Source organism: Kitasatospora sp. NPDC101235 (assembly GCF_044767505.1).
Taxonomy (GTDB): Bacteria; Actinomycetota; Actinomycetes; order Streptomycetales; family Streptomycetaceae; genus Kitasatospora.
Genome location: NZ_JBIWNZ010000015.1, coordinates 1 through 224606, shown reverse-complemented (window position 1 = coordinate 224606; position 224606 = coordinate 1). Strand labels below are relative to the sequence as shown.

Annotated in this window: 138 protein-coding genes and 13 pseudogenes; 82 read left to right on the top strand and 69 right to left on the bottom strand. The window is 72.8% G+C overall.

Annotation, left to right across the window (positions count from 1 at the left end; translation table 11 throughout):
* Positions 1–420: amino acid permease (locus ACIRRH_RS24900; RefSeq protein ID WP_403071341.1), on the bottom strand; the 420-nt coding region annotated here is incomplete at its 3' end.
* Positions 421–1026: 606 nt separating this feature from the next.
* Here ACIRRH_RS24900 and ACIRRH_RS24895 point away from each other — a divergent pair.
* Positions 1027–1503, top strand: a complete 477-nt coding sequence (locus ACIRRH_RS24895; protein WP_403071318.1) for a very short patch repair endonuclease — start codon at positions 1027–1029, stop codon at positions 1501–1503.
* Between the two features lie 11 nt (positions 1504–1514).
* Complete coding sequence (locus ACIRRH_RS24890; protein ID WP_403071315.1) at positions 1515–2849, top strand: DNA cytosine methyltransferase; 1335 nt, start codon at positions 1515–1517, stop codon at positions 2847–2849.
* Here the strand turns inward: ACIRRH_RS24890 and ACIRRH_RS24885 are convergent.
* The 3 genes from ACIRRH_RS24885 to ACIRRH_RS24875 are packed head-to-tail and all read right to left on the bottom strand — an operon-like array spanning position 2774 to position 6815.
* Entirely contained in the window at positions 2774–3676 is a 903-nt protein-coding gene (locus ACIRRH_RS24885; protein WP_403071312.1) for a DUF6339 family protein, read from the bottom strand. The genes ACIRRH_RS24890 and ACIRRH_RS24885 overlap by 76 nt on opposite strands.
* Positions 3673–4677, bottom strand: coding sequence for a hypothetical protein (locus ACIRRH_RS24880; protein ID WP_403071310.1), 1005 nt, complete (start codon positions 4675–4677; stop codon positions 3673–3675). The genes ACIRRH_RS24885 and ACIRRH_RS24880 overlap by 4 nt, the downstream gene beginning before the upstream one ends.
* Positions 4674–6815, bottom strand: coding sequence for a helix-turn-helix transcriptional regulator (locus tag ACIRRH_RS24875; protein WP_403071307.1), 2142 nt, complete (start codon positions 6813–6815; stop codon positions 4674–4676). The genes ACIRRH_RS24880 and ACIRRH_RS24875 overlap by 4 nt, the downstream gene beginning before the upstream one ends.
* A gap of 469 nt (positions 6816–7284) precedes the next feature.
* On the opposite strand from ACIRRH_RS24875, the gene ACIRRH_RS24870 reads away from it, so the two are divergent.
* Genes ACIRRH_RS24870 through drmB form a run of 5 tightly spaced genes read left to right on the top strand, consistent with a single transcriptional unit; the run spans position 7285 to position 19382 of the window.
* Positions 7285–7512 carry a hypothetical protein gene (locus ACIRRH_RS24870; RefSeq protein WP_403071304.1) on the top strand — a complete coding sequence of 76 codons (228 nt, stop codon included), beginning with the start codon at positions 7285–7287 and terminating at the stop codon, positions 7510–7512.
* 59 nt (positions 7513–7571) lie between these two features.
* Positions 7572–12338 carry a DEAD/DEAH box helicase gene (locus ACIRRH_RS24865; RefSeq protein WP_403071303.1) on the top strand — a complete coding sequence of 1589 codons (4767 nt, stop codon included), beginning with the start codon at positions 7572–7574 and terminating at the stop codon, positions 12336–12338.
* Complete coding sequence (locus ACIRRH_RS24860) at positions 12335–14251, top strand: UvrD-helicase domain-containing protein (RefSeq protein ID WP_403071300.1); 1917 nt, start codon at positions 12335–12337, stop codon at positions 14249–14251. The genes ACIRRH_RS24865 and ACIRRH_RS24860 overlap by 4 nt, the downstream gene beginning before the upstream one ends.
* Positions 14248–17520 carry a helicase-related protein gene (locus ACIRRH_RS24855; protein WP_403071297.1) on the top strand — a complete coding sequence of 1091 codons (3273 nt, stop codon included), beginning with the start codon at positions 14248–14250 and terminating at the stop codon, positions 17518–17520. Before ACIRRH_RS24860 ends, ACIRRH_RS24855 begins: the two co-directional genes overlap by 4 nt.
* Positions 17517–19382: a DrmB family protein gene (gene drmB, locus ACIRRH_RS24850; RefSeq protein ID WP_403071294.1), complete on the top strand. Its 1866-nt coding sequence runs from the start codon at positions 17517–17519 to the stop codon at positions 19380–19382. Before ACIRRH_RS24855 ends, drmB begins: the two co-directional genes overlap by 4 nt.
* A 110-nt stretch (positions 19383–19492) precedes the next feature.
* Here the strand turns inward: drmB and ACIRRH_RS24845 are convergent, their stop codons facing one another.
* Entirely contained in the window at positions 19493–20476 is a 984-nt protein-coding gene (locus ACIRRH_RS24845; protein WP_403071291.1) for a DNA cytosine methyltransferase, read from the bottom strand.
* 164 nt (positions 20477–20640) lie between these two features.
* The gene (locus ACIRRH_RS24840; RefSeq protein ID WP_403071289.1) at positions 20641–21624 is read right to left on the bottom strand and encodes a LuxR C-terminal-related transcriptional regulator; all 984 of its coding nucleotides are present in this window, start codon (positions 21622–21624) and stop codon (positions 20641–20643) included.
* A 336-nt stretch (positions 21625–21960) separates the two neighbouring features.
* On the opposite strand from ACIRRH_RS24840, the gene ACIRRH_RS24835 reads away from it, so the two are divergent.
* From ACIRRH_RS24835 to ACIRRH_RS24710, 26 genes and pseudogenes are all read left to right on the top strand, one after another.
* A complete protein-coding gene (locus tag ACIRRH_RS24835) occupies positions 21961–23292 on the top strand; it encodes an IS256 family transposase (protein ID WP_403071286.1) in 1332 nt (443 codons plus the stop codon).
* Between the two features lie 185 nt (positions 23293–23477).
* On the top strand, positions 23478–23636 hold the full coding sequence (locus ACIRRH_RS24830; protein WP_403071283.1) for a hypothetical protein: 159 nt from the start codon (positions 23478–23480) through the stop codon (positions 23634–23636).
* Between the two features lie 68 nt (positions 23637–23704).
* The gene (locus ACIRRH_RS24825) at positions 23705–23917 is read left to right on the top strand and encodes an MbtH family protein (protein WP_224276228.1); all 213 of its coding nucleotides are present in this window, start codon (positions 23705–23707) and stop codon (positions 23915–23917) included.
* Positions 23918–24521: 604 nt separating this feature from the next.
* Positions 24522–34322 carry an amino acid adenylation domain-containing protein gene (locus tag ACIRRH_RS24820; RefSeq protein ID WP_403071280.1) on the top strand — a complete coding sequence of 3267 codons (9801 nt, stop codon included), beginning with the start codon at positions 24522–24524 and terminating at the stop codon, positions 34320–34322.
* A gap of 137 nt (positions 34323–34459) precedes the next feature.
* Positions 34460–41527 (top strand): annotated as a pseudogene (locus tag ACIRRH_RS24815) (amino acid adenylation domain-containing protein); the annotation flags it as partial.
* Positions 41528–41631: 104 nt separating this feature from the next.
* A complete protein-coding gene (locus tag ACIRRH_RS24810; RefSeq protein ID WP_403071277.1) occupies positions 41632–42678 on the top strand; it encodes an SAM-dependent methyltransferase in 1047 nt (348 codons plus the stop codon).
* Positions 42678–43709, top strand: coding sequence for a pyridoxal phosphate-dependent aminotransferase (locus ACIRRH_RS24805; protein ID WP_403071274.1), 1032 nt, complete (start codon positions 42678–42680; stop codon positions 43707–43709). The genes ACIRRH_RS24810 and ACIRRH_RS24805 overlap by 1 nt, the downstream gene beginning before the upstream one ends.
* Before the next feature lie 130 nt (positions 43710–43839).
* Positions 43840–45123, top strand: coding sequence for an MFS transporter (locus tag ACIRRH_RS24800; protein ID WP_403071271.1), 1284 nt, complete (start codon positions 43840–43842; stop codon positions 45121–45123).
* A gap of 108 nt (positions 45124–45231) precedes the next feature.
* Entirely contained in the window at positions 45232–46329 is a 1098-nt protein-coding gene (hppD, locus tag ACIRRH_RS24795; protein WP_403071269.1) for a 4-hydroxyphenylpyruvate dioxygenase, read from the top strand.
* Positions 46326–47477, top strand: a complete 1152-nt coding sequence (locus ACIRRH_RS24790; protein ID WP_403071266.1) for an alpha-hydroxy acid oxidase — start codon at positions 46326–46328, stop codon at positions 47475–47477. Before hppD ends, ACIRRH_RS24790 begins: the two co-directional genes overlap by 4 nt.
* A gap of 65 nt (positions 47478–47542) precedes the next feature.
* Positions 47543–48772 (top strand): aminotransferase class I/II-fold pyridoxal phosphate-dependent enzyme, encoded by a 1230-nt coding sequence (locus ACIRRH_RS24785; RefSeq protein WP_403071338.1) that lies wholly within the window; start codon positions 47543–47545, stop codon positions 48770–48772.
* Positions 48773–48906: 134 nt separating this feature from the next.
* Positions 48907–49965, top strand: coding sequence for a methyltransferase (locus ACIRRH_RS24780; protein WP_403071263.1), 1059 nt, complete (start codon positions 48907–48909; stop codon positions 49963–49965).
* A gap of 205 nt (positions 49966–50170) precedes the next feature.
* Entirely contained in the window at positions 50171–52768 is a 2598-nt protein-coding gene (locus tag ACIRRH_RS24775) for a lantibiotic dehydratase (protein WP_403071261.1), read from the top strand.
* A 47-nt stretch (positions 52769–52815) separates the two neighbouring features.
* Complete coding sequence (locus tag ACIRRH_RS24770) at positions 52816–54174, top strand: B12-binding domain-containing radical SAM protein (RefSeq protein WP_403071258.1); 1359 nt, start codon at positions 52816–52818, stop codon at positions 54172–54174.
* 1 nt (position 54175) lies between these two features.
* A complete protein-coding gene (locus ACIRRH_RS24765) occupies positions 54176–55270 on the top strand; it encodes an arginase family protein (RefSeq protein ID WP_403071255.1) in 1095 nt (364 codons plus the stop codon).
* A complete protein-coding gene (locus ACIRRH_RS24760; protein ID WP_403071252.1) occupies positions 55267–56319 on the top strand; it encodes a hypothetical protein in 1053 nt (350 codons plus the stop codon). The genes ACIRRH_RS24765 and ACIRRH_RS24760 overlap by 4 nt, the downstream gene beginning before the upstream one ends.
* Positions 56319–57263, top strand: a complete 945-nt coding sequence (locus tag ACIRRH_RS24755; RefSeq protein WP_403071249.1) for a PHP domain-containing protein — start codon at positions 56319–56321, stop codon at positions 57261–57263. The genes ACIRRH_RS24760 and ACIRRH_RS24755 overlap by 1 nt, the downstream gene beginning before the upstream one ends.
* A complete protein-coding gene (locus ACIRRH_RS24750) occupies positions 57260–59854 on the top strand; it encodes a lantibiotic dehydratase (protein ID WP_403071246.1) in 2595 nt (864 codons plus the stop codon). The genes ACIRRH_RS24755 and ACIRRH_RS24750 overlap by 4 nt, the downstream gene beginning before the upstream one ends.
* Positions 59851–61104, top strand: coding sequence for an MFS transporter (locus tag ACIRRH_RS24745; RefSeq protein WP_403071244.1), 1254 nt, complete (start codon positions 59851–59853; stop codon positions 61102–61104). The genes ACIRRH_RS24750 and ACIRRH_RS24745 overlap by 4 nt, the downstream gene beginning before the upstream one ends.
* Positions 61097–62005: a phosphotransferase family protein gene (locus ACIRRH_RS24740; RefSeq protein ID WP_403071241.1), complete on the top strand. Its 909-nt coding sequence runs from the start codon at positions 61097–61099 to the stop codon at positions 62003–62005. Before ACIRRH_RS24745 ends, ACIRRH_RS24740 begins: the two co-directional genes overlap by 8 nt.
* A 340-nt stretch (positions 62006–62345) precedes the next feature.
* A complete protein-coding gene (locus ACIRRH_RS24735; RefSeq protein WP_403071238.1) occupies positions 62346–64568 on the top strand; it encodes a serine/threonine protein kinase in 2223 nt (740 codons plus the stop codon).
* Entirely contained in the window at positions 64565–65851 is a 1287-nt protein-coding gene (locus tag ACIRRH_RS24730) for a hypothetical protein (RefSeq protein ID WP_403071235.1), read from the top strand. Before ACIRRH_RS24735 ends, ACIRRH_RS24730 begins: the two co-directional genes overlap by 4 nt.
* Positions 65852–65910: 59 nt before the next feature.
* The gene (locus tag ACIRRH_RS24725) at positions 65911–67806 is read left to right on the top strand and encodes an AAA family ATPase (protein WP_403071232.1); all 1896 of its coding nucleotides are present in this window, start codon (positions 65911–65913) and stop codon (positions 67804–67806) included.
* Positions 67803–68525 carry a 4Fe-4S single cluster domain-containing protein gene (locus tag ACIRRH_RS24720; RefSeq protein WP_403071230.1) on the top strand — a complete coding sequence of 241 codons (723 nt, stop codon included), beginning with the start codon at positions 67803–67805 and terminating at the stop codon, positions 68523–68525. Before ACIRRH_RS24725 ends, ACIRRH_RS24720 begins: the two co-directional genes overlap by 4 nt.
* Positions 68513–69226 carry an FHA domain-containing protein gene (locus ACIRRH_RS24715; RefSeq protein WP_403071227.1) on the top strand — a complete coding sequence of 238 codons (714 nt, stop codon included), beginning with the start codon at positions 68513–68515 and terminating at the stop codon, positions 69224–69226. The genes ACIRRH_RS24720 and ACIRRH_RS24715 overlap by 13 nt, the downstream gene beginning before the upstream one ends.
* Positions 69223–69984 carry a PP2C family protein-serine/threonine phosphatase gene (locus tag ACIRRH_RS24710; protein ID WP_403071224.1) on the top strand — a complete coding sequence of 254 codons (762 nt, stop codon included), beginning with the start codon at positions 69223–69225 and terminating at the stop codon, positions 69982–69984. Before ACIRRH_RS24715 ends, ACIRRH_RS24710 begins: the two co-directional genes overlap by 4 nt.
* Positions 69985–70055: 71 nt before the next feature.
* Here the strand turns inward: ACIRRH_RS24710 and ACIRRH_RS24705 are convergent, their stop codons facing one another.
* Positions 70056–71570, bottom strand: coding sequence for a glycosyltransferase family 39 protein (locus ACIRRH_RS24705; protein WP_403071221.1), 1515 nt, complete (start codon positions 71568–71570; stop codon positions 70056–70058).
* A gap of 326 nt (positions 71571–71896) precedes the next feature.
* On the opposite strand from ACIRRH_RS24705, the gene ACIRRH_RS24700 reads away from it, so the two are divergent.
* The 3 genes from ACIRRH_RS24700 (at position 71897) to ACIRRH_RS24690 (ending at position 75746) form a co-directional block, all read left to right on the top strand.
* Positions 71897–73147, top strand: a complete 1251-nt coding sequence (locus ACIRRH_RS24700; protein WP_403071218.1) for an MFS transporter — start codon at positions 71897–71899, stop codon at positions 73145–73147.
* Between the two features lie 22 nt (positions 73148–73169).
* Positions 73170–74198: a guanitoxin biosynthesis L-enduracididine beta-hydroxylase GntD gene (gene gntD / locus ACIRRH_RS24695; RefSeq protein WP_403071215.1), complete on the top strand. Its 1029-nt coding sequence runs from the start codon at positions 73170–73172 to the stop codon at positions 74196–74198.
* A gap of 705 nt (positions 74199–74903) precedes the next feature.
* Complete coding sequence (locus ACIRRH_RS24690) at positions 74904–75746, top strand: ArsR/SmtB family transcription factor (protein ID WP_403071212.1); 843 nt, start codon at positions 74904–74906, stop codon at positions 75744–75746.
* Here ACIRRH_RS24690 and ACIRRH_RS24685 read toward each other — a convergent pair.
* Complete coding sequence (locus ACIRRH_RS24685) at positions 75736–76377, bottom strand: ATP-binding cassette domain-containing protein (RefSeq protein ID WP_403071210.1); 642 nt, start codon at positions 76375–76377, stop codon at positions 75736–75738. The two genes, ACIRRH_RS24690 and ACIRRH_RS24685, sit on opposite strands and share 11 nt — an antisense overlap.
* Positions 76378–76565: 188 nt before the next feature.
* Between ACIRRH_RS24685 and ACIRRH_RS24680 the strand changes: the two genes are divergently transcribed.
* Together ACIRRH_RS24680 and ACIRRH_RS24675 are read left to right on the top strand one after the other, a co-directional pair.
* A complete protein-coding gene (locus ACIRRH_RS24680; protein ID WP_403071207.1) occupies positions 76566–77723 on the top strand; it encodes a histidine kinase in 1158 nt (385 codons plus the stop codon).
* Positions 77714–78355 carry a response regulator gene (locus ACIRRH_RS24675; RefSeq protein ID WP_403071204.1) on the top strand — a complete coding sequence of 214 codons (642 nt, stop codon included), beginning with the start codon at positions 77714–77716 and terminating at the stop codon, positions 78353–78355. Before ACIRRH_RS24680 ends, ACIRRH_RS24675 begins: the two co-directional genes overlap by 10 nt.
* Positions 78356–78424: 69 nt before the next feature.
* Here the strand turns inward: ACIRRH_RS24675 and ACIRRH_RS24670 are convergent, their stop codons facing one another.
* From ACIRRH_RS24670 to ACIRRH_RS24650, 5 genes are all read right to left on the bottom strand, one after another.
* Positions 78425–79687 carry a serine hydrolase domain-containing protein gene (locus ACIRRH_RS24670; protein ID WP_403071201.1) on the bottom strand — a complete coding sequence of 421 codons (1263 nt, stop codon included), beginning with the start codon at positions 79685–79687 and terminating at the stop codon, positions 78425–78427.
* A complete protein-coding gene (locus ACIRRH_RS24665) occupies positions 79684–88827 on the bottom strand; it encodes an amino acid adenylation domain-containing protein (RefSeq protein WP_403071198.1) in 9144 nt (3047 codons plus the stop codon). The genes ACIRRH_RS24670 and ACIRRH_RS24665 overlap by 4 nt, the downstream gene beginning before the upstream one ends.
* 17 nt (positions 88828–88844) lie before the next feature.
* Complete coding sequence (locus ACIRRH_RS24660; protein ID WP_403071195.1) at positions 88845–93749, bottom strand: amino acid adenylation domain-containing protein; 4905 nt, start codon at positions 93747–93749, stop codon at positions 88845–88847.
* 192 nt (positions 93750–93941) lie between these two features.
* Entirely contained in the window at positions 93942–96533 is a 2592-nt protein-coding gene (locus tag ACIRRH_RS24655) for an ABC transporter permease (protein ID WP_403071192.1), read from the bottom strand.
* Positions 96527–97261 carry an ABC transporter ATP-binding protein gene (locus tag ACIRRH_RS24650; protein WP_403071335.1) on the bottom strand — a complete coding sequence of 245 codons (735 nt, stop codon included), beginning with the start codon at positions 97259–97261 and terminating at the stop codon, positions 96527–96529. Before ACIRRH_RS24650 ends, ACIRRH_RS24655 begins: the two co-directional genes overlap by 7 nt.
* 878 nt (positions 97262–98139) lie before the next feature.
* Between ACIRRH_RS24650 and ACIRRH_RS24645 the strand changes: the two genes are divergently transcribed.
* From ACIRRH_RS24645 to ACIRRH_RS24590, 12 genes are all read left to right on the top strand, one after another.
* A complete protein-coding gene (locus ACIRRH_RS24645) occupies positions 98140–99132 on the top strand; it encodes a methyltransferase (protein WP_403071189.1) in 993 nt (330 codons plus the stop codon).
* Positions 99129–100304 (top strand): tryptophan 2,3-dioxygenase family protein, encoded by a 1176-nt coding sequence (locus ACIRRH_RS24640; RefSeq protein WP_403071186.1) that lies wholly within the window; start codon positions 99129–99131, stop codon positions 100302–100304. The genes ACIRRH_RS24645 and ACIRRH_RS24640 overlap by 4 nt, the downstream gene beginning before the upstream one ends.
* Positions 100305–100407: 103 nt before the next feature.
* Positions 100408–101559, top strand: coding sequence for an enduracididine biosynthesis enzyme MppP (mppP, locus tag ACIRRH_RS24635; protein WP_224273763.1), 1152 nt, complete (start codon positions 100408–100410; stop codon positions 101557–101559).
* Positions 101559–102737 (top strand): aminotransferase class I/II-fold pyridoxal phosphate-dependent enzyme, encoded by a 1179-nt coding sequence (locus ACIRRH_RS24630; RefSeq protein ID WP_403071183.1) that lies wholly within the window; start codon positions 101559–101561, stop codon positions 102735–102737. The genes mppP and ACIRRH_RS24630 overlap by 1 nt, the downstream gene beginning before the upstream one ends.
* The gene (gene mppR / locus ACIRRH_RS24625; protein WP_403071180.1) at positions 102734–103531 is read left to right on the top strand and encodes an enduracididine biosynthesis enzyme MppR; all 798 of its coding nucleotides are present in this window, start codon (positions 102734–102736) and stop codon (positions 103529–103531) included. The genes ACIRRH_RS24630 and mppR overlap by 4 nt, the downstream gene beginning before the upstream one ends.
* Before the next feature lie 26 nt (positions 103532–103557).
* Positions 103558–103770 carry an MbtH family protein gene (locus ACIRRH_RS24620; protein WP_403071177.1) on the top strand — a complete coding sequence of 71 codons (213 nt, stop codon included), beginning with the start codon at positions 103558–103560 and terminating at the stop codon, positions 103768–103770.
* Positions 103770–104651: an alpha/beta fold hydrolase gene (locus tag ACIRRH_RS24615; protein WP_403071175.1), complete on the top strand. Its 882-nt coding sequence runs from the start codon at positions 103770–103772 to the stop codon at positions 104649–104651. Before ACIRRH_RS24620 ends, ACIRRH_RS24615 begins: the two co-directional genes overlap by 1 nt.
* Positions 104652–104677: 26 nt before the next feature.
* On the top strand, positions 104678–105415 hold the full coding sequence (locus tag ACIRRH_RS24610) for a polyprenol monophosphomannose synthase (RefSeq protein ID WP_403071172.1): 738 nt from the start codon (positions 104678–104680) through the stop codon (positions 105413–105415).
* Between the two features lie 228 nt (positions 105416–105643).
* Complete coding sequence (locus tag ACIRRH_RS24605) at positions 105644–105829, top strand: hypothetical protein (protein ID WP_403071169.1); 186 nt, start codon at positions 105644–105646, stop codon at positions 105827–105829.
* Between the two features lie 200 nt (positions 105830–106029).
* Positions 106030–107907, top strand: coding sequence for a BTAD domain-containing putative transcriptional regulator (locus tag ACIRRH_RS24600; RefSeq protein WP_403071166.1), 1878 nt, complete (start codon positions 106030–106032; stop codon positions 107905–107907).
* A gap of 68 nt (positions 107908–107975) precedes the next feature.
* Positions 107976–108713 carry an ABC transporter ATP-binding protein gene (locus ACIRRH_RS24595; protein WP_403071163.1) on the top strand — a complete coding sequence of 246 codons (738 nt, stop codon included), beginning with the start codon at positions 107976–107978 and terminating at the stop codon, positions 108711–108713.
* Positions 108707–110620, top strand: a complete 1914-nt coding sequence (locus tag ACIRRH_RS24590) for an FtsX-like permease family protein (RefSeq protein ID WP_403071160.1) — start codon at positions 108707–108709, stop codon at positions 110618–110620. The genes ACIRRH_RS24595 and ACIRRH_RS24590 overlap by 7 nt, the downstream gene beginning before the upstream one ends.
* Before the next feature lie 112 nt (positions 110621–110732).
* On the opposite strand, the gene ACIRRH_RS24585 is transcribed toward ACIRRH_RS24590, so the two are convergent.
* The 13 genes from ACIRRH_RS24585 to ACIRRH_RS24525 form a co-directional block, all read right to left on the bottom strand.
* The gene (locus ACIRRH_RS24585; RefSeq protein ID WP_403071157.1) at positions 110733–111140 is read right to left on the bottom strand and encodes a hypothetical protein; all 408 of its coding nucleotides are present in this window, start codon (positions 111138–111140) and stop codon (positions 110733–110735) included.
* Positions 111140–117232, bottom strand: a complete 6093-nt coding sequence (locus ACIRRH_RS24580) for an amino acid adenylation domain-containing protein (protein WP_403071154.1) — start codon at positions 117230–117232, stop codon at positions 111140–111142. Before ACIRRH_RS24580 ends, ACIRRH_RS24585 begins: the two co-directional genes overlap by 1 nt.
* Positions 117216–118004 carry a thioesterase II family protein gene (locus ACIRRH_RS24575; RefSeq protein WP_403071152.1) on the bottom strand — a complete coding sequence of 263 codons (789 nt, stop codon included), beginning with the start codon at positions 118002–118004 and terminating at the stop codon, positions 117216–117218. Before ACIRRH_RS24575 ends, ACIRRH_RS24580 begins: the two co-directional genes overlap by 17 nt.
* Before the next feature lie 4 nt (positions 118005–118008).
* Positions 118009–118998, bottom strand: a complete 990-nt coding sequence (locus ACIRRH_RS24570) for a TauD/TfdA family dioxygenase (RefSeq protein WP_403071149.1) — start codon at positions 118996–118998, stop codon at positions 118009–118011.
* Positions 118995–120362, bottom strand: coding sequence for an MFS transporter (locus ACIRRH_RS24565; RefSeq protein ID WP_403071147.1), 1368 nt, complete (start codon positions 120360–120362; stop codon positions 118995–118997). Before ACIRRH_RS24565 ends, ACIRRH_RS24570 begins: the two co-directional genes overlap by 4 nt.
* Positions 120359–121336, bottom strand: coding sequence for an ornithine carbamoyltransferase (locus ACIRRH_RS24560; protein ID WP_403071145.1), 978 nt, complete (start codon positions 121334–121336; stop codon positions 120359–120361). Before ACIRRH_RS24560 ends, ACIRRH_RS24565 begins: the two co-directional genes overlap by 4 nt.
* Before the next feature lie 40 nt (positions 121337–121376).
* On the bottom strand, positions 121377–138653 hold the full coding sequence (locus tag ACIRRH_RS24555) for an amino acid adenylation domain-containing protein (protein WP_403071142.1): 17277 nt from the start codon (positions 138651–138653) through the stop codon (positions 121377–121379).
* The gene (locus ACIRRH_RS24550) at positions 138650–143635 is read right to left on the bottom strand and encodes an amino acid adenylation domain-containing protein (RefSeq protein ID WP_403071139.1); all 4986 of its coding nucleotides are present in this window, start codon (positions 143633–143635) and stop codon (positions 138650–138652) included. The genes ACIRRH_RS24555 and ACIRRH_RS24550 overlap by 4 nt, the downstream gene beginning before the upstream one ends.
* 184 nt (positions 143636–143819) lie before the next feature.
* Positions 143820–144038 (bottom strand): MbtH family NRPS accessory protein, encoded by a 219-nt coding sequence (locus ACIRRH_RS24545; protein WP_224275953.1) that lies wholly within the window; start codon positions 144036–144038, stop codon positions 143820–143822.
* An 88-nt stretch (positions 144039–144126) separates the two neighbouring features.
* On the bottom strand, positions 144127–145137 hold the full coding sequence (gene sbnA, locus ACIRRH_RS24540; protein WP_403071136.1) for a 2,3-diaminopropionate biosynthesis protein SbnA: 1011 nt from the start codon (positions 145135–145137) through the stop codon (positions 144127–144129).
* 2 nt (positions 145138–145139) lie between these two features.
* On the bottom strand, positions 145140–146138 hold the full coding sequence (gene sbnB, locus ACIRRH_RS24535) for a 2,3-diaminopropionate biosynthesis protein SbnB (RefSeq protein WP_403071133.1): 999 nt from the start codon (positions 146136–146138) through the stop codon (positions 145140–145142).
* Positions 146132–147007, bottom strand: coding sequence for a pyridoxal-phosphate dependent enzyme (locus ACIRRH_RS24530; RefSeq protein ID WP_403071130.1), 876 nt, complete (start codon positions 147005–147007; stop codon positions 146132–146134). The genes sbnB and ACIRRH_RS24530 overlap by 7 nt, the downstream gene beginning before the upstream one ends.
* A 170-nt stretch (positions 147008–147177) precedes the next feature.
* Complete coding sequence (locus ACIRRH_RS24525; RefSeq protein ID WP_403071127.1) at positions 147178–148134, bottom strand: TauD/TfdA family dioxygenase; 957 nt, start codon at positions 148132–148134, stop codon at positions 147178–147180.
* Here ACIRRH_RS24525 and ACIRRH_RS24520 point away from each other — a divergent pair.
* Positions 148133–151534: a BTAD domain-containing putative transcriptional regulator gene (locus ACIRRH_RS24520; RefSeq protein ID WP_403071124.1), complete on the top strand. Its 3402-nt coding sequence runs from the start codon at positions 148133–148135 to the stop codon at positions 151532–151534. The two genes, ACIRRH_RS24525 and ACIRRH_RS24520, sit on opposite strands and share 2 nt — an antisense overlap.
* Positions 151535–151543: 9 nt before the next feature.
* Here ACIRRH_RS24520 and ACIRRH_RS24515 read toward each other — a convergent pair whose 3' ends face one another.
* Complete coding sequence (locus ACIRRH_RS24515) at positions 151544–151768, bottom strand: hypothetical protein (RefSeq protein ID WP_403071121.1); 225 nt, start codon at positions 151766–151768, stop codon at positions 151544–151546.
* A 239-nt stretch (positions 151769–152007) separates the two neighbouring features.
* Between ACIRRH_RS24515 and ACIRRH_RS24510 the strand changes: the two genes are divergently transcribed.
* The 5 genes from ACIRRH_RS24510 (at position 152008) to ACIRRH_RS24490 (ending at position 157334) form a co-directional block, all read left to right on the top strand.
* The gene (locus tag ACIRRH_RS24510) at positions 152008–153615 is read left to right on the top strand and encodes a tryptophan halogenase family protein (RefSeq protein ID WP_403071118.1); all 1608 of its coding nucleotides are present in this window, start codon (positions 152008–152010) and stop codon (positions 153613–153615) included.
* A gap of 306 nt (positions 153616–153921) precedes the next feature.
* Positions 153922–154158, top strand: a complete 237-nt coding sequence (locus ACIRRH_RS24505; protein ID WP_224275931.1) for a ferredoxin — start codon at positions 153922–153924, stop codon at positions 154156–154158.
* Positions 154148–155542: an NAD(P)/FAD-dependent oxidoreductase gene (locus ACIRRH_RS24500; protein ID WP_403071115.1), complete on the top strand. Its 1395-nt coding sequence runs from the start codon at positions 154148–154150 to the stop codon at positions 155540–155542. The genes ACIRRH_RS24505 and ACIRRH_RS24500 overlap by 11 nt, the downstream gene beginning before the upstream one ends.
* An 18-nt stretch (positions 155543–155560) precedes the next feature.
* Positions 155561–156799 carry a cytochrome P450 gene (locus ACIRRH_RS24495; RefSeq protein ID WP_403071112.1) on the top strand — a complete coding sequence of 413 codons (1239 nt, stop codon included), beginning with the start codon at positions 155561–155563 and terminating at the stop codon, positions 156797–156799.
* Positions 156800–157028: 229 nt separating this feature from the next.
* On the top strand, positions 157029–157334 hold the full coding sequence (locus ACIRRH_RS24490; protein WP_403071109.1) for a GNAT family N-acetyltransferase: 306 nt from the start codon (positions 157029–157031) through the stop codon (positions 157332–157334).
* Between the two features lie 191 nt (positions 157335–157525).
* On the opposite strand, the gene ACIRRH_RS24485 is transcribed toward ACIRRH_RS24490, so the two are convergent.
* Positions 157526–158029 carry a hypothetical protein gene (locus tag ACIRRH_RS24485; RefSeq protein ID WP_403071106.1) on the bottom strand — a complete coding sequence of 168 codons (504 nt, stop codon included), beginning with the start codon at positions 158027–158029 and terminating at the stop codon, positions 157526–157528.
* Positions 158030–158343: 314 nt separating this feature from the next.
* Between ACIRRH_RS24485 and ACIRRH_RS24480 the strand changes: the two genes are divergently transcribed.
* Entirely contained in the window at positions 158344–160407 is a 2064-nt protein-coding gene (locus ACIRRH_RS24480; protein ID WP_403071103.1) for a discoidin domain-containing protein, read from the top strand.
* Between the two features lie 166 nt (positions 160408–160573).
* Here the strand turns inward: ACIRRH_RS24480 and ACIRRH_RS24475 are convergent, their stop codons facing one another.
* On the bottom strand, positions 160574–162976 hold the full coding sequence (locus ACIRRH_RS24475; RefSeq protein WP_403071100.1) for a sodium-translocating pyrophosphatase: 2403 nt from the start codon (positions 162974–162976) through the stop codon (positions 160574–160576).
* A 200-nt stretch (positions 162977–163176) separates the two neighbouring features.
* Here ACIRRH_RS24475 and ACIRRH_RS24470 point away from each other — a divergent pair, with 200 nt between their 5' ends.
* Together ACIRRH_RS24470 and ACIRRH_RS24465 are read left to right on the top strand one after the other, a co-directional pair.
* The gene (locus tag ACIRRH_RS24470) at positions 163177–163659 is read left to right on the top strand and encodes an inorganic diphosphatase (RefSeq protein ID WP_403071097.1); all 483 of its coding nucleotides are present in this window, start codon (positions 163177–163179) and stop codon (positions 163657–163659) included.
* A gap of 115 nt (positions 163660–163774) precedes the next feature.
* A pseudogene (locus tag ACIRRH_RS24465) lies at positions 163775–164534 on the top strand (ornithine carbamoyltransferase); the annotation flags it as partial.
* Between the two features lie 27 nt (positions 164535–164561).
* On the opposite strand, the gene ACIRRH_RS24460 reads toward ACIRRH_RS24465, so the two are convergent.
* From ACIRRH_RS24460 to ACIRRH_RS24450, 3 genes are all read right to left on the bottom strand, one after another.
* The gene (locus tag ACIRRH_RS24460) at positions 164562–165266 is read right to left on the bottom strand and encodes a hypothetical protein (protein WP_403071095.1); all 705 of its coding nucleotides are present in this window, start codon (positions 165264–165266) and stop codon (positions 164562–164564) included.
* A 19-nt stretch (positions 165267–165285) separates the two neighbouring features.
* Positions 165286–165996, bottom strand: coding sequence for a class I SAM-dependent methyltransferase (locus tag ACIRRH_RS24455; protein WP_403071092.1), 711 nt, complete (start codon positions 165994–165996; stop codon positions 165286–165288).
* A gap of 277 nt (positions 165997–166273) precedes the next feature.
* Positions 166274–166471 carry a hypothetical protein gene (locus ACIRRH_RS24450; protein WP_403071343.1) on the bottom strand — a complete coding sequence of 66 codons (198 nt, stop codon included), beginning with the start codon at positions 166469–166471 and terminating at the stop codon, positions 166274–166276.
* Between ACIRRH_RS24450 and ACIRRH_RS24445 the strand changes: the two are divergent.
* Positions 166411–166803: pseudogene (locus tag ACIRRH_RS24445) on the top strand (alcohol dehydrogenase catalytic domain-containing protein); the annotation flags it as partial. The gene ACIRRH_RS24450 and the pseudogene ACIRRH_RS24445 overlap by 61 nt on opposite strands.
* 227 nt (positions 166804–167030) lie before the next feature.
* On the opposite strand, the gene ACIRRH_RS24440 reads toward ACIRRH_RS24445, so the two are convergent.
* Genes ACIRRH_RS24440 through ACIRRH_RS24430 form a run of 3 tightly spaced genes read right to left on the bottom strand, consistent with a single transcriptional unit; the run spans position 167031 to position 169751 of the window.
* Positions 167031–167774 (bottom strand): DUF4097 family beta strand repeat-containing protein, encoded by a 744-nt coding sequence (locus ACIRRH_RS24440; RefSeq protein WP_403071088.1) that lies wholly within the window; start codon positions 167772–167774, stop codon positions 167031–167033.
* 16 nt (positions 167775–167790) lie between these two features.
* Positions 167791–168435 carry a response regulator gene (locus ACIRRH_RS24435; protein WP_383706327.1) on the bottom strand — a complete coding sequence of 215 codons (645 nt, stop codon included), beginning with the start codon at positions 168433–168435 and terminating at the stop codon, positions 167791–167793.
* On the bottom strand, positions 168426–169751 hold the full coding sequence (locus ACIRRH_RS24430; protein WP_403071085.1) for a sensor domain-containing protein: 1326 nt from the start codon (positions 169749–169751) through the stop codon (positions 168426–168428). The genes ACIRRH_RS24435 and ACIRRH_RS24430 overlap by 10 nt, the downstream gene beginning before the upstream one ends.
* Before the next feature lie 202 nt (positions 169752–169953).
* On the opposite strand from ACIRRH_RS24430, the gene ACIRRH_RS24425 reads away from it, so the two are divergent.
* Complete coding sequence (locus ACIRRH_RS24425; RefSeq protein WP_403071082.1) at positions 169954–170271, top strand: hypothetical protein; 318 nt, start codon at positions 169954–169956, stop codon at positions 170269–170271.
* 119 nt (positions 170272–170390) lie between these two features.
* Here the strand turns inward: ACIRRH_RS24425 and ACIRRH_RS24420 are convergent, their stop codons facing one another.
* A complete protein-coding gene (locus ACIRRH_RS24420) occupies positions 170391–170915 on the bottom strand; it encodes a serine hydrolase (protein WP_403071079.1) in 525 nt (174 codons plus the stop codon).
* Between ACIRRH_RS24420 and ACIRRH_RS24415 the strand changes: the two genes are divergently transcribed.
* A complete protein-coding gene (locus ACIRRH_RS24415; protein ID WP_403071076.1) occupies positions 170828–171868 on the top strand; it encodes a tyrosine-type recombinase/integrase in 1041 nt (346 codons plus the stop codon). The genes ACIRRH_RS24420 and ACIRRH_RS24415 overlap by 88 nt on opposite strands.
* A gap of 355 nt (positions 171869–172223) precedes the next feature.
* Here ACIRRH_RS24415 and ACIRRH_RS24410 read toward each other — a convergent pair whose 3' ends face one another.
* The 5 genes and pseudogenes from ACIRRH_RS24410 to ACIRRH_RS24390 all read right to left on the bottom strand — a co-directional run bounded on the left by ACIRRH_RS24410 (position 172224) and on the right by ACIRRH_RS24390 (position 174611).
* Positions 172224–172715 (bottom strand): hypothetical protein, encoded by a 492-nt coding sequence (locus ACIRRH_RS24410; RefSeq protein WP_403071073.1) that lies wholly within the window; start codon positions 172713–172715, stop codon positions 172224–172226.
* A gap of 101 nt (positions 172716–172816) precedes the next feature.
* Positions 172817–173248 (bottom strand): ATP-binding protein, encoded by a 432-nt coding sequence (locus tag ACIRRH_RS24405; RefSeq protein ID WP_403071070.1) that lies wholly within the window; start codon positions 173246–173248, stop codon positions 172817–172819.
* Positions 173249–173314: 66 nt separating this feature from the next.
* A pseudogene (locus ACIRRH_RS24400) lies at positions 173315–173428 on the bottom strand (CBS domain-containing protein); the annotation flags it as partial.
* A gap of 29 nt (positions 173429–173457) precedes the next feature.
* Positions 173458–174036, bottom strand: a pseudogene (locus ACIRRH_RS24395) (DEAD/DEAH box helicase); the annotation flags it as partial.
* Between the two features lie 371 nt (positions 174037–174407).
* Positions 174408–174611: a cold-shock protein gene (locus ACIRRH_RS24390; RefSeq protein WP_344640564.1), complete on the bottom strand. Its 204-nt coding sequence runs from the start codon at positions 174609–174611 to the stop codon at positions 174408–174410.
* Positions 174612–175089: 478 nt separating this feature from the next.
* Here ACIRRH_RS24390 and ACIRRH_RS24385 point away from each other — a divergent pair, with 478 nt between their 5' ends.
* The 3 genes and pseudogenes from ACIRRH_RS24385 to ACIRRH_RS24375 all read left to right on the top strand — a co-directional run bounded on the left by ACIRRH_RS24385 (position 175090) and on the right by ACIRRH_RS24375 (position 177020).
* Positions 175090–175320: a hypothetical protein gene (locus ACIRRH_RS24385; protein WP_403071067.1), complete on the top strand. Its 231-nt coding sequence runs from the start codon at positions 175090–175092 to the stop codon at positions 175318–175320.
* Between the two features lie 557 nt (positions 175321–175877).
* The gene (locus tag ACIRRH_RS24380; protein WP_403071064.1) at positions 175878–176276 is read left to right on the top strand and encodes a hypothetical protein; all 399 of its coding nucleotides are present in this window, start codon (positions 175878–175880) and stop codon (positions 176274–176276) included.
* Between the two features lie 541 nt (positions 176277–176817).
* A pseudogene (locus tag ACIRRH_RS24375) lies at positions 176818–177020 on the top strand (cold-shock protein).
* Positions 177021–177685: 665 nt separating this feature from the next.
* On the opposite strand, the pseudogene rpsR reads toward ACIRRH_RS24375, so the two are convergent.
* The 4 genes and pseudogenes from rpsR to rpmB form a co-directional block, all read right to left on the bottom strand.
* Positions 177686–177943, bottom strand: a pseudogene (gene rpsR, locus ACIRRH_RS24370) (30S ribosomal protein S18); the annotation flags it as partial.
* A gap of 20 nt (positions 177944–177963) precedes the next feature.
* Positions 177964–179151, bottom strand: coding sequence for a CobW family GTP-binding protein (locus ACIRRH_RS24365; protein WP_403071061.1), 1188 nt, complete (start codon positions 179149–179151; stop codon positions 177964–177966).
* 5 nt (positions 179152–179156) lie between these two features.
* Positions 179157–179462, bottom strand: coding sequence for a 30S ribosomal protein S14 (gene rpsN / locus ACIRRH_RS24360; protein ID WP_403071058.1), 306 nt, complete (start codon positions 179460–179462; stop codon positions 179157–179159).
* Complete coding sequence (gene rpmB / locus ACIRRH_RS24355) at positions 179462–179698, bottom strand: 50S ribosomal protein L28 (RefSeq protein ID WP_403071055.1); 237 nt, start codon at positions 179696–179698, stop codon at positions 179462–179464. Before rpmB ends, rpsN begins: the two co-directional genes overlap by 1 nt.
* 258 nt (positions 179699–179956) lie before the next feature.
* Here rpmB and ACIRRH_RS24350 point away from each other — a divergent pair.
* Positions 179957–180310 (top strand): annotated as a pseudogene (locus tag ACIRRH_RS24350) (GTP-binding protein); the annotation flags it as partial.
* Positions 180311–180369: 59 nt separating this feature from the next.
* Here the strand turns inward: ACIRRH_RS24350 and ACIRRH_RS24345 are convergent.
* From ACIRRH_RS24345 to ACIRRH_RS24330, 4 genes and pseudogenes are all read right to left on the bottom strand, one after another.
* A pseudogene (locus tag ACIRRH_RS24345) lies at positions 180370–180807 on the bottom strand (ISAzo13 family transposase); the annotation flags it as partial.
* A gap of 505 nt (positions 180808–181312) precedes the next feature.
* Positions 181313–182497 (bottom strand): cytochrome P450, encoded by a 1185-nt coding sequence (locus ACIRRH_RS24340; protein WP_403071052.1) that lies wholly within the window; start codon positions 182495–182497, stop codon positions 181313–181315.
* A 30-nt stretch (positions 182498–182527) separates the two neighbouring features.
* Positions 182528–183895, bottom strand: a complete 1368-nt coding sequence (locus ACIRRH_RS24335) for an NAD(P)/FAD-dependent oxidoreductase (RefSeq protein ID WP_403071050.1) — start codon at positions 183893–183895, stop codon at positions 182528–182530.
* On the bottom strand, positions 183885–184094 hold the full coding sequence (locus ACIRRH_RS24330) for a ferredoxin (RefSeq protein WP_403071047.1): 210 nt from the start codon (positions 184092–184094) through the stop codon (positions 183885–183887). Before ACIRRH_RS24330 ends, ACIRRH_RS24335 begins: the two co-directional genes overlap by 11 nt.
* A 297-nt stretch (positions 184095–184391) precedes the next feature.
* Between ACIRRH_RS24330 and ACIRRH_RS24325 the strand changes: the two are divergent.
* Positions 184392–184790 (top strand): annotated as a pseudogene (locus ACIRRH_RS24325) (GAF domain-containing protein); the annotation flags it as partial.
* On the opposite strand, the gene ACIRRH_RS24320 reads toward ACIRRH_RS24325, so the two are convergent.
* The 4 genes from ACIRRH_RS24320 to ACIRRH_RS24305 form a co-directional block, all read right to left on the bottom strand.
* A complete protein-coding gene (locus ACIRRH_RS24320; protein ID WP_403071332.1) occupies positions 184673–185203 on the bottom strand; it encodes an ATP-binding cassette domain-containing protein in 531 nt (176 codons plus the stop codon). The pseudogene ACIRRH_RS24325 and the gene ACIRRH_RS24320 sit on opposite strands and share 118 nt — an antisense overlap.
* Positions 185204–185792: 589 nt before the next feature.
* Positions 185793–186098 carry a MerR family transcriptional regulator gene (locus tag ACIRRH_RS24315; RefSeq protein ID WP_403071329.1) on the bottom strand — a complete coding sequence of 102 codons (306 nt, stop codon included), beginning with the start codon at positions 186096–186098 and terminating at the stop codon, positions 185793–185795.
* Between the two features lie 752 nt (positions 186099–186850).
* Entirely contained in the window at positions 186851–187063 is a 213-nt protein-coding gene (locus ACIRRH_RS24310) for a hypothetical protein (RefSeq protein ID WP_403071044.1), read from the bottom strand.
* A 132-nt stretch (positions 187064–187195) separates the two neighbouring features.
* Positions 187196–187387, bottom strand: coding sequence for a hypothetical protein (locus ACIRRH_RS24305; RefSeq protein ID WP_403071041.1), 192 nt, complete (start codon positions 187385–187387; stop codon positions 187196–187198).
* A gap of 182 nt (positions 187388–187569) precedes the next feature.
* On the opposite strand from ACIRRH_RS24305, the gene ACIRRH_RS24300 reads away from it, so the two are divergent.
* Positions 187570–187947, top strand: a complete 378-nt coding sequence (locus ACIRRH_RS24300) for a hypothetical protein (RefSeq protein ID WP_403071038.1) — start codon at positions 187570–187572, stop codon at positions 187945–187947.
* A 55-nt stretch (positions 187948–188002) separates the two neighbouring features.
* On the opposite strand, the pseudogene ACIRRH_RS24295 reads toward ACIRRH_RS24300, so the two are convergent.
* The 7 genes and pseudogenes from ACIRRH_RS24295 to ACIRRH_RS24265 all read right to left on the bottom strand — a co-directional run.
* A pseudogene (locus ACIRRH_RS24295) lies at positions 188003–188203 on the bottom strand (L-threonylcarbamoyladenylate synthase); the annotation flags it as partial.
* Between the two features lie 391 nt (positions 188204–188594).
* Complete coding sequence (locus ACIRRH_RS24290) at positions 188595–188759, bottom strand: hypothetical protein (RefSeq protein ID WP_403071035.1); 165 nt, start codon at positions 188757–188759, stop codon at positions 188595–188597.
* A gap of 29 nt (positions 188760–188788) precedes the next feature.
* Positions 188789–188992, bottom strand: coding sequence for a CsbD family protein (locus ACIRRH_RS24285; RefSeq protein WP_403071032.1), 204 nt, complete (start codon positions 188990–188992; stop codon positions 188789–188791).
* A 116-nt stretch (positions 188993–189108) separates the two neighbouring features.
* Complete coding sequence (locus ACIRRH_RS24280; RefSeq protein WP_403071029.1) at positions 189109–189510, bottom strand: DUF2267 domain-containing protein; 402 nt, start codon at positions 189508–189510, stop codon at positions 189109–189111.
* 44 nt (positions 189511–189554) lie between these two features.
* A complete protein-coding gene (locus ACIRRH_RS24275) occupies positions 189555–189962 on the bottom strand; it encodes a DUF2267 domain-containing protein (RefSeq protein WP_403071026.1) in 408 nt (135 codons plus the stop codon).
* Between the two features lie 5 nt (positions 189963–189967).
* Positions 189968–190306, bottom strand: a complete 339-nt coding sequence (locus ACIRRH_RS24270) for an STAS domain-containing protein (RefSeq protein WP_403071023.1) — start codon at positions 190304–190306, stop codon at positions 189968–189970.
* A gap of 122 nt (positions 190307–190428) precedes the next feature.
* Positions 190429–190863: an Hsp20/alpha crystallin family protein gene (locus tag ACIRRH_RS24265; protein WP_403071011.1), complete on the bottom strand. Its 435-nt coding sequence runs from the start codon at positions 190861–190863 to the stop codon at positions 190429–190431.
* A 109-nt stretch (positions 190864–190972) separates the two neighbouring features.
* Here ACIRRH_RS24265 and ACIRRH_RS24260 point away from each other — a divergent pair, with 109 nt between their 5' ends.
* Positions 190973–191644: a type III effector protein gene (locus ACIRRH_RS24260; RefSeq protein WP_403071004.1), complete on the top strand. Its 672-nt coding sequence runs from the start codon at positions 190973–190975 to the stop codon at positions 191642–191644.
* Between the two features lie 46 nt (positions 191645–191690).
* Complete coding sequence (locus ACIRRH_RS24255; RefSeq protein ID WP_403071001.1) at positions 191691–191891, top strand: hypothetical protein; 201 nt, start codon at positions 191691–191693, stop codon at positions 191889–191891.
* Between the two features lie 402 nt (positions 191892–192293).
* Here the strand turns inward: ACIRRH_RS24255 and ACIRRH_RS24250 are convergent, their stop codons facing one another.
* Together ACIRRH_RS24250 and ACIRRH_RS24245 are read right to left on the bottom strand one after the other, a co-directional pair.
* Positions 192294–192479 carry a hypothetical protein gene (locus ACIRRH_RS24250; protein WP_403070998.1) on the bottom strand — a complete coding sequence of 62 codons (186 nt, stop codon included), beginning with the start codon at positions 192477–192479 and terminating at the stop codon, positions 192294–192296.
* A gap of 94 nt (positions 192480–192573) precedes the next feature.
* Positions 192574–192849 (bottom strand): annotated as a pseudogene (locus ACIRRH_RS24245) (LysR family transcriptional regulator); the annotation flags it as partial.
* A gap of 254 nt (positions 192850–193103) precedes the next feature.
* Here ACIRRH_RS24245 and ACIRRH_RS24240 point away from each other — a divergent pair.
* The 10 genes and pseudogenes from ACIRRH_RS24240 (at position 193104) to ACIRRH_RS24195 (ending at position 204878) form a co-directional block, all read left to right on the top strand.
* On the top strand, positions 193104–194441 hold the full coding sequence (locus ACIRRH_RS24240; RefSeq protein ID WP_403070995.1) for a cytochrome P450: 1338 nt from the start codon (positions 193104–193106) through the stop codon (positions 194439–194441).
* Positions 194442–194453: 12 nt separating this feature from the next.
* Complete coding sequence (locus ACIRRH_RS24235) at positions 194454–195599, top strand: hypothetical protein (RefSeq protein WP_403070992.1); 1146 nt, start codon at positions 194454–194456, stop codon at positions 195597–195599.
* Positions 195600–195926: 327 nt separating this feature from the next.
* Positions 195927–196313, top strand: a complete 387-nt coding sequence (locus ACIRRH_RS24230) for a cupin domain-containing protein (RefSeq protein ID WP_403070990.1) — start codon at positions 195927–195929, stop codon at positions 196311–196313.
* A gap of 84 nt (positions 196314–196397) precedes the next feature.
* Positions 196398–197138 (top strand): alpha/beta hydrolase, encoded by a 741-nt coding sequence (locus ACIRRH_RS24225; protein WP_316524156.1) that lies wholly within the window; start codon positions 196398–196400, stop codon positions 197136–197138.
* 154 nt (positions 197139–197292) lie between these two features.
* Complete coding sequence (locus ACIRRH_RS24220) at positions 197293–200097, top strand: ATP-binding protein (protein WP_403070987.1); 2805 nt, start codon at positions 197293–197295, stop codon at positions 200095–200097.
* Positions 200098–200354: 257 nt separating this feature from the next.
* Positions 200355–200807: pseudogene (locus ACIRRH_RS24215) on the top strand (AAA family ATPase); the annotation flags it as partial.
* Between the two features lie 484 nt (positions 200808–201291).
* Positions 201292–201438: a helix-turn-helix transcriptional regulator gene (locus tag ACIRRH_RS24210; RefSeq protein WP_403071327.1), complete on the top strand. Its 147-nt coding sequence runs from the start codon at positions 201292–201294 to the stop codon at positions 201436–201438.
* Between the two features lie 167 nt (positions 201439–201605).
* Positions 201606–202259 (top strand): sigma-70 family RNA polymerase sigma factor, encoded by a 654-nt coding sequence (locus ACIRRH_RS24205; RefSeq protein WP_403071324.1) that lies wholly within the window; start codon positions 201606–201608, stop codon positions 202257–202259.
* Between the two features lie 375 nt (positions 202260–202634).
* Positions 202635–203552, top strand: coding sequence for an MBL fold metallo-hydrolase (locus tag ACIRRH_RS24200; RefSeq protein WP_403070984.1), 918 nt, complete (start codon positions 202635–202637; stop codon positions 203550–203552).
* An 84-nt stretch (positions 203553–203636) separates the two neighbouring features.
* Complete coding sequence (locus tag ACIRRH_RS24195; protein WP_403070981.1) at positions 203637–204878, top strand: cytochrome P450; 1242 nt, start codon at positions 203637–203639, stop codon at positions 204876–204878.
* A gap of 106 nt (positions 204879–204984) precedes the next feature.
* Here the strand turns inward: ACIRRH_RS24195 and ACIRRH_RS24190 are convergent, their stop codons facing one another.
* Positions 204985–205236 carry an NADP-dependent oxidoreductase gene (locus ACIRRH_RS24190; RefSeq protein WP_403070978.1) on the bottom strand — a complete coding sequence of 84 codons (252 nt, stop codon included), beginning with the start codon at positions 205234–205236 and terminating at the stop codon, positions 204985–204987.
* Between the two features lie 1213 nt (positions 205237–206449).
* Between ACIRRH_RS24190 and ACIRRH_RS24185 the strand changes: the two genes are divergently transcribed.
* Together ACIRRH_RS24185 and ACIRRH_RS24180 are read left to right on the top strand one after the other, a co-directional pair.
* Positions 206450–207139: a tyrosine-type recombinase/integrase gene (locus ACIRRH_RS24185; protein WP_403070975.1), complete on the top strand. Its 690-nt coding sequence runs from the start codon at positions 206450–206452 to the stop codon at positions 207137–207139.
* Positions 207102–207536: a tyrosine-type recombinase/integrase gene (locus ACIRRH_RS24180; protein ID WP_403071321.1), complete on the top strand. Its 435-nt coding sequence runs from the start codon at positions 207102–207104 to the stop codon at positions 207534–207536. Before ACIRRH_RS24185 ends, ACIRRH_RS24180 begins: the two co-directional genes overlap by 38 nt.
* A gap of 755 nt (positions 207537–208291) precedes the next feature.
* Here the strand turns inward: ACIRRH_RS24180 and ACIRRH_RS24175 are convergent.
* The 6 genes from ACIRRH_RS24175 to cas7u form a co-directional block, all read right to left on the bottom strand.
* Positions 208292–210817 (bottom strand): hypothetical protein, encoded by a 2526-nt coding sequence (locus ACIRRH_RS24175; protein ID WP_403070972.1) that lies wholly within the window; start codon positions 210815–210817, stop codon positions 208292–208294.
* A 473-nt stretch (positions 210818–211290) separates the two neighbouring features.
* Positions 211291–212220 (bottom strand): hypothetical protein, encoded by a 930-nt coding sequence (locus tag ACIRRH_RS24170; RefSeq protein ID WP_403070969.1) that lies wholly within the window; start codon positions 212218–212220, stop codon positions 211291–211293.
* A 5121-nt stretch (positions 212221–217341) separates the two neighbouring features.
* Positions 217342–218451, bottom strand: coding sequence for a hypothetical protein (locus tag ACIRRH_RS24165; protein WP_403070966.1), 1110 nt, complete (start codon positions 218449–218451; stop codon positions 217342–217344).
* 2 nt (positions 218452–218453) lie between these two features.
* A complete protein-coding gene (gene cas3u, locus ACIRRH_RS24160) occupies positions 218454–221534 on the bottom strand; it encodes a type I-U CRISPR-associated helicase/endonuclease Cas3 (protein ID WP_403070963.1) in 3081 nt (1026 codons plus the stop codon).
* Positions 221531–223000, bottom strand: coding sequence for a type I-U CRISPR-associated protein Csb2 (csb2, locus tag ACIRRH_RS24155; protein ID WP_403070960.1), 1470 nt, complete (start codon positions 222998–223000; stop codon positions 221531–221533). Before csb2 ends, cas3u begins: the two co-directional genes overlap by 4 nt.
* 6 nt (positions 223001–223006) lie before the next feature.
* A complete protein-coding gene (gene cas7u / locus ACIRRH_RS24150; RefSeq protein ID WP_403070957.1) occupies positions 223007–224197 on the bottom strand; it encodes a type I-U CRISPR-associated RAMP protein Csb1/Cas7u in 1191 nt (396 codons plus the stop codon).
* Positions 224198–224606 lie beyond the last annotated feature (409 nt).

The window sequence follows — 224606 nt, the reverse complement described above, 5'->3', positions numbered from 1 at the left end:
CACCAGGCCGAGCAGGGTGCACTGGACGGTCGAGTCGGCGTCGAGCCGCAGCCCGGCGACGCTGCGGACGTGGGCCTGGTCGAGCAGCTGGATGATCGAGGAACCGGTGACGGTCGTGGTGTACGCCATGAAGACCACGGTCCCCACGGTGTTCACCCACCCGGTCAGGAAGCCCAGCCAGGGGCTGAGGGTGCGCCCGACCCACCGGTAGCTGCTGCCCGAGTCCGGTTCGACGGCGTTCAGCCGCCCGTACCCGCCGGCGATGGCGAGCACCGGCAGGAAGGCCAGCAGCATGATCGCCGGAAGGTGCAGGCCGACCACCCCGGCCATCAGGCCCAGGCCGATCCCGATACTGCTGGTGGCGGCCGTGCTGGAGGCGGCGATCGCCACTCCGTCCAGCAGGCCGATCGACTGCCGCATCGCGACGTGGGAGCCTCGCGCGTCCGCTCTCGGGCCGCTGCCCGTGTCCTTCACCGTCGATGCCAACGGATCACCGCCTTGGTCGTGGGGTGCACGTGTGGGGGAACGCCCGCGCCGGTCGGGAGGGTGACGCGGGCGGGAAGTGCGAGCCATGAAACCGGCGGTGCCGTCACACGTCAATGCTGTTGTCATAATGGCCGACAGCCTGAAGAGCGCCAGGATCTCCACCGACGCCAACGCCGCCGCCACCTCCACCGTGGCCTGCACGGACGGGACCTCGCGCTCGCGCTCGGCTACGACACCAAGGCCGACAACGCCTACCCGATCGCCCCGCCACGTACGAGGTCGCCTGCGAGAAGGGCGACAAGGCCGACACCCTCGCCACCCTCAAGTCCTTCCTCACCTACACAGTCGACGACAGCGCCCAGAAGGCCGTCGGCGAGAAGGGCCACGTCCCGCTCCCCGCCTCCATCACCGACCCGCCGCCTCCTTGACCTCGCCTGACCGCCACCCCACCCCGCCGCCGACCCCCACCCGGGGCCGGCGGATGCGATCCGGACGGACTCCACTCGACGCGATGTCGGTGCCCGGAGCCAGAATGGGATCATGCCCTCTCTGGAGACCACTCCGAAGATCCGCGCCCGGATGAGCAAGCAGCGCAGTCACGACACGGGCATCGAGGTCACCCTCCGCAGGACCCTGCACGCGGCCGGCCTCCGCTATCGCGTCCACCGCAAGCCGCTCAAGGGCGTACGCCGCGAGGCCGACGTCCTCTTCGGCCCGGCCCGCGTCGCGGTCTTCGTCGACGGCTGTTTCTGGCACGGCTGCCCCGAGCACGCGACATGGCCGAAGAACAACGCAGAGTTCTGGCGGGAGAAGATCGAGAAGAACCGGACGAGGGACGTCGACACGGACGCCCGCCTCGCCGAAGCCGGGTGGCTGTCGGTCCGCGTCTGGGAGCACGAGAGCGCCGCCGAAGCCGCGGAGCGGATCATCGCCCTGGTACACGAGCGACGAGCGACGAACTGGCGGAAGCCGGCACCGGAACCGACCGAGTACATCACACCCCCCGTCGCCGGCTAGACTCTGGCCACATGACCAGCTCGGGCGCCGCCGCTTCATTCCTCACAGAACCGCACATTCTGGACCTTTTCGCCGGTCCGGGTGGTCTTGACGTGGCCGCGAAGATGCTCGGAGTGCCCTCGCTCGGGATCGAGTGGGACAAGGACGCCTGTGACACTCGTTACGCGGCCGGGCTCAGGACGTGGCACGCGGACGTCAGCGAGGTCCGGCGAAAGCGGTTCGCGGAGTTGCCCCCGGAGTTGAACGTACTGGCCGGCGGTCCGCCGTGCCAGACCTACTCGGTGGCCGGCAGCGGCGCCGGGCGCAAGGCCCTGGACAAGGTGGAGAAACTCATCCACGACCTGGTGGACGGAGTCAGCGAGGAGGAACTCGACGACCGACTGGAGGCGATGGGCGGCGATCCGCGAACCGCCCTGGTGCTGGAACCACTCCGATACGCGATCAAGGCCCTCAGCTGCCCGGAACGGGGCAAGCGGCCGTTCGACGTGATCGTGTTGGAACAGGTTCCTGCGGTCAAAGCCCTCTGGGAGGTCTACAAGAAGGCCTTGGAGAAGGGTCTGCCCCGCGAGGACGGGACGAGGGTCAAGTACAACGTCGCCGAGGTCAAGACCCTGCACACCGAGGCTTACGGCGTCCCGCAGACCCGCCGCCGCACGATCCTGATCGCGCGGCTCGTCGAACACGGCGTTCCCCGGCTCCCCGCCCCCGCCCACCACACCTTCAACCTGCGCAAGCCCGAACAGGGCAGCCCCGAGGACACCCAGACCTCGCTGCCGGTGGACGGAAGCTCCGCACCGCTCAGGCCGTGGGTCCCCATGAGGGAAGTGCTCACGGACCGGGAGCCCCCCTTCGAGATCGTGTCGAACTACGGCAGCGGCGGCGACCCGAAGAACCGCGGCATCCGTACGTACCGACAGCCGTCGTTCACCGTCACCGGGAAGGTCTCGCGCAACGCCGTTCGACACCATCCCAACGGCCGGGACCTCGACCCGGACCGCCTGACCATCCGCGAGGCCGGCATCCTCCAGACCTTCCCGCCCGACTACCCGTGGGACGGCGGCGACCAGTCGCAGCAGGTCGGCAACGCCGTGCCCCCGCTGTTCGGCATGCACGTGCTGGCAGCGGCGCTCGGCATGCCGCTCCCGCCGGAGGAGAAGCTGCGGGAGAGCTGGGGCCGGCTCGACCGGACCGACAAGAAGTACGAGGAACTCCGTCTGGAGGGCTGCGAGGCCGAGGGCGGCTGTGGCAGCAACTGCCCGAAGCCCGAGGATCAGGCCTCCTCTTCGACCTCTGCCGCCACCTCCCGCCCCCGCACCGGCGCGTCCGCGAAGAGGTCTGCGAAGTAGTCCACCAGCGTGCTCACGGACAGCTCCGGCGCGCGCTCCTCCTCGGGGCCCGTCGGGAGCGCATTCCGTGACACCTGCCGGGCGTCCTCGGCCTCGTCGATCCAGTCGAGCAACGGCCGGGACTCACGCTCGGTGTCGGGAGCGATCACGTCATACATCAGGGTCGCGGCGGAGGCATTGACGGCACCGGCCAGGGCGTTGGCCTCTCGCCCGCCGGTGACCGTGCCCTTCTCGACCAACCGGACGATCGCCTGTGCGGTCGGCCGGTGGTTGATCACGGACATTCGGAGCGCGGTGTTGAGGATGTCCTGGTTGCCGCAGGCCGTGACCACCGGCCCGTAGTCCGGGCCGTCGCGAAAGAGCTCGGCCGCCCACCAGAGACGGGAGAAGGCCTGCTTGTGGTAGCTACCGCGGAAGCGCTCGGCCGCCACCCTGGCTGGCTTGCCGTCCTTCGGTTCCGCCAGGTGCCGCCAGACCACGTAGTCCGGGGCCACGCCGAGGGCGAGGTAGTTCCAGAAACCCGGTTCGGCCGCCTCCCTGCGGGTGAGTCGGAGCGCCCCGTGGAGACGCGGGGCCAACCAGGCGTCGGCCTGGGTCGCCTTGAGTCCGTTGGCCCGGCAGTAGGCCATGGCGTCCTCGACCAGGTCCCGGACGGGTCGCAGCTCACCACGCCGGTCGTCGTTCGGGAGCGGCTGGGTGGCGTCGTTGAGCTTGATGCTCGGCACGTTCTCGCGACCGGTGAGCAGCCCTTCGGTGACGAAGTCCGTCGCCTCGGCGCCGGGCAGCAGGGCGAGCCGCTCCGGGAGGTGGGTGGGCCGGTCAGTCATGCGTCGTCCCCCTGAGTGAGTCGTTCCAGGTCGTGGATGGTGGTGGAGAGCGTCCGGGGGACGCCGGCACGCCGAGCGGCGGCGTAGTGGATCCGGGACTGCAGTTCCCCCCACCCCGCGGCGGACGCTCCGGTGCGTGCCGTGTGGACCGCCCGCAGGGCCACCTCCGGGTCACGGTCGGGGTACACGTCGGGGAGCATCTCCCGGAGCACCTCGCCCTGCCAACCGTGCGGGAACACCGGGCTGCCATCCTCCTCGACCTCCAGGTCACCGACGGCGGAGTGGAAGACGGCCGTCCAGACCTCGGAGCACATCTGGGCGAGGAGGAGTTCCCGCACGGTCTTCTCCGGGCCGTTGCCGCCCTCGACGCCGATCAGGTCGCCGAGCCCGTCGAAATCGGTGTTGACCCGTACGGCCGGGATACGGCCCGTGGTGTCGACCAGCCAGGGCGAGTCCTTGAACCGCTGGAGTCGGCTCGCTCCGGACCCGAACCTGACCATCTTGACGTCCAGTTCACGGGCGAGCGAGGGGACGACCTCGATCACGTCGACGAACCACTCCAGGTCGGAGGTGGCGATCACCCGACCGGGCACGCCGTCGACGGTGGCCACCACATGCACGGTGAGGGAGGCCCGGTCGAGAAGGTCACAGCGGTGCAGGTACAGCTCCGCCGTCCGCTCCCGGCCGTCCTCGGAGATCGAGGAGAACTCCACCGTCGTACGGGTGTTGGTGGCGCGCTCGGCGAGAACCGCGACCACCTTGACGTCCTGCCAGGGTCCCGACGGGTCCAGCGCCTTGGCCGGGAGGCCGGCGGAGAGGCGCAGCCGGGCCTCGGTCCAGTCGGGGCGCTCCTCGTCCGGTCCGAGGGCGACGACGCGCTCGACGGTGGAGACGTACTTGGTCTCCACGTCCTCCCAGGGCTCGCCCTCGGCCTTGAGTTGGGCGCTGTCGACCCGCCAGGACACGTTCCCGGTGAGCCGCCGGTAGGGGTAGACCTTCACGCCTGCTCCCCCTTTCCACTGCGGAGTTCGACGACGAGTCCGGTGAGTTGGGCCCGGACCGGGTGGCGGGAGACGTCGGTGACGCCCCGGAAGACGGCCTTGCGGCTGCCCGGGGACAGGCGCAGGGCCCCGTCCACGACCTCGCACCCGCTGACGGCCACCAGGTCCTTCCACGGCGCGGCGGGCCTCGGGCCGGAACGCACGTCGAACTTGGCGACCGGCGTGACCGGCAGGTCGGTGTCCACGCCGGACGGCACCCGGAGGTCCACGGTGACCGACCAGGCTCCCGTCTCGTCGATCAGCGCGTCCACGTTGTCCAGTTCGGGCAGGGCCGAGGCCGCCTTCGGTCGCGGCCGCTTCGTGGCGCCGCCGACCTTGAGCCGGCGGGCGATCTTGGCTTCGCCGTCGTTGCGGCGCTTGGCCTTGGGCACGGCGACGAGGTCGCGTACGGCGTTGTTCACCTCGGTCGTCAGAGTGTTGATGCGCCGGTAGGCGGAGGGTGAGTAGGAGAGCCGCAGCTCCTCCGTCTGACCCCACTTGTTGTGCTCCGGCGGCTCGGAGGCGCGGAGGAATTCCTCGGCGGCCTCGGCGCCGAGGGCGTCCGGGCCCGCCGCGCGACCTGCCAGGAGGATGGCTTGGAAGGGGGTGCCGATCGGCACATTGGGGACGGAGCTGTCCCTGACGGTCATGCGGTTGCCCCGCATAGAGACCACACGGTTGTGGTCGTCGTCGGCGTCCTCGGCATCGGTGACCAGGACCACTGCCTCGTGGGGCACGCCACCACGTACCTCGCCGCCGTGAAGCGGGACGTTGAGTCGCACGGTGGCTCGGGCGACCTGGCCACGGCCGGTGAGCCGGTCGACCGTGGTCCCCTCCAGGAAGGCCCGCAGGGCGCGGGTGCGGGAGGGCTGGGCAGCGGCCGGATCCACCGGTTCCTCGTCGATGAGCAACTTGCCGTTGCTGTACGTGCGGACGGACGCCTCCAGGTGCGGCTTGTGGTCACCGCCCCCGGTCATCGCTGCCCAGAAGTTCCGGCCGAGCGCATCGACGAGCCGTCGATGCATCCGGCGGACCACCTCTTCGCCCTTCTGGTCGTCGTCCGCCTCCTCCTCGCTGTCGCCGGTGGACACCAGACTGGCGACATCGTGGGCACCGACGATGAGGAAGGAGGTGCCGGGGGCCGCGCTTTCCCTGGTGAGGTAGAGCTTCTCGACGGTCTCCTCGTCGGCCCACCAGGACCGGACCACCTCTCCTGACGGGGAGGTCGGATCGGGACGCCCGAACCAGGCCGGACCGGCAAATTCCTTGCCGTCGACCTCACGCCACGGGAGATCCAATCGACCGATGAGGCGTCGTTCGGTGCGACCTTCATGCGGCTTCGAAAGGGTGGAGTTGATCAGCACGAGCCCGAGTTGGCTGGTGGCCCACAAGGTGGCCTTCCCCAGCCCGTAGGAGCCGCCGGCCCCGAGATCCCGCTTCTGACTGTCGAGTTGGCGACGGACCACCGCCGCGAAGAGCCCGTCCTCGTAGTCGCCACCCGTCAGACCCGTGGCGTTGTAGTCGTCGATCCTGAGCAGGACCAAGTGGTTCTTCTGGTACATGTCGCGCAGTCCGGCTGCGACCGTGCGCGAGACCTTGCCCTGCTGGCCGTCAGTGGTCAGCGCGTCGTAGTGCGGGCGCAGGTCTTCCCAGTCGATGGCCTCGCGGAATCGGGCAACGGCCTCGCCGGAAAGGTAGTGAAGCGTATAACGTACGCGCACGGGCTCCGCGGAATCGAGCCGGGCGTCCAGACTGTTCTGGGTGGCCTCACGGGCGAGCACCGAAACGTCCGCGTCGAAGGCGAACGCGGCGGCATTGCCGTATTCGCGACCGCCGTCGACATGGGCCGGCCGGTGGTACCAGGAGAGGGGCAGGCCCAGCTGGGCGTCGGCGCTGCGGGTGTGGATGGTCTCCAGGTCGGTGTTGAGCAGGGCGGCGATTTCCCGGATGGTCTCGTCCCGAGGGACGGAACGGCCGACGATCCAGGCCGAGACGGCCGCCCGGGTCTTGCCCAGTTCCTGCGCCAGTTCGGTCTGGGTCTTCCCGGCGTTCTTGAGCTGGCGCGCCAGCCAGGGGCCGAATTCCTCAGCCGCCTTCACGTCCCACCTGCTTCCGCATGGCTTGTTTCACGAGGTGAGAGCCACGCTACCGCATCGCTGTTGACAGCAACACCCCCCTTGTCAACTGACACTTGACATGTGCCGCACCCGGCTAGAACGGACATCGAACGTGATCGAAAAATTGGGGCGGAAACCCATTCCCGCCTGTCCGAATTTCCCCGAAAATTCCCTTGCGGCACGGTTGATCACCCGGTTGACTCCCAGCGGGGTCCGTGTGCTAGGGTTCTCGCCAACTCCACAGCAGAGGCTGCGGAAACACCCCTGACCTGGGGTGTAGTGCATATCTGTCTTCCTGGGGGGGAATACATTACGGTCGCGTCCGGAATCGCTTGTGGATTCCGTGGATCGTCATGCGACCCGCTCTCCTCCTGCATCACTTCGCACCATCCCATCGTGCAATTCTCACGAATGCGAAAGAGCAGGTACCTCGGTGTCTCCGAACCACCACATGCGTTCCATCGTCTCCACCTGCGACAAGCTGGCCGACGACCCGCAGGCCCTGAGCATGTACCTCGGCATGCTCGACCTGACCCTCGACATGGTCGCCATCTACCGGAACGCCATCCGCGACGCCGACGCCCGGGACCGCCGTCCGCGCCGGAACCCCGGCCAGTGTCGGCGCATCACCCGCCGCTTCCACTGCACCATCATGTTCACCGCGCACCACGCCCGCTGACGACACGTCCGACGTTCCTCGCCGCCCACCCTCCCTCCGCATCCGAAGTGGAACCATCCGTGTCCGACCCGCAGTCCCCCGTGATCCGCACCGTCGTCGAGCAATCCCTCCGCGTCCTGGAGACCTACGCCGTCGACCCGGGCCTGATCCCCGAACACGCCAATGGCGAACGCCGCATCACCCAGGGTGGATACGGCGACCGGCAGCTCTTCGAGCTCGTCCAGAACGCTGCCGACGAGCTGCGCGACGAGCCCGGCGGCCGGATCCACGTCGTCCTCACCGGCACCCACCTGTACTGCGCGAACCAGGGCAACCCGGTGACGCCCGAGGGCGCGGAGACCATTCTGCGCATGAGCATGTCCCGCAAGCGCGGTGGGCAGATCGGCCGCTTCGGCGTGGGGGTGAAGTCGGTCCTGGTGGTGACCGACGCGCCCGAATTCTTCAGCCGCGAAGGCAGTTTCGGCTTCGACCGGGCCTGGTCGTACGAGTCGATCCGGAACGTCCCCGGGGTGCGCGAGCGGCTCGGCGAGAAGTTCGAGGCACCCGTGCTGCGCATGGCCCGCGAGCTGGACATGGCGGCCGAGCGGTTCAAGGACCAGGTGCTGGACGAACTGCTGGCGTGGGCCACCACGGTGGTCCGCCTCCCGCTGCTGCCCGGCGCCGCAGACCGGCTGGGCAAGGACATGCACGGCCACCAGGGCACGGCCAGTCACGACACCCGCGAGGAATTCCCGTCCGGTTTCCACCTGTTCTCCCCGCACGTGGGGCCGGTGGTCCTGGAGGACCGCCGGCCCCACCCGATCGCACGCCGGACCCTCCACTCCGAGCAGGTCGGCAACCTGCACACGATCCGGGAGGAGCGGGTCGGCAAGCCGCCGACGACCTCGCAGTGGCGGGTCTTCACCCGCACCCACGAACCCACCGAGGTCGCCCGGCGCGATGCCGGCGAACTGCACGACCGGCTGTCCATCGACGTGTCCTGGGCAGTTCCGGCCTACCGTGAGGACGAGCGGGCCGGCAGACTCAGCGCCGCCGACGCCCGGGGACGCGGCCGGTTCTGGGCCTTCTTCCCGACCAAGTACGAGATGACCCTCAGCGGCATTCTGAACGGCGCCTGGAAGACCAACGAGGACCGGCAGAACCTCCTGGACTCCTCGCCGTTCAACATCGAGATGATCCGGGTCGCCGCCCGCCTGGTGGTCGACTCGCTGCCCGACCTCGCGCCGGCGGAAGACCCCGGCGCCTACCTCCCGCTGCTGCCCGGCCGGGCCAAGGGCGTGGAGACGATCAGTTGGGCCGACCGTCTGCTCACCGAGCAGATCTGGGCCGCCACCGCGGTGCGCCCGTCGCTGCCCGACCAGGACGGCGTCCTTCGCGTGCCCGGCGACCTGCACGTCCACCCGGAGCTGGGGAAGGACGGCACCGCGGTCAACCGCTGGCTGAAGGACTGGTACTCGTACCCCGGGCGTCCCCGCGACTGGGTTCACCCCTCGGTCGAGGCCACCGACCTGCGAACCGGCAAGGTCCAGCACATCCTGCTGGCGGCCGGCCGGCGCCGGGCGTCCGTCGTCGAGTGGCTGGAGGCGCTGGTCTCCGACGGCACGGCGGAGGCCTCGGCGGCCGCCATCCGGATCGTCGCCGACATGATCCGTTCGTCGGCCGGCTGCGCCGCCGACGCCCGGAAGGCCAGGATCGTGCTCACCGAAGAAAACGGCCTGGTCGCCCCGCTGGGCAGTGTCGTGTACCGGCGTACCGACGAGGACGGTCTGCGGGAGTCGCTGGTCTACGTGGACCGTGCCCTCTCGGACGACCCGTCGCTCGCCTCCGATCTCGGTCTCCTCGGCATCCAGGAAGCCGACGTCCGAGGGCGCTTCCTGAGCATCCTCGACCAGGGATTCGGCTCGTACGGCCCGCAGGAGTGGAACCGGTTCTGGGAACTCCTCCACCGTGCCGGCGCCTCCGTCGTGAGCGATGAGGTCCGCAATCGGGTGCCGGCACCGTTGGACACCCTGATGGTGCGGACGGCGAGCGGCCGCTTCCACCCCATGCGCAACTGCATGGTCCCCGGAGTCGTCGTCACCGCGGAGAGCGACCCCGAGATCGCGGTGGACATGCGCTTCCACTCCGACGACGAGGGTTTCTTCCGCGAGTTGGGCCTGTCCAAGAGCCCGACCACCAAGAACGACCCGACCGGGGAGTCCTGGTTCGAGGAGTACCGGGAAGCCATTCACACGGCGTACTGCCGCACCCTGGACGACCGGGCGAGCCGACCAAGCCTGGCCAGGACCAGGATCGACGGCTCTCCGATCGGTGGTCCGCTTCACCTGCTGCCCTGGCTGTCCGACGAGGCCCGCGCGGCCCTCCTCCACGCGCTGCCCGATGACGCGGTGGTCGAGAGCTGGACGTTGCAGATCGGGGTGCAGGCCAACACCCGCCGGTCGGTCGCCTCCCCGATCCGTTGGATGCTCACCCGGCACGGCCGGGTGCGGACCTCGCAGGGCCTCAAGCTCCTCACGGAAGCCGTCGGGCCGCAGCTCGGCGCGTACCGCGACGTACTCCCGGTGGCGTCGATCAGTGGGGAGAAGGCCCGCAAGCTGGGACTCGCCGACAGTGTCGAGAAGGTCCGCGCGAAGCAGTGGGAGCAGCTCCTGGAGAAGCTCCAGGAGAGCGAGGACGACGCCTTCGTCGGCTCCACCTACGCCCTGCTGACCCGGCTGGAGATCCCCTTCCCCGAGGACTCGCTGACCCGTTGCCGGATCGGCGACAGCTGGGACACCCGCCCGGACGGGGAGATCGCCGTCGCCGCGAACCCGGAGGAGTACCGCTCCTTGCAGGCCGAGCGGGCGCCCGCGCTGCTGATGCCGGACCAGGAGTCCGCCGACCTCATGGTCGAGCAGTGGCACATGATGCGCCACGATGACGCGGTCAGCCGGGAGACCCGGCACGAGGCGAGCGTGGAGCCGGTCCCGCTGGTCGAGGAGTTCCCGACGCTGCGCCAGAAGATGGGCATCTCCGCCGGTACCTACTCGCTGCTGCACTGCTCCACCCTGGAGGAGGTCGTCCGCACCCAGCGCGGTGCGCGGGCGAAGTCCCTGGAGAGCGCCCGCCAGGGCAATGTGATCAAGGTCGTGGACTCGCTGGACCGGCTCGGCGTGCTCCGGGCCGTGGACCGCGAGTTGGGTCTGCGGATGGGAGAGGCCGGGTGTCGGGCGGTCCTGGAGGCCCAGACCCGCCAGGAGCAGGACGAGAAGACCCAGTCCGCGATGAAGGCGATCCGCGAGGCCTCGGACGTGACGGCCAAGCTGGAGCTGCTGATCGGCGCGGAGGCCCTGCACGATCGACTCCCCGCCGGGCTCATGGACGCCGAGCGTCAGGAGTCGGACGGACAGGAGCCCACCGGACGCCGGATCGCGCAGATGGCATTCAACGCACACGGCGACACGGTACTCAAGACCCATGCCCGGGACATCCTGGAACGTTTCCCCAACGCCCCGACGTCCTACACCGGCAATTCGGCCGCGGTCTCCTTCGTCGCCGACCTCGGCCTGCCCGCGCCCTTCGCCGGCCACCGGGCACCGTCCCTCGAACAGAGCCTGACCGTGGAGGGCCCCCGGGACTTCCCCCGCCTGCACGAGTACCAGGAGCGGTTGGCCCTCAACATCTTCGAGATGTTGGACCGGCTCGCCCCGCAGCGGGCCATGCTCTCGCTGCCCACCGGCGCCGGCAAGACGCGCGTCACCGCCGAGGCCGTCATCCGCTGGGTCAAGCAGGCAGGCACGCTCAGGGGCCCGATCCTGTGGATCGCCCAGACCGAGGAACTGTGCGAGCAGGCCGTGCAGAGCTGGCAGTTCGTCTGGAGCAGGGCCGGCGCGCAGGAGCGGCTGACGATCAACCGACTGTGGACCTCGAACGAGGCCGCCCCGGTCACGGACGGTCCGCAGCTCGTGGTGGCCACCGACGCCAAGCTGCGGGTGTGCCTCGACACCGACCGCTACGCCTGGTTGCGCGAGGCCGCCCTGGTGGTGGTGGACGAGGCCCACGTGGCGACCAGCCCGAGCTACACCGAGATCCTGAGCCTGCTCGGTCTGACCCAGCACCGGACCGATCGGCACCTGCTCGGTCTCACCGCCACCCCGTTCCGCGGCCACAACGAGGAGGAGACCCGCCGGCTGGTCAACAGGTTCGGCGCACGTCGGCTGGACGAGGGGGTCTTCCCCTCCGACGACGCCTACGGTCACCTCCAGGAGATCGGCGTGCTGGCACGCGTCGAACACAAGGAGCTGACCGGCGGCACCATCGAGCTGTCACGCCAGGAGCGTGAGAGCGCCGAGCAGTTCAGCCTGCTGTCCAAGGCCGCCGAGCAGCGACTGGCGGAGGACCACGATCGCAGCCGCCGCATCGTCGAGGAGGTCGCGGCGATGGACGAGAACTGGCCCGTGCTGGTGTTCGCCACCTCCGTGGAGCACGCCAAGCTCCTGGCGGCCATGCTGATGGACCAGGAGATCTCCGCGTCCTCGGTGGACGCCACCACCTCCGACGCCGACCGTCGGGCCCGCATCCGGGACTTCCGCGACGGTCGGGTGCGGGTACTGACCAACTACGGCGTGCTCACCCAGGGCTTCGACGCCCCGGCCACCCGCGCGGTGGTCGTCGCCCGCCCCGTCTACAGCCCGAACGTGTACCAGCAGATGATCGGACGAGGCCTGCGCGGCCCGCGCAACGGCGGCAAGGACACCTGCCTCATCCTCAACGTCCGCGACAACATCCGGAACTTCGACACCGCCCTCGCCTTCACGCAGTTCGAACACCTGTGGAGCAACCGATGACCGTCCGACCCGAGGACGGCCCCGTCCTCACCGCCGAACAGCAGGCCGTCGTGGACCGGCCGTGGGACACCCGGCTGCTGGTCACCGCCGGGGCGGGGACGGGCAAGACCCACACCCTGGTGCGCCGGATGGACGCGCTCGTCGGACACGTCGACCCGGACGAGGCGCTGGAGGCCTCCGAGTTGCTGGTCCTCAGCTTCTCCCGCATCGCCGTCCGGGAACTGCGTGACCGGATCGCCCGGCACGGGAAGCACGCGCGGAGGGTGCGGGTACAGACCTTCGACTCCTGGGCCTACTCCCTGCTGCTCCAGGCGTACCCGGACGGGGAGTGGTCCGCGCTCTCCTTCGACGAGCGGATCCGGGCGGCCACCGACGCGATCGAGAAGGGCGCACTGGAGTCCCTGGAGGCCGGTCCGCCCACGCACGTGATCATCGACGAGGTGCAGGACCTGGTGGGCGCCCGCCGGGAGATGGTGGAGTCGTTGCTCGACCGGCTCCAGGACTCCAGCGGGTTCACCCTGGTCGGCGACTCCGCCCAGGCGATCTACGACTTCCAGATCGAGGACCCGGAGGAGTACGCCGATCGCGCCGACCTCTTCCTCCGCTGGGTGCGGATCTCCTACGCCGACGATCTGGAGGAGCTGCGGCTGACCCGGAACTTCCGGGCCGTCACCCCCGAGGCACGCGCCGCGCTCCCGCTCGGCCCCGCCGTCCAGGCCATCGGCAGCGCCCCCGAGGGCGCGGACGCGGCCGCCGAACGCCTTCACGGGGAGCTGCGCGAGCTGCTGCTCGACCTGCCCGACCTGGGCTCGTTCACCGACTCGTTCACGCTGGACACCCTGCGATCTTTCCCTGGTACCTGCGCGATCCTGTGCCGCGACAACCGACAGGCGCTGGTCGTCTCGGAGTTGCTGCACGCCCAGGGGATCCAGCACGCCCTGCGTCGCCCGCTCCGGGACCGGCCGGTGCCGTACTGGGTCGCCGAGGTACTGCGTCGGACCATGGCCGCAACCCTGACCGAGGAGCGACTGCGCGACCTGCTCGCCGCGGTCCCGCTGCCCGAGGGCACCGACCTCGACCGGGTGTGGCGGTCCCTGCGGTCGGCGGCACGCGGCGCCGGCCGGGGCACCCTCGACGTGGTGCGGCTGCGCCGCCTGGTGGCGGAGCGCCGGTTCCCGGACGAGCTGGCCGATCCGGAACCGGCCCGGCTCGTGGTGTCCACGGTGCACCGCTCCAAGGGCCTGGAGTTCGACCGGGTGATCGTGCTCAATCCACCGACCGTCGCCGAGCTGCGTCGGCGCACCGAGGAACCCGACGTACCCGCCGAAGCCCGGGCCCTCTACGTGGCGATGACCCGGACCCGGGAGGACCTGTACCGGGTCGCCCCGCCCGACACGGTGACGGTGCTCAGACACAAGCCGACCGGACGGCTGTACAGGGGAGTCCCGAACCAGCGCCTGCAGTGGCGGCGCGACGGCATCGAAGTCCGGGCCGGGGACGTGGACGCCCTGGAACCGGCCGACGCCCAGGTCGACGCCCTCGGCGCCCAGGCGTACCTGCTGGAGCGGGTACGGCCGGGGGACGCGGTGACGTTCCGGCTGTGCGACGCCCTCCCCATGGGCCCCGAGCAAGGCCCTCGGTACGCCCTGCTGCACGAGGGACGGGAGATCGGCGACGCCTCCGAGGCCTTCCGGAGCCAGTTGCACTCCGTTCTGAAGGTCGGCCCGAAGTGGGAGATCCGCTGGCCCCAGGAGATTGCCGGTCTGCGGATCAACTGCCTGGAGTCGGTGGCGGGCAGTCCGGCTGCCGGCGCCAACGCGGGCCTCGGTGACCACGGGGTGTGGATCGCCCCTCGCATCAGCGGAATCGGACGGTTCCGGCACACTGCCGGAACCGAGGAGGAGCAGGAATGACCATCCACGCAGGGCGGCACGCCGAGCACTACCGGGTCCGTGAGGACCTGGTGTCCCGGCTCCGCCGGGAACTGCTGGGCCCCGATGTCGACGCCTCCCCCGAGGACCGCGCCGAGGTCCTGGACCAGGACGCCCCGATCACCCGCTACCCCGTCGGGGTGCTCTACCCCCGCCCGGCGAACGCCGAGGCCGGCGCTCGGTTCCTGGAGGACGTGGCCGAGCAGGAGGGCCTGGACGAGGAACCCGTGACCAGGGCGGACAGGCTCGACGAATCCGGGACGGCGGCCGAGCGCCCGGGCTCCGGCGACCGCCGCCCGGCGAGCGTCGGTCTGACCTTCGCGGTCGACCTCGCTGTCTGCCAGGAGATCGTGGTCTCGGCCCGCGCCGCCGTGTACGAGCCCGAGGACGCCGAGGGACGCAAGGTCTCGGCCCGCCGCAGCGAGGCCCGGACCACGTCCGACCAGAGGGAACGCTGGCGGCGTGTGGAGCTGGACCTGCCGGACACCACGGTCGACGTCCGCCACCCGGGCCGCGGCGCCTCCCGCGACCTGGTCGACGGCACGGCGCGGCTGGAGGTGCATGTGCGCCGCCCGTCTCCGGAGACCGGCACGGTCACCGTCACGGTCACCCTGGTCAACATCCAGAAGGTGGGCGAACGGGAACTGCAGGACGCCTTCGCCCTCTTCCAGACCGGACTGACGGTCCGCGCCGCCAACGGGTCGAGCGCGTTCGTGGAGCGCCCGACCGCCCTGTCCGCAGTCGATGCCGAGCTGGAGACCAGCCGACTGCTGCACCGGCACGCCCCCACCTTCGCCGCCGGGCACGGCTGCGCGGCGGTCTGGGACTGGACCCCGCCTCCGGTCGGCCTCACCGACGTGGTGCGGGCGGGCGTGGCCGAGGTGCGCACCGACTTCGTGCCCACCCACGAGGTGCTGCTCACCGACTCCAATCCGACGATCGACGCCAAGACCCTCACCATGCTCGACCTCGCCGAGGCCGGCGACCACGAGGTGATCGCCGCCCTGGAGGGTCTGGCCACGGGCTACGAGCGGTGGATCGAGCGGAAGCGGGACGAGGCCGCCGCGCTCGTGGGCACCTCGTACGAGCAGGCCGCGGCCGATCAGGTCAGCGCCTGCGGCGAAGCCCTGGAGCGGATCCGCGGGGGCATCGCGCTGCTGCGCGACAAGCCCGATCTGATGTGGGCGTTCCGGCTGGCCAACCGGGCGATGGCGACCCAGCGGGCCAGGGCCGCCTGGGTCAAGAAGGGCCAGCTCGGTGAGCCGGACCCGGCCTCCGCGTGCTGGCGTCCGTTCCAGATCGCCTTCATCCTGCTGTGCCTGGCCGGGGTGGACGACCCCGAGCACCCCGACCGGGGCGTGTCCGACCTGCTGTGGTTCCCCACCGGTGGTGGCAAGACCGAGGCGTACCTGGGTCTGATCGCGCTGACCACGTTCCTGCGCCGCAAGCGCCGCGGGTCGGCCGGCGGCGGCGTCACCGTCCTGATGCGCTACACGCTGCGCCTCCTGACCCTGCAGCAGTTCGAGCGTGCCGCGATCCTGATCTGCGCGATGGAGCGGATGCGCCGGGAGAACCCGGAGGAACTCGGCCACGAGGAGATCTCCATCGGCATGTGGGTGGGCAGGTCCGCCACGCCGAACAGACTGGACGTGGCCTCCCGACAGCTCGACGCCGCCCGAGCGGCGCGGGTGCTCCAGACGGAGAACCCCGTCCAACTGCACGCCTGTCCGTGGTGCGGAACCGCGCTCGACGCCCACCACTACGCGGTGGACGAGGAGGCCGAGCGGATGGACGTGCGCTGCCCCGGCGCGGACTGCGAGTTCTCCGACGGGCTGCCCGTGCACCTGGTCGACCAGGCCGTGTACGCGGCCAGGCCCACCCTGGTGATCGCCACCGTCGACAAGTTCGCCTCGATGCCGTGGCGCGAGCAGACGGCCGCCCTCTTCAATCGCGACCGTCAGGACGCCACCCCTCCGCCCGAGTTGATCGTCCAGGACGAACTCCATCTGATCTCCGGGCCGTTGGGCACCCTGACCGGCCTGTACGAGACGGCCGTCGACGTCCTGGCCGACCGCCCCAAGGTGATCGCCTCCACCGCGACCATCCGCCGCGCCGCAGACCAGGGCAAAGCGCTGTTCTCCCGCGAGGTCCGGCAGTTCCCGCCGGCCGGCCTGGACGCCCGCGATTCCTGGTTCGCCGTGGAGACCCCCGCGAGCGAGAAGGCGTCCCGCCGCTACGTGGGCCTGTTCGCCCCGGGCACCAGCCAGTCCACCCTGCTGATCCGCACCTACGCCACCCTGCTCCACCAGGCGATGCGAGCCGACACCCCGGAGGAGGTGCGTGACGCCTACTGGACACTGGTCGGCTACTTCAACAGCCTGCGGCTGCTGTCCGCCGCGGAACTCCAGGTCCACGACGACGTCGTGGCCTACCTGGAGCACCTCGCCGAACGCGACGGCTGCGAGCCGCGCTCCGTCGGCGACAACTCCGAGCTGACCAGTCGGGTGGACGCCAGCGACATCCCGGCACGCCTGAAGCAGATCGAGCGCAGGCTCACGGACGGTGACCCGGCAGACGTCGTGGACGTGCTCCTCGCCACGAACATGATCGCCGTCGGTGTGGACGTGGACCGGCTCGGCCTGATGGCCGTCATGGGCCAGCCGCAGACCACCGCCGAGTACATTCAGGCCACCAGCCGGGTGGGCCGCGCGCACCCCGGTCTGGTCGCGGTGATGCTCAACGCTGCACGATCCCGCGACCGTTCGCACTACGAGAACTTCCAGCACTTCCACTCCGCGCTCTACCGCGAGGTCGAGTCGACCTCGGTCACGCCCTTCTCCGCCCGTGCCCGCGACCGGGGCCTGCACGCGGTGATCGTCGCCCTGGCCCGCATCGCGATCCCCGCAGCCCGCAGGGACGAGGACGCGGGGAGGATCAACCTCTTCCGGGACGAGCTGCGCGAGACGATCCGTCCGCTGATCCTCGAACGGGTCGGGAGCGTCTCGCCGAAGGAGAGCGCCGCCAAGGAGGTCGCCCACGTCGCCGCAGCCTTCGACGAGTTCGTGGACTGGTGGCACGCCGAGGCCGAGGCACACAACGGTCTGTACTACGAACCCAAGCGCGGACGCTCCGTCCCCTCGCTGCTCAAGCCCTACGACGACGCCCTGGAGGACGTCGAGGCGTGGGAGACCCTGTGGTCCCTGCGCGACGTCGACGCCGAGTCCGCCCTGTTCATGGAGGCATCCCGATGACCCCGCCCCCGTCCCGTCGCCGGCGCGGCACCGCCGGTTCCGGCGCACCGGCCCGCAACCTGCCCCGCCGTGGGGCGGTCCGCCGGGCCCAGGCCATCACCACCTACGGCGTGGGGTCGCTGGTCGCCGTCGACCAGGAGTCCTTCATCGTCGCGGGCATCGACGGCGCCGCCGAACAGTGGCCCCTCGACGAGGCACCGGTGATCCGCGAGCCCCGCCTCGCCCGGGTGTTGGGCGTGCGGCACTTCCGCCTCCCGCCGGCCTCCGGCGACGACAGCCGGGACGGCATCCGGGTGCGCCGGTTCCCGCTCTGGCACCACTGTCCCGAGTGCCACGCTCTCGACCACGTGGGGAAGTTCAATCCCCTGCCCGGCCGCAACGAGTGCGGCGAGTGCGCCGAGCCGCTCGTCCCCTCCCGTTTCGTGGTCGCCTGCGAGGACGGGCACATCTCCGACTTCCCCTACCGGGACTGGCTGCACCGACGGAAGCGCGGGGAAGGCACGACCGTCGGCTGCGACGGCCGGATGAGCCTCCGGTCGTCGGGCCGCACGTCCTCGCTCCGCTCCGTGGTGCTCTCCTGCTCGTGCGGGGTTCCCGAGGTGTCCATGGAGGGTTCCTTCCGGGCCGGCGCCCTCCAGGAGCTGAACATCGGCTGCAGGGGCGAACGGCCGTGGCTGAAGGACGCCCCCAAGGATCCCTGTTCCCTGACGCCCCGAACCCTCCAGCGCGGTTCCTCCTCCGTCTGGCAGCCGGTGCTCCGCTCGGCCCTGTCGATCCCGCCGTGGAGCGACACCCGGGTGAACGCCCTGGACAAGCACTGGGACAAGCTCCGCGGCTGCACCAGCCTCGTCGAGATGGAGATCCACCTCAAGCACATCTTCGACGGGATTCCCTCCCCGGTCAGTGCCCAGGAGGCCCTGGACCTGGTCGCCGCGATGGAGGCGGAGGACCACTCCGGTGAGGACGCTCCCGATCGCGACCAGGAGCAGCGCTACCGGGCCCTGCGCGACCTGGAGTACCAGCGTCTGTGTGCCGGCAACCCCGAGGAGTCCGGCTCGCACACCGAGCAGTTCGTCTGCGAGGCGCCCATCGGCGACGGGAAACCCCTGACCCGCCTCGGCCTGGTCACCCCGATGCTGGTGAAGAAGCTCCGCGAGGTCCGCGCCCTCAAGGCCTTCACCCGGGTCATCGATCCCGAGACCTCCTCCGAGGGCCACGAGGCGGCGTTGTCGCTCGCTCGTACCGACTGGCTGCCCGCCATGGAGGTCCATGGTGAAGGGGTGTTCCTCCGGTTCGACGAGGAGCAACTGGATGCCTGGGCCGAACTGCCCACCGTCGCCGACCGCGTGGCACGCATGCGACTCCGCCACCAGCAGGTCCTCACCCAGCGGGCCTCCGACCCGGCTCAGGTCCCCGACTCCCCCGCCACCCCGCGCATGACCCTGCTGCACACCTTTGCACACGTGATGATCAACGAGTGGAGCCTGGATTCGGGCTACCCCGCCGCATCGCTGCGCGAACGGATCTACGCGGGCGACGAGATGGCCGGGGTGTTGATCTACACGGCCACCAGTGACTCGGCCGGGAGTCTCGGTGGGCTGGTCGCCCAGGGTGAGATCGACCGGCTCGCCCGGGCCGTGCGCTCGGCCGTGCACCGTGCCGAGTGGTGCTCCGCCGATCCGCTCTGCATCGAGACCGAGGTGTCCGGAACGGGCGGCACCAACCTGGCCGCCTGCCACGCCTGTGTGATGCTGCCGGAGACCAGCTGCGAGCACAACAACGGTCTGCTGGATCGGGCCTTGCTCGTCGGCACCCCGGAGGATCCGTCGATCGGATTCCTCTCGCACCTGCTCGACCGCTGAGCACCGGGCGGTGAAGCCGGGGCGGGACGACGCACACCGTGCCGTCCCGCCCCGGCGTCACCGAGTCCGTGCTGCTCGGGTCACCGGCGACTCCACGGCGCGGGCACGGGCTACCCCAACGCGGCCCGGATCGCCAGCCCGAGGGCCCGACCCACCGGAGGCGGCGTCGCGTGGCCCACCTGACGGTAGCGGGCGGTCTTTCGGCCGGCGAAGGACCAGTCGGCGGGGAACCCCTGCAACCGTGCCGCCTGTTCCACGGTCAACGCCACCAGGCCCGTCCCATCGGGTGCGGGGTCCCAGGGATGATCCGGCCCGGGGACCGCGTCGGCGACGGTACCGCCGTTCACCCGCATGCGGGCCCAGGAACGCTTCGACCCACTGGGCCCGAGGTCCGCCCCGCCCCGGTTCCAGGAACCCCCGACCAGGGTCGGCGCGACCCGGGTGGCCTGTGCCGCCCATGCGGCGGCGTGCGGCCAGCCGCCCTCGGCCATCGAGGCCCCCAGTGCCTCGCCTACCGTGAGCGGCGGTTCGGCACCGCCGGCCGGAGGGACGAAGTCACGGATGGCGTCCCCCTTCAAGGCCACCAGGACCCCCTGCTTGCGGTCCTGGGGCACACCGTGTTCCATCGCGTTGACGACGAACCAACGGTGCCGGTACCCGAGGTGTTCGAGCTCGGTCTCGACCTCCGAGCGGATGGATTCGTACGCGGGCTTGGAGGCCAACTCGGAGAGGTTCTCGATGAGCAGGGCACGCGGCTGCACGCCGTGCAGGAGCATGACCGTCGCATCGAGCAGTCGGAGTTCCTCCGCGCTGTCCTCGCGCCTCACCGCGGCGCTCGCCTTCACCCGGGGCAGACCGGCGGCCAGGAGGTCCACGTCGTAGCACTCCCGGTGCTCCTCCGGAACAAAGTCGAGGAGGTCGGCTTCGAGGACGTGCCAATCGGGGCGGTTCAGCCGCAGCGTCTCGCACGCCACCGGACGGTTGTCCAGGAGCAACACGGGGTCGAAACCCGCCTGTTCGAGACCGAGCACGAGGCCACCCGCACCGGCGCACACGGCGAGGCAGGTCAGACGGTCGAGATGGGACGTTTCCATGATCACCATTTGTGCTCGTCGGAAAACTCGGCAACGGCCGGGCCCTGAACACCGATGGCCGCATCTCCCCCCGATGGGAGTCGGCGGTCAGAATACGCACGGCACGGTGTCCGGGCCACGCTGCTGTCACGCTCGGGCCGACGGGCCCCGGAGCGCCGGGGCCGTCAGAGTTCGTCGAGGGGTTCGTCGAGGACGCCCTGGCGGGCGATGATGTAGCCGAGGTGGCCGCGGCTGCGGCTGCCGAGGAGTTCGCTGGCCTTCTGGATGTGGCTGGAGACGGTGCGGGTGCTCATGCCGAGGCGGGAGGCGATGGCCTCGTCGGTATAGCCGTTGACCATCAGGCGCAGGACGCTCTGGCGGGTTCGGGCGGTCAGCAGCCGGGGGCGGTGGTGGCCCTGCTGGTAGGTGACGGGCTCGGCGCGTTCCCACATCAGCTCGAAGATCTTGAGCAGGTACTCGACCAGCGGCGGGAACTGGATGAGCATCGCCGCGGCCTCGCGGTCGGCGCCGGCCGGGATGAAGGCGGTGGAGCGGTCGCAGATGATCACCCGGTCGAAGACCTCGTTCAGGGTGCGCACCTGGGCGCCCTGGGCGGTGACCTGCTCGATGTAGGCCAGCGTCGGGCCGTGCGAGCGCACGGTGTGCTGGTAGAGGGTGCGTTGGCGCACGCCGCGGCCGGCCAGGGCGAGGTCGCGCGGGAGCGCGCCGGCCAGTTGCTCGGGGGCGCGGCCGCCGCCCGGCTGGGCGGTGAGCAGTTCCTCGGAGCAGTCGGCGACGGCCTTCTCCAGCGCGGGGTTGATCTCCTCGCCGGCCAGCAGCCGGATCGGCAGCTTGGCCCGCCGCATGACGTCCCGGTAGGCATGCTCGGCGGCGGTGAAGGAGGTGTGCAGCTCGGCGAGCCGCTCCTGGTGGGCCAGCACGGCGAGTTCGAGCGGCCGGGCCAGACCGGTGGCGGCGATGTCGGGCGGGACGGGGGCCAGTCGCTCACCGGAGCCGGGCAGCGGGCGCAGCAGGCCCATCGCGAGCAGGCACTCCGGAACCTCGCCCGTCGCCTCCCCCTCGGCCAGTGCCGTCCGGTAGAACTCGATGCCCCGGTCGCAGAGCTGCGGCGTTCCCCTTTCTGCGCAGTTGTCCTGGGTTGGGCACATCTGGGCATCCTTCTGGCTTCGGCATTGCGGTTTCACGAATGCTCGTACCGACTACCGCCAGGCATCCGAACCGGCAAGATGGAAGTGACTGCCTTTCGGAAGCCGCCCCCCAGGCTTCGACAGCCGTGAGTGTACGCCCAATGGACGCGGAAATCATCGGCTGACGGTAGTCGGACGTGCACGCAAGTGGGGGAGCCGATGGTGACGGTCACGGAAACCGCGCACCCGGCAGCGGTGACCGGGGGGTTGCCGGCGCATCTCACCTGGCGTCCCGTCGGGACGTCCGGAGCGGGCGATCGGTGAATGGAACGGCCTACAGACGGAAGGCACCCCCAGTTGCGAGCTGATTCCGACCCGGCGGCGCCGTCCGCCGCCCTCGCCGGCCTGGTGGACCAGCGCCTGGTACGACAGTTGGCGGAGGCCGCCGCCGCGCAGGTCGGCTCCGGCGCGGTACGGCTGCTGGGCGACGGCGGGATCCTCCAGGCCTTCGCCAAGCAGCTGATCGAGGGCGCCCTGGAGCTCGAACTCCAGGAGCACCTGAGCGGTTCCGGTTCCAACGCCGGTCCCGGCTCCGGTTCCAGTTCCGGCACCGGTTCCGGCACCAACGGCCGTAACGGCGCCCGGGCCAGACGGCTGCTCACCGAGATCGGTCCGGTCGAGGTGCGGGTGCCCCGGGACCGCGAGGGCAGCTTCACCCCCAAGGCCGTCCTCCCCCGGGCCCGTCGGCTGCCCGGGCTCGACCGGCTGGTGATCTCGCTGACCGCGCGCGGCCTCAGCTCGGGCGAGCTGGTGGCGCACCTGGCCGAGGTGTACGGCGTGGAGCTCAGCCGGGAGACCGTCTCGGCCATCACCGACCAGGTGCTCGACGAGCTCGCCGAGCGGCGCGGGCGGCAGCTCGACCCGGTCTACCCGGTGGTCTTCGTCGACTCGGTGCGCAGCGGCCGTTCGGGCGGGCCGCTGGTGCACCTCGCGCTCGGGATCTCCGTCGAGGGCCGGCGCGAGGTGCTGGGCCTGTGGCCGGCCGCGGACGGGGAGCAGTGGCCGCAGGTGCTGGCCGGGCTCGCCGAGCGCGGGGTGCGGGAGGTCTGGGTTCTGGTCGGCGGCACCGGTGCGGTGCTGGCCGAGGCGGCGGCCGAGCAGTGGCCGCACACGGTGGTGCACGGTTCGGTGGCGCATCTGCTGCACGCGGCGCTGCGGCACGCGCCGGGCGAGGACTGGGGCGCGCTCTCCCGGGCGCTGCGCGAGACCTGTACGGCGCCCACCGAGGCCGCGGCGCTGGAGCGGCTGTCCCGGGCCGAGCGGGAGTGGGGGCCGAGCCACCGTGAGGTGTTCCGGGTGTGGCGGTCGGCCTGGCCGCTGCTGGCCCCCGGCTTCCGATTCGGCCCCGAGGCGCGGCGGCTGTTGACGGGCGGGGGCGCGCTGGAGCGGCTGCACGCCCGGCTGCGCCGGATCGAGCAGGCCGCGGGCCGGGTGCAGGACGAACGGGCCGCGCTCAAGCGCGCCTATCTGGCGACGCTCGCCCTGGAGTCGCCGGCCGGGGCGGACCGGTCATGGGTCGAGGACTGGCCCGCCGTCCGGGAGGAGCTGCGCCGGGGCTCGTTCCGGCGCACCGCAGTGCCCGTTTCCTCGCTGCGATGTCCCCCGCGCCTGAGGAGTTCCCACCACTGATCTGACAGCGCCAGGTGCGACTTGGATCATGTCTGTCTGCTTTTGACACGATCTGCCCAGGCTTCCGGTTCCCGCATTGCGTGTTCACGATCACAGCCAGAGCTTCCACGCGCGTTTGGGCCTTCGGCAGGATGCATTTCAGAGCGAAGAGGGCAGACCGCCCTCCTCAGGAAGAGGATTTCGCGATGCCAAGCCTTGCCGTTCGCGTCCACAAGACGCTCGGGATGCTCGCCGTTCTGCTGACCGCCCTGGTGGGCCTCCAACTCCATGCCCAGCCGCACTTGTCCACGGTTTCCGTCACCGCCCGCAACGCGCCCCTCGAAGACTCCGGTTGGGGTCCGTGAGCCGCGCCTCCGGTTGCTCCCCGCTCCTCCCCTCCTCGCACTGCTCTGAAAACAGAGAGGAACCGACAATGGCGAACCCCTTCGAGGATGCCGAGGCCAGCTACCTCGTCCTGGTGAACGACGAGGGCCAGCACTCGCTGTGGCCGGCCTTCAGCCCGGTGCCCGCCGGCTGGCAGCAGGTGTTCGGTGCCGCCGGGCGGCAGGACTGCCTCGACTACGTCGAGCAGAACTGGCAGGACCTGCGGCCGAAGAGCCTGATCGCCCACCTGGCCGAGAGCTGACCGCCGCCACCGCACCCCGGCCGTCGGACCGCTGACACCACCGCTTCCACGCCGGCGCCCGCACCGGGCGGCCCCCACCCGGGCCGCACCTCCTCGGCACCGGACCGCCCGCGGCACGGAACGCCCGCGGCACCGAACCGACGCAGCACAACAGCACAGCAGCACCGAACGCGGCAACGGGGATCCGCCGCTCGCCCGGCGCACCACCCGCCCGCCCGGCCGCCGCTCACCCGGCCGCCCCCGGTCGTCGGCACACCGCACCACGGAGTCCGCCGACACCGCCTCACCACCCCATCGCACCACCCCACCGCCGCGCGGCCGCACCGTCACGCCGTCGGCGCAGTCCCATGTCCGCCGTCTACGCGCGTGCATCGAACGGCACCGGCGCGCCACCACCCCCGGCACCGCCGCACCGCACCCACGCGCCGCACGGCCGTCACACGAAGCACACGGCGACACCACAGCACCGCAAGCGCCGCAGCACCGCAGCACCGCAAGACGACCGCAACATCGCTCCGCCGACCGCCGGGCCGACCGCCCCGAGGTCAACCCAGCAAGCCGCTCCCGCCACCGCGGGAGCCAGCCGCACGAGGGAGAGAGTCACATGTCCGGGGTCCAGCAGACGCACAGAGCCGAGCAGCGGCCGGAAGCAGCCGAGGTCCTGTGCCGACTGTTCGCGGAGGTGCTCGGCCGGGAGTCGGTCGACCCCGCGGCGGGCTTCTACGACCTGGGCGGCGACCAGGCGGCCGCCGAGCGGCTGCTGGCCCGCGTGCACGCCGAGTTCGGCGTCCGCCTGGAGCTGCCCGCCCTGTCCGACGCCCCCACCCCGGCAGCGCTGGCCGCCCGGCTGGCCGACGCGGTGCCGGCCCGTCCCGACGCCCGTCCGACCCTCACCGAGCTGGTCGACGCCCAGGTCGCCCGCACCCCGGACGCCCCCGCGCTGTACGCCGAGGGCACCACCCTCACGTACGCCGAGCTGGACGCCCGCGCCAACCGGCTGGCCCGGGTGCTGGCCGCCCGCGGCCTGGGCACCGAGGACGTCGTGGCGCTGGCCCTGCCGAAGTCCCCCGAGGCGATCACCGCGATCCTCGCCGTCGCCAAGACCGGCGCCGCCTGGCTGCCCGCCGACCCTGCCTACCCGGCCGAGCGCCTGCGCCACATGCTGACCGACTCCCGCGCCGCCCTGGTGCTCACCACCGCCGAGGCCGCCGGACACCTGCCCGGGACCGGCGCCCCCCGGCTGCTGCTCGACTCCGCCGAGCACCGGGCCGAGCTGGCCGCGCAGTCCGGGGACCGGTTCGCCGCCGCCGAGCGGGTCCGGCCGGTGAGCGCCCTGAACACCGCGTACGTCATCTACACCTCCGGCTCCACCGGCGTGCCCAAGGGGGTGGCCGTCACCCACACCGGGCTGCCCAGCATGGTCGGCACCCAGGTCGCCGCCACCGGGGTCGGCCCCGGCAGCCGGGTGCTCCAGGCCTCCTCGCTCAGCTTCGACGTCTCGGTCTCCGACCTGTCCGTGGCGCTCACCACCGGCGCCGCCCTGGTGCTGCCGCGCGAGCAGAGCCAGCTGGTCGGCGAGGCGCTGGCCGCCCTGATCGACCAGTACGGCGTCACCCACGCCGATGTCGCCACCGCGATGATCTCCACCCTGCCCGACCTGCCGATGCCCTCGCTGCGCACCCTGATCGGCGGCGGCGAGGCGGTCTCCCGCGAGCTGGCCGCCCGCTGCGGCCGCGGCCGGCTGATGCTCAACAGCTACGGGCCCACCGAGGCCACCGTCATCGTCAGCATGAGCGAGCCGCTCACCGGCGAGGAGCAGCCCCCGATCGGCCGCCCCTGCCAGGACGTGCGCATCCACGTGCTGGACGAGCGGCTGCGCCCGGTCGAGCCGGGCACCGTGGGCGAGCTGTACCTCGCCGGCCCGCACCTGGCCCGCGGCTACCTGAACCGCCCGGGCCTGACCGCCGAGCGCTTCGTGGCCGACCCGTACGGCGCCCCCGGCGAGCGGATGTACCGCACCGGCGACCTCGGCAGCTACCGCCCGGACGGCCAGCTGGACTTCCTCGGCCGGGCCGACGACCAGGTGAAGATCCGCGGCTTCCGGGTGGAGCTCGGCGAGATCGAGCAGACCCTCTCCGCCCACCCCGAGGTGCGCCAGGCCGTGGTGCTGGTCCGCGAGGACCGCCCGGGCGAGCGCCGCCTGGTCGGCTACACCGTCGGTGCCGCCGACCCGGCCGAGCTGCGGGCGTACTGCGCCGAGCGGCTGCCCGACCACATGGTGCCCACCGTCGTGGTGCTCGACCGGCTGCCGCTCACGCCCAACGGCAAGGTGGACAAGCGGGCCCTGCCGGCGCCGGTGTTCGGCGCCGGCGAGGAGGACGGCCGGGCCCCCGTCGGGGAGCTGGAGCACACCCTGGTCCGGCTGTTCGGCGAGGTGCTGGGCCTGCCCCGGGTGGGCGTCACGGACTCCTTCTTCGAGCTCGGCGGCGACTCCATCGTGGCCATCCAGCTGGTCTCCCGGGCCCGGCACGCGGGCCTCCAGCTCACTCCGCGCGAGGTGTTCCTCGCCCCGACCGTCGAGGCGCTGGCGCAGATCGCCCGTCCGCTGGAGGGGCCGGTCGTCGTCGAGCCCGCCGGGGCCGGTCTCGGCGAGGTGCCCCCGACGCCCATCGTGCACTGGCTGGCCGCGCAGCACGGCACGGTCGAGAGCTTCTACCAGTCCACCCTGCTCACCCTGCCCGCCGGCACGACGCAGGAGCACCTGACCACCGCCGTCCAGGCCCTGCTCGACCACCACGACCTGTTCCGCGCCCGCACCTCCCCGCTCGCCGAGCGCCCCTGGACGTTGCACGTGCCCGAGCCCGGCACCGTCCCCGCCGACGGCGTGCTGCGCCGGGTCGAGGGCCGGGCCACCGCGGAGGCGCTGCGTGCCGAGACCGAGGCCGCCCGCGAGCGCCTGTCGCCCGAGGACGGCCGGATGGTCCGGGCCGTGCGCTTCGACGCCGGGCCCGAACTGCCCTCGCAGCTGCTGCTGGTGATCCACCACCTGGTGGTGGACGGCGTCACCTGGCGCATCGTCGAGGAGGACCTGCTCGGCGCGCTCGCCGCGCTGCGCGAGGGCCGCGCCGTCGAACTCGCGCCGGTGCCGACCTCCTTCCGCCGCTGGGCCCAGCGGCTCACCGCCGAGGCGCAGACCGAGCGCCGGGCCGCCGAACTCCCGCTCTGGGAGGCCGCGTTGGCCACCCCGGACCCGCTGCTCGGCGACCGCCCGCTCGACCCGGCGCAGGACACCTACGCCACCGAGGGCCTGCTGCGACTGGTGCTGCCCGCAGAGACCACCCGGGCGCTGCTCACCAAGGTCACCGCCGCGTACCACGCCCAGGTCAACGACGTGCTGCTGACCGGGCTGGCGCTGGCCCTCGGCCACTGGCGCGGCCAGGAGACCACCGGGCCCGGCGGCGCCGTGCTGGTCACCGTGGAGGGCCACGGCCGCGAGGAGATCGTCGACGGCGTCGACCTGCACCGCACCGCCGGCTGGTTCACCTCCGTCTACCCCGTCCGGCTCGCCCCCGGGGCGCTGCCCTGGTCCGAGGTCACCGCGGCCGGCGCCGAACTCGGCCGGGCCCTCGGCCGGGTGAAGGAGCAACTGCGCGCCGTCCCGGACAACGGCATCGGCTTCGGTCTGCTGCGCCACCTCAACCCGGACACCGCCGCCGTCCTCGACGGCTACGCCGACCCGCAGATCGAGTTCAACTACCTGGGCCGCTTCGCGCCCGAGGGCGTCACCGCCGAGGACGTGCTCGCCGGGACGGAGGCGATGACCGAGGGCGCCGCGACCGGCCTCGCGCTCGGCCGGGTGCTCGGCCTGGACGCCACCACCGTGGACACCCCGCAGGGCCCGCTGCTGGTCGCCCAGTGGTCCTACGCCACCGGGCTGCTCTCCGAGGAGCGGGTGCGCGCCCTCGCCGAGGCCTGGTTCGCCGCGCTGGGCGCGCTCGCCGAGCACGCCGAGCGGCCGGACGCGGGCGGGCACACCCCCTCCGACTTCCCGCTGGTCGGTGTCACCCAGGACGAGCTGGACGAGCTCGCCGCCCACCACGCCCCCGCCCGTCTGGTGGACGTCTGGCCCACCTCGCCGCTCCAGCAGGGCATGGCCTTCCACTCGGCGTACGACGCCGACGGCGCCGACGTCTACACCTCGGTCGTGACCTTCGACGTCGCCGGCCCGCTGGACGCCGACCGGCTGCGCGCCGCCGCCGAGGCGCTGCTGACCCGCCAGCCGAACCTCAGGGCCGCGTTCCACCAGCGGCACGACGGCCCGCCCGTGCAGGTCGTCCCGGACGGCGTCGACCTGCCCTTCACCGTCGTCGACCTGACCTCCCACGCCGACCCGCGGGCCCAGGCCGCAAGGATCGCCGCCGCCGAGTACGGCCGCCGCTTCGACCTCGACCGCCCCCCGCTGCTGCGCTACACCCTGCTCCGGCTCGCCCCCGAGCGCCACCAGCTGATCGCCTCCGCGCACCACATCCTGCTGGACGGCTGGTCCACCCCGCTGTTCGCCGAGGAACTGTGGGGCCTGTACTTCGAGCAGCCGATGGCCCCGGCGGCCCCGTACCGCGAGTACCTGCGTTGGATCACCCGGCGCGACGGCGCGGCCGCCCGGGCCGCCTGGGCCCAGGCGCTGGCCGGCGCCGACGAGCCCACCCTGCTCGCCCCCGGCCGCTCCGCCGCCACCCCGCAGCTGCCACTGCGCCTGCACACCGGGCTCACCCCGCAGACCACCGAGGCGCTGTCCCGCACCGCCCGCCGCTACGGCGTCACCCTCAACACCCTGGTCCAGGCGGCCTGGGGCGTGCTGCTGGCCCGGCTCACCGGACGCGAGGACGTGCTGTTCGGCACCACCGTCTCCGGCCGGCCGCACGACCTGCCGGGCGTGGAGCGGATGATGGGCCTGCTCATCAACACCGTGCCGGTGCGGGTGCGCCTGGACCAGACGGAGAGCTGGGGCCAGCTGCTGCTGCGCCTGCAGCACGAGCAGTCCGCGCTGCTGGACCACCAGCACCTCAGCCTCACCGAGATCCAGCAACTCGCCAAAATGGGCAGCCTGTTCGACACCGTCACGGTGTACGGCAACTACCCGGACCCGTCCGCCCTGGACGACGCCGACCCGAGCGGCGCCACCCACGTCACCCTGGTCGAGGACGTCGACAGCGCCCACTACCCGCTGGTGCTGGCCCTCACCCCCGGCGACGGCCTCCAGCTGCGACTGGACCACCAGCCGGACGCCTTCACCGCCGACGAGGCCCGCGCCCTGCTGGACCGCTTCCTGGCCCTGCTCGACCGGATCGTCGCCGACCCGGCCGAACTCGTCGGCACCGTCGAGGTGTTGACCGCGGCCGAGCGCGCCGAGCTGACCACCGAGTGGAGCGGCACCAGCACCCCGCTGCCGGAGGGCTCGCTGCCCGAGCTGTTCGAGGCGCGGGTCGCCGCGACCCCGGACGCGGTCGCGCTCACCGCCGACGACGCCGAGCTGACCTACGCCCAGCTCAACGCCCGGGCCAACGGCCTGGCGCTGCGGCTGGTCGAGGCCGGGGTCGTCCGGGAGACGCCGGTCGCGCTGATGATCGACCGCTCGGCCGCCCAGGTGGTGGCGATCCTGGCCGTGCTCAAGGCCGGCGGCCTCTACGTGCCGCTGGACGACGCCCAGCCGACGGACCGGCTGCGGACCGTCCTCGCGGACGCCGGGGCCGAGCTGGTGCTGGCCGACGCCGAGCACCGCGAGCACCCCGCGCTGGACGGACTGACGGTGCTCGCCCCGCAGGCCGAGGAGCACCCCGAGAACCTCGGACTGCCGCAGCGCGCCGACCAGTTGGTGTACGTGATGCACACCTCCGGCTCGACCGGCGTGCCCAAGGGCATCGCCATCACCCACCGCGGGGTGGTGGACCTCGCGCTCGGCGGCCAGTTCACCGGCGGCGGCCACGAGCGGCTGCCCGTGCACGCGCCCTCCGCCTTCGACGCCTCCACCTACGAGATCTGGACCCCGCTGCTCTCCGGCGGCCAGCTGGTGATCGCCCCGGCCGGCCGGCTCGGCATCGCCGAGCTGGCGGCGGTGATCGGCCACGAGCGGACCACCTCCGCCTGGATCAGCGTCGGCCTCTTCAACGTGCTGGCCGCCGAGGCCCCGGAGACCTTCACCGGGCTGCACGAGGTGTGGACGGGCGGGGACATCGCCTCGCCGGTCGCCATGCGGCGGGTGCTGGACAGCTGCCCCGGACTGCGGCTGATCAACGTCTACGGGCCGACCGAGACGACCACCTTCGCGACGCACTTCCCGATGACCTCGGCCGCCGAGGTGCCGAACATCGTGCCGATCGGCCGCCCGCTGCCCAACAACCGGCTGTACGTGCTGGACTCCGGGCTGCGCCCGGTGCCGGCCGGCGTGCCCGGCGAGCTGTACATCGGCGGCTCCGGCCTGGCCCGCGGCTACGTCCGCCGTCCCGGCCTGACCTCCGAGCGCTTCGTGGCCTGCCCGTTCGGCGAGCCCGGCGGCCGGATGTACCGCACCGGCGACGTGGTGCGCTGGACCCCCACCGGCGAACTGGAGTTCGTCGGCCGAGCGGACGACCAGGTCAAGCTGCGCGGCTTCCGGATCGAACTCGGCGAGGTGGAGGCGGCGTTCACCGCCCACCCGGCGGTCGGCCAGGTCTGCGTGGCGGTCCGCCAGGACCAGCCGGGCGACAAGCGCCTGGTCGCGTACGTCACCGGCGAGGTGCGGGCCGACGAGCTGCGCGGCTTCGTCACCGACCGGCTGCCCGGCTACATGCTGCCGGCCGCCATCGTCGTCCTCGACGAGCTGCCGGTGAACCCCAACGGCAAGGTGGACCGCAAGGCCCTGCCCGCGCCCGACTACAACGGCGCCGACGGCGGGCGCGAGCCGCGCAACGCCACCGAGCAGGCCCTGTGCGAGCTGTTCGCCGAGGTCCTCGGGCTCACCCGGATCAGCATCGACGACAACTTCTTCGACCGCGGCGGGCACTCGCTGCTGGCCACCAAGCTGGTCAGCCGCATCCGCGCCGGCCTCGGCGCCGAGCTGCCGATCCGCACGCTCTTCGACAACCCGACGGTGGCCCTGCTCGCCGCCGCACTGCCCGACTCCGCGGCGGCCCGCCCGGCCCTGCGGCCGGCCGAGCGGCCGGAGCGCGTGCCGCTCTCCTCCGCCCAGCAGCGCCTGTGGTTCATCGAGCAGTTCGAGGGCCCGAGCGCGCTCTACAACACCCCCGTCGCGGTCCGGCTCACCGGCGCCGTCGACGTCCCCGCCCTGGAGCAGGCGCTCCGGGACGTGGTGCGGCGGCACGAGGTGCTGCGCACCGTCTTCCCGACCACCGACGGACAGCCGCACCAGGTGGTCGCCGAGGCCGACGAGTCGGCCCTGCGCCAGGTGCGGGTGGCCGACGAGGCGCAGCTGCGGACCGCGCTGGTCGCGGCCGGCGAGGAGGTCTTCGACCTCGCCCACGACCTGCCGGTACGCGCCACCCTGCTGTCGCTGCCGCACGACGAGCACGTCCTGCTGGTCCTGATGCACCACATCGCCAGCGACGGCTGGTCGGTCGCCCCGCTCTTCCGCGACCTCGCCGAGGCGTACGAGGCCCGCCGCACCGGCACCGCGCCCACCCGGGCGCCACTGCCGGTGCAGTACGCCGACTACACCCTCTGGCAGCGCGAACTGCTCGGCACCGACGAGCAGCCCAGCGCCCTGCTGACCGACCAAATCGCCTACTGGCAGCAGGCCCTGGCCGACGCCCCGGAGGAGCTGGCGCTGCCCTACGACCGTCCGCGCCCGGCCGTACCGGGGCACCGGGGCGGCCTGGTGGAGGTCGCCGTCGATGCCGAACTGCACGGCAGGCTCGGCGAGTTGGCGGCCGCGCAGAACGCCAGCCTGTTCATGGCACTGCAGGCCGCGGTCGCCACCCTCTACACCCGCCTCGGCGCCGGCACCGACCTGCCGCTCGGCACCCCCGTCGCCGGCCGCACCGACGAGGCCCTGGACGACCTGGTCGGCTTCTTCGTCAACACCCTGCTGCTGCGCACCGACACCTCCGGCGACCCCACCTTCCGGGAGCTGCTGGACCGGGTCCGACGCACCGACCTGGACGCCTACGACCACCAGGACATCCCCTTCGAGCGCCTGGTCGAACACCTCAACCCGACCCGCACCCCCGCCCGCCACCCGCTCTTCCAGACCCTGGTGGCGCTGGAGAGCCGGGTCACGGTGCCGGCCTCGTTCGGCGACCTGGGCTGCGCGGAGCACCCCTTCGAGCTGGACGTGGCCAAGTTCGACCTGTCCTTCCGCTTCACCGAGCAGGGCCCGCAGGCGGGCCTGACGGTGGCGGTCGAGTACGCGGTCGACCTCTTCGACCACGCCACCGTGGCCGCCCTCGGCGAGCGCCTGCTGCGGGTGCTGCGTGCCGCCGTGGCCACCCCGGACGCGCCGATCGGCGGCATCGAGATCCTCGACCCGGCCGAGCGCGAGCAGCTGCTCACCGGCTGGAACGACACCGCCGCGCCCGTCCCGGACGCGACCCTGCCGGAGCTGTTCGAGGCGCAAGCCGCCGCCACCCCCGACGCGCCGGCCGTGGTCTCCGAGGACGGCACCCTCAGCTACGCCGAACTGGACTCCCGGGCCGAGCACCTGGCGGCCCACCTGGCCGGCGCCGGGGTCGGCCCCGAGACGCCGGTGGTCCTGCTGATGGACCGCTGCGCCGACCTGCTGGTGGCGATCATCGCGGTCGCCAAGGCGGGCGGCAGCTACGTCCCGCTGGACGACCGGCACCCGGCCGAGCGGCTGCGCCGGATCACCGCCCAGACGGCCGCGGCGCTCGTCCTGGTCGACCCGGCGCACCGCGACCACCCGCTGGCCACCGACGCCCCCTGCCCCGTCCTGCCGCTCACCGAGGGCTGGTTCGACGGGCCGCGCGAGCGGCGCGCCCACCGGGCCGCGCCCCACCCGGAACAGCTCGCGTACGTGATGTTCACCTCCGGCTCCACCGGGGAGCCCAAGGGCATCGCGATCAGCCACCGGGACGTGGTGCAGCTCGCCACCGACCCGTGCTGGCGGCACGACGAGGGCCTGCGGGTGCTGTTCCACGCACCGCACGCCTTCGACGCCTCGACCTACGAGATCTGGGTGCCGCTGCTCTCCGGCGGCCAGGTGGTCGTCGCGCCCCAGGGCGACCTGGACGCGGCCGCCATCCGCGAGCTGGTCCGGGTCCACGCACTCACCCACGTGCACGTCACCGCCGGCCTGTTCCGGGTCATCGCGGAGGAGGACCCGGGCATCTTCGCCGGCGTGCGCGAGGTGCTGACCGGCGGTGACGTGGTCTCCGCCCCGGCCGTGCGCCGGGTGCTGGAGGCCGTCCCGGGCATCGCGGTGCGGGCCCTGTACGGGCCGACCGAGACCACCCTGTGCGCCACCCAGTACCCGATGCCCGACGCCACGGCGGTGCCGAGCACGGTGCCGATCGGGCGCCCGCTGGCCAACACCCGGCTGTACGTGCTGGACGCCGGACTGCAGCCGGTGCCGGCCGGCGTGGCGGGCGAGCTGTACATCGCCGGGGCCGGCCTGGCCCGCGGCTACATCGGCCGCCCGGCGCTCAGCGCCGAGCGCTTCGTCGCCTGTCCCTTCGACGGACGGGGCAGCCGTATGTACCGCACCGGCGACCTCGCCCGCTGGACGGCATGGGGGTCCCCCCGGCCGGAGGCTGGGGGAGGCGTCCTGGAGTTCCTCGGCCGGGCCGACGACCAGGTGAAGATCCGCGGCTTCCGGATCGAACTCGGCGAGGTGGAAGCCGCGTTCACCGCCCACGAGAGCGTCGGCCAGGCGCTCGCGGTGGTCCGCGAGGACCAGCCGGGCGACAAGCGCCTGGTGGTGTACGCCACCGGCAAGGCCACCGACGGCGAACTGCGCGCCTTCGTCGCGGACCGCCTCGCCGGCTACATGCTCCCGGCCGCCGTGGTCGTCCTGGACAGCCTGCCGGTCACGGCCAACGGCAAGGTCGACCGCCGGGCCCTGCCCGCGCCCGAGTACGCCGGGGCGGCCGAGGGCCGCGCCCCGCGCACCGAGCGCGAGCGGGAACTCTGCGCCCTGTTCGCCGAGGTGCTGGGCGTGCCGGCGGTCAGCATCGACGACCGGTTCTTCGACCTCGGCGGCCACTCCCTGCTCGCCACCCGGCTGGTCAGCCGCATCCGCGCCACCCTCGGCGCGGAGCTGCCGATCCGCACGCTGTTCGACGCACCCACGGTCGCCGCCCTCGCCGCCGTCCTGCCCGGGGGCGAAGAGGCGCCCGCCCCGAAGAAGGCCCGCCCGGCCCTGCGGCCGATGCGCCGCCCCGGCGCCCAAGCCTGACCGCGACGGGACGCGGGCCCGCCCACCGGTCCCACCGGTGGCGCGGCCCGCCCCCGCCGCACGACCGCCGCCCCCCTACCTGTCACAGCAGCCACCAGCCACAGCAGCCGTACGTCGCCAGTCGGAGGCAGACCTTGATCCCGTTGTCGTTCGCCCAGCAGCGACTCTGGTTCATCGAACAGTTCGAGGGCCCGAGCGCCCTCTACAACACTCCGTTCGCCCTCCGGCTGACCGGCGCGCTCGACGCCGCCGCCCTCGAAGGCGCGCTCGGGGACGTGGTGGACCGGCACGAGGTGCTGCGCACCGTCTTCCCCACCACCGACGGCCAGCCCTACCAGCGCATCCTCACCGAGGGGCGCCCGCCGCTGCACCGGGTGCCGGTGGCCGACGAGGCCGAGCTGCACGCACTGATGCGCGAGGCCGCCGGGCAGGTCTTCGACCTGAGTGCCGACCTGCCCGTCCGGGCCTGGCTGTACGCCATGCCCGCGAAGGACGAGCACGTCCTGCTGCTGCTCACCCACCACATCGCCAGCGACGGCTGGTCGGTCGCCCCGCTCTTCCGCGACCTCGCCGAGGCGTACCGCGCCCGGCTGGCCGGCACCGACCCGCAGTGGGAGCCGCTGCCGGTGCAGTACGCCGACTACACCCTCTGGCAGCGCGAACTGCTCGGCGAGGAGGACGACCCGGAGAGCGTCGTCTTCCTGCAACTCGCCCACTGGCAGCAGGAGCTGTCCGGAATGCCGGAAGAGCTGGCGCTCCCCTACGACCGTGCGCGCCCGGCCCTGCCGAGCCGCCGCGGCGGCGCCGCCGACTTCGAGATCGACGCCGAACTGCACTCCGCACTCACCGAGTTGGCCTCCAGCCGGCACGCCAGCCTGTTCATGGCGCTGCAGGCCGCGGTCGCCACCCTCTACACCCGCCTCGGCGCCGGCACCGACCTGCCCCTCGGCACCCCCGTCGCCGGCCGCACCGACGAGGCCCTCGACGACCTGGTCGGCTTCTTCGTCAACACCCTGCTGCTGCGCACCGACACCAGCGGCGACCCCACCTTCCGGGAGCTGCTCGACCGGGTCCGACGCGCCGACCTGGACGCCTACGACCACCAGGACATCCCCTTCGAGCGCCTGGTCGAACACCTCAACCCGACCCGCACCCCCGCCCGCCACCCGCTCTTCCAGACCGTCGTCACCCTGAACGCGGAGCGGGACGGCGACCTCGCCTTCGGCGCCGCGGTGGGCATCCCGGTCGAGGTCGGCGAGGCCCAGGCCCAGTTCGACCTCAACTTCAACTTCGTCGAGCGGCTCGCGGCCGACGGCACCTGCCTGGGCGTCCGCGCCGCCGTCGACTACGCGGCCGACCTCTTCGACCACGCCACCGCCGTCTCCCTCGCCGAGCGGCTGCTGCGCGTCCTGCGCGCCGCCGTGGCCACCCCGGACGCGCCGATCGGCGGCATCGAGATCCTCGACCCGGCCGAGCGCGAGCAACTGCTCACCGGCTGGAACGGACCGGCCGCGCCGGTCGCCGAGCAGAGCCTGCCCCGGCTGTTCGAGGCCCAGGCCGCCGCCACCCCCGAGGCCCTCGCCCTGGTCTCCGGCACCGAGCGGCTCGACTACGCCGAACTGAACGACCGTGCCAACCGGCTCGCCGCCCTGCTGCTGGAGCGTGGCCTGACCACCGAACAGCCGGTCGCGGTGCTGATGGAGCGCTCCGCCGGGCTGCTCACCGCCGTCCTCGCGATCGCCAAGGCGGGCGGCACCTACGTCCCGCTCGACGACCGCTACCCGCTGGACCGGCTCCAGCACATCCTCGCCGACACCCGCACCGGCCTGCTGCTCGTCGACCCGGCCCACCAGGGCCACCCGGTGCTCGCCACCGAGGGCTTCGCCACCGTCGAGGTCACCGGGGCGCTGCTCGCCGAGGCCCCCGCGGCGGGCAACCCGGCCGTACCGGTCCTGCCCGGCCAGCTGGTCTACGTGATGTACACCTCGGGCTCGACCGGGGTGCCCAAGGGCGTCGCCGTCACCCACCGCAACGTGGTGGACCTGCTGGGAAATCCGCACTTCCGGGCCGGCCACCACGAGCGCGTGCTGCTGCACTCGCCCACCGCCTTCGACGCCTCCACCACCGAGATCTGGGCGCCGCTGGTCACCGGCGGGGCGATCGTGCTCGCCGAGCCCGGCGAGCTGGACATCCGCCGCCTCGCCGAGACCATCACCACCCACCGGGTGACCCTCGTCCAGGCCCCGTCCGGCCTGTTGCGGCTGATGGCCGACGAGGACCCGGCCGCCTTCCGGCACGTCCGGCAGGTGTGGACCGGCGGCGACGTCGTCCCGCCGGAGTCCGTCCGCCGCCTCCACCGGGCCTGCCCGGACACCTCCGTGGTCGCGGTGTACGCGCCCACCGAGACCACCGCCATCAAGACCACCTTCACCATGAGCCCGGGCGATCCCGTCCCGGCCGTGGTGCCGATCGGCCGCCCGCTGGCCAACACCCGGCCGTACGTGCTGGACACCGCGCTGCGCCCGGTGCCGGCCGGCGTGGCCGGCGAGCTGTACATCGCCGGCGCCGGCCTGGCCCGCGGCTACGTCGGCCGCCCCGGCCTGACCTCCGAGCGCTTCGTGGCCTGCCCGTTCGGCGAGCCCGGCAGCCGGATGTACCGCACCGGCGACCTGGTCCGCTGGACCGCCGACGGCGTGCTGGAGTTCCTCGGCCGGGCCGACGACCAGGTGAAGATCCGCGGCTTCCGGATCGAACTCGGCGAGGTGGAGGCCGCGTTCACCGCCCTGCCCGCCGTCGGCCAGGCCTTCGCGGTGGTCCGCGAGGACCAGCCCGGCGACAAGCGCCTGGTGGTGTACGCCACCGGCCGGGGCACTGCCGCCGAGCTGCGCGCCGCCGTCGCCGACACCCTGCCCGGCTACATGCTCCCGGCCGCCGTGGTCGTCCTCGACGCCCTCCCGGTGACCGCCAACGGCAAGGTCGACCGCCGCGCCCTGCCCGCCCCCGACTACACCGGGGCGGCCGAGGGCCGCGCCCCGCGCACCGACACCGAGCGCACGCTCTGCGAACTCTTCACCGACGTCCTCGGGCTGGACCGGATCGGGATCGACGACAGCTTCTTCGACCTGGGCGGCCACTCGCTGCTCGCCACCAAGCTGGTCAGCCGCATCCGCACCGCGCTCGGCACCGAACTGCCCGTCCGGGCGCTGTTCGACGCCCCCAGCGTGGCCGCACTGGCCGCCGCCCTGCCCGCCCCGGGCGCCGCCCGTCCGGCCCTGCGGCCGGTCGAGCGGCCCGAGCGCGTCCCGCTCTCCCCCGCGCAGCAACGCCTCTGGTTCATCGACCAGTTCGAGGGGCCGAGCGCGCTCTACAACACCCCGTGCGCGGTCCGGCTGACCGGCCGGGTCGACGCCGGCGCCCTCCAGGCGGCCCTGGCGGACGTGCTCGACCGCCACGAGGTGCTGCGCACCGTCTACCCGACCACCGACGGACAGCCGCACCAGCTGCTCCTGGAGAACCCCGAACTCCCGCTGCGCACCGTGCCGGTGGCCACCGAGGAGCAGCTCCGGGCGGCCCTGGCCGAGGCCGGGTCGGAGGTCTTCGACCTCGCCCGCGACCTGCCGGTGCGCGCCACCCTGTTCTCGCTGCCGCACGACGAGCACGTCCTGCTGGTGCTGATGCACCACATCGCCACCGACGGCTGGTCCGTGGTCCCGCTGCTGCGCGACCTCGCCGAGGCCTACGAGGCCCGCCGCACCGGCTCCGCCCCCGACTGGCGGCCGCTGCCGGTGCAGTACACCGACTACACCCTCTGGCAGCACGAACTGCTCGGCACCGACGAGCGGCCCAGCGCCCTGCTGACCGACCAACTCGCCTACTGGCAGCGCACCCTGGCCGGCCTCCCGGAGGAGCTGACGCTCCCCTTCGACCGCCACCGCACCGCCGCCCCGAGCCGCCGGGGCGCCGCGGTGGAGCTCCGGATGGACGCCGCACTCCACGCCTCCCTGGTCGAGTCGGCGCAGCAGAGCCGGGCCAGCGTGTTCATGGTGATGCAGGCCGCACTGGCCACCATGCTGGGCCGGATCGGCGCGGGCACCGACCTGCCGATCGGCACCGTGGTGGCCGGGCGCACCGACGAGGCGCTGGAGGACCTGGTCGGCTTCTTCGTCAACACCCTGGTGCTGCGCACCGACACCTCCGGCGACCCCACCTTCCGGGAGCTGGTGGAGCGCGTCCGGGTCGCCACCCTGGACGCCTTCGAGCACCAGGACGTGCCCTTCGAGCGGCTGGTCGAGCTGCTCAACCCGGTGCGCTCGACCGCCCGCCACCCGCTCTGCCAGGTGATGCTGACCTCCGGCGGCGACGCCGGGGAGATCAGCCTCGGCGGCCTGCCCGGCCGGGTCGAACAACTGGACTCCGACCTCGCCAAGTTCGACCTGACCTTCGCCTTCAGCGAGAGCTTCGACGCGGCCGGAGCGCCCGCCGGCCTGGGCCTGACGGTGGAGTACGCCGTCGACCTGTTCGACCGGGCCACCGCCGAGGCGACGGCCGCCCGCTTCGAGCGCGCCCTGCGCGCGGTGCTGGCCGACCCGGACCAGCGGGTGGGCCGGGTCGAGGTGCTGGCGCCCCAGGAGCGGGAGCAGCTGCTCACCGGCTGGAACGACACCCGGGAGAACCTCCCGCTCGGCACCTTCCCGGCGCTCTTCGAGGCGCAGGCCGCCGCCCGCCCGGACGCCGTCGCGCTCTCCTTCGACGCCGTGCAGGTCACCTACCGCGAGCTGAACGAGCGCGCCAACCGCTTCGCCCGACTGCTGACCGAACACGGCGCGGGCCCCGAGCGGTTCGTCGCGATCGCCCTGGAGCGCTCGATCGAGCTGATCGTCGCCCAGCTCGCCGTGCTCAAGGCCGGCGCGGTCTTCCAGCCGCTGGACCCGCGCTACCCGGCCGACCGGATCGCCTACATGCTGGACGACGCCAAGCCCGCGCTGGTCCTCACCAGCAGGGCGCTGGCCGACGGCCTGCTCGCCGACAGCGCCGTCCCGCGGCTGCTGATCGAGGACCTGGACGCCTCCGGCCACCCGGCGCACGACCTCACCGACACCGCGATCACCCCGCACTCGGCCGCGTACGTCATCCACACCTCGGGCTCCACCGGCCGCCCCAAGGGCGTGGTGGTGACCCACACCGGCCTCGCCGCCATGGTGGAGGGCCAGCGCCGGGGCCTGGCCGTCACCCCGGACAGCCGGGTGCTGCTGTTCGCCTCGCCGTCCTTCGACGCGGCCGTCTGGGAGCTGGGCATGGCGCTGCTCACCGGCGCCCGGGCCGTCCTCGGCGACGCCGACCGGCTGCTGCCCGGGCCCGCGCTGACCGAGCTGATCGCTGAACAGGGCGTCACCCACCTGACCCTGCCGCCGACCGCGCTGGCCGTCCTCGCTCCGGACGCGCTGCCGCCGGGCGCCACCCTGGTGGTGGCCGGCGAGGCCTGCCCGCCCGACCTGGTCGAGCACTGGTCGGCCCGGCTGCGGATGGTCAACGCCTACGGCCCGACCGAGTCCACCGTCTGCGCCAGCATGAGCAGTCCGCTCAGCGGCCGGATCGCCCCGCCGATGGGCCGGCCCGTCCCGGACACCCGGCTGTACGTCCTGGACGCCGCGCTCCAGCCCGTCCCGGCCGGGGTCGAGGGCGAGCTGTACATCGCGGGCGCCGGCCTGGCCCGCGGCTACCTCAACCGGCCGGGCCAGAGCGCCGAGCGCTTCGTCGCCGACCCGTACGGCGCCCCCGGCAGCCGGATGTACCGCTCGGGCGACCTGGTCCGCCGCCAGGCCGACGGCACCCTGGAGTACCTCGGCCGCACCGACCACCAGGTCAAGGTCCGCGGCTTCCGGATCGAGCCCGGCGAGATCGAGGCCGTGCTCGCCCGGCACCCGTCCCTGGCCCAGGCGTTCGTGCTGGTCCGGGAGGACCGCCCGGGCGACCGCCGGCTGGTCGGCTACGCCGTCGCCCACCCGGGCCAGGCGGTCGACCAGGCCGCGCTGCGGGCCCACGTCGGCGCGTCCCTGCCGGACTACATGGTGCCCTCGGCGATCGTCGCCCTGGACGCCCTGCCGCTGACCGCCAACGGCAAGGTCGACCGCACGGCCCTGCCGGCCCCCGACACCACCTGGCTCGGCTCCGGACGGGCGCCCGCGACGCCCCGGGAGGAGCTGCTCTGCGGTCTGTTCGCCGACCTGCTCGGGCTGGAGAAGGTCGGTGTGGACGACAACTTCTTCGAGCTGGGCGGGCACTCGCTGCTGGCCGGCCGGCTGGTCGCGGACCTGCGCGAACTGGTCGGCGAGGGCGAGCAGATCGGCGTCCGCGCGGTGTTCGAGGCGCCGACCGTCGCCCGGCTGGCCGAGCGGCTCGACCAGGGCCCGGCCGCCGAGAACTTCCCCGTCCTGCTGCCGATCCGCACCCGCGGCTCGCGCCCGCCGCTGTTCTGCGTCCACCCGGCCGCCGGCATCAGCTGGGTCTACACCGGCCTGCTGCGCCACCTCGACGCCGAACAGCCGATCTACGGCCTCCAGGCCCCCGGCCTGGCCGACCCGACCGCGCACCCGGCCTCCGTCGCGGAGCTGGCCCGGACCTACCTGGCGCGGATCCGCGCCGTCCGCCCCGAGGGCCCGTACGCCCTGCTCGGCTGGTCCTTCGGCGGGGCCGTCGCCCACGCGATCGCCGCGCTGCTGCGCGAACAGGGCGAGGAGGTCCGGCTGCTGGCCCTGCTGGACGCCTACCCGGGCACCGGCGAGCCGGGCCCCGAGCAGTGGCGGGACGACCCGGCGCAGCTCGCCGTGATCCTCGACTCGCTCGGCCACCCGGCCGGGGAGGTCACCGCCTGGCCCGCGGACGAGGACGGCTACGCCGCACTCGTCCGGGACGGCGAGGGCCCGCTCGCCGGCCTCAGCGGCGCCGGGGTGGCCCGGGTGGTCTCGGTCTTCCAGGCCAACGCCGAGCTGTCCCACACGCTCCCGCTGCCCGGCTACGACGGCGACGCGGTGTTCTTCACCGCCGCCAAGGACCGGCCGGCCGACGCCCCCGACCCGGAGAGCTGGCGCCCGCACCTGGGCGGTCGGCTCGACGTCCACGAGGTGCCGAGCACCCACGGCGCGATGACGAGCTCCGAAGCACTCGCCGTCATCGGCCCGGTGCTCGCCGCCCACCTGACTGCCTGACCCGTCCGACCCACCGACTCGACACCCCTACCGACCGCAGGCGACCGACCTGCGCACACCACGCGGACCACACCCGGTCCGCCCACGGAGAAACGGACACCACCATGACCACTGCGGCCATCCCCGACACCTGGCGTGGCATCACCCCGTCGCCGATCACCTCGACCGACGCCTACAACGGCTTCATCGCCGCCAACGTGATCTTCGCGCTGGACCGGATCGGCCTGCTGGAGACGATCGGGCGCGGCGAGCCGCTCTCGGCCGCCGAGGCCACCGTCCGGGCCGGCGACACCGCCCGCACCGAGGCCGTGCTGCGCGCCGCCGCCGACTACGGCTACCTCAAGGCCGACGGCGACGCCTACCTGCCCACCGAGGCCGGCCTGGAGATCGCCGCCGCGCGCGGCTACTTCACCTGGGCCGTCGGCGGCTACCACGACGTGTTCGGCCGCGCCGGCCACCTGAGCGCCGGCACCCACCGCTACAACGAGGACGTCTTCCGCGACGAGGCGATGGTCGCCCTCGGCTCCGCCCAGTGCGACCAGTCGCTGTTCGCCGCGCAGCTGACCGACGTTCTCAACGGCATCGACTTCCGCACCATCGCCGACCTGGGCTCCGGCACCTCCGCCCGGGTGCGCCGCGTGGTCTCGCAGCGCGAGGGCAGCCGGGGCCTGGGCATCGACATCAGCCGTCCGGCCACCGACATCGCCCGCCGCGACATCGCCGAGGCCGGCATGCAGGACCGGGTCACCGCCGTCCGCGCGGACGTGCTGGGCCTGCTCGGCACCCAGATCGACAACGACGCCGAGGCCGCCGAGGTGGCCGAGGTCGACACCGTGATGAGCTTCTTCCTGCTGCACGACCTGCTGGCCGACCCGACCACCCGCTCCTCGATCTTCACCCGGATGCGGGAGGCCTTCCCGAAGGCCCGTACCTTCGTCCTCGGCGACACCATGCTGCGCGACCCGGGCACCTCCGACGGCGCCCAGCCGGTCTTCTCGGTCGGCTTCGAGCTGGCGCACGCGATGATGGGCGTCCCGCTGCACACCAAGGCGACCTACGAGCAGCTCTTCACCGACGCCGGCCTGCGGATCGACCGCGTCGAGGCGCTGGCCACCCCGCACTCCTGGCTCTACGTCCTCCAGGCCGACTGATGGCCGCCCCGTCGACCGCCAGACACCTGCTGGCGCAGAACGAGCACCCGTACCCTCCGCTGCCGTCGGTGCTGGCCGCGCTGGCCGAGGCCAGTGCCGACCTGCACCGCTACCCGGACTTCCGTCCGGAGCGGATCGCCGGGATCGTCGCCGCCTGGCAGGGCGTCCCGGCCGGCCAGGTCGTGGTCGGCCACGGCTCGGCGGGCGTGGCACTGGACCTCTTCCACGCGGTGGTCGAGCCCGGCGACAACGTGGTGCACTCGGAGCCCTGCTTCGACGCGTACCCGCTGTTCTGCGAGATCGCCCGGGCCGAGGCCCGGCCGGTCCCGCTCGGCCCCGACGCCCGGCACGACCTGGCCGCGATGGCCGAGCGGATGGACGGGCGCACCCGGATCGTCGTGCTGTGCAACCCGCACAACCCGACCGGCACGGTCTACTCCTGGGCCGAGCTGACGGAGTTCTTCCGCCGGGTGCCGTCCACCGCGCTGATCCTACTCGACGAGGCGTACGTCGACTTCGCCCCGGACTGGCAGGCCCCGGACGTACCGGCCCGGATCGCCGAGTGGCCGAACCTGGTGGTGCTGCGCACCCTGTCCAAGTCGCACGGCATCGCCGCGCTGCGGATCGGCTACGCGCTGGCACAGGAGTCGGTGGCCCAGCGGGTGCGGGACCACCAGGTGCCGTACGCGGTGAACCGGCTCCAGGAGGCGGGCCTGCTCGCCGCCGTCGCCGCCGGGGACGAGATGGCGCGGCGGATCGCCGAGATCACCGCGGAGCGGGAACGCACCCAGGCCGAACTGCTGCGGCTCGGCTGGACGGTGGCGCCCAGCGTCACCAACTTCCTGTGGGTCGACGCCCCCGGCGACCAGCTCCCGCTGCGCGCGGAGCTGGAGCGCCTGGGCGTGGCCGTCCGCTACTACCCCGGCCGGGGCATCCGGGTCGCCATCGGCGAGAAGGACGCCAACGACGCGCTGATCGAGGGCTTCGCCGCCGTCGCACCGCTCGCCCCGGCCCACCCCGTCGCCCCCTGACCGCCCCGCGCCCTGAGCACCCCGCGTGCGTCAGGGCGCACTCCGGGCGCCCTGCACCACCGCACGCCCCTGCACACCCCGCACGCCCCTGCACACCCCGAAGCGCCGTCGGCGCAGCGAAGGAACCGCCATGCACCCGCTGTTGGCCCGCCCGGAGTTCCGGCGCTACCTCGCCGGGCAGACCCTGTCCGTCCTCGGTGACAGCGCCCTCTCCATCGCCCTCGGCATCTGGGCCAAGGTGCTGACCGGCAGCAACTCCGCCGCCGGTCTGGTGCTGTTCTGCTTCTCCGCGCCACTGCTGCTGCTGCCGCTCGGCGGCCTGCTCGCCGACCGGGTCCGCCGCAAGCCGCTGCTGGTCGGGGTCAACCTGGCGGTGGCGGTGTCGCTGCTGCCGCTGCTGCTGGTCGACGGCCGGGACACGGTCTGGATCATCTACTGCACCGCCACGGTCTGCGGCCTGGCCGGGGCCGTCCTGGCCCCCGCGCAGAGCGCGCTGCTGCGCAGCATCCTGACGGAGCGTCAGGACTTCGGCGCGGCGGCCGGGCTGACCCAGAGCGCCCGGGCCGGCACCACCCTGGTGGCGCCGCTGCTCGGCTCGGGCCTCTACGGCTGGTTCGGCGGGCACGTGGTGGCCGTGGCCGACCTCGGCGTGCTGCTGCTGGCCGCGCTGAGCTTCCTCACCCTGCGGGTGGAGGAGGTCAAGCCGGAGCCCTCGGGCCTGCGTTGGCGCACCGAGGTGCTGGCGGGCTTCGTCCACCTGCGCGGCTCGGTCGGGCTCCGGCCGCTGGTCGCGGCCACCGCCGCCGCCGGCTTCGTGCTGAGCCTGCTCCAGCCGGTGCTGTTCGCGCTGACCCAGCACGGGCTGCACCGCTCGCCGCAGTTCCTCGGCGTGCTGGAGACCACCGAGGCCGTCGGCGCGCTCGGCGGCTCGGTCGTCGGCGGTCTGCTGATCGGCCGGCTCGGGCCGCGCCGGACGGTCATGGCGGGGTCGGCGGTGTTCGGCCTCGGAACGATCCTGCTGCTCACCCCGTCGCTGTACGTGGTCTCGGCCGGCCTGGTGATCGCGGGCGCGGGCATCCCGGCCGCCATGGTCGGGCTCGCCACCGCCGCCCAGGCGTCCACCCCGCCGCAGCTGATGGGGCGCGCCCAGGCTGCCGTCAACCTCTCGCTCACCGCGCCGCAGGCACTGGCCGTCGGCGTCGGCTCCGGCCTGGTGGCCGCCCTGGACTTCCGGGTGGTGCTGGGCGTGATGGCGGTCGGCGCGCTGCTCGCGGCCGCCCACCTGATCGGCAAGCCGGAGGCCCCGACGGAGCCCCCGGAGACCGAGCCCGGAAACGAGAACGAGGGCGAGGGCGAGGGCGAGGACGACGGCCCGGCCGAGCCGGAGGACGCCAAGGATCTCCAGTCCACCTGACCGGCACCAATCCGCCCGCACCACCCCGAACGTCCGCACCACCCCGCACGTCCGCTCACCTGATCACCCCGCAGCACCTCCCGTCCTCCTCACGAGAGAGCTCTCCCGATGACCGACCGTTCCTCTCCCGCCGTCACCCCGATCCCCGTCGAGCTGGACCACGTCGAGTTCTACGTGGCCGACCTGGGCGCCGAGACCGCCAAGCTGACCACGGAGTACGGCTTCGAACTGCTCGTCCCGCCGACCGAGCGCGGCGAGACCGCCGAGCGCTGCCTCTCCGCGCTGGTCGGCCAGGCCGACATCCGGCTGCTGATCACCCAGCCGCTGGCCGCCGGACACCCGGCCACCGGCTACCTGGAGCGCCACGGCGACGGCGTGGGCGCCCTCGGCCTGCGGGTACCGGACGCCACCGACGCGTACCGCACGCTGACCGCCCGCGGCGCCGCCGCCCTGCGCGAGCCGCAGGCCGCGGACGGCTGCGTCACCGCCGTCGTCGACGCCTTCGGCGACGTGGTGCACACCCTGATCGAGCGCGGCCCCGAGGCCCCGGCCGGCCGCATCCCCGGCCTGCCGGACCCGGCCCCGCTGACCGGCGAGGGCGAGGTCGGCCTGCGCTCCGTCGACCACTTCGCGGTCCTGGTCCCGTTCGGCGAACTGCGCAAGACCGAGCACCGCTACCACGAGGCCTTCGGCTTCCGGACGATCTTCGAGGAGCGGGTCGAGGTCGGCGCGCTCGGCATGGACTCGGCCGTCGTGCAGAGCGCCGACCGCAGCGTCACGCTCACCCTGATCGAGCCGCTCACCGCGGACGCGGGCGGCCAGATCGCCTCCTTCCTGGCCGGCCACGACGGCGCCGGGGTGCAGCACGTCGCCTTCGCCGCCGAGGACGCGGTGCACTCCGTCTCCACCATGGCCGAGCGCGGCGTGCCGTTCCTGCGCACCCCGCAGACCTACTACGACGCGCTGCCCGCCCGCCTGACGCCGCTGCGGCACTCCTTCGAGCAGCTGCGCGAGCTGAACCTGCTGGTCGACCAGGACCACGACGGCCAGCTGTTCCAGATCTTCACCCGCTCCCAGCACCCGCGGAACACCTACTTCTTCGAGGTGATCGAGCGCATCCGGGCCCGCAACTTCGGCAGCAACAACATCCGCGCCCTCTACGAGGCCGTGGAGCTCCAGCGCAACGCCAGCGAAGTGGCCGGATGAGCGCGCCCGTCCGCAGCGAACCCCGCACCGACCCGGCCGACGGGCGCCCGGCGCTCTGCGTCGCGGAGTACGCCGACCGGGCCCGGGCCGTGCTCGCGCCCGAGGTCTGGGAGTGGCTGGAGGGCGGCGCGGAGCGCGAGCTGACCCTCGCCGCCAACCGGACCGCCTTCGACCGGGTGGCCCTGGTGCCGCGGGTGCTGGCCGACGTCAGCACCCGGGACACCGCCGCCACCCTGGTGCGCAGCCGGGCGGCCCTGCCGGTGGCGGTGGCACCCGTCGCCTACCACCGGCTGTTCCACCCCGAGGGCGAGCTGGCCTCGGCCCGCGCCTCGGCCGCCGCGGGCGTGCCGTTCACCGTCGGCACGCTCAGCAGCGTCGGCTTCGAGGAGCTGGCGAAGACCGGCGCCACGCTCTGGTTCCAGCTGTACTGGCTGCGCGACCGCGGCCGGCTGCTCGACCTGGTCAGGGCGGCCGAGGAGGCCGGCAGCGAGGCCCTGGTGGTCACCGCCGACGTGCCGTACATGGGCCGCCGGCTGCGCGACGCCAGGAACGCCTTCGCGCTGCCCGAGGACGTCCGCGCGGCACTGCTGGAGGGCGGCGGCGCCGGGCGGGCGCACGAGTCCACCACCGCCGTCTCGGCGGTGGCCGCGCACACCGCCGAGCTGCTCTCCCCCGGCGTCACCTGGGCCGACCTCGAATGGCTGCGCGGGCAGACCGAGCTGCCGCTGGTGGTCAAGGGCGTGCTCGACCCGGCCGACGCGCAGCGGGCCGCCGCGATCGGCGCCGCGGCCGTGGTGGTCTCCAACCACGGCGGCCGCCAGCTCGACCGGGCCGTGCCCGCGGTGACGGTCCTGCCCGCCGTCGCCGAGGCGCTGGCCGGCCGGGACTGCCAGGTGCTGATGGACAGCGGGGTGCGCGGCGGCTCGGACGTGCTCACCGCGCTGGCCCTCGGCGCCTCCGGGGTACTGCTCGGACGTCCGCTGATCTGGGGCCTGGCGGCCGGCGGCGAGGCGGGCTGCACCGAGGTCCTCGACCTGCTCGCCACCGAACTGCGGCACGCGCTCGGCCTCGCGGGCTGCGCCGACCTGCGGGCCGCCGCCGAGCTGCGCACCACCACCCTGCCCTGCCCCACCTGGAGCACCCCGTGACCACCATCGCCGCACCGCACGACCTGCTCCTCGCGGGCCTGCACACCTCCCTCGCCGACCCGGCGATGACCTCGATGAACCTGCTCAACGAGATCTCCATCCGCTACCCGCAGGCGGTCTCCTTCGCGGCCGGCCGCCCGGCCGAGCAGTTCTTCGAGCCGGACGCCGTCCACCGCCACCTGGACCGCTACCTCGACCACCTGCGCACCGAGCGCGGGCTGACCGAGGAGGCGGCCCGCCGGCAGGTGCTCCAGTACGGGCGGACCAAGGGGATCATCCACGACCTGATCGCCACCCACCTCGCGACGGACGAGGGCATCGAGGTGCCCGCCGAGTCGATCGTGGTGACGGTGGGCTGCCAGGAGGCGATGTTCCTGGTGCTGCGGGCGCTGCGCCGCGGCCCCGAGGACGTGGTGCTGGCCGTCTCCCCCACCTACGTGGGGCTGACCGGCGCGGCACTGCTGGCCGACCTGCCGGTGCGGGCGGTGGCCGACGGCCCGGACGGCGTGGACCTCGCCGACCTGCGCCGCCAGTTGGCCGCCGCCCGGGCCGAGGGGCTGCGCCCGCGGGCGCTCTACCTGGTCCCGGACGTGGCCAACCCGAGCGGGGCCAGCCTGCCGCTGGAACTGCGCCGGGAGCTGCTGGAACTGGCGGCCGAGGAGGACTTCCTGCTGCTGGAGGACAACCCGTACTGCGTCTTCGCCGGCGAGGAGCGGCTGCCCTCGCTCAAGGCGCTGGACACCGCGCGGCGGGTGGTCCACCTCGGCTCCTTCGCCAAGACGGCCCTGCCGGGTGCCCGGGTCGGGTACGTGGTGGCGGACCAGCTGGTGGCGGACGGGCAGGGCGCCGCCGTGCTGTTCGCCGACCTGCTCGGCATGATCAAGAGCATGACCACGGTGAACACCTCGCCGATCGCCCAGGCCGTGATCGGCGGCGCGCTGCTGGAGCACGACTACAGCCTGCGGGCCGCCAACACCGAGGTGGCCGCGCTCTACCGGCGCAACCTCTCGCTGGTGCTGGAGGGCCTGGCCCGGCGCTTCCCGCCCGGCAGCGGGGTGACCTGGAACGAGCCGCGCGGCGGGTTCTTCCTGGTGCTCACGGTGCCGTGCGTGGTGGACGACGCGCTGCTCGAACGCTCGGCCTCGGAGTACGGGGTGATCTGGACGCCGATGTCGCACTTCTACCCGGGAGCGGGCGGGGAGCACCAGCTGCGGCTCTCCGTCAGCCAGGTCGACCCGGCCACCGTCGACCGGGGGCTGGACGGGCTGGCCGCGCTGCTCGCCGCACAGTCCTGACCCGCCCGGAAGGGGCGTCCCACCCGGGGCGCCCCTTCCGCCGTGCGTCCACTCCGAGGTGACGGTGCGCTTCGGCCCCGCTACGCCGGGGCAGCATCCCGGCGCAAGCACCGCAGACCCACCGAGGAGGACGCATGCCGCACGACGAGAACCAGCCCGCCGGCGACCGGTCGGCGACGGCAGCGGAGGAGGGCCTGCGCCGCTCGGCCGCCTTCCTCATCGACGAGGCGCTCGGCTTCGTCTTCCCCGCGGCCCTGCGCGCGGCCGCCGACACCGGGGTGGCCGACGCCCTCGCGGGCGGCCCGGCCACCCCCGCCGAACTCGCCGCCGCCACCGGCACGGACGCCCGCAACCTGTACCGGGTGCTGCGCCTGCTCGCCACCCGGGACGTGGTGGCCGAGGACGAGCACGGCCGCTTCACGCTGACCGAGACCGGGCAGGCCCTGCGCAGCGACGTCCCGTACTCGGCGCGCAACGCGGTGCGGATGCTCACCGACCGCACCTTCTGGCTGCCGGCGGAGCGGATGGCCCACTGTCTCACCGAGGGCGCCACGGCCTTCGACGCCGTCTTCGGCGTCCCGTTCTTCGACCACTTCGCCCGGGACGAGGAGACCGCCGCCGTCTTCCACGTCGGCATGGCGGCGATGTCCGACCCGGAGAACGCGGCGATCGCGGCCGCCTACGACTTCCCGGAGACCGGCACGGTGGTGGACGTCGGCGGCGGCCACGGCGGCCTGCTGCTGGAGGTGCTGCGCCGCAACCCCGGCCTGGAGGGCGTGCTCCACGACCGCGCCCACGTCCTGGCCGGCCACCGGCTGGACGGCGACAAGGAGATCGCGAGCCGCTGGAGCACGGCGGAGGGCGACTTCTTCGCCGCCGTGCCCGCCGGTGACGTCCACCTGCTCAAGCGGATCACCCACGACTGGGACGACGACCAGTGCGTCACCCTGCTGAGCCACTGCCGGCGCGCCCTGCGCCCCGGCGGCCGGATCCTGGTCCTGGACGCCGTGGTCCCCCGGGACAACGCGCCCCACCAGGCCAAGACCCTGGACCTGATGATGATGGCCTCGCTCACCGGCCGCGAGCGCACCGAGGCGGACTTCGCGCAGCTGCTCGGACGGGCCGGCCTGCGCCTGTCCCGGATCCTGCCCACCCCGACGGTGCTCTCCGTCGTCGAAGCCGTCCCTCTCTGACGTAACGTCAAGTTCACGCCGATTCAGGATCGTTGCAGCCATCCCAACGTCCGGGCCCTGCCGCACCACCTCGCGTTTTCGGCTGATGACCAGTCAATCTTGGCCGGAATCAGGCCCGTTGGCCCCATCGTTATTGAAAGACCCCTCGACAGGTTGTTATGGTCACGAACTGTCGTGAGCAAGTCAGCCATGTGAGGGGACGATCATGGACGAGTCGAGGCAGCGCCCGGACGACCGAGGGCCTGCGGGTGGCGGCGGCCTCACCCCGGTGACCGGGCCGGAGGGCGGCACCGGGTGGTCGCTCGTCCCGGTCGCGATGCTGCGCCACGCCGGCTACCCGCTCTCCCTGCTGGACCGCGTCGTCGACCCGGCGACCGCCCGGGCCGCCGACGCCGTGCTCGCCCTGCGTGACGAAGCCGTCGAGCTGGGGCGGCAGTTGAAGGCGGCCCTGCGCGCGGAGCAGGCCGGCACCCGGGGCGACCTCGCCTCCGGGGTCGGCATGCTCCGCCCCTTCCCGCCCGCCGGCCTCGCCCGGCTGGAGGCCGAACTCGGCCCGGCCGCCCTGGACTCGGCCAAGCGCTACCAGGACGCGGTGCAGACCCTGGACGGCCACTGGGCGGCCTTCGAGCAGGAGCACGGAGCGGCCCTCGCCCGCGCCCGCCGGGCCGTCGTGGACCTGTTCCGCGAGCCCTCCCTCCAGCAGGTCCTGCTGCTGTCGAACGACGCCCGCTTCGAGGAGTTCACCGCCTGGATCGCCTCCGGCGGCACCGGGTCGGACGGACACGTCAAGCGGATGACCGACCTGCTCGCCATGTACCTCCAGCGGGTCACCACCAAGAACGAGACCCACTCGCACTTCGGCCCCCTCGCCGTCGCCCGGACGGCACCGGAGGCCACCACCCCCGGCATCACCTGGTCCACCGGCCCGCTGCGCCGGACCGCCCTGCTCAGCCACTGGGCGGGCGAGGCGATGGCCGAGGTCTTCAGCGCCCGGCCGGAGACCTTCGAGACCGTCCGCCCCCGCCGGCGCCCGCTCGCCTTCGCCGACGGCCCCCTGGTCCGGCTGTACGCGTTCGAGACCACCACCGGCATGCCGGACGGCTGGCGCTTCGTCGCGGTGAAGTCCGACACCTTCGACGCGCACCGGTCCTGGATCTGGGAGCGCTGCGACGGCGAGCGCACGGTGGCGCAGCTGCGTGCCGCCTGGGCCGAGCGCCCGGACCGTCCGGCCGACCGCACCTTCGACCAGGTGCTGGCCGAACTCGTCGACCAGGACTGGCTGATCGGGCGCTGGGAGATCCCGATCGGGTCCACCGACGTGCTGCGCTCGCTCGCCGGACACCTGGCCGAGGACTCCCCCGACCTCGCTGTGGTGCGCCGCTTCGAGGACGGGCTGCGCCGCTTCGCCGAGGGCCCGGTGGCGCAGCGCGCGGCCCTGCTCGCCGAGCTCAAGGAGACCTTCGAGGAGGTCACCGGGTCCGTGGCCAACCGCTCCGAGGGCCGGCACTACGCCGACCGCAGCATCCTCTACGAGGAGGCGTACAGCCCGGTCGGGGACGTCGTCCTCGGCCCGGACGTCACCGCGCTGATCGGCCGAGAGCTGTCCGTGGTCTACGACCTGACGCTGCTCGTCCCCCGGCTGCGCGTCCGCCGCGAACTGGCGATCCTGCACGGCTGGATGGCGCGGCGCTTCGGCCTCGGCACGCCCGTACCGCTGCCGGACTTCTACGCCGCCTTCTTCGCCGACAAGCCGCAGCTCGCCGTGGAGTGCGAGGAGGTCGACCGGGAGATCACGGCGCTCGACCGGGAGGTCGTCGCCCTGCTGCTGGACGGCGCCGAGGACGGCCGGCACGAGAGCGTCGTCGACCGGGCCCGGCTGGAGGAACTGCTCGCCCGCCACCCGGACACCCCGCCCGGGCTGTGCAACCCGGACGTCATGCTCGCCGCGCCGGACGCCGCCGCGATCGGACGCGGCGACTTCCTCGCCGTCGTGGGCGACTGCCACGCCGTGCGCGAGGCGCTCACCCACTCCAGCTTCGCCACGATGCTCCAGGCCGAGGCACCGGAACTCCTCGACGAGGTCCACGCCCGGTACCGGGGACTGCTCGACGAGGACGAGGTGCTGGTCGACCTCTCCCGCTCGCACCCCGACAAGACCGGCGCCCAACTCACCTACCCCTGCCCGGACCTGGAGGTGTACGGGCTCTCCCCGAAGGCCCGCGGCGACGTCCTCCAGCCGGGCCGGCTGTACCTGGTGGCCACCGCCGACCGGGTGGAGCTGCGCGCCCACGGCCTGGCCGGCCGGCTGAAGCTGCTCGCCCCGCTGGCGGGCGGCCCCAGCATCCGCCAGGACCCGCTCTCCCCGTTCGCCTTCCCCCGGCACTTCGGCGGCGTCGGCATCCGCGACCGGGACCGCGACCACGTGCCCCGCATCCGCTGCGGCCGGATCGTGCTGCACCGGGAGCGCTGGCGCATCCCCGCCGAGGCCCTGCGCGGCTGGAGCCCCGGCGTCCACCGGTCCAAGGGCGACGCCCCCGAGTTCGCCGCCGCCCGCCGGCTGCGCCGCGAGCTCGGCCTGCCGCGCCACGGCTTCCTGAAGATCCCCGGCGAGCCGAAACCGGTCTACGTCGACTGGGACTCCCCCCTCGTCGTCCGGCAGGTCTTCCGGCTCGCCCGGAAGACGGCCGCCCCCCTGGAGTTCAGCGAAATGCTCCCCGCCCCGGAGCACCTCTGGCTCGACATCGACGGAGAACGTCACACCAGCGAGCTGCGCTGTGCGGTCTTCTCGCGCCGTTCCCACTGAGTGCTCCACGTCTGGGCCCCACGCCCTCACCGACCGAAGGCACCGTCATGACCAAGAGCTGCATCGTCCAGTTGCCCTTCCCCTCCAGTCACGACCCCGACCCGAACCTGGCGCGCTACTACGACGACTACGACCGGCGCTTCCGGGCCCTGCTGCCCGAGTACTTCATCCCGGCCGACGGCCTGTGGGAGATGCCGCTGTGGGTCGCCCACCTGACCGCCCTGCTGAACACCGCGGGCCTCGACTCCGTCTTCCGCGACCTGTCCAGGACCCCGGCCGAGCCGGAGGACTGCGCCGAGCCGCTGCTGGACGCGACCGCCGCCGGCGACCTGGTCCTGATGTCCCCGCTCGCCCAGAACCTCCGCCTCGCGCTGGAGGTGGCCAAGCGGCTGGAGCACGCCGGCCGGCGTGTCGTCCTCGGCGGGAACATGGCCCCGCTCGCCCCGGACGGCGCGGTGCACGCCGTGCACCGCGGCCAGCTCGACGCCACCTTCGTGCGCCGGCTCGTCGAACTCGCCGCCGGGTCCGGCGGCAGCCTGGAGAAACCCCTGCTGCCCGGCCTGGTGTCCGACCGGATCACCTGGGCACCGGACTACCGCCACCTCGGCGGCTACCAGGGCCGGGTGCCGCTGCTGCGGCTCAACGCCAGTCACGGCTGCCTGTACCAGTGCTCGTTCTGCGGCGACGCCTGGAGCAAGCAGCTGACCCTGGTCGCCAAGGACGCGCTCGCCCAGGAGGTGGACGAGCTGACCACCCGCTTCCCGGACACCCGGCTCTTCTACATCGGCGACAAGACCTTCGGCCAGTCCCGCGAGGCGGTCGGCAACCTGCTGGACGTCTTCCGCGACCGCCCCGGCTACCGGTTCATCGTGCAGACCCACGTGATGCAGGTGAAGGAGTGGATCGTCGAGGCCATGCTCGAACTCGGCGTCGTCGCCGTGGAGCTCGGCTTCGAGTCGGCCGACTCGCAGATGCTGAAGCGGCTCAACAAGCTCTCCCGCGGCCTGGACGACTACACTTCGAAGATCCGTCAACTCAGCGACGCGGGGCTGAAGATCGTCCTCAACATGATGGGCGGCCTCGACGAGGAGACGGAGGCCGCGCACGGCCAGACCGTCACCTGGATGCGGGAGAACCGATCGGCGCTGTGGCTCTTCAACCTCTACAACTTCGTCCCGTACCCGCTCACCCCGGACTTCCCCAGGCTGCGCGAGCGCATCTTCAACTGGGACTTCGCCGACTGGCGGGAGGACGCCCCGGTCGTCTACCGGCCCCGGCACCTGTCACCCGAGGACAGCTGGGACCTGTTCCAGGAGAAGATCGCCGCCGCGCACGACATCATCCGCGATCCGCTGCCCGTCGCCACACCCGCCGCGCCCCTCGCACCCGCCGCGCAGGAGATCTGACATGACCGAGCTCCCCGACTTCGAAGCGCTCCGGAACAGCGTCAAACCCGAGGACTTCGAGCAGGACCCGCTGCCGGGCTGGGCCGGCGTCGGCACCCTCTTCGGCGCCCCCACCACCACCGCCGACCGGGTGGACGTCGGCGAGCAGGGCTGGGTGGTGTCCGGCGTGCCCTTCGACGCCACCGCCAGCTCCCGGCCCGGCGCCGCGGAGGGGCCGCGGGCGATCCGCCAGGCCAGCCTGGTCTTCTCCAGCTACCTCACCAGCCTGGGCCAGTGGCGGATGCTGGACACCCGCACCGGGCAGACCTTCCGCTACCACGCGCCCCGCGTCGCCGACGCCGGCGACCTGCACATCTACCCGACGGACACGGTGAAGACGTTCCAGGCCGTCGCCGCCGAGAGCCGCCGCCTGAGCCAGAACGCCCCGCGCCTGATCTTCCTCAACGGCGACCACTCCTGCACCTTCCCCACCTTCGCCGGCTTCCGCGCCGGACGGCTCGACCGCGGCGCCGGCCGGGTGGGGTTCATCAACATCGACCACCACTTCGACTTCGGCAACTGGAGCACCCTGCACGGGCCGCTCTACCACGGCTCCAACTCCCGCCGGATCAGCGAGATCCCGCAGATGCGCCCGGAGGACATCGCCTTCGTCGGGGTGGGGGACGTCACCAAGTACGAGCAGTTCCGCGGCCTGCTCGACAGCGGCTTCCACGTCGTGCCCGGCTCCCAGATCACCCGGGACGGCGCCGCCGCGGCCCTGCGCCCGGTGATCGAGGAGCTCGGCTCGCGCTGCGACACGGTCTACGTCTCCCTCGACATCGACGTGCTCGACAGCGCCGCGGCGACCGGCACCGGGCACGTCACCATGGGCGGCATCGGCATCGGCGACCTCCTCGACGTCTACGAGGAGCTGCGGGCGCTGCCCGTCGGCGCCGTCGACATCGCCGAGATCGCGCCCCGCTACGACCCGTCCGGCGGCACCGCGCAGATCGCCGCCCGGCTGCTCTTCGAGTTCCTGTTCCGCACCGAGGGAGCCCCGGCCGAACTCGCGCCCTGGGCCCCCGCCACCCCCTCCGCACCCCTGGAGCACCGGTGAGATTCACGCCCCACGAAGCGCAGTTCGACTGTACCCCGCTGGTCTCCGGGGCCCCGGCCGAGCGTGAGCGGGCGCTGGACGCGCTCGCCACCGAGGCCGTCGAGGTCATCCACCGGGTCGGCTACGCAGTCTTCCGGATCGGCCGGCTGCGGCTGGGCGTCGAGGACAGCCGCCGGCTGTCCACCGGCATCGTCGAGCGCGTGCGCACCGCGCTGATCGCCCGCGGCGCCCCCGAGCGGATGCGCCTGGAGGCCGACAGGGCGCAGCAGACCTACGTGCCCGAGGGCTACACCACCCGGACCCTGCTGCCCCACCACGACGGCCAGCACTGCTCGTACCTGACGCCCAGCCTCCAGGACGCCCCCGACTGGGACCCGTCCCGGCGCACCTACGGCGACTCCGGGTACACCACCACCCCCGCGCACAAGATGTACCAGGGCATCTTCCTGCCGGAGGTCGGCGAGGGGCTGAGCGTCACCACGTACTACGACTGGCTCGGCGTGATCGACGACGTGCTGGAGCGGCGCGGCGTCGACCGGGGGGCCGACCCCGTGGCCACCGCGGCCCGCTGGCTCGGCGACAACCTGCGCCGCGGCCTGGAGCGCCAGCCGGAGCACGGCTGCGCCTACCCCTCGGTGGGCGCCATGCTGGGCCTGGAGGAGCCGCTCTGGCACGGCCTGTCCTTCCACCACAGCGAGGCGGTGCTGACCAAGGAGGAGCGCCGGCGCTTCCCCGCCGCCGTGCCGCTGGCCCACAGCTGTGCGTGCGGCGAGTGCCGCGGCGAGGCGGCCCGGCTGTTCTGCCACCAGGTGCTCATGGCCACGGGCCTGACCTGGGCGCAGTTCCGCCGCCGCTGGGAGGTCCTCGCCCCGGGCGAGCACTGCGACCTCCTGCTCGGCCACAACCTCACCATGCTGCACGGCGGCCTGGCCGGCGGTGCGGGGCGGATCATCGAGCCGCTGTGCCTGGTCGTGGACGACCCGTCCGGCCCCGAGTACGAACGCTGGCTGGCCGCCTCCTGGCGGCGCACCCTGCCCGGAGCCCGCTGATGCGGGGGGCGCCCGCCGCCCTGGCCACCCCGGTCGACCTGCACCTGCACACCCGGCACTCGGACGGGGACGAGGCGCCGGCCGAACTGGCCCGGCGGTGCGTCGAGGCCGGCCTGCGGGTGGCCGCCGTGACGGACCACAACACCGTCGCGGGCGTCGCCGCGTTCGAGCGGGCCGCCGGCGGGCGCCTCACCGTGGTACCGGCCTGCGAGATCACCACCACCTGGCGCGGCGAGGAGACCCACTGCCTGGCCTACTTCGTCGACCCCGGCGACGAACGGTTCCGGCAGCGGATCGGGCGCGTCCACGATGCCGAACTGGCCTGGTGGCGCACCTGGACCGACCGGGCACACGCCCTCGGCGTGCCGCTCGACCGGGCGGACGTCGAGCGGCGCATCGGCGGCGACCGGGTGGCCTACGTCAACGACTACCTGGCCCTGCTGCTGGAGGCGGCCGACGGCGACCCGCGGTTCGCCCCGTACGGCGGGGGCGACGACCGGTTCGCCCGCTTCATCGCCGACTGGTGCCGGCCCGGCCGGCCGCTGCACGTCGAACACCCGGTCAACCCCGACCTGGTGGAGGTGCTGTCCTGGATCGAGCAGGCGGGCGGGGTCGCCGTCCTCGCCCACCCCGGCCCGCTCACCGCCGGCCTGGACGCCCCGCGGTGCGCGGCGCTGCTGGAGCCGCTGCGCGCGGCCGGCCTGGCCGGGCTGGAGGTGTGGACCAGCTGGCACACCCCGGCCGACAGCGCCCGGCTCGCCGAGGCGGCCGAGCGGCTCGGCCTGGTCGCCACCGCCGGGTCCGACTACCACGGGGTGCGGGTCAAGCCCTGGGCGCCGCGCCCCGGCCTGCTGCCCGCGCTCCCCGCCGATCCGCTCGCCGTCCTGGACGCCCTGCACGACCGCCGTCCTCCCGTCCACTCGAGTCCCCAGGTGAGGCTGTGACCACCGTCAACGACCCCCAGACCACCACCGAGCCCGGTGTGCGCGTCGCCTGGCACCTCGCGCCGGTCGTCGTGCTCCGCCAGGCCGGCTTCCCGATGGAGCTGCTCGCGCCCCTGGCGGACCCGGCCGCCGCCGAAGAGGCCCGCGAACTCGTCGCCCACGGGCGGCAACTGAAGGCGCTGGCAGACGAGTTCAAGGCCACCCTCCGCCGGCACCCGGTGCCCGGCGCCGCCAGGCTGTCCTCCCCCGCCGGCTTCCTGCTGCCCGTCCCCGAGCCCGACCTGGCCGCCGCGGCCGCCGCCGTCCCCGCCGAGGCGGCCGCCGCCCTGCGCGCCTACCAGGACGCCGCCCGGCGGTTCGCCGAGGAGCAGGCGCGGTTCGCCGCCCGGCACCAGGAGCGCCTCGACCGGGCCGGGGCCGCCGTGGTCGCGGCCTTCGGCGACGAACGCCTGCGGCAGGTCCTGCTGCTCTCCAACGACTCCGCCTACCCCATCTTCGCCGCCTGGCTCGACGGCTTCGACGGCTCGACCGGCCGGCGCACCCGCAAGATGACCGACCTGCTCACCATGTACCTCCAGCGGGTCACCACCAAGAACGAGACCCACTCGCACTTCGGCCCCTTCACCCCCGGCCGGGTCGGCACGGCCCCCGGCATCACCTGGTCCGGCGAGCGGGAGCTGGAACGGCGGGCGCTGTTCAGCCACTGGGCCGCCGAGAAGCTCGCCCAGAGCGCCGCCGCCGTCCCCGGCCTGCTCGACCACGCCCGGCCCCGGCGTCGCCCGCTGTCCTTCCTGCGCGACGGCCGGATCGACCTGTACGCCTTCACCACCCGCGACGGCCTGGACACCGACTGGGACTTCCGGCACCTCGGCGGGCGGCCGGTGGAACCGTACGAGGCCTGGCTGTGGCAGCACTGCGACGGCGAGCGCACCCTGCGCGAACTGCGCGGGGCCTGGCAGGACGAGCTGCGCTGCCCCGTCCCCTTCGACCGGGTCCTCGCCGAACTCGCCGACCGCGAATGGGTGGTCGTCGAGTTCGAGATCCCGATCGGCGACCACCGGCCACTGGCCGCCCTGCGCGAGCAGCTGCTCGCCGCCCCCACCGAACTGGCCGCCCCGCTGCTCACCGCGATCGACGGCTTCGAGGCGGACCTGGCCCGCTTCGCCCGGCTGCCGCTGCCCGAGCGCGCGGCCGCGCTCGCCGGCACCAAGGCCCGGTTCGAGCAGCTGACCGCAGGCCCCGCCAACCGCAACAGCGGCCTGCACTACGCCGACCGCAGCATCCTGTTCGAGGAGGCCCGCGGCCACCCGGCCGACCTGACCGTCGGCCCGGACCTCGCCCGCTTCATCACGGACGAACTTTCCATCGTGTACGAGACCGTGCTGGCCGGCCCGCGCCTGCGGATGCGACGCGAACTGGTCATCCTCACCCGGTGGGTGGCCGAGCGGTTCGGCCCCGGCGTCGAGATCCCGCTGGACGTGCTCTACGCCGAGTTCTTCCGCGACCGGGAGGCCATCGCCCGGGAGTGCCTCGCCGTCGAGGCCGAACTCGCCGAACTGGACCGGGCGATCGGCGCGGCCCTGCTCGGCGAGGCCGCGACGGACCCGGACCGCTCCGAGGTCGTGGTGGACCGGGAGCGGATGGCGGCCGTCCTCGCCTCCCAGCCGAGCAGCCCGCCGGCGGTCTGCGACCCGGACATCCTGTTCGCCGCGAAGAGCCGGGAGGACCTGGCCGAGGGCCGGTTCACCGCCGTCATCGGCGACTGCCACGCGGTGCGGGAGGTCATCACCCACACCAGCTTCGGCCCGCTGATCCAGGAGCACGCCCCCGAACTGCTCTCCGAGGTGTACCGCGGCTACCGGTCCCTGCTCGCGGACGACGAGGTGCTCGCCAACCTGTCCCGCGGCCACCCCGACAAGTCCTCCACCCAACTCGTCTACCCCTGCCACGACCTGGAGGTCTACGGCCGCTCCGCGCAGTCCCGCGACCGGGTGCTGCAGCCCTCCCAGCTGTACCTGGTACTGCGCGGCGACCGGCTGGAGCTGCGCGCCCACGGCGTCGAGGGCCGGCTGCGCCTGATGGCGCCCCCGGCCGGCGGCCCGAGCATCCGGCAGGACCCGCTCTCCCCGTTCGCCTTCCCCCGCCACTTCGGCGGCGCCGGACTCGACGCCCCCGACCTGGCGCACATCCCGCGCATCCGCTGCGGCCGCGTCGTGCTGCAGCGCGAGACCTGGCGCATCCCCGCCGCCCGGCTGCGCGACACCACCGCCCTCGGCCGGCAGAAGGGCCGGGACGACGCCGCCCAGTTCGTCGCCGCCTGCCGGCTGCGCGCCGAACACCGGCTGCCCCGGCACGTCTTCGTCAAGGTCCCCGGCGAGCCGAAGCCGGTCTACGTCGACTGGGAGTCCCCGCTGCTGGTGCGGCAGCTCGGCCGGCTGGCCGCCAAGGCCAAGGGCACCCTGGAGATCTCCGAGATGCTGCCCGCCCCCGACCAGCGCTGGCTGGACGTGGACGGCCACCGGTACACCAGCGAACTGCGCTGCGCCGTCTTCTCGGCGGGGCGCAGTCCCGCCGCGGAGCCGCGCGGGTGAGCACCGACACCACCGTCCGCCCCGTCTCCGGCTACCACCGGGTCATCGGCGCCGCGGCCTCCTCCGCGGTCGGCGACGGCATGCGCTTCGCCGCGCTGCCGCTGCTGTCCACCGCGGTGCTGCACGACGCCTTCCAGGTGTCCGCGGTCACCGCGGCGACCACCGTGCCCTGGCTGCTGTTCGCCCTGCCCGCCGGGGCGTACGCCGACCGCTTCGAGCGGCGCCTGCTGATGGTCCTCGCCGACCTGCTGCGCGCCGCGGTGCTGGTCCTCACCGTCGTACTGCTCGCCGCCGACCGGCTGACCTTCTGGCCGCTGCTCACCGCCGCGTTCCTGCTGGGCGTCGGCGAGGTGCTGTTCGACTGCGCGTCCTTCGCGCTGCTGCCGAGCGTCGTCCCCAAGGAGCGGCTGGAGTCGGCGAACGGCCGGCTCTTCGCCGTCCAGACCGTCGGCCGCGACCTGCTCGGGCAGGTCGTCGGCGGTGTGCTGTTCACGGTGGGCCGGGCGGTGCCGCTGCTGCTCGACGCGGTCTCCTTCCTGGTCTCCGCGGCGCTGCTGCGCGGCGTGCGCGGGCCCGCACCCGAGCCCGGGACCGCGCCGCCCGCCGAGAAGCCCCGGCTGCTGTCCGACATCCGCGAGGGCGTCGCGCTGGTGCTGCGCGACCCGCTGCTGCGTGCCCTGACCGTCTCCGCCGGCGTCATCAACGCCGTGTACCTGGGGCAGATCGCCGTCTTCGTCATCCTGGTGCGCGACGTGCTGGAGCTCCCGGACTCCGCCTACGGGGCACTGCTGGCCGCCGGGGCGATCGGCGGCGTGGTCGGCGGCATGGTCGCCAGCCGGCTGACCACGGCGATCGGCCGGGTCCCCGCGCTGGTCGGCAACCTGGCCCTGATGGGCGTCGCGGGCCTGGCGGTGGGGGCGAGCGACCGGGTGTGGGTGGTCACCGTCGCCTACTGCCTCACCGGCTTCGCCCTGATGGTCTGGAACGTCGTCGCCGTCTCGCTGCGCCAGACGATCATCCCGGACCGGATGCTCGGCCGGGCCACCGGCGTCTACCGGCTGTTCGCCTGGGGCACGATGCCCCTCGGCGCGCTGGTCTTCGGCCGGGTGAGCACCTCGGCCGGGCCGCGCGCCGCCTTCGCCCTCGGCGGCGTGGTCACCCTGCTGACCTGCCTGCCGATCGCCTACGCCCTGCTGAGGGACAGCAGGGTGACCGACCGTCGCAAGACTCCCGAGGATGCACATGAGTGAGCGTTTCGCCGTACTGGACCGGCTGGCCGAGCAGTGGGGCCTCAGCGGCCTGGAACTCGTCGGCAAGGGCCTGGAGTTCACCGTCTTCCGGGCCCTGGGCCGGGACGGCGAACCGGTCGCCGTACGGCTCGCGCACCGGCGGTTCGACTCCAACGCCAACGACCCGCACGTGGACACCCGCGCCCTGCTCGTCCAGGAGTACGCCATCGCCCGGCACCTGGCCGAGCACGGCCTGCCGGTCGCCCGGGCCCGGGAGCTGGTCCTCGCCGACGACCCGAACTCGCCCGACGTGCTGCTCTCCGACTACGTCGACGACGACGGCTCCCCGCTCGACTCCCACGCCCTCGGGCAGCTCCTCGCCCGGCTGCACCGGGTGCCGCCACCGCGGCTGCGCCCCGTCGCCGCCGAGGGCGGCAGCACGATCGACGCCCTCACCACCCGGATAGCCCGCCGCTGGGCCGAACTCGCCCGCCACGTCGACGACTGGCCCGAGCCCCCGGCCGCCGGCCTCCTCGCCCGCGGGCTCTCCCCCCTCATCGAGAGCAGCCTGCTCCACCTCGACGTCCGCAGCTCCAACATCCGCCGCCACCAGGGCCGGACCACCGCCCTCCTCGACTGGTCGAACGCCCTGCTCGGCTCCCCCGCCCTGGAGTTCGGCCGGCTCGCCGAATACGCCCGCTACCCCGAGAACGACCTCGACCTCACCACCCTCCGCGCCGGCTACGCGACCGTCGCCCCCGTGCCCGCCGAGGACGATCCCTGCCTCCTCGCCTGCCGCCTGGACGCCGCCCTGATGCTCGCCCTGGTCTTCCTCTCCGAAGCCCCCGACCCCACCCGCGGCCCCACCGCCGCCGCCCACGCCCGCGACCTGGCCCTGCGCCTCACCACCGCGCGCCCGTAACCGTCCGCCCCCGGCAGGGACCGGCGCCACCCGGCACCGGTCCCTGTCCGCATCGACGGCCGCCCTCGCCGCCCTGGTCGTCCAGCCCGTTCACAACGCCGGTCACCGGCTCGGCCGGGCCGGCCGGCGACGCCGCCACCAGGCCTGGTCGCGAACCGGCCACGATGGTCAACAAGCCACTCAGGAACGAGGATCATGAACGTCGGCTGGAGTACCATGAGCGCGACCCAGCCAGATAAAATTCCGCCGCGGGGGTGACGGTTTGGAAGAGTCGGCTATGCCACCTGATGTGACGCGTCGTGACGATGCCGGTTCCGGTGGTGGGGTGCTCGATGCCGCCGTGACGCGCCGTGACGACGGTGGTGGTGGTTCCCCGGCTCTGCTGCGACTGCCGTCGGCGCTTGCCGAACGGTTCGCGGTGGTCGGGGAGTTGCCGCACCAGGGGCGTGAGGCGGACGTGCTGCTGGTCCGCGACGCGGCGGGGGGTGAGTTCGTCGCGAAGGTGTACCGCAGCGGGGTACGGGTCATGCCCGAGGTCTGGGAGCGCCTGCGGGGACTGGACACCAGCCATGTGGTGCGGGTCGTCGAGACGGGCTTCTCGGACGGGCGCGACTTCGAGGTGTCGGAGTACCTCCCCTGCGGGTCGCTGGAGGACCTGGTCCGGGTGGGGGCCGTGCTGGCGCCGGCCGCCCTGTCCGGGGTCGTCTCCCAGTTGACGGAGGCGGTGGCGCATCTGCACGGCGCGGGGATCGTGCACGGCGATCTGAAGCCCTCGAACGTGCTCTTACGCCGGCGGGAACCGCTGGAGTTGGCGCTGGCGGACTTCGGCGTGAGCAAGTCCCTGGACGTGACGTCCCGGTTCACGCAGCGCGTGTTCGGGACGCTGGCGTACTCGGCGCCGGAGTACCTGTTCGGCGCGGAGGTGTCCGGTTCGCAGGACTGGTGGGCGGTGGGGATGATCGCCCGTCAACTCGCCACCGGCCGTGCGCCGTTCGACGGCCTGTCGGAGCCGGCGGTCCGGCACCACCTGGCGACCCGGCCGGTCGACGTGTCGGATGTCGCGGATGAGCGGGTGCGGCTGCTGTGCAGCGGGCTGCTGGTCAGGGATCCTGGCCGCCGGTGGGGCGCTTCCGAGGTGCGCAGGTGGCTCGACGGCGGCACCCCGGAGGTGGCGGAGGAGTCACCCGCTGCGGGCACCGAGCCGGCGAGCGCCACCGGCCGCAGTCCCCTGCAGTTCAACGGTGTGAAGTACACCGAGAAGACGGCACTGGCCCGGGCCCTGGCAGCGGACTGGGAGACCGCCGCACGCCGGTTCTTCGTGTCCATGGGGGAACGGGACAACCCCAGCCAGGGCTGGCGCCAACTGCGCAACTGGCTGGCGCAGTTCGACGATCCCGAGCACGACGGCGCCGAAGAGCTCGTGGACCTGATCGACGTCCACCTCCCGGGAACCGACGTGCCGGACGCGAAGGTGCTGCGGCTGCTGCACTGGCTCGATCCGACGATGCCGCCCGTCTACCGCGGCACGCGCATGCTTCCCGAGGACCTGCTCACGCTCGCCGAACAGGCCTTGTCCCCCCAGGACGACGACGGACGCCGGACCGCGCGGGGGCTCGTCGACGAGTTGTACACCCGCGACCTGCTCGCCGTCCTCGCGACCTTCGGCGAGGGCACCCACCGGCTCGCCGACGTGAACCGCCGTTGGCGCGACCTGAATGCCCGGTGGGACGGACTGCAGGAGTCGACCGCCCTGCCACCCAGGATCCGGAGGGAACTCACGGGCTCCGAGATCCGCGTGGAGGCGCTGGCCGTCGCGGTCTCCCCGGAATGGGCCCGGGCGCTACGACAACGGGTCGAATCCTCCGCGGCGTCCGTACCGGGCAGGATCGGCTGGTTCGACGCGCTGCTGGCCGACGGCGGGGACCCTGTCCGTCACCTGGCGGCCCTGCGCACGCTGACGACCGCCGTCGCCGAAGCCCGCCGCCTGGAGGAGGCGCTGCGCGCCAACGAGGCCGCGGCGACGGCGCAGCGGCGCGAGTGGCAGGAATCCGAGGAACGCAGGCAGTCCGGCACCGGAGAGGCGATCCTGCGCGCCCTCGGCGGAGTGGCCCTGCTGTTCGCCCTGCCGGTCGGTGTGCCGCTGGTGCTGGGAACCCTGGTCGGCGAGGAGGAGTTCCTGTCGCGGTTCATCCCTGCCGCGACGGTGACCTGCGGGGTTCCGCTCGTCTGCGAGCTGGTGCTGGCAGCGAAGCTCGGGCAGCTCTACCACCCGCAGTGGTCCCTTCAGTCCCGCCTCGCCGACATCGGCCGCCGCCTGTCCGGCGGGCGGGAAGCACTGGCGACCCAACTGCGGCCGATGCGGAAGAGGACGGTCGCCTTCGGCGGGGGCTGCATCCTCTACCTGGTACTCGGTACCGTGATCTGGGTGATCGTCACGCTGGAGATATGGTCACCGATCACCCTGGTGGTTGCGGCGGGGTACGGATTCTGGTCGTTCCTCCGGTACCGGGAGTGGCGCACGGCGCACGAGGCGCAGCAGACGCAGGTTCTGGGGGAGCGATGAGCGGGCCCAAATGCACGACGTACCGGGTCGACGAGGCCCTCACCGCGGCGGCGTTGCGCGCGGCCGCGGAGGACGCCGCGGTGCGCGAGGCCACGCGGCGCCGTGAGGAGGCCGCCCGCCAGGCAGCCCTCCGGGCCGCGGCTGCCCGGGACGCCGCCGTGCGCGCGGTGAAGTCGCGCAACGCGCGGATCGCGGCTCTCGCCGTGTCCCTCGACGGCTTCGAGCAGCAGTACGGTGCCGCCGTCAGCGTGCGGCCCCTCGAACCGTTGCGCATCGACGCGCAGTCCACGTCCCAGCTGGAGGACTGGTGCGCCGAGGCCGACCGCGCGCTGGCCGCCGCGGAGCGGGAACTGCGGGAGCAGGCCGCCCGCGCCCTCGCGGCGAGCCTGTTCGCCGACGTGGCCGGGTACACCGCCGGGCGCCGTCCGGTCGGCGCCGCCGAGTTGTTCGCGGACCGCCCGGAGCCCTCCGGCGTCGTCGTCTCCGAGTCCTCGGACGAAGCCGCGCGCGAGGAGCTCGAACAAACCCTGACCCGGGTCCTGTCGCGCCTCCTTCCGGACTGCGGCCAGGGCGACCGGGCGGACGCTCGGCTGGCCGCGGCGCGGGTGGCCGAGGCGGCCACCCTCGACGAAGCACGCACCTGGCTGACCGAGACGAGGCTCCGGGTCCAACGTGCCAATTCGGCCGCGGAGGCCAGGCGGCGCGACGCCGACGAAGCGATCGGGTTCCTCCACGACCTCGAGAACGCCCCGGTGGCGGACGTGGACCCGGTGCGGGCTCTGCTCGCGGAGGTCGCGGCCGGCCGCCTCGCCCTCGACGAGCCGCTGCGCCGACGGGTGGCCGGTTGCCGGGCCGCGGCCGAGGCGGAAGCCGAACAGCGGTACGTGGTCAACACGGTGACGGACGCCCTCACCGACCTCGGCTACCAGGTCAGCCAGGGATTCGAGACGCTCACCGTCACCGACGGCGCCCTGCGCCTGTCACGGAGCGAGTGGCCCGAGCACGCGGTCAACCTGGTCGTCGACCAGCAGGGCGGTCAGATGCGTACCGCGGTGGTGCGCACCGCGGCCGGAAGCGGTGACGACGACGCGCACATCGACGTCGAGCGCGAAGAGCAGTGGTGTCAGGACTTCGACGAACTGCGTGGCCGCCTCGCACGGGCGGGGCTGAGCACGGACGTTCTTGTCGCCGTCCCGCCCGGAGAGGTTCCGGTGCCCCTGGCCGCCTCCCCGGCCGCTTCGAGCACGCGGGCCCGGCCCCGGTACCGGGAGCGCGATCGATGATCCGTCCGAGGGACTGACAGGGTCCGGACGGGAAGCCGGCAACATGTGGAGGGGGATCCTTGTCCGCCGAGGACACGCACGCACCTGATGGCGTCCCGCCGACGGCGGGGCCGCCGTTCGTCCGGGAATTCGAGGCGACTCTGCCCGTCCACTCACAGTTCGTGCTGTGGGGGAACCGCCATGACAGCTTCCTCGTCCGGGAGTCCGGCAGCGCACGCCCCCGCCTGCTGTCCTTGCCGGACCTGCTCTGGGAGACGCTCCGTGCGAGCGGCTACGCGTGCCTGCTCGTCCACGACCCCGTGGACGGTCTCCGGGTGCACCTGCCGGCCGGTGCCACCGCCGAGGAGGCCGATCAGGCCGAGGCGGCCGCGTCCCGGCTGCTTCCCCGGCGTCCACGGCCGGGAACGCTTCCCTCGCTGGAGACCCTGCGCACTCTGATGGCCGAGCTGACCCGTCCCGCGCAGCCGGTCCGGGCGGCGCTCGCGATCGACGACGCCTCCCGCATCGCGCGCAGCGCGACGGAGCTGGAGCCGAACGAGCGGGACTTCTTCAGGTTCTGTGCCAGGCTCTCCCGGACCGCGGTTCCGGTGGGTGCGCAGAGCGGCCGTACGACCCCGCTGTACAACCCGGTGATCTGGCTGGCGGACCGCGAGGGCGATCTGCCGGCCTGGCTCACCTCGGCCAACGACCAGATCCGGTCCATCGGGCTCCCGGTTCCGGACCTGGGCGACCGGCAGGCCACCGCGCGCCTGTTGATGAAGCTCTTCGGCGTCACGGACCTCGACTCGGACCCGCGGGCGACCGAGGCGTGCGACGCGTTCGCGGCCCAGACGGACGGACTCACCCTGCAGGCGATGATCGAGGTCACGCGGCTGGCCCGGGACCGCGGCCTGACGATGACGGAGCTTCCGGACGCGATCCGGATCTACAAGCTCGGCGTCATGGACAATCCCTGGAAGCGGGAGTACCTCCGCGAGCGGATCACGGACGGCCAGCATTCGATCCCGCAGCGCGTCGTCGGACAGCCGCAGGCCGTCACCAAGACCCTCGACATCCTGAAGCGGGCGGCCCTCGGGCTGTCCGGCGCGCAGCAGTCCCGCTCCTCGGCCCGGCCGCGTGGCGTGCTGTTCTTCGCCGGTCCCACGGGCGTGGGCAAGACGGAACTGGCCAAGGCCATCTCGTCGTTGATCTTCGCGGACGAGTCCGCCTACCTGCGGTTCGACATGAGCGAGTTCTCCGCGGAGCACGCCGGGGACCGGCTGATCGGGGCTCCACCGGGGTACGTCGGGTTCGAGGCGGGCGGCGAACTGACCAACGCGGTGCGTCAACAGCCCTTCAGGGTGATCCTCTTCGACGAGATCGAGAAGGCCCACCCGCGGATCCTGGACAAGTTCCTGCAGATCCTGGAGGACGGCCGGCTGACGGACGGGCGTGGCTCGACGGTGCACTTCTCCGAGTCCGTCCTCGTGTTCACCTCCAACCTCGGCATGAACGTGGAGGACGGCGGCGGGCGGCTCGTGCCCCACGTTCACCCCGACATGCCGTACGAGGAGATCGAGGAGCGCATGAAGGCGGCGATCAGCGACCACTTCACCAGGGTCCTCGGCCGGCCGGAGCTGCTCAACCGCTTCGGGGACAACATCGTGGTGTTCAACTTCATCGACGGTGAGGCGGCCGCCCGGATCTTCGGCCTCCAGCTCGACAACATCGTCTCCAGGGTCCACGAGGAGCAGGGCGTCGTCCTGGAGGTGGACCCCGAGGTCCGGGCCGCACTGCGCAAGCGCTGCACCGACAACCCGCACATGGGGGGCCGGGGCATCGGCATGGCCCTGGAATCGCAGTTCGTCAATCCCCTCGCCCGGGCCCTGTTCGACCGCGACCCGGCAGCGGGTGCGCACGTCCGGGTGACGGGCCTGCGGCGCGAGGGCGACATCGTCTCCGTGGAGCTGGCATGACGCCCTCCCCCGACTCCCCCGCCGTCGTCCCCGGACCCGACCCCGGCCCCGGCCCCGGCCCCGGCCCCGGCCCCGTCAGGCTGATGCTGAACAAGGCGCACTACCCGGTGACCTCGCTGGGCCCCGGGACCCGGGCGGGCATCTGGACGCAGGGCTGCACGATCGGCTGTGCCGGGTGCGTCTCCCAGGACACCTGGACGGCCGATCCCGGCACCTTCGTGGACCTCGCGGCACTCCGGGACTGGCTTTCCGGCCTGCCCGATCCGCTCGACGGGATCACGGTCTCGGGGGGAGAGCCGTTCCAGCAGCCCGAAGCGCTCGCCGCGCTCCTGGAGTGGGTCGGCGCCTGGCGCCGCGAGCGGCCCGCGCCCCTGGACGTGCTCGTCTACAGCGGGTACTCCCTCGCCCGGCTGAGGAGGGAGCACTCCGCGCTCCTGGACCACTGCGACGCGGTGCTCACCGGTCCGTACGTCGAGCGCCTCAACAGCCCCGGACTGCGGTGGAGGGGTTCGAGCAACCAGCGTCTGACCGCGCTGACCGATCTCGGGCGCGAGCGGTACGAGGGAAGCGGCTCCGTCGACTCCCCGCCCATGCAGGTCGAGGTGGCCGACGGCCGCATCTGGTTCATCGGCGTTCCCCGCCAGGGCGACATGGACCGCCTGAACGCCCGGCTCCGATCAGCCGGCATCACCATGGAAGGGGTGTCATGGCGCAGCTGATCTGTTCGTCCTGTGGCCTGGCGGCGGAGGACGACGATCTGATCTGCCGGGGATGCTCGGGGAACCTCAGCCGTCCCGTCGTCGCCCGGTACCCGCTGCCCGGGCCGCCCCCGCACGTGCCTCCGCCCCCGTCCGTGCCTCCGTCCGTGCCCGCGACCGGGGCGGGGACCTCGGGGACGGCGGACGACGGCGACCCGGCCGGGGAGGACCAGCCCCGGGTCTGCCCGCACTGCGGGGCCCCGGTTCCGGTGCCGACCAACCAGGTGTGCGTGGCCTGCCAGCGGATGCTGGGCGAGGTGCGCCCGTCCCGTGCCGCCGGCGCCGGCGAGCAGGCCGGGGACGTGCACGCGACCCGCCGCGACATCCCCACCGTCGTCCTGCGGATCCGGTTCGGTGCGGTGGAGCGCACCGTGACGCCGGGCAGCACCCTGCTCCTCGGCCGTGCTCCGGCCGCCCACACCACGCGCGGCCTGCTGGAACGCTACGACAACGTGTCCCGTCAGCACGCGACCGTCGGCCTGGAACCGGACGGCACCGCGTGGGTACGGGACGAGCACTCCACCAACGGCACCTTCGTGAACAGCAGCCCGGTCAGCGCCGGTGCGCGGACACCCCTGCGGGACGGCGACGTGCTGAGGCTGGCCGCGGACTGCACGCTCGGGATCACCGTCGACCAGCCGGGTGAAGGGGACCGGCGATGACCGGGCCCCGGGACGTGGTCGAGGTGACCGTCACCGCGATGACCCACCGCGGCGCCGTCCGCGGCGGCAACGAGGACGCGTTCGTCATCGGGTCGCTGACCGCGGCCGGTGTGGACACCGTCGATCCCGTCGTGGTGCGGCTGCTGGTCGAGGAGCCGACCGTGGTCGCGGTCGCCGACGGGCTCGGTGGCCACAACGCCGGCGAGATCGCCGCGGCCCTCACCGTCCGCAGGCTGGCGGAGCGCGCCCGGAGCATCGGCGCCGGCGAGCTGCTCCGGGAGATCAACACGGAGCTGTACGAGCTGGCCGAGGCGGACCCGGCGTGTGCCGGTGCGGGAACCACGGCCGTGGGGCTGTGGCTGACCCCCGGCCGGGTGTCCTGGTTCAACGTCGGCGACTCCCGCCTCTACCGCGAGGACGGCGGCTACCTGGGACAGGTGTCGGTGGACGACTCACCCGTGACGGACTGGGACGAACCGGGACGAGCAGCCACCCCGACGAACCTCGTGCTCCAGACCCTCGGCGGTGCCGCGTCCTTCGAGCCCGTCCACCCGCACACCGGCACCGAGCGGTACGTCCCGGGCAGCCGGTGGCTGCTCTGCAGCGACGGGCTGTCGGACCTGGTGGACGTGGCCGAGATGGAAGCGATCCTCGCCGGGAGCCCCGACGACGACGTCCGGGCGGTGAAGGCCCTCTGGGTCGCCGCCATGAACGCCGGCGGCCGGGACAACATCACCGCCCTGCTGGTGCGCTGCTGAGACCGGACCGCGCCCGGCCGGCCGCCGCTCCGGAAGCGGCAGCCGGCCGGGTGTCGTCATCCCCTACCGGGTCAGTCCTCGCAGCCCTTGGGGCTGTCGGCTGTGATCGCCTCGGCCGTGTAGGGGCACTGGAAGCCGATCCAGCGCAGCTGCTCCCACATCTGCGCCCAGGGCTTCTGCGGGCCGCGGCACACCATGAACTTCTGGTCGTTGTCGGAGACCGGCAGCTCGTTCTTGTACTGGCCGCGCTCCTCGCACGACTGGAAGAGCTGGTTGAACAGCTTCGGGTCGGCGCCGATGGTGATCACGGTCGTCTTGTCATCGGTGGGCCGCCCGAAGTCGGCGTACGAGTTGTGGCCGCTGTACGCCTTCGGCAGGCCGTACTTCGATCCCCACTTGTCGATCGCGCCGGCCTGGCCGTAGTGGTTGCCGTAGACGACGGTGCGCGCCTGCTCGTCCGCCGGCAGCGAGTGGTAGATGTCGCTCACCTGCCGGGTCATCTCGGGCCAGCCGGCCTGGTCGAACTGGACGATGGCCAGCTCCTTGAGGACGGGGTTGTCCGCGTAGGTGTTGATCGGGAGGGTCGGCAGCATCAGGACCGCGCACATCGCGAAGTTGAGCCCGGCCAGCCCGCCGAGCACCCAGAGCCGCCTGACGTTGCGCGCCCACCGGTCGACGACCACGGCGCCGGCGGCGAGGAGGACGTACTGCAGCGAGGTGTTGTAGGCGCCCTGCCCGCCGATGACCAGCAGCACGACGCACATCAGCGGGTACGACCAGCCGACGAACCGGTAGGGGCGCCACTCGGGACGGCGCAGCAGCGCGACCAGGCCGGCGATCCACACCGGGTTCAGGAAGAGGCCGATGAGCAGGAGCTGCGTCGGGAGGAAGGTGCTGCGGGACAGGGTGTCCAGCGCCTTGGACAGCGCGGCGCTCATCTCCAGCTGCGGCATGCCGTGCGTCACCTGCCAGATCAGCACCGGCGAGGCGATGACCGCGGCCAGGCCGACGGCGGCCGGGAAGCGCCGGGTACGGAACACCGACCGCGGGCCGAAGGCCAGCAGACCGGCCCCGAGGCAGAGCAGCAGGAGGACCACCAGGTACTTCGCGGTCAGGCCGACGCCGACCACGGCGCCGATCGCCCACCACAGCCGGGTGTCGCCGGTGCGCACCAGCCGGATCAGCAGCCAGGACGTCGCGATCCAGGACAGCTCGTCCCAGTTGTTGGTGCCCATGATGTGGCCGGTGAACATGACCAGGCCCGAGGCGAACGCCATGAACGCCGCGATCTTCTGCGCCCGGGTGCCGCCGCCCAGCTCACGGGCGATCAGCGGGGCGAGCACCACGGCCATCGAGGCCAGCAGCGCCGGCACCACGCGGAAGCCGAAGAGGTTGTCCCCGAACAGCGCGATCTCGATCTTGCCGACCAGCGCGACGAGCGGCGGCTGGTCGATGTAACCCCACGCGAGGTGGCTGCTGGCCACCCGGGTGTAGAGCTCGTCGACGTGGTAGCCGTGCCGGGCCGCCAGTACCAGCAGGAACACCGTCATCGCGGCGGCGGTCAGCCCGACCGGCCGCCAGGGCACGGGGGTCAACCCCTCCGGCGGCCTGGACGCCTCTTGTTCTGGGGAAGCGGTCGCTGTCGCGAAAGTCATAAGGGACTCCATGCCGTCGTGGCTCGCTGCCGTGCCGGATGCCGGGCACGACTCAGCCCTTAAATATCGAGGCGCGCACCTCCGTCCTCAACGAACTTGAACCGTGCCGACATTGCGCAGGCCGGACGGTGGCCCGCGCCCGGGGCGGGGACACGGCTGGCCTCGGAATTTCATCCACGGGTCAACTTCATGGCGGGAGCCCCCCTCCGCCGGAACACTCGGTGACGTCAGCCGCCGTCTCACAGGGAAGCCACGGCATGACCACACCCCTGCCACGCAACCGGAACTACCGCATCCTCTGGTCCGGCATGTTCCTGTCCGAGATGGCCGCCGAGATCGCGTACATCGCGTTCCCGCTCCTCCTGCTCGCCCACGGAGGCTCGGCGGCCGCCGTCTCCGGTGTCGCCGCCGTGCTCGCCGGCGCCCGCACGCTGGTCAGCCTGCCCGCCGGGGCGCTGGCCGACCGCGTGAACCGCAAGCGGGTGATGGTGGTGGCCCAGGGCGTCCGTACGGTGGCGATGCTCAGCATCGCCGTCGCCGTCCTGCTGGGCGACTGCCCGCTGTGGCAGGTCCTGCTCGTGGCGGTCGTCGAGGGCGCGGCCGCCGGCATCTTCGTCCCGGCCGAGAACGCGGCCCTGCCCCAGGTCGTGCCGGAGGACCAGCTGCCACAGGCGCTGGCGCGCAACGCGGCCCGGCCGTTCGCCGCGCTGCTGATCGGTCCGGCCCTGGCCGGCTTCACGTTCGGGCTGCACGAGGTGCTGCCGTTCACGCTGAACACGTCGGCGCTCGCGGTGTCGTTCCTGGCACTGGCGGCACTGCACCTGCCGCACCGCACCGCCGGGCCCTCGGCCGACGAAGGGGCCGCCGCAGCCGCCCCAGCGCGGCCCGACGGGTTCGGGACGCTGCTGCGCATGCCGGTCATCCGGGCGACGATGGCCTGGATCGTCGGTGTGAACCTCGCGTTCCACACCCTGGTCGTGCTCGTACTCATCGTGTCGGGCGAGGACCACGTCGCACCCGGGCAGATGGGCCTGATGATGACGTGCTTCGGCGCGGGCGGCCTGGTCGGCGCCCTGGTCGCCGACCGTCTGCACGCGGCGGCGCTGTCGCCGGCGGCGCTGGTCATCGGCTCGACCTGGGTCTTCGCCGCCGTCGCCGCCGTCATGGCGTACGCACCGCGCGGCGTGCCGCTCGGCATCCTGCTGGGCGTGGCCGCGATGGCCATGCCGATCGCGAACACGACCGTGATCACCTGCCAACTGTCGGCCGTGCCCGACGGCATGCGCGGACGCCTGTCCGGCCTGGTCGGTCTCGGCTCCGAACTGGCCGCCACGGCCGGCCCCGTCGTCGCCGGCGTGCTGTCCGCCGGCACCCGGGACGGCGCCGTGAGCATCCTCGGCGCGGCCGCGCTGCTGGTGCTCGTCGCCGCCGGCGCCACCCTGAGCCCGACCCTGCGCCGCCTCGCGCTGCCCCGTCCGTCGGCCGTACAGCAGCCGGCGCACTCCTGACCACCGACAACGGAGGAAGAAGATGCAGAAACTGCAGTTGCGCGACGAGGACATCGTCGCGATCGAGAAGGTCACCGCGGAGGTCGCGGAGCGCTTCTCGTCCATCGAGGATCCCGCCCTGCACCGGGCCGCCCAGGTCTACGCGCACGAGTTGCCGCGCGAACTGCGGACGGCGCTGGTCGACTTCAAGCTGACCGAGCCGTCGGGTGTGCTGGTCCTGTCCGGACTGCCGGTCGAGGACGCGGAACTCGGGCCCACCCCGCCGGACTGGCGCGACAAGGCCGCGCCCGACGCGACGCTGCGCTCCGACATCCCGTTCCTGCTGATCAGCTGCCTGCTCGGCGAGCCGATCGGCTGGGCCACCCAGCAGGACGGGCGGATCATGCACGACATCTTCCCGATCCGTGCCCACGAACACGGCCAGATCGGCTGGGGAAGCGCGGAGACGCTCGCCTGGCACACCGAGGACGCCTTCCACCCCCTGCGCACCGACTACCTGGCCCTCATGTGCCTGCGCAACCCCGACGCGGTGGAGACCACCTTCGCCGACATCGCCGACGTGCAGCTCGACGACGCGACGCGCGCGGCCCTGGCGGAGGAGCGCTTCAGGATCCTGCCGGACGACTCGCACCGTCCGCAGAACCAGGTCGAGGGCGGCCAGGAGGATCCCGAAGTGGCCGAGCTCAGGAGGCGCAGCGCCGAGCGGGTGGAGAGCGCCCTGCAGTCCCCCGAGCCGGTCGCGGTTCTCTTCGGCTCGCCGAAGGATCCGTACGTCCGGCTGGACCCCTATTACATGCAGGGTGTGCAGGGTGATTCCGAGCAGCGGGTACTGGACAAGATCGGGGAGGCCCTGGACAACGCGATGGGCGGAGTGGCCCTGACTCCCGGCGATATCGTTTTCATCGACAACTACCGCGTGGTTCACGGCCGTAAGCCCTTCCAGGCGCGTTTCGACGGCACCGACCGTTGGCTGCGTCGGCTGAATATCACCCGCGATCTGCGAAAGTCCCGGCACACCCGGTTGTCGGCGGCGTCGCGGGTCATCTACTGAGGATCGTTCCCGGGTGATCGCGAGGAGCGCGTGGAGCAGCTCGCAGATCCGGGCGCTGACCGACCCGGCGGGAGAGGAACGGTCCTCGCCGACCTCGAACGCCGGCTCGCCACTTGACAGGATCCGCATCGCCCCGGGGCCGTCGGCGGCGAGCGCGCCCGGGACACCGTCCTGTTCGAGTGCGGGGGCGCACATCGGGCCGGCCATGGATCGCCTGCCGGACCGGCTCGGTGACGGCGCCTCCCACGGAGACGGGCGCACGGAGGTGCCGGCACCTCACCCCGGCCGCGCGGCAGGGCCGGGTCGACGATCGCCTCGCGGCCGTCGACGAGCCTCACCAGCAGGTCCACCGCGATCCGGCCCGGGGCGTGTCCGGTGCCACCCGGCTGCGGCCCGCACACTACAGGGGAGGTCGAGCGCCGCTCGATAAGCGATCAAGGACCCCACGTCACCACCGCCACCCGGCCCGGGCAAAGTCGGAAGATTTCGATCTTGCCATTGCCGGTGGCACACCCTTAGGCTTCTGCGTGCCATAAGCGCATCAGGTGTGACACGGGGGTGGCAGTGTTGCGCATTCATGTAACCAGCGAAGACATTCAGCGGTTAAGAATGGTCCACACCTTAGGACCGATGTCCGAAGCGCTCTTCGCACTTCACCGTTTCGGACGTGACCGCGCTCGCGGCGGTGTCGGTTGGCACAAGTTCGTGCGCGAGCGACTTGGCGACGACCTGCCCGCCGTGGACAAGGTCGTCTCCGAGTACCGAGTAATTCCCGATCTCCTGTGGCTGCTCGAACGGGACGGGCCCGACGCGGATTCGGTGCCGTCGGCCATGCGCGCCAGGGCTCGCAGCCTCGCCCAGGTGGTCGTCCTGTTCTGCTGTGCGGGCATCCTGCCCTACTGGTCGCGCATGCAGGCCCGGCTGGAGATCGAGCGCGACGTGCGCGGGCGGATGGCCATCACGAACGGCATCGAGTTCCTGCTCGCGGGCCTGCACCCCAAGGTGACCTGGGAGTCCTCGGAGCTGCGGATCGCGTCCGACCTCGACCTCGACATCGAACTCGACGGGCGCGGCCTGATCCTGAGCCCCTCACTCTTCCTCCCTCCCAAGACCTGCGTGCTCGTGCGCTCCGAGCGGCAGTCCGGCGTGCCCGCGCTCGTCTTCTCCGTGCCGCTGGATCTCAACGACCTGGAGTCGACTCCCGAGGAATCGGAGGTCGAGGGCGACCGGGCACTGGCCGCCCTCGTCGGAGCCACCCGTGCGGCCGCCCTGCGCGCGCTGTCCGAGAGCGGCACCACCGGCGATCTGTCCGACCGGCTCGGCATCTCCCTCTCCGGCGCCAGCAAGCAGGCCACCGTGCTGCGCGAGGCGGGCCTGATCACGACGTTGCGCAACCGCACCACCGCCATGCACACCCTCACACCGCTCGGACTGGCGCTCCTGCAAGGGGAGTTGCCCACCGAGTTCACCGGCTTGTCGGGCATCCCGGGCATCCCGCCGGCGGGTGAGCTGAGGGGCGGTCCGGGGCTCCGCAGCGCTAGGGCATGACCTGCGTCTCGACCACGCGACCCTCGACGAGCAGCACCACCGCGTCGGCCCGTTCCAGGGAGGCCAGATTCGTGGCCGAGGCCACGACGCAGAGCCCCTGTCGGTCCACCAGGTCGCGCAGCAGGTCCAGGATCGCCTCCGCGCCGGAGGACGGAAGCCCGCTGGTGAGGTCGTCGGCGAGCAGCACGTCGGGGGCATCGGCGACCGCGACCGCGACGGCGGCGGCGCGTTGCCGACGCTCCGTCAGGTGGAGTACGGGGGTGTCCCGCTCGTCCCACAGGTCCAGCCGGTACAGTGCCTCACGCAGCAGTTCGGCCGATCCGGCCGGCAGTCGATCGAGCACCGAGGCGAGCGTGCCGGTCGTCGCCAGCTGCTCCGTCACCGGCCGCAGCCCGACGTGCGAGAGCCGGAGGTCCTCGGCCAGACGGACCTCGCCCGCCGCCACCGGATCCAGCCCCGCGGCACACCGCAGGATGCTGGTCTTGCCCGCGGCGGCCGGCCCGGCCAACGCCGTCCAGGTGCCGGCCTCGGCCGCGAAGCTCACATTCTCGATCACATATCCGGACTCGATGCCGCCGGCTCCGATCGTGCCGACATGGCACAGCTGCAGAGCCGGACGATGGTCAGTCATGTCGATCTCTTTCAACGTTCGGGAGGTAAGTTGTGCAACCGGTCCGCCATCCCCGTTCCACTCCGGCGGAGGTGGGCCGATTTTATCCATCTCCGCTTCCGGATACTCGTCATGAGCAGCATGTTATGGTCTCCGGCGCTGATGAGCCCATACCCCCTGCCGCAGGGAAAGAACTACAGCCTGCTGTAATGCGCGCGGCGGCCCGGTGTGCTCCGGTGATCCGCGCCTGGACGTCGCTGCTGCGGGCCACAATCTATCTGCTCGGGGAATTCGGCACCGCGGCCATGAGCCTCCTGTCCTTCCTGCTGCTCTGTCACCCGAGTTTGCGTCAGGCCTGGGCCGACTGGCACCGGCAGCGAGCCGGCCGTCTGCTGGGCCGCCCGGTCCGCGCGCAGAGCGTCGCCCTGCCCCGTCACCTGTACTGGCTCGCCCTGCACGTCACGTTCGGCCTCGCCTGCGGGCTCGCCGCGGTCCTCTGCGTCGGCAACGCGCTGCTGATCGTGGTGTCGCTGCCGCTGTCGTGGGCGTTTCCGCTGGAGGACGACTCGAAGCCGACGCTGGACCTCCCGGTGGTCGGCTGGCACGAGGCGCTCTCCGGTCCGTCGGTGGGGACCCTCCTGCTCGCCGTCGGCTGCCTGGCGCTGCCGAAGCTCGCCACGGGTCACGCCCGTCTGACTCTCGCCGTGCTCGCGTCGTCGCGCACCCAGAGACTCGCCGATCGCGTGGCCACGCTCACCCGCACCCGCACCGACGCGCTCGAAGCGCACGGCGCCGAGCTGCGGCGGATCGAGCGCGACCTGCACGACGGCACCCAGGCACGGCTGGTGGCCGTGGCGATGCGGCTCGCGGTGGCCCGGCGGTGCCTCGACCGTGACCCGGCCACCGTCGCCCGGATGCTGGCCGAGGCGACCGACGTCAACGAGGAGGCCATGGTCGAGCTTCGCGAGGTGCTCCGCGGCATCTACCCGCCCATCCTCGCCGACCGCGGGCTGCGGGGGGCCCTGCGCACCGTCGCCGCCCGGGCCGGCGTGCCGGTCTCGCTCGACATCGGCGAACTGCGCCGGATCCCGGCGGCCATCGAGGCGGTCGCCTATTTCGTGGCCACCGAAGCGCTGACGAACGTGGCCAAGCACAGCCGGGCCACCGAGGCGGGGCTGAAGGTGTGGAGCGCCGAGGACGTGCTGACGGTCGTCGTCACCGACAACGGCGTGGGCGGCGCGCGGGAGAACGGCGGCAGCGGACTGGCCGGTCTCCGTGGCCGCGCGCAGGCCCTCGACGGCTGCGTCACGGTCGTCAGCCCGGAGGGCGGCCCCACCACGATCACCGTAGAGCTGCCGTGCGGATAGTCATCGCGGAGGACAACGTCCTGCTCGCCACCGGCATGGAGCTGCTGCTGGCCAGTTCCGGCTACGAGGTGGCCGAGGTCGCCGCCGACGCCGAGGGGTTCCTGGCCGCGGTGGACCGGCACCGCCCGGCCGTCACCATCGTCGACGTGCGGCTGCCGCCGCGGTTCCGCGACGAGGGGATCCGGGCCGCGATCGAGGCCCGGCGCGTCCATCCCGGCCTGCCTGTCCTGGTGCTGTCCCAGTACGTGGAGGAGACGTACGCGTCCGAGCTGCTCTCCAGCAGCGGTGGCGGCGTCGGCTACCTGCTCAAGGACCGCATCAGCCGGGTCGACGAGTTCCTGGCGGCGCTCGAACGGGTGGCCACCGGCGGCACGGCGCTCGACCCCGACGTGGTGACCCAGCTGCTCGCCAGGCGGACGCAGCCGCTGTCCACGCTCACCCGACGGGAGCGGGAGGTCCTGGCGCTCATGGCGGAGGGGCACGACAACGCCACGCTGGCCAAGAAGCTGTGCATCACCGACAACGCCGTGCACAAGCACATCGGCAACATCTTCGCGAAGTTCGAGCTCACCGAGACCGACGCCGGCCATCGGCGGGTCCGGGCCGTGCTGACCTACCTGGAGGCATCCTGACGGCTTCGAACCCGTGAACGACGAAGCGGCGGGCCCGTTCGAGGAACGGGCCCGCCGCTTTCGGCTGCGCTACTTCTGCCGGACGCAGAGCCTTCCGGTGATCTGCACACGGTCGACGTCACCGGTCACCGGGTCGCGCAGGAACCGCCCGAGGTACGGCATCGCCGCGCGCGCACCGCCGTCCGAGGGCGTGCGGAAGGAGAGGTCCTTTCCGACGAGGAGCCGGACCGGCTCCGCTCCGGCGATCGAGAGCAGGAGGTCGCCGCCGTCGGCCTCGACCCGGCACGACCAGTCGCCGTTCGCGTAGTCCCCCGCGCACTGCGGCGGCGCCGGCACGGACTCGGCGTCGGTCGTGTCCCGAGGATGGTCGCCGACCTCCAGGCCGGTTTCGCCCAGCCGCCCGAGCAGCGACTCCCACAGCCGCGCGCCGGTGCTGCCGTTGGCGGTCAGCGCCACCACGGTCCCCGTCGCCGGGTTCGCGCGCAGGTGGCTCCACGCACCGTCGCCGGTGCCGTCGTGGCCGAACCAGCCCCCGTACCGCGACCATCCGGCGCCCCAGCCGTCCGCCAGCCCGTAGGCGTCCACGGCGAGCCCCTCCGTGACGTCCTCGCGCATCGATCGCGCCGTCGCGGCGTCCAGCAGGCCCGCACCCGGGCCGAGGCCCAGGTGCGCGGCGCCGAACAGCGCGAGGTCGCGGGCGCAGACGCACAGGCCGGCGGCCGGATCCTCCAGCGGCGGTACGGACTGCTCCCCGATGGGCCGGGGCGGGGCGTCCGGGCGTACGAGATGGCCCAGGGCGGTCGGCGCCGCGGCGTCGCACCCCAGTGGGCGCAGCAGCATCGACTGCACCGCCTCCGCCCAGTCCATCCCGGTGATCTCCTCGACCAGGCGGCCGGCGATCAGGTAGCCCGGGTTGGAGTAGGAGAAGACCGTGCCCGGCTCGTGCACGGCCAGCTCGGAGGCGTGCCGGGCGAGCCACCGGGCGCGGGTGGTTCCGGGTGGCAGCTCGGCGGTGTTGGCCGCCAGGCCCGCGGTGTGGCTGAGCGCCTGCCGCAGCGTGAACTCCGGGCCCGCGCGCAGCTCGCCCAGCTGCTCCGACAGGGGCTCGTCCAGGTCCACGTCGCCGTCGGCGACCAGCAGGGCCGCGAGCGTCGCGGTGAACGCCTTGGTGAGCGATCCGAGCGGGAACGCCGTCGCGACCGTCACCGCCCGTCCCGACCCGGCCTCCTCCTCACCGGTCTCCGCGGTGAGGAGGTGGCCGTCGCGCCAGATCGCCAGCTGGGCGCCGGGCACGCCGTGCCGGAGCGCGAGCTCCGTGAGCAACTCGTTCATCGGGCGTCCTCCGTCCCGAGGGCCGGGTCGCACAGGCGGGCGATCGAGCGCAGCGCCGCCGCCAGTTCGGAGCCGACCCGCTCGATCGTCTCGGGCTCGTGCAGGTTGACCGAGTAGTAGAGGTCGAAGCCGAGCCGGCCGCCCTCGACCGCGCCGACCACCTCCAGCGCCTGCTCGACCAGCTCGCGGCCGTCCTGTTCCTGGCCGATCTCCTCGTGGAAGGCGTGGAACAGCGAGCGGTCGGCCGTCTGGGTGATCTCCTCGGTCTGGCTGTGGTAGTTGAACGACACCGCGGGAGGTGTGTGCTCCCCCGACGGCGTGCCGTGCCCGGCGAGGTGGCGCAGCGCGCCGTAGCCGATGCCGTTGCCGGGAACGGCGCGCAGGCAGCGGCGCACCGATCGCACGACGGCGGGCCAGTCGGCCTCGTCGCCGGTCCGTCCGGGCACCTCCAGCGCGACGGGGTACGAGCTGGTGAACCACCCGACGGTGCGGGAGAGGTCGATGTCGTCGAAGATCTCCTCGCGTCCGTGGCCCTCCATCTCGATCACCAGTCGGTCGTCGCCGGACCAGCGGCACATCGTCCAGGCGAGCGCGGAGAGCAGCACGTCGCTGACCCGGGCGCGGAACCTGCCCGGTGCCACGTGCAGCAGCGCCGCGGTCTCGTCCTGCTCCAGCCGCACCGGCATGATCCGCCGCGACGACACCACGTTCGGTCCGGGGCCGTCGGTCGGCAGCGGCGCCGCCTCGGGCACCGCGTCCCAGTGCGCGGCCTGGTCGGCGAAGCCGCCGTCCGCCGCGTGCGCCGCGAAGCGGGTGGCCCACTGCCGGAACGACGAGGTCTTGGCGCCGAGGTCGATCGGCTCGCCGCCGAGCGCCTGCCGGTACGCGAGGTCCAGGTCGTGGTTGATGACCCGCCACGACACCGCGTCGATCACGAGGTGGTGCACGGTCAGGTGCAGGTGCGCCCGCCGGTCCGCGCCGAGGTCGAACAGGACCGCCCGCAGCAGCGGCCCTTCGGTCAGGTCGAAGCTCGTGTCGGCCGCCGCGGCGAGCCGGTCCATGGCCGGGAGCAGCTCCTCGTCGGGCAGCCCCGAGAGGTCGTGGCGCTCGAACAGCTCGCCGGTCTCGGCCGCGAGGTTCCACTGCGACCAGTGGCCCTGCTCGTCGGGCTCGTACCGCATCCGCAGCGCGTCGTGGTGCGCGACGACCGCCTCGATCGCGGCGCGCAGCGCCGCCTCGTGGGTGTCCGCCGCGAGCTCGACGTGGATCGACTGGACGAGGTGCTGCGGGGCGGCCGTGTTGCGCGCGAAGAACGCGTGCTGGATCGGGGTGAGCGGCACCTCGCCGGCCTCTGCCTCCTGGGTGGCCTCGACCTGGCGGTCCTGGCCGGCGGCGGCGACGAGCTGCTCGACGGTCGGGTGCCGGAACAGGTCGCTGGAGGAGACCTGCAGTCCCGCCCGGCGGCTCTTGAACACGACCTGGATGCTGAGGATCGAGTCGCCGCCGAGGTCGAAGAAGTCGTCGGTGACCCCGACCTGCTCCACGCCGAGCGTCTCGGCCCAGATCGCGGCCATCGTGCGCTCGTCGGCGGTGCGGGGCTCCACCGTGGCCCGGCCGGCCGCGGTGGTCGTGGGCTCCGGCAGGGCGCGGCGGTCGACCTTGCCGTGCGCGGTGAGCGGCATCTGCTCCAGCCGGACGATCGCGGCCGGGACCATGTACTCGGGCAGTCGGGCGGCGAGGTAGGCGGTCAGTTCGGCCGGGTCCTGCTCGGAGACCACGTACCCGACGAGACGCCGGCGGCCGGGCTGGTCCTCGCGGACGATGACGGTCGCCCTTGCCACGTCCGGGTGGCGGGTGAGCGCCTGCTCGATCTCGCCGAGCTCGATGCGGTAGCCGCGCAGCTTCACCTGGTCGTCGGTACGGCCGACGAACTCCAGCGTGCCGTCGGGCCGCCAGCGCATCAGGTCGCCGGTGCGGTACATCCGGGAACCGGGCGCCCCGAAGGGGTCCGCCAGGAAGCGTTCGGCGGTCAGCCCGGGGCGGCCCCGGTAGCCGCGGCACACGCCGTCCCCGGCGAGGTACGCCTCCCCGGCCACGCCCACCGGCACCGGCTGCAGGTCCCGGTCGAGCAGGTAGACCCGGGCGTCCGCGGTCGGCCGGCCGACCGGGACGGTCCCTCCGTACTGCCCGTCGCGCTCGACCGGGAAGCAGGTCGAGGTCACCGAGCACTCGGTGGGCCCGTACTCGTTGACGATCCGCAGGTCGGGCAGCCGGTCGAGGACGCGGGCGCAGTGCGGTGCGGACAGCGCCTCACCGCCGACCACGACCGTGCGAACCCCCGCGAGGATTCCCGGGTCGGTGTCGGCGACGGCGTGGAAGAAGCCCGCCGCGAACGAGATGGCGTCCACCTCGTTGTCGCGCAGGAACTTGTCGAGCTCGTCGACCGAGCGGAAGTCGCCGGGCCGCACGGCCAGGCACGCGCCGCTCAGCAGCGCCTGCCACAGCTCGTTCTGCGCGGCGTCGAACGAGATCGAGTGGTGCTGGGCGATCGTCGCGGCGTCGCCGAAGGTGTGCTCGCCCGCGGCGCGCACCAGACGGACGAGGCCGCGGTGGGTGACCATGCCGGCCTTGGGCGCGCCGGTCGAGCCCGAGGTGTAGACGAGCACGGCGAGGTTGTCCGGGACGGTGCGCGAGGGCAGCGGCGCGGCGACGGGCTCGTGCCGCAGATCGTCGACCAGCAGGATCTCGGCGTCGGTCGGCGGCAGGCCGGGCGCGAGCGCGGCGCTGGTCAGCATCACCGGCACGCCCGAGTCGCGGAAGAGATAGGTGAGACGCTCGGACGGGTACCCGGGGTCGAGCGGCACGTACGCGCCGCCCGCCTTGAGGACGCCGATCATGGCGGTGATCATCTCGGCGCCGCCCGGCAGGCAGATGCCCACCGGCACCTCCGGACCGACGCCCCGGCCGACGAGATCGTGGGCGAGCCGGTCGGAGCGGGCGTCCAGCTCGGCGTAGGTGAGCCGGGTGTCGCTGGCGACGACCGCGAGCCGGTCGGGGTGCTCGCGCGCGACCTCCGTGAAGAGCTCGTGCAGGCACCGCTCGGGGTAGCCGGACGGGGTTCCGTTGAACTCCTCGATCAGCCGGTCGAGTTCGGCGCCGCGGACCATCGGCAGGTCCCGCAGCGTGGTGCCGGGTGCCGCCACCATCGCGTCGAGCATGCCGAGCAGGTGATCGGCGAAGCGGCCCGCGGTGGCGTCGTCGAACAGGCGCGGGTCGTAGCCGAGCCGCATGTGGAGTCCGTCCACCAGGTGCGCCACGCAGGTGAGCGGGAAGTTCGACGTCTCCAGGCCCGCCAACGAGCGGACCCCCAGCCCGTGGCGCTCGGCGGCGTTCTCGTCGTACGGGAAGTTCTCGAAGACCACGCAGCTGTCGAAGAGGTCGGTGCCCGCCGGGATCGCGGCCCAGTTCCGGACCTGGGCGAGCGAGACGTACTCGAACTGGCGGCCGTCGACCTGCTGCTCCTGGATCTCGCGCAGCCAGGTCCGCAGGTCGCTGTCGGGCGAGACGGTCAGCCGGGCGGGCAGCGTGTTGATGAACAGGCCGACCATCTCGTCCGAGCCCGGCAGGTCGGCGGGCCGGCCGCCCACCGTGGTGCCGAAGCAGACCTGCCGGTCGCCGCTGTACCGGGACAGCAGCAGGGCCCAGGCGCCCTGGATCAGGGTGTTGACGGTGACCCGCGCCTCCCGGGCGAAGCTCTCCAGCCGCCCGGTCTCCTCCGCCGTGAGCACGAGGTCGAGGTGGCCGGTGTCGCGGGACTGGTGCGAGCGCAGCGGCGGCCGGTCGTACGGCAGCACGGTGGGCGCGGAGAACCCGGCGAGCAGGCCGGTCCAGTACGCCCGCGCCGCGGCGGTGTCCTGCTCGCCGAGCCAGCGCACGTACTCGCGGAACGGACGGCGCGGGCGCGGCGGATCGACCTCGCGTCCGCTGAGCGCGGCGTGCTCCACGAAGACCTCGTTGAGCACGTCGGCGAAGCTCCAGCCGTCGAGGAGCAGGTGGTGCGACGAGCAGCGCAGGTGGACGCTGGACGCGGAGAGCCGGGCCAGGTGCAGTCGCAGCAGCGGCGGCTGCGACAGGTCGAGCGGCTCGCCCGGAGCCTCGGCCAGCAGGCGGATGCGCTCCTGCTGCTGTGCCTCGGTCAGCTCCGACCAGTCCTCGATGACGACGGGCACGCGCACGTCCCGGTGGACCACCTGCAGGGGGCGTCCGCCCTCGGCGTCGGCGATCGCGGTACGCAGCACCGGCGTGCGGTCGACGACCCGTTGCCACGCCTCGGCCAGCACGGCGGGGTCGGTGACCCCGTCGAGGACCAGCCCGAGGTGGGTGAAGTAGATGTCGTCCTCGTGCGCGTCGAGCGAGTGGAACAGCAGGCCGCTCTGCATCGGCGTGAGCGGGTAGACGTCCTCGACCGTGCGGCCGTCCCCGGCGATCCGGTCGACGCCGGCCTGGTCGAGCCCGGCGAGCGGGAAGTCGGACGGGGTGCAGCCGCCGGCCTGGGCGCAGTGCGCCACGATGTCGGCGAGCGCGGCGGTGAACCGCGCCGCGAGGCCGGCGATCGTCGCCTCGTCGTGCAGCGCGGCCGAGTACTCCCAGGAGAACTCGATCCGGCCGTCACGGACCATCCCGGTGACCTCCAGGCGGTTCGGACGGGCCAGGTCGGCACTGCGGTCCGGTACCGGGCTGGGCTGCCAGCCGCGCAGCAGGCCGTCGCCGGTGGCCACGTCGAAGTGGCCGTGGTAGTTGAAGCCGACCTGGCAGCGGCCGCCGCCCAGCCCGGCGCCCTCGGTCAGGTAGCGCAGGGCGCCGTACCCGATGCCGGCCTCCGGGACCGCGCGCAGGGTCTCCTTGACGGCCTTGAGCCGGGTGCCCCAGTCCTCGCCCGGCACGGGCAGCACGACCGGGAAGAGCGTGGTGAACCAGCCCGCCGTGCGGGACAGGTCGACGTCGTCGAAGAGGTTCTCGCGGCCGTGGCCCTCCAGCTCGACCGCGACGGCCTCGCTGCCGGACCAGTCGGCCAGCACCGCCGCGAGCGCGGTCAGCAGCACGTCGTTGACCTGGGTGCGGTACGCCGCCGGCACGTCCCGCAGCAGCGCGCGGGTCAGCTCGGCGTCGAGACCGGCCTCGACCGTACGGGCGTGCGCGAGCGTGTCCGGTGCCGTGCGGTCGACCGGCAGCGGCGGGCATGCGGCGGACGCGGCCTCGACGGCCTGCCAGTACGGTCGCTCGCCGTCGAAGCGGCCGGCCCCGGCCGCCTCGGTCAGCCGCATCGACCATTCCCGGAAGCCGGTGGACTTCTCCGGCAGGCCGACTCGCAGGCCCTGCACCGCCTGCTCGTAGGCGAGTTCCAGGTCGGAGAGCAGCACGCGCCAGGTGACCCCGTCGACGACGAGGTGGTGCACCGTGACGAACAGCCGGTCGGGCTCGGGTGCACCGGAGAAGTGCACCGCGCCGAACAGGGGCCCGGCGTCGAGCCGGAAGCCCGCCTGGGCCGCCGTGACCGCCTCGTGGACCGCCCGCTCGCGGGCCGGGGCGTCGAGGCCGGACAGGTCGACCGTGCGGAACGGCTCACCCGTCTCGGCGATCGCGCAGTGCTGCCGCCAGGCGCCGTCGGTGCACACGGCGCGCAGCCGCAGTGCGTCGTGGTGGTCGAGCAGCGCCGTCACCGCCGTGCGCAGGGCGGCCGGGTCGGTGCCGGGCGCGAGCTCGACGAACATCGACTGGTTGAAGTGGACGGCGCCCTCGGGGTACTGCTCGAAGTACCAGTGCTGCACCGGGGTGAGCGGCACGTCCCCGACCGCGGTGGTGGTCGCCTGCGGCGCCGGCTGGTCCGCGCTCCGGACGACGGCGGCCAGGTCGGCGACGGTCTGGTGCAGGAAGATCTGCTTGGCGGTCAGGCGCAGGCCGGCCCGCCGTGCCTTCGACACGACCTGCAGCCCGACGATCGAGTCGCCGCCGAGCTCGAAGAAGTTGTCGCTGACCCCGACCGAGCCGGGCTGGAGGCCCAGCACCTCGGCCCAGATCGCGGCGAGCGCGGCCTCGGTGTCGTTGCGCGGCGGTACGTGGTTCCCGGCGGCGTGGTCGGTGGTCGCCGGCGCCGGCAGCGCCTTGCGGTCGAGCGTGCCGCTCGGTGTCATCGGCAGCTCGTCGAGGACGACGAGTGCGGAGGGTACGGCCGGGTCGGGCACGATCCCGGCGAGGAACGCGCGCACCTCGGTGAGGGTGGGCGCGGTACCGTCCGCGACCAGGTAGCCGACGAGCCGGTCACGGCCGCCCGTGTCGGGTCGCACCGCGGCGGCCGCGGCCGCGACGCCGGGGTGGCGCAGCAGGGCGGCCTCGACCTCGCCGAGCTCCACCCGGAAGCCGCGGACCTTGACCTGGTCGTCCGCACGGCCGAGGTACTCCAGGTTGCCGTCGGGCCGCCAGCGCCCGACGTCGCCGGTGCGGTAGAGCCGTCCGTCGGTGAACGGGTCGTCGATGAAGCGCTGCTCGGTGAGCTCGGGCCGGTTCCAGTACCCCTGTGCCACCCCGTCACCGCCGATGCAGATCTCGCCGGGCACGCCGACGGGAACGGGACGCAGCCGGGCGTCGAGCACGTACGTGCGGGTGTTGCCCAGCGGCCGGCCGATCGGCACGACCGCCGTGTCGCCCAGCGCGTCGGGCCGCAGCCGGTACGTCGTGGAGTCCACGGTGGTCTCCGTGGCGCCGTAGTTGTTCGTGACGACGGCGTCGGGCGGGAGCAGCTCCAGGGTCGCGGCCGCGTCGCCGGCCAGCCACGCTTCCGAACCGACCGCGAGGACGCGCAGCGAGTCCGCCCGGTGGCCGGCCCAGGACAGCTCCTGGGCGACCGCCTTGGCCAGCGACGGGGTGGTCACCAGCAGCTGCGGGCGGACCTCGGAGATCAGCGCGGCCAGTGCGGGCGGGTCGGTGATCACCTCTGCCGGGCAGATCACCATCTCGCCGCCGTACATCGCGGACATCAGGAAGTCACCGAGGAACAGGTCCACGGCGAGGCTGGACACCGACAGGCTGCGGCCCCGCAGTCCGGTCAGGTCGTAGCGGGCGTCCCAGGCGCGCATCATGTGTTCGGCGTTGCGGTGGCTGACCATCACGCCCTTGGGGCGGCCGGTCGAGCCGGAGGTGTAGACGACGTACGCGAGGTCGTCCGGCCCGACGGCCGTGGTGGGCTCCGTGGCGGGGTGGCGGGCGATCGCGTCCCGGTCGGTGTCGAGGAGGATCGTGGTCCAGGGGCCGTCGCCGACCGCCGCCGAGTCGCCGATCACCGTCGAGTCGGCGACCAGCACCGGGGCGGCGGCGTCGCCGAGCATCATGGCCAGCCGCTGCGCGGGGTGCTCGGGGTCGAGCGGCACGAACGCGCCACCGGCCTTGAGGACGGCCAGCAGCGCGACCATCGCGTCCACGCCGCGGTCGAGGCAGACGCCGGTCAGCACGCCCGGGCGGACGCCGGCCGCGACCAGGTGGTGCGCGAGCCGGTTGGCCCGCGCGTCCAGCTCGGCGAAGGTGAGCCGCTCGCGGCCGTCGCTCACCGCGACGGAGTCGGGCGTCCGGGCCGCCTGCTCGTCGAAGATCCGGTGCAGGGTCCGCGCGTCCGGTACCGCGATGGCCGATCCCTGCCATTCGGCGGTGAGCGTGTACAGCTCGTCGGCCGGCAGCATGGACAGACCGGCGAGCGGCGCCTCGGGCTCGTCGGTCACCGCGCGCAGCAGGGTGACGAGGTGGCCGCCGAGCCGCTCGACGGTCGCCCGGTCGAACAGGTCGGTGCTGTACTCCAGGTAGCAGACGAGCGAGGAGGCGTCCTCGTAGAAGTCGAGCGTGAGGTCGAGCTTCGCGACGTCGACCGGCGGCTGGATCTCGGTGACGTCCAGCCCCCGGAAGGCCGGCAGCGTGTCGGCCAGGTTCTGCAGGTTGACCATCACCTGCACCAGCGGCGGCCGGGACGGGTCCCGGTCGGGCCGCAGCGTGTCGACGAGCCGCTGGAAGGGGACCTCGTCGTGGGCGAAGGCGTCGAGCAGGCCGGCGCGCACCCGGCCGAGCAGCTCCGTGAACGACAGCGACTCCTCCACCTGGGAGCGCAGCACCACGGTGTTGATGAAGGTGCCGATCAGGTTCTCCAGCTCGGGCCGCTGCCGGCCCAGGGTGACCGTGCCGACCGCCACGTCGGGTTCGTCGCAGTACCGGGCCAGCAGCACCTTCGTGACCGTGACCAGGGCCATGAACAGCGTCGCGTCACGCCCGCGGCTCAGCTCCCGCAGCCGGTTCAGCACGTCGGCGGGGATCTCCACCGGCAGGGTCGCGCCCGCGGGCGTACGGACGGGCGGCCTCGGCCGGTCGGTGGGCAGGTCGGCCGTGCGCATGCCCGCGAGCCGGTCGCGCCAGTAGCCGAGCTGCTCGTCGAGCGTGGCGGACCGCTCGCGCTCCCAGACGGCGAAGTCGGCGTACTGCACGGGCAGGGGCGACAGGGACGCCGCCGCGCCGCCGACCGCCTCGTCGTAGGCGGCGGCCAGCTCGCCGAGCAGCCGCCCGGTCGACCAGCCGTCGCAGACGATGTGGTGCGTGCCCAGCACGAGCACGTGGTCGTCGGCGTCCACGCGCAGCAGGGTGGCCCGCAGCAGCGGTCCGCGGCGCAGGTCGAACGGGGTGTTCAGCTCCGCCGTGAGGAAGCGCTCGACCGCGGGCATGGCGTCGGGCCCTGACACGTCGACGGTCGGCAACGGCCGGTCGGTGTGCTCGTGCACGACCTGGACGCCGCGGCCGTCGACCGCGTCGAACGTGGTGCGCAGCATCTCGTGCCGGCGCACGACCTGGTCGAGCGCGGCGCCGAGCGCAGCGGCGTCGAGGTCGCCGCGCAGCCGCAGCGCGCGCAGCGAGTTGTACTCGGCGCTGTCCGGTTCCAACTCGGCGGAGAACCAGAGCCGCTCCTGCGCCGACGACATCGGCAGCAGGCCGTCACGGGGGGCGGCGGGAATCGGCAGCTCCGCGGGCGCGGACTGGCCGGCGAGGCGGCGCAGCAGCTCCGCCCGCAGGTGCGCCGGTACGGACGCGAGCATCTCGTCGTGCTGGGTCATCTGCATTCCTTCCAAGGTCAGATCCGGCCGGGCGCTTCGGCGCCGGAGGCGGCAATCAGGCTCGCGATGATCCGCTGCTGGACGACCGCGGCAAGGTCTCTCACGTGGCGGTGCTCGAACAGATCCCGCGGGGAGAGCGGCACGTCGAACGCGGTGCGCATGCGGACGGCCAGGCGGATCGCGTTGATCGAGTCGCCGCCGAGGTCGAAGAAGCTGTCGTGCGCGCCCACCCGGGGCACGTCCAGCACCTCGCCCCAGATCCGGCAGACGGCCTCCTCGGTGGGATTGGCCGGCGGCACGTACGAGTCCTCGTCCTGACGGAGCCCCGCCGCGGGCAGCGCCGCCCGGTCGAGCTTGCCGTTGCGGTTGATCGGCAGCACCGCCAGCGACACCACGGCGGCCGGAACCATGTAGGCGGGCACGTGCTGGGCGACGTGCGCGCGAAGCTCGTCCGCGGTCGGCTCGCCGGAGCGCGGCACCACGTACGCGACGAGCCGCTTGCCGGCCCCGTCGGACTGGACGACGACCGCGGCCTCGGCCACCGCCTCGTGCCGCAGCAGCACGTTCTCGACCTCGCGCGGCTCCACCCGGAAGCCGCGGATCTTGACCTGGTCGTCCGCCCGGCCGGCGAACTCCAGCGTGCCGTCCCGGTTCCAGCGGACCAGGTCGCCGGTGCGGTACAGCCGGGCGCCCGGCGCGCCGAACGGGTCGGCCACGAAGCGCTCCGCGGTGAGGTCCGGCCGGCCGATGTATCCGCGGCCCACGCCGGCGCCGCCGAGGTAGAGCTCTCCCGTGACGCCGGGCGGCACGGGGCGCAGCCGGTCGTCGAGGACGTGGACGCTGGTGTTGGGGATCGGCCTGCCGATCGGGACGTTGTCGTACCGGGCGCCGGGCTCGACGGCGAACAGCGTCGCGGCGACCGCGCACTCGCTGGGACCGTAACCGTTGAGCAGGCGGCGGCCGGGCGACCACGCGGTGGCGAGGTCCGGGGTGAGGACCTCGCCACCGCACAGGATGGACTCCAGCTTCGGCAGCGCTTGCGGGTCGAGCACCGGCAGGACGGTCGGCGGCCCGGTGACCGCGGTGACGTCGGCCTCGCGCAGCTGCTCGATCAGTTCGGCGCCGCTGTAGGTCCCGGCGGTCACCGGAGCGACCAGCGTGGCGCCGCCCGCGAGCGTGCTCAGCAGGACGAGCGAGGCGGCGTCGAAGCTCATCGGGGAGAGCTGGTAGATCCGGCTGCCGGGGCGCACGTGCAGGGGGACGACCGCCTCGATGGTGTTGACCATGGACCGGTGCTCGGTCATGGTGCCCTTGGGCTTGCCGGTCGAGCCCGAGGTGTAGACGGTGTACAGCAGGTCACGGGGGCTGCCGTGGTCGGGCGGGGCGGTCGCCGGCCGGGCGGCGATGGCGGGCCAGTCCTCGTCGAGCAGGACGAGCGGGGTCGTCGTGCCCGCGAAGACGTCGACGTGGCTGGTGTGGGTGAGCACGACCGCCGGGCGCGCCTCCTGCAGGATCGCCGCGGCGCGCTGGGCGGGGTAGTCGGGGTCGATCGGCACGTACGCGCCGCCGGCCTTGAGCGTGCCGAGGACGCCGACGACCAGGTCCGGGCCGCGCTCGACGGACACGCCGACCAGCACGTCCGGGCCGACGCCGAGCTCGACCAGGTGGTGGGCGAGCCGGTTGGCGCGCTCCTCGACCTCCGCGTAGGTGAGCCGGTGCTCGCCACGCTCGACCGCGACGGTGTCCGGCCAGCGGGCGGCGCGCTCGCTGATGAGCTGGTGCATGCGCCGCTCGATGGAGTACTCGGAGGGCGCGCCCACGCCCCACTCGCCGAGGATGAGTTCCAGCTCCGCGCCGCTCAGCGCGGTCACGTCGCCGACGCTCGGCGCGGACCCGCCGGCCAGCCCGTCCAGCACCGTGATCAGCCGCTCGGCGACCCGCTCCACGGTGCCCGGCTCGAAGATCGTCTCGTCGTAGAGCAGCCGCATGACCAGCGACTCGCCCGGGAACACGCTCAGCGCCAGCGGGTAGTTGGTGGCGAACTCGACGTCGAAGGCGCGGACCACCGACCGGTCGAACGGGTAGTTCTGGAAGACCACGGCCGTGTCGAACAGCGCCGTCCCGGGCTCCACGTCGGCGAAGGACTGCACCCGGTTGAGCGGGGCGTACCCGAACTCCCGCGCCGCCGCCTGCTCGCGCTGCAGCTCCGCGAGCCAGGGCTGGGTCCGCTCCTCGTCGTCCACCCGGACCCGGACGGGCTGGGTGTTGATCATCATGCCGACCATCGACTCGATGCCGGGCAGCTCCGCCGGGCGCACCGCCATGCTCGTGCCGAAGCAGACGTCGCGCTCGCCGCTCAGGCGCGCCAGCAGGATCGCCCACGCCCCCTGGACCAGGGTGTTGGCAGTCAGTCCGGTGCGCCGCGCGTACCCGGAGACCCGCGCCACCGTCTCCGCCGGGACGGTCACCTGCACCGTCCGCCGGGCGGTGGGCCGGTGGCCCTCGGGCGGCTGCCGGTCGCCGGGCACGGACACCGGGCTGGTGAAGCCCGCCATCCGGCCGCGCCAGTAGTCGTCGGCGGCGGTGAGGTCCCGGTCGGCGAGCCAGTGGACGAAGTCCTGGAACGGCGGACGCGTCCGCACCGGCTCGCCGCGGTAGGCGTCGAGCACGTCCTGCAGCAGCTCCGCGGCGCTCCACCCGTCGGTGACCACGTGGTGGATCGTCCAGACGAGCTCGACGGCGTCCGGGCCCAGCCGCACGATCGTGACCCGGCTCAGCGGCGCCACGGTGAGGTCGACGCCGGCGGCGCGGTCGGCGTCGAGCAGCTCCCGCAGCCGCGCGGGGTGCTCCGCCTGCGGGACGTCGCTCCAGTCGAGCTGCGTCACCGGCAGCGTGACCTCGTCCCGGACGACCTGCACGGGCTCCTCGACGTCGGCCCAGCGCAGCTCGGTGCGCAGCACCGCGTGCCGTTCGGTGGCCTCCTGCCAGGCCCGGCCCAGGAGCTCGGTGTCGGTGCCCTCGCCGAGCCGGACGACGAGCTGGTTCAGGTGCAGCGCCGTGTCGTCGAGCATCAGGGAGTCGAAGAGCATGCCGCTCTGCATGGAGGTCAGCGGGTAGCTGCCCGACCGCGGCGACTCGTACCGCGGCTCCTCCGGCTCCTCCTCGACCCGCTTCGCGGTGCCGGCCAGCGCCTCGACCGTCGGATGGGCGAAGACGTCGGCCGTGCTCAGCACCAGCCCCTTGGCGCGCGCCCGCGCGACGATCCGCATGGTCAGCACGGAGTCGCCGCCGAGGGCGAAGAAGTCGTCCCGCGCGCCGACCCGCTCGACGCCGAGCGTCTCGGCCCAGATCGCGGCGAGCTCGCGCTCGGTGTCGGTGCTCGGCTCGCGGTACGCCGCGTCGCCCACCGGGGGCTCAGGCAGCGCGGACCGGTCCACCTTGCCGTTCGCGTTGATCGGCAGCCGGTCCATCCAGACGACGCGCGCGGGCACCATGTAGCTCGGCAGGCGCTCGGCCAGCCGGTCGAGCAGCTCGCCCTCGGCGAGCGGGCCCGGCCCCGTCGGGTACGCGACGATGCTGCGCGTCGCGCCGCTCTCCCGCACCATCACGGCGACGTCGGTGACGCCGGGGCAGTCGCGCAGCGCGGCCTCGATCTCGCCCAGTTCGATCCGGAACCCGCGGATCTTGACCTGGTGGTCGGCGCGGCCGAGGAACTCGATGAGCCCGTCGTCGGTCAGCCGCACCCGGTCGCCAGTGCGGTAGAGGCGGCCACCGGGGACGAACGGGTTCGCCACGAAGCGCTCGGCGGTCAGCGCGGGGCGTCCGAGGTAGCCGCGGCCGGTGCCGTCGCCGGCCAGGTACAGCTCGCCGTCCGCGCCCGCGCCGACGGCCCGCAGCCGCTCGTCGAGCACGTACGCCTCGGAGTCGTCCAGGGCCGTGCCGATCACCGCGGCCCGGGTGGGCTCGCCGCCCGGCGCCATCCGGTGCGCGGTGGCGCACACCGTGATCTCGGTCGGCCCGTACACGTTGACGACCGTGGTGTCCGGGCAGGCGCGCCGCGCCTGATCGATGGCGGTCGCCGACGGGGTCTCGCCGCCGGTCCACACCTCGCGCACCCCCGCGAAGCAGCCGGGCTGCTCCTCGGCGAAGAGCCGGAACAGCGCCGCGGTCAGGAAGACGCCGTCGAAGCGGTGCTCGGCGATGAGCCCGGCCAGCCCCGGGGCGGTCAGCTCGTCGGGCGCGATGACGACGCGGCCTCCGTTGAGCAGCGGCACCCAGATCTCGAACGTGGAGGCGTCGAACGCGAGCGGCGCGTTGAACATCGTGCCGCGGCCGAAAGCGGCGCGGACGTGGGGTTCCCGAGCGAGCGCCAGGATGTTGCGGTGGGTGACGGACACGCCCTTGGGCCAGCCGGTCGAGCCCGAGGTGTGGATGACGTACGCGAGCTGCTCCTCGTCGACGCTCACGCTCGGGGCGTCGGGGCGCCGGCCCGGGTCCGCGCCGTCCACGACGAGCACGGACGGCCCGGCGGTCGCCGCCCGGTCGGCGGTCGACCGGTCGGCGATCAGCACCACCGTGTCGGTCCCGGCGAGCAGCCGGCGGACCCGCTCGTCGGGGTAGCTCTCGTGCATCGGCACGTAGACCCCGCCCGCCTTGAGCACGGCGAGCAGAGCGACAACGGTCTCCGGCGAGTGGCCCGAACGGCCCATCAGCATGCCGACCCGCGACTCGGCGCCCACCCCGGCGGCGACCAGAAGGTGGGCCAGGTGGTTGGCGCGCTCGTCCAACTCGCCGTACGTGAGGGTCCGGTCGGCGTCGACGACCGCGGGCGCGTCCGGGTCCCGCCGGGCGTGCGCGGCGACGACGTGGTGGACCGTCCGGCCCTCCGGGTCGGCGGGTGCGTTGTCAAAACCGTGGGACATGCTCGGCCCTCCACTAGAGACACGCGTGGCGCGCGGATCAGTCGACGGTCGAGCTTGGCGTGCGGAGGGGTACCGGCTCCACGTTCTTGAGCGGTGAGGAAACTGCCCGCTCGGTGGGGGTCCTGGTGGGGATGCGCGAAACAGGTGAGGCGTGGCCGAAGCCACGCCTCACCTGCTGTCAGCGGTCGTACGTCACTCGGGCCGCGAGATCGCCTCCACGGCCGGCGGACGCAGTGCGAGCCGGGCCGGCACCATCACGGCGGGCCAGGCGATCGCCACGGCCGCGACCACGATGCCGAGGTACATCAGCGGCGGGATGGAGGGGAACACGGAGTGCCGGATCGCGTAGCTCATCCCGATCAGCGACGGCAGCGCCGCGATCGTGCCGACGACGATCGCGCACAGCGCGATGATGCCCGCCTCCTGACGCATCATCGACCGGACCTGGCTGGTACGGGTGCCGACGAGGCGCAGCAGGGCGAACTCGCCCCGCCGCGAGACCGTCGCCATGACCAGCGTGTTGACGACGGCGATGGCGAGGTAGCCGAGCAGGACGGCGTTGAGCATGAGGCTGACCCCGCTGGCGCCCGCATCGGTCGGTGCGACGGTGACCGCCGCGGCGTCGCGCACGCTCAGCGTCGGGTACGGCTTCAGCGCCGCACTCAGGTCCGCCTTCGGGTCGGCGTTCACCATCACCCACTGGTCGAGGTGGTCGGTGGTGTGCGCGATGACCACGTCGTTGGGCAGCGTGATGTCGCCGAAGCCGAGCCCGTTCTCGTAGACCGCGACCACCTTGGCCTTCTCGACGGTGCCGTCGCCGAGGTGCACCTCGACGGTGCCGCCCACGTCGGCGCCGACCGTGCCGGAGACGATGCGGCTGAGTGCGACCGTGTCCCCGGTGAGACCGCTGAGGTCGCCCCGCAGCACGTCCAGCTTCATGGTGTCCGACACGGCCGCGGGGTCGACGCCCTGCGCCGAGGTGATCCGGTACTGGACGCTGTCGCCGTCGGGCCAGGTGAGGATCGTCGAGGTCCGGGCGACCGGGCCGACCGTGCGGACGCCGGGGACCTTTCGGAGCTCGTCGACCACGCCGGGTGAGATCCCCGCGCTGTCGGAGGTCACCACGTGGTCGGCGATCACGCCGTCGACCAGCTGGTCCTGCGCGGTCGCGGCGAGCGTCGTGGCGCCGAAGAGCTGGGCTGACGCCATGGTCACGCCCATGATCAGCGGGGTGGTGGCGGCGCTGAGCCGGCGGGCCCGGGCCCGGGAGTTGGCGATCGCGAGGAACCGGGTGACGCCGCCCGGACGACGGCCGAGCAGCGCCGCGATGCCGCCGAACAGCTTCGGTCCGAGCAGGCCGACGGCGATCACCAGGAGCAGCGCGGAGCTGGCGGCGCCTTCGATGGCCGACTCGCCGGGCAGCACGATCGGCAGCACGACCGCGACGGCCAGGCCCCCGGGCACGAGCAGCAGGCCGAGCGTGAGCCGGACCCAGCCGAGCTTCTTCGACTCCACGGCCACGTCGCCGAGCGCCTCGACGGCACTGACCTTCGCGGCCCGCCGGGCCGCGAGCCAGCCGCCGATCCGGGCCGCGAGGACGCAGACCAGCACCGCGAACAGCACCGGCAGCGGCGTGATCTCCAGGGAGAATCCGGCCGGCAGCACGCCGGCCGACGTGAACACGGAGTGCAGCAGCAGGGCGAGCAGGATGCCGGGGACGGCGCCGAGCACGGCGCCGATCCCGCCGACGAGCACGGCCTCGCCGCCGATCATCCGCAGCACCTGCCGCGGGGTGGCACCGACGGCGCGCAGCAGGGCCAGCTCGCGGCGGCGCTGCTGCACCTGCAGGGCCAGCGTGCCGGAGACCACGATGACCACGAGCATGATCATGGTGGCGCCGAAGGCGCTGGCCACCTCGATGACGAAGGACCGCGACTGCCCGATGTCGAGCGTCTCGACGTCGCTGCGGTCGTCGCCGGTGTAGGTCTCCACACCGGGCGCGGCCTTCTTGATCCGGTCGGCGAGGTCGCCCGCGTCGGTCCCGTCCGCGGCCAGCACGCCGACGGCGTCGATCTTGCCGGGCAGGTCGTAGAGCCGCGCCGCCCGGTCGTCGGTGAAGAAGACCGCGGACTGCCGGTCGAACGAGACCCCGGGCTCGGCGACGCCGCTGACGTGGTACGACTCCGGCTTCGACCCGGCCACCAGCGTGACCGTGTCCCCGGCGCCGACGCCGGCCCGCTTGGCGAGGTCGCTGTCGAGCACGACGTCGTCGGCCGCTTGCGGCTGGGAGCCCGAACGCAGCGTGAACGGTGCCAGCACCGAGGCGGACCAGCCGTGCCCGTACACGGGCGGGCCGTCGAGGACGGAGTCCTTCTTCAGGACGGTCATCCGGACGCTGGTGTCCGCGACCGCGGATTCGACGCCCTTGACCGCGGCGACCTTGGCGACCGTGTCGGCGGGCAGCCGGACCCGCTCGGAGAGCCGCGGGTCCGAATCGCCGTCGACGGGCATGGCCTGGTAGCCGCCGACGACGACGGCCGCCTTGTGGTACCGCTCGGCCGGGACTCCCGAGCTGAGACCGGTCTCCAGCAGCGCGCCGCAGGCGGTGATCACGGCGGAGCCGACCGCGACGGCGATCAGCACCGCCGCGAAGCCGCCCTTGCGGCCGCGGATCGTGCTCCAGGCCAGCGAGAGGTTCTCGCGCGAGAGCGTCTTGACCTTCTTCTTGGCCTTGACGCCCGCCGGCGGATCGGCCGCCTTGGCCGCGCTCTTACGGCTCACCACTCACCCAGCCTGGTCATCCGGTCGGCCACCTGGTCCGGCGTCGGCCGGACGAGTTCGCCGGCCAGCCGGCCGTCGGCCAGGAAGGTCACCGAGTCCGCGTGCGAGGCGGCGACCGGGTCGTGGGTCACCATCACCACGGTCTGGCCGGTCTGGTCGACGACCCCCCGCAGCAGTTGCAGGACCTGCTTGCCGGTACGCGTGTCGAGCGCGCCCGTCGGCTCGTCGGCGAAGATCACGTCGGGTTCCGTGATGAGGGCGCGGGCGATGGCCACCCGCTGCCGCTGACCGCCGGAGAGCTGCCCGGGGTAGCGGTCGCCCATGTCGGCGAGCCCGACGTTCGCCAGCTCGGCGCTCACCCTGTCCATCGGAACCGGCTCGCCGGCCAGCCGGAACGGCAGGCCCACGTTGTCGGCGATGGTGAGCGAGTCGAGCAGGTTGTACGCCTGGAAGACGAACCCGACCCGTTCCCGTCGGATCTCGGTGAGCTGCTCCTCGTCCAGGCCGACCAGGCGGGTGTCGCCGAGGGTCACGCCGCCCTTCGTGGGTTGGTCGAGACCCGCCGAACAGTGCAGGAACGTGCTCTTACCAGAGCCGGAGGGACCCATGATCGCGACGAACGTCCCACGCCGCACGCCTATCGTCACGTCGTCCAAAGCAGTGACCACATTGCGACCGGAACCGTAAGTCTTCGTCACGGATTCCAACAAGAGAGCATATCCGCTACTCACTTCACACCCTTCCCCCTTTTGCGGGGAACCGTACCGTCCGGCGCCCTCGCCGATCAACCCGACTCTGGCGGAAAAACGATTTTTAGCCGCGCTCCGACAGAGCTCGAATAACGGCTCCCACCTGCGCTTCTCCTTTCAGGCCGGGCTCCCCCCGGTCAGCCGCGCGGCCGAATCTCGACGTTCGGTACGACGAACGTTCGACGCCTGTTCACGGCACCGACCCCGCCGCGCCGGCGGCACACCACACGGCCCGGACCGCCGTGCGGGAGCGGTCCGGCCACAAACCACCGGGGCCCGGGGCGGCACCCGCGGCCCGCACGGGGGCACCGGAGGCGCGAACCCGGTCCCGGGGCATCCGCGGGCCCCGCTCCCACGCCGCATCCGCACGCCCATCTCCGCCTGATGCACCGTCATCGTGCGGGCCCGCCAAGCGCTCCGCACCCGGGTCGCCGCGTCCGGTGCGGCCGACCTCACGGGACGCCCCGGCGACACCCGCCCTTTCGCCACCGGCCGCGCCCCGCCCACCCACGACCGGGGGACCCGGAGCCCCCAGCCGGGCATCGGCCCCAGCCGTACCCGCTGGGCGACCGGCAGCCGACGGATCGTGGACCACGGCCCGGAGCGTGAGACCCGGAAAGCGGCTCCGAACTGCGGGTTTCACTCTGCGGGCAACAAGATGGCCGGTCCGTCGCACACGCCGAAATACTTCTCGACGTCCCGGGGGCTTTCCACCGCACCGGGCCATGGGCCTGCCACGGCCCGGAAATATCGGCGGCCGCGTCGAGAATTTCCGCACCGACAGCGCTTGACAATCCCCCCTGCATCGATGGGCAGCGAAAACAATGATTCCTGCGGATCTGGAACACGCCGTCTACGGAATGTACGCCACCCACGCTCTGCACGTCGCGGACCGGCACGGTGTCTTCGAGCACCTGACCCGGCACAGCGGCGACAGCGCCGGGAAGATCGCGGCCGCCCTGGCCGTCGACGAGGACACCCTCGAACGGCTCCTGCTGGTGCTGTCCTCCTTCGGCGTCCTCGACGCCGAAGGAGGGCGCTACGCACTCGCGGCGGACGTGCGGCCCTACGTCGACCGCGACGACCCCCGCTACCTGATGGGATTCGTCGACCACCTGATCGGCGACACCGCCGACCAGTTCGGACGGCTGAACGGCTACCTGCACAAGGGCAAGGCCGAGACCGACCGGGACACGCCGGCCCCGTTCGAGGCCATCTACCGCGACGACGAGTCGGTGGGCCGCTTCCTGAAGGCGATGTGGGGCCTCAGCCACCACGTCTCGCACGAGCTCGCCGCCCTGGCCGACCTGAGCGACGCCCGGCAGCTGATCGACGTCGGCGGAGCGAGCGGGCCCTTCTCGGTGGCCGCCCTGCAGGCCTTCCCGCAGCTGCGCTCGACCGTGTTCGACCTTCCCCAGGTCGGTCCGCACCTGGCCGCACGGGCCACCGAGCACGGGCTCGGCGACCGGCTGGACTTCGCGGCCGGCGACTTCTTCCGCGACCCGCTGCCGGCGGGCGACTGCTTCGCCTTCGGCTACATCCTGTCCGACTGGGACGACGAGACCTGCGTGACGCTGCTGCGCAAGGCGCACGACGCGTGCCTCCCCGGCGGCCGGGTCCTGATCATGGAGCGGCTCTTCGACGACGACCGCGGCGGCCCGCTCGCCACGGCCGTCATGAACCTCTCCATGCACGTCGAGACCGAGGGCCGGCACCGTACCGCGGCCGAGTACCTGGACCTGCTGCGTCAGGCCGGCTTCGCGGACGGCACGGTCCGGCGCTCCAGCGGCGACAAGCACCTGGTCATCGGCCTGCGCGCCGGGAGAGACACCGAGAGAGCGACCGAGCGGTGAGCCCCTTCAGAGCCCTCGCCCCGGCCCGCTCGCGGGAACTGTCCGCGGCCTGCGCCGAACTGGCCGACTGGCTGCACGCCACGCCCCTCGCCGAGCTGCCCGACGACGAGATCCTCCGGCTGTCCGAGCGCTACGACGAGGCCGTGGCCGGGCCGGACACCGACGAGAACGAGATCCTGCGGCTGCTCACCCGGCCGTTCAGCCGGCGCCTCGACATACCCGAGTACTACCGCTACACCGGGCTGCACGTGGCCGGCTGGTACTTCGCCCGGCGGGAGGACACGTACGAGGCGGGCCTGATGCTGCTGCACGCGCTCGTGACCGACCTGATCGCGCTGGAGGAGCGCGAGACCGGGCTGCACGAGACCACGGTCGAGGAGGGCGCGGAACGCGTGCGCCGCCTGAAGGCCGTGCTCGACCACCTGGACCGGTCCCCCGTCGGCCCGGACCGCACCATGGCGAGCGCCGAACTGGTCCGGCTCGCCGGCCACGACGACGCGCTGGTCCACGACCTGATGGTGGTCAACCGCTGTTCGGGGTTCCGCCGCTCGGACAAGCACGACGAGCACATCTTCATGCGCGCCGTGCAGGCCTGCGAGATCGGCTTCTTCCTCATCCGCTGGACCGCACGCCGCGCGACCGAGGCCATCGGCCGCGACCGCGACGAGTACGTCCTGCGGGTGGGCCAGCTCACCTGGGCGGCCGAGCTGCTGAACGTCGTCTTCCACGCACTGCGGACGCTGACCCCGGAGCTCTTCATGGGCTTCCGGGACGCGACCGGGAGCGCCAGCGCGGTCCAGTCGCTCAACTACCACCTGATGGAGCTGGTGGTGTACGGCTACGACGAACGGAAGATCGACACCTACCGGCGCTTCGAGCACCTGGCCCCGGTCAACGACCCGCTGCTCCGCGCGTTCACGTCCCTGCGGGACGCCGCGGGCGGCTCCCAAGACCCCGACGTGCGCGAGGCGTTCGCCGCGAGCGAGACGCCGCTGCACGTCTGGCGCGGCCGGCACTACGGATTCGGCCGCCGCTACCTGCCGGACACCCCTGGGTCCGGCGGCACCGAGGGTGCCGGTTACCTCAAACGCTTCGTCGGAAAGTCCGGATTGCCTTCCGGTGACCTTGTCGACGATGCCGAGCAATTGCTCACCCGGTTCGCCTTCTGCTGACAGAGGGTCATTTCGATTCCTATCCCGGCGCCCGCGCCGGTGAGTCCCGGCAACCGCCGTGGCTCCAAGCACACTTCGCCACACACTCATATGAGAGGTGCTTGTGAACAGAATTCCGTCGAAGGTCTCCGCGGAGAACCTGACCCAATTCGAGACGCTCGCCCTGAACAGTTCGATGAACCTCGCCGACGGGCACGCCCGCCAGCAGCTCACGCCCGCGCAGGCCAAGGTCATCGCCGAGCTGCCGGACCTGTGGGCCGAGGCCGTCATGCGCCCGGTCGCCGAGATCGAGCAGGAGGCCGCCGACTCGTTCTTCGGCATGCTCGGCCAGCACAGCCACCCGTTCGCCGCCGGGCGGACGTTGCCGTGCTACTCCTCCTCGCTGGCGATGGAGATCCTGGCCCGCTCGCTGGTCACCACGTCCGACGCGGTGGCGCTGCTCCACCCCACGTTCGACAACATCCCCGACATCCTGCGCGGGGTCGGCCTGCGGCTGATCCCGGTCGAGGAGGAGCAGGCCCACGACGACGACCTGCCGACGGAGCTGCTGGAGCAGGTCGGCTGCGTCTTCATCACCACGCCGAACAACCCCACCGGCCGGGTGATGACCGCGGAGCGCCTGACCAGGCTCGCCGAGCAGTGCGCCGAGCACAACGTGGTGCTGGCCCTGGACACCTCGTTCCGCGGCTTCGACCCCGCCGCGCAGTTCGACCACTACGCCATCCTCGACGCGAGCGGCTGCCGCTGGGTGGTCATCGAGGACACCGGCAAGCTCTGGCCCACCCTCGAACTCAAGATCGGCTGGCTGGTCCGCTCGGAGAACGTGGACCTGCCGATCGAGAAGATCCACTCGGACATCCTGCTCGGCACCTCGCCGCTGATCATGCTCATGGTGAAGCGGTTCGCCGACGACGGGGCGGACGGCGGCCTCGCCGACCTGCAGCGCACGATCGCCGAGAACCGGGCCCTGGTGCGCGCCGAGCTCGCGGGCGTGCCCGACATCAGCTTCATCGACGAGGACGCCCGCACCAGCGTGGAGCGCGTGCACGTCGGCTCGCGGCTGGCACTGGACGTCTGGTCGGCGGTCAGCTCGCAGAACCTCTACGTGCTGCCCTGCCAGAAGTTCCACTGGGCGCGGCCGGAGGAGGGCGACCGGATGCTGCGCATCGCGCTGTCCCGGAACCCCTCCACCCTGCTCGCGGGCGCCCGGGTGCTGCGCGCGGCTCTGCTGGACACCCCGGGGCAGCAGGGCTGATGGTTCCACCGAACACGACGGTCTCGCCGCTCCCGCACGCCCGTTGGTGGCGTGCGGGGGTGGTGCAGGCCGTCTCCCCGCCCGGCGTCATCGACCTGGGGCCCGGCTACCTCGAACCGAGCCTGCTGCCGGTCGACGAGGTGCTTCCGCTCTACGCGGAGGCCCTCACCGAGTTCGGCCCCGCGGCGCTCAGTTACGGCGCCAACGCCGGGGCCGAGCCGCTGCGCGCCCTGCTGGCCGCCCGGCACGGCTGCACGGCCGACGAGGTCATGGTCACCGCCGGCACCTCGCAGGCACTGACCCTGCTGTGCACCGTCCTGGGCCGGCCCGGCCGGTCCGTCGTGGTCGAGCGTACGTGCTACGACCTGGGCCGGAGCATCATGACCGACCACGGTCTGCGCCTGCGTGAGGTGGACGCCGACGGTGAGGGCGTGCGGCCACAGGCGCTGGACCAGGCCCTGTCCCAGGGCGACGACGTGGCGTTCGTCTACCTGACGCCGACCTTCCACAACCCGACCGGCACGGTCGCGGGCACATCGCGGCGCCGGCAGCTGCTCGCGGTCGCCGCCCGGCACGGCGTGCCGATCGTCGAGGACGACGCGTACACGGAACTGGCCCTGGACCGCACCACCCCGCCGCCGTCGCTCGCCGCACTGGCCGGCCGGCGGGGCGTGATCCGGCTCGGGTCGTTCGCCAAGACACTCGGGCCGGGCCTTCGACTGGGCTGGCTGGAGGCCGAACCGGACCTGGTCGAGACGCTGACCAACCGCGGACAGCTGGTCAGCGGCGGATCGCTCAACCACCTGACCTCGCTGGCCGTGGCCATGCTGATGGGGGACGGCCGCTACGACCATCGCCTGTCGTGGCTGCGGGACCAGCTCCGGCTGCGGCGCGAGACGCTGGTGGCCGCCCTGCGGGCCGGCCTGGGCGAGTCGGTGACCATCGACCGTCCGGCCGGCGGCTTCTTCGTCTGGCTGACCTTCGACCCGCGGCGCAGCGAAGCATCGCTGCTCGCCGCTGCCGAGCGGGCAGGCGTCGCGGTGGCACCGGGCTCCCGCTACGGCAGCACGCCCGGCACCCACGTGCGGCTCGCGTACAGCTTCAACCCGCCCGACCGTCTGGCGGAGGCGGCCGCGCGGCTCGCCGCCGCCTGGAGAAACGAGGAAACCCTTCGATGACCAGTTCCGTCGTCAGCAGCCTGCGCGGCTACAGCCTTCCGCTGTCCCCGTCCGGCACCTCGGCCACGCTGACTCCTCCGCCGTGGCACTTCTCCGGCGAGGTCGTCATGGTCGACTACCGCGTGGATCCGGAGGCGGCGGCGCGGTTCCTCCCGCCCGAGCTCGACCTCGGCGCCGATCCGGGGCGGGCCGCCGCGGTCTGGGCGCACTGGCAGTGGTGCTCGGAGGACGGCGCCGAACTGGCCGATCCGGGTGCCAGCCAGTTCAGCGAGTTCCTGATCCTGCTCGGCTGCGAGTACCGCGGCCGCTCCCTGGCCCGGTGCCCGTACGCCTGGGTCGACCAGCCCGTGCCGCTGCTGCGCGGCTGGGTGCAGGGAATGCCGAAGCAGTTCGGCGAGGTGCACCAGACCCGGCCGATGCGCGTCGGCAAGGCGGGGCCCCTGGGCTCCGCCGCGGGCGCGTACCACGGCACCGCCTCGACCGGCGGCCGCCGGATCGCCCGCGCCTCGGTGAACGTGACCGCCCAGGCCGCCGAGCCGCCGGCGCTGCACAACGTGCCGCTGGTGCACAGCCGGGTCCAGCCGCAGTGGATCGACGGTGAGAAGCCCGACCTCGGGCTGGTGACCTCGACCGTCACGGGGGTCGAGTTCTCGGAGGTGTGGTCGGGCGACGCGACCCTGGAGATCTTCGACGTGCTCGACGAGGACTTCGCCTCGCTGCGGCCGGTCGAGGTCGGGCGCGGCCACGTCTTCGGATACGCCGAGACGCTCGTCTCCGGCCAGGCGCTCGACTGAAACCCGTCCCCCCGAAGGAGCACACGATGACAAATCCGTTCGAGGACCCTGACACGTCCTACAAGGTGCTGGTCAACGACGAGGGTCAGCATTCCCTCTGGCCCGCGTTCGCCGCCGTTCCCGAGGGGTGGTCGGTCGCGCTGGCCGACGCGGACCGCGGCACCTGCCTCGCGTACGTCGAGGAGCACTGGACCGACATGCGTCCGAAGAGCCTGGCCGAGCGCATGGCCGCACGCTGATGGGCGTCGCGACCGTCCGCGGGGCACAGCTGCACTACGACGACCTCGCACCCGGCGGCCGGGAAGGCGCGGAGCCGGTCGTCCTGGTCATGGGCGCGGGCGGTCGCGGCCGGGCGTGGCACCTGCACCAGGTACCGGCGCTCACCGAGGCCGGCTACCGGGTGATCACGTACGACTCCCGCGGCGTGCCCCCCAGCGACCCCGGCGAGGCGGGTTTCACGGTCGACGACCTCGCGGCCGACCTGGCGGGGCTCATCGAGCACCTGCACGCCGGGCCGTGCCGCCTGGTGGGGACCTCGCTGGGCGCGCACGTGGTGCAGGAGCTGCTGCTGACCCGGCCCGACCTGGCCACCGCCGCCGTCCTGATGGCCACCCGCGGCCGCGACGACGAACTGCGCGCGGCCGCCGACCGGGCCGAGCTGGAGCTGCTGGACTCCGGCATCACGCTGCCGCGCGGGTACCACGCGGTCGTGCAGGCGATGCAGAACCTGTCCCCGCACACGCTCAACGACGACCTCGAAGTGTCCAACTGGCTGCCGGTGTTCGAGCAGTCGCTGTCCGCCGGCCCCGGACTGCGGCACCAGCTCGCCATCAAGCCGGACCCCGGTCGTCTCGCGGCCTACGCCGCGATCACCACGCCGTGTCTGGTCATCGGCTTCGCCGACGACCTGATCACGCCCCCGCACCTGGTCGCCGAGGTGGCACGCGCCATCCCCGGCGCCGCCCACCGGCTGGTCCAGCGCGCGGGTCACTACGGCTACCTGGAGCAGCCGGACGAGGTGAACCGGCAGATCCTCGAGTTCTTCCGGAGCGTTCCGGCCCGCCCTCTCGCGCGAGCGAGCCGTGCGGCGGCCCACGAGCGCCCGGTGACCGGCCCCTGAACCGTTTCCCGACCGAGGAGCTGCCGATGGCCGTCGCATCCCCGAAGACCGTTGTCGTCGTGCCGACCTACAACGAGCGGGACAACCTGCCGGTACTGGCCGGTCTGCTCGCGGACCTGCCGGTGCCGAACCTGCACCTGCTCGTGGTCGACGACAACTCACCCGACGGCACCGGTGAGGTCGCCGACAAACTCGCCGCCGACGCGCCGGACACCGTCGGCGTGCTGCACCGCGTCACCAAGGACGGACTCGGCCGCGCCTACGTCGCCGGAATGACCCGTGCGCTGGACGAGGGCGCCGACATCGTGATCCAGATGGACGCCGACCTCTCGCACCCGGTCTCGGCGATCCCGGCCATGGTCGACGCGCTGCTGACGAAGGACGCCGCCGCCGTGATCGGCTCGCGCTACGTGGCCGGTGGCTCGACCGCCTCCGACTGGCCCTGGTCGCGCAGGGCCCTGTCGGCCTGGGCCAACATCTACGTCAACGCGATCCTGGGGCTGCGGCTGAAGGACGCCACCGCCGGATTCAAGGCGTGGCGGGCCGAGACCCTGCGCGCGATCGACCTGAACTCCGTGCACAGCAACGGGTACTCCTTCCAGGTCGAGATGAACCACCGCGCGGTGACGCGGGGATTCACCGTCCTCGAAGTGCCGATCCGCTTCGAGGAACGCGAGCAGGGCGTGTCGAAGATGAGCATGGGAGTGCAGCTCGAATCCGCCCTCGCCCCGTGGAAGCTGCGCTTCGGGGGCAGGCGCGGTTGAAACCCCGCCGCCGGATTCCCGGCCGGCCGAATGCAGAGACGGAAGAACACCCGGCTGACCGGCCGGTCCGGCTCTCCGACACCGCAACAGTGTTCATCGTGACGAGGCATCAGCCATTCGGCTGATGCCTCGTCACGTGTGGTGAACGGTACTGTCCGGGACTGGTGTCGGCGTCGGCGACGCCGGCGGGGCCAGCAGCCGGGACCCCGGGGCGCATAGGATCCCGGCGTGGCCACGCATCGCAGCGCTGCTCCGCGCTACCTCCGGATCGCCCGTCAGCTCCAGGAGCGCATCGACTCCGGCGAGTTGGAGCCGTATGAGGAGTTCGGCGCCCGACTCCACGCCCGCCACGAGCCGCGGGTGCGCCGCACCGCACTCTCCTCCGCCGCGCGACGCCCCGACGATTCCGTTTGAACTCCGTTACCGGCGCCAATGTATGACGGTGGTGAGAACCCCGACGCCATCCGGCTCCCGGGGCCGACGGCAGAGGCGTCCGGCGTCCTGCGCACCCGGGAACGACGACGGTTGCCTGCGGCGAAATCGGATCGAAAGCGGGACGACACCCGCCCCCGGCAGGATGGGCGTACACAGGACACCAGCCAACGGGGGGAACCATGGAGTTCAGCTTGCTCGGTCCCGTCGAAGCCAGACGCAACGGCAAGCCCATCGGGCTGTCCGGGACCAAGATGCGCACGCTGCTCGCGGCGCTGCTGATCGCTCGCGGAAGGGTGGTCCCGGACGCCCGGCTGAGTTGGCTGCTCTGGGGTGCCTACCCGCCCACAACGATGAACGCGCAGATCTACACCTATGTCTCCCGGTTGCGCAAACTCCTCGAACCCGAGGTCGCCATCGTCCGGCGGGCGCCCGGCTACGCCATCGAGACCGGCGACAGCCTCATCGACGTCGTCGAGTTCGAGCGGCTGGAACGTGAGAGCCGCGCCGCGCTCCAGGCGCACCGCTACGAGGAGGCGGGGGCCCTGCTGAACCGGGCGCTCGACCTGTGGCGCGGTCCGGCGCTGGCCAACACCACGGACCTCCTGGTCGAGCAGCAGGAGTCACACTGGGAGGAGGTCAGGGCGGCCGCGCTGGAGAACCGCGCGGAGGCCGGCCTCGCACTGGGCCAACACCAGCACCTCACCGCCGAACTCGTCCGTCTCGTCTGCGACTTCCCCCTGCGGGAGCGGATGCGCGCGCAGCTGATGACCGCTCTCTACAGGTCCGGCCGTCAGGCGGACGCCCTGCGCGTCTTCCACGAGGGCCGCCATGTACTGGCCGACGAGCTCGGAGTCGACCCGGGTGCCGAACTCACCGGGACCTACCAGGCCGTGCTCAACGGTTCGCTCGACACCGTCCCGGGCGAGTCGGTCACCCGCGCCCCTCGGGAGCCCGCCCCCACCGGGCCGGTGGCGCCGTCGACACTGCCCGCGGACACCGCCACGTTCGTCGGACGGGGGCGGGAACTGGCCTCGTTGCAGGCGCTGCTGGCCCCCGGCAGCCCGGTCCGGCGCGGACTGATCACCGGCATGGGCGGGGTCGGCAAGACGGCCCTCGCCCTGCGCGCCGCGCACACCAGCAGGTATCACTTCCCCGACGGGCAGCTGTACGTGGACCTCGCGGACGCGGACGGCACCGCCCGGGATCCGCGCGAGGTCCTGGTCCGGCTGCTGCGCGCCCTCGGCGAGGAGACGGCGGCCGGCGACGGGCCATCCGGCGACAGCAGGGTCGGCGCAGGGACATCCCCCGCCGTGGCGCTCCGCCCCGGTCTCGACGAGCTGGTGCGCCGCTACCGCGCCCGTACCGCCGGACGGAAACTGCTGGTCGTGCTGGACAACGTGTCCGACACCGAGCAGCTCGCCGCGCTCCTGCCCGACGGTGAGGAGCCCGCGGTCCTCGTGATCGGTCACGCGCACCTCGCCGCCGCCATCGGCCCGCACACCACCGTCGTCGAACCGCTCGGCGACGACGACAGCCTGGCCCTGCTGGCCGCCGCCGTGGGTGTCGGGCGGGTCGCCGAGGACCTGGCGGCCGCCCGGCAGATCGTCGCGTACTGCGGCGGCGTCCCGCTCGCCCTGCGAACGGCAGGCGCCCGGCTCGCCGCTCGCCCCCACTGGTCGCCGGCACTGCTGGCCGGCCTGCTCGCCGCCCCGGCGAACCGGCTGCGCGAACTGCGTTTCGGCGGCCTGGACATGTCCCGCTCCCTGCGCTCCTGGCTGCGGCTGACCGGCGTGGCGGAGGACGACCTGCGCCTGTGCTCCGCGCTGGGCGAGCGCTCCTTCTCGGCCGCGACCGCCGCCGCCGTACTGGATCTTCCCGTCGTCCTGGCCGAGGACCTGCTGGAGCGACTGGCCGACGCCTCGCTCATGGATCCCGCGGAACCGTCCGGAGGGACGAGCGGGGTCCCGCAGTACCGGTTGCACCGGCTCGTGCTCTGCTACGCACGCTCCCTGCCCGTCCGGATTCCCGTCGACACCGCGCTGCCGGTGGCGAGTTGAGCAGCTTTCCACCGCCCCCGTCCATTCTCGGCCCATCGCCGCCTCACACCACGAGAGACAAGAGGATTATGAGCAACGACGCAGTAGTGCTGACGTCGGTGACGAAGACCTACCGAACGGGCGACCACACGGTCAGAGCACTCGACGGAGTCTCGCTCGCCCTGCCGGCCGGGAGTTTCACTGCGATCATGGGTCCCTCGGGATCGGGGAAATCGACCCTCCTGCAGTGCGCGGCGGGCCTCGACCGGCCCGACGGCGGCTCCGTCACCGTCGGCGGCACCGAGCTGACCGGCATGTCCGAGGGCGAGCTGACGCTGCTCCGGCGGAACCGGATCGGCTTCGTCTTCCAGCAGTTCAACCTGATGTCGATGCTGACCGCCGAACAGAACGTGGCGCTTCCGCTGCGGCTGGCCGGCCGCAAGCCCCCGCGCGGCGCGGTGGCGGAGGCACTGGGCCGGGTCGGCCTCGCCGACCGCGCCCGCCACCGGCCCTCCGAGCTGTCCGGCGGCCAGCAGCAGCGTGTCGCCCTGGCCCGTGCCCTGATCACCCGGCCCGAGGTGCTGTTCGGCGACGAGCCGACCGGCGCCCTGGACTCCTCCACCGGCCGCGAGGTGCTCGCCCTGCTGCGCGGTCTGGTCGACAACGACGGCCAGACCGTCGTCATGGTGACGCACGACCCGCAGGCCGCCTCCAACGCGGACCGGGTGGTCTTCCTCGTCGACGGCCGGGTCAGCGGTGAGCTGCTGCGGCCCGCCGCCCACGAGATCGCCGCGCGGATGACCGAGCTCGAGGAGATCTCGTGCTGAGTGTCGCCCTGGCCACGGTGCGGGCCCGCTGGGCCCACTTCGTGGGTGTCTTCCTCGCCGTCGCACTCGGCGTCGGCCTGACCGCCTCGATGGGGCTCGCGCTGGCGGCCACCCTCGACGCGCCGCAGGAACTCAAGGACCGTGACGCGGACGCCGTGTTCACGGTCAACGCCATGCTCGGCACCGCCTCTGCCGTCACCACCTTCACCTCCGTCTTCGTCGTGGCGTCGGCGTTCGCCTTCGCGGTGGCCCAGCGCCAGCGCGAGTTCGGTCTGCTCCGCATCGCCGGGGCGACCCCCCGCCAGCTGCGGGTCGCCGTCCTCGTCGAGGCGGCCGTGGTGGCCGTCCCCGCCGCGCTGGCCGGGACGCTGATCGGCAGCGTGGGCGGCCCCGCCCTGGTCGACTGGATGGCCCGGGAGCGGCTCGCGCCCGCGTGGCTCACGGCGGGCGACCAGGTGTGGCCCTACGCCGTGGCCTTCACGATCGGGCTCGTGGTCGCTCTCGCCGGCGCGTTCGCCGCGTCGGGCCGGGCGGCCCGCACCAGCGCCATCGAGGTGCTGCGGGAGGCGGCCGTCGACAAGCGGGTGATGACGGTCGGACGGTGGGTGTTCGGCGGACTGCTGCTGGCCGGCGGGCTGGTCCTGTTCGTCCAGCAGTTGGTGTCCGACCCGTCGAGCCTGCTCAAGCGCAAGACGTACACCACCGAGCCGATGCTGCTCATCGGCGCGTTCGCCCTGCTGGCCCCGCTGGCCGCCGGACCGCTGGTACGGCTCGTCACCCGGCCGCTGGCGTCCGCCCGGGGCGCGGTCGGCACCCTGGTGCGCGAGAGCGCGACCGCCGGTGTCCGGCGGACCTCCGCGATCGCCGCCCCGGTGCTCGTCAGCGTTGCCCTGGCCGGGTCCCTGCTCGGCTCGACGGACACCGTCGGCGCGGGCAAGGCGGACGAGATCCGCAACCGTACGGTCGCGGACTTCGTCGTCACCCCGGCTTCCGGGGGGACGCTGGACGACGCCGCCGTCCGGGCGGCCGCGGTACCGGGCAGCCGTACCGCGGTCACGGCGCCCACCACGGTCGAGTACCTCTACGAGGGCCTGGTGCGGGTGCCCGAGCCGGGCCGGGTCGTCGATCCGGCGGTCTTCGCCGAGCTGTCGAGCCTCCCGCTGATCGCCGGGTCGGTGAAGGACCTGAACGACCGGTCGATCGTCGTCAACGACGAATGGCCGGTCACCGAGGTCGGCAAGCAGGTCGACGTCTGGCGGGCGGACGGCGCCAAGGTGACGCTGACCGTCGCCGCCGTGATGCGCAGGGGCACGGGCAGCAACGGCGTGTACGTGACCGCCGCCAACGCCCCCGGCGCCCGTCCCGACCGGGTCGAGGTCCGGGTGGACCAGGGCGCGGACCGGGCGCAGGTCGGAGCCGCCCTGGCCGCGGCCGTGCGGTCGCACGGCGCCGTGTCGGCCACGGCCGAGGAGTGGATCGCGGCCTCGCAGCCGGAGACCAAGCGGGAGAGCCGGCTGGCCGTCTTCGTGGTGCTGGGGCTGGCCCTGATCTACTCCCTGATCGCCCTGGCCGGGACGGCGGTCGCGGCCACCGGTGACCGGCGCCGTGATCTGGCGACGCTGAGGCTGACCGGGGCCACCGGCGGCCAGGTGCTGTACGTGGTGGCCGTCGAGGCGGCCGTCGTGGTGGTGGCGGGCGCGCTCCTGGGCCTGGTCGTGACCACGCTCAACGTGATGGGCACCTGGTCCGCGCTGTCCGTACTGGTCGGGTCCGGGGCCCCGCTGGCACTGCCGTGGGCGGCGATGGCCGCGGTGACGGCGGCCTGTGCCGCGGTCGCCGTCCCCGCCTCGGTCCTGGCGGCGGCGGCCGCGCTGCGCGGCCGCCCCGCACCGGGCGGGGCCGCCTGACCCACGGTCCGGCCGGCCACGCACGGCCCGCTCCGCACGGGGCGGGTACCGCACGGCGACGGTGCCCGCCCCGGACCGGCCCCCGCGAGCGCAGGGGCCGGTCCGGGGCCGGTCAGCCCTTGCAGGCGTCGTCGAGCCGGGCGGACGCCTTCTCCAGCCGGGTGAAGGTCTTCTCGATGCCGGCGACCTTGCCCTGGGCGGGGTCGGAGTTCCGGACCTGTTGGGCGAACTCGTCGTAGGCGTCGGCGAATTCACCGAGTGCGCTCTTGACCTTCTGGTCGGTGGAGCGCTCCCCCGCCGCACGCAGTTCACGGGCGAGCCCGCCGGCGTTCGCGGCGGCCCCCTGGGGGTCCTTCTCCAGGTCCGCGGACGAGTCGGCGAACCGGTCGGCCGAGGCGATGCTCTGTCCGCACGGGTACGGTGCGGCGGACCCGGTCTTGTCCTGGCATCCGGCCAGTCCGGCGACCGCGACCGCGGCGACGGCGAGCGATGTGAGGGCGCGAAGCCGGGTTGTGCGCATCAGTAACCACCCCACTGGATGAGGACCTGCTCGCGCTCCGCCGGGGAGAGCAGGTCGACGGAGCCCACGGAGAGTTCCGGGGTCTGGGCGATGCTCTCCAGTGCGCGCACCGCGCGCTCCAGGAACACCCGCGCCTCGTCGGCGCCGAAAACGTCCGGGCGGTGCCCGAGCCGCAGCTCCAGGCCGCCCTCGACCGGTACGGCGATCAGCCGCAGCGGGTAGTGCGTCGCGTCGTCCACGGCGAGTCCGGTCAGCCGCGGCCCGACGACCGCGGCGGCCAGCGCCTCGGTGTCCAGGGGGTAGTTGACGAGCATGGTGGTCGTGTCGAACAGGTCCCGGCCGACGGTCAGGCGCTGGACGCGGGAGAGGGCCACGTGGTGGTGGGCGATCAGCCGCACCTGTTCCTCCTGGAGCCGGGAGAGCAGTGCGTGCAGCGGCTCCCGGTCGTCGAGGCGGACCCGTACCGGCAGCGTGTTGCAGAGCATGCCGATCATGCGCTCGACCCCGGGCACCTCGGCCGGGCGGCCGGAGACGGTGGCGCCGAAGACGACGTCCCGGCTGCCGGTGGCCTGGGCGAGGACCAGCCCCCACGCCGCCTGGTACTGCGTGTTGAGGGTGACGCCGTACGCCCGTCCGCGCTCGGCGAGCCGCGCGAGCAGCTCGTCCGGAACCAGGTGGGTGACCTGCTGCTGCGGTACGGAGGCGAGGTCCGCGGCCCCGGGGGCGACCAGGGTGGGCTCCTCGACGCCGCGGAGGTAGTCCGTCCAGGCGGCCTCGGCCCCGGCCTTGTCCTGCGCGGCCAGCCAGCCCAGGTAGTCCTGGTAGGGGGCGACCGGCGGCAGGCTCGCGCCGCGGTCCGCCCACAGGGCGAAGAGCTCCTGGACGGCGACGGGCAGCGACCAGCCGTCCCAGACGATGTGATGGGTGCTCAGCAGCAGCCGGTGGCGCTCGGGGGCCAGCTTGACCAGCAGGAACCGCAGCAGTGGCGCTCGGGTCAGGTCGAAGCGGCGGGCCCGCTCGGCGGCGGCGAGCCGTAGTGCCTCCGGCTGCCGCGCGGAAGCCGGCAGAGCGCTCAGGTCGGCTTCGGACCACGGGAGTTCCGCCCGGGCGGACACGACCTGGACGGGTTCGCGGACCCCTTCGTGGTGGAAGCCGACCCGCAGGTTGGCGTGCCGGTCCAGGAGGGCCTGGCCCGCGGCGCGCAGGGCCGGGGCGTCCAACGGGCCCTCGAAGTCGACGGCGACCTGCGTGTTGTACGTGTCGGCGACCGCCTCGAGGGCCCCGGGCGCCCTCGGGCCGGCCTCCGTGGTCGCGGCGGCGTTCCCGGTCTCCACCGCGTGGAACAGGAAGCCCTCCTGGAGCGCGGTGAGCGGCAGGACGTCCACCAGCCCGGGGACGGCCGCCTCCAGCATCTCCACGTCCTGCTGGGTGAGCGTGGCCAGCGGGAAGTCCGAGGGGGTGTGGCCGCCCGCGCCCGGCTCGGCCGCGTGCGCGGCGAGGCCGTGCAGGGCCTGCGACCAGAGCTGTGCCAGCTCGGTCAGGGCCTCCTCGCTCAGCACCCCCGCGGGCGCCGCCCAGTCGGCGTACAGCTCGGGCCCCCCGGCGGTCTCCCGCGCCAGGACGTTGATCTCCAGGGCGTGCGCGGCGGGCAGCCCCGGGTCCGCTCCGTCGGGCAGCGCGTCGCCCGGCAGCGGCTGCCAGGGCCCGGCGTCCCCGGAGATGCCCAGCCGGCCCAGGTAGTTGAAGAGCACCTGGGGTGCGGGCAGTGCCGACAGCCGGTCCCGGGTCTCGGGGTCGAGGTGGAGCAGCGGTCCGTGGCCGAGGCCGTCGCCGGGCACGGCGAGCAGCTGCTCCTTGACCGCCTTGACCGCGCGGCCCGCGGCGGGGCCGCCCCGGACGATCTCGTCCCAGTCGGCGGTGCCGGGGTCGATCAGCACGGGGTGGACGGCGGTGAACCAGCCCACGGTGCGCGACAGGTCGAGCCCGCCCGTCTCGCCGCGGCCGTGGTGTTCCCGGTCGAGGAGGAGCGCGGTGCCGGGGGCCGCGGCGGTGCGGCGGCCGCGCCACTCGGCGACGGCGAGGCCGAGCGCGGCGAGCAGGACGTCGTCGATCCGGCCGTGGAAGGCCGCGGTGACCTGGCCGAGGAGCGCGCCGGTGACCCCGGCCGGAACCGTGGTGCGGATGTGCCGGGCGGTGGCCGCGGTGTCGGTGGCCGGGTCGACGGGGCGGTCCCCGATCCCGGGCTGCGGGACGTCGCTCAGCGCCTCCCAGGCGGCGAGTTCGCCGCGCCGGCCGCCTGCCTCGGCATGGCGGACCTGTTGGGTGGCCCAGGTGCGGTACGAGGTGGGCACGGGCGGCAGGGTGGGGGTGCGGCCCTCGGCGAGGGCTTCGTAGGCCGTCTTCAGGTCGGGCAGCAGGATCCGCCAGGAGACGCCGTCGACGACCAGGTGGTGGATGGCCAGGAGGAGCCGGTCGGGGGCGTCGGGTCCGGCGTCGAAGCGCACGGCCCGCACCATCTGCCCGGCGGCCGGGTCGAGGCCGTCGCGGGCGGCCTCGGCGGCCGAGCGGACGGCGGCGTCGAGGGCGGGGCCGTGCAGGCCGGCGATGTCGACGGCGGTCAGCAGTGCGGGATAGCGGACCCCCTTGCGCAGGACGAGCAACTGGTCGTGGGCGCGTTCCAGGCGGGCGCGCAGGGCGTCGTGACGGTCGAGCAGGACGTGCAGGGCCTCGCCGAGGAGTTCGTGGTCGGTGTCCGGCGGCAGGGCGATCAGCATCGCCTGGTGGAAGGTGTCGCTGCTGCCGCCGCGGGCGAGGACGGAGCGGGCGACGGGCGGCAGCGGTACGGGGCCGAGGGCCGCCAGGGCGGGTTCGGCGATCCCGCCGGGCGCGTCCTCGCCGCGGGCGGCGATGGCGAGCGCCTCGACCGTACGGAGCTTGAAGACCTCGGTGGGGGTGAACCGCAGTCCGCGTTCCCGGGCCTTCGCCACCAGTTGGATGGCCATGATGCTGTCGCCGCCGAGGTCGAAGAAGGAGGCGTCGGTGCCTGCCCGGCCGGTCCCGAGGACCTCCTGGAAGAGCCGGGTGAGGATCTCCTCCCGTTCGGTGACGGGGGCGCGTCCGGCGGCCTCCTGCTCGGTGGTGTCCGGTGCGGGCAGGGCGGCCCGGTCGATCTTGCCGTTGGGGGTGAGCGGCAGCGCGTCGAGGACGACGACGGCCGAGGGCACCATGAACGGCGGCAGGACGGCGGCGAGCCGGGCGCGCAGTCCGGCGGGGTCGAGGGGGGCGGCGCCGGGCGCGGCGGCGGTGTAGGCGACGAGGCGGCGGTTGCCGGGCCGGTCCTCGCGGACGACGACCACGGCCTGGGCGACGCCTTCCTGGCCGGCCAGGACGGTCTCGATCTCGCCGGGTTCGATGCGGTAGCCGCGGATCTTGACCTGGTGGTCGGCGCGGCCGACGTAGTCGAGGTAGCCGTCGGGGTGCCAGCGCACCAGGTCCCCGGTGCGGTACATGCGGTCGCCGTCGGGGCCGAACGGGCAGGGGACGAACCGGTCGGCGGTCAGGCCCGGGCGGCCGGCGTAGCCGCGCGCCAGGCTGGGCCCGGCGGCGTACAGTTCGCCGGCGACGCCGGGCGGCACCGGGCGCAGCCGCTCGTCGAGGACGTAGACGCGGGTGTTGTGGACGGGGCGGCCGATGGGCGGCGCGCCGGGGACGACGCCGGGGCCCCCGTCACCGGGTGCGGCGGCGCGCAGCGGAGCGCTCAGGGTGGTGCAGACGGTGGTCTCCGTCGGCCCGTACCCGTTGACCATCCGGACGCGGCCGGACCAACGGGTGACCAGCGCGGGCGGGCAGGCCTCCCCGGCGACGACCAGGGCGCGCACGCCGGGCAGGGCGCCCTCGGGGATGACGGACAGGGCGGCGGGCGGCAGCACGATGTGGGTCACGCCCTGCCGGGCGACGAGCTCGACCAGGCCTTCACCGGGCAGGAGCTGCTCGGAGGGGGCGAGGACGAGACGGCCGCCGGAGAGCAGCCCGAGGATGACCTCGAAGGTGGCGGCGTCGAAGCTGGGCGAGGCGAACTGCAGGACCCTGCTGTCCTCGTCGACGGCGAGGTGCTCGCGCTGCGCCGCGGCCAGGGAGGCGATACCGGCGTGGGTGACGGCGACGCCCTTGGGGCGGCCGGTGGAGCCCGAGGTGTAGATGAGGTAGGCCGGGTTGGCCGGGGTCAGCGGGGCGGTCCGGTCGGCGTCGGTGGGGTTGTCGGCACGGCGGGCGGCCACGGCGGCCGCGGTGGCCGGTTCGTCGGCGACCAGCCGGGGGCAGCCGTCGGGGACGACGGACGCCAGCGCGGCGGTGGTCACAGCACATACCGGACGCGCGTCCTCGACCATGTACCGGATGCGGTCGGCCGGGTAGCCGGCGTCGACGGAGAGGTAGGCGGCGCCCGCCTTGCCGGCGGCGAGGAGTCCGGTCAGCCAGAGCGCCGAGCGCGGCAGGACGAGCGCGACGGTGGTCTCCGGGCCGGCACCCGCGGTGACGAGCTGGTGGGCGAGCCGGTTGGCCCGGACGTTCAGCTCGGCGTAGGTCAGCTCGCCCTCGTCGTCGGCGACCGCGATCCGGTCGGGGGTCCGGGCCGCCTGCGCCTCGAACAGCTGCGTCAGGGTGGCCGGTTCGACGCTGTCGCCGGGGGTCTCGTTCCAGTCCTCCAGGATCGTGTGCCGCTCCCCGGCGCCGAGCAGCGGGAGGGTGTCGAGGGCGCGCTCCGGTTCGGCGACCGCCGCGTCGAGGAAGTCCATGAAGCGGCCCAGGTAGGAGGCTGCTTCGGAGGCCGAGTACCGGGTCGGGTCGGCGTCGAGGTCGAAGCGCAGGCCGGTGCCGTCCGACCGGTCGTACACGGCGAGCGACAGTCCGTCGACGGGGCCCAGGGAGAGGTTGTGGGCGGTGGCCCGGTGGCCGCCGAACTCCAGCTGGTAGTCGAAGGCCATGATGTTGACGACCGGGCCGATCAGGCCCATGTCGGTTCCGGTCAGGCCGAGTTCGCGGCGCAGGTCCTCGTACCGGCAGCGCTGGTGCCGGACCAGGGTGCGCACCCGCCGCGAGACCTCCGGCAGCAGGTCGCACAGGCTCTGACCGGGCTCGACGGTCAGGTGGAGCGGCAGCACGGTCGAGGCGAAGCACGGGGTGACGCGGGCGGCCTTCCCGGTGCGGCCGGTGACGGGCAGGCCGAGGACGATGTCGCTGCGGCCGGTCATCCGGGACAGGAAGGCGGCGATCACCGCGATCAGCAGGACGGGTCCGCGGGTGCGGCCCTCGCGGGCGGTCGCCGCGATCCGCTCGGCCCGGCCGGGGCCGACCGTACGGGTACGGCGGATGAACGCGGGCTCGCCGGCGGCGAGTTCGGCCGCGGTGGGGGCGCCCTGCCCGGTGCCGGGCAGCGACGCGGGGGCGGGGATCGACTCCAGCAGCGCGGCCCAGTGGGCGCGGTCGGCCGCCGCCTCCTCGCCGGCGCGGTCGACGGCGTCCTCGTCCAGGAGGTCGGCGAGGGGCAGGAACGTGCACGGCTCGGCCGGCCGGCCCTCGACCAGGCCGCTGTAGAGCTCGGCGAGCCGGCGGCTCACCATGCCGGCGGCGACGCCGTCGATCACCAGGTGGTGGTAGCGGTGGAAGTAGAGGAACCGCTCCTCGGCCGTCCTGATCAGGGCGTACGTGGCCAGGCCCCCGGCGGCGAGGTCGACCGGGCGGTTGAGGTCGGCCCGCATCCACGCCTCGGCGGCAGCCGTCGGGTCGGGCCGGTCGCTCAGGTCGACGAACAGCAGGTCGGGCAGGCTGTCGTCCAGGTACTGCCACAGGCCGCCGTCGTCCTCGGAGATGGTGCGCACCCGCAGCGTGTCCGCCTCCAGGAGCAGCATGTGCCAGGCCTGTTCGAACAGGGCGCGGTCGACGTGGCCGTCGATGGCGAAGTACTCGGCGACGTTGTAACTGCGGCCCGTGGTGTCGAGCTGGTGCGCGAAGTAGAGCCCTCGCTGCGCCGCCGTCAGCGGCAGCCGCTGGGGCGGGAACCGGCGGGACGGGAACGTCTCATGCGTGGCGGTCATGGCGGTCTCCAGCGAGGTCGGGGCCGAGCCGGCCGATGAGGTACTCCATGAGGGGGGCGGCCCGCCCTTCGAGGTAGAAGTGGCCGCCGGGGAAGGTGTGGACCCGGTGTCCGGCGACGGTGTGGCGGGCCCACTCGGCGGCGTCCTCGGGGGTGCAGGAGGCGTCGTCGGACCCGGTGATGACGGTGAGCGGGCAGGTCAGCGGGGCGCCGGGGGCGAAACGGTGGCCGGCGACCAGCTGGAAGTCGCCGTGCAGGGTGGGCAGGGCGAGCTCGAAGAGCTCCGGGATCTCCAGGAGTTCGGCCCCGCTGCCGCCGAGGCGCCGGACGTACGCCTTGACGGCGTCGGCGTCCGGCAACCGCAGCCGGTCGCGCTGGTCGATGTGGGGGGCCTTGCGCGCGGAGGCGAAGAGGTGGACCACGGCGTTCGGGCGTCGCGGGCGGAGCACCCGGGCGGTCTCGAAGGCGAGGGTGGCTCCCATGCTGTGCCCGAAGAAGGCGGCCGGGCGGTCGAGCCAGGGCGTCACGGCGCGGGCGAGTTCGCCGACCATGACGGACAGGTCGGTGATCACGGGCTCGTCGAACCGGTCCTGGCGGCCGGGGTACTGCACCGCGATGACCTCGACCTCCGGGGGCGCGGCCTCGGCCAGTTCCCGGAAGGCGGAGGCACCGCCGCCCGCGTGGGGGAAGCAGAAGAGCCGGACCCGCGCGGCGGGGCGGGGGGCGAAGACGCGCAGCCAGTCGGAGGCGGTCGGGGTCGGGAGAGTACGCACGGCCTCATCCCTCCGTCGGGGCGGCGGGGCCGGTGCCGGCTGCGGGGTCGTACGGTTCGGCCATCGCGACCGCGATCTTGCGAGGCCCGGTGAAGGGCTCCCGGCCGTGGGACGCCAGCATGTTGTCCACGACCAGGACGTCGTCCTTGCGCCAGTCGAACCGGACGCTCGCCTGCCGGTAGCAGGACCGCAGGTGGTCCAGTACGTCGTCCGGGATCCGGCCGCCGTCGCCGTAGTACGTGTTGCTGGGCAGGTCCTCCTCGCCGAAGAGTTCGAGCAGCCCCGAGCGCACCTCGGCGGGCAGGGTCGTGTGGTGGAAGAAGGTGATGTGGTTGAACCACACCTCCTCGCCCGTCTCCGGGTGGCGGTGCACCGCGTCGCGGACCGCCCGTGTCCGCATCCCGCCGCCCGGGAGCCACTCCAGGCGCAGGTCCTTGCTCCGTGCCAGGCGCTCCACCTCGGCCCGGTCGTCCGTGTTGAAGACCGTCTCCCAGGGGAGGCCGAAGCGCGGGTGGAAGGTGCGGGTGGCCATCCAGCGGCGGCGGGTGAACTCCTCGCGCACGTCCGGGTGGACGAGGGAGAGGATCCGGCGGGTGTCGGCGAGCGGGGTCGCGCCCAGGGTGTCCGGCTCGGTGATGCAGAAGAAGTACAGCAGCCGCGGCCAGACCGACTGGTAGGAGTTCTCGTTGTGCAGGAAGATCTCCTCGTCCGGCGGGTAGTCCGTCGAGGTGTAGACGTTGCCCTTGATGGTGGAGCGGGGGGAGGAGCGTTCCGAGTACGTGAGGGGGGCGGTCGACAGAGCCCGTACGGTCGCGTCGAACCCGTCCACGCCGTCCAGCGGGAAGCCGCGCAGCAGGACCGCGCCGTGCTCGCGCAGGGCCGCGCGCAGGGCGGGGCGCTCGGCGTCGACGTACTCGGTGATGCCGGGGTGGGTGCCGTCGTACTCGAGGAGGACGGGCAGCAGCCGGGTCTGCTCGGACTGGGAAGTCGTCATGACGTGGGTACCCCTTCGCCGTCGTGTGCGTCGTCGTGTGCGTCGTCGTCGTGTGCGTCGTCGTGCTGCCGGTCGGCGTCGGGCCCCGCGGCGGGGCTGTCGGGCTCGCGGCCGGCCGAGCGGATCGCCGGGCTCAGGGCGGCGAGCAGCGCCATCAGGGCCATCGCGACGGCGAGGCCGAGGACCGTGCCGGAGGTGGAGAAGGCCGCGAGGAGCAGGCCGCCGACCAGGGCGCCCGCCGAGTTCATCCCGGAGGCCATGAGCATGAACACGCTGCTCACCCGGCCCTGCATCTCGTCCGGGGTGATCCGCATCTGGTGCACCCCGGCTCCGACGTTCATCAGCGACCCCGCGAAGGCCATCCCGCCGCACAGCGCGCCGAGGCCCACCGGGTCGGTGAGCAGCGCGACCGGCGCCAGCAGGAGCGCCCACAGGGCGAACGCGCTGATCACCACGGTCGACGGGGCCAGCCGCTTCAGCCACCAGGAGGCGCTGAGCGCGCCCAGCGCGCCGCCCACGCCCTCCATCACCCCGAGCACCCCGAGCATCGCCGGGGAGTGCCCGGCCTCCTTGAAGATCAGGACCAGGGAGAGGTTGAGGACCTGGAAGAGCATGTTGCTGCCGGCCACGAGCCCGACGGCGGCGCGCATGAACTTCTGCCGCCACACCCAGGAGACGCCCTCGGCGACCTCGGTCGCGAGGCGGCGCGGCGGCCCGGTGCGCTCCTCCTGGAGGTCGCGGCGGATCAGCAGCAGGCTGACCAGGGCCAGCAGGTGCGCCACCGCGGTGACGCCGAACGGAAGCCAGCGGGTGAGGGCGAACAGGGCGGTTCCCGCGGGCTGCCCGAGCAGGGAGGCGACCTGGCCGCGGGCCTCGTTCTGGGCGACGGCGCCCGCCAGGTGCTCGGCGTCCACGACGTTGCGCACGGCGGCCCGTTCGGCCAGCCGGTAGAACACGAACGCCGTGCCCTCCAGGAAGGCCGCCGCCATCACGTGCGGCAGCCACGGCCGGCCGGCGACCAGCGCCAGGGCGACACTGCCCATGGCCAGGATGCCGACGAGGTCGCAGACGATCATCAGCTTGCGCCGGTCCCAGCGGTCGACCAGTGCCCCGGCGGGCAACTGCACCAGCAGGTGCGGCAGCAGCGCGGCGAAGCCGACCAGGCCGGCGCCGGTCACCGAACCCTGCCAGATCATCAGCAGCGGGTACGCCGCCTGGGCCGCCTGCACGCCGAGGAGGGAGAAACCGGCGCCGGTCCACAGCAGGAGGAAGTCGCGGTTGCGGCGCAGCGGCTTCGCGGGGGTCTCAGGGGTCTCGGGGGTCTTCGGGCCGTCGGGGACGGGCCGCTCGTCGAGGAGTGTCATGCTGCCCTGAACTCCCGGTCGCCGTGTGCGGAGACGGGCAGCGAGGCGGCACACCATTCGAGGACGGCCATCGCGCTGTGCGCCTTGTTCTCCGCCTGCTGGAAGGCGATGCTGTGCGGCCCGTCGAGGACCTCGGCGGTGACCTCCTCGCCGCGGTGGGCGGGCAGGTCGTGCAGGAAGACCGCCCGCGGGCTGGTCTTCCACAGCGCGTCCGTCACCTGGAACGGGACGAAGCGCTCCCGCCAGTCGGCGTCCGGCTTGCTGGTCCCGGTGGTCTGCCAGCGGGTGGTGTACACGGCGTCGAAGTCGCCGGGCAGGTCCGCCATGTGGTGGTGCTCGGTCAGGACCGACCCGGCGGCCCGGGCGTGGGCCAGGGCCCGGCGGCGGACGTCCGGGTCGAGCCCGTAGCCGGGCGGGGTGCGCAGCTCCAGGGTGGTCCCCCGGTAGCGGGTCAGGCCGAGTGCGAGCGCCGCCGCCGTGTTGTTGCCCTCGCCCACGTACAGGACGCGCAGGCCCTCGATCCGGCCGAACCGGCCGAGGAGCGTGGTGAGGTCGGTGAGCCCCTGGGTGGGGTGCTCGTGCGCGCTCATCGCGTTGACCACCGACATCCGGTGCTGGGCCGCCCAGCCGCGCAGCTCGGCGGTCTCGCCCGCCGTCCGCGCGACCAGGACGTCGAGCATCCGGGAGAACACCCGTCCGGTGTCCTCGCTGGTCTCGCCGGTGTTCAGCTGGAGATCGCCCGCGCCGTAGCTGACGATCTGCCCGCCGAGGCGCAGGGCCCCGACGGAGAACGCGGTGCGGGTACGCGTGGACGTCGCGCGGAAGTAGACGCCGGTGATCCGCCCGTCCAGCGGCCGGGCCTGCGGTCCGCCGGCTCCGGTCCGGCCGGCGGCGAACGCGGCGCCGCGCTCCACCAGGGTGTACAGCTCGGCGTCGGTGAGGTCGTCGAGGGAGATGAGGTGTCGTGCTGACACGGAGTTCCTCCGTCAAAGGGGTGGTGAGGAAGCGAGGGGTTCAGGCCTGGTGGCCGGGTTCGGCCGACAGCGCCCTGACGACGTGCGGTCCGGTGTCTGCGTTGGTCAGGACGACCAGGCCGCTGCCCCGGGCGAGGCCGGCCGCGGCGACGGCGTGGTAACCGGGCACGGTGCCGCCGTGTCCGTACTCCGTGTCGGAGCCGGTGCCGTCGACGAGCGTGCCGAGTCCGTAGAGCGAGTCCGGGTGGGCGGCGAGCATCTCCGCCGCGGACTCACGGGTGAGCAGCGCCCCGGGGAGCCCCCGGTGGGAGTCGCGCAGCGCGAGGAGCGCGCGGGCCAGGTCGCCCGCGGTGCTCCACAACCCGGCGGCCGCGGTGTCGGTCCGGCCGTGCCCGGCCGCCCCGGCCCGCCGGAGCGGACGGCCGCCGTCGTCGTGACCGGCCGCCGCGGTGGCGGGGAGGTTCCCGTAACCGCTGGAGTGCATGGCGAGCGGCTCCAGGACCAGGCGGCGCAGGACCGTGTCGAAGGGCTCGCCCGTCACGTCCCCCACCAACTGCTGCACGACGGCGTAGTTGGCGTCGGTGCTGCGGAACACCTCCCCGGGAGCGGACTCCCGGCGCACGTGCTCCCGCAGCAGATCCGCGAGAGGCTGCCCCGGCTCGCCCGCGTAGGCGGTCAGGCCGGCCCGGTGGCTGAGCAACTGCCGCAGGGTGACCGGCCGTTCGCCGTCGCCCTGGCCGGGGACCTGCCAGCCGGTCAGCCGGTCGTTGACGTCCCCGTCGAGGGTCAGGAGCCCGTCCTCGACGAGCCGCAGCGCCCCGAGCGCGGTGACGAACTTCGACACCGACCCCACGCGGAAGGGCGTCGAGGCCGTGACCGGCTCGCTCCCCTGGGCCCGTAGGACCCCGTACGCCTCGACGCGCGCCACGCGCCCGCCCTCGACGACGGCCAACGACACCCCGGGCACACCGTGCCGCCGCATCAACCGCTCCACCGCCCCCGGCTGCCGGTCCTCGCCGGCCGCGGGCCGCGCGGGGGCCGCCCCCGCCGAAGCGGCCGCCTCGGACGACGTCCTCGGTGGGGCCGCCGCCGGGGCGGACGGGGCGGGTGCCGGTCCGGTCGACGTCGCCCGGGCCAGTGCCGCGACCGTCGGGTGGCGGTAGATCAGGAGGGCCGTGACCGCGAGGCCGCGCTCGCGGGCCTCGACGATCAGTCGGGGAACCAGGAGGGAGTGGCCGCCCAGGGCGAAGAAGCCGTCGTCACGGCCGACCCGGTCGAGGCCCAGTGCCTCGGCGAACAGCGCCGCCAGGGTCTCCTCGGCCTCGGTGCGCGGGGCGCAGTACGCGACCGCGCGGGCCGCGGCCGCCGCGTCGGGGACGGGGAGGGCGCGCTGGTCCAGCTTGCCGTTCGGGGTCAGCGGGATCGCGTCCAGCGGTGTGAAGCTCGCTGGCACCATGTACTCCGGCAGCCCGGCCGCGCAGTGCGCGGCGAGCACCGCCGCGTCCGCGCCGCCGTCCGGCTCGCGCGGGACCCAGTACGCCGCCAGGCGGACGTCCCCGGGCCGGTCCTCGCGGGCCACGACCACTGCCTGGCGCACCGCCGGGTGTTCCAGCAGTACGGCGGCGGTCTCGCCCGGCTCCACGCGGTAGCCGCGGATCTTGACCTGGTGGTCGATGCGGCCCACGAACTCCAGGCTGCCGTCGGGACGCCGCCGGGCCAGGTCGCCGCTGCGGTAGAGCCGGGCGCCGGGCGGACCGAACGGGTCCGGCACGAAGCGGTCGGCGGTGAGGTCGGGCCGGCCGAGGTAGCCGCGGGCCACCGCCGGACCGCCGACGTGGATCTCGCCGGCGATCCCGATCGGCACCAGGTCGCCCGACGCGTCGAGCAGGTGGATCGTCAGGTCGCTCAGCGGGCGCCCGATCGCGTTCCCGGCGCCGTCCGCGAAGTCGCGCTTCGTGAGCCGGTGGTAGGTGGAGTGCACGGTGGTCTCGGTGATCCCGTACATGTTCACCAGCGCCGTACGGCCCAGCCCGCACCGGTCGACCCACGGCTTCAGCTCGCCGATCTCCAGCTTCTCCCCGGCGAACACCACGGCCCGCAGGGACAGCCGTCGGATCCGCGGGTCGCCGTCCGCGGCGGCCGACACCAGGCCCCGGAAGGCGGTCGGGGTCTGGCTGAGGACGGTGACCTCCTCGTCGACCAGCAGTTCCAGGAAGTCCTCCGGCGAGCGGGTGGTCTCCCGCGGTACGACGACCAGGGTGCCGCCGTGCAGGAGCGCGCCCCACATCTCGAAGACGGACACGTCGAAGGCGTAGGAGTGGGCCATGCTCCACACGTCCGACTCGTCGAAGGCGTAGTGCTCCTGGGCCGTCGTCATCAGCCGTACCACGTTGGCGTGGGTGAGGGCCACGCCCTTGGGGCGGCCGGTCGAACCGGAGGTGTAGATGGTGTAGATCAGGTTCTCCGGGACGGAGACCGGCTCCGGGTCGTGGGCCGGCAGGCCCTTCCCGTCGGCCGCGTCCGCCATGAGGATCCGCTCGCCCTCGTACACCTTGTCCAGCAGCGGGGCCAGCTCCGTGCCGGTGACGAGCAGCCGGGCCCCGGCGTCGGCGACGATGTGGCCGAGCCGCTCCACCGGGTTGGCCGGATCGAGGGGCAGGTAGGCCGCACCGGACTTGAGGATGCCGAGCAGCGCCGGGATCACGTCGATGCCGCGCTCCAGGCAGACGCCGACCAGCTGCTCGGGGACCACGCCCTTGGCCCGCAGGAGGTGGGCCAGCCGGTTGGCGCGCTCGTTGAGCTCCCGGTAGGTCAGCGTGCCGTCGTGGGCGCGGACCGCGACCGTGTCGGGCGTCGCCGCCGCCTGGGCCTCGAACAGCTGGTGGACGAGGTGGGTGGCCGGCTCGGCCGCCGGGCCGCTCGACGCGGAGCCGAGGAGCCGTTCGCGTTCGCCCTCCGGGAGGTGGACGGTACGGGCGTCGCCGTCGAGGCCGGCGGCGATCGCCTCCAGGACCGAGCGGTACATGCCCGCCAGCCGTTCCGCGTGGGCCCGGCCGAGCAGCCGGGTGTCGGAGTGCAGGGAGATCCGGGAGGCGCCGTGCACCTGCACGGAGAGCCCGAACTCGGTCGGTGCCTCGCTGACGCCCGCCGAACCGTCCACGCGCTCGGTGTCCACCTGGTGGAAGTCCACGTAGTTGAAGTGGATGTCGAGCAGGCGGCGGCCGCCGCCCCACTCCCGCTGCACGGCCGGCAGCGGATAGCGGCGGTGGTCCCAGATCTCGGCCTCCCGCGCGAACACCTGGCGCAGCAGCGCGCCCCAGGTGCGGGCCGTGCGGTCGTGCGGGAACGGCAGGGTGTTCAGCAGCATGCCGACCAGCCGCTCCGCGCCGGGGGCCTCCGGCCGGGTGTGGAAGACCACCCCGGTGTGGAAGGCGTCCGCGTCGGTGAGCTGGCCCATCACCTTCAGGTGGGCGGCGAGCATCACCGTCTTGAACGGCACCCCGGCCTCGACGGCGCGGGCGCGCAGCCGGTCGGCGAGGCCGTCGACCGGGACCTGGACGCCGTACGGTTGCGCCGGCCGCGACGGGTCGCCCGCCCACTCGGCGGGCGGTACCAGCGGCGCGTGCCCGGTGGCGACCTTCTCCCAGAAGGCCCGGTCGGCGGCCGACTCCAGCGACTCCAGCTCGCCCGCGATCACGTCCGCGAACCGCACCGGTGTCTGCGGGTACGGGGCGGGGGCACCGCCGTCACGGATCTCCCGGTAGGCGTCGAGGAGTTCACGCTGGAGCGTGTGCTGGCTCCAGCCCTCCAGGATCACGTGGGACTGGGTGAAGGTCATCCACCAGGTGCTCTCGCTCTCCCGGTGCGCGGTGACCCGCAGCAGCGGCGCCGTGCCGAGCTCGAACAGCGCGGCGCGCTCGGCGGCGACGAACTCCAGGAGGGCGCGCTCCAGTTCGGTACGGTCCAGACCGCGCAGGTCGTGGACGGCGACCGGCACCTCGGCGTCGGCGTGCACCACCTGGAGCGGCACCGAGTATCCGGTGATCCGCACCGAGGTGCGCAGGACCTCGTGCCGGGCGGTGACGGTCCGTACGGCCTGTTCGAGGGCCTGGGCGCTGAACGGGCCGTCGTCGTGGTACCGCAGGCTGACCACGGTGTGGTAGGCGCCCCGGTCGGTGTCACCGAGCTGCTCGGCCACCATGGCAAGCTGCGTCTGCGACAACGGGTAGGCGTCGACGGCGTCGACGGGCAGTGCGGCCCGGTCGGCGGCCTCGAGCAGCGCGAACGGCGCGACCCCGGTCGGCACGGTCGCGGTGCCCGCCGGACCGGCCGGGTCCGCGGAGGCGGTGTGGACGGCGAGCGCGGCGATCGTGCGGTGCGTGAACACGTCCCGCACCGAGACGCGGTGGCCCGCGCCCCGCAGCGCTCCCACCAGGGCCACGGCCCGCAGGGAGTCGCCGCCGGAGTCGAAGAAGTCGTCCTCGACGCCCGGTTCGGCGACACCGAGGACCCGCGCCCACAGCTCGGCGACGGCAGCCTCCGCGGGAGTGCGGGGAGCGGTCCCGCCGCCCGTGGCGTCGGCCTCCGGGGCGGGCAGCGCCTTGCGATCGGCCTTGCCGTTCGGGGTCAGCGGCAGGGCGTCCAGGAGCACCAGGGCCGAGGGCACCATCGCCGCGGGCAGGAACGTGCCGAGCTCGGCGCGGAGCCCGGCCAGCTGCGGTTCGGCGCCGGCGGCGGGCACCAGGTACGCCACCAGGCGCCGCACGCCCGGGACGTCCTCGCGGACCGCGGCGACGGCCGCGGACACGTCCGGCCGTTCGGTCAGCAGGGCCTCGATCTCGCCGAGCTCCATGCGGACGCCGGCGATCTTGACCTGGTGGTCGACGCGGCCCAGGAACTCCAGGCTGCCGTCGGCGTTCCAGGCCGCGACGTCGCCCGTGCGGTAGAGCCGGGAGCCGGCCGGGCCGAACGGGTCCGGGAGGAACTTCTCGGCGGTCAGGCCGGGACGGCCGCCGTAGCCGCGGGTCACCCCGGCTCCGGCGACGTACAGCTCACCGGGCGCGCCGACCGGTACCGGTTCGAGCCTCCGGTCGAGCACGTGGAGGCGGGTGTTGCGCACCGGGTGGCCGATGGTGACCCGCAGGCTCCCGATCGGGTCGCGGGAGCCGATCCTGGCGTGGGTGACGTCGTCGGAGCACTCGGTGGGTCCGTAGGCGTTGACGAGCGGGATGCCCGGGAAGCGGGCGAACCAGCGGCGGGCGAGGTCCGGCGGCAGCGCCTCCCCGGTGACCACCATCCAGCGCAGGAAGGGCAGTTCGAGCGCGAGGGCGCCGGTGTCCCAGGCGTCGAGCGCGGCCCGCAGCAGCGCGGGTACGACTTCGAGGACGGTGACCTGCTCGGCGGCGGCGCGTGGGAACAGTTCCAGCGGGTCGGCCGCTGTCTCCCGGTCCTCGACGTGGATCCGGCCGCCCGCGGCGAGCGGGGCGAGCATCTGCCACACCGAGATGTCGAACGCGAGCGGGGCGTTGTGGACCACGCTGTCCCACGGGGTGAGGTCGAGGTCCTCGATCTTGGCCATCAGGTGGTTGCCCATGCCGCCGCGGGGCACCTGCACGCCCTTGGGCCGGCCGGTGGAGCCGGAGGTGTAGATGACGTACGCGAGGTTGTCCGGGTCCGCCGTCGGCTCCGGGTCGGTGTCGGGCAGGCCCGCCCACGGCGCGGCCGGGACCTCGTCCAGGATCCCGTCGAGCGAGACCTCCGCCGGGCGGCCCTGCGTCGCCTGCGCGTCCGGTCCGTCCTCGGTGAGCAGCAGCCGCACTCCGGCGTCCGCGATCAGGAAGCCGAGCCGCTCGGCCGGGTACGCCGGGTCGAGCGGCAGGTAGGCGCCGCCCGCCTTCAGCACGGCGAGGACGGCGACGACCGATCGCGGCGACCGCTCGGCCCGCAGGCCGACCAGGGTGTCCGGGCCGACGCCCAGGGCGCGCAGCCGGTGCGCGAGCCGGTTGGCCCGGGCGTTGAGCCCGCCGTACGTGAGCTTCACGCCGTCGGCCGTCAGCGCGGTCCGGCCGGGGGTCTGGGCAGCGTGCCGGGCGAACTCCCGCTCCGGGGCGAGGGTCACGGGTTCGGTGTCCGTCCGGTTCCACGCCGCGAGCCGCTCCCGGTCGGCCTGGGCGAGCAGGGCTGCCCCGGCGTCGCCGTCCGGGTCGGCGGCCATCCGTTCCAGGACGGTGCGGTACATCTGCGCGAGCGCGTCGCCGCGCTCGCGGGAGACGATCCCGGTGCGGGTCTTGAGCGTCAGGCCCTCGCCGGAGGTGTTCACCTCCAGGTCGAACTCGGTGGCGCCCTCGCCCAGCGTGGTGGCGACGTCCACCGCGCCCTCGTCCACGACGTGGAAGTTCTGGTAGTTGAAGATCACGTCGATGAGGCGGTCGCCGCCCGCCTCCCGCTGGATCTCCGGGAGCGGGAAGCGGCGGTGCTCCCACATCGCGGTCTCCCGGGCGAAGACCGCGCCGACCAGCTCCCGCCAGGTGCGGGCGGTCCGCTCGTACGGGAAGGGGAGGGTGTTGACGTACATGCCGTACACCCGGTCGGCGCCGACGGCCTCGGGGCGGGTGTCGCAGATCAGACCGGTCTGGAAGGTCTCCTCGTCGGTGAGCCGGGCCAGCACCGACAGGTGGGCGGCGAGCAGCACGCTCTTGAGGGAGGCCCCGGCGGCGGACGCCAGGGCGCGCAGGGACGGCTCCAGGTCTCGCAGCGGCACCGACAGGTCGTAGCTCTCGTCCGCCTCGTGCGAGGGCGCCTGCCAGGCGGCCGGCAGGACGAGCCGGGGGTGGCGGGAGACGGTGTCCCGCCAGAACGCCCGGTCCCGCTCCGAAGCGAGCGCGTCCAGCTCCGCCGCCACGGTGTCGGCGAACCGGACCGCGGCCGGGGTCGGCGCAGCCTGCTCGCGGCCGTCGCGCAGCTGCGCGTGGACGCCGATGATCTCCATCAGCATCGCGTGCTGGCTCCAGCCCTCGGTGACGGCGTGGGACTGGGTCAGGCCCAGCCACCAGCCGTCCTCCTCGGTGTGGGCGGAGACCCGCCACAGCGGCCGGCCGGCCTCCACGTCGAAGAGCGTGGCGCGCTCGTCGGCGAGGAAGGCCTCCAGCGCCTCCCGGCGCCGCGCGCCCGGCTCCCCCGCCTCGCACAGGTCGCGCACGGTCACGTCGACATCCGCCTCGGCGTGGACGAGCTGGACCGGTACGGAGAAGGCGGTGAGGTCGAAGGAGGTGCGCAGCACGTCGTGGCGGGCCGCGACCACGGCCACGGCGCGCCGCAGGGCCGCCGCGTCGAACTCCGCGGTGTCCCGGACCCGGTAGAGCGCGGCGTGGTGGTAGGCCGCGCCGCCCGCCCCGCCCGGGGGCGGTCCGGCGAGCATCTCGACGACCATGCCGGTCTGCACCTGGGTCATCGGGTACGCGTCGTCGAGGCTGGCGGGCAGGGCCTCCCGGTCCGCCTCGGACAGCAGGGCGAACGGCTGCACCGCGCCCACCGGGGCGGCCGGAGCGGGCCGACCGGTGATCAGCTCGGCGATCCCGGCGATCGTGCGCCGGGCGAACAGGTCGCGTACGGAGACGTCGAACCCGGCCGCCCGGACCGCGCCGACCAGGGCGACGGCACGGATGGAGTCGCCGCCGAGGTCGAAGAAGCCGTCCTCGACACCGAACCGGTGGGGCTCCAGGCCGAGCGTGTCGGCCCAGATCTCCGCCAGCCGCGCCTCGACCGGCGTCCGGGGGGCGGTGCCGCCCGTGGCGCCGATCGCCCGGTCGGAGTCGGCGGGCGGCGGCAGCGCCTCCCGGTCGAGCTTGCCGTTGCCGGTGAGCGGGATCCGCTCCAGCTCCACGCAGGCCTCGGGCAGCATGTACGCGGGCAGCTCCCGCGCGAGGTGGTCGCGCAGCTCGGCGGCGGGCGGCAGGTGCGCGCCGCCGGGGACGGCGTACGCGACGATCCTGCGCTCGCCGGGGGTGTCCTCGCGGAGCACCGCCCGGGCCTGGGCGACACCCGGGTGGGCGGCCAGGCGGGCCTCGATCTCGCCGAGTTCGATGCGGTAGCCGCGCAGCTTGACCTGCTGGTCGGCGCGGCCCCGGTATTCGAGGGTTCCGTCGGCGAGCCGGCGCACCACGTCCCCGGTCCGGTAGAGCCGGGAGCCAGCCGGGCCGAACGGGTCGGGGACGTACCGGTCGGCGGTCAGCGCGGGGCGGCCCAGGTAGCCGTGGGCGAGACCCGCGCCGCCGACCAGGAGTTCGCCCGGGACACCGGTGGCGACGGGCCGCAGCGCGGCGTCGACGACGTACGCCCGGCTGCGCGGGATCGGGGTGCCGATCGGTACGGAGGCCGCGTCGGGGGCGAGGGCGGTGATGTGGTGGGTGGTGGAGAAGGTGGTGTTCTCGGTCGGCCCGTAGCCGTTGAGGAGCCGGCCGGGGGCGCCGCCCGCGAGGACGGTGCGGACCGTGACCGGGTCCAGGGCCTCGCCGCCGATGAGGACGGTGCCGACACCGGCGACGGCGTCCGGGACGCGCGCCACGGTGTGGTTGAACAGCGAGGCGGTCTGCCACAGGTGGGTGACGCCGTGCGTGCGCAGCGCGGTGGAGAGCGACTGCGGGTCCAGGACGGTCTCGCGGTCGAGGACCACGATCCGGCCGCCGTTCAGGAGCGGACCCCACAGTTCCAGGGCGGCGGCGTCGAAGGAGATGGAGCTGGCGTGCGCGAACCTCGTGTCGGCGCCGAGCGCCAGGTGGGCGGCGTCCCGGACGAGCCGGACGACGGCCCGGTGCGGGACGGCGACGGCCTTCGGGGTTCCGGTGGAGCCCGAGGTGGACATCACGTACGCGAGGTGTTCGGGTCCCACCGGGGCACCGGGCCGGCCGGCGGCGGGCTCCGGGAGGGTGTCCGCGTACAGCACCGGGCCCGTCCAGCCGGGCACCCGGTCCGCCAGGCCGGTGGTGGTGACCAGGGCGGCGGCACGCGCGTCGGAGGCCAGGAAGGCGAGTCGCTCCGCCGGGTACTCGGGGTCGAGCGGCAGATAGGCCGCGCCCGCCTTGAGGACGCCGAGGAGGACGGCGACCAGGGCGGCGGAGCGCTCCAGGCAGACGCCGACGACCGCGCCCGGGACGACCCCGGCGCGCGCCAGGCCGTCGGCGACGGCGGTGGCGCGGGCGTCCAGCTGGGCGTAGGTGAGGACGAGCCCGGTGGACTCACCGGTCCCGTCGGGGCCGGCGGGACGGTCCTCGGTCAGGGCGACGGCGTCCGGCGTCTCGGCGGCGCGCGCCTCGAACTCGCCGTGCACGGTGGTGACAGGGGCCGCGGCCTCGGTGGCCGCGCCGCTGAACTCCCTTACCTCACGGTCCAGTTCCCGGGCCGGCAGGTGGTGGTCCGTGCGGGCCGGTCCGGCGGCACCGGTCGCGGCCATCGACTCCAGGACCGAGCGGTACATCGCGGCCATCACGTCGGCGCGGTCCTGCGACAGCGCGTGGGTGTCGGAGCGCAGGCTGACCACTCCGGCGAGGGTGGTGACCCAGAGCGAGAACTCGGTGGAGCTGCTGTTGATGCCGTTGCCCTCGTCCTCGACGCTGTCGTGGCCGGCCGCGTCGAAGTCGAGGTGGCTGTAGAGCACGTCGACGAGACGGCGCCCGCCGCCCCACTCGCTCTGGATCGCGGGCATCGGGTAGGTCCGGTGCGGCCAGGCCTCGGTCTCCCGGGCGAAGACCCGCCGGGCGAGCTCGCCCCAGGTGGCCGGGGCCGGCTCCGCGGGGAACGGCAGCGTGTTGAGGTACATGCCGAGGAGCCGGTCCGCGCCGGGGGCCTCCGGGCGGGTGTGACCGACGAGACCGGTGAAGAACTCCGTCTCGTCGGTGAGCCGGCCGAGGACCGTCAGATGGGCGGCGAGCAGCACGCTCTTGAGCGGCACGCCTGCGTCGGCGGCCAGGGCGCGCAGCCCCGGGGTGAGGTCGGCGTACGAGCACCCGGAGGCGACCGGCCGGGCAGGGGCCGAGGTGTCCCCGGCCCAGGCGGACGGCAGTGCGAAGCCGCTGCGTCCGCCGACGACGGACGCCCAGTAGGCGCGGTCCTCCGCCGAGTCGAGCGCGGTGAGTTCGGCGGCGACGGCATCGGCGTAGCGGAGCGCGGGCGGCTCGGCGCTCACGGCGACCGTCTCCCGGCCGTCCCGCAGGGCCCGGTAGTGGTCCACGAGTTCGGCGAGCAGGGCGTGGTAGCTCCAGCCCTCCAGGACCGCGTGGTGCTTGGTGAAGGAGCAGCGCCAGGAGTCCTCCCCCTGGACGTGGACGTGCACGCGCAACAGCGGTCCGTCCGACGCCAGGTCGAAGGGGGTGGAGCGCTCGGCGGCGGTGAAGGCGGCGAGCGCGTCGCGGCGGCCGTCCTCGTCGAGCCCGGACAGGTCGGTCAGCCCGCAGGGGACGGCGGGCTCGGCGTGCACCAGCTGGAGCGGCACCGAGTAGGTGGTCAGGTCGAAGGAGGTGCGCAGGATGTCGTGGCGGGCCACGACCGTCCGCAGCGCCTCCCGGAACACGGCGGCGTCGAACGGCCGCTCGTCGCGCAGCAGGAACGAGGTGACGTCGTGGTAGTGGTGGGGGCCGTCGCCGGTGATGCTCTCGACGGCCATGCCGAGCTGGTTGAGCGAGAGCGGGTAGGCGTCGGCGAGGCCGGCGGGCAGGGCCGCCCGGTCCGCCTCGGTCAGCAGGGCGAACGGGGCGACGGCGGGCAGGGCCCCGGTGGGTGCGGAGCGGCCGGTGAGCCGTTCGCAGAGCGCGGCGACCGTCCGGCTCTCGAAGACGTCGCGAACCGTGACGTCGTACCCGGCGGTGCGCAGCGCGCCGACCAGGCCGACGGCCTTGATGGAGTCGCCGCCCAGGTCGAAGAAGCTGTCCAGGACGCCGATGCGCGCGGTGCCGAGGGCGGCGCCCCACACGGCGGCGACCTTCTCCTCCGCGGCGGTGCGCGGGGCGGTGAAGGCGGTGGCGCGGTCGGTCGTGACCGGGGCGGGCAGGGCCCGCCGGTCCAGCTTTCCGTTGGGGGTCAGCGGCAGCCGGTCGAGGGTCAGGAAGGCCGCGGGGACCATGTGGTCGGGCAGCAGCGCCGCGCAGTGCGCGCGCAGCTGCGCGGTGTCGGGACCGTCGGCACCGGTGGTCCCGTCGGAGGCGACGAGGTACGCCACGAGGCGGCGGTCGCCCGGAGTGTCCTCGCGGACCACGGTACGGGCCTCGGCGACTGCGGGATGGGCGCCGAGGACCGCGTCGATCTCGGCGGGTTCGACGCGGTGGCCGCGGACCTTGACCTGGTCGTCACCGCGGCCGAGGAACTCCACGTCGCCGCCGGGCAGGACCCGTGCGAGGTCGCCGGTGCGGTAGAGGCGGGCTCCCGCCGGGCCGTACGGGTCGGGGACGAAGCGGTCGGCGCTCGCCCCGGGGCGGCCCGCGTAGCCGCGGGCGAGACCGGGCCCGCCGATGTACAGCTCACCGGTGACCCCGGTGGGCACGGGCCGCATCCGGCCGTCCAGGACGTACTGGCAGGTGCCCGGGACGGGGCGCCCGACGGGCACGGTCTCGCCCTCGGGGGTGTGCTCCGCGGTGACGGAGTACACGCTGTTGCCGACGGTGATCTCCGTGGGCCCGTACTCGTTGACGACCCGGCCGCCGCCGAGCGCGGCGCACCAGTGCGCGGCGGTCCGGGTGGGGAGGGCCTCACCACCGACGACGAGGACGGGGGTCAGGCCCCCGGCGCGGCCGTCGGTCAGCTGGTGGGCGAGCATCTCCAGGTGGCCGGGGGTGAGCTTGACGAAGCCGTACGGGCCGGAGCCGACGAGCCAGTCACCCAGCTCGGACAGGTCGCGGCCGGGACCGAAGAGGTGCACGGCGCCGCCCGCGAGGAGCGGGGCGTACAGCGTGGGCACGACGAGGTCGAAGGCGACCGAGGAGAACAGCGGGGCGTTCGTGGAGGGGCCCGCGTCGAGGTAGTCGTCGACCGCGAAGGCGAGGTATCCGGCGAGGCTGCGGTGCGAGATCTGGACACCCTTGGGCAGGCCGGTGGAGCCGGAGGTGTAGATGACGTACGCCAGGCTGTCCGGATCGGTGCCCGCCCGGCCGGCGGTGGACTCCTCGGCCGCCGGGGGGAGTTCCCCGTCCACGAGGAGCACCGGGCCGTCGAAGACCCGGGCGGCGAGCTCCGCGTGGGCCGTGTCCGTCAGCAGCACGGGCGCACCGGCGTCGGCGAGGACCGCGCGCAGCCGCTCGGCCGGCCAGGAGGTGTCCATCGGCACGTACGCGGCGCCGGCCCGCCAGGTGCCGGTCAGCGCGGGCAGCAGCTCCGGGGTGCGGTCGAGCAGGACGCCCACGACGCTCTGCTCCGGGCCCGCGCCGACACCGGCGCCGCGCAGGGCCTGTTCGACCCGGGCGGACCACAGGGCCAGCCCCGCGTGGTCGAGGACCACCCCGTCGGCGACCACGGCGGGCGCGTCGGGGGTGCGGGCGGCCCGGGCCGCGAGGAGTTCGGGCACGCACGCCCCGGCGGGCTCCCCCGGGGTGTGCGCCCAGTCGCCGAGGAGCAGGGCGCGCTCCGGCGCGGGCAGCAGGTCGGCCCGGGCGTCCCCGTCCGGGTCGGCGGCCATCGACTCGAGCACCGCCCGGTACAGGGCGGCCAGCCGGTCGAGGGCGTCGTCGGAGAGCGCCTGGCGGGATGCGGTGAGGAAGATGTGGCCGGACCGCGCGGAGACGGTCAGCGGGAACTCGGTGGGGCTGTCGTCGAGCCCCTCGGTGTGGTCGACCGTCTCGGGGTCGACCTGCCGGAAGTCCTGGTAGTTGAAGTACACCTCCAGGAGCCGCCCGCCGTCGCCCCAGGCGCTCTGGATGGCGGGGAGCGGGAAGCGGCGGTGCGCCCACAGGCCGGCCTCGCGGTCGAAGACCTGGCGGACCAGCGTCCGCCAGGTGCCCGCGGTGCGGTCCATGACGAACGGCAGGGTGTTGAGGTACATGCCGAGGACGCGGTCGGCGCCGACGGCCTCCGGGCGGGCGTCGCAGACCAGACCGGAGTGGAAGGAGTCCTCCTCGGTGAGCCGGGCCAGCACGCTCAGGTGCGCGGCGAGGAGCACGCTCTTGAGGGAGCCGCCCGCCTTCTGCGCCAGGCCCCGCAGGGCGGGCTCCAGGTCCCGCCAGTCGGTGGCCCGCTGCACGGTCCCGGCCGGCTCGTCCGCCGCGGGACGCCAGGGAGCGGGCAGCGTGAACGGCGCGTGGGAGGTGACGACGCTCTTCCAGTAGGCGCGGTCCTCCGCGCTGTCCAGGGCGGCCAGCTCGCCGGCGACGAAGTCGGCGAACCGCAGGTCGGGGGCGTCGAACGGCTCCACCTCGCGTCCGTCGCGCACCGCCCGGTAGACGGTGAGCAGTTCCATCAGCAGCGAGTGGTGGCTCCACCCCTCCAGCAGCGGGTGACACTCGGTGACCGACAGCCACCAGCCGCCGTCCCCGGTGACATGGGCGAAGAACCGCATCAGCGACGGGGTGCCGAGGTCGAAGAGGCGGGCCCGCTCCCGCGCGGAGTGGGCGAGCAGCTCCGCCCGCACCTCCTCGGCGCCCCGCCCGCTCAGGTCCTGGTGGCCGAGGGGCAGTTCGGCGTCTGCGTGCACGATCTGCAGCGGGGTGCTGTAGCCGGTCAGGTCCATGGAGGTGCGCAGGGCCTCGTGCCGCGCGGTGACGACGCGCCCCGCCTCGGCCATCGCCGCGGGGTCGTAGGGCTGTTCGTCGCGGATCCGGAACGCGGAGACGTTGTGGTAGAGGTTGCGCCCGCCGTCGCCGGTCAGCATCTCGATGAGCATGCCCAGCTGGTTCTGCGAGAGCGGGTGGGCGTCGGTGGCGTCGGCGGGCAGCAGCGCCCGGTCGGCCTCGCCGATCAGCTCGAAGGGCGCGACCCGGGTCTCTGCCGGTGCGGCGGGCCGGCCGGTGACGAGTTCGGCGACGCCGGCGACCGTGCGGTGGGCGAAGACGTCGCGGACGGCGATGTCGAAGCCGGCCGCGCGCAGGGCACCGACGAGGGCGACGGCGCGGATGGAGTCACCGCCGAGCTCGAAGAAGTCGGCGTGCACGCCGGTCCGGCCGATGCCGAGGACCTGCGACCAGACCGCGGCGACCTGCTCCTCGACGGGGGTGCGCGGGGCGGTGGTGTCCAGGCCGGCGGTTCCGGCGGCGGCGTCCGGCGCGGGCAGCGCCCGCTGGTCCAGCTTGCCGTTGGTGGTCAGCGGGACGGCGTCGAGGACCGCGATCGCGGCCGGGACCATGTACTCGGGCAGCGAGCGGCCCAGTGCCGTCCGCAGCGCGCGGACGTCGGTCGCGCCGGGGACCTCGGGGACGACGTAGCCGGTGAGCCTGCGGTCTCCGGGGGTGTCCTCGCGGACGACGACGACGGCCTGCCGCACACCGTCGAGGGCGGCCAGGGCCGACTCGATCTCGCCCAGCTCGATCCGGTAGCCGCGGATCTTCACCTGGTGGTCGATGCGGCCGAGGAACTCCAGGCCGCCGTCGGGCCGCCGTCGGGCCAGGTCGCCGCTGCGGTACATCCGCGCACCGGCCGGGCCGTACGGGTCGGGCACGAAGCGTTCGGCGGTCAGCGCCGGCCGGCCGAGGTAGCCGCGCGCGACGCCCGGCCCGGCGACGTGGATCTCGCCCGGCACGCCGACCGGCACGAGCCGGCCGGTCGGGTCGAGGAGCCGGATCCGCAGGTCGCTCAGGGGGGTGCCGACCCGGTTGGGGGCGGACCGGTCCAGGTCGGCGGCGGTGACCCGGTAGAAGGTGGAGTGGACCGTGGTCTCGGTGATGCCGTACATGTTGATCAGGGCGGGCGCGTCGAGGCCCATCCGGTCGGTCCACGGCCGCACTTCGGCGACCTCCAGCTTCTCGCCCGCGAACACCACGTGCCGCAGCACCAGGCGTCCGATGCGCGGGTCGCCGTCGGCGGCGGCCGCGACGAGCGAGCGGAAGGCCGTCGGGGTCTGGCTGAGCACGGTCACACCGGTGCCGGCGAGGAGCTCCAGGAAGTCGTCCGGGGAGCGGGTCACGCCGTGCGGGACGACGACGAGGGTGCCGCCGTGCAGGAGCGCGCCCCACATCTCGAAGACGGAGACGTCGAACGCGTAGGAGTGGGCCATGCTCCACACGTCCGTGCCGTCGAAGCCGTAGCGCTCGCGCGCGGTGCGCATCAGCCGGGCGACGTTGGTGTGAGTGAGCGCGACGCCCTTGGGGCGACCGGTCGAACCCGAGGTGTAGATGGTGTAGATGAGGTTGTCCGGGGTCGCGGACGGCTCCGGCCGGTGGGCCGGGGCGGCGGCGACGGCCGCGGCGCCCCCGCCGTCACCGTCTCCGTCGAGGACGAGGAGCGGTCCGTCATGGACTCCGTCCAGTGCGGCGACGAGCGCGGTGCTGGTCACGACGAGCCGGGCCCCGGCGTCGGAGACCACGTACGCCAGCCGGTCACCGGGGTTGGCCGGGTCGAGCGGCAGGTAGGCCGCGCCGGACTTGAGGATGCCGAGCAGCGCGGGCAGCAGCAGCGGGCCGCGGTCCAGGCAGAGGCCGACCAGTTGTTCCGGACCGGCGCCGAGCGCGCGCAGGTGGTGGGCGATCCGGTTGGCCCGCTCGTCCAGTTCCCGGTACGTGAGCGTCTCGGCGCCGGCGACGACGGCGGTCGCGTCGGGCGTCCGGTCGGCCTGCCGCTCGAACAGCTCGTGGACGCAGGCGGTCACCGCCTCCTCGGCGCCGGGCCCGTCCGGGGCGGCCTCGGTCACCACCGCGTACTCGGCGGGGTCGAGGAGTTCGAGGTCGCCGACGGGGACGTCCGGGCGGCGCACGGCGCCGTCGAGGAGCCGGGCGAAGTGCCGGGCCATCCGGCCCACCGTCTCCTCGTCGAACAGTGCGGTGGCGTACTGGAGTTCGGCGTCGAAACCGCCGTCGGCGCGCCCCCGCACCCGCAGGGACAGCTCGTTCTTGGAGATCCCGTCGCTGTCCAGGAACGGCTCGACCGTCAGCCCCGGCAGATCGAAGGCGGCCAGCCGGTCCTCGTGCAGGGTGAAACCCACCTGGTACAGCGGGGTGCGCGACAGGTCGCGCTGCGGCTGGAGCTCGTCCACGAGCCGGGCGAAGGGCACGTCCTGGTGGTCGAAGGCGTCGAGGACGGTGGTACGGGCCCGGTCCAGGAGCTCGGCAAAGCTCGCCCCGTCCGCCCATCGGGCGCGCAGCACCAGGGAGTTGATGCCGTAGCCGATCAGCCGCTGGAGCTCCGGCCGGGTCCTTCCGGAGACCACGGTGCCCACGGGCACGTCGGTGCGCCCGGTGTAGCGCGCCACCAGCACCTGGAAGGCCGTCAGCAGCACGGCGAAGGGGGTCGTGTCGTGGGCGAGGGCCAGTGCCCGCACCCGGTCCCCGACGCCCTCCGGCAGCGGGCAGGGCACCTCGGCGCCCCGGTGGTCGCGGACGGCAGGCCGCGGCCGGTCGGTGGGCAGCTCCACCGGCTCGATGCCGGCGAGCTCCCGCCGCCAGTGGCCGAGCTGGCGCTCCAGCCGGGCCCCGGTCAGCTCCGCCCGCTGCCAGGCGGCGTAGTCGGCGTACTGGAGCGAGGGCGCCGGCAGGCCGGCCTCGCGTCCCTCGACGTGCGCCGTGTAGAGGGCGGACAGCTCGGCGGCGAAGAGCTGCGTCGACCAGGCGTCGCAGGCGATGTGGTGGAAGACGACGGCCAGGACGTGGTCGTCGTCGGCCAGCCGCAACAGGCGGCCGCGCACCGGCAGGTCGTGCGTCAGGTCGAAGGGCGTCGCCAGCTCGGCGGCGAGCGCCGCGTGCGCCAGGCGCTCGACCGCGCCCGGACCGCCGTCCGCTCCCCGGCCGGCCTGTCCGGCCTCCCCCGCCCGGAGGTCCAGGAGGGGCAGGCCGGCCGGGCGGGCCGCCTCGACGATCTGTACGGGCTCGGCGCCGTCCGTCGCGTAGCGGGTACGCAGGATCTCGTGGCGGGCGCAGACCTCGTCGAAGGCCCGTTCCAGCGCCGCCGTGTCCAGGGTCCCGCGCAGCCGCAGCACCAGCGGCACCAGGTACTCGGTGCTCTCCGGCTCCAGCCGGTTCAGGAACCACATCTGCTGCTGGCCGGGCGAGAGCCGCAGCGGCCCGGACCGGTCCGCCGCGGGGATCACCCCGCGGCCGCGGGCCGGTCCGCGGCCGCCGGCGAGCCGGCGCCGCAGCATTTCCTCGCGGGCTTGCGCGCCGAGGGCCGTCGGCTGTGCCCCGTGCTCGATGGTCATGCCTGCTGCTCCTCGTCGAAAAGCTCGTCGATCTGGGCGCGTATCGCGTCCTCGACCGCCTGTGCCTGGCCCGCCACGGTCGGGTACTCGAACACCGTGCGGACCGGCAGGTGGATGTCGAACTCCTCCTGGAGTTCGGCGATCAGGCGGATGGCGAGGATGGAGTTGCCGCCGGTGCGGAAGAAGTGGTCGTGCGGGCCGGCCTCGCGGCCGAGGACGTCCTGCCAGATCTCGGCGATGCGCTGCTCGGCGACGCTCCACTCGGCGGCCACCCCGTCGGCCGGGGCGCCGTCCGGGGCCGCCGGGTCGGGCAGCGCCGACCGGTCGAGCTTGCCGTTGGCGTTCAGCGGGATCTGCGGTACGGCGAGGAGCACGGGCGGGACCATGTAGTCCGGCAGCTGCCGGGCGCAGTGGGCCCGCAGCTCCTCGCCGGTCGGCGGGTGTTCGTCGTCCGCGGCCACCGTGTAGGCGACCAGGCCGAGTTCGCCGGAGGCCGCCCGGTGGGTGACCACCACGGCGTCGCGCAGCCGCGGGTGGGAGGCGAGGACGGCGCGGATCTCGCCGAGCTCGATGCGGTGGCCGCGGATCTTGACCTGGTCGTCGCCCCGGCCGAGGAAGTCCACGGCGCCGCCGGGCAGCCACCGCACCAGATCGCCGGTGCGGTAGAGGCGGGCTCCCGCCGGGCCGTGCGGATCGGGGACGAAGCGGTCGGCGGTCAGGGCCGGCCGGCCGAGGTAGCCGCGGGCCACCCCGGTGCCGCCGACGTGGAGTTCGCCGGTGGCGCCCACGGGCACCTCGCGCAGGTCGGCGTCGAGGACCCGCATCACCATGCCGGGCAGCGGGGAGCCGATCGGGACGACACCGTCCGCGACCGGGGCGGTCAGCGGATGGACGCAGGTGCCGACGGAGGCCTCGGTCGGGCCGTACTCGTTGACGAGCCCGCCGGGGCCCAGGATCCGGGCCCAGCGGTCCGCGAGCGAGCCCTGGAGGGCCTCGCCCGCGACCACGACGACCGGGGCGAGCGCGGCGGCCTCGCCGTCGTCCAGCTGGTGGGCGAGGATCTCCAGGTGGCCGGGGGTCAGCTTCAGGAAGCTGTAGGGGCCGCCGGCGGCGAGCCGCTCGCCGAGCTCCCCCAGGTCCAGGTCCGCCGGCAGCAGGTGCACGCTCTGCCCGCGCGTCAGCGGTGCCCACAGGTTCGGCACGACGAGGTCGAAGGCGACCGAGGAGAACACGGCGCTGCCGCCGTCGCCCGCCCCGGCGAGGGTCTGCGCGGCCCAGGCGAGGTGGTGGGCGAGGCCCCGGTGCGGGACGCCGACGCCCTTGGGGGTGCCGGTCGAGCCCGAGGTGAAGATCGTGTACGCGAGCCGGTCCTGGTCCGCGGGGACGTCGGGGGCGGACGCCGGAAGGCCCGCGAGGAGGCCCTGCTCGGCGTCGAGGTCGACCACGGTCGGGGCGCCCCCGGCGAGGTGGACGGCGTGCGCGTGCTGCGTCACGACCGTGCCGGCCCCGGCGGCGTCCAGCATCGCGGCGATCCGGGCGGCGGGGAACGCCGGGTCGAGCGGCAGGTACGCGGCGCCCGCCCGCCAGACGCCGAGGAGTGCGGCGTGCAGGTCGGGGCCCCGCTCCAGCAGGACGCCGACGATCGACTCGGGGCCGGCGCCCCGGTCCCGCAGCCGGTGCGCGATCCGGTTGGCGCGGGCGTCGAGTTCGGCGTACGTGAGGGTGAAGCCGTCGCCCCGCACGGCGGTCGCCCCGGGGATGCGGGCGGCCTGGGCGGCGATCAGCTCGGGCACGGTCGGGCCGGCCGGGAGCGCGGGGGCGCTGCTCCATCGCGCCAGGTCGGCCCGCTCCCGCTCGTCCGCGAGGTCCAGGGCGTCGAGCCGGGTCCCGGGGTCGGCGGCGACGGCCGCGAGGACCCGGGTGAACTGCCCGGCCAGCCGCTCGACGGTGGCCGCGTCGAAGAGCGAGGTCGCGAACTCGAAGGCACCGAAGAGGGAACCGTCCGGGCCGGGCCGCATCATCAGCGTCAGGTCGGTGTGGGCGATGTGCCAGGACGCCTTGAGGTCCTCGGTGCCGGCGCCGTCCCCGGCGGCGGGGACCGGACCGTTGAACTCCTCGCCGTGCAGGTCGAAGGCGACCTGGTAGAGCGGGGTGCGCGACAGGTCCCGGTCCGGGACGAGCTCCTCCACCAGCCGCTCGAAGGGCAGTTCGGGCTGGGCGAAGGCCTCCTTGGCGGTGTCCGCGACCAGGTCGAGGGCCTGGGCGAAGGTGAGCCGGCCGGAGAGGCGGCAGCGCAGCACCAGGCTGTTCAGGAAGAAGCCGACCACCCCTTCGAGTTCGGGCAGGCCGCGCCCGGCCACCGGGGTGCCGATGGACAGGTCCCACTGGCCGCTGTTCCGGCCGAGGACGGTCGCGTACGCGGTCAGCAGGGTCATGAAGGGGGTGGCACCGTGCCGCTTGCCGAGCGCGGTGAGCCCCTCCACCACATCGGCGGGGACGTCGAACAGGGCGGCGGCGCCCTTCCCGTCGCGAACCGCCGGACGCGGCCGGTCGGTGGGCAGCGCCGACTCGGGCGCCCCTTCCAGCCGGCGGCGCCAGTGCGCGAGCCGCGGCGCGAGGGCCTCCTCCGTGAGCCGCTCCCGCTGCCAGAGCGCGTAGTCGGCGTACCCGACCGAGAGTTCGGGCAGCCGGGCTTCCTCACCACGTACGGCGGCGGTGACGAGGAGGGCGAACTCACGCTCCAGAACGCCGCTGGACCAGCCGTCGGTGGTGATGTGGTGCATGGCCAGGCCCAACAGCTGCCCGCCGTCGCCGGTGCTGACGAGGAGGGCGCGCAGCAGCGGGCCGCGCTCCAGGTCGAAGCCCTCGGCCCGGTCGGCCGCGAGCAGCCCGGCGACCTCGCCGCGCGCCGCGGTGGCGGTGCGCACCTCCACCCGGGCCGCCGGTTCGACGACCTGGGCGGGCTCGCCGTCGCCCGCCACGTACCGGGTCCGCAGGATCTCGTGACGGGCGATCAGCGCGTCGACGGCCTGCTGGACGTGGCCGTGTCCGGCCTCGGCGGGGACGTCGAAGACCGTCCAGGAGACCCAGTCGGTCCCGCCGGGGGCGAGCCGGTCGAGGAACCACAGGCCGCGCTGGCCGTAGGAGAGCGGCAGCGGGCCGCCGCGCTCCACCCGCCGGGGTCCGGGCTCGGCCGGGGGTTCGAGGAGCAGGGCCTGCCCCGCGACGGTGGTGGCGGTGAACAGCCTGCGCAGCTGTACGTCGCGGCCGGAGGCGGTGCGCAGCCGGGAGGCGAGCCGGGTCAGCTGCAGGGAGGTGCCGCCGAGTCGGAAGAAGTCGTCGTCGCGGCCGACCTCCTCGCGGCCGAGGACGTCCTGCCAGACCGCGGCCACCAGTTGCTCGGCGGCGGTGGCGGGGCCGCGGTGACGGGCGCCGGGCTGGGCACCCGGCTGGGTGCCGGGGTCGGGCAGCGCCCGGCGGTCGACCTTGCCGCTGGTGGTGAGGGGGAAGGCGGCCAGTTCGACGAAGACACCGGGGATGTGGGTGGCGGGCAGCCGCTCCTGGAGGAAGCCGCGCAGGTCGGGGAGGGTGGCGCCGTCGCGCAGCCGCACGTAGCCGGCCAGCCGCTTCGCCCCGTCGGGAAGGGCGTACGCGGTCACGACCGCACCGGCGACCGCGGGGTGGGCCGCCAGTTGGGCCTCGACCTCGCCCGGCTCGATCCGGACGCCGTTGATCTTGACCTGGTCGTCGAGGCGGCCCAGGAACTCCAGGACGCCGTCGGCACGCCAGCGGACGCGGTCACCCGTCCGGTACAGCCGCGAGCCGTCCTTCGCGTAGGGGTCGGGCACGAAGCGGTCCGCGGTGAGGCCGGGGCGCCCGGCGTAGCCGCGGGCCACGCCCACGCCGCCGATGTGCAGTTCGCCGGGGGTGCCCACGCCGACGGGGGAACCGGCTGCGTCGGTGACCAGGAGCCTGGTGCCGTCGATGGGGCGCCCGATGGGGACCGGGCCGGAGGTCTGCGCCGGGTCGAAGCGGTATGCGGCGACGTCGATGGAGCACTCGGTCGGCCCGTACGTGTTCCACAGCTCGGCGGCGGACAGCTCCCGCAGCCGCTGGGCGAGTTCGGCGTGGAGGGGCTCTCCCGCGCAGGTGACGGCGCGCAGCCGGTCGCAGCGCTCCCAGCCGCTCTCCTCGACGAGTGTCCGCAGCACGGACGGGACGACCTGGAGCACGGTCACCGCGCCGTCCCCGACGGCCCGCACCAGGGCGGCCGGGTCGCGCTCGGCGCCGGGCGGGGCGATGACGACGGTGCCGCCGCTGACGAGCGGGGCGAAGATCTCCCAGCAGTGCGCGTCGAAGGTCGGCGCGGTCTTGGCGAGGATCCGGTCGGCGGCGGTCAGCCCGAGGCTGCGGACGGCCCAGCCGATCCGGTTGCCGATGCCCGCATGGGCCACGACGACGCCCTTGGGCCGGCCGGTGGAGCCCGAGGTGTACAGCACGTAGGCGGCGCAGGCGGGGTCGACGGCGGTCTCGGGGGCGTGGGCGGGCAGGGCGGCGAGGTGCTCGCCGAGTTCGGCCGGGACGACCGGGCGGGCGCCGACGGCGAGCACGGCGTCGGCCGCGTCGGCCGAGGTGACGACCACCTCGGCGCCGGTGTCCTTGATGAGCCAGGCGAGCCGGGCGGCCGGCTGCTCCGGGTCGAGCGGTACGTAGGCGGCGCCCGCCTTCCAGACGGCGAGCAGCGCGGTGACCAGTCCCGCGCCGCGGGGCAGGCAGACGGCGACCGGGACGTCCGGTCCGGCGCCGAGCCCGCGCAGGTGGTGGGCGAGCTGGTTGGCGGCGCGGTCGAGCTCCGCGTAGCCGATGGTCTGACGGCCGTCCACGACGGCGACCGCTCCCGGGGTCCGCACGGCCTGCGCCGCGACGAGGTGGTGGGTGAGGGGGATCTCGTCGGGCGAGTATCCCGTCCGTGGTGCGGACATGACGCTGGCACTCCTAGTGGGATCGCCGGGCGGGCCCCGGGAAACGGTGTGGTCCGGTCTGGCCGGTGCGGTGTGGTGCCCGCGGCCGTACGGACGGCTCGGGGAGAGCCGTGGGACCCGTACGGCACGCCGGGCCGGTGTGGGGGTGGTGTTCGGTGGGGGTGTGCGCCGGGCGCGGTACGGGTCAGCCGGCGGCCTGCTCCGCCATGCGGCGGCGCAGGCTCGCGGGGCGCATGTCGGTCCAGATCTCGTCGATGTGCGCCAGGCACGCCTCGCGGGTGCCCTCGGTGCCCTCCGCGTACCAGCCGGCCGGCAGGTCACGGTCGGTCCACCAGACCGAGTACTGCTCCTCGTCGTTGTGGACCACGCGGAACTCGGCCGGTGCGGACTGCTGTTCGGACATGGATGTCTCCTGAATCGAGTGGTTGACGTGGATCGGGCGGTTCGAGGACCGGCCGGACCGGGTGGATCGGCGAGTCGGCCGGACCGGGTCAGACGGAGGTGGTGAGGCGGGTCTCCCAGAGGTGGGAGACGGCTCCGAAGTGCTCGGCGACCCAGGCGTCGGAGTAGACGGTGTCGAGGTAGCGGTCGCCGCCGTCGGGGAAGACCAGGACGCAGGTGGAGCCCTTCGGGATCCGGTCGGCGAGCCGCTCCAGGGCCGCGACGACCGCCCCCGAGGAGGCTCCGGCGAGGACCGCCTCGCGCCGGACGAGCCGGCGGCAGGCCACGACGGCGTCGAGGTCGGGGACGTGGACCACCTCGTCGGCCAGCGTCACGTCGGCGAGCGGCGGACGGATCGCGGCGCCGTGGCCGGGCAGCAGCCGGGGCCCTGGCGGGTTGCCGAAGATGGCGCTGCCGGCCGCGTCCACGCCCACCACCGTGGTGGACAGGCCGTGTTCGCGGATGTACTCGGCACAGCCCCGCAGCGTCCCGAACGTGCTGACCGCGCAGAACAGGTAGTCGATCCGGCCGCCCAGGGCGCGGTCGATCTCCGCCATGGTGCGGTGGTGCGCCATCGGGTTGAGCGGGTTGGTGTACTGGTTGGGCCAGTACGCGTGAGGGATCGTCGCGGTCAGCTCCTGTACGCGGCGGAGCCGGGCGGGCAGGAACTCGCGGGTCTGCGGGTCGGGTTCGGTGACCACCTCCACCTCGGCCCGGTAGGCGCGCAGGAGGGCGATGTTCCGCTCGGTGGTCCGGGCGTCGACCACGCAGAGGAAGCGGAGCCCGAAGCTGCGGCACAGCTGGGCGAGTCCCACTCCGAGGTTGCCGGAGCTGGATTCGACGATCACCGACCGTCCCGGCACCAGCTCGCCCGCGGCGACCTTGTCGGCGAGGAGCCGCAGCGCGGTCCTGTCCTTGATGCTGCCGCCGGGATTGAAGCGTTCCATCTTGGCGTGGACCCGGGACCCGAGGTCCGGCAGCAACCGGTCGAGGAGCACCAGTGGGGTGTTGCCGATGGTCTCTTGCAGCCCCTGGGCCGGGGCGCGGCGTCCAGGCTTCATGATCAGCCGGTCTCTCCGGGGAGGAAGCCCTCGACCTGCACGCCGAGCCCCTTGGCCGACGCCTCGGCGTACAGCCGGGCGGCCAGCGCGATGTCGAGGACACCGAGGCCGAAGGGCGAGTAGACCAGGGTCCGCGCGGGGTCGCGGGTGAAGGAGCCGGGGTCCCGCAGCACCCGGCCGATCTCGGCGTCGATGAACTCCCGTCCGCCGGTGGCCTGTTCGGTGAGGTGGATGGAGGTCCGCTCCCGGCTGACGTGGTCGGCGTCGTCGACCACGTTCTGCGCGGCGAGGATGGACTCGGTGTGCAGGTCGCGCAGGGAGACGTGCAGGACCGTGGAGCCGACGGAGAGCGGGGTCAGGTCCAGGTGGGGCTCGCTCGCGGTGGTGGCCAGCGACACCAGACGGTACGTGGCGAGCGCCTCGGCGACGGTGTCCGCGACGGTGACCCGCAGGCCGAGGAGCTCGGTGGCCCGGGCGGCGAAGCCGGCGGCCCGGTCCGGGTCCTGGTCGTACACCACGGCCTCGCGCAGCAGGGGCAGTTCCGAGCGGAGGAAGCGCAGCACCTCCAGGTTGATGACCCCGCAGCCGATCAGGGCCGCGCCGTGGGTGTCGGCGTCCGCGGTGAACAGCCGTGCGGCGAGGGCCGCGCTGGCCGCCGTCCGCTTCGCGGAGACGACCGAGCCCTCGATCAGGGCCTGGGGGCGGCCGGTGGCCGGCTCGTTGAGGATGATCGCCGCGCTGGCGCGCTCCAGGCCCGCCTCCAGGTTCCCGGGGAAGGAGGAGATCCACTTCATGCCCGTGGCCGGCGTCTCCCCGCCGATGAAGGCGGGCAGTCCGATGATGCGGTCCCGGGGGGAGTCGGGAAAGCGCAGGAAGATGGAGTGCGGCAGTGCGGTGAGGCCTTCGTCGTGGGCCGCGTAGGTCTGCCGCACGACATCGGCGACCAGGCGTTCCTGCCCGTCGAGAAGGTCCCGCACGTCGGCGTGACGCAGAATCAGCATGGTGTCGCATCCTTCAGCTCGAAGTTCTCCGGGCACCGGTCACCACCGGACGGAGAGACGATGACGCAGTTCGATCCGGCCGGGATCCGGTGCGCCAGGCTCAGCAGCGCCGCCGCGCCTGCACCGGCCGCCGGGTCGGCCAACAGCCCTTCGCGGTGCAGCAGCAGCTCCCGCATGCGGGAGGTGTCCTCCAGGCTCACCCGCACCACCTCGTCGACGCCGAACGGGACCGCGAGCGGGCCGGACGGCACGGACGCGGGGGCTCTGACGACCCCGACCACCGTGGTGTTCAGCCCCTGGATACGCGCGTACTCGGCGCAGCCGCCCAGCGTGCGGGGGTAGTCCAGGTCGCACAGCACCAGGTCGACCCGCTCCTCCAGCGCCTCGGCGATCTCCCGCATGGTGTCGGTGTCCTCCCGCGGCCACAGCGGGGCCGCGCCGGCGCTCAGTCGCAGCGCACGGGAGTCGGTGGCGAGGATCTCCGAGAGCCGTCCGCGGGCGGCGCCGGGGGCGAGGACCTCGAAGCGCGCCCCGTAGGCCGTGAGCAGCGCGGGGTACGGGGCGGCCGCCTCCGCCTCCAGCAGCGCGAGGAACTCGATGTCGTAGAAGCGGCACACCTGCGCGAGGGAGACCGCGAGTTCGGGGGTGCAGATCTCGACGGCGAGCGAGCTGCCCGGGACGACGGCGTCGCGCCGGATCACCTCCCGTACGAGGGAGAGGGCCGTGCGGTCCTCGATGCTGCCGCCCGGGTTGTGGCGCTCCAGCTTCATGAAGACGCGGGACCGGAATCCCGGGATGAGGCCGGTGGTCTCCATCAGCGGCGTGTCGCCGATGGTGGAGATGATTCCGCGGTGTACGGCCTGGCTCACTCTGTCACTCCCTCTCTGGCTCGCAGGATCAACGGTGCGAGAGGCGCCTATGGACGCCCTATCGAACATCTATACGAGTACTTCGCCGTGTCCCGGCGGTCGGTGGCCGATCGGGCCCGCCCGGCCGGCGGGCGGTCCCGAGCCGCCGCTCCACGCGCCGGTGACCGGGGTCAGCCGGACATCGCCACGAGGACCCGGCGGCTGCCCGTGAACGGCCTGCGGCCGTGCGCGAGCAGGACGTTGTCGATGAGCAGCAGGTCGCCCTCGCGCCAGTCGACGTCGACGGCGTTCTCCAGCCCGCGGTCGCGGATCTGCTCGACGTACGCGGCGGGGATGGGGCTGCCGTCGGCGAAGGTCACCGACTGCGGAAGCTCGTCGGGCGGGAGGATCGCCGCCAGCCGGGCCGCGGTCTCGTCACCGAGCCCGGCCGGGTGCCACTGGTCGGCCTGGTTGAACCAGACCTCGGTGCCGGTGAGGGGATGGCGGACGGTGGCCGGGCGGAGCTGGCCGACCCGCAGGCCGCCGTCGGCCTTCCACGACCAGTCGGCCCCGGCACCCGCCAGGAAGGCCTCGACCTCCCCGCGGTCCTCCGTCTCGAAGGTGGCCTGCCAGCTCTTGCCCAGGCCGTAGCCGTCGTGCAGGTTCTGGACGTAGCGCACCCCGTCACGGAACGCCTCACGGACCTCGGCGTCGAGCGAGCCGAGCCAGAGGGCGGCGTCGAGGACCGGGGTGGCCCCGCCGGTCGTCGCCGCCCTCTCGCAGTAGAACGCCAGCCGCGAGGGCCACTGGTGGGCGTAGCTCATCTCGTTGTGCATCGAGATGGTGAACTCCTGCGGGTACTCCGTCGACGTGTACACGTTCCCGCCGACCTTGGTGCGGGGCGAGTTGCCGTGCACATAGGCGAGCCGGTTCGGCAGCAGCAGGTCGAGGACGCCGTCGAGGTCCTGCGCGGTGATGCCGAAGCCCCGCAGGATGATGCCCTTCCTCTCGGTCAGCAGCCGTTCCAGGCCCTCCTCGCCGGCTGCCTCGGCCAGTTGCCCGGCGAGCCGGTCCGGGCCACCGGCCCCGTCGGCGGCGATCACCCACGGAGCCCACACGTCTGTCTGTCCTTCGGCCGCGGTCTGCATGGTCGGATCCCTCTTCTCTGCACGCGGGTGTCAGGTCCTGTCGCCGCAGAGTCGGCCGGGGAACATGCCGAAAACTATGCGGCTCCTACACGCCGTACGGTCCGCCCGGGTCCAGCGACCGCGGAGCCGTCGACCGCGGAGCCGAAACCGGAGGTCAGGACGGCCTCGGCAGCGATCCGGGCGGTGGAGTCGTACGAGGTCTTCGGCCGCCAGGCGACAACGCACCGGAGTCCTGCGGCGGGCGGGCCGGGCACTTCCCGCCGCAGCGCGCCTCGGACGCCGCCCCACGTGTCATCGGCGGCACGGCTCCAGAAGGGCCGTTCACTGGCTCTACCAACCAGTAAAGGATGAGAATGGCGAGTCTGCCGGGGGGAAACGGCACGGATCGAGCAGTGGGGGAAGAGCGAGCATGCGAGAGATCGTCTTCAGCCTGTTGGGCCCACTGGACGTTCGGGTCGACCACAGATCGATCCATGTGGGCGGAGGGCGTCGACGCACGGTACTCACCATGCTGCTGCTGTCGCCCGGCCGTGTCGTCTCCGTGGACTCCCTCATCGACGCCGTCTGGCCCGCCGGCGCACCCACCACCGCCCGCAACCAGATCGCCATCTGCGTCGCCGGCCTGCGCAAGCTGTTCAAGGACGTCACCGACCCCGCGCACCTCATCGCGACCTCGCACCCGGGGTACGTCCTCAACCCGCAGGGCCACCGGATCGACGCCGTCGTCTTCGAGGACACCGTCCGCCAGGCCCGCGAACTCGCCCGCGGCGGCAGGATCGCCGAGGCCTGCGACGCGTACGCCGAGGCGCTCTCGCTGTGGCGCGGCCGCGCTCTGGAAGGCGTCACCGGCCCCCGCGTCGAGGGGGAGGCCGCCCAGCTGGAGGAGCTGCGCCTCAACGTCCACGAGGAGTACGCCGGCCTGCGGCTCCAGCTCGGCCGCCATCGCGCCCTGATCCCGGAACTCGCCGCGCTGGTCATGGAGAACCCGCTGCGGGAACAGGTCCGCGCCCATCTGATGCTCGCCCAGTACCGGTCCGGACGCCGCGCCGAGGCCCTCGCCCTCTTCCGCGAGGGCCGCCGGCTCCTCATCGACGAACTCGGTATCGAGCCCGGCCCGATCCTGACCGGGCTGCACGAACTCGTCCTGAACGACTCGCCCGAACTCACCCAGCCACCCGTCAACCCCTCCCCGGCGCCGGTCGCCGACGTCGCCGCCCAACTGCCCACCGCCTCGGCCTCCTTCACCGGACGCGTCAAGGAACTCAGCGCCCTCGACCGGATGCTCGACGAGCGCCTGGGCCAGTCCCCCCTCGCCATCGCCGCCATCAGCGGCATCGCGGGCGTCGGCAAGACCGCCCTCGCCGTCCAGTGGGCCAACCAGATCGCCGGCCGCTTCCCCGACGGCCAGCTCTTCACCGACCTGCGCGGCTACGACGAGATGGACGCGCCGGTCTCCCCCGCCACCGCCCTCGACGGCTTCCTGCGCAGCCTCGGCGTCCCCGCGCCCCAGATCCCCGCCGACCCCCGCGACCAGGCCGCTCTCTACCGCAGCGTGCTGGGCGGCAAGCGCGTCCTGATCGTCCTCGACAACGCCCGCTCCTTCCGCCAGGTCCAGCCCTTACTCCCCGGAAACGGCCGCTGCTGCGTCATCATCACCGGCCGCGACCTCATGGACGAACTGATCGGCGACTACGCCGTCCTGTCCCTCGGCCTCAACGCGATGGCCCCGCAGGAGGCCACCGCCCTGCTCGCCGAGGTCGCCGGTGCCGACCGCATCGTCGACGACCCCAGCGCCACCGAACGCCTCGGCGTCCTGTGTGACCGGCTGCCGCTCGCCCTGCGCATCGCGGGCGCCCGCCTCGCCGCGAAACCCCACTGGTCGGTACGGAACCTGGTCACCCGGCTGGAGGACCAGCGCCGTCGGCTGGACGAGCTCAGCCCCGGCGAAGGCGGCGTACGCGCCGGCTTCCGGCTCAGCTACCGCGACCTGTCCCCCCAGGCGCGCGAGCTCTACCGCCGGCTCGGACTCCTCAGCGTGCCCGACTTCGCCTCCTGGGTCGGGGCCGCCCTCGTCGACACCGACGCCGTCGACGCGGAAGACCTCATCGAACAGCTCGTCGACACCCAGCTCCTGGAGGTCGCCCCCTCCTCGGGCCCCGCCATCCGCTACCGCTTCCAGGACCTGCTCCGGCTGTTCGCCTGGGAACGCGCCCAGGAGGAGGAGAGCGAGGAGAACCGCACGGCCGCACTGGAACGGGCCTACGGGGGCTGGCTCGCGCTCGCGGACGCCGCCCGCACCCGCACCTACGGAGGCGGCCACACCGTCTCCTACGGCAGGGTCACCCCGTACCCGTTCGCCGCCGAGCTCACCGACGAACTCCTCGCCGACCCCGTGGACTGGCTGGAGTCCGAACGCACCGCCCTGCGCGACGTCATCAAGCAGGCCGCGGCCGGGGACCACACCGCCGCCTACGCCTGGGGCCTGACGGTCAACAGCACCACCCTCTTCGAGGCCCACAACTACCTCGACGACTGGAGCACCTGCGCCGACCACGCCCTCGCCGCAGCCGTCCGCACCGGCGACACCCTCGGCGAGGCCACGATGCTCCGCTCCCAGGCCACCCTGGCGATCTACCAGCGCCACTACGAGGAGGCCGAACCCCTGCTCACCCGGGCCTTCGCCCTCTTCAACGCGTGCGGCGAGATCCACGGGCGTGCCGTGACCCTGCGCAACCTGGCCCTGTGCGCCCGCTTCTCCGGCGACCTCGACGGCGCCATGCGGGACGCCCGCGAGGCCCTGGAGGGGTTCCGGCAGGCGGGCGACATCGCCGGCGAGTCCCATGCCCTGGGACTGCTCGCCCAGCTGGAGCTGGAACGGGGCAACCTGGCCGAGGGAATAGCCCTGTGCACGGATGCCATCGCCATGAGCCGCAAGGCCGGCAGTGTCCGCGGCGAGACCCAGAACACCTACCGGCTGGCCGAGGCCCTGCTGCGCCGGGGCGACCCGGCCGCGGCGGAGGAGACCTGCGTCAAGGTCCTCGCCCTCACCCGGCAGGACGGCGACCGGCTCGGCGAGGCCCACGCGCTGCGCGGCATCGGCGAGGCCCGCTGGCGCCAGGGCGCGTGGGAGAGCGCGCAGATCGCGCTCCTCCAGGCCCTCGACGTGGCCGACGAGGTGTCCGACCGGTTCCTCCGCGCCCGTATCGAGGCCGACCTCGGCTGCGCGCTCGCGGTGCGCGGCACGCCCGAGGCGGCCCTCCGTCTGGAGGCCGCGCGGGCCGTGTTCGAGGAACTGCGTGCCCCCGTCTGGCAGGAGCAGGTGGCGAAGGTCCTGAAGAACGTGACCGCAGCCGGCGGCCCCGTCTCCCCGCAGGACCTCATCGACGTCCTGGAAGGCTGACGCGGACGGTCAGGTCCAGGGCACCTCGGTGTCGCCGGACACGCCCGGGACCGGCGTCGCGGGGCCCGGACCGGTCCACGGAACCTCGTCCTGGGCCCCGTACTGGACGTACCGGACCGCCGACACCGCAGGAACGTCGCTCGCGGCCGCCTGCCCTGCCGAGCACACCGTCAGGGCCGAGGCCGCGGCCACGACGGAGCCGGCTACGACAAGTGCGGTGCGGATGCTACGCATGGGAATTCTCCTCGTCACTGGCTCTTCGGTGCCGCCCGGTCGGGGCGACAGTCATGACGTTAGGGAGCACCGCTGTCGAGCCAATGTCTCTTCGATTTCACGGACGGACCGCCGACCGAAACCAGCAGGTGTCCCGGCACCTCCGGCACCCCGGGCACGCCGCATCAAGAAATCTGCAAGGCCCTCGGACCACCCTGGAGGCGGCCTCGGAACCACTTGTCCAGACGAGGGGCACACTCATGCCGCGAAGCTACGCCGACCGCCGCATCAGGAGCATCGTCATCCTCGGTGGCGACACAGCGGGCTGGATGACGGCCGCCTACCTCGGCAAGGCGCTGCAGGGCACGGTCGACATCACGGTCCTCGAAGACTCGGCCACCGCGCGCGTGGCGCTGGGCGTGGCCACCGTTCCCAGCCTCCAGCGCACGTTCTTCGACTTCCTCGGCATCAACGAGGAGCAGTGGATGCGCGAGTGCGACGCGAGCTTCCAGATGGCGGTGCGCTTCGTCAACTGGCGCACCGCCGGCCCCGGTGTCCCCGGGGCCCGCTCCCTGCCCGACCGTGCGCCGGACCACTTCTACCACCCGTTCGGTCTGCTGCCCGACTACGACCAGACACCGCTGTCCCACTACTGGTTCAAGCGCGCCTACGAGGGCGACACCATCGAGCCCTTCGACTACGCCTGCTTCCGCGAACCCCCTCTGATGGACGCCAAGAAGGCCCCGCGCTGGCTCGACGGCCGCACCGCCACCCGCTACTCCTGGCACCTCGACACCGGTCTGTTCACGGCCTTCCTGCGCCGCTTCGCGACCACCGAACTGGGCGTCACCCGGATCACCGACGAGCTCGCCTCCGTCGCCCGGCGCTCCGACGGCTTCGTCACGGCCCTGCACACCGCGAACGGCTCGGTGCTGGCGGCGGACCTCTTCGTCGACTGCTCCGGCTCCCGCGGCCGGCTCCTCAACGAGACCATGGCGGAGCCCTTCCGCTCCGCGGCCGACCACCTGCTGTGCGACAGCGTGGTCACCGCCGACGTCCCGCACGACGACGACGTCCACGGTGTGGAGCCGTACACCTCCGCCATCGCCATGGAGGCCGGCTGGACCTGGAAGATCCCGATGCCGGGCCGGTTCAGCACCGGCTACGTCCATTCCAGCCGCCACACCACCCGCGAGCGGGCCGCCGCCGAACTCCTCGCCCTGTGGGACCTGGACCCGGTCACGACCACGTGCACCCACACCCGCCTGCGCGTCGGCCGCAGCGAACGCGCCTGGGTGAAGAACGTCGTCGGCATCGGGGCGTCCGCCTGTTTCCTGGAGCCCCTGGAGCCCAGCAGCCTCCACTTCATCACCACGGCGCTGCGCCGGCTCACCTGGCACTTCCCGGACCGTTCCTACGCCCCGGCCCTCATCGACCGGTTCAACGGGGAGTTCCGGACGATGTTCGACGACACCCTCGACTTCGTCCAGGCGCACTTCCACCACGCCCCGCGCGAGGACACCCCGTTCTGGCGGGCCACCAAGCGGCTCCCCCTGCCGCAGAGCGTCCAGGACAAGGTGGACGCCTACCGCGCGGGCCTCCCCCTCGACAGCCCCTACACGGACGAGTCCGTGTACTACGGCCTCGAACCGTCCCCCGGCTCCCCGTGGACGAACGGCAGCTACTACTGCATCCTGGCCGGCCTGGGCGTCCTCCCCGACGTCCCGCTCCCCGCCCTCGCCCACCGCCCCGCCTCGGTCGCCGGCGCCGAATCCCTCTTCGTCGCGGTCAAGCGCCAGCAGCGCACCCTCCTGGAGACCCTGCCCACCACCCGCGCCTACCTCCGCCACCTCCACGCCCCGCGCTGAGGGGGCACGAGGGCGGCGGCGGTCCCCGCGGCCCGGCTCACGCTCCCGGCCCGTCCGGGGGAGCTCCCTCGGACCTGCGGCTCTCTCGGACGTACGGCTCTCTCGGACGTACGGCTCTCTCGGACCTACGGCGCAGCAGCCGGGGGCACTCACCTCATTGGCCCGGTGGGCATGCGCCGCTCCCGGGGGTCTCCCAGGGTGGACCGGGGGCGGCTCGTGTCCGAGGGAGCCTCTCGGGTCCGAAGAAGGCCGGGCAGCCCGAGCAGGCCCGACGACATCCGAAGAGCCCGAGGAGGCGGAGACCCGATGAGGCTTGTCGTTGATCTCAACCGGTGCCAGGGGTACGCGCAGTGCGCCTTCCTGGCACCGGACGTGTTCACCATGCACGGGGACGAGGCGCTGATGTTCGACCCGCAGCCCGACGACCGGCAGTGGCAGGCCGTCCTGCGGGCGGCCGAGGCCTGCCCGGTCAAGGCCATCACCGTGGAGGGCCCGGGCGGCGTACCGGCGGGGGAGAAGGCGGGTGCTTCCGGTGTCGCTTGACGGTTCCCTGGAGAGGCTCAGGCGTGAGGGCCACATCGTCATCGTGGGCGCCTCCCTGGCGGGCCTGCGGGCCGCCGAGACGCTCCGCAAGGAGGGCTTCACCGGCACCCTGACGATGGTCGGCGACGAGCCCCACGAGCCGTACGACCGGCCTCCGCTGTCCAAGCAGGTCCTGCTCGGCAGGGTGCCCGCCGACCACACGGCACTGCCCCGGCGCCGGCCCGTGGACGCGCAGTGGCGGCTCGGGGTGGCGGCCACCGGGCTGGACCTGGCGGCCAACCGAGTGCGCCTCGCGGACGGCAGCGAGCTGGACTACGACCGGCTGCTGATCACCACCGGCGTCCGCGCCCGCCCCTGGCCGCACGAGCTGGAAGCCGAACTCGACGGCGTCTTCGTGCTGCGCACCAGCGACGACGCCGCGCAGCTGCACCACCGGCTGAGCGCCGGCCCCCACCGGGTGCTGGTCATCGGGGCCGGGTTCACCGGCTCCGAGATCGCCTCCGCCTGCCGCGAGCGGGGCCTGGCCGTCACCGTCGCGGAACGCGGGGCGGCTCCGCTGGTCGGTGCGCTCGGCGGGGTCGTCGGCGAGGTGGCCGCCGCCATGCAGCGGGAGGCCGGTGTCGACCTGCGCAGCGGCATCACCGTGACCGGCCTGGAGGGCGACTCCGCCGGACGCCTGCGGTGTGCGCACCTGTCGGACGGCAGCACGGTCGAGGCCGAGGTGGCGGTCGTCTGCCTGGGCGCGACCCGCAACACCGAGTGGCTCGCCGACTCCGGCCTCGGGGCCGGCCCGCGCGGGATCGCCTGCGACGCCGGCTGCCGGGCCTTCGACGTGCGGGGCATCGTCACCGACGACGTCTTCGTCGCCGGGGACGTCGCCCGTTCCCCGCACGCGCTCTTCGGCTACCAGTTCCTCTCCCTGGAGCACTGGGGCAATGCGGTCGCGGGCGCCGAGATCGCCGCCCACAACATGATCAGCGCCAGTGCGGACCGCCGCCCGCACGTCTGGACACCGTCCTTCTGGTCGGTCCAGTTCGGGGTCAACATCAAGTCCGTCGGTGTGCCGCCGATGGCCGACGAGATCATCGTCACCCAGGGCTCCCTCTCCGAGCGCCGCTTCACCGCGGCCTACGGCCACCAGGGCCGCATCATCGCCGCCGTCACCTTCGACCAGGCGAAGTGGCTGGACTTCTACCAGCGGCAGATCGAACAGGCCGCGCCGTTCCCGCCGGAGTTCACCACCGTCGACCGACGGCCCGAGGGAATGCACCCGGTACCGGCCGGGTTCCCCGACCCCTCGCTGCCCAGCCACGGCCCCACCGTCACCCTCAGTGGCCACTCGCCCAGCGACCGGCGCATCTCGTTCACCCCGCTCCGCGCCTGACCCGGAAGGACCCCCACCATGACGTCGGTCGCGCTCCTGCGCCAGATCACCGACCACGCCAACCGCCACGACCCCTACCCCCTGTACGCGGAGCTCCGCAAGACCCCGGTGGTCCAGGACGAGACGGGTCCCTACCTGGTCAGCACGTACTGGGAGATCCACAACCTGCTCCACGACCCGCGGCTCAGTTCCGACCTGCGCAACCTGAACCCCGAGGTGGCCCGGTCCATCGGCCACGAGGAGGACCCGAACCTGCCGCCGGCCTTCATCAGGCTCGACCCACCCGAGCACGACAGGCTGCGCGGGCTGGCGATGCGGCCCTTCGGGCCGCCGCACACCCCACGCCGGGTGTACGAGATGCGCGGCGAACTCGGCGAGATCGTGTCCGGCCTGATCGACGGATTCCGGGACCGGGGGCAGATCGACCTCGTCGACGACTTCTCCTACCCCTTCCCCGTCACGGTGATCTGCCGGCTGCTCGGCATCCCCCGCGAGGACGAGACGCGCTTCCACGCCTGGGCCGACACCATCGCCGCCAGCGTCGACCCCCTCCACGGCACGGACGAGGAACGCGCGGCACGGCTGCAGGCCGTCCGGCAGGCCCGGACCGACCTCTCCGCCTTCCTCTCCGACCTGATCGAGGAGCGCCGCCGCTCGCCCCGCGACGACATGCTCTCCGCGATGGCCGCGGGCCACGGACCGGACGGCGGGATGTCGCTGGTGGAGATGGTCAGCACCTCGGTCCTGCTGCTGATCGCCGGCCACGAGACCACGGTCAACCTCATCACCAACGGGATGCTCACGCTGTTGCGCAACCCCGACGTCCTGAAGCGGCTCCGGGACGACCACGACCTCGTCGTCCCGCTGGTGGAGGAACTGCTGCGCTTCGAACCACCCGTGCAACTGCTGCCCCAGAAGACCGCGCTGACCGACATCGACATCGCGGGGACCACCATCCCCAAGGGCGCTCAGATCTGGCTGGTGCTCGCCTCCGGCAACCGGGACCCCGAGCGCTTCCCGGACCCGGACCGGTTCATCCCCGACCGGCCCGACAACCAGCACCTGGGATTCAGCAGCGGCGTGCACAACTGCTTCGGCTCGCCCCTCGCCCGGCTGGAGGCCCAGATCGCCCTGACCGAGCTGGTCCGCCGGCTCGACAACCCGCGACTGGTCGAGGACCCGCCGCCGTACCGCCAGAACGCGGTCCTGCGCGGGCCGCGGCACCTGGGCATCGCCTTCGACGGACTCAGGCAGTAGCCCGCAGCCTGTTCCCGAACCTGCCTCGGCCCGCCGCCCGCCCGCGGCGGGCCGTCATCGCGCGCGACGGCGTGACATGCGGGTCCGGAGCCGTGTCGGGTCCGTCCGCCAGGGCGGCCCGCTGCTCATCGCCGGACCGCGATGAGCGGCCGACGGCGACAAATGTTGATTCTTCAACTATGCTTCGAGGGCACCGACCCCGGCGATCAGCCGCACCCGAGGAGGAACCATGGAGCAGTCCGTCACCGACAACGCCGCGAAGTCCCGGTTCGAGATCCACGACGACGGCGAACTCGCCGGCTTCGCCGAGTACCACCGCTCCGGCAACGAGATCGCCTTCATCCACACCGAGATCGACCCCCGCTTCGAGGGCCGCGGACTCGGCAGCCGACTGGCCCGCGCCGCCCTGGACACGGCCCGCGAGCAGCAGCTCGCCGTCCTGCCCTACTGCCCCTTCATCCGCGGCTGGATCACCAAGCACCCCGAGTACGCCGACCTGGTCCCCACCACCCACCGCGCCCGCTTCGGCCTCTGAGCCACCACACCGCCCGCAACGGCCCGAAGGCGCGCATCCACCGGCGCAGCACACCTACGCACAGGGCGAGTTCGCCGGTGTCCGCCTGCCGGGCGAGCCGGTCCAGGAGGGCGGCGTCGGCGACCGCGGCGAAGGAGCAAGCGGCACAGCGGCAGTCGAGCCGTGCGCGCGCGGAAGACTCGTGGATCCGGTCAGCCGGTGCCGGACCCGTGCACGGCCCGCTCCCAGAGGTCCAGCCCCGCGCGGAGGAGTTCGCGCACGGCCGCGGTCTCCTCGCCCGTCCAGGCTCCCTCGCCGGCGGTCGGTTCGAGAGCTTCGCCGCCGAAGATCTTCTCGTAGGCGCTGTCGTGGATCGGCCCCTGGGAGGGAAGGGGCGGGCCGGCCTTCAGGCTGCGGGAGAGGTCTTCGAAGAAGTTCCACGCTTCCAGCAGCAATCCCGCCGGGACCGAGCCGAGGCCAGGGTGCTCGACCCACCACCGCACGACGCCCAGATCGAGAACGCCTTCGCCCTCCCAGGTGAGCTCCCAGCCGTTGCGATCACAGTATTCCTGCAGCGGCACGAGCTCCTGGAACGCGAGGAGTCTTCCGAGTTCGTCAACGACGAGCCCATCGGGGGCATCGCCCTCTCCGGGCCGCCAGATCAGTGTCAAGTCCCCTCTCCTGGTCTCGATGCGGTACGGATGGTAGTCAGCCATGCGGCCTCCCTGATGCCGTGGCGGCAGTTGCCACGTCGGTCATCCTGCCCGCAGTGATCGCCGCGTGGTGACCTCGGATCAGATGGAGTTCTCCATGGAGGAGAGTCCACGAGCGCCACCGACTCCGGTCTGCCGCAGGGAGCGCCGGCACCCGAGTCCGCGCACGGCTATTGACACTTGTTCCAACAGTGGCGATTCTCGTCACACCGAGTGCGCGGTCATGACAGCCGGCCCGGCCGGGTCGGTCCGCGCGTCCCGGACGATGCCCGGTGCCCGGCCGCGCCACCCCCTCACCTCGGACACGGGTGGTGACCATGCACCAACTCCCCCACAGCAGGCGCGGATTCATCACATTTCTGGCCGCACTCCTCACCCTGGCCACCCTGGTGTTCGCCGCTCCGGCGCCTGCGGCGCCGGGCGAGACGGGCTGGTGGAACCCGACCGCGCGGCCCGCGCCCGACTCGCAGGTCGACGTCACAGGCGAGCCGTTCCGCGGGACCGACGCCCAGGGGCGAGTCCGCGGCTTCGTCGACGCGCACGACCACATCATGGCCAACGAGGCGTTCGGCGGCCGGCTCATCTGCGGCAAGTCGTTCTCCGAAGCCGGGATCGCGGACGCGCTGAAGGACTGCCCCGAGCACTACCCCGACGGCTCGCTCGCCATCTTCGACTTCATCACCAAGGGCGGCGACGGCAAGCACGACCCGGTCGGCTGGCCGACCTTCAAGGACTGGCCGGCTCACGACTCGCTCACCCACCAGCAGAACTACTACGCCTGGATCGAACGGGCCTGGCGCGGCGGCCAGCGGGTCCTGGTCAACGACCTGGTCACCAACGGGGTGATCTGCTCGGTCTACTTCTTCAAGGACCGCAGCTGCGACGAGATGACCTCCATCCGCCTCCAGGCGCAGAAGACGTACGAGCTGCAGGCCTACATCGACACGATGTACGGCGGGCCGGGCAAGGGCTGGTTCCGGATCGTCACCGACAGCGCGCAGGCCCGCGAGGTGGTCAAGCAGGGCAAGCTGGCCGTCGTCCTCGGTGTGGAGACCTCCGAGCCGTTCGGCTGCAAGCAGATCCTCGACGTCGCCCAGTGCAGCAAGGCCGACATCGACCGCGGTCTGGACGAGCTGTACGGCCTGGGCGTGCGCAGCATGTTCCTCTGCCACAAGTTCGACAACGCGCTCTGCGGGGTGCGCTTCGACGAGGGCGCGCTCGGAACGGCGATCAACGTCGGCCAGTTCCTCTCGACCGGCACCTTCTGGAAGACCGAGAAGTGCGCCGGGCCGCAGCACGACAACCCGATCGGTCTCGCCCCGGCGCCCGAGGCGCAGAAGCAGCTCCCCGCGGGGGTGGCGGTGCCGGCCTACGCCGGCGACGCGCAGTGCAACAGCCGTGGGCTGACCGAGCTCGGCGAGTACGCGGTGCGCGGGCTGATGAAACGCAAGATGATGCTCGAGGTCGACCACATGAGCGTCAAGGCGGCCGGGCGCTCGTTCGACATCCTGGAGTCCGAGTCCTACCCGGGCGTGATCTCCTCGCACAGCTGGATGGACCTCGACTGGACCGAGCGCGTCTACAGGCTCGGCGGTTTCGTCGCCCAGTACATGAACGGCGCCGAGGCGTTCAGCTCGGAGGCCAAGCGCACCGACGCGCTGCGCGACAAGTACCACGTGGGGTACGGCTACGGCACCGACATGAACGGCGTCGGCGGCTGGCCCGGCCCGCGCGGGGCGAACACCGCCAACCCGGTGCGCTACCCGTTCCGCAGCGCGGACGGCGGATCCCTCATCGACCGCCAGACCACCGGCGCGCGCACCTGGGACATCAACACGGACGGCGCCGCGCACTACGGTCTGGTACCGGACTGGCTGGAGGACATCCGGCAGGTCGGCGGCCAGGACGTGGTGGACGACCTCTTCCGCGGCGCCGAGTCCTACCTCACCACCTGGGGGGCCTCGGAGCAGCACCGGGCCACGGTGAACCTGGCCGCGGGCCACCCGGCCACGGCCAGCACCACCGAGTGGTGGAACCCGTTCGTCAGCTACGCGCCCAACCGGGCGGTGGACGGAGACCCGGGTAGCCGCTGGGCCAGCGAGTGGAACGACGACCAGTGGCTCCAGGTCGACCTCGGGTCCACCACCTTGGTCGGGCGCGTCACGCTGGACTGGGAACGCGCCTACGGGCGGGCGTACCGGATCGAGGTCTCCACTGACGGGAGCAGCTGGCAGTCGGTGTGGTCCACCACCACCGGGGACGGCGGCCTGGACACCGCACGGTTCGCCGGCGTCCCGGCCCGCTACGTCCGCGTCCACGGGGTACAGCGCGGCACCCAGTGGGGCTACTCGCTGTACGAGGTCGGCGTCTACAGCAGCTAGCTCCGCAACGACGCCTACTGCGACGAGGCTTCAGCTCCAGGGCTGTGGCCTCGTCGTTCGTCGTGGCCGGTTCGGGCCCGGTGTCGGCGCCGGCGGCGCCGGTGCAGGACGTGGTCGATGCTGCGGCGGACCGGCCGGGTGAGGTGGGTGACCGGCCGGCGGCTGGTCACCGGACGGGCGCGGGCTCCTCCGGCGCGCGGGTGCCGGAGGGAGTTTCGTCGGTGCCGACGGTGATGCCCCGGCGCTTGGAGATCCACACGGCGAGGACGACGACGGCCAGGGCCGACAGGGCGATGGTCAGCCGCAGGCCCAGGTTGGCGTGCGAGCCGAAGCTGAGGCTGACGATCGCGGGCGCCACCAGGAGGGAGACCAGGTTCATCACCTTCAGGAGCGGGTTGATGGCCGGTCCGGCGGTGTCCTTGAAGGGGTCGCCCACCGTGTCGCCGATGACGGTGGCTGCGTGCGCGGGGCTGCCCTTGCCGCCGTGGTGACCGTCCTCGATCAGTTTCTTGGCGTTGTCCCAGGCGCCGCCCGAGGTCGCCAGAAAGACGGCCATCAGGGTGCCCGCGCCGATCGCTCCGGCCAGGTAGGAGCCCAGCGGGCCGACGCCGAGGAGGAAGCCGAGGGCGATCGGGGTCAGCACGGCGAGCAGGCCCGGGGTGACCAGTTCGCGCAGCGCGTCGCGGGTGCAGATGTCCACCACCCGGCCGTACTCGGGCCGCTCGGTGCCGTCCATGATGCCGGGCCGGGTCCGGAACTGGCGCCGGACCTCGAAGACGACCGCGCCGGCGGAGCGCGAGACGGCGTTGATCGCCAGACCGGAGAAGAGGAAGACGACGGCGGCACCGACCAGCAGGCCGACCAGGTTGTCGGGCTGGTCGATGGCCAGGCTCAGGCTCGCGCCGTGGGCGGCCGGGCCGATCTGTGCCTCGGCGGTCGCGATGGTGTCGGTGTAGGAGCCGAACAGCGCGGTGGCCGCGAGCACCGCGGTGGCGATGGCGATGCCCTTGGTGGTCGCCTTGGTGGTGTTGCCGACGGCGTCCAGTTCGGTGAGCACCTGGGCGCCGGCGCCGGTGATGTCTCCGGACATCTCCGCGATGCCCTGGGCGTTGTCGGAGACCGGGCCGAAGGTGTCCATCGCGACGATCACGCCCACGGTGGTCAGCAGTCCGGTCCCGGCCAGCGCGACCGCGAACAGGGACAGGATCAGCGAGCCGCCGCCGAGCAGGAAGGCGCCGTAGACGGCGGCTCCGATGGCCACGGCGGAGTACACGGCCGATTCCAGGCCGAGGGCGACACCGGAGAGCACCACGGTGGCCGGCCCGGTCAGCGAGGTCCTGCCCAGGTCCCGTACCGGGCGGCGGGTGGTCTCGGTGAAGTAGCCGGTCAGTTGCTGGATGACGGTGGCCAGCACGATCCCGATGGCCACCGCGGCCAGGGCGAACACCCGCGGACTGCCCACGTGCCGGGTGATCTCGGCGGGCACCCCGTGCAGTCCGGAGAAGCGGGCCGGCAGGAACGCGAAGACCGCGCCGGCCACCAGAGCGAGGGACACCACGGCGGAGGCGATGAAGCCGCGGTTGATGGCGGTCATCCCGCTGCGGTCCGTGGGCCGCGGGGAGACCATCTCGATGCCCAGGACGGCCGTGAGCACCCCGATGGCGGGCACGACCAGAGGAAAGGTCAGCCCGTCGTCACCGAAGGCGGCTCTGCCCAGAATCAGCGCGGCGACCAGGGTCACGGCGTAGGACTCGAACAGGTCGGCCGCCATCCCCGCGCAGTCGCCCACGTTGTCGCCCACGTTGTCGGCGATCGTCGCCGCGTTGCGGGGATCGTCCTCGGGGATCCCCTGCTCGACCTTGCCCACCAGGTCCGCGCCCACGTCCGCGGCCTTGGTGAAGATCCCACCGCCCACCCGCATGAACATCGCCAGCAACGCCGCACCGAAGCCGAAACCCTCCAACACCTTCGGCGCGTTCGCCTGGTAGATCAGCACCACCGTGGCCGCCCCCATGAGACCCAGGCCCACGGTGAACATCCCCACCACTCCACCGGTACGGAAGGCGATCCGCATCGCCCGGTGCGACACCCCTCGCACGATCGACGCCGCCGTCGGTCCCTCCCAGGACTCGATGGCCGGGACCGGCGCCGTCCCCGCCCGGGCCGCCGCCGCCACCCGGACATTGCTGCGCACCGCGAGCTGCATCCCGACGTACCCCGTCGTCGCCGAGAACGCCGCCCCGACCAGGAAGAACACCGAACGCCCGATCCGCTGCCCCCAGTTGTCCGCCGGCAACAGCAACAGCACGAAGGGCACCACCCCGGCGAAGACGCCCAGGGTGCGGAACTGGCGCCTCAGGTAGGCGTTCGCACCCTCCTGAACTGCCCCGGCGATCCGCCGCATCGTCTCGGTTCCCTCGTCCGCGGCCAGGACCTGGCGCACAAGCGCCCAGGCCACCACCAGGGCTCCTGCCCCGATCACCGCGACGATCACCAGCAGCGTTCGGCCCGACCCGGTCAACTCGGGCGCGGCCGCAACGGATGCGCCTGCATGAAAGACCCCAGCCATTCCGTCCTCCTTGACGTCGTGCCTGGGCACCGGGCGCGCGGATCAGCCGCCCGGGAGCAACAGAACGAGGCTAACCCCGGGGCCTGGAGGTCTCCACGGGGGTTAGGGCAATCGCGCACCCGGCGTGCGGCAGCGAGTGATCCCCTCGAAAATGGTGCTGCCGACGCCGTCGGACGCCACGGATCGCGAAGGAGGGCGACATGGACTTCGAGGTGATCGTCGAGATCCCGCAGGGGTCACGCAACAAGTACGAGATGGACCACGCCACCGGACGGATCCGCCTGGACCGGATGCTGTTCACGGCCACCCGCTACCCGGCCGACTACGGATTCATCGAGGACACCCTCGGAGGAGACGGCGACCCTCTCGATGCCCTCATACTCGTCGACGAGCCCACCTTTCCGGGATGCGGCATCACCTGCCGCGCCATCGGCATGTTCGTCATGACCGACGAGAAGGGGCCGGACGAGAAGATCCTCTGCGTGCCCGCCCACGACCCCCGCTTCGCCCGCCTCCAGGACATCGGCGACATGCCCCAGCACGACCTGCAGGAGATCACCCACTTCTTCGAGGTCTACAAGGATCTCGAACCCGGAAAGTCCGTCGAAGGCTCCCACTGGGCGAACAAGGCCGACGCCTACGCCGAGATCGAGACCTCCCGCTCCAGAGCCGCCGCCCAGTAGCCCCGCTGTGCTGTCGAGGAGGCCCTGGCCGGGCAAGTGCCTCCCCGTAGATGAGCCGCATCGAGGCGAGCGCCACGCGCAGCCGCGGCCTGCGGCATGATGACCGCCCGAACTGCTGCGCATGGGCGCCCGGTTGCTCACCTACCAGCCCAACGACCTGCAGCTGGTGACCAACGAGTCGCTGGAGGACACCGGCGAGGTCCTCTCCCGCGTGATCGACGCGTTCGTCACCCGGACCTCCGAGGCCACCGCCGACCTCCGGGCGATCGCCGGCCAGGATCGGATGCCGGTGGTGAACGCCATGAGCACCGAGGAGCACCTCCCAGGCGCTCACCGATCTCACCGTCCTGCAGCGGCACTTCGGGCGGATCGAGGGTCTGCGGGTGCTCTACCTGGGCGAGGGCGACAACACCGCCACCGCGCTCTCCCTCGCGCTCAGCCGCTTCCCCGGCACCGAGCTCCACCTGCGCACCCCCGCCGGCTACGGGCTCCCGACGGACTACCTGGACCGGGCCGGCGAACTCGCCGCCGGAAACGGTGCGTTGGTCACCGAGCGGCACGACCTGGCCCACCTGCCCGACCGGGTCGACGTCGTCTACACCACCCGCTGGCAGACCACCGGCACCAGCAAGCCCGACCCGAACTGGCGGGAGGTCTTCGCGCCCTTCCAGGTCAACGCCGAGCTGATGGCTCACTACCCGGCGGCGGTCTTCATGCACGACCTGCCCGCCCACCGCGGCGAGGGGGTCACCGCCGATGTGCTCGACGGCCCGTCCAGCATCGCGTTCTGGCAGGCCGGTCACAAGCTGCACAGCGCCATGGCGGTGCTCGAGTGGTGCCTGCGCGGTCGGGGCGAGCCGGCCGGCCGGGCGTGAGCGTCGCCGCCCCGGTCGCCGGTCAGGTCACCGCGGCCGGGGTGCCACGGCGGCGGAGCCGTGCGCACCGCGGGCGGCCAGCCTGCGGGCGACCCCGTCCGCGAGCAGCAGCAAGGCGGCGGTCACCAGCGCGGCCATGTGTTCGTAACCCGCCAACACCGGGTCCACCGCCGTGATCGCGGCCGTCAGCAGCACCACGCCCAGCGCGGTCCAGCGCGCCCCGAACCGCCAGGCGACCAGCAGGCCCAGCCCGATCACGGCCGCCGACGGCCCGGTGTCCCGGACCTGGGCGAATGCGGCGGGCAGGTGGAGCAGGTGGCCGGGCGGCCGGGACACCCCGAAGCGCGCGTAGCAGGTGCCCACCAGCGAGCAGGTGTACCCCACCGCGAGCGTGCGCCACGGGCCGAGGGTCAGCTCGGCGATCGCGAAGACTACGAACACCTGAGCCAGAGCCCCCCAGACCGGCAGGTCCAGGGCCGGCACGAATATCGAGACCGGGAAGCGCGGCAGCGCGACGTCCCACGGCTCGGTGGCCCGGACCACGCCTATCCGGGAGACGAAGGCCGCCCCGCTCGGGAACTCGTCGACCGCCGCGAACAGCAGCACCAAGCAGCTGGAGACCACGGTGAGGGTCAGTGCGGCGGCGCCCCTGGCCCGCAGCCGGGCGCGCGCCCGGCGGTAGAGCAGGCCCCACTCGCTCTCGGCCGCGCGCCGGATACCGGGATTGTTCACGACGGTCCTCCAGTCCCGATCAGGAGCCGATGGTGGCCGCACGCCGGTCCGCGGCACCGGCGTGCGGCCGGCCGTCGGAGCCCGAGGTGCACGGCCGCAGCAGCGCGAAGTAGGCCAGGGCCGGTCCGGACTGCCGGATGACGTGCAGGCCGACGGCGTTGGCGTGCCGGGCCAGGGTCGCCGGGCGGATCTGGTGGCGGTCGAAGAACTCGCCGACGACCAGGCGACCGGTCGGCTTGAGGACCCGGCGCAGCTCGCTCAGGGCGGCGGGGACGTCCGGGATCTCGCCCAGCGCGGTGACCAGGTAGGCGGCGTCGAACGTGGCGTCGTCGAAGGGGAGTTCGCGCGCGTCGGCCAGGGTGGGGACGATGGTGTCGAGGCCGGATCCGGCGGCCCGGCGCATCACGTGGTCGAGCATCTCCTGCTGGATGTCGACGATGTCCAGCCGGCCGTCGGCGCCGAGCCGGGGCGCCACCTGGAGCGACTGCAGCCCGGTGCCGGGACCGATCTCCAGCATCCGCTCGCCCGGCAGCGGCTGGAGCTGCTCGGCCAGCCGCTCCCAGGACAGGAACGGCAGTGGCAGGTCGAGCAGTCGGTGCTGCGCGTAGGGGTACGGCGCGGAGTCGGTCACCCACCAGGCGGTGGCCGCGGCCGCGACCGAGGCGCCCGCAAGGGCCAAGATGCCGGCCTTGCCGAACGGGGCGCGCAGGGGTGAGGAGGGGTGGCGCATGGTTCTTCTCCAACGTTGGTCGTCGGCGTGGGGCGGTGGTGCCCGCTCAGTGGATGTGGATGCCGCCGTTGGAGGCGGCCACGGTGAGGGAGGCCGACGCGCCGTCGGATCCTCGCTCTCGGGAAGGCCGGTGGCCTTCGCCGGTGGTTCGCGGTGGCGCCGCGGGGCGGCGCACCTGCGCCGCCCCGCACCGACCATCTGCCCTCCAGCCAACAGCAGTTCAGCCGGGCCGGACACGTGGCCAGCCCACCGAACCGGGGTACGGATAACCCCCATGTCAGTCCCAGCCGTTGTTGTCGGGCGGGGTGGTGGTGCCGGTGGTGTCGGCCGGGGCGGCAGCGGCCCGCGGCTGCGCGGCGGCGCTGACTGCGGATGCGATGGCGGGCGTGACGAGGGTGAGGGTGATCGCCGCCAGTGCGGCGGCGGCCGCGGCCACGAGGCACTGGACCCAGCAGGAGCGACCGGCCGAAGTCACCGCCGCACTGGCGGACTTCGCCTCCTCGCTGGACTCACCCCGGCACCTGCGGCTGCGACCTGCACGTCCTCGGCGCCCCCGAGGCGTTCGGCGACATCATGCGCCGCACCGGCAGCGCCCCGCACGGCATCCGGAACGGCCTGGTGCTCGGTCACGAGTTCGCCGCCGAGATCGTCGACTACGGCCCGGACACCGTGCGGGCCCTGCCGGTCGGGAGCGCCGTCTGCGGCCCGCCGATCGGCTTCGGCTCGCAGGGCGGTGGGATCGTCGGCTACACCCCGGCCTTTCCGGGCGGCTTCGGCGAGTACATGATCCTCAACGAGGTCTTCACCCTGCCGGTGCCGAACGGTCTGGACCCGAAGGCGGCGTGGTGTTCTTCGAGTGTGTCGGCGTCACCGGCCTGGACGGACTGGCCGGGGCGATCGCCGAACTCGGCGCGCCGGAGCGGCACGCGAAGACCGTCGTCGACCCCTCGCTGGTCACCGGCTGATCGCCCGAACGACGGTGGCGTCCCCGGAATCTCCCGGGGACGCCACCGTCGTACGCGGCACGGGCGTGCTCAGTGGACCGTGATGCCGCCGCGCGTGGTCTTCACCACCACGCTGTGCGGCGCGTCCGTGGCGGTGTTCGGCAGCGAGACGCTCGGCGACGACCAGGAGCTCTGCGCGTCGACGTGGTAGGTGGCGTCGTGAGGCACCTTGAGGTCGACCCCGCCGTAGCCCGCGGTGACCTTCAGGGAGGCGGGTGCCGCCGTGAAGGAGGCGCTGACCGCGCCGTCGGTGATCACCTCGGCGTTCGGGGCGCTGCTGTCGGCGAGGGTCACCGCGCCGTCCGTGCTCCGCACGGTCAGCGGGCCGGACGACTGGTCCACCTCGACCCCGCCCAGCCCGGTGGTCAGATCCAGCCGGCCGGTCAGGCCCTTCGCCTGGATCCCGGCGTCCCCGGTGCTCACCTGCGCGGCCAGGCCGGCCGGCACCGTGATCTGCAGGTGCCCCGAGCAGTCGTTGGAGCAGCCGGCGGTGACCGTGACGTCCGACCCGGACCGGGTGACGGAGACCTGCGGGACATGGCCCGTGTAGCTGCCGCTCATGGCCACCGTGACCTGCGAGGAGCCGTCCTGGCTCAGCGCCACGCCGAGTCCGTCGGCCTGGACCGTCACCCGGCTGGCGCCGGCCGCGTCCTGCTGCCAGTTGCCGCTGTACGGGTGGTGCACCGGAAGCGAGTCGACCACGATCCAACTGGCCACGGTGACGACCGCGACGAGGACGGCCAGCCCTATGAGGAGGCATCCGCGGCGCTTCATCGGTGTGGTACTGATCTCAAGCTCCCAGGTAGCGCAAAACGGCGAGCACGCGGCGGTGGTCTCCCGCCTCCTGCTGCAGATCGAATTTCACGAAGATGCTGCGGATGTACTTCTCCACCGCCGCCGTGCCGATCACCAGATCGGCCGCGATCCCGGCGTTGGAACGGCCCCCCGCCATGGCCGTGAGGACCTCCCGTTCGCGCGGCGTCAGGGTGGAGAGCGGATCCCGCTGCCGGCTGCCGGCCAGCAACTGCTTGACCACCTCCGGGTCGAGGACCGTCTCGCCCGCGGCGACCCGGCGCAGCGCGTCCACGAACTCCTCGGCGTCCGACACCCGGTCCTTGAGCAGGTAACCGACCCCGTTGTCATTGGTGTTGACCAGGTCGATGGCGTAGCGCTCCTCGACGTAGTGGGAGAGCACCAGGACGCCGGTCTCCGGCCAGCGGGCGCGTACCGCCAGTGCGGCGCGCAGGCCCTCGTCCAGGAAGGTGGGCGGCATCCGGACGTCCGTCACACAGGCGTCCGGCCGGTGTTCGGCCACCGCGCGCAGGAGTTGCTCCCCGTCGCCGACCGCGGCGACCACCTCGATCCCCTGTTCGCTGAGCAGCAGTTCGATGCCCTGGCGCAGCAGCGCGGAGTCCTCGGCCAGCACTACCCGCATGGCAATTCCACCTCGATCACGGTCGGTCCACCCACCGGACTGCTGAGCCGGAACCGCCCGTCCACCCCGGACACCCGGTCCGCCAGACCAGTCAGACCCGTGCCGGCCGCGAGGTCGGCTCCGCCACGCCCGTCATCGCCAACCTTAACGTCCAACCGGGCGCCCTCCCTCCGGATCTCCACCCAGGCGCGGGTCGCATGAGCATGCTTGGCCACATTGGTGAGCGCCTCGGTCACCGTGAAGTAGGCGACCGCCTCGATGGTGGAGGAGGGGCGCGGCTCCACCAGGACGTCAAGGCGCACCGGCACCGGAGCCAGCGCGGCGACGGCGGAGAGCGCCGCCTCCAGGCCGCGGTCGGTCAGCACCGGCGGGTGCAGGCCACGGGCCAGGTTGCGCAGCTCGGTGATGGTGCTGAGGGTTTCCCGCCGGGCGTCCTCGACGAGCTTGTTGGTCTCGTGGTCTCCGGACTTCTTCAACCGCGAGCTGGCCCGGCCCAGGGTGATCGACATCGCCACCAGCCGTTGCTGGGCACCGTCGTGCAGGTCCCGCTCGATCCGTTTGCGCTCCGCCTCGGCGGCGTCCACCACCCGGGCTCGGCTCTCCGTCAGATCGATGACCCGCTGCTCCAGTTCCATGCCGCGGGGCCGGGAGAGCAGTGCGACGGCCAGCGCGGTGTTCAGCGCCAGCAGGAGTTTGACGATCAGCGGGGAGAGGACCGCGCCGACCAGCAGCGCCACCGCCGCGACCAGCAGCGCCCGGGGCAGGGAATCCACCACGAACGGCCCGAGCTGGGCCTGCCCGCCGGGCAGGCCCCGGTAGTAGGCCGGAAGCAGCACCAGGGTCAGCGGCACGGCCCAGATCAGCGCCACCCCGACCACGGTCACCACCGCCACCGGCATCAGCAGTACGAAGTAGCCGATCAGCCGCCAGGTGCAGAGGTTGTGGACGAGCGACTGCAGCGACTTGGCCAACCGCCACGAACAGACCGGCGCCGGCAGCTCGTCGAGCTCCAGCCCGCAGGTCACGGCGAACCGGGCGCGCTCGACGGCGGCCAGCCGGAACAGCGCCCACCCCGCCGCCACCGTGAGCGGCAGGCCCACCAGGCCGGCCGGCGCCAGGCAGACGGCGACGGCCAGCACGATCAGCACGGCCAGTCCCGCCAGCGCCACCAGACCGTCAAGTGCCAGGTGGATCGACGCCCGCAACAGCACGGGGGAGGCCAGCGCGCGCAGCGGATTGCCCGGCACCACCTCGCGGGGTGGCCGGGCGTCCGTCCGGGCTCTGCCGGTGGCACGGCCGACGATGTTCTCGGTCAACTGCTTCGGACCCGCTCTCGTGGGCAGTGCGGGCGGCAACCAGGTCACCGTCCGCGCCTCGATTCGACAAGGGGACGGTACCCAACCCGACCACCCGTCGACAGCGAGGAGAGCCCACGAGCGGGGGGTAGGGTTTACCCCCCGTCCGGCCGGTGGGTTCACGCTGCCGACCCGGCGCCGCCCGGTGCGACATCGTGGGGACATGACCGATCGACACTCGAACGCCGCCGGCCGCCCCTGCCCGGCCGGCAGGACCGACGACATCGAGCAGTTCCTCGTGCACTACGGGGACACCATCGACGACCGGGTCGCCGAGATCGTCGAAGAGGTCCTCGGCGAGCAGCTGGGGCGGTACCGGCGCGACGTTGTGCTGCCGGTCACCGTCGCGCTGCTGGCGGCCGCGGCCGTCTCGCTGGCGCTCATGTGGTGGAGCCCGTGGGCAGTCCCCCTGGTGTGGGCCGCCACCTCCGTCATCTGCGTGTCGCTGTCACAGAGCGCCCGGATCCCGCGCCGCTCGTAACACGGGCCGCGGGCGTCCGGGCTGCGGCCGCCCCTCCGCGCGTACCCCTGACGCACGGCGGGGCCGCCGCGACCGACTGCTCGGTCACGACCGCCCCGGACGGACGGCACCGGAGGCGGCTACGCGGTCCCACCCCGCTCCCGGCCCACGGCCTCCTCGATGACCCGCTGCCACTCACCGGTCAGCCGGGTCCGCCCGGACAGCTCGGTGGCGATCAGGTGCCTGATCAGCTCCCGGCCGGTCACCGCGTTGCTCAGCATCACCAGGCCGCGCCCGGAGTGCACCCGCATCCAGGTCATCGCCTGGCCGCCGTGGCCGAACTCCAGGTCGCCACCGGTGGTGTCGAGGATGGTGCTCCAGCCGTAGGCGCGGGCCGACTGCGGGGTGAGCATCTCCCGCACCAGCTCGGTCGCCACCAGCCCGCGCTCCCGGCCCAGGTAGCACCGCCGCAGCTCGGCGGCCAGGGCGGCCAGGTCGGCGGCCGTGGTCCAGAGGCCGCCGGCGGCCGGGCCGGAGACCGGCCGTGCAGCACGTCGAGCAGGCTCGGCACCACGTCGTGCCGGTGGTAGCCGTCGAACAGCTTCGGACGGTCGGCGAAGCCGCCCAGGTTCGACTGCAGCATCCGGGCCGTGGCGGGGTGGCATCCGCCTCGACGACCTCGGCTACCCCCACATCGCCGGCCTCGTCCACACCCGACTCGCCCGCGAACGAGGCCGCGTCACCGTCCACCAGATCCTCGCCACCCTCTCCAGCGCACTCGGCGACGCCGTCCGACACCACCGCCTGGCCAGCAACCCCGCCCGGCCAACCGTCATCCCCCGTCCGGCCGCTGCCGAACGCCACATCTGGACAACGACCGAAGCCGTCCGCTTCCTCCGCTACTGCCACGCCGTCGACCCACCCTTCGCCGATCTCATCGAGCTGCTCATCGGCACCGGCATGCGCAAAGGCGAAGCCCTCGCACTCCAACTGGGTCGCCATCTCCCCGCGCGTCGCCACAGCCCTACGCAACCGCGCGGACGACCGAGCCCCGGCAACCACCACCGCACCCGGCGGCGGGCTCGTCTTCCACCGTCCCGACGGCCGACCGCTCCACCCCGAATACGTCCTCAACCACTTCCACGACCTCAGCCGCGACGTCGGCGTCTCCCGCACCACCATCCACGACCTACGGCACCTCGCCGCCACCATCTCGATCAGCGCCGGCGTGCCCCTCACAGTGGTCTCCAAGACCCTGCGGCACTCGACCCTGTCGACCACCGCCAACATCTACAGCCACCTCACGACCCAAGCCGCCCGCGACGCCGTCGACACCACGCCATCGACGGAGTCGACACTCCCCCGGCTCGGATCCCCAAGCCGCGACCACCCAGCGACCACAATCCGCAGCTCCACAACCAACTCACCCTCACCAAGAGGAGGGAAGGAGCAACGAGTTACCAAAACCCTTCCCAGCCGCCGCCAGAGCGCTGCGACCACCATGCGACCACCAGCCGACGGAACAACAGAAAGGCCGCCCCCACCATCCGGTGGAAACGGCCTACGACCTGCGGTTAAGCAAGTCGGGACGACAGGATTTGAACCTGCGACGCCTTGACCCCCAGTCAAGTGCTTCAAGTAGTTTCGGCAGCGGAGATCTCAAGATCTCGGCTTCTTTGTCGCTCAACTGCATTGGAAAGTGCGGGCGTTGAGATCGCAGATGAGGATTGGTCGCCGGTGTAACGTATCGTCAGCGTTCACTTTGTACATAGACGTCCATTATCGCTCATGGGCGCTCATAGGCGCTCACGACGTGTGGTCCCCAAGTGGTCCCCAGAGATCCGGACTGCCTTCAGTTACGGCGAGTAGCGGCAACCCGACGGACACTCAGCAAGCGCCGATCCAGCAACGGCAGTCAGCTCCAGACAACTGCTGGCCGCCTCAGTCATCTTGAGCTGAACGGTGCCCACTACTCACCAGCCACAGAGCGCGGTCTCTCGGCCAGTGCACCGTCGTTGGTACGCCATCGCCCACGCCGACGCAGCAGCCACGAACAGGGTTCGCTGGAGAACGAACCAGTGCGAGCCATGAGTAGGCACCCTCGCACACATGAGGACGCGCTGGGCGGCCTCGGCCACGGTGCGCACTTGCGCCAGCTCCGCCTGCCGCCGCTCGCGCGCCACACAGAAGACCACGGCCAGGCACGACAGCACTGCCAGCGCGAGGATCTGCACCAGCACGTTGCGGGAGGACAGCACATCGAAGTACCAACCGATGAACGCTTGTGCGCCCACGGCCAGCAGGCCGATCAGCGCGGTCAGCCGGGGACCGGCGAACGAGGCGGTGATCGCGGGAGCGATCACCAGCAACGGTCCCAGGTGCACATCGGCCGGCACGTTCAGGTCCACGACCGTGATCGCCGCGATGAGCACGAGCGGAAGCGCCAGCAGTGCATGGCTCGACATCCAGGACTGCCGCCTACCGGGTTCACCAGGCCGGCTCGCCACACCTCCACCCTGCACCCGTTCGCCGGCGGCGGCACCGCCGCAGCCGGGCGGGCCGGTGTTCAGCATCCCCGGCCGCAGCCGGTGTCCAGCTGCGCCCAGACCGCTTTTCCCCCGGCCTGGGGGCTGGCATCCCAGCAGGTGGTGAGCTGGTCGAGGATGCGCAGGCCGTAGCCGCCGGGCTCGCCGGGTACGGGAACCCGGCGCTGCGGCGGCTCGGGATTGTGGTCGCTGATCGTGATGCGCAAGACGCCGGGGCCGATGTCGAGGATGAGTTCGGCAGGACCATGGCCCCCGTGGCGGCAGGCGTTGGCCACGAGCTCCCCGACGACCAGGAGAGCGTCCTCGGCCAGATGCGGCCGGCACAGCGATGACACGAGCAGGTTCCACTGCGCCAGGGCCTGGCGGGTGAAGGCCCGGGCGGCACTGCTGGGGCCGTCGGCGAGAGGTGGGCGAAGCGGCAGGCGCAACTGCCCGTGGTGGGTGGGACGCATCGCATGGTGACCCCGTCTACCGTCGCAGGTTCTTCGACTGCGCGGCTGTGGCGCCGCGATCCGGGTCTAGAGGCTGAGCAGGCCGATGGCGTGGCCGTCGTGGTCGACTACCGGCCATGCGCGCAGGTCGCGGGAGCGCATGGCGGCTGCTGCGGTGGTGGCTGGCATGTCGGCTGTGGCGAAGGGGGCGCGGTCGAGGGCTACGTCTAGCGCTGGATCAGGTCCTTGAGCCGCCCCGGGGTGGCCACCACGATCTCGGCCCCGCGGTTCAGCACCCGTGCCTGCCCGCCGATCGACATCCCGCCCACCACGCTCGCCATCCGCAGCCGCAGGGCGTGGGCGAAGGGCGTGAGCGCCTGGGTGACCTGCTGCGCGAGTTCGCGGGTCGGTACCAGCACCAGCGCCAGCGGGCGGCACGGCTCGGCCCTGCGCCCAGCGGTGCGGGCCAGCAGCGCGAGCCCGAACGCGAGGGTCTTGCCCGAACCCGTCTGCCCGCGCCCCAGCACGTCGCGGCCCGCGAGCGAGTTCGGCAACGTCGCGGCCTGGATGGGGAACGGCACGGTGACGCCCTTGCGGGCCAGGATCGACAGCAGCGCCTTCGGCATGTCCAACTCGTCGAAGGACGTGACGGCCGGCAGTACTGGCGTGGCGCTGACGGGCATCGCGAACTCACCCTGGGCAGAGCCTCCCTGACGGTCGATCCGACTGGAGGAGAGACGGCCAGTCTGGACGGAGCCGACGGGGCGGCGGCGGGCGTCGTGGTGCGGGGAGCGGCTGGAGCGGTTCATGCGGGAAACCTTCCTCGGAGCGGCGCGTCACGAGGAAGACTCGGCCGGCGCTGGGCGTCGGCGAAGACCGCAAGGAAACGGGCCGGGAAATGCGATGGGCAGAGCGTGGACGGGAGAACCGTGCGGCACGCCACCCACTGGCTGCGGCTCACCGCGCAGGGCGGGAGCGGAGAAGCGCGGCTGTGGGGCGTGGCGTGGGTGGAGCGCCGGTCCGAACGCGGCGCCGTGTGTCTCGCGGGGGTGGTGCGGTCGGCCCTGGTGGAGCCGAGAGCTTCCGCTCGGCCCGGTGCGTTGTCGTGCGATGCCAAGGGGCCCGCACTGGCATGTAAGCAGTGCGGGCCCCTCGCTGCCAGGCGGGTGCCGTGGCAGTACTACAGCGGGCGAATGTTCTCGGCCTGCGGGCCCTTCTGGCCCTGCGTGACGTCGAACTCGACCTTCTGGCCCTCGAGCAGCTCACGGAAGCCGTTGGCGTTGATGTTCGAGAAGTGGGCGAAGACGTCGGGGCCGCCACCCTCCTGCTCGATGAAGCCGAAACCCTTTTCCGAGTTGAACCACTTCACAGTGCCATTAGCCATAAAAAAATCTCCTTCAGGGGGCTGTTCGAAGTACGCGGGTCGCGGACTCCGAGTACGCCGCATGGAGACCCCTCCCGGGGAAGAGCCGGGGGAACAAAAAATGCGCCCGCAACACAGGCAGGCGCACACAAAGTTCATGGGAACCACTACTGCAACTAAGACGACCCTAGCAGCCCGGAGCCCGAAACGGCAGGATTTCTTCTCCCCGGTTCCACGCGAGCCGAGCCCCCCAGGGCCTCACCCGCACACCCAGATCAGGGCCAAGTCGCACACCCATAAGGTTACTTGAGGAGAACATCGCCCTCCCGTCGGCGCCTGTCCGCCCCGGTCCCTGTGCTTCGCGACGAGACCGGGGGCAGACAGGTTGACCAGAACGAACGCCCGAAACATGCAGGACAACCACGACTCCAGTGCGACCCGAAATTCCCATACAGCGCCGGGGTGTCCATTTCCCGTTTTCCGGCGCACACTGACGGCAATGAAAAATTTCGCAGCACCTCGCCGCCCCATGCCCACCAGTCCCTTCAAGAGCCGAACGCAGGCCCCGCAGCGCAAGCACTTCGCCATCGGCGACCGGGTCACCCACGACCGATTCGGCCTCGGCCGGGTCATCGACGTCGAAGGTGAGGGCGCCATCGCAGCCCTCGTCGACTTCGGAACGCGCCAGGAACGCCTCACCCAGCCCTACACCGCGATGTACAAGCTCTGACCCCGGCCGCGCCGGTCCTGGCCCGCCGCAGGCCCCGCCAAGCAGGGCGCCAGCGCTCTGCCCGGCGGCCAACCTTCTGGGCAGCCGCTCGAAGGTCGGTGACCGGCGGGCGGCGGCAGCAGAGCCGTGCGATGCGGTCACCCGGGTGCGACAGCGGATTCACCCCGGCACGTCCGGTGCCGGGATTCGATCTTCGCGCTCCCGGGTGGGGCGCGTGGGGGCGTGCGCTAGCTGGGGTGGTCGCGGCGGAGTTCGGCGTTGATGCGCAGGGCCTCTTCGAGCTGGTCTTCGAGGATGGCTGGATGCGGTGCGCCTGGCCGACAGCCGCGTGCCAAAGACGGAGCACTTATCTGTCGGCCCCGAGGAGCTGGAACCCGCTCCTCGTCGGATGGCGAGGCGGCACGTGAGGCCACACGGGAATGATCAACAGGTCCCGGTACTCCCCCAGACCTCCCGCACGTGTAACGGGATGGCGGTGGCGACGATTCTCGAACGGGCTCGGAAATCAATAGAGGAGGGGGGCCTGATCGGTTTCCCTTTCTCGGTAGGCTGCAGGTATGACGGATGACTATCAGCAGCGGGAAGAGTGGCGGGCTGCCTTCGCCCAGCAGGTCATCACCGACTGCCTGGGCCAATGGCTGCGATCGGCCAATGAGGCGGCGGTGGCCGCGGTCGGCTCGGAGCACGCCGCCGAGAGTGCCCGCCTGGCGCGGCAGGCCAAGGACAAATTGACCCGCTGGCGGGAGAAAGGGGACCTCCGCGGCGACACGGCGGCCCGGATCGCCGACGCCGTGGTCGAGAGAATGGAGCACGGCCAGAAGAACTCCCCGCCTCCGGAGGAGCCCGACGAGTCCTTTCCCTGCTTCGACAGCGGCTACCGAGCCGCGGTGACCTGCCAGTGGCTTCGCGACCAAGGCTACGACATCCCCACCTACCCCGGGGGCCCCGAGCTGTGAGCGGGATCCCGCGGACCTGCGCGGACAGCCAGCAGCCGGACCTGTGCAAGAGCGTTCTCCTTGCACAGCCGGAAGTCCGCCGGCTCCCGGTTCCTCCTTCTCGCGGTGTCAGCCCGTCACCTCGCTCACCCCTGTCCGCCTCGTCCCGGCGGATCCAGTCCCGCAGGACCGAATATCTCCATGGGGCGCCGACACAACTCCAATGGCCGATCGCCATCTCCTGAGACCCATCCCGCCGACGGGGTGCGGTCACTCTCTCAACCAGCCTGCCCGCCTGGCGAGTTGACGGCTTCGGAGTATCGCTGCCGACAGCCCCGGGGGAGGCTCCCCGGAATCCCGGGGGAAATATCCACCCGCAGCGAGCCCGGGCCTGCTAGGTTCGAAGTTAGCTGCAGTAGTGGTTCCCATGAACTTCGTATGCGCCTGCTGATGTATCGCAGGCGCATTTTTTGTTCCCCGCTCTTCCCCGGTGGGCGCTCATCACGGCGACTCGAAGCCCGCGCCGTGCGGGCGTCGGGCAGCCCCTTAAAGGAGATTTTCAATGGCTAATGGCACTGTCAAGTGGTTCAATGCGGAAAAGGCTTCGGCTTCATCGAGCAGGACGATGGCGGCGCTGACGTCTTCGCCCACTACTCGAACATCAACGCCAACGGCTTCCGTGAGCTGCTCGAGGGCCAGAAGGTCGAATTCGACGTCACGCAGGGCCAGAAGGGCCCGCAGGCCGAGAACATTCGTCCGCTGTAGTTCATCTGTCAAGACACCCGCCCAGCAGCGAGGGGCCAGCACCGCCTGCTTGATGCCCGGTGCGGGCCCCTCGGCATTGCGCCGTCACGCGCATCCCCGGCCTTCAGCCCCTGGCTCCGCGGTGGCCATCCCCACGCGAGACGCACTGCGTCTCGTCGCCATCGTTCAGGCCGGCCCAGTCGCGGAACGCCACACTTTTGGGGCACGCGCTGCAGGGCGATGCTTCGGCGATCACCCAAGGCCGCGTCTTCGTCCTTAAGAAAGGACTCCATCGTCCCGTAGCGGACGCCCTCTCGGGGACGGAAGGACTCAACCGGATCCGGCACTGCCTGGACGCCTCATGACCGGCCCGAGGCAGTTCCGGGACCACACCGCCGAGGCCCTGGCCGCGACCGTCCGCCGACTCCAGAAGACGCTCGAGCGCACCCGGGCCGAGGCCCGCAGCCGTTCGGCCGTCGACCTCTGGCCACCGGCATCGTCTCCGAACGCTTCGGCGTTCTCCCGGCCGAGGCCGCCGCCCGCCTCGCCGACCTCGCCCGGAAAGCCGACATCCCCGTGGTGTCCCTGGCCGCCGACCTCGCCGGACTGCCCGATGCCGGGCCCGAGCGCCCAACCGCGCCCCGGGAGGCCGCCGCGTCCGTCCCGCCCGCACTCGCCGCCACTGTGGAGGAGTAGGGCAGCAGGGCCATCTCGCGGGCGTTCTTGATCGCCGTGGCCATGGCCCGCTGCTGCTGGACGGTGGTGGGGGTGCCCCCGGCCGAAGGCTGGGGGAGGGTGACGCGGCGGCTGCGGATCTTGCCGCGGTCGGAGATGAACTTCCGCAGGAGGTTGGTGTCCTTGTAGTCGATGTAGGTGATGCCGGCCTCGGTCAGGGGGTCCGGGCGGGGCTTGGCGGGTCGCCCGGCTCCGGTGCGCTTGGCCATGTCGGTACGTCCTTCCGTGGTCAGGGGACTGGGTCGAGCAGGTCCTCGAAGGCGTCCGGCAGGGCCTTCCAGCCGGGCTCCCCGACCAGCAGTTCGGTGTCGGTCAGCAGGCAGGAGTCGAGCAGTTCGGTGATCCCGTCGACGTCGAGCCCCTCTGCTGTGAAGCTGAGTTGCTGTATCCGGTCGCCGTGCAGGGGGTGCCAGTCGAGGGCGGCCGCGGCGCGGCGGGCGGGCGGATAGAGGTCCCAGGTGGCGTCGGGAAGTGAGGCCAGCCAGGGGCCGCACTCCTCGACCGCGAGATTGGCTCCGGCGGCGTCCCAGGCCAGCATCAGGTCGGACCGGTTGGCCAGCCAGAACCGGCCCCGGCTGCGCTGGGCCGCCGGGACGAGTTGCTCCAGTGCCTCGTACAGTCGGGCGGGGTGCAGCGGACGTCGACGCTCCCACAGCAGGGTGGCCACCCCGGCCTCGTCGTGTTCTTGGGGCAGCAGTGCGATTGCCGGGTTGACCCGGTCCCTGGCGGCGGCGACGTCGAAGCCGCCGAGCGCCGCGCGGATCAGCGCTCCGGCGCCGAGTCGCACGATCCTTGCGGTGGAGTGGAGTTGGTGCAGCATCGCGAGCCCGGCCCGCCGTTCGGGGGCGTCCCCTTCGACGTCGGCGCGCGGGACGGCGAGGGCGGTGGCGTACTCGATCTGATGGGCGAGCGCCTCGGCCCGGGTGCGGGCATCGTCAGCGCTGGTGTGCAGACCGTGCTCGGCGAGGTCGTCCGATACGGAGAGTTCGCCGATCAGCCGCAGCGGGTCCACCGCCGTCACCACGCCGGCGAGTTCGACGGAGTCCGCCATACGGCGGTCGCCGACCTCGCCTTCGGCGATCAGCTCGACGACCGGGTGCGGGTCGCTGCCGCCCCAGAGCTCGACGACGACCAGGCGGTGGCGGCCGCGATCGGCGAGGCGCAGCAGCGCGGGGAGGAAGTCCTCGCGCAGGGCGCAGCACGGGCAGTCGTTCGTGAGTGCCGCCGTGGTGCGGCCCGACGTCTCTTCGGCGTCGCGCACTTCGCGGTGGATGATGCTGCGGGAGGCGTCGCGCAGGTCGTGGTGCAGGACGAGCGTGTCGGCGCAGCCGTGGAGCAGTTCGTCGACGGCCCGGCGGCGCTCGTCCTGGTGCAGGCCGGCGACGACCACGACGGGGAGTTTGGTGTGCTCGGGCACGGCGTTCACCAGCTGGACTTGCGGACGCCAGGCAGCTGTCCGGCGTGGGCCATGGTGCGCAGGTTGATCCGGGACAGGCCGAAGGCGCGCTGGTAGCCACGCGGGCGTCCGTCGACGGCGTCCCGGTTACGGACCCGGGTGGCGCTGGCGTCCCTCGGCTGGCGTGCGAGCTCCCGCTCGGCGGTGGCGCGCTCGTCCGGGCTGCTCGCCGGGGAGGCGATGACGCGCTTGAGCTCGGCGCGGCGTTCGGCGTAGCGGGCGACGATCGCGCGACGCTGCTCGTTCTTGGCGATCTTGCTCTGCTTGGCCATCAGACCTTCTCCCCTCGGGCCCGGATCCGGGTGACGGCGGCCTCGATGCCGATCACGTCGACAGTCTTCACGCCCTTGGCGCTGAGCGTGAGCCGGGCGTACCGGCCCTCGCTGGGCAGCCAGTAGCGCTTGCGCTGGATGTTGGGGTCGAAGCGACGCCGAGTGCGCCGGTGCGAGTGCGAGATCGCGTTGCCGAACGCGGGCTTGCGCCCCGTCAGCTGGCAGTGGGCGGACATGACCGACCTCCGTTCGGTGGGCTGTGCGGCACCACACTAGCCTAGATGAAAACGGGTTTCATTTTACTCCAGCAGTCCGACCCCTTCGCCCGGCAGGCGAACCCAGGGCAGGTCCGCCTGCTCGCGATCCCCGCCCGCGGGCCGCCGGAGAGCGGCATGCGGTCGACGGTCCGCCACCGCAGGCGATTTGACATTCCATCACCCCATGGCGACAGTCGAAGACGTTAATGGTTTTCATCTTTGATAAGCTCCGGGGTGCACCCGGCCCGCCTCTGGGACCTGGTCAACCATCGGCTGGACGACGGGGAGTTCGGTACGGTGCTCCGTTCAAAGGGGTTCTTCTGGCTCGCCTCGCGCCCCGACGTCACCGGGCTGTGGTCGCAGGCCGGCTCGGTCGCCCGCTTCGAGCCCTCCGGCATGCGGGCGGCGCTGCCCGGCACTGCCGACTCCGACCAGCTCGCCCAAGGGCAGGAACTGGTCTTCATCGGCACCGATCTGTACAAGGAGAAACTGCGTGCCGCCCTGGGGCAGTGTCTGCTGGACGGCACCGAACCCGCGTCAGCCCCCGAGGCGTGGCAGGCCGACGACCCCTTCCCGGCCTGGGAGGAGTACTGCCCCACCGGGCACGACGTCCACCACGGCGAGCCGACGCGCGACACCGTTCGGGCTGCGAATCGGCAGGTGCGGTCCGGGTGTTGCCTGCCTTCGACGGTCTTGGCGTTCCCCTGCAGGCTGAAGCCCTCCTCGCGCAGCAGGTCGCTGACCGTGTCGGCCGACACCCGGTGCCCCTGGCGGGTCAGCTCGGCGGCGAGGTGGCGGGTGGACTTGGTGGTCCATCGCAGCGGCGACATCGGATCGCCGCGCACATCGGGCTCGACCAGTGCGAGCAGCGCCTCCCGCAGTGCCGGGTCCAGGTCTGCGACCCGCTTACGCCCGCCGCCAGGCCTCCTCACCCGGCCCAGCGGCGGCTCCCCGGAATCCAGCTCGCTCACCCCCAGCGACACCGTCGCCTCGCGGACCCCGGCTGCCCGGGCGAACAGCCTGATCCCACCGTGACCGAGCGACCGCGCCTCCGCCCCCAGTAGCAGGCGATGCTGCCGCTCATCCAAATGCGGTCATTTCACCGCGAACTTCGCCGCCAACACGGCTTGTTGCTCACTCCGAGTGCCCATATCGCAACAACGAACTCAAAACCCGGAAGCTACGGGTTGTTGATCTGCAAGCCCTTATGCTTCTAGTAATTGATTAGTGCCACGGGCGGCGGACGGACGTCGGCTCGCGTACCACCTCGGCGGGGAGGCCGCGTGGTTGGCGTTCGGTCAGAACTGCTTCTCGGTGAACAGGGTGGCGTGCCTCCCCGGGTTGTGCAGGTCGACGGTGGTGCCGGAGAGGCGACTGTCGGCACCGCGGGTTCCGGTGTGGCGGCCGAGCGGGCGAGGGTAAAGCTGATGCTCTGGCCGTCCACGGCGCTCTCCTGGAGCGTCGCAACGGTGTTGCCCGAGGAGGCGCTGCCGTAGCGGCTCCCACCGCCGTCCTGCCGGATGTCCACGTGCACGGTGAAGCCGTTGCTCTGGAAAATGTCGTAGCTGCCGGCGGCGTCGATGGGCAGCAGCCTCATAGTTCGATGGGCAGGTGTCGGGGGCCGCGGAGCATGGCGTTCTGCCGGTACGGGGGTGGGTCCTCGACCAGGCGCGCCGTGCCGAGGCGGGGGATCAGCGCGCCGAGCGCGGCCTGGGCTTCGATGCGCGCGAGCGGTGCGCCGTAGCAGAGGTGGATACCGCTGCCGAAGCCGAGGTGTTCGTTGTCGGGTCGGGTCGGGTCGAAGCGGTCGGGGTCCTGGAACCGCTTGGGGTCGCGGTTGCCCGAGGCGAGCACGAGCTGGACGGACGTGCCTTCGGGGATGGTGGTGCCGGCGACGTCGATGTCGGCGCGGGGGATGCGTTCGCGCATGTGGACCGGGGGCTCGTAGCGCAACAGTTCCTCGACCGCCCGCGGGAGCAGGTCGGGTTCTTTGTGCAGGTGGTCCAGCTGCTCGCGGTGGCGTAGCAGGGTGAGCACGCCGTTGGTGATCAGGTTGACCGTGGTCTCGTGGCCGGCGATGAGCAGTAGCACGGCGGTTTCCGCGAGCTCCTCCTGGCTGAGCCGCAGGGCCGGATCCGGTTCGTTGACGAAGGCGGACAACATGTCGCCGCTCGGCCGGCCGCGACGCTGCTCGGCGAGGTTCACCAGGTACTGGCCCATCTCGACCCGTGCCTGCTCGCCCGCCCTGTTGCGTTCGGTGGAGTCCTCTCCGGGCCTGACATCGGCGGACGCGACCACGGCGTCGGCCCATTCTCGGAACAGCGGCTCGTCCTCGCGCGGCACGCCGAGCAGGCGGCAGATCACCGTGACGGGCAGCGGGTAGGCGAAATCGTCGACGACGTCGATCTGCCGGCCCGCCTGGAAACCCTCCATCAGTTCATCGGTGAGCCGGGCGATCTCGCCGCGCATGGCATCGACCCGGCCCGGGCTGTGCGGCGGGCCGAACGGCCGCATGGCCAGGGTGCGCAGTCTGTGGTGCTCGGGGTCGTCGAGTCGCAGGAACGGCGGCTTGTGTGTCGTCTCGGCACGGCTGCGGGAATCGGCGCTCATCCGCGGGTCGTGGAGCAGAGCGGCGATCTCGTGGTAGGTGCCGACCAGGTAGCTGCCGTCTGCCTGGCGTACCACGGGACCGGCTTCGCGCAGTTCCGCGTACAGGGGGTAGGGGTTGGGGCGGTTGGTGTAGTCGGTGATCCGTTCCAGGAGGGTGTCGGCGGTCATGATGGGGCTCCTCAGGGACGGGCGGAACGGTCAGCCGGTGGGCTTCACCACGGTCAGCCGGCGGTCCGGCAGGTAACCGGTGAGCGCCACGGTGGGGCCGTGGGACAGCCCCTTGGGATCCGGCACATCGGAGGGAACGGGGATCTCGGCCGCGAGGGGGCGGTCCGCCGCACCGGGCGCGGGCGGGAACGGGGCGGCGGTCTCGATCAGGTGCGCGTAGTAGTCGAGCGCCTTGGCCATGTCTACGGTGACCGCGGCGGTGACCCGCCCCTGGTAGCCGTAGACCAACGCCAGACGACGCTCCTCCAGCGAACCCTGCGCGATGACCACGTGGTCGGAGAAGGTGGGCACACCCACCGACTTGATGTTGAGCCCGAACTGGCTAGACCAGAACGTCGGGAGGGCAAGGTGCGGGCGGCGCAGCGGCCCCGGGCTGACCATGTTGTGAGCCGCGACTTCGGCTTGCTCGACCGCGTTGCCCCAGTGCTCCAGGGAGAGCATCTGGTACCCGAACAGCGGGTGCGGGAAGCGGGAGACGTCACCGGCCACGAAGATGTCGTCGGTGACAATCCCGTACATGTTGAAGGCGCGGCACCCGGCGTCGCAGGCGATCCCGCGCGGGCCCGCCGCCAGCCCGGACTCCGCAAGCCACTCCACGTTGCGGACGGCTCCCAGGGCCGCGACGCACACGTCCGCCTCGACGCGGCTGCCGTCGGACAGGTCCGCACCGGTGAAGCTGCCGTTCCCGCGCAGCGCGGTGACCGTCACCCCGGTGCGCAGGTCCACGCCGTGGTTGCGCTGCATGGCGGCCGCAAGCTTCGCCAGCGTGCCGCCGAGCGCGCCCACCAGGGGGGCGGGGCCGCGTTCGGTGACCGTGACCTCGATGTCCCGTTCCCGGCAGGCCGAGGCGATCTCCGAGCCGGTGAAGCCGCCGCCGATCACCAGCACCCGCCGCGGCCCCGCGGCCAGCCGAGCGGCCAGTCCCTCGGCGTCGTCGCGGGTGCGCACGGTGAACACCCCGTCCAGGGCGGCCTCCTGCGGGTTGGGCCAGGGCCGTGCCCGGGTCCCGGTGGTGATCAGCAGCCGGTCGTACGGCAGCGACTCGCCGTCGCCCAGTGTCACCCGTTTCGCGAGCGGGTCCAGGCCGGTGGCGCGTATTCCCAGCCGCCATTCGGCGTCCGGGTCCCGGCGCATCGGCAGCCCGGTGCTGTCCGCCGCCGCGCGGCCGAGCAGCACCTGCTTGGACAGCGGCGGCCGGTCGTAGGGGGGATAGGGCTCATCGCCCACCACGGTCAGTGAGCCGGTGAAGCCCTCCTCGCGCAGCGCCTCCGCGGCCCTCAACCCGGCCAGCGACGCGCCGACGATGACGATACGGCCGTCCCGCAGATCACCGGGCACCGCCGCTCACCTCCTCACCGAGGAGGATGGCCTGGACCGGGCACGCCGCCGCGGCCTGGCCTACGCGCTCCAGCTGATCCTCGGGAACGGCTGGGCCGTACAGCAGCCCCTCCTCCCCGTGCAGCTCGAACACCTGGGGCGCGAGGAATACGCACTGCGCATAGCCCTGGCAGCGGGTGAGGTCCACGACGATCTGCATGGCGAGCCACTCCCTGAGTCGTACGAGCGCCCCCTTCCCTTTCTACGCCCGTGCCGTATCGGGCGCTCGGCCAGCCGCTCCTGCCGGGATCGCCCAAGGAGCGGTGGCGGCAGCCCGCGGGCATTCGTCCGATCGGCATACTCCGCAGCAGCGCAGCGTCGTAGCTCCGCCTGGGCGGTGCCCACCCCGAGGCGGGGGACCTCCCCGACCGTCCATGGCTTCGCAACAGGCAGCGGGCCTGCATCGCCGCGCCTATCATGCAGAGAGGCGGACTACTCCGCGAAGCGAGCGCAGCGGATGGCCAGTGGCGAGGAACTGCAACCCGCTGCCGTCCAGGACCTGCTGGATCAGATAGTGGCCCGGACGGTGGCCGGCATGGGTGCGCACGCGGGTGCGCTCTTTCTGCTCGAGCCCGGCGGTGAAGTCCTGCTCCTGGACGCGAGCACCGGGATGCCCACCGGGTTCGTCAGTCTCCTGCGACGCATGCGCGTGGCCTCCGTGGCCGACGGCCCACTTGCCGAAGCGATACTGCAGCGGCATCCGGTGTGGGTCGGTTCCGGTGCGGAGTTCGCCCGCCGCTATCCCCGGCTGGCCCTGACCTTCCCGTTCGTGGGCGCCGTTGCGGCGGCCCCGCTCGTGGCCGGCTCCCGCGTGTGGGGCGCCATGCTGGTGCTGTTCTCCCAGAAATCGCCCGCGCCGGACGCGCGCGCACAGGGCCGGTTGACCACTGCGGCCCGCTGCATCGCCCTGCTGCTCCAGGACGCCGCCGAGGCCGGGCATCCCTCGCAGCCCGGGCCCGCGGCGCGTCTGCTGCCGCCGACGCCCGGACCTGCTCGACGCGTTCGCGCGCGGCCCGGCGCTTCGCCCGGCCCAGGCCCTGGACGGGGATCCCCCACGAATCCCCGTCCAGGCCCAGCCGCACCACATCCACCCCACGCACGGATGCGCACGCTCGCGTCGAAGTTGCGCCGCTGCGGCAGATATCCGACGGCCGCGTTGCGCTCGCCGGGCGCCGCGCCGAGCACGCGGACCTCGCCGACCGCCGCCGGGAGGATCCCCAGCAGGACCTTGACCAGGGTGGACTTTCCGACCCCGTTGGGGCCGAGCATGGCGGTGAACTCCCCAGCCCCCACGGTCAGATCGACACCCGACCACAGGGTCCGCCCGCCCACGCGCACGGCAGCACCACGCAACGACAGCACCGGCACCCGCTCGTCGCCGGCCTTCAAGGCCCGGGCGGAGGCCCCGCGCAAGCACTTCGCCGTCGGCGACCGGGTCCCCCATGACACGTACGGTCTCGGCCGGGCCATCGGCGTCGAACGCGACATCGTTGTGCTCGTCGACTTCGGGTCACGGCAGGAACGCATCACTCAGCCGTACACCGGGATGTTCAAACTCTGACGCCGGGCGCCGCCAGTCCCGATCGGCCGTCCCGCGCAACTCGCGGACAGGGCACGTCGCCCGGGACGGCTGTCACATCGTTCGGCACGCGCCGTCCAAGCGGCACACGCCCCGATCGAGCACGTTCTGACACTCCCCGCCACACGCCGGCACCCCGCGACATACCCGGCAACCGCCGCGTCGAGCCGCGAGGGCGCGTGCCGGCGCGTCGGACTCCCATCTCATGGCGTCCTGCGTGGCGGCCACGGTCGGAGGGGACCGCGGCGCGCGTCGTGCGGGCCGGCAGTCCGGTTCCCCTCAGGTGTGGTCGCGGCGGAGCTCGGCGTTGATGCGCAGGGCCTCTTCGAGTTGGTCTTCGAGGATGATGATGCGGCAGGCGGCGTCGAGGGGGGTGCCCTGGTCGACGATTTCGCGGGCGCGGGCGGCGATGCGCAGCTGGTAACGGGAGTAGCGGCGGTGGCCGCCGGCTGATCGTTGGGGGGCGATGAGTTTGGCCTCGTCGAGGCTGCGCAGGAAGCCCGGCGTGGTGCCCAGGATCTCTGCGGCCCGGCCCATGGTGTAGGCGGGGTAGTCGTCGTCGTCGAACTTGGTCTCTGCGCTCATGTGGTCCGCCGTGTCGTGGTCGGTGGCGAGGGTGGCCTGTTCCACCAGCACCTTCTTTCTCGGGAAACGGGTCGAGGGCCCCGGCGCTGTTGTGCGCCGGGGCCCAGGGATATGCGGATTCACTGCACCATCTACTGCACTACTGCTGCCGGCTGATTCGCCGGCCTGCGGTGTCCGCGCTGCCCGGGGGAGGGGCAGGATGCGGGGATCGCGTATGCGTGACCGAGGACCACCTCTTCCATGACGTTCCATGTTGATGGCTACTGCGGTGACCGCCCGGCTGGTACTGCGTGCCGTGGCGGGCGATCCGACGGGGTGAACCCTTCCCTTCTCCTCTGGTGTGCATCGTGCGTACTGCGGTACTGCGAACTGCTGGCAACACCCGTCCTGCCGGTACTGCGTGGAGCGAACTTCAGGTACTGCCGGTATTGCGAACTGCCGGGGTGTTGCCGGTGCTGCGATCCTGCGCGTGCGCGACCGCCACCGCCCCGGGCCCCAGGCACAACCGGGCCCTGGGCGCCTGACAGGTCACCCGCCTTCCACCAGGAAGCCCTTTGCCATGGCCGGGCCCCGCGTACTGACGACCTGCACGCCTCCTACATCACTGCTGGTACTGCCAACTGCGGCACTGCCCAGGCAGTTCATGTCTGCCTGCCCTGCGGTCCTGCTCTTCCAACACGAGGTAGATTACACAGACCGCCGCGCAATGTCTACTCTCGCCAACACAGGTTTTCGTGTCTGGGTGCAGGGCTTTATCGAGGTGGCCCCGGTCGGCCGGCGCTGGTGGGATCGTTGACGCCGAGGTGCGGGGTGAGGGCGTCACGCAGGGCGCAGAGGTCGGCGACGGTCGCTCGCTCGGCCAGGCGCGCAAGGAGCCGACGCAGGACTCTTTCGTAGCCGTCGCGGACCGCCTCCACGATTCCGCTGAGCACGGAGGCATCGGCGATCGGGGCGGACTGCTGCATCTCCACTCTCCTTCGCGCCCCGGCGGGGGCGGCGCGTGTGCCGCGTCTGCGCTCTGCGGCACCCCGGTCGGGGTGGGTCACTACCGGCTGGGCGGTGGCCCGGACCTGCGGGGGTCGCTGCGACGGTGTCGTTCAGCGGGTGGGTGCGAGCGCGGTGAGCGCGGCGGCCAGGATGCCGTGGACGGCGGGCGCGGCCGAGCTGAAGGCGAGCAGGAAGCCGAAGACCACGGCGACGCAGGCCGTGAACCCGTTCGCCTGGCGCCGACGCACCAGAATCGCGAGGGCCACGCCGAAGAACACCACAGCCGACACGTTGAGGATCACGGCCGCCCCTCTGCAGTCCGGCGGGCTGCAACCGAACCGCGCCCGGCATCTCTATCGGCCGTCCCACATTTTTCCATGCCGCGATCACAGCTAGTGGAATTGCCGTGCCGCGTCGCGTCAGCCTGCGTCGCGGGTCGGGACGTCCGTGCGGGCGGCTTGCCGCGGGCACTATCCTCTGGTTCATGTCGAACCCTGATGGACTGCTCGTCGACATCGCCGCGATGGTGGAGTCCGAGCGCAGCAACCAGATGCCTTTGACCGTGGTCGTCCCGGGGGCGGTCATCACCGGCCGGCTGGCGCCGGAGAGCCTGTGGAACGAACGGGTGGCCGAAGTCCTCGCCGCCTCCGAGCACTTGAAGCCCTTCGCCGCGCTGTTCTCGGAACCCGCCACCGGCGACGACGTGGCGCCGCCTGTCTCGCGGCCGACGCATCTGCATCTGCATGTCGCCCGCATCCTGCAGGGCAGCTACGGTCTGCCCCACACCGGGGGCATGTACCGCATCGCCATCGCCGACATCAGCAGCTGGACGGTGGGGGACCTCAGCTACTCCGACCAGTGACGCCCCGGCCAGGACGGGTTCGCCGGCGCTGCGGCACCGCGGTCATGATCGATCTCACCGGCGGGGGCATGTTCCGGCCCCGCCCCTTGGCATCGAGCAGCCGCGCGACGGCCCTGGGGCTGAAAGCGTCGACACCCGGGCCGTGGACGGTGTCGGTGGGCAACACCACGATCTCGCCCCGGCACACCGCCGAGACGGCCTCGCCCAGGCCCATGGCACGCTCGGCCGTCACCGAGCCGTCGAAACGCCGCGACATCGCAGTTCTCCGACCTGGCGGGACGTCCCGCTTCTCCTTGCGCGGGGCGGGCCCGACGAGGCTGACCGCGGTCGCGTTGCCCGGCGCCTCCCGCCTTCCAGGACGAGGCCCGCGTCCCCGCTGTGCTGCCGTCGGCCTTTCCGGCCGGGGCCAACCGGCATCGGCCGCGCCAGGAACCTCCAGGTGCCGCGGCGTTACGCGGCCCGATGCGCCGCAGCAGGAACAGCCGGGTCCGGGGCATCCGGGTGTTGTCGGTCACGCAATCGGCAACTCCTCTTCCCCACGCCGGTCACGCGACGCGGTTACCGTCGGCCCAAGGGCGCCTGTGGGGCGGGAAAGCCGTGGGAGCTGTCCCGCCCCACAGGACCGGGCCGGCGGCGCTGCGTCGCTCCTACCTGCGCGCGCCTCTCCCACGGCCCAGGCGCACACCCCCGAACACCAGGGCGGCGACGAACAGCACGGCGCCGATGACGAGCAGCCACAGCAGGCCCTTCACCAGGGCGCCGACGAAGCCGAACACCACCGCGATCAGCAGGATGAACAGGAACAGTGCCATGCCGTTGTCCTCCTCCTTCGACCCGGACGTCAGTCGTTGCGCTTGAGCGCGCCCTTCACCCGGTCGGCGGCGCCCTGTACGGCGTCCTTGACGTCGTCGGCGGCCTGCCGGGCCTTCGACTCCGCCTGGTCGGCCTGGCCCTCGCCCTTGAGTTCCTGGTCTCCGGTCAGGTCTCCGACCTTCTCCTTCGCCTTGCCGGCCAGTTCCTGCGCCTTGTTCGACAGGTCACCCATCGGTTCCTCCCGTGGCCCGTCGGCGGTGCGGCGGCACCGCCCATTCATCACTCTTCGCCCGTCATCGGGGCTTTCATTCCTCCTTCGGCGCGGGCGGCCGCCCATGCGGTGTGGGGTCAGGCGGCGGCGGGAGTGAGGTCGGCGCGGCCGAACAGGAGGGCGTAGCCGCGCGGCAGGTAGGCGAGGAGCCGGGCGGTGAGGTTGGCGCCGGCGAGGTCGGCGAGGGCGGTCAGGACACAGGAGGTGTCCCAGCGGGCCGCGGCGAGGGTGGTGTTGAGGTTGCGGGCGACGGCCTCGACGAAGGCCGGGGCGGTGACCGGTTCGGTGAGGGGGATGGGGGCGACGAAGGCGGCGCGGGCGCTTTCGGGCAGGACGGAGGCGAGAGCGCAGCGTTCGTCGCCGGTGAGCTGGGAGCCGAGTAGGCCCAGGACGGTGTCGAGGACGCGTTCGGCCTGCTCGTCGCTGGTGTAGCGGCCGAGGGTGCGCAGTTGCTGGATCAGGCGGCGGTGGCGGGTCATGGCGGATGGCCTTCCGAGGACGGGCCGCCGCGCGGGTGCGGCGGTCAGGGGTGTCGGCCGGGAACGGCGGGGTGGCCGAAGAGGGTGTCGTAGCCGGGTGGGAGCTGGAGCAGGACCTGTTCCATGAGGTCGTCGCCGGCGGCGTCGGCGGCGGTGGACAGGACGGCGCCGATGTCCCACAGAGCGGTGGTCTCGGTGGCGCCCTCGATCCAGGCGGCGGTGGCGCGCACGAACCGTTCGGGGCTGAGCGGCGCGGCGGCCTGGAGCGGGTTGAGCAGGATCAGGGCGAGGTGTTCGGGCAGGCGGGCGGCGAGGTCGGCGCGGACCTGCCCGATGAGATGGGCGCCGAGCAGGGCGAGCACGACGCGGGCCGCACGCTCCGCTTCCTCGGGCGTGCTGTACTCGCCGCGTTCGCGGACGGTGTCCAGGAACGCTTCCCAGTGGATCGTCACCGTGTTCACCTTCCTCCCGTGTAGGGGGTGGACGGGGCCCTCCCGGTGGCCGGGCCGGGGGCGGGGGCCAGGCGGCGGGTGAGGCCGGTGAGCTTGAGCAGGCGGGCCACGGGGCGGCCGGTGCCGTGCAGGACGAGGCGGCGTCCGCTGTGGTCGGCCTGGTTGCGGGCCTGGACCAGGGCGCCCAGGCCCGCGCAGTCCATGAAGGTGACCTGCGACAGGTCGAGCACCACCACGTGGTGTTCGGCGAGCGCGCGTTCCAGTTCGCAGCGAAGGGCCGGGGCGGTGTCGAGGTCGATCTCGCCGCGCACCCGGACCGTGAACGGGCTCACCAGGTCGGTCATCGCAGGGGCTCGCAGTCCCTCCCGCCCGTCGCGGCGGGCGGGAGAGCGGAAGGGGCGGGAGTGTCCCGTGCCGCCCCTCGGGGGGGATTAGGAGCGGCACGGGACGGTCTGGCCGCGACCGGTCAGGCCTGGATCTGCTTGCGGTCGCCGCTGTGGCTGATCGCGATCTTGCGGGGCTTGGCCTTCTCGGCGACCGGGATCTTCAGGGTCAGCACGCCGGCGTCGTAGTCGGCGGTGATTCCCTCCGGGTCGAGGGTGTCGGAGAGCATGACCTGCCGGGAGAACACGCCGAGTGGGCGCTCCGAGAGCTCCCACTTCACGCCCTCGCCCTCCTGGCGGGGGCGGCGCTCGGCCTTGACGGTCAGCATGTTCCGTTCGACGTCGATGTCGATCGCCTGCGGGTCCACTCCGGGCAGGTCGAAGCAGATCACGTACTCGTCACCGGCGCGGTAGGCGTCCAGCGGCATCGGAGTCGGCCGCGACCAGGTGCCGGTCGTGTTCAGGAACTGCTGGGTCAGCCGGTCCAGTTCGCGGAACGGGTCAGTGCGCATCAGCATTGCGAAACACCTCCACTGATCGATGGGTGCCAGTGCGCTTCACCTGACACTGTTGTAGCACGTCATCGGCTGAATGACAAAGGCCGCCTGTCATCCTTAGAATGACGCCATGAGTACGAAGCCGCCCAACCCCGGCCCCCGCACCGGGCCGGTCTCCTTCCTTGCCGCCGCCACGGCACTCGCCTCCATCGACGACGCCGTCCGCACCGCCCGCACACCCCCCACCGGCACCCAGGACCCCGTGGAGGACGGCGCCGAACAGGCGCTGGCCGCCCTGGTCCTGCTGCGCGAGCTGCGCGCCCAGCTCGCCGGCTGGGAGGTTCCGCTGGTCGAGGCTGCCCGCGCCGGCGGCGCCACCTGGGCCGACCTCGCCCGCCCCATGGGCGTCGCCAGCCGCCAGGCCGCCGAGAACCGCTACCTGCGCCTGCGCCCCACCGGCACCACCTCGCCCGGGGAGACCGGAGCCGAGCGCGTCAAGGCCGTACGCGACCGACGCGCCGCCGACCGCGCGGTCAGCGCCTGGGCCCGCGACCACGGCGCCGCCCTGCGCGTCCTGGCCGCCCAGATCACCGCCGCCTCCGGCCACCCCCCGGCCGCCGAGCCGGCGCTGACCGCACTCACCACCGCCCTCGGCGCCGCCGACCCCGTCGACCTCATAGCCCCTCTGGCCGACATGCGCCCCCACCTCGCCACCGTCCACCCCGATCTCGCCAGCCGACTCGACGACCTCACCCGCCAGACCGACCGACTCCGCGATGACAGCGACCAACGACGCGCCTGACCCCCACACCACCGGCCCAGACCGGTGGCAGCCCATCCTCCAGAAGATGGCAGACCTCGAAACCCGGGTCCGCACCCTGGGCAACGCGACCACCGCCGCCCTGGACACGCACCTGGCCCGACTCGATGCCCTGCACCACCAACTGGCCCACCCCGCCTGGCCTCATCACGAGGCAGCCACGAACCCGGCCGGAGCCGCGCAGCAGCACCAGCGCCCCGCTGGGCAGCCCGCCGCCCCGTCGGCGTGATCAACACCCTTCCCAGCACGGCAGGCAGAATGACGGTTCGGCAAGTGAGTTGGCTTGCACCAATCAGGGAGGGAGGGATTCGTGACCCGTTACAGCATCGACCCCGGCCGACGTGAACCGATTGCCACCTGGGGGAAGAGCGAAGGCAACCTCGCCGCCCGCATCGCCGCACTTCCCGCCGAGGTCGACACCGTCACGCTTCCGGGTCCGGCCTGTCCGTCACCCAGCTGTCGGATGCGGCATGGCGCACCTACACCCACCCGGCCAGCGCCACCGGCTCCCTGGGGCCCAAATTCCGAAATTCCGAGGGCTGGCGCCGCGAGCAGAAACGCGGGCACCTCGGCGAGGTCGCCGACGCAATCGCAAGCCGAACGTGCCGAGCGCCGGCTCCATGATCGCCTCCTACAGCCCCTGCTCGAATCCGTCCACCGCATCGGCCGTGCCCTCCACGAACTCGACGACCACAAGCTCACGACAGCCGTCCTTACCGACCGCGCGCAGCAGGCCGCCCTCCTCAGCCGCGAGCCGCACCCGACGTGCTGGCCACCGCCCGCGCGAGGCCCGTTCGGCGGACGGCCGCGTCGTCACCGACGTCCTGGCGACCGAGGCCGGTGGCAGACGGATCAGCCGGGAGGCCCAGCGTTCCGCCAGCCCGACTGCGCTTGCGCAGGTGTCGTCAGCCGAGGACGACGTGGCCGACGCGGCCCTTGCAGGCCGCAGCCGGGAGACTGTCCATGGAGGTCTGAAAGAAGGCCGGGGAGGCTTCGTCGAAGGTCGGGGAGTTCGTCAGGTCGACGACGACATCGGCCCCCGCCACCGCCTCGTCGAGCCCCTGTCCGCTGATGACGTCGACTCCGCTGGACCGCGAGTGCGGCACCGCCTCGTACCCGGCGGCGTTCGGGTTCCTGACGACCCGCGACCCGATCAGGCCGGTACCACCGATGACTGCGAGGTTCACGGGTCACCCTTCGTGACCCACCGACAGGTCGCGCGTCCGGAGTGTAACGGGGCGGTGCGCGGCGCTCGCGGACCGTACGCTGTCGGGCATCCCGGTGACGCTCATTCACCCCGCACCGATGCTGGGCCCGTTGTGCCACTACAGAGGCTGGATTTCGATCTGATGATCGACTGAAACGTGAGTGTTCCCATGCCTCTTCCGTATCTAGGCTGCGGGAGGCGTGTCACGGTCGTGAGAAGGCTCCGGAGGTCGAAGTGGACAGAGGCGCCGGCAAGGTTCCGCTCGCGGTCGGCGGACTGCCGCTGTTCGGGCACCTGCTCGGACTGGTGCGGGGGCGGGCGGTGTTCCTGCAGGGGCTGCGGACGGGTGGCGACATCGTCGAGATGAGGCTCGGGCGGCGGTCGTTCTACGTGCTCAACGCCCCCGAGGCCATTCACGAGGTGCTGGTCACGCAGAGCGGGAAGTTCAGCAAAGGGATGCTGTTCGACCGCGTCCGCCCGTACATCGGGAACGGCCTGGCGACCTCCGACGGGACCTTCCACCTCCGGCAGCGGCGCGCCCTGCAACCCGCGTTCCACCGGGAACGGATCACCCGGTACGCCGAGACTCTTGCGGTCGTCGCAGAACAGCGGGTGGGCCGCTGGCGCACCGGGCGGACTCTGGCCATGGAACGGGAGATGCGCGAACTCGCCGTCGCGATGATGCTGCCGACCCTCTTCCCGTCCGCCGACGGGTCCGGGACCGGGCGGACCGTCGAGGAGCTCGGCGCGCGGGTCGGCGAGGACCTCGGGATCCTCGTGCGTGGCGTACTCCGGGCCACCGTCCTGCCGCCGGCGCTGGCCGAACTGCCGACCCCGGGGCGGCGGGAGTTCCTCGCCTCGGCGGCGTCTCTGCGCAGGCTGGCCGAGGCGGCGGTGCGACAGGCCCGCCGCAGCCCGCAGCACGACGGCGTCCTCGCGCTGATGCTCACGCACGAGGACGGCATGTCGGACGAAGAGGCGTGCGACGAACTCCTCACCCTCCTCGTCGCCGGAGTCGAGACCACGGGCACCACCCTGGCCTGGGCCCTGCACTCACTCGCCCGCGACCCGCAAGCCGCCGACCGGATGCACGACGAGGCATGGGCCGCCGGACCGGGCCCCGCCACTCCCGCCGCCCTTCCGTACACCACCCGGTTCGTCCAGGAGGTGCTGCGCCTCTACCAGCCGCTGTGGTTCATGGGGCGACGCGCCCTGGAGGCCGTGCGGATCGGGCGATACGAGATCCCGGAGGGCGCCGAGGTGGTCTACAGCGCCGCGACCCTTCACCGTGACCCCGCCTGCTTCCCCGACCCGTTGCGCTTCGACCCCGACCGGTGGCTCGCCAAACCCGAGAAGAGCCTGCCGCGCGGCACCTACCTGCCCTTCGGGGCCGGCAACCGCAAGTGCATCGGCGACGGCTTCGCCTGGGCGGAGATGCTCGCCGTACTCGCCACCGTCACCACCCGCTGGCACCTGCACCCCACGCCGGGCCACCGGGTCCGGGCGGTCGCCGACGCCCAGATCCGCCCCGACGCCCTGCCGATGTCGGTCACCCCCCGCACGACGCACTGAGCGGGAGGAGCGATGCTGGAGTTCCATCTGGACGAGATCGGGCTGTTCGACACCGCACGGTCGCTGGACCCCCACCTGGACGGACTGGCCCGCTTCGTCCCGCAGGCGGCCGGGCCGACTGGCGAGGCACCGGCCGGACCGCTCGGAGGAGCCGCGGCATCGGACCTGGCGCAGCTGCCGGCCGTCGAGGACGAGTGCCGCCGGGACCGGCTCGCGCTGCTCGACGCCACCGACGAGGCGTACCTGCACAGCGCGCAGGGACGGGCCTTCGCCGAATGGTTGGCCGGGGCGCGGCCCGCGGAGCTGATCTGCACCCGGAAGGGCGATACCTCGCTCGACGACGTCCACCGGTACATCGTCCGGGACGCTGTGCAGTGGCTCACGCTGTGGTCGGCCGGCTACCGGCGGGATCCACTGTGGCACGCGATCGCCAAGGCCGTGGCGCTGCTGGCCGTCCTGGACGACGTCGTCGTTCCCCCGCAGGACGTAGCGAGCGGAGCGCACCGGCTCGGGGGCGAGAGCCTGGCCGAGGTGCTGGACAGGGTGCACGCCCTCGGCGGGGACCGGGACCGGCGTTGGCTCGCCGAGGCCTACCGGGAGACGCTGTTCAGCGCGCGGATCCAGTTCCACGAGAAGTGGTCCGCCGCGGGACCGGGCCTGGCACCACCGGCTCGCTTCGACGCGATCCAGGCGTACGTCCGGGAGCCGGACATCCTGCGCGCGAGCATCCTCCGGACGTACGCGGCCGAGACCTTGCCCGTCATGGGCCTGATCGCCTACTACTTCCGCCTCCCCTTCGACGAGTGCGACCGTGCCGCCTTTCTCGCCGCCGGCGTGGCACAGACCCTCGGGATGGACATCTCCAAGGACCAGTACGGCATCGGTGTGAAGGAGGTGACCAACTTCGGTGTCCGGCCCGGTCGGCGCGAACCGGAAAATGCCCGGCACCGCACCGCGATCTACCGCACCTTCCTGCGGCTGACTGCCCAGCTGCACAACGCCGCCGACCCCGCCGGTGTCGTCTACGACCGCTACTCCCGGGTCTCGCTCTCCTACGCCAGACTCGTCGACCGCTACCTCGAACGCCGCCGGATGACCCGCCTTCCCATGAACGACACGCTGTCCGCGGTCGTCAACGAGGTCATCGCCGACGGGTGACCGGCCCGACCGCCGAGGTGGCGCTGCCCGGCTTTCCACTCCTCGACGCAGGGCTCGAACTGCATCGGCCGTACTTCGGGATCCGCTCCGCCTTGCGCCGGCTCTGCAGGGCGTTCCTGCGGGCTTGGTACACCTCGATGAGGCGGGCCTTCGCCTTGTCCCGGGTGTCACAGATCGGCGGGGTGTCCGGTCAATACTGCGGACGGGAGCGGGGCGACGGCCCCCGCCAGATCACCCGGACACCGAGGAAGGGGCACCACAGTGTCGGACCACCACGCAGGACACGTGCACGGAGCCGGCGGCGGCCCGGCGGCTCGGGCGGGCTGGATGACCGCGGCGCAGGTGCTGCAGGACGCCGGACCGTTCACCGTCCCCGAGGGCGCCTCCGCGATGACCGTCCACATCGAATGGGCGCCGGGCGACCCGGGTACCCCGCCGCACCGCCACTCCGGGCCCGCGTTCGGGTACGTCGTCGAGGGCGCGGTCCGCTTCGAGCTGGAGGGCGAGCCGGAGCGGGTGGTGGAGGCCGGCGGCACGTTCTGGGAGCCGGGCGGCGACGTGATCCACTACCAGGACGGCAACGCGTTGGCCGACGCGCGGACCCGGTTCGTGGTGACCATGCTGTGCGCCCCCGGGAGGCCCATGCTCGAACTCGTCCCCGAGGAGGAGCTCGCCCGGCGCGCCCACCTGCGGGCCCGGCGCCCCGCCGGGTGAGCGCACCTCGCCCGGCCACCGACCTCGCGGCGGACGGCCCCGCCCCGCCCGCCGACCCCCTCGCACGACGGAGGACCCCGCCGCATGCCCGCCATCCTCGTCCACGGCGTTCCCGACACCCATCGGGTGTGGGACGGCGTGCGCCGCCACCTGACCCGCACCGACGTCGAGGCCTGGGACCTGCCCGGGTTCGGCGCCCCGCGCCCGGACGGCTTCCGCTCCACCAAGGAGGAGTACGTCGACTGGCTGATCGCCCGGCTGGAGCGTGTCGGCGAACCCGTCGACCTGGTCGGCCACGACTGGGGCTGCATCCTCACCGCGCGCGTCGCCTCCCTGCGGCCCGACCTCGTCCGCACCTGGGCCGGCGGCAACGGCCCGGTCGACGCGGCGTACACGTGGCACCCGCTCGCCAAGGTCTGGCAGCACCCCGTCGACGGCGACCGCTTCATGCGTGAGCTGCGGCCGGGAGCGTTCGCGGCCGACCTCGCGGCCGGCTTCGAGGTGCCGGCCGACCTGGCCGGGGAGGCGGCCTCCCGGGTGGACGAGTCCATGAAGGACAGCATCCTGGGGCTCTACCGCTCGGCCGTGACCGTGGGGGCCGAGTGGGAGCCGGGCCTTGCCCGGGTGACCGCGCCCTGCCTGGTGTTCTGGGGGGTTCGCGATCCCGCCTGCCCGATCGCGTCCGGCCGGCGGCTCGCTGCCGCTCTGCGCGCCCCGGGCGTCGTCGCGCTCGACTGCAACCACTGGCCGCTGCTCCAGCGGCCGGCAGAGGTCGCCGCGGCCGTCGAGGCGCACTGGACGGCACACCGGGGCCCGGGCCGGTGAGCCGCGTGTGACGGGCCGCCAGTCGCGGTGACGGCCCGTCAGGACGGCTGCTGCCGCGCCCGGCAGGGGTTTGTCCGCCCCGCGCGGGCTGGTGCATGATGGGTTCGGCCCGGAACGATCAGGGTCCGGACCTTGACCTGTGTGGTGGTGGCGGATGGCGGGCAGCGCTCCGGGGCGCGGGCTGCGCGGCCGGCGCAGCGAGTGCGGAGCGCTGGACCAGGTGATCGCCGGGGCCCGGGAGGGCCGGGGCCAGGTCCTCGTGCTGCGCGGTGAACCGGGGGTCGGCAAGTCCGCCCTCGTGGAGTGCGTGGTGGAGCGGGCGAGCGGGTGCCGGGTCCTGCGGGCGGTCGGCGCCGAGTCCGAGATGGAACTGGCGTTCGCCGGACTGCACCAGTTCTGCGTACCCCTGCTGGGGCGGCTGGAGCGCATCCCCGGCCCCCAGCGCGACGCCCTGTCCGTCGCGTTCGGCCTGAGCGCGTCGAGCGCGGGCAGCGCGCCGGACCGCTTCCTGGTCGGCCTGGCGGTGCTCAGCCTGCTGGCCGAGGCGGCGGAGGAGCAGCCGCTGGTCTGCGTCGTGGACGACGCCCACTGGCTCGACCGGGTCTCCGCCCAGACGCTGGCCTTCGTCGCCCGGCGGCTGCTGGCGGAGCGGGTGGCGCTGGTGTTCGCGGCGCGCACCACGGCGCCCGACGCGGGCGGCGACCCCTTCGGGGGGCTGCCCGAGATCGCGGTCCGGGGCCTGCGCGACGACGACGCGCGGGCGCTGCTGGAATCGGTGGTCCCCGGGCGGCTGGACGAGCGGGTCCGGGACCGCGTCGTCGCCGAGACCCGTGGCAACCCGCTGGCCCTGCTGGAACTGACCCGGGGGCTGTCGGCGGCCGAGCTGGCCGGCGGGTTCGGCCGCCCGGACGTCCGCCCGCTGGCCGGCCAGATCGAGCAGGCCTACGTGCGGCGCATCGGCGCGCTTCCCGCCGACGCCCAGCGGCTGCTGCTGGCGGCGGCCGCGGAGCCGGTGGGGGACGTGCCGCTGCTGCGGCGGGTCGCCGAGCGGCTCGGCCTCGGCGCGGACGCCGCGGGAGCGGCCGAGGCGTCGGGGCTGGTCGAGTTCGGTACCCGGGTGCGGTTCCGCCACCCACTGGTCCGTTCGGCGGTCTACCGCGCCGCCGACCCCGCCCTGCGCCGGGACGTGCACCGCGCGCTGGCCGAAGCCACCGACCCCGCCGTCGACTCGGACCGTCGGGCGTGGCACCGCGCCCACGCGGCGGTGGACCCGGACGAGGCCCTGGCGGGCGAGCTGGAGCGGTCGGCCGGCCGGGCCCAGGCCCGCGGCGGGATCGCGGCGGCGGCGGCCTTCCTGCGGCGCGCGGCCGAACTGACGCCCGATCCGGCCCTGCGGGGCACGCGCGCGGGCGCCGCCGCCCAGGCCGCCTTTGACGCCGGCTCCCCCGACACGGCGCTCGAACTCCTCGCCGCGGCCCGGCTCGGCCCGCTCGGCGAGGCACAGCGGGCCCGGCTGGCCCGGCTCCGCGCCCAGATCGCCTTCGCCCGGCGGCGCGGCGGAGAGGCGCTGCCCCTGCTGCTCGACGCGGCCGGCCGGCTGGCGCGGGCCGGGGACGCATCCGCGCGCGAGGCGTACCTGGACGCCCTCGGGTCGGCGGTCTTCGCCGGCCGCCTGGGCCTGCGGACCGGGGTGCGGGAGGTCGCCGAGTCCGCCCGCATGGCGCCGCCCGGGGCGCTGCCCGCCCGGCCCACGGACCTCTTCCTCGACGGCCTGGCTGCCTGGTTCCTCGACGGCCGCGCCGAGGGCGGGCCGCTGCTGCGGTCCGCCCTGTGGGCTTTCCGGCAGGCCGCCGCAGGCGGGAGCGGCGAGGCCGGGCACGGAAACAGCGACACCATGCGCTGGCTCTGGCTGACCTGGCTGGTCGCCGGGGAGCTGTGGGACGACGAGGCGTGGCACTGGATGACCGAGCACGCGGTCCGCTCGGCCCGCGAGGCCGGCGCCCTCAACGTCCTCCCCCTGGCGCTCGGTTACCGGGCCGCCCTGTCCGTGCACGCCGGGGACTTCGACCTCGCGGCGGCGCTCGTCGACGAGGCCGACAGCATCGCGGAGGCGACCGGTCACTCCCCGATGGCGTACCCCGCGCTCCTGCTGACGGCCTGGCGCGGGGAGGACGCGGGGGCCGCCGAGGTGATCCGCGGCGCCGTCCGCGAGGCGACTTCGTGGGGCGAGGGGCGCGCGATCGGCCAGGGGGACTACCTCGTTGCCGTGCTCCACAACGGCCTCGGCCGCTACCAGGACGCCCTGGCCCACGCGGAACGGGCCGTCGCGCACGAGGACGTGGCCGTCCACGGCTTCGCCCTCGCCGAACTCGTCGAGGCGGCCGCCCGCGCAGACGCCCCCGAGCGGGCCGCGGCGGCGCTGCGCCGGTTGGAGGACCGCGCGGAGGCGGCCGGCACCGACTGGGCCCTCGGTGTGCTGGCCCGCTCGCGCGCCCTGCTGGACGACGGCCCGGGTGCCGAGCGGCTCTACCGCGAGGCCCTGACCCGCCTCGAACGCGGCCGCATCGCCGTCCAGTTGGCCCGCACCCACCTGGTGTACGGCGAGTGGCTGCGCCGCGGGAACCGGCGCGGCGACGCGCGCGGGCACCTGCGCACCGCCCACGACCTGCTGCGGGGGTTCGGGGCGGCGGCCTTCGCCGAGCGCGCCCGGCGCGAACTACTGGCCGCCGGGGAGACGGTCCGGCCGCGCCCCGCCGACGCGAACGGGGCGCGACGCGAGGCCCTGACGGCCCAGGAGGGCCAGATCGCCCGGCTGGCCGCCGACGGTCTGACCAACTCCGAGATCGGTGCCGAACTCTTCATCAGCCCCCGCACCGTGGAGTGGCACCTGGGCAAGGTGTTCAGCAAGCTCGACGTCACGTCCCGCACCAGGCTCCGCACCGCCCTGGCCGACGCCTGACGGCCCGCCCTCCCTCGGCCCCCGGGCCGGCCCCCGGGAGCCCCGGGGAGCCCCGGGAGAGGCAGCACCCGGGGGTCGACCCGGAGTTCCCCGGGCGACGGGCTGCGGGCCGCGGCGGCAGAGTGGCCCGAGCGGCGCCGACCGGCGTCGCGCGCGGGCGCGGCCGCCCCGGGGACGGCGCCGCGGTCCGCGCCGGGACACGACCGCCCGCCGGGCCCTGGACCCGGGCCCGGCGGGGACCGAAGGGAGGTCGGCCCATGACGCAGGAGCCGATACTGGGGCGCAGCCGTGAGTGCGGGGTACTGGAGGAACTGCTCGACGCCGTGCGCGACGGGGGGAGCCGGGTGCTGGTGCTCCGCGGCGAGCCGGGCATGGGGAAGAACAGACTGCTGGAGCACGCCGCCGCCCGGGCACGGGGGTTCCGGACCGCCCGGGTAACCGGCGTCCAGTCCGAGACGGAGCTCCCGTACGCCGGGCTCCACCAGCTGTGCGCTCCGTTCCTGGACCGGCTCGGCCGTTTGCCGACCCCGCAGCGCGACGCGCTGGGCGCCGCGTTCGGCCTGACCCTGCGCGCCCGGCCGGACCGCTTCCTGGTCGGCCTCGCCGTGCTCAGCCTGTTCGCCGACGCGGTCGGACAGGACCCACTGGTCTGCCTCGTCGACGACGCCCAGTGGCTGGACGAGGTGCCCGTGCAGACGCTCGCCTTCGTCGCCCGACGGCTGCTCGCCGAGCGGATCGGCGTGGTCCTCGCCGTGCGCGAGCCCTCCCTGGAGCCCCGGTTCACGGGGCTGCCGCAGCTCACCGTCGGCCGGCTCGGCGACAGCGACGCCCTCGCGCTGCTGGACTCCGTGGTCCCGGGTCGGCTCGACGAGCGCGTCCGTGACCGCATCGTCGCCGAGACCCAGGGCAACCCGCTGGCCCTGCTCGCACTGCCCTGCGGGCTCGGCCCCGAGGAGCTGGCCGGCGACTTCGGACGCCCCGACGCGCGGCCGCTGGCCGGGCAGATCGAGCAGAGCTTCCTGCACCGGATCCAGGCCCTGCCGCCCGCCGCCCGGCAGCTGCTGCTCCTCGCCGCGGCCGAACCGGTCGGCGACGTCGCCCTGCTCCGGCGCGACAGCGCCCCGGCGCCCGGCCGAGTCCCGGACTGCCCTCACCGCCCAGGAGACCCGGATCGCGTGCCTGGCCGGGGGCGGGATGACCAACCCCGAGATCGGGGCCCAGCTGTTCCTCAGCCCGCACACGGTGGAGTGGCACCTGCGCAAGGTGTACACGAAGCTCGGCGTCACCTCCCGCAAGCAGCTCGGCGGCGCCCTGCGCGAGGACACGGCGGCCACGGCCTGAGCCCCGGTAGCGGCCGGTGGGACGGCGTCCTCCCGGGGCCCCGGGGGCAGGGGACCAGGGGCACCCGGGCGGCGGACCAGGCATCCTCCGGGGCGTCACGGCGGGGGCTGCAGCGGGAGCGTGTCCCCGAGGGCATCGACGGAGGCCGCAGGCGAAACGGAGCCGTGATGAGCGTGTTGACAGACCTGCCCGGCAGGCGTCCGAACACCCGGCCGGCCGCCGGGGACGGCACCCTGGTGGCGGCCGCCGCCGCCTTCGAGGGACTGCGGCCGCGACTCTTCGGCACCGCGTACCGGATCGTGGGCAGCGAGGTCGAGGCGGAGGACGTGGTCCAGGACATATGGCTGCGCTGGCAGTTGACCGACCGCTCGGTGGTGATCAGCCCCGTGGCTTTCCTGTCCCGCGCCACCGCCCGGCTGGCCCTGAACGTGGTCCAGTCCGCCCGGTCGCGCCGCCAGACCCCGCTCGGCCCCTGGCTGCCCGAACTCGTCGACACCGGCGGCGACCCCGAGGCCGGCATGCAGCGGGTGGAGGAGCTGGCGTCCGCGCTGCTCCTGGTCCTGGAGCGGCTGACGCCCACGGAGCAGGCGGTGTACATCCTGCGCGAGGCCTTCGAGTACGCCTACGGCGACATCGCCGGAATGCTGCGCCTCAGCGTCGTCAACGTCCGCCAGATCTCCAGCCGGGCCCGCCGCCGCCTGGCCGCCGAGCAGCGGCGGGCCGTCGACCCGACGGAGCACCGGCGGCTGCTGGCGGCCTTCGTCGCGGCCGCCCGGACCGGGGACATCGCCGCACTGGAGTCGCTGCTGGCCGTGCGGTGACCGGGGCCGCCCGCCGCGGTTCCGGCCACCGCCGGGAGCGCACCGCCCGACCCCGCTCCGCCCGGCCGGCGGAGCCGTACCGGGAGCCGGGCATCCGCTCCCCCGCAGGAAGACCGGCTTCGGACGGCATCTGTGACATTCCGTCGGCACTTCGTCCCGGCACCTCGTCGGCACCTCGTCGACGCCTCCTCGCTTCCGGCCGCGAGACAGCCGGTCGATGGCTCGGGCCGCGGCCGACCGTGTGCTGCGGCGGCTTCGGACCGGGGCGACTGTCACGAACCGGACCGCCCGTCTGTCTATACGGATGACCGGACGGCGCAGCCCGCGGCGGCGCCGTCGAGGCCTCCGGTTGACGCCCTTCGATAGGAGAACCCCATGACCCAGCTCAACCTCGCCCGTCCCGATGCGCCGGGACGCGACGAACCGGTCCCGTCGCGCTATGCGTTGAAGGTCGGCGACATCGACGTGCTGGTGATCAGCGACGGGGTGCTGCCGATCTCCCCGGTGACCATGGCCACCAACGCCCCCACGGCCGACCTGAAGGCCTGGCTCGGCGACATGTACCTGCCTCTGGAGTCGACGAACTGGCCGCTGAACGTGGCCGTGGTGCGCAGCGGCGGCCGGACCGTGCTCATCGACTCCGGACTGGGAACGGAGTTCCCGGGCTTCCCGCGGGCTGGGCAGCTGGCCACGCGACTGGACGCAGCCGGGATCGACCCCGCGTCGGTGACCGACGTGGTGCTCACCCACCTGCACATGGACCACATCGGCGGGCTGCTCGTCGAGGGGCTCCGGGGTCGGCTGCGCACGGACCTGCGGGTCCACCTGGCCGCGGCCGAGGCCGACTTCTGGGCAGCGCCCGACTTCTCCCGCACCGACATGCCCGCACCGGTGCCGGACGTGCTCCGCAGGACCGCCTCGCGGTTCCTGGACGTGTACCGCGGCCAGTTGCGGCCGTTCGAGAAGGAGTACGAGGTGGCGCCGGGCGTCCTGGTCCGCCGCACCGGCGGCCACACCCCCGGCCACAGCGTCGTACGTCTGGAGTCCGGCCGTGACCGGCTGACGTTCGCGGGCGACGCCGTGTTCCAGTGCGGGTTCGACAAACCCGATTGGCACAACGGCTTCGATCACGACCCCGAGGAGTCGGCCCGTGTCCGGACCCGCCTCTTGCGGGAGATGGCGGCGACCGGCGAGCAACTGGTGGCCACCCACCTGCCCTTCCCGTCCGTCTGCCACGTGGCGGATGCCGGCAGCGGCGCCTTCCGCTTCGTGCCGGTGGTCTGGGACTACTGACCGCCCGCCCCCGCCGCCCCGCCGTGCGCGGGTCCCCGACGGCTGACGACCGTGCCCTCGTACCGCATCGACTGGAGGATCCCTGTGGAGCGTCCCATACTGGACCCGATCGTGCTCGACCCGACCGGGCGTGCCCGTGAAGCCGAGACCGCCGAGCTGTTCGCACTCGGTCCGGCCACACCGGTCGACATCCTGGGCGTCCGGGCCTGGGCGGTGTCCGACCCGCTGCTGCTGGAGGAACTGCTCAAGGACCCTCGGGTGTCCAAGGACGGCCTGCGGCACTGGCCCGACTACGACCGGGCGGTGCGGACCTGGCCGCTGGCGCTGTGGGTGAGCGTGCGCAACATGTTCAACGCCCACGGCGCCGACCACCGGCGACTGCGCCAGCTGGTGAGCAGCGCCTTCACACCCCGCCAGGTCGTCGCCATGACCGCGCGGGTGGAGGAGCTGACCGACGCCCTGCTGGACGACCTGGCCGGGGGCGCCCCCAGCGAGGTGGTGGACCTCCGCGAACGTTTCGCCTACCCGCTGCCGATCCAGGTCATCTCCCAACTGCTGGGCCTGCCACGGGAGGTGACGGCCGGCTTTCGGGGCATGGTCGACAAGGTCTTCGCCACCACCCTCACCCCCGAGGAGTCGGCGGCCAACGGCGCGGCGTTCCAGGCCCTGCTGGAGGAGCTGATCGCCGTCAAGCGCCGCGAGCCGGGGGAAGACGTGACCTCCCTGCTGATCGCCGCCCGCGACACCGAGTCCGGCGCCGGCCCCGCCGCGCTGAGCGAGGAGGAGCTGCGCGACACCCTGCTGCTGATCGTCTCGGCCGGCTACGAGACCACCGTGAACCTGATCGACAACGGCATCACGGACCTGCTCACCCACCCCGACCAGCTCGCCCTGGTGCGCGCGGGCAGGGCCGGCTGGGACGACGTGGTCGAGGAGGCGCTGCGACGCAACGCCCCGCTGGCGCACCTGCCGATGCGCTTCGCGGTGGAGGACATCGAGTTGCCCGGCGGGGTGACGGTCCGCCGAGGCGAGCCGATCCTGTGCGCCTACCAGGCCGCCGGGCGCCACCCGGTGCGCTACGGCGACAGCGGCGTCGGCTTCGACGTCACCCGCCCGGCCAAGGACCACCTCGCCTTCGGTCACGGCCCGCACTTCTGCCTCGGCGCGCCGCTGGCCCGCCTGGAGGGGCGCACCGCATTGAGCCGGCTGTTCGCGCGTTTCCCCGACCTCGCGTTTGCCCCGGGCGCGCGGCTGGAGCCGGTCGACTCGCTGATCTCCAACGGGCACCGCGAACTGCCGGTGCTACTCGGCCCGCCGGCGTCCTGACGGGGCGCCCCGGCCGCCCCCGGCCCGCTCGCCCGGGCCGGGGGCGGGCGGGAGGACACACGAGGACGGGCCTTCGGAACCGGTCGGCAGGCAGGCGGTGCGCCGGTCAGGCGGTGCGGAGGGCTGCGGCGGCGTACTCCCAGGGCCGGTCGGCGGCCCCGTGGTCGAGGGCGTGGACGGCCACACCGCTCGGCCGACCCTCGTTGCTCCGGACGACGGGCGCCTCCTGGTTGCCCTCGAAGTAGCGGCCCGTGACCCCGTCCACCAGCGGCAAGGCGGCCAGCAGGACGGAGGTGGCGGCGCCCTGCTCCGGGCTCTTGCAGACGGACGGCCGCGCCGGGTTCCCCGCGTCGTCCATCACCCCGAACGCCCGCAGGGTGTCGTCGTCGACGTGCCGCTGGAGGCGGGTGAGGATGAAGCCGGGGTTCTACCCCCTGGCAGCAGAGCAGGTCAGAACTACCCGGTTGCGTTAAGTCATTGGCACCAGTGGCACGCGCGTCGCCGACAGGACAGAGCCGACCTCCGCCGATCAGCCTTGGTGAACGTTCGGCGCCCGACGGCGCCGATCTCCCAGGTTCTCAGCATGGTGCAACAGGTGGCGCAAGGTTGCGCCGCCGAATCCTCCCGGCCGGCCTCCCGGTTCTCCAGCATGGCCGAGACCCTCTCCCACTTCTCCGCAGACCAGGCGGGCGACAAAGCGGAGTTGCTCCTCCACCCAAGCATCGATCAACTCGCTCACCTCATCACTAATCGCACCCACATTGCCACCCTGTGGCATCATGCGGAAGCGATCGAACTCCCGCCCTTCACTCCGCCCGGTGCGGCACAGCGACATCGACCCGTGTCCTGCCAGGCGATGCTTCCGAAAGGGAGTCCGAGTCGCCATCCCACTCCTCAGCGAGCCGGCCGACGGGGTTCTCGGGTACGAGCGAGGCAGCCACCGCCGATGAGATGGCCAAACGTGGACGGGGATGTCGAAATCGCCGCACTGACGGAGGAAACCGGCGTGGGCGACGAGTCCGCACCGCAGGGTCAGGAACGGCCCCGAGGACACCGGCCTGCGCCTGACCCCGCTCGACCCCAGGCGGCCCGCCCCCGACCTCCTCGAAGACCCCCTCGCCGGCATCCACGGCTGCCGGCTCCTCCACGAGGAATACGACCAACTCGACGACGAAGACGGCTTCGGCGACGACGACCAAGACGACGAGCACACCCGACAGCCCGGCATCGACCGCAGCCGATTCGCCCACCTCGTCCGCGAGGCTGCAGCCGCCAACCGCGACCGGCTCGTCTGACCGTCCAGGCCGACCGCACGAGTAGCCGCTCCGGCCCAGCAGCAACCTCCCCAAGGGCGCGTCCGCACACGGGCCGGCCAGCGGAATGCTCCTCCGGCGTCGGCACGCCCACCCACCTCGACCTGGAGCCAGCGGCGACCCGCCCACCCGAGCCGCTTTTTCAGTGACACTGCGTGACCAAATTGAGGCCGCGGGATACTCGGCCTGGCCGAGGAGGGGCACGGCACGTGGACGTTCGCTGTCGACGTCCCCTCCCTCACCAGTCGCAGGCGCACCGTGCGACGCGGCGGCTTCGAGGACGCGTTCGCCGCCGAGACGGCGTTGCGGCGCTTCCTCGAAGGCCGGCGGCTGGGCTTCGACGCCGACCCGCACGAGACGGTGGCCGCCTACCTCACGAAGTGGCTCAAGGGCATGGAGTTCCTGCTCAAGCCCACCACCTACGCCCGCTACCGCACCTACGTGCTCTGCGAGTTGATACCCGTCTTCGGCAAGCTGCGCCTGGAAGAGCTCGCCCACGACCACATCGCCGCCTACACCCACGAGCAGCTCGACACCGGCCGCGGACGCCAGGCCGTCTACCACTGCCTGGCCACGCTCTCCAGCGCGCTGGGCTCGGCCGTGCGCACCCACCGCCTGCCCTTCAATGCTGCCCAGCCCCTGCCCATGCGCAGGCCCCGCCCCGACGAACGGGTCCCCTGGACCGCGGAGCAGGCCGTCGCGTTCCTCTCCCATTGCCGGAACGTCGACCCCGCCTTCGCCGACCTCTTCGAGGTCATCATCGGCACCGGCCTGCGCAAGGGCGAGGCCCTCGGCCTCCAACGCCCGTGCGTGCGGCTCGACGACCGCGTCATGTACATCCGCCACACCCTGTCCGCGGTCGCAACCACGAACTCGTCCTGCCCCCCCCGAAGACCAGGAAGAGCCGCAACTGGGTGCCGCTGTCCGACCGCGTCGCCGCCGCCCTGACAGCGCGCCATGGACCGGAGTACCGCCACCGTCAACGGTCACGTCTTCCTGGGCCCCGACGGCCAGCCCCTCCACCCCGCCGCCGTCCGCCGACGCTTCCACGAGCTCCGCGAAGGCCGGACTGCCCCACGTCACCATCCACGACCTGCGCCACCTCGCCGCCACCCTCGCCCTGGAGGGCAACGTCTCCATGGCCGTCATCTCCAAGACCCTGCGACACTCCACGCTCTCGACCACCACGAACATCTACAGCCACCTGACCTGGGACGTCGCCAGGGCCGCCGTGAACACCATCGAGGCAAGGCTCCACCTCGTCGAAGCCCGCACCCGGCACGACCCGCACGCCCCCGCCCACGATGTCGGCTTGCCGAACCCGGTGTTCAGTCACGCGGCCTGACGGCCGCACCGCCGAAGCCGGCTCGGCTCTCCCAGCCGCTCCGGCCACCAGGACCGACAAGCAGCCGGGATTCCCGGCTCACAGCTGACACCCGATAAACGTGCGGACCGTCGAAGCAGACGACGCCGCAGGTTCTTTCGGCATGCCCATTTCCCGCGAATCCGGGCCCATTTCCGCGCCGAAGAGGCGACCAGCCGGCGATCGACGGCGCTCAAATGCCCGACCGGATTAACGAATACCCCGTCACGGCCAGACCGGAGGGGCTCGGCCTGCGGAAACGCGCTCAGCGGGACGATGTGAACGAGCGTTCACGACCACCTTGCGACCACCAAAGGAAAAGGCCGTTCCTATCATTTCGATAAGAACGGCCTCCGACCTGCGGAAATGCCGGTCGGGACGACAGGATTTGAACCTGCGACCCCTTGACCCCCAGTCGCCCGGCGATACCCATCGCTGCACGTCAGACGGTAGACAGCCCGCGCTGTTCGTTCACTGAGAGACGCCTCAGAGACAGTGGTGAACGACGGGTGGTCCCCGGCAAGTCCCCCATCGGTACCCTTTCGCCGCAACCCTCAGCCACGCTCGGTGCGCAACCGCATACAGAGGAGTGAAACTCGGGATACTCATCGATCTCGCTGTAATGGTGCCGCACAGATATCATCCTGAGGCAGAGGCCCTCCGGCTTCCCAAGCCCCTCAAGGGGAGCCCCTCTCGCAGCTGCCGTATTCGCCCCCGGCACGACGGGAGCGCCCCAGCTACATCTTCAGAATCAGCGTCTCAGCGCTCTCCAGTTCCGCAGCGCTGGTATGCGCTGCGTCGCGGAGCGCCGTCAACTTCTCCATCCACTGGATCCGCTGGTCGGCCGGGAGCGGGTCCTCGCCCAGTTTGGTTCGCAGGTCGATCGCTTCGTTGAACCTGGTCATGAGTTCCTGAGCGGCAGCGGTGGCGATCCGGTAGCTGCCTTCGACTAGCTCGATTCGCGCGGGCATCTCCCGGCGCAGGGCGGCGAGCCGGTCGCGGGGGTCTTGCGGTGCTTGCCCGTTCGCGGTGGCCGGCATGGTGCTGGTGCTGCTGTCGGAGGCCGTAGTGTCGTCAGCCGTGGCGCCGGAGCCGCTTCCCGAGTTCGTGCTCTGGGTGAGGTCCGGCGGGAAGGTGTCGTCGAACCACGCCTTGTCGACGACGATGCCGGTGGGTGCGCCGTCGAGGTCCGGGACGAGGATCATGCCGGGAACGATCGGACTCCGCTGGTCCTCGTTCACCTCGCGCTCGCCGTAGCAGACCGGCCTGGCGCCGTCGGGGGCCTTCGGCGCCAGGACGAGGTCGGGGTGCTCAAGGACGGATCGCGCGAAGGCCAGCAAGAGGGCGCGGCTGACGTTCTGTGCGCCTGCTGTGTAGGCCATGGTGAGCGCCGCGACGGCGTTGGCCGGACTGCGGCGTACGCCCTTGCGCCCGGCGCCGGCCTCGCTGCCCTGGCCGGGCGTGACGAGGGGCTGGGGCGCGTGGATCAGCGCGGGCACCATGCGGCGCACCAGCGCGGCCCACGCTGCCGGTTCACCGGCCTCGGCCCGCAGGAGCAGTTCTTTGAGTGACCGGGGGTCCTGGTTGGCGCCATCCTTGGCGTCCGTCACCGTGAACAGGCCGAGCGCCGAGAGGATGTTGGCCCGGTGGAGAAAGAGTTGGGCGACGGCCGCCGACCACAGTCGCGTGCGGGTCTCGGCGTTCGGGGCCTTGGTCTGGCTCCACGCCGGTTCCTGCATGCTCGCCCGGACGATCGGCCAGAACGCCCCGGTGTTCCGCACCTGCCGCTTCCCGTTGGCGGGCCCGGCTGCGGGAATCTCGGGGAAGACCAGCGCGGTGATGGCCCGGACAGCGATATCCCGCAGGGTGACCGGCGAAACCTTTTCGTCCGCGGGCAGCAGGGCGGCCAGGGGGTCGAGGGGGCCATTCGCCGTCAGGGCGTTGCGCACCCCGTCCACGTCGAGGAGGTCCACGCCCTGGGCCGTGGGGAATGTCTCGTCGAGCAGTTCGACGAGCTTGCTGTCCTTGGCGTAGGCGTCGACGAGGGTCGCGAACAGGGCGACCAGCCGGGCTTCCTCGTCGTAGGGCTGGATCCCGCGGAGGTGGTCGTTGACGTTCAGGCCCCGCAGCACGTGTTCCAGTGCGGCCGGCTTGCTGCAGCCGACGACGATCTCCATTGGCACCGTGGCGATCTTCGCGGCGCGCCGGGCCGTGTGCTCCGGCTCCGTCTCCTCGTCGGCGTCGGCCTCGTTGAGGCGCTGCGAGAGCCGGTTGAGGGCCTCTCGCTGGTTCAGCAGCCGCACACCGGGTTCGTGCTTGTCCGAGGGCAGAGACACGACGGTCCGCGGCATGCCGGTGACGATGTGCTCGGGGCGCAGTCCGAAGACATCCAGGCGTGCCAGGGCGCGGTTGTTGGCGGTAACCGCGACCAGCCGCCACAGCTCGGACAGGGTTCCGTCCGCGTTCCTGATGCCCCACTGCTGCAGGACGCTCATGCCGCGCGAGAGCTGGCCGGCGGCGACCAGGGATTCTGCGAGGTCGTATCCGCGGGTCTTGCCGAAGCGCTTCAACTGGTCGGCGGCGTAGCGCTGAACGTGGACGGCCTGTTCGTAGGTCTGCTCGGCGAGGATGAGCGCAGCCATCGGCACGCCGTCCTCCTCGGCCGCCCGCACCACGGGACGCGGGAGGCGGTTGCCGAGCGAGGTGAGCACGGCGGCCCGGCGATGCTCGGCCTCTCGCACCTGGCGGACGGCATCCGCCAGTTTGCTCTCCGCAGCGGCGAGGGCCGTGGCGTAGTGGGCGTCGTCGCTCGGAGCGCGGCGACGGGCATCGCGCTCCTTCTCCGCGGCCTTCTTGACCTTCTCGGAAGCGTCCAGCACGGTCTCGGCTGCGATCAGGTCGGCGACACGCCTGGTGGCTTCGGGGCTGGGCGGGGACCAGATGCCGACGGTGCGGTCATTGAGGTCCCACGGTGCCACGGCCGCGCCGTGGACATCGCAGATGAGCAGGAGGACGTGGTCGTTGCCCGACTGCACCACCCGCGACGCCGTGGGGTTGAGGATCCTCCTGGTGCGCACGGTGCTGATGAGCTTCTTGATCTCGGTCTCACCAAGGGCCGTGGCAAGGCCCTCCGTGATCGCGGCGCGGGGCGGGGGCACCAGCCCCAGGTCCTCGCAGGTGTTCTCGACGGCTTCCGCCAGGTGGCCGGCCCACGCCGGGGTGCCGATGTACGGGTAGATACCGGTTGGTCGCTTGGCGGCCATGAGATCTGTCCTTCTCCCGGCCGAGCCGGGCAGCAAGGCACGCCTCCGTCTCTCGGGGCGCGACACGCGCCCGAGGACTCACCCTCGTGCCAGCGGGAGATCCGCTCCAGGAACCGGAAGGCGCCCTATGCGACCCGCTACGTACGATTCAACGGCCGACGCCTGCAGAGGGATTACGCCGGACGACACCCACAGGTTGGGTGTCCGGGATCTCGCGTCTGGTTTCCTGCTCCGCCGACGGCGGCATGAGGCAAGCGGCGGTGATGAACCACCGACGTGTGGCACCGACAGTGCCAGCGCTCGGGACAAGGAGGCGAGCATCGACCGGTTCGTCCACTCGATCGGATGAACTTCCTCTCAAATCGCTGACCAGCAGGCAGGTTTACGGCTTGAGGAACAGCGAATCGGGGAGGTGGCCCGAGCTGGTGATCTTCCGAGGATCACCGGCCGGCAGCGGACGGGCCACAGACCGGCTACGACGCGACGGACTGGTCGGTCGCGGCCTCCGAGCCGGAGAGAGGGGCGTCTGCCGTCAGAGCCGTGGGCGGGCGCACCGGAGCTCCAGTTTGCAGCAGACGGCGCCACCAGGTCGGCCGACCGGTGGAGAGTCGGCGCAGTTCCGAGTACCGCACCAGCGCCTGCGGGGTTGCCGTGCGGACCCAGATCGGGGCTCCGACGATGATCCGCTGAACGCCTTCGAGGCTGGTGCCGTCGAAGTTCCACCGCTCGGGGTCGAGCGTGACGTCGCTGTAGATAACCGCCAGCCATTCGACGTCGGTTGCATGGCCGAGCGCCCACGGGCGCGTCCATGGTTCCTGAGAAGATCCACCGTCGGCTCGCTCCCTGTCCCCGAGTGCGATCTTCAACGCCTCGATGGCGAGTCCCGGCTCATCCCACTGCGAGCTGTTCCGGGTGCCTCGGCTCGCCAGGAGTTCGGCGACGGCGTACCAGGCGGACGAGGAACTGCCTTCGACCGCTTCGCCTACTCCGAAGTCGGCCATGTTGTCCACGCTACCGAACAGGCACAAGTCGACCTGCTGGCCAGAGCTGCTCTCGGTGCGGGAGTGAAGCACGATGCCCTTCTCCCGGGCGGGTCCGTCGGTGAAGGCCGAGAAAACAATCTTCCCCACCCCGCTGGCGAGCAGCACCTGCGGCTCGTCATAGGTCACGGCGATCCGATCCCGAAGTGCCCGCACAAGCCGGTCGGCCACCTGCTTCCGGCTCCGTTCGCGTCCTTCCGCGCGCTGGATGCCCACGACCGGGAGCGAGATGCCGAACAGGGAGGACGGGGTGCTCGCGGTGGAGAGGCGCCACGAGGAACCCAGGCGCAGGCCGTTGTCCCGCCCGAGGGCGCGGATCTGCCGTTCCGACCAGTACCGGTACCTCGTGAACTCGCGGACCATGTGTGCTGATGCCTCCTCAGGTCCTCGCGAGCCTACCGAGTACCCGCGCAGCCGACCCACGCTTGGCGCCAGACTCCTCCACCCAGGGGATCGTCACGGAGAGCCATCGATGCATGGTGCCGCACCGAAGTGGTGTGGAGGTGCCGCTACGACATCAGCGATGAAGCGTGGGCCGCCATGCTGCGACGCAGCCGCACCGGGGAGGCGCGGAGACGCGCCCATCTTCGGATAGGCCTTGTCGACGCCAGGCCTGCTGCGATGGTGCCGCGCCGTGAGTTGCGAAGCGATGCCACCCTCGGCATGACCAGCGTCAGCGTCTACCTGCTGCGATGATGCCGCACCGGGCCGATACGGAGCGACCCGGATCTGCAGGGCGGCCAGTGGCCGGCGTCCGAGTTGCTGCGATGGTGCCGCACCCGTGAGGTGCGGAGGTGGATGTCGTTCCCGAGCGCTATGGGCCTGGACCTGTGGCTGCGATGGTGCCGTACCGGCGAGGTACGGAGGGGCCGCCGGTTCGCCCACCCGTTCGATGGCCTTGAGGTAGCTGCGATGGTGCTGCACTGGGAGGGTTTGGAGGGAGGGCGTTCTCGGAGGACAGCTTCTCGGCGACCACCGCGCGCCAATGCTGCCGCACCGGGATGGCGTGAAGGACCTCGGCGTCGTCTCGGTGCTGATGCCCATCATGCTCGGGCGATGGTGCCGCACTGGCGCGGCAGGGAGGGGCTGGGCACGAGAGGAACTCGGCGTACGACTTCGCCATGCTGCGATCACGCACTGCGATGGTGCCGCACCGCGGCCGTACGAGGGAGCCCCAGCCAAGCGGTCTTGCCCGCGCGAGGCGGCGCGCTGCGATAGTGCCGCACCGGGGCGGTGTAGAGGGACCGGGCCGGCTGACGACGTGCCGGGTCTGTGCTCTGGGCTGCGATGGTGCCGCACCGAGGCGGTGCGGAGGGAGGCCTCATCATCCTCGAGACTCAGCTTGGAGACATCACGCTGCAACGGTGCCGCACCGGGGTGGTGCAGAGGACCTGGGCGCCCTGGTGGCCACGGGCATCGGGCTGAGCACACTGCGATGGGCCGCGTAGTCGCTGCGATGGTGCCGCACCGGAATGGTGCGGAAGGACTTCCACGCGGTGTGCCGGGTCAGCGAGTGGCCGCGGCTGCGATGGTGCCGTACCGACAGGGTGTGGAAGGACCACCGCGCCGTCGAGGTGATGGACGGCAAGCCGTGGCCGCGATGGTGCCGCATCGGAGATGCGGAGGGACTGCCGACCGCTGAGCGGGACACGCTCCTCGCCGAGATGTGGCGATAGTGCCGCGCCGGTGAGGAGCCGAGGGTCTCGCTGAGAGGAACTGTCGGCGCTGGAGGGCTGGCTGCCGCAATGATGCCGCACTGGTGAGGTGTGGAGACTCGGGTCTGGACGTCTGCATGGCGTTCGGAGCGGCGTCGCTGCGATGGTGCCGCACCGGTCAGTGCGGAGGCGCCGACCCGTACGACGTCGACGCACGCCTGGCCACCGAGCTGCGATAGAGCCGCACTCGTGAGGTGCGGAGGCGCCACCAGACTGACCGTCTTGCCGCTGCCGTTCGGACCGCTGCGATGGAGCCGCACCGGTGAGGTGCGGAGGAACCCCAGGATGCTCGCCGTCACCCCGCTGATGCTGTCGCTGCGATGGTGCCGCACCGAGGTGGTGCGGGGAGCCAACCGGACTGCGGGGACGCCAAGTTGCCGCCGCCCTGACTGCGATGCTGCCGCAGCCGGTGGGTGCGGAGGAGGCCTCGTACTCTTCACGCAGAAACTCTTTGAACCAGTTGCTGCGATAGTGCCGCACCGGGACGGTGCGGAGGGGCGGCATAGGGGCTGGCACTATTCGCACACCAGATGACGCCGCGAGTGCGGAGGGACGTCAGCGCCTCGGCGACTTCCGGAAATCGCTCGGTGCCGCGATGGTGCCGCACCCGCGGGGTGCGGAGACTCGGAGCTGGTGGGTGCTCAGCATCCAGGACAGCGGGCGGGCGATGGTACCGCACCGGCAGCGTACGGAGGTCTACCCGGTTGTCGCAGTCGATCACCGTGCCGCGATGGAGCCGCAGCAGTGGGTGCGGAGGGAGGTCACTCGGTTTGGTCGAACGGCGGGTCAGCGGGAAGCCGCGATGGTGCCGCACTGGGGTAGTACGGGGCATTCGATGAGGGGACCAAGAACGGCGGCTACTTTGTCATACTGCGATGGTGATGCACCGGCGGGTTGCGGAGGAACCGCCCAGATGTGGGCGTGGACGGCCGCAGCGCTGGCCCTGCGATGGTGCCGCACAGGCAAGGTGCGGAGAGACTCCAGCGGTGCGCACAGACGGCCCGCGGTTCGACAAGCGGCGATGGTGCCGCACCGGGGTGGTGCGGAGCGGCCGGCCAGCTGGCGGGCCTGGATCTCGGGCAGCATGTACCTGCGATGGTGCCGCGCCGGGATGGTGCAGAGCGACCGGCGTTCTTGCGCTTCCCGCCCTCGGCGCGCTTGATGCTGCGATAGTGCCGTACCTGTGAGTTACAGAGCCACTGCTCGTTTCACTGGTCATCGCCAACTGGGACACCGTCCTGCGATGGTGCCGCACCGGAATGGTGCGGAGCGGCGGCTTTAACTGCTCGGGCCTGATGCACTACGCCTTCGCACGGCGATGGTGCCGCACTGGAACAGTGCGGAGCGACTCCGCCGGCCGAAGGCTCGGAAGCGGGTGGCGGCGTGCCGCGATGGTGCCGCACCCGGAGGGTACGGAGCGACACGGAGGACGCTGTCGTCTACGCCGCTGCCCGTGCGGTGCTGCGATGGTGCCGCACCGAGGCGGTGTGGAGATGCCCCCAGCATCAGCTCGAACTCCTGCTGCCGAGGAGAGCTGCGATGGCACCGCGCCGGCGAGGCACGGAGGAACCACGTCTGGGAAGAGGTTGAGATGGTGCCGCACCGCCTGGGAGAGGAGGCGCGTGCTCGGCCGGGCTGAGCCCTGCGAGGGCCTACTGCTTTGTGATGGAGCCGCGCCAATCGAGGGCGGAGAGGTCCCCGAGTTCAGCGAGGACAACAAGGCAGCCGAGGCAGTCAAATTGCTGAGCTGGTGTCGCACCGGTACGGAGGCGGCCGCGGTCGACACGGATCAAGACCAGGTTGAGTAGCAAGCTGCGATGGTGCCGCACCGGGACGGTGCGGAGCGACAAGGCGGGGCCGACGTGCCAGCCGATCTCGACGAAGCTGCGATGGTGCCGCACCAGGGTGGTACGGAGCGACGGCCTGGGCGGCCGCGACTTCCTGGGTCATTCCGACGCTGCGATGGTGCCGCACCAGGGTGGTGCGGAGCGACGGAGGGGCTTTCGTGCTGCGCTTGTTCCGACACCGAGCTGCGATGGTGCCGCACCGCGATGGTGCGGAGCGACCGGTGGTGGTGCCGCCGGCGTGGTGGACCGTCTCGACGCCGCGATGGTGCCGCACCCGGATGGTGCGGAGCGAGCCGCCGGGATTGCCGTCCCGTGAGGCGCACACCACGTGCTGCGATGGTGTCGCACCGGGATGGTGCGGAGCGACGACCTCGAAGAGGGCGCCGTGCTCGTCCTCGGCGAAGCTGCGATGGAGCCGCACCGGGATGGTGCGGAGCGACCCATCCGACGCCTGTTCCCGGACGTGTTCCGACTGATGCTGCGATGGTGCCGCACAAGAGCGGTGCGGAGCGACGTTGGTCAATGTGGCGGTTGCGCCGCCGACCTGGTCCCTGCGATGCTGCCGCACCGGTGAGGTGCGGAGGCGTGAGGCCGAGTTGATCACGATCGTCGCGGCGGTGAGGCTGCGATGGTGCCGCACTGAGGTGGTGCGGAGGCACTCGGCCGGCGGCGGGACGCTGTTCGAGACCTACAAGCTGCGATGGCGCCGCACCGCATGGTACGGAGCGACTGGAACGACGGGTCCGGCGCGTGGTGTGGCTGATGCCGCTGCGATGATGCCGCACCGGGATGGTGCGGAGCGACCGGTCACCTTCTGCGAGGACGAGGTAAGGGGTTCCCCCTGTAACGGTGACGCACCGGGATGGTGCGGAGGGAGTGCTGCACGCCGCGCTCGTCACCTCTGCCGGGCACCTGCTGCGATGGTGACGCACCGGGATGGTGCGGAGCAAGACGGCTAACTACGCGCTGTCCGAGGCCCAGTACAACCTGCTGCGATGGCGCCAAACCGGCGCGGTGCGGAGGCACTCGGCCGCCGGCGGGACGGTCTTCTAGACCTACAAGCTGCGTTGGAGCCGCACTATCAGGCGAGGCTTCGATGGAGCCGCACCGTGAAGTGCGGAGCGACCGGACTGCCTGGTCGGAATCAGGTCCGACGAGTCGATGCTGCGATGGCGTCGCACCGGCGGCGTGCGGAGGAACCACCAGCACCGACATGTTCGCGGCATACGTCTGCTGGCAGCGATGGTGCCGCACCAGGATGGTGCGGAGCGACCCTGGTCGGCGTGGGCGGTGTCGGCTTCGGGGTCTAGCTGCGATGGTGCCGCACCAAAATGGTGCGGAGCGACGCGAGCGCCGTCATAGCGGACAACGCGGGCTTACCGCTGCGATGGTGCCGCACCGAGATGGTGCGGAGCGACCTCGTCCGGGAGACCGAGGAGACGATCGAGCAGCAGCTGCGATGGTGCCGCACCGGGATGGTGCGGAGCGACAGGCCTGGGTCGCCCACCCCACGGCCGAACTCCTGCTGCGATGATGCCGCACCGGGATGGTGCGGAGCGACGTTGACGTGCGGGTTGTCCGCCAACTTGGACGGGATGCTGCGATGGTGCCGCACCGGGATGGTGCGGAGCGACGGCCCGCCTCCCACATTTCGCTCACCCATTCACAACGCTGCGATGGTGCCGCACCGGGATGGTGCGGAGCGACGGCGTATGAGCTGCTGGTTCGGTAGTTCGGCGAGCCAGTTGCCGCGTCTGCGGGGGAATTCTTCGGGGCGATTCGGGCTTATTGCTTCGGTGTGGTGGGGTGTTTTCGTGTGTGCTTGTGGTTCCGAGGCCGCGTCCGGTCGGGGCCTCGTTCTGTGTGTTGGCGCTGTGGAGTTGTCAAGGACCGGGTGTTGGAGGGGTGGCCAGGGGTGAGGGTCAGGGCCAGAGGTGGCAGCTGGCGGCGAGGGGGCCGTTGGATTGTTTGAGGCCAGTTCGGGGTGCGGTGTAGAGGGCGGTGACGCCGAGGTTGGTCAGCATTCTGGCATTGCGGTTCGTGCCGGGTTCGGTGGCGCGGACGGCGGGGTGTTCGAGCAGGACGGTGACCGCAGTGGCGTCAAGTGGTGGCGTCCAGGCGGGCCAGCGTAGGGCACCGCGGCTGTCGGTGGTGTCCCAGCCGGTGGCGGCTTGGGTGTGGCCGGTGGCGGTGAGGCGGAAGGTGCCGAGGGCGTGGAGGGCGAGCCAGGTGGGGCCGGGGGCTCCGCGCTGGTAGGCCTTGCCTTCGGAGTTGGTGTGGGCGTCACCGAGGGAGCGGTGATCGAAGTTGGCGGAGGCGTAATCGGGGATGCGGCGCCAGCCGTCAAGGGCTGAGCGGATCTGCCGCGGGTCCTTGTGGCAGCCGAGGACGGCTTTCTGCATCAGGCCGGTGATGGTCATCTGGCCGGCGGCGGCGATCAGCGGGGTGACCGGGGTACGCCGCACCGTGGCGAGCTGTGACCCTTCCGCAGGCTCCGGGTCGTTCTTGCCGGTCTTGGGCTTGAGGTCCTCGAAGCACATGACGTTGGTCAGGGAGGCGAACCAGCGGGCCTGGTGGTCGCCCGTCTCGCGTTCGGACTGGGCGAGTTCGCGAAGCGTCTGGTGCGCGGTGTCGACGCGCATGCGCAGGGCTTCGTTGGGGGCGGTGGCGTCCTCGCGGGTTCGGGTCAGGAGTCCGGGGACGTGTGGGAAGGGGTCCCAGCTTTCACCCTTCGTGCTGGCCGTGTCGGCGTCCTGGTCCTCTCCGTCCTCGGTCTCGGCGCTGTCTTCGGGCTCGGCGGTTCCGGGGCCCGCGGTGGTGGGCTTGGGCGGGAGGTGGGTGGTGAGGAGCTGGGTGAGCGTGTCGAGGGTGAGGGGCTGGTCGGTGGTGAGGACGGCCGCGCCGGCGGGGCCGTTCCAGTGGAGGCACGGTTCTGTGGGCAGGGTGGCGGTGGTGAGTTCGAGGATGCCGAGGGCGGCGAGGAAGCCGAGCGGGTCGTCGGAGCGGAATGCGGGGAGTTCGAGCTGGTGCACAGTCAGTTGCCTTCTTCGGAGCAGGCGATGTCGGCGAGGCGCAGGACCGTCTCGAGGAGGGCCAGGCCCCAGAAGCCGTAGCGCTGGTTGAGCGCGTGGAAGCGACGTGGGCCGGTCCAGTCGGTGCCGATCACGGTGCTGGAGACGGTGATGGTGGTGTCGTCAGGCATGGTGCACTCGACGAGGACGGGCTCGGGGTCGGCGAACGCGGGCAGCAGGGGGCGGGCGTAGCCGTGGTGGGCGGCGACGAGGTGGGTGACGAGGTCGTGGTCGAGGCCTCGGGCGGCGGCGGGGTCGGTGGCGAGCCAGGTGTGGACGGCGGCGGCGCTGAGGGCTTCATGGCGCAGGTCCTTGGACCAGTTGGCCAGGCGTGCGGCGCGTCGGCGGGTGGCGCGGTCTGCGGGGTCCACGCCGGACTTGGCGAGGGGTTCGGGCAGGGACTCGGCGAGCAGGCGGTCGCCCGAGCAGAGCATGCACTGGAACCGCGGGTGACGTTTTCCGCAGTCATGGGCCCGGGCCGCCAGCACGACAGCTTCGACGAGGTCGTCGGGCAGTCCAATGGCTTGGGCGAATTCGCGGGTGCGTTTGCCGACGGCATCGTGGTGGTGCTTGAGGGTGACGGTGCGGGTGAGGCTGCTGCTGTCTGGGTCCTCGTCGTCGATGGCGATCCGGTAGCGGTCGGCGTCGGCGAGTCGAGGCGGGAGGAGGACGATCCTGCCCGGACCACCGTGGTCGATCAGCACCACCCCGGCCGCAGCCGACCGTCCGATACGCCACTCTGCGACCTCCAGCAGGGTCTCCAGGCGCCGGCGCAGCAGGGGGGTATGTCGGGCGGGGCCGTCTGCCGGGGTGTTGGTGGGCAGGGCGTCGAGCAGGTTGGTGATCGCGGCGCGGACCGCGTCGGTCGTGTTCAAGGCGTCCGGGTCGTCGGGGTCTGCGGTGAGGTCGGTGTGGGCCTGCTTGATGATCGGGGTGAACTGCTCGGGGTCGGCCCCGGTGGTGCTGGCCAGGACGGCCGGGTCAAGGCGTAGCGGGGTGCGGGCGCTGTCGGTGGGGTGGTCGCCGAGGTCGGGGACGGGGGTGTCGGGGTCTGCGGTCCAGCCGTAGGTGTCGTGGCCGCCGGCAGTGGTGGGCAGGACGAGGGTGGCCCCGGGCTGGAGGTCCCGGATGAGGCGTGGGGTGGTCCAGGTGCCGTCGGTCTCGCGTTGGAGGACGGTGGCGCGCAGGCGGGTGGGTGGGTTGCGGGGTTCGGGGGTGGTGTCGGCGTCGGGGCCTTCGAGGTCGCTGGTGTCGGGGGTAGCGCGGGGTTGGGTGAGGAAGCGGCGCACGGTGGCGAGGGGCAGGGAGAGGGTTTCGGCGGTGTGGACGGGGGTGGTGCGGATGTGTTCAGCGAGGGTCTCGGGGTCGGTGGCGTTGGTGGAGAGGTCGGCGCGCCACAGGAGTTGGACTTCGGGCTGGCCGGTGTCAAGACCGTGGAGGAAGGGGGCGGGGGATTCGTCGGGGACGGGGATGGGGCTGGTGCGGGCGAAGGCGCCCAGCCGCACCTGCTCAACCGGGGGGATGTGTTCGCCGGCGCGGGTGAGCGGTGCGGTGGCGGTACCGTCCAGCAGACCGGGCAGGGTGGCGGGGTTGAGGACCAGGCCGTCCAGGAGGTGGGGAGTCAGCTCGGCGGGCTCCTGGGTGTCGTGGGTGGAGGCCTTCCGGGTGAGCCACTGCCAGGTGTTGGCGGCGGCCGGACCGTAGACGGGGATACGGTCGGGGTCCTCGGGGTTGTGGGTGCGGACGAGGATCGCGGGCACAGGACCGAGTTCGCCGCGGCGGTCGAGGCGACCGAGGCGCTGCAGGGCGGACGCCCAGTCGCCGCATTCGCTGACCATCGCCCCGAACGTGCAGTCGATCCCGACTTCGAGGGTCTGGGTACTGATCACGACGAGAGGGCGTTCACGGTCCGGGTCGATGCCGTCGAGGAGTTCGGCCAGCGGGCCGGTGACGAGCAGGTCGCGCTCCGCAGGCCGGCAGCGGCCGGTCAGCAGCAGCACGTCCACGTCGGCGCGCCGGGCCAGCGCTTCGTGGGCGGCGCGGGCGTGGGTGATGGTGTTGGCGATTACCGCGACCGCGGGCAGCCGCAGGACGGGCAGGACGGCGTCCAGGCCGGTCTCGGCCGCGAGGGCGAACGCCTCCGCGGGCTTCTTCGACCAGGCGCCGGCGTCGAGCAGCGTCACGTGGCGCTCGGCCGCGATCCGCGGCCCCGCGATCCGATGCTTATGGTCGTCTTCACTGATGCCCAGGCGGGGACGGCCGCTGGTGGCGCTGGTCGCCGACAGGCTCACCACCCGAAGCGCCCGCGCCGCCAATTCCCCTCGCTCCGCCGTCTGCTGGTAGAGCGCGGTGTCGGCGGCGGTCGCGAGCAGGGCCTTCGACAGGTGGGCCTCGTCCAGGGCGAGCAGAGTGTCGTGCCCGGTCAGGGCGGCGTCGATCGGAGCGCGCTGCGGGGAGGTGTGGTAGCCGCGGAACAGCAGGCGGCTGCCGTACTGGTCCACGGTCGAGGTCACCACCAGCGGCTGGGCCGGGCTGCGCACCCAGTTCGACTCCCACCGCGTGCCGCCGCGCATCCGCACCACCTCCAGCGGCAACTCGCCGCCGCCGAGGTCGCGCAGCGCGGCGGCGACCTTCGCCCGCACCGAACCGGCCGGCGCCTCGGTGAGCGCCGCGGCCAGCTCGATGGAGTGCTGGTGGGCCTGGTCGACGACCAGGCGCCGGTCGACGCAGAAGAACAACCGCAGCGGCACCTTCCGGTGCTCTCGGCCCAGTCCGCGAGCGTGTTCCCAGGCCAGGAGGAAGAGCCAGATGTCGATGAACGTCGTCTTCCCCAGCGCGGTAGGGACGTCGAGGTCGGGCCAGTCCGCGCCGCCCACCACAGCATCCAGGTAGGCGCTCTGCCAGGGGAACGGCGCCCAGCCCTCACATCCGTCGCACACCGCGGTCGTGGCCCCGTCGGGGCAGTGGATGTGGTGGTGGACCTCCCGGAAGAACGCCGGGAACTCGCCCGCATCGATCGCCGGCGGCCGCTCGGTGCCCGTCACTGGTCGTCCTCCTGGAGGTCGGGCTCCGGGCGGCACAGGCCCAGGCCGAAGTTCTTCTTGCTGCCCAGCACCACCGGCCCCGTCACCGGGACCGGGAAGGTCAGGCGCACGTGGCAGCTCGGCAGCGGCCTCTCCCCGTCTTTGCGGCGCACCGGGAATCCGTCCACGCCCCGGGCCCCGGGTACGAGCCCGCCTCGCGGGCTCACCTGCATCCGCGTGGGTTCAGGCAGTCCGGCCGCGGCGCAGCTGGCCGCGATCGAGTCCGCCCATGCGGCTTCCTCGTACTTCTTGGGGAAGCGGTCGAGGGCCATCGGAAGCACCGTGGTCCACACCGTCGACGGCCCCTGCCACGTCCACGGCTGAACGGTCTGCGACCACTGGTCCTGGTCGGCGGGACTGACCCGTACGAGGTCCAGCGGTTCCCCGTCCGCGAACCGGATCCAGCGCAAGCCCCCGTCATGGCGAAGGAGGGCAGCGAGCAGCGCCTTGCGGTCCTGCCTGGGCATATCGCGGGGCAGGGCGATGCCCAGGCCGCGCAGCATCCCGTCGGCGTGGTGGTGGCCGGCGAATGGCAGCGCGAGGTAGGCAACCGGCCTTGGGTCGTCCGGGCTGTTCTTGTGGCCGTGGACTGTGGTCATCGCCTCGACGTGGTGGCCCATCGCCTCCAGGGTGCCCAGCACCATGCTCCGAAGCTGGCCGGTCAGCTCCAGCGTCCACCGCGGGTCCAGCGCCACGCCTGGAGCGAACGAGAACGTCAGCAGATCACCGAACGGCCCCTCCACGACCGGCGTTTCGGGCCGGTCAGCGTGGTCGGGGTCGAGGTAGTGATGGGTGACCGACTGGCTCCAGGACGGCCGCTGCTCCTCGAACGCCTCCTCCAGCCAGGCCAGGTACCCGCGGTAAGGCACCCTGATCGGCCGCGAGCCCTTCGGGTACTCCCCGCTGGCGGCAGGCCTCCAGCTCTGCCGTCCATCCGCGCCACCGGCTTCGTCGGAGCCGCACCAGGCATCCAGCAGCCCGGCGCCGGTCGATCGCCCGAAGTACGGCACCCGACTCGCGAGTTTCTTCAACACTGGGGCGAGCTCCTCCCCCGGCTCCGCAGCCCAGCTGAACACCATCCGCGTACCGGACAGCGTCTTCTGTGCCCACGCCCGGGGGACGCCGCCAGCGGTGCGTCCCGGCAGCAGGCCGTGGGTCACCTTCTTCGGCTCCACGATGTTGGTCACCACCCACGCCGCGCGCGGGTACTCCGCCTCCATCGGCCTGGCCGGCACCGTGACCACGGGCGGGGCCTGCGCCTCCAGCCAGGTCAGCGCCATCCGGTGCGCGGCATCGTCGAGGTCGGCGTGCGCGACCAGCGCGCAGAACAGGCGGGCCGGGTGGGGCGGCCACTCCGCGCGCTCGCCGTCCATGGCGGTCGCCTGGTAGAGCGGCTCCAGCAGCTCCACCGAGATGTGGAAAGGCATGACGCTCTACTCGCCTTCCGCCTCGCCGATGCCCTCCAGGCGGAAGGAACGCTCGATCGCCTGCTGCACCTGCGTGTTCGGCCGCAGCCGCACCGGCTCCTTCGACCACTTGAGGCCCGCCTCCTCGGCCCGCGAGCGCGCGAACTCGAACATCTCCAGGGCCTGCGCCGCCGTGTCCAGCTCCAGCGGCTCCGTCATCGCCACGCCCTCACGCCCGCGGCCGACCCACTCGATCCGCTCCGACACCAGCAGCAGGTCGCAGCCCGACCGCAGCCGCACCGCCGGCGCCGCGAACGCCAGCCGGTCCCCCAGCAGCGCCAGCGCCGCCAGCAGGGCCCTTCCCGCCCGCACGTACTCCTTCGGCGCATCGCCGAAGCGCAGCGCCCGCAGGCCCGCCATGGCCAGCGTCGCGTTCCGCTCGATCGCCCGCACCGTCACCCCGCCCATCCCGGAGACCGGCGGGATCATCCCGTGCCCCACCGCCGACGCCTTGAGCGTCTTCCCCTTGCCCTTCTTCCCAGTGCCCTCCACCGACCTCCAGCCGTCGGCGGTCAGCTCCACGTTGTCGCCGGGGAAGTTCCACTTGTCGAACCGCCCCGCCGCCCGCTTCCCGGACAGCGGATCCAGGCCCACCAGCTCCGAGGTGTAGGTGCGCGGCACCTTCAACTGCACACGGCGCTTGCGGTGCGAGTCCCAGAGGCCGAACACCAGGTCCGACGGCGCCGACTCCAGGAAGGCCCGCACATCTCCGGTCCCGGTATCGCGAAGCGCCCGGCCCGTGTCCGTGTCGTCGAACTTCACCCCGGCCTCGTCCAGCGCGTCCCGGAAGTACGCGTCGCGGGAACGGTGCGGCGCGTCCAGATTCGTCATCCGAAGCTCCCGGCCTTCCGCCCTCACGTGCAGCGCCAGATGCGGCACCACCGCATCCCCCAGGTCGACGGCCTCCAACAGGGCCGTCTCACAGCGGTTCGCCTGCGACTGCCGCTGATCCAGCAGCACCACCCTCGTACGCTGCCCGCCGACCCACCGGTCCTCGAACAACTGGCCCGGACCGTCACTCTCCTTGAGCTTCACCGTCGGCGGCGCCACCGGCGCTCCCACGCCGGCCACCGGCTCGTAGTGGGCCACGATCCGGATCGCACCGTCCGCCGACAGCCCGCTCGCTGCCTCGGCCAGCCGCTCGTACAACGCTTCCATGAAACCCTCCTTGGGCAGAACCTCTCGGACAGTTCGCATCGAAGCAGCCCCCACCGACAGTCCTCACTCATTCGAGTGACTAGTCATCAGAACTTTTTCTATCGAGATGAGTTGAGCTATCATCCGGCAGATTCCGGTGATTGGCGGCAGGATCTTCCCAAGGTCTCGAGGTGGCGACACAGCACCAGGCATCACCAGTTGACCTCCGAAGCTCTCTTCCTCCCACGGGGCACCAGCCACGGCCGAGAGTGATGGAGTCAGCGAAATATGCCCCGGCGCGTCGTCCAAAGACGGCCCGAAAAGTGATCGCGCTTCTAGGTCGTGTATTTGGTTGTGATCAATGGGTCCGGGTGAGGTCCTTGATCCAGATCATCGCGCCGCGGAGGTGGAGGCCGGCGAGGTAGCTTTC

Coding starts and splice junctions, on each gene's coding strand:
- ACIRRH_RS24730 (WP_403071235.1), top strand. CDS start 64,565: ATGAGCGGGCCCAAATGCACGACGTACCGGGTCGACGAGGCCCTCACC.
- ACIRRH_RS24235 (WP_403070992.1), top strand. CDS start 194,454: ATGCTGGAGTTCCATCTGGACGAGATCGGGCTGTTCGACACCGCACGG.
- ACIRRH_RS24820 (WP_403071280.1), top strand. CDS start 24,522: ATGTCCGGGGTCCAGCAGACGCACAGAGCCGAGCAGCGGCCGGAAGCA.
- ACIRRH_RS24645 (WP_403071189.1), top strand. CDS start 98,140: ATGTACGCCACCCACGCTCTGCACGTCGCGGACCGGCACGGTGTCTTC.
- sbnB (WP_403071133.1), bottom strand. CDS start 146,138: ATGCTGATTCTGCGTCACGCCGACGTGCGGGACCTTCTCGACGGGCAG.
- csb2 (WP_403070960.1), bottom strand. CDS start 223,000: ATGCCTTTCCACATCTCGGTGGAGCTGCTGGAGCCGCTCTACCAGGCG.
- ACIRRH_RS24755 (WP_403071249.1), top strand. CDS start 56,319: ATGCGGGGGGCGCCCGCCGCCCTGGCCACCCCGGTCGACCTGCACCTG.
- ACIRRH_RS24825 (WP_224276228.1), top strand. CDS start 23,705: ATGGCGAACCCCTTCGAGGATGCCGAGGCCAGCTACCTCGTCCTGGTG.
- ACIRRH_RS24885 (WP_403071312.1), bottom strand. CDS start 3,676: ATGACTGACCGGCCCACCCACCTCCCGGAGCGGCTCGCCCTGCTGCCC.
- ACIRRH_RS24700 (WP_403071218.1), top strand. CDS start 71,897: ATGACCACACCCCTGCCACGCAACCGGAACTACCGCATCCTCTGGTCC.
- ACIRRH_RS24785 (WP_403071338.1), top strand. CDS start 47,543: ATGACCTCGATGAACCTGCTCAACGAGATCTCCATCCGCTACCCGCAG.
- ACIRRH_RS24765 (WP_403071255.1), top strand. CDS start 54,176: ATGACCGAGCTCCCCGACTTCGAAGCGCTCCGGAACAGCGTCAAACCC.
- ACIRRH_RS24320 (WP_403071332.1), bottom strand. CDS start 185,203: ATGCTCGGCCCCAACGGGGTCGGAAAGTCCACCCTGGTCAAGGTCCTG.
- ACIRRH_RS24480 (WP_403071103.1), top strand. CDS start 158,344: ATGCACCAACTCCCCCACAGCAGGCGCGGATTCATCACATTTCTGGCC.
- ACIRRH_RS24260 (WP_403071004.1), top strand. CDS start 190,973: ATGAGTACGAAGCCGCCCAACCCCGGCCCCCGCACCGGGCCGGTCTCC.
- sbnA (WP_403071136.1), bottom strand. CDS start 145,137: ATGAAGCCTGGACGCCGCGCCCCGGCCCAGGGGCTGCAAGAGACCATC.
- ACIRRH_RS24410 (WP_403071073.1), bottom strand. CDS start 172,715: ATGTCGAGCCATGCACTGCTGGCGCTTCCGCTCGTGCTCATCGCGGCG.
- ACIRRH_RS24680 (WP_403071207.1), top strand. CDS start 76,566: ATGCGCGCGGCGGCCCGGTGTGCTCCGGTGATCCGCGCCTGGACGTCG.
- ACIRRH_RS24595 (WP_403071163.1), top strand. CDS start 107,976: ATGAGCAACGACGCAGTAGTGCTGACGTCGGTGACGAAGACCTACCGA.
- ACIRRH_RS24230 (WP_403070990.1), top strand. CDS start 195,927: ATGACCGCGGCGCAGGTGCTGCAGGACGCCGGACCGTTCACCGTCCCC.
- ACIRRH_RS24890 (WP_403071315.1), top strand. CDS start 1,515: ATGACCAGCTCGGGCGCCGCCGCTTCATTCCTCACAGAACCGCACATT.
- ACIRRH_RS24390 (WP_344640564.1), bottom strand. CDS start 174,611: ATGGCTAATGGCACTGTGAAGTGGTTCAACTCGGAAAAGGGTTTCGGC.
- ACIRRH_RS24620 (WP_403071177.1), top strand. CDS start 103,558: ATGACAAATCCGTTCGAGGACCCTGACACGTCCTACAAGGTGCTGGTC.
- ACIRRH_RS24800 (WP_403071271.1), top strand. CDS start 43,840: ATGCACCCGCTGTTGGCCCGCCCGGAGTTCCGGCGCTACCTCGCCGGG.
- ACIRRH_RS24315 (WP_403071329.1), bottom strand. CDS start 186,098: ATGAGCGCAGAGACCAAGTTCGACGACGACGACTACCCCGCCTACACC.
- ACIRRH_RS24790 (WP_403071266.1), top strand. CDS start 46,326: ATGAGCGCGCCCGTCCGCAGCGAACCCCGCACCGACCCGGCCGACGGG.
- ACIRRH_RS24505 (WP_224275931.1), top strand. CDS start 153,922: ATGAGGCTTGTCGTTGATCTCAACCGGTGCCAGGGGTACGCGCAGTGC.
- ACIRRH_RS24490 (WP_403071109.1), top strand. CDS start 157,029: ATGGAGCAGTCCGTCACCGACAACGCCGCGAAGTCCCGGTTCGAGATC.
- ACIRRH_RS24610 (WP_403071172.1), top strand. CDS start 104,678: ATGGCCGTCGCATCCCCGAAGACCGTTGTCGTCGTGCCGACCTACAAC.
- cas7u (WP_403070957.1), bottom strand. CDS start 224,197: ATGGAAGCGTTGTACGAGCGGCTGGCCGAGGCAGCGAGCGGGCTGTCG.
- hppD (WP_403071269.1), top strand. CDS start 45,232: ATGACCGACCGTTCCTCTCCCGCCGTCACCCCGATCCCCGTCGAGCTG.
- ACIRRH_RS24805 (WP_403071274.1), top strand. CDS start 42,678: ATGGCCGCCCCGTCGACCGCCAGACACCTGCTGGCGCAGAACGAGCAC.
- ACIRRH_RS24840 (WP_403071289.1), bottom strand. CDS start 21,624: ATGTGCCCAACCCAGGACAACTGCGCAGAAAGGGGAACGCCGCAGCTC.
- ACIRRH_RS24280 (WP_403071029.1), bottom strand. CDS start 189,510: ATGACCCGCCACCGCCGCCTGATCCAGCAACTGCGCACCCTCGGCCGC.
- ACIRRH_RS24485 (WP_403071106.1), bottom strand. CDS start 158,029: ATGGCTGACTACCATCCGTACCGCATCGAGACCAGGAGAGGGGACTTG.
- ACIRRH_RS24290 (WP_403071035.1), bottom strand. CDS start 188,759: ATGGCACTGTTCCTGTTCATCCTGCTGATCGCGGTGGTGTTCGGCTTC.
- ACIRRH_RS24895 (WP_403071318.1), top strand. CDS start 1,027: ATGCCCTCTCTGGAGACCACTCCGAAGATCCGCGCCCGGATGAGCAAG.
- ACIRRH_RS24710 (WP_403071224.1), top strand. CDS start 69,223: ATGACCGGGCCCCGGGACGTGGTCGAGGTGACCGTCACCGCGATGACC.
- rpmB (WP_403071055.1), bottom strand. CDS start 179,698: ATGTCCGCCCACTGCCAGCTGACGGGGCGCAAGCCCGCGTTCGGCAAC.
- ACIRRH_RS24860 (WP_403071300.1), top strand. CDS start 12,335: ATGACCGTCCGACCCGAGGACGGCCCCGTCCTCACCGCCGAACAGCAG.
- ACIRRH_RS24670 (WP_403071201.1), bottom strand. CDS start 79,687: ATGAACGAGTTGCTCACGGAGCTCGCGCTCCGGCACGGCGTGCCCGGC.
- rpsN (WP_403071058.1), bottom strand. CDS start 179,462: ATGGCCAAGCAGAGCAAGATCGCCAAGAACGAGCAGCGTCGCGCGATC.
- ACIRRH_RS24435 (WP_383706327.1), bottom strand. CDS start 168,435: ATGCGGGTAGTGCTGGCCGAGGACTCCGCGCTGCTGCGCCAGGGCATC.
- ACIRRH_RS24550 (WP_403071139.1), bottom strand. CDS start 143,635: ATGTCCGCACCACGGACGGGATACTCGCCCGACGAGATCCCCCTCACC.
- gntD (WP_403071215.1), top strand. CDS start 73,170: ATGCAGAAACTGCAGTTGCGCGACGAGGACATCGTCGCGATCGAGAAG.
- ACIRRH_RS24580 (WP_403071154.1), bottom strand. CDS start 117,232: ATGACCGCCACGCATGAGACGTTCCCGTCCCGCCGGTTCCCGCCCCAG.
- ACIRRH_RS24685 (WP_403071210.1), bottom strand. CDS start 76,377: ATGACTGACCATCGTCCGGCTCTGCAGCTGTGCCATGTCGGCACGATC.
- ACIRRH_RS24470 (WP_403071097.1), top strand. CDS start 163,177: ATGGACTTCGAGGTGATCGTCGAGATCCCGCAGGGGTCACGCAACAAG.
- ACIRRH_RS24780 (WP_403071263.1), top strand. CDS start 48,907: ATGCCGCACGACGAGAACCAGCCCGCCGGCGACCGGTCGGCGACGGCA.
- ACIRRH_RS24495 (WP_403071112.1), top strand. CDS start 155,561: ATGACGTCGGTCGCGCTCCTGCGCCAGATCACCGACCACGCCAACCGC.
- ACIRRH_RS24205 (WP_403071324.1), top strand. CDS start 201,606: ATGAGCGTGTTGACAGACCTGCCCGGCAGGCGTCCGAACACCCGGCCG.
- ACIRRH_RS24455 (WP_403071092.1), bottom strand. CDS start 165,996: ATGCGCCACCCCTCCTCACCCCTGCGCGCCCCGTTCGGCAAGGCCGGC.
- ACIRRH_RS24420 (WP_403071079.1), bottom strand. CDS start 170,915: ATGCCACCCCGCCACGGCCCGGATGCTGCAGTCGAACCTGGGCGGCTT.
- ACIRRH_RS24330 (WP_403071047.1), bottom strand. CDS start 184,094: ATGCAGATCGTCGTGGACCTCACCCGCTGCCAGGGCTATGCGCAGTGC.
- ACIRRH_RS24555 (WP_403071142.1), bottom strand. CDS start 138,653: ATGACCATCGAGCACGGGGCACAGCCGACGGCCCTCGGCGCGCAAGCC.
- ACIRRH_RS24720 (WP_403071230.1), top strand. CDS start 67,803: ATGACGCCCTCCCCCGACTCCCCCGCCGTCGTCCCCGGACCCGACCCC.
- ACIRRH_RS24565 (WP_403071147.1), bottom strand. CDS start 120,362: ATGACACTCCTCGACGAGCGGCCCGTCCCCGACGGCCCGAAGACCCCC.
- ACIRRH_RS24615 (WP_403071175.1), top strand. CDS start 103,770: ATGGGCGTCGCGACCGTCCGCGGGGCACAGCTGCACTACGACGACCTC.
- ACIRRH_RS24210 (WP_403071327.1), top strand. CDS start 201,292: ATGACCAACCCCGAGATCGGGGCCCAGCTGTTCCTCAGCCCGCACACG.
- ACIRRH_RS24775 (WP_403071261.1), top strand. CDS start 50,171: ATGGACGAGTCGAGGCAGCGCCCGGACGACCGAGGGCCTGCGGGTGGC.
- ACIRRH_RS24585 (WP_403071157.1), bottom strand. CDS start 111,140: ATGCGCACAACCCGGCTTCGCGCCCTCACATCGCTCGCCGTCGCCGCG.
- ACIRRH_RS24510 (WP_403071118.1), top strand. CDS start 152,008: ATGCCGCGAAGCTACGCCGACCGCCGCATCAGGAGCATCGTCATCCTC.
- ACIRRH_RS24200 (WP_403070984.1), top strand. CDS start 202,635: ATGACCCAGCTCAACCTCGCCCGTCCCGATGCGCCGGGACGCGACGAA.
- ACIRRH_RS24660 (WP_403071195.1), bottom strand. CDS start 93,749: ATGTCCCACGGTTTTGACAACGCACCCGCCGACCCGGAGGGCCGGACG.
- ACIRRH_RS24440 (WP_403071088.1), bottom strand. CDS start 167,774: ATGAAGCGCCGCGGATGCCTCCTCATAGGGCTGGCCGTCCTCGTCGCG.
- ACIRRH_RS24810 (WP_403071277.1), top strand. CDS start 41,632: ATGACCACTGCGGCCATCCCCGACACCTGGCGTGGCATCACCCCGTCG.
- ACIRRH_RS24300 (WP_403071038.1), top strand. CDS start 187,570: ATGTCGAACCCTGATGGACTGCTCGTCGACATCGCCGCGATGGTGGAG.
- ACIRRH_RS24570 (WP_403071149.1), bottom strand. CDS start 118,998: ATGACGACTTCCCAGTCCGAGCAGACCCGGCTGCTGCCCGTCCTCCTC.
- ACIRRH_RS24770 (WP_403071258.1), top strand. CDS start 52,816: ATGACCAAGAGCTGCATCGTCCAGTTGCCCTTCCCCTCCAGTCACGAC.
- ACIRRH_RS24600 (WP_403071166.1), top strand. CDS start 106,030: ATGGAGTTCAGCTTGCTCGGTCCCGTCGAAGCCAGACGCAACGGCAAG.
- ACIRRH_RS24190 (WP_403070978.1), bottom strand. CDS start 205,236: ATGGACGACGCGGGGAACCCGGCGCGGCCGTCCGTCTGCAAGAGCCCG.
- ACIRRH_RS24845 (WP_403071291.1), bottom strand. CDS start 20,476: ATGGAAACGTCCCATCTCGACCGTCTGACCTGCCTCGCCGTGTGCGCC.
- ACIRRH_RS24170 (WP_403070969.1), bottom strand. CDS start 212,220: ATGGTCCGCGAGTTCACGAGGTACCGGTACTGGTCGGAACGGCAGATC.
- ACIRRH_RS24405 (WP_403071070.1), bottom strand. CDS start 173,248: ATGCGTCCCACCCACCACGGGCAGTTGCGCCTGCCGCTTCGCCCACCT.
- ACIRRH_RS24425 (WP_403071082.1), top strand. CDS start 169,954: ATGACCGATCGACACTCGAACGCCGCCGGCCGCCCCTGCCCGGCCGGC.
- ACIRRH_RS24855 (WP_403071297.1), top strand. CDS start 14,248: ATGACCATCCACGCAGGGCGGCACGCCGAGCACTACCGGGTCCGTGAG.
- ACIRRH_RS24740 (WP_403071241.1), top strand. CDS start 61,097: ATGAGTGAGCGTTTCGCCGTACTGGACCGGCTGGCCGAGCAGTGGGGC.
- ACIRRH_RS24380 (WP_403071064.1), top strand. CDS start 175,878: ATGACGGATGACTATCAGCAGCGGGAAGAGTGGCGGGCTGCCTTCGCC.
- ACIRRH_RS24340 (WP_403071052.1), bottom strand. CDS start 182,497: ATGACCGCCGACACCCTCCTGGAACGGATCACCGACTACACCAACCGC.
- ACIRRH_RS24265 (WP_403071011.1), bottom strand. CDS start 190,863: ATGCTGATGCGCACTGACCCGTTCCGCGAACTGGACCGGCTGACCCAG.
- ACIRRH_RS24665 (WP_403071198.1), bottom strand. CDS start 88,827: ATGACCCAGCACGACGAGATGCTCGCGTCCGTACCGGCGCACCTGCGG.
- ACIRRH_RS24255 (WP_403071001.1), top strand. CDS start 191,691: ATGGCAGACCTCGAAACCCGGGTCCGCACCCTGGGCAACGCGACCACC.
- ACIRRH_RS24515 (WP_403071121.1), bottom strand. CDS start 151,768: ATGCGTAGCATCCGCACCGCACTTGTCGTAGCCGGCTCCGTCGTGGCC.
- ACIRRH_RS24715 (WP_403071227.1), top strand. CDS start 68,513: ATGGCGCAGCTGATCTGTTCGTCCTGTGGCCTGGCGGCGGAGGACGAC.
- ACIRRH_RS24225 (WP_316524156.1), top strand. CDS start 196,398: ATGCCCGCCATCCTCGTCCACGGCGTTCCCGACACCCATCGGGTGTGG.
- ACIRRH_RS24870 (WP_403071304.1), top strand. CDS start 7,285: ATGCGTTCCATCGTCTCCACCTGCGACAAGCTGGCCGACGACCCGCAG.
- ACIRRH_RS24285 (WP_403071032.1), bottom strand. CDS start 188,992: ATGGGTGACCTGTCGAACAAGGCGCAGGAACTGGCCGGCAAGGCGAAG.
- ACIRRH_RS24385 (WP_403071067.1), top strand. CDS start 175,090: ATGAAAAATTTCGCAGCACCTCGCCGCCCCATGCCCACCAGTCCCTTC.
- ACIRRH_RS24270 (WP_403071023.1), bottom strand. CDS start 190,306: ATGACCGACCTGGTGAGCCCGTTCACGGTCCGGGTGCGCGGCGAGATC.
- ACIRRH_RS24475 (WP_403071100.1), bottom strand. CDS start 162,976: ATGGCTGGGGTCTTTCATGCAGGCGCATCCGTTGCGGCCGCGCCCGAG.
- mppR (WP_403071180.1), top strand. CDS start 102,734: ATGACCAGTTCCGTCGTCAGCAGCCTGCGCGGCTACAGCCTTCCGCTG.
- ACIRRH_RS24525 (WP_403071127.1), bottom strand. CDS start 148,134: ATGCAGACCGCGGCCGAAGGACAGACAGACGTGTGGGCTCCGTGGGTG.
- drmB (WP_403071294.1), top strand. CDS start 17,517: ATGACCCCGCCCCCGTCCCGTCGCCGGCGCGGCACCGCCGGTTCCGGC.
- ACIRRH_RS24220 (WP_403070987.1), top strand. CDS start 197,293: ATGGCGGGCAGCGCTCCGGGGCGCGGGCTGCGCGGCCGGCGCAGCGAG.
- ACIRRH_RS24545 (WP_224275953.1), bottom strand. CDS start 144,038: ATGTCCGAACAGCAGTCCGCACCGGCCGAGTTCCGCGTGGTCCACAAC.
- ACIRRH_RS24630 (WP_403071183.1), top strand. CDS start 101,559: ATGGTTCCACCGAACACGACGGTCTCGCCGCTCCCGCACGCCCGTTGG.
- ACIRRH_RS24520 (WP_403071124.1), top strand. CDS start 148,133: ATGGTCGGATCCCTCTTCTCTGCACGCGGGTGTCAGGTCCTGTCGCCG.
- ACIRRH_RS24830 (WP_403071283.1), top strand. CDS start 23,478: ATGCCAAGCCTTGCCGTTCGCGTCCACAAGACGCTCGGGATGCTCGCC.
- ACIRRH_RS24310 (WP_403071044.1), bottom strand. CDS start 187,063: ATGCAGCAGTCCGCCCCGATCGCCGATGCCTCCGTGCTCAGCGGAATC.
- ACIRRH_RS24175 (WP_403070972.1), bottom strand. CDS start 210,817: ATGGCCGCCAAGCGACCAACCGGTATCTACCCGTACATCGGCACCCCG.